Source organism: Nocardia jinanensis (assembly GCF_014645735.1).
Lineage (GTDB): Bacteria > Actinomycetota > Actinomycetes > Mycobacteriales > Mycobacteriaceae > Nocardia > Nocardia jinanensis.
The window spans coordinates 113,809-337,565 of sequence record NZ_BMMH01000003.1 but is presented as its reverse complement, the minus strand read 5'-3'; the positions used below and the strand labels follow the sequence as shown (position 1 = coordinate 337,565).

At 67.5% G+C, this 223,757-nt stretch carries 233 protein-coding genes, 1 tRNA gene, 1 other RNA gene and 2 pseudogenes (2 of these 237 only partly in view); 104 read left to right on the top strand and 133 right to left on the bottom strand.

Annotated features, from left to right (window positions below):
• Positions 1–330 carry the beginning of an NAD-dependent epimerase/dehydratase family protein gene (locus tag IEY68_RS10415; RefSeq protein ID WP_058855246.1) on the bottom strand. The gene continues 690 nt to the left of window position 1, outside the view, so the window shows 330 of its 1,020 coding nt (coding positions 1–330); the start codon lies at positions 328–330; its stop codon lies off the left edge, out of view.
• A gap of 379 nt (positions 331–709) precedes the next feature.
• On the opposite strand from IEY68_RS10415, the gene IEY68_RS10410 reads away from it, so the two are divergent.
• Positions 710–2,392: a BCCT family transporter gene (locus IEY68_RS10410; RefSeq protein WP_229718723.1), complete on the top strand. Its 1,683-nt coding sequence runs from the start codon at positions 710–712 to the stop codon at positions 2,390–2,392.
• A gap of 43 nt (positions 2,393–2,435) precedes the next feature.
• Here IEY68_RS10410 and IEY68_RS10405 read toward each other — a convergent pair whose 3' ends face one another.
• Both IEY68_RS10405 and IEY68_RS10400 read right to left on the bottom strand, forming a co-directional pair.
• Positions 2,436–2,675 (bottom strand): DUF6374 family protein, encoded by a 240-nt coding sequence (locus IEY68_RS10405; RefSeq protein ID WP_058855243.1) that lies wholly within the window; start codon positions 2,673–2,675, stop codon positions 2,436–2,438.
• A 44-nt stretch (positions 2,676–2,719) separates the two neighbouring features.
• Positions 2,720–3,370 (bottom strand): TetR/AcrR family transcriptional regulator, encoded by a 651-nt coding sequence (locus IEY68_RS10400; protein ID WP_058855272.1) that lies wholly within the window; start codon positions 3,368–3,370, stop codon positions 2,720–2,722.
• Between the two features lie 154 nt (positions 3,371–3,524).
• On the opposite strand from IEY68_RS10400, the gene abc-f reads away from it, so the two are divergent.
• The 3 genes from abc-f to IEY68_RS10385 all read left to right on the top strand — a co-directional run bounded on the left by abc-f (position 3,525) and on the right by IEY68_RS10385 (position 6,932).
• Entirely contained in the window at positions 3,525–5,132 is a 1,608-nt protein-coding gene (gene abc-f, locus IEY68_RS10395; protein ID WP_063916313.1) for a ribosomal protection-like ABC-F family protein, read from the top strand.
• Positions 5,133–5,220: 88 nt separating this feature from the next.
• Positions 5,221–5,829: a CatB-related O-acetyltransferase gene (locus IEY68_RS10390; protein WP_058855271.1), complete on the top strand. Its 609-nt coding sequence runs from the start codon at positions 5,221–5,223 to the stop codon at positions 5,827–5,829.
• A gap of 293 nt (positions 5,830–6,122) precedes the next feature.
• On the top strand, positions 6,123–6,932 hold the full coding sequence (locus IEY68_RS10385; RefSeq protein WP_199804946.1) for a MerR family transcriptional regulator: 810 nt from the start codon (positions 6,123–6,125) through the stop codon (positions 6,930–6,932).
• 10 nt (positions 6,933–6,942) lie between these two features.
• On the opposite strand, the gene IEY68_RS10380 is transcribed toward IEY68_RS10385, so the two are convergent.
• On the bottom strand, positions 6,943–7,218 hold the full coding sequence (locus IEY68_RS10380) for a hypothetical protein (protein WP_030524066.1): 276 nt from the start codon (positions 7,216–7,218) through the stop codon (positions 6,943–6,945).
• Positions 7,219–7,438: 220 nt separating this feature from the next.
• Here IEY68_RS10380 and IEY68_RS10375 point away from each other — a divergent pair, with 220 nt between their 5' ends.
• Both IEY68_RS10375 and IEY68_RS10370 read left to right on the top strand, forming a co-directional pair.
• Positions 7,439–7,732, top strand: a complete 294-nt coding sequence (locus IEY68_RS10375; RefSeq protein ID WP_058855241.1) for a hypothetical protein — start codon at positions 7,439–7,441, stop codon at positions 7,730–7,732.
• Between the two features lie 93 nt (positions 7,733–7,825).
• Positions 7,826–9,274, top strand: coding sequence for a DUF1254 domain-containing protein (locus tag IEY68_RS10370; protein ID WP_229718698.1), 1,449 nt, complete (start codon positions 7,826–7,828; stop codon positions 9,272–9,274).
• A gap of 50 nt (positions 9,275–9,324) precedes the next feature.
• On the opposite strand, the gene IEY68_RS10365 is transcribed toward IEY68_RS10370, so the two are convergent.
• On the bottom strand, positions 9,325–11,340 hold the full coding sequence (locus IEY68_RS10365; protein ID WP_058855240.1) for a TerD family protein: 2,016 nt from the start codon (positions 11,338–11,340) through the stop codon (positions 9,325–9,327).
• Positions 11,341–11,700: 360 nt separating this feature from the next.
• Between IEY68_RS10365 and IEY68_RS10360 the strand changes: the two genes are divergently transcribed.
• Positions 11,701–12,186: a hypothetical protein gene (locus tag IEY68_RS10360; protein WP_062998592.1), complete on the top strand. Its 486-nt coding sequence runs from the start codon at positions 11,701–11,703 to the stop codon at positions 12,184–12,186.
• Between the two features lie 4 nt (positions 12,187–12,190).
• Here the strand turns inward: IEY68_RS10360 and IEY68_RS10355 are convergent, their stop codons facing one another.
• Together IEY68_RS10355 and pabB are read right to left on the bottom strand one after the other, a co-directional pair.
• Complete coding sequence (locus IEY68_RS10355; RefSeq protein WP_058852969.1) at positions 12,191–12,580, bottom strand: hypothetical protein; 390 nt, start codon at positions 12,578–12,580, stop codon at positions 12,191–12,193.
• A gap of 79 nt (positions 12,581–12,659) precedes the next feature.
• The gene (pabB, locus tag IEY68_RS10350) at positions 12,660–14,132 is read right to left on the bottom strand and encodes an aminodeoxychorismate synthase component I (RefSeq protein WP_229718697.1); all 1,473 of its coding nucleotides are present in this window, start codon (positions 14,130–14,132) and stop codon (positions 12,660–12,662) included.
• A gap of 88 nt (positions 14,133–14,220) precedes the next feature.
• Here pabB and IEY68_RS10345 point away from each other — a divergent pair, with 88 nt between their 5' ends.
• From IEY68_RS10345 to IEY68_RS10330, 4 genes are all read left to right on the top strand, one after another.
• On the top strand, positions 14,221–15,276 hold the full coding sequence (locus IEY68_RS10345; RefSeq protein ID WP_058852968.1) for a phosphotransferase family protein: 1,056 nt from the start codon (positions 14,221–14,223) through the stop codon (positions 15,274–15,276).
• 304 nt (positions 15,277–15,580) lie between these two features.
• Positions 15,581–16,711, top strand: a complete 1,131-nt coding sequence (locus IEY68_RS10340; protein ID WP_058852967.1) for an NDMA-dependent alcohol dehydrogenase — start codon at positions 15,581–15,583, stop codon at positions 16,709–16,711.
• A gap of 232 nt (positions 16,712–16,943) precedes the next feature.
• A complete protein-coding gene (locus tag IEY68_RS10335; protein ID WP_058852966.1) occupies positions 16,944–17,774 on the top strand; it encodes a serine hydrolase domain-containing protein in 831 nt (276 codons plus the stop codon).
• A gap of 95 nt (positions 17,775–17,869) precedes the next feature.
• Positions 17,870–18,403 carry a DUF3145 domain-containing protein gene (locus IEY68_RS10330; protein ID WP_058852971.1) on the top strand — a complete coding sequence of 178 codons (534 nt, stop codon included), beginning with the start codon at positions 17,870–17,872 and terminating at the stop codon, positions 18,401–18,403.
• Positions 18,404–18,418: 15 nt separating this feature from the next.
• Here IEY68_RS10330 and IEY68_RS10325 read toward each other — a convergent pair whose 3' ends face one another.
• Positions 18,419–18,886: an Rv1443c family protein gene (locus tag IEY68_RS10325; RefSeq protein ID WP_058852965.1), complete on the bottom strand. Its 468-nt coding sequence runs from the start codon at positions 18,884–18,886 to the stop codon at positions 18,419–18,421.
• Between the two features lie 103 nt (positions 18,887–18,989).
• On the opposite strand from IEY68_RS10325, the gene IEY68_RS10320 reads away from it, so the two are divergent.
• Positions 18,990–19,607: a TetR/AcrR family transcriptional regulator gene (locus IEY68_RS10320; protein ID WP_058852964.1), complete on the top strand. Its 618-nt coding sequence runs from the start codon at positions 18,990–18,992 to the stop codon at positions 19,605–19,607.
• A gap of 71 nt (positions 19,608–19,678) precedes the next feature.
• Positions 19,679–20,917 (top strand): MFS transporter, encoded by a 1,239-nt coding sequence (locus tag IEY68_RS10315; protein WP_199804851.1) that lies wholly within the window; start codon positions 19,679–19,681, stop codon positions 20,915–20,917.
• 131 nt (positions 20,918–21,048) lie between these two features.
• Here the strand turns inward: IEY68_RS10315 and IEY68_RS10310 are convergent, their stop codons facing one another.
• Positions 21,049–24,096 carry a hypothetical protein gene (locus IEY68_RS10310; protein ID WP_189094197.1) on the bottom strand — a complete coding sequence of 1,016 codons (3,048 nt, stop codon included), beginning with the start codon at positions 24,094–24,096 and terminating at the stop codon, positions 21,049–21,051.
• A 147-nt stretch (positions 24,097–24,243) separates the two neighbouring features.
• On the opposite strand from IEY68_RS10310, the gene IEY68_RS10305 reads away from it, so the two are divergent.
• Complete coding sequence (locus tag IEY68_RS10305) at positions 24,244–25,839, top strand: WXG100 family type VII secretion target (RefSeq protein WP_058854965.1); 1,596 nt, start codon at positions 24,244–24,246, stop codon at positions 25,837–25,839.
• Positions 25,840–26,071: 232 nt separating this feature from the next.
• Complete coding sequence (locus IEY68_RS10300) at positions 26,072–26,857, top strand: SDR family NAD(P)-dependent oxidoreductase (RefSeq protein ID WP_058854964.1); 786 nt, start codon at positions 26,072–26,074, stop codon at positions 26,855–26,857.
• 91 nt (positions 26,858–26,948) lie between these two features.
• Here the strand turns inward: IEY68_RS10300 and IEY68_RS10295 are convergent, their stop codons facing one another.
• The 6 genes from IEY68_RS10295 to IEY68_RS10270 form a co-directional block, all read right to left on the bottom strand.
• Positions 26,949–27,713 (bottom strand): DJ-1/PfpI family protein, encoded by a 765-nt coding sequence (locus IEY68_RS10295; RefSeq protein WP_058854963.1) that lies wholly within the window; start codon positions 27,711–27,713, stop codon positions 26,949–26,951.
• Positions 27,714–27,723: 10 nt separating this feature from the next.
• A complete protein-coding gene (locus IEY68_RS10290) occupies positions 27,724–28,719 on the bottom strand; it encodes a GlxA family transcriptional regulator (RefSeq protein ID WP_058854962.1) in 996 nt (331 codons plus the stop codon).
• Between the two features lie 43 nt (positions 28,720–28,762).
• Complete coding sequence (locus IEY68_RS10285) at positions 28,763–29,161, bottom strand: hypothetical protein (protein WP_199804937.1); 399 nt, start codon at positions 29,159–29,161, stop codon at positions 28,763–28,765.
• A complete protein-coding gene (locus tag IEY68_RS10280; RefSeq protein WP_058854961.1) occupies positions 29,142–29,717 on the bottom strand; it encodes an RNA polymerase sigma factor in 576 nt (191 codons plus the stop codon). The genes IEY68_RS10285 and IEY68_RS10280 overlap by 20 nt, the downstream gene beginning before the upstream one ends.
• A 224-nt stretch (positions 29,718–29,941) precedes the next feature.
• Positions 29,942–30,739 carry a MerR family transcriptional regulator gene (locus tag IEY68_RS10275; RefSeq protein WP_058854960.1) on the bottom strand — a complete coding sequence of 266 codons (798 nt, stop codon included), beginning with the start codon at positions 30,737–30,739 and terminating at the stop codon, positions 29,942–29,944.
• 28 nt (positions 30,740–30,767) lie between these two features.
• The gene (locus IEY68_RS10270) at positions 30,768–31,577 is read right to left on the bottom strand and encodes an alpha/beta fold hydrolase (RefSeq protein WP_058854971.1); all 810 of its coding nucleotides are present in this window, start codon (positions 31,575–31,577) and stop codon (positions 30,768–30,770) included.
• Between the two features lie 391 nt (positions 31,578–31,968).
• Between IEY68_RS10270 and IEY68_RS10265 the strand changes: the two genes are divergently transcribed.
• Positions 31,969–32,205, top strand: a complete 237-nt coding sequence (locus IEY68_RS10265; RefSeq protein ID WP_156426186.1) for a hypothetical protein — start codon at positions 31,969–31,971, stop codon at positions 32,203–32,205.
• Entirely contained in the window at positions 32,205–32,522 is a 318-nt protein-coding gene (locus IEY68_RS10260) for a hypothetical protein (protein WP_058854958.1), read from the top strand. Before IEY68_RS10265 ends, IEY68_RS10260 begins: the two co-directional genes overlap by 1 nt.
• Before the next feature lie 11 nt (positions 32,523–32,533).
• Here the strand turns inward: IEY68_RS10260 and IEY68_RS10255 are convergent, their stop codons facing one another.
• The 5 genes from IEY68_RS10255 to IEY68_RS10235 all read right to left on the bottom strand — a co-directional run bounded on the left by IEY68_RS10255 (position 32,534) and on the right by IEY68_RS10235 (position 34,710).
• On the bottom strand, positions 32,534–32,821 hold the full coding sequence (locus IEY68_RS10255; protein ID WP_058854957.1) for an FIG domain-containing protein: 288 nt from the start codon (positions 32,819–32,821) through the stop codon (positions 32,534–32,536).
• Between the two features lie 149 nt (positions 32,822–32,970).
• Positions 32,971–33,045: transfer RNA gene (locus IEY68_RS10250), tRNA-Val, on the bottom strand.
• Between the two features lie 31 nt (positions 33,046–33,076).
• The gene (locus IEY68_RS10245) at positions 33,077–33,541 is read right to left on the bottom strand and encodes a peroxiredoxin (RefSeq protein WP_058854956.1); all 465 of its coding nucleotides are present in this window, start codon (positions 33,539–33,541) and stop codon (positions 33,077–33,079) included.
• Between the two features lie 62 nt (positions 33,542–33,603).
• Positions 33,604–34,026 (bottom strand): DUF3052 domain-containing protein, encoded by a 423-nt coding sequence (locus IEY68_RS10240; RefSeq protein WP_058854955.1) that lies wholly within the window; start codon positions 34,024–34,026, stop codon positions 33,604–33,606.
• 129 nt (positions 34,027–34,155) lie between these two features.
• Positions 34,156–34,710 (bottom strand): Rv2240c family protein, encoded by a 555-nt coding sequence (locus IEY68_RS10235; RefSeq protein WP_058854954.1) that lies wholly within the window; start codon positions 34,708–34,710, stop codon positions 34,156–34,158.
• Positions 34,711–34,944: 234 nt separating this feature from the next.
• Between IEY68_RS10235 and aceE the strand changes: the two genes are divergently transcribed.
• The 6 genes from aceE to IEY68_RS10205 all read left to right on the top strand — a co-directional run bounded on the left by aceE (position 34,945) and on the right by IEY68_RS10205 (position 43,390).
• The gene (aceE, locus tag IEY68_RS10230; RefSeq protein ID WP_199804938.1) at positions 34,945–37,755 is read left to right on the top strand and encodes a pyruvate dehydrogenase (acetyl-transferring), homodimeric type; all 2,811 of its coding nucleotides are present in this window, start codon (positions 34,945–34,947) and stop codon (positions 37,753–37,755) included.
• Between the two features lie 10 nt (positions 37,756–37,765).
• Positions 37,766–39,100: a PucR family transcriptional regulator gene (locus IEY68_RS10225; RefSeq protein WP_058854970.1), complete on the top strand. Its 1,335-nt coding sequence runs from the start codon at positions 37,766–37,768 to the stop codon at positions 39,098–39,100.
• 128 nt (positions 39,101–39,228) lie between these two features.
• Positions 39,229–40,143: an ACP S-malonyltransferase gene (locus IEY68_RS10220; protein WP_058854952.1), complete on the top strand. Its 915-nt coding sequence runs from the start codon at positions 39,229–39,231 to the stop codon at positions 40,141–40,143.
• 127 nt (positions 40,144–40,270) lie between these two features.
• Positions 40,271–40,573: a meromycolate extension acyl carrier protein AcpM gene (acpM, locus tag IEY68_RS10215; protein ID WP_058854951.1), complete on the top strand. Its 303-nt coding sequence runs from the start codon at positions 40,271–40,273 to the stop codon at positions 40,571–40,573.
• A gap of 10 nt (positions 40,574–40,583) precedes the next feature.
• Positions 40,584–41,834: a KasA/KasB family beta-ketoacyl-ACP synthase gene (locus IEY68_RS10210; protein ID WP_058854950.1), complete on the top strand. Its 1,251-nt coding sequence runs from the start codon at positions 40,584–40,586 to the stop codon at positions 41,832–41,834.
• Positions 41,835–41,956: 122 nt separating this feature from the next.
• The gene (locus IEY68_RS10205) at positions 41,957–43,390 is read left to right on the top strand and encodes an acyl-CoA carboxylase subunit beta (RefSeq protein ID WP_058854949.1); all 1,434 of its coding nucleotides are present in this window, start codon (positions 41,957–41,959) and stop codon (positions 43,388–43,390) included.
• Between the two features lie 44 nt (positions 43,391–43,434).
• Here the strand turns inward: IEY68_RS10205 and cyaB are convergent, their stop codons facing one another.
• The 4 genes from cyaB to IEY68_RS10185 form a co-directional block, all read right to left on the bottom strand.
• On the bottom strand, positions 43,435–44,031 hold the full coding sequence (gene cyaB, locus IEY68_RS10200) for a class IV adenylate cyclase (RefSeq protein WP_058854948.1): 597 nt from the start codon (positions 44,029–44,031) through the stop codon (positions 43,435–43,437).
• A gap of 7 nt (positions 44,032–44,038) precedes the next feature.
• Entirely contained in the window at positions 44,039–45,418 is a 1,380-nt protein-coding gene (locus IEY68_RS10195; protein ID WP_058854969.1) for a hypothetical protein, read from the bottom strand.
• Between the two features lie 79 nt (positions 45,419–45,497).
• A complete protein-coding gene (locus tag IEY68_RS10190; protein ID WP_058854947.1) occupies positions 45,498–45,800 on the bottom strand; it encodes a hypothetical protein in 303 nt (100 codons plus the stop codon).
• The gene (locus IEY68_RS10185; protein WP_058854946.1) at positions 45,797–46,039 is read right to left on the bottom strand and encodes a hypothetical protein; all 243 of its coding nucleotides are present in this window, start codon (positions 46,037–46,039) and stop codon (positions 45,797–45,799) included. The genes IEY68_RS10190 and IEY68_RS10185 overlap by 4 nt, the downstream gene beginning before the upstream one ends.
• 153 nt (positions 46,040–46,192) lie before the next feature.
• Between IEY68_RS10185 and IEY68_RS36075 the strand changes: the two genes are divergently transcribed.
• The 3 genes from IEY68_RS36075 (at position 46,193) to IEY68_RS10170 (ending at position 50,041) form a co-directional block, all read left to right on the top strand.
• Positions 46,193–47,617, top strand: coding sequence for an NsdA family TPR-like regulatory protein (locus IEY68_RS36075; protein ID WP_229718696.1), 1,425 nt, complete (start codon positions 46,193–46,195; stop codon positions 47,615–47,617).
• 3 nt (positions 47,618–47,620) lie between these two features.
• Positions 47,621–48,091: a hypothetical protein gene (locus tag IEY68_RS10175; protein ID WP_058854945.1), complete on the top strand. Its 471-nt coding sequence runs from the start codon at positions 47,621–47,623 to the stop codon at positions 48,089–48,091.
• Positions 48,092–48,196: 105 nt separating this feature from the next.
• Positions 48,197–50,041, top strand: coding sequence for an Eco57I restriction-modification methylase domain-containing protein (locus IEY68_RS10170; protein ID WP_058854944.1), 1,845 nt, complete (start codon positions 48,197–48,199; stop codon positions 50,039–50,041).
• 421 nt (positions 50,042–50,462) lie between these two features.
• Here IEY68_RS10170 and IEY68_RS10165 read toward each other — a convergent pair whose 3' ends face one another.
• From IEY68_RS10165 to sigJ, 4 genes are all read right to left on the bottom strand, one after another.
• On the bottom strand, positions 50,463–51,065 hold the full coding sequence (locus tag IEY68_RS10165; RefSeq protein ID WP_058854943.1) for a TetR/AcrR family transcriptional regulator: 603 nt from the start codon (positions 51,063–51,065) through the stop codon (positions 50,463–50,465).
• Positions 51,066–51,130: 65 nt separating this feature from the next.
• The gene (locus IEY68_RS10160; protein WP_058854967.1) at positions 51,131–51,316 is read right to left on the bottom strand and encodes a hypothetical protein; all 186 of its coding nucleotides are present in this window, start codon (positions 51,314–51,316) and stop codon (positions 51,131–51,133) included.
• 180 nt (positions 51,317–51,496) lie between these two features.
• Positions 51,497–52,012, bottom strand: a complete 516-nt coding sequence (locus IEY68_RS10155) for a gamma carbonic anhydrase family protein (protein WP_058854942.1) — start codon at positions 52,010–52,012, stop codon at positions 51,497–51,499.
• Between the two features lie 70 nt (positions 52,013–52,082).
• Positions 52,083–53,015, bottom strand: a complete 933-nt coding sequence (gene sigJ, locus IEY68_RS10150; protein ID WP_058854966.1) for an RNA polymerase sigma factor SigJ — start codon at positions 53,013–53,015, stop codon at positions 52,083–52,085.
• A gap of 231 nt (positions 53,016–53,246) precedes the next feature.
• On the opposite strand from sigJ, the gene IEY68_RS10145 reads away from it, so the two are divergent.
• Entirely contained in the window at positions 53,247–54,203 is a 957-nt protein-coding gene (locus tag IEY68_RS10145; protein ID WP_058854941.1) for a cobalamin biosynthesis protein, read from the top strand.
• Positions 54,204–54,245: 42 nt separating this feature from the next.
• Here the strand turns inward: IEY68_RS10145 and IEY68_RS10140 are convergent, their stop codons facing one another.
• Positions 54,246–55,115: an SURF1 family cytochrome oxidase biogenesis protein gene (locus IEY68_RS10140; RefSeq protein WP_058854940.1), complete on the bottom strand. Its 870-nt coding sequence runs from the start codon at positions 55,113–55,115 to the stop codon at positions 54,246–54,248.
• A complete protein-coding gene (locus IEY68_RS10135) occupies positions 55,115–55,621 on the bottom strand; it encodes a low molecular weight protein-tyrosine-phosphatase (RefSeq protein ID WP_058854939.1) in 507 nt (168 codons plus the stop codon). The genes IEY68_RS10140 and IEY68_RS10135 overlap by 1 nt, the downstream gene beginning before the upstream one ends.
• 43 nt (positions 55,622–55,664) lie before the next feature.
• Between IEY68_RS10135 and cobC the strand changes: the two genes are divergently transcribed.
• The 4 genes from cobC (at position 55,665) to IEY68_RS10115 (ending at position 59,998) form a co-directional block, all read left to right on the top strand.
• Entirely contained in the window at positions 55,665–56,708 is a 1,044-nt protein-coding gene (cobC, locus tag IEY68_RS10130) for an Rv2231c family histidinol phosphate aminotransferase CobC (protein WP_058854938.1), read from the top strand.
• Positions 56,709–56,766: 58 nt separating this feature from the next.
• Complete coding sequence (locus IEY68_RS10125; protein ID WP_062998574.1) at positions 56,767–57,936, top strand: Nif3-like dinuclear metal center hexameric protein; 1,170 nt, start codon at positions 56,767–56,769, stop codon at positions 57,934–57,936.
• Positions 57,937–58,052: 116 nt separating this feature from the next.
• A complete protein-coding gene (locus IEY68_RS10120; protein ID WP_062998588.1) occupies positions 58,053–58,790 on the top strand; it encodes a zinc ribbon domain-containing protein in 738 nt (245 codons plus the stop codon).
• A gap of 47 nt (positions 58,791–58,837) precedes the next feature.
• Positions 58,838–59,998 carry a bifunctional RNase H/acid phosphatase gene (locus IEY68_RS10115; RefSeq protein WP_062998572.1) on the top strand — a complete coding sequence of 387 codons (1,161 nt, stop codon included), beginning with the start codon at positions 58,838–58,840 and terminating at the stop codon, positions 59,996–59,998.
• 16 nt (positions 59,999–60,014) lie between these two features.
• Here the strand turns inward: IEY68_RS10115 and IEY68_RS10110 are convergent, their stop codons facing one another.
• Positions 60,015–60,845, bottom strand: a complete 831-nt coding sequence (locus IEY68_RS10110; RefSeq protein ID WP_062998570.1) for a helix-turn-helix domain-containing protein — start codon at positions 60,843–60,845, stop codon at positions 60,015–60,017.
• Between the two features lie 122 nt (positions 60,846–60,967).
• On the opposite strand from IEY68_RS10110, the gene IEY68_RS10105 reads away from it, so the two are divergent.
• Positions 60,968–61,378: a hypothetical protein gene (locus tag IEY68_RS10105; protein ID WP_062998586.1), complete on the top strand. Its 411-nt coding sequence runs from the start codon at positions 60,968–60,970 to the stop codon at positions 61,376–61,378.
• A gap of 7 nt (positions 61,379–61,385) precedes the next feature.
• Here the strand turns inward: IEY68_RS10105 and IEY68_RS10100 are convergent, their stop codons facing one another.
• Genes IEY68_RS10100 through IEY68_RS10080 form a run of 5 tightly spaced genes read right to left on the bottom strand, consistent with a single transcriptional unit; the run spans position 61,386 to position 65,008 of the window.
• On the bottom strand, positions 61,386–62,435 hold the full coding sequence (locus IEY68_RS10100; RefSeq protein ID WP_062998568.1) for an ABC transporter ATP-binding protein: 1,050 nt from the start codon (positions 62,433–62,435) through the stop codon (positions 61,386–61,388).
• Entirely contained in the window at positions 62,432–63,235 is an 804-nt protein-coding gene (gene modB / locus IEY68_RS10095; protein ID WP_189094214.1) for a molybdate ABC transporter permease subunit, read from the bottom strand. Before modB ends, IEY68_RS10100 begins: the two co-directional genes overlap by 4 nt.
• Before the next feature lie 32 nt (positions 63,236–63,267).
• Positions 63,268–64,068 (bottom strand): molybdate ABC transporter substrate-binding protein, encoded by an 801-nt coding sequence (gene modA, locus IEY68_RS10090; protein WP_062998566.1) that lies wholly within the window; start codon positions 64,066–64,068, stop codon positions 63,268–63,270.
• 2 nt (positions 64,069–64,070) lie between these two features.
• Complete coding sequence (locus IEY68_RS10085; RefSeq protein WP_062998582.1) at positions 64,071–64,469, bottom strand: TOBE domain-containing protein; 399 nt, start codon at positions 64,467–64,469, stop codon at positions 64,071–64,073.
• Between the two features lie 56 nt (positions 64,470–64,525).
• The gene (locus IEY68_RS10080) at positions 64,526–65,008 is read right to left on the bottom strand and encodes a GNAT family N-acetyltransferase (RefSeq protein ID WP_062998564.1); all 483 of its coding nucleotides are present in this window, start codon (positions 65,006–65,008) and stop codon (positions 64,526–64,528) included.
• 335 nt (positions 65,009–65,343) lie between these two features.
• Here IEY68_RS10080 and IEY68_RS10075 point away from each other — a divergent pair, with 335 nt between their 5' ends.
• Positions 65,344–66,279, top strand: coding sequence for a hypothetical protein (locus tag IEY68_RS10075; protein WP_189094196.1), 936 nt, complete (start codon positions 65,344–65,346; stop codon positions 66,277–66,279).
• 132 nt (positions 66,280–66,411) lie between these two features.
• On the opposite strand, the gene fabG is transcribed toward IEY68_RS10075, so the two are convergent.
• Entirely contained in the window at positions 66,412–67,164 is a 753-nt protein-coding gene (gene fabG, locus IEY68_RS10070) for a 3-oxoacyl-ACP reductase FabG (protein ID WP_062998560.1), read from the bottom strand.
• Positions 67,165–67,425: 261 nt separating this feature from the next.
• On the opposite strand from fabG, the gene IEY68_RS10065 reads away from it, so the two are divergent.
• A complete protein-coding gene (locus IEY68_RS10065; protein ID WP_062998558.1) occupies positions 67,426–67,875 on the top strand; it encodes a DUF4870 domain-containing protein in 450 nt (149 codons plus the stop codon).
• 87 nt (positions 67,876–67,962) lie between these two features.
• On the opposite strand, the gene IEY68_RS10060 is transcribed toward IEY68_RS10065, so the two are convergent.
• A complete protein-coding gene (locus tag IEY68_RS10060; RefSeq protein WP_062998580.1) occupies positions 67,963–68,850 on the bottom strand; it encodes an alpha/beta hydrolase in 888 nt (295 codons plus the stop codon).
• 36 nt (positions 68,851–68,886) lie between these two features.
• Positions 68,887–69,600, bottom strand: a complete 714-nt coding sequence (locus tag IEY68_RS10055) for a DUF4386 family protein (RefSeq protein ID WP_062998556.1) — start codon at positions 69,598–69,600, stop codon at positions 68,887–68,889.
• Between the two features lie 37 nt (positions 69,601–69,637).
• On the opposite strand from IEY68_RS10055, the gene IEY68_RS10050 reads away from it, so the two are divergent.
• The 4 genes from IEY68_RS10050 (at position 69,638) to IEY68_RS10035 (ending at position 72,357) form a co-directional block, all read left to right on the top strand.
• Complete coding sequence (locus IEY68_RS10050) at positions 69,638–70,270, top strand: TetR/AcrR family transcriptional regulator (protein WP_062998554.1); 633 nt, start codon at positions 69,638–69,640, stop codon at positions 70,268–70,270.
• Positions 70,271–70,382: 112 nt separating this feature from the next.
• An RNA gene (gene rnpB, locus IEY68_RS10045) (RNase P RNA component class A) lies at positions 70,383–70,798 on the top strand.
• 184 nt (positions 70,799–70,982) lie between these two features.
• A complete protein-coding gene (locus IEY68_RS10040; RefSeq protein WP_062998552.1) occupies positions 70,983–71,516 on the top strand; it encodes a hypothetical protein in 534 nt (177 codons plus the stop codon).
• A 13-nt stretch (positions 71,517–71,529) separates the two neighbouring features.
• Positions 71,530–72,357 (top strand): NAD(P)H-binding protein, encoded by an 828-nt coding sequence (locus tag IEY68_RS10035; protein WP_062998551.1) that lies wholly within the window; start codon positions 71,530–71,532, stop codon positions 72,355–72,357.
• A gap of 114 nt (positions 72,358–72,471) precedes the next feature.
• Here IEY68_RS10035 and IEY68_RS10030 read toward each other — a convergent pair whose 3' ends face one another.
• A complete protein-coding gene (locus IEY68_RS10030; RefSeq protein ID WP_062998549.1) occupies positions 72,472–72,861 on the bottom strand; it encodes a hypothetical protein in 390 nt (129 codons plus the stop codon).
• Between the two features lie 420 nt (positions 72,862–73,281).
• Here IEY68_RS10030 and IEY68_RS10025 point away from each other — a divergent pair, with 420 nt between their 5' ends.
• A complete protein-coding gene (locus tag IEY68_RS10025) occupies positions 73,282–73,578 on the top strand; it encodes a hypothetical protein (protein WP_229718695.1) in 297 nt (98 codons plus the stop codon).
• A gap of 107 nt (positions 73,579–73,685) precedes the next feature.
• On the opposite strand, the gene IEY68_RS10020 is transcribed toward IEY68_RS10025, so the two are convergent.
• The 4 genes from IEY68_RS10020 to panB all read right to left on the bottom strand — a co-directional run bounded on the left by IEY68_RS10020 (position 73,686) and on the right by panB (position 76,949).
• Positions 73,686–74,567, bottom strand: a complete 882-nt coding sequence (locus tag IEY68_RS10020; protein ID WP_062998545.1) for a CHAD domain-containing protein — start codon at positions 74,565–74,567, stop codon at positions 73,686–73,688.
• On the bottom strand, positions 74,560–75,531 hold the full coding sequence (gene pip / locus IEY68_RS10015; RefSeq protein WP_062998543.1) for a prolyl aminopeptidase: 972 nt from the start codon (positions 75,529–75,531) through the stop codon (positions 74,560–74,562). Before pip ends, IEY68_RS10020 begins: the two co-directional genes overlap by 8 nt.
• Positions 75,531–75,947 carry a hypothetical protein gene (locus IEY68_RS10010; protein ID WP_229718694.1) on the bottom strand — a complete coding sequence of 139 codons (417 nt, stop codon included), beginning with the start codon at positions 75,945–75,947 and terminating at the stop codon, positions 75,531–75,533. The genes pip and IEY68_RS10010 overlap by 1 nt, the downstream gene beginning before the upstream one ends.
• Positions 75,948–76,070: 123 nt before the next feature.
• Positions 76,071–76,949: a 3-methyl-2-oxobutanoate hydroxymethyltransferase gene (gene panB / locus IEY68_RS10005; RefSeq protein WP_062998539.1), complete on the bottom strand. Its 879-nt coding sequence runs from the start codon at positions 76,947–76,949 to the stop codon at positions 76,071–76,073.
• A gap of 175 nt (positions 76,950–77,124) precedes the next feature.
• On the opposite strand from panB, the gene IEY68_RS10000 reads away from it, so the two are divergent.
• From IEY68_RS10000 to IEY68_RS09990, 3 genes are all read left to right on the top strand, one after another.
• Entirely contained in the window at positions 77,125–78,657 is a 1,533-nt protein-coding gene (locus tag IEY68_RS10000) for an alpha/beta hydrolase (protein WP_062998537.1), read from the top strand.
• 64 nt (positions 78,658–78,721) lie between these two features.
• The gene (gene glnA / locus IEY68_RS09995) at positions 78,722–80,059 is read left to right on the top strand and encodes a type I glutamate--ammonia ligase (RefSeq protein ID WP_062998535.1); all 1,338 of its coding nucleotides are present in this window, start codon (positions 78,722–78,724) and stop codon (positions 80,057–80,059) included.
• Positions 80,060–80,270: 211 nt separating this feature from the next.
• Positions 80,271–83,282 (top strand): bifunctional [glutamine synthetase] adenylyltransferase/[glutamine synthetase]-adenylyl-L-tyrosine phosphorylase, encoded by a 3,012-nt coding sequence (locus tag IEY68_RS09990; protein WP_062998533.1) that lies wholly within the window; start codon positions 80,271–80,273, stop codon positions 83,280–83,282.
• A gap of 75 nt (positions 83,283–83,357) precedes the next feature.
• Here IEY68_RS09990 and IEY68_RS09985 read toward each other — a convergent pair whose 3' ends face one another.
• A complete protein-coding gene (locus tag IEY68_RS09985; RefSeq protein WP_062998578.1) occupies positions 83,358–83,759 on the bottom strand; it encodes a RidA family protein in 402 nt (133 codons plus the stop codon).
• 128 nt (positions 83,760–83,887) lie between these two features.
• On the opposite strand from IEY68_RS09985, the gene IEY68_RS09980 reads away from it, so the two are divergent.
• Positions 83,888–84,862 carry a helix-turn-helix transcriptional regulator gene (locus IEY68_RS09980; RefSeq protein WP_062998531.1) on the top strand — a complete coding sequence of 325 codons (975 nt, stop codon included), beginning with the start codon at positions 83,888–83,890 and terminating at the stop codon, positions 84,860–84,862.
• 128 nt (positions 84,863–84,990) lie between these two features.
• Here the strand turns inward: IEY68_RS09980 and IEY68_RS09975 are convergent, their stop codons facing one another.
• A complete protein-coding gene (locus tag IEY68_RS09975) occupies positions 84,991–85,269 on the bottom strand; it encodes a hypothetical protein (protein ID WP_062998529.1) in 279 nt (92 codons plus the stop codon).
• A gap of 216 nt (positions 85,270–85,485) precedes the next feature.
• Between IEY68_RS09975 and IEY68_RS09970 the strand changes: the two genes are divergently transcribed.
• On the top strand, positions 85,486–86,931 hold the full coding sequence (locus IEY68_RS09970) for a neutral zinc metallopeptidase (RefSeq protein ID WP_062998527.1): 1,446 nt from the start codon (positions 85,486–85,488) through the stop codon (positions 86,929–86,931).
• A gap of 48 nt (positions 86,932–86,979) precedes the next feature.
• Here IEY68_RS09970 and IEY68_RS09965 read toward each other — a convergent pair whose 3' ends face one another.
• Positions 86,980–87,840, bottom strand: coding sequence for an alpha/beta hydrolase (locus tag IEY68_RS09965; protein WP_062998521.1), 861 nt, complete (start codon positions 87,838–87,840; stop codon positions 86,980–86,982).
• Positions 87,841–87,934: 94 nt separating this feature from the next.
• Complete coding sequence (locus IEY68_RS09960) at positions 87,935–89,335, bottom strand: M20 family peptidase (RefSeq protein WP_062998519.1); 1,401 nt, start codon at positions 89,333–89,335, stop codon at positions 87,935–87,937.
• 141 nt (positions 89,336–89,476) lie between these two features.
• Between IEY68_RS09960 and IEY68_RS09955 the strand changes: the two genes are divergently transcribed.
• The gene (locus IEY68_RS09955) at positions 89,477–90,211 is read left to right on the top strand and encodes a DUF4191 domain-containing protein (RefSeq protein WP_062998517.1); all 735 of its coding nucleotides are present in this window, start codon (positions 89,477–89,479) and stop codon (positions 90,209–90,211) included.
• An 18-nt stretch (positions 90,212–90,229) separates the two neighbouring features.
• Here the strand turns inward: IEY68_RS09955 and IEY68_RS09950 are convergent, their stop codons facing one another.
• Positions 90,230–90,598 carry a YrdB family protein gene (locus tag IEY68_RS09950; protein WP_062998515.1) on the bottom strand — a complete coding sequence of 123 codons (369 nt, stop codon included), beginning with the start codon at positions 90,596–90,598 and terminating at the stop codon, positions 90,230–90,232.
• A 36-nt stretch (positions 90,599–90,634) separates the two neighbouring features.
• Positions 90,635–91,090 (bottom strand): RDD family protein, encoded by a 456-nt coding sequence (locus IEY68_RS09945; protein ID WP_062998513.1) that lies wholly within the window; start codon positions 91,088–91,090, stop codon positions 90,635–90,637.
• Positions 91,091–91,406: 316 nt separating this feature from the next.
• Here IEY68_RS09945 and glnA (IEY68_RS09940) point away from each other — a divergent pair, with 316 nt between their 5' ends.
• From glnA (IEY68_RS09940) to IEY68_RS09930, 3 genes are all read left to right on the top strand, one after another.
• Positions 91,407–92,843 (top strand): type I glutamate--ammonia ligase, encoded by a 1,437-nt coding sequence (gene glnA / locus IEY68_RS09940; RefSeq protein WP_062998511.1) that lies wholly within the window; start codon positions 91,407–91,409, stop codon positions 92,841–92,843.
• A 337-nt stretch (positions 92,844–93,180) separates the two neighbouring features.
• Positions 93,181–93,597, top strand: coding sequence for a hypothetical protein (locus IEY68_RS09935; protein ID WP_062998509.1), 417 nt, complete (start codon positions 93,181–93,183; stop codon positions 93,595–93,597).
• A gap of 130 nt (positions 93,598–93,727) precedes the next feature.
• A complete protein-coding gene (locus IEY68_RS09930; protein WP_444543817.1) occupies positions 93,728–94,363 on the top strand; it encodes a recombinase family protein in 636 nt (211 codons plus the stop codon).
• Positions 94,364–94,437: 74 nt separating this feature from the next.
• Here the strand turns inward: IEY68_RS09930 and IEY68_RS09925 are convergent, their stop codons facing one another.
• The 3 genes from IEY68_RS09925 to IEY68_RS09915 all read right to left on the bottom strand — a co-directional run bounded on the left by IEY68_RS09925 (position 94,438) and on the right by IEY68_RS09915 (position 98,126).
• On the bottom strand, positions 94,438–94,950 hold the full coding sequence (locus tag IEY68_RS09925) for a hypothetical protein (protein WP_189094195.1): 513 nt from the start codon (positions 94,948–94,950) through the stop codon (positions 94,438–94,440).
• 228 nt (positions 94,951–95,178) lie between these two features.
• A complete protein-coding gene (locus IEY68_RS09920; RefSeq protein ID WP_062998503.1) occupies positions 95,179–97,545 on the bottom strand; it encodes an ATP-binding protein in 2,367 nt (788 codons plus the stop codon).
• 113 nt (positions 97,546–97,658) lie between these two features.
• Complete coding sequence (locus tag IEY68_RS09915) at positions 97,659–98,126, bottom strand: Het-E N-terminal domain-containing protein (RefSeq protein ID WP_058855833.1); 468 nt, start codon at positions 98,124–98,126, stop codon at positions 97,659–97,661.
• Positions 98,127–98,442: 316 nt separating this feature from the next.
• Between IEY68_RS09915 and IEY68_RS09910 the strand changes: the two genes are divergently transcribed.
• The 4 genes from IEY68_RS09910 (at position 98,443) to IEY68_RS09895 (ending at position 100,892) form a co-directional block, all read left to right on the top strand.
• The gene (locus IEY68_RS09910; RefSeq protein ID WP_156426279.1) at positions 98,443–98,781 is read left to right on the top strand and encodes a WXG100 family type VII secretion target; all 339 of its coding nucleotides are present in this window, start codon (positions 98,443–98,445) and stop codon (positions 98,779–98,781) included.
• A gap of 18 nt (positions 98,782–98,799) precedes the next feature.
• The gene (locus IEY68_RS09905) at positions 98,800–99,129 is read left to right on the top strand and encodes a WXG100 family type VII secretion target (RefSeq protein ID WP_058855835.1); all 330 of its coding nucleotides are present in this window, start codon (positions 98,800–98,802) and stop codon (positions 99,127–99,129) included.
• A 203-nt stretch (positions 99,130–99,332) separates the two neighbouring features.
• Positions 99,333–100,625 (top strand): ADP-ribosyltransferase, encoded by a 1,293-nt coding sequence (locus IEY68_RS09900; protein ID WP_156426280.1) that lies wholly within the window; start codon positions 99,333–99,335, stop codon positions 100,623–100,625.
• A gap of 12 nt (positions 100,626–100,637) precedes the next feature.
• Positions 100,638–100,892 carry a hypothetical protein gene (locus IEY68_RS09895; protein WP_058855837.1) on the top strand — a complete coding sequence of 85 codons (255 nt, stop codon included), beginning with the start codon at positions 100,638–100,640 and terminating at the stop codon, positions 100,890–100,892.
• Positions 100,893–101,301: 409 nt separating this feature from the next.
• Here the strand turns inward: IEY68_RS09895 and IEY68_RS09890 are convergent, their stop codons facing one another.
• From IEY68_RS09890 to IEY68_RS09875, 4 genes are all read right to left on the bottom strand, one after another.
• Positions 101,302–102,363, bottom strand: coding sequence for a hypothetical protein (locus IEY68_RS09890; RefSeq protein WP_062998501.1), 1,062 nt, complete (start codon positions 102,361–102,363; stop codon positions 101,302–101,304).
• Positions 102,363–102,530, bottom strand: coding sequence for a helix-turn-helix domain-containing protein (locus IEY68_RS37060; RefSeq protein WP_199804962.1), 168 nt, complete (start codon positions 102,528–102,530; stop codon positions 102,363–102,365). Before IEY68_RS37060 ends, IEY68_RS09890 begins: the two co-directional genes overlap by 1 nt.
• Positions 102,531–103,110: 580 nt before the next feature.
• Complete coding sequence (locus tag IEY68_RS09880; protein WP_058855840.1) at positions 103,111–104,307, bottom strand: XRE family transcriptional regulator; 1,197 nt, start codon at positions 104,305–104,307, stop codon at positions 103,111–103,113.
• Positions 104,300–105,115 (bottom strand): hypothetical protein, encoded by an 816-nt coding sequence (locus tag IEY68_RS09875; RefSeq protein WP_058855841.1) that lies wholly within the window; start codon positions 105,113–105,115, stop codon positions 104,300–104,302. The genes IEY68_RS09880 and IEY68_RS09875 overlap by 8 nt, the downstream gene beginning before the upstream one ends.
• Positions 105,116–105,345: 230 nt before the next feature.
• On the opposite strand from IEY68_RS09875, the gene IEY68_RS09870 reads away from it, so the two are divergent.
• Positions 105,346–105,549, top strand: coding sequence for a hypothetical protein (locus tag IEY68_RS09870; RefSeq protein WP_156426282.1), 204 nt, complete (start codon positions 105,346–105,348; stop codon positions 105,547–105,549).
• A gap of 148 nt (positions 105,550–105,697) precedes the next feature.
• On the opposite strand, the gene IEY68_RS09865 is transcribed toward IEY68_RS09870, so the two are convergent.
• From IEY68_RS09865 to IEY68_RS36730, 3 genes are all read right to left on the bottom strand, one after another.
• Positions 105,698–106,162, bottom strand: coding sequence for a hypothetical protein (locus IEY68_RS09865; protein WP_156426283.1), 465 nt, complete (start codon positions 106,160–106,162; stop codon positions 105,698–105,700).
• A gap of 131 nt (positions 106,163–106,293) precedes the next feature.
• Positions 106,294–107,601 carry a hypothetical protein gene (locus tag IEY68_RS09860; protein WP_058855843.1) on the bottom strand — a complete coding sequence of 436 codons (1,308 nt, stop codon included), beginning with the start codon at positions 107,599–107,601 and terminating at the stop codon, positions 106,294–106,296.
• Positions 107,602–107,629: 28 nt separating this feature from the next.
• Entirely contained in the window at positions 107,630–107,758 is a 129-nt protein-coding gene (locus IEY68_RS36730) for a hypothetical protein (protein ID WP_267886581.1), read from the bottom strand.
• Positions 107,759–108,029: 271 nt separating this feature from the next.
• On the opposite strand from IEY68_RS36730, the gene IEY68_RS09855 reads away from it, so the two are divergent.
• The gene (locus IEY68_RS09855) at positions 108,030–108,524 is read left to right on the top strand and encodes a type II toxin-antitoxin system Phd/YefM family antitoxin (RefSeq protein ID WP_058855844.1); all 495 of its coding nucleotides are present in this window, start codon (positions 108,030–108,032) and stop codon (positions 108,522–108,524) included.
• 28 nt (positions 108,525–108,552) lie between these two features.
• Positions 108,553–108,849, top strand: a complete 297-nt coding sequence (locus IEY68_RS09850) for an ASCH domain-containing protein (protein ID WP_156426284.1) — start codon at positions 108,553–108,555, stop codon at positions 108,847–108,849.
• Here IEY68_RS09850 and IEY68_RS37055 read toward each other — a convergent pair.
• Genes IEY68_RS37055 through IEY68_RS09835 form a run of 3 tightly spaced genes read right to left on the bottom strand, consistent with a single transcriptional unit; the run spans position 108,810 to position 109,655 of the window.
• The gene (locus IEY68_RS37055) at positions 108,810–109,037 is read right to left on the bottom strand and encodes an integrase core domain-containing protein (protein ID WP_189094194.1); all 228 of its coding nucleotides are present in this window, start codon (positions 109,035–109,037) and stop codon (positions 108,810–108,812) included. The genes IEY68_RS09850 and IEY68_RS37055 overlap by 40 nt on opposite strands.
• Complete coding sequence (locus IEY68_RS09840) at positions 108,934–109,335, bottom strand: IS3 family transposase (protein ID WP_058855846.1); 402 nt, start codon at positions 109,333–109,335, stop codon at positions 108,934–108,936. The genes IEY68_RS37055 and IEY68_RS09840 overlap by 104 nt, the downstream gene beginning before the upstream one ends.
• A complete protein-coding gene (locus IEY68_RS09835) occupies positions 109,335–109,655 on the bottom strand; it encodes a transposase (protein ID WP_058855847.1) in 321 nt (106 codons plus the stop codon). The genes IEY68_RS09840 and IEY68_RS09835 overlap by 1 nt, the downstream gene beginning before the upstream one ends.
• A 485-nt stretch (positions 109,656–110,140) precedes the next feature.
• Between IEY68_RS09835 and IEY68_RS09830 the strand changes: the two genes are divergently transcribed.
• Positions 110,141–110,359 carry a DUF4287 domain-containing protein gene (locus IEY68_RS09830; RefSeq protein ID WP_058855848.1) on the top strand — a complete coding sequence of 73 codons (219 nt, stop codon included), beginning with the start codon at positions 110,141–110,143 and terminating at the stop codon, positions 110,357–110,359.
• Between the two features lie 330 nt (positions 110,360–110,689).
• Here IEY68_RS09830 and IEY68_RS09825 read toward each other — a convergent pair whose 3' ends face one another.
• Positions 110,690–110,980: a hypothetical protein gene (locus tag IEY68_RS09825; RefSeq protein WP_058855849.1), complete on the bottom strand. Its 291-nt coding sequence runs from the start codon at positions 110,978–110,980 to the stop codon at positions 110,690–110,692.
• A gap of 125 nt (positions 110,981–111,105) precedes the next feature.
• Here IEY68_RS09825 and IEY68_RS09820 point away from each other — a divergent pair, with 125 nt between their 5' ends.
• Complete coding sequence (locus tag IEY68_RS09820) at positions 111,106–111,291, top strand: hypothetical protein (protein WP_058855850.1); 186 nt, start codon at positions 111,106–111,108, stop codon at positions 111,289–111,291.
• 18 nt (positions 111,292–111,309) lie between these two features.
• Here IEY68_RS09820 and IEY68_RS09815 read toward each other — a convergent pair whose 3' ends face one another.
• Positions 111,310–112,437 (bottom strand): CHAP domain-containing protein, encoded by a 1,128-nt coding sequence (locus IEY68_RS09815; RefSeq protein WP_189094193.1) that lies wholly within the window; start codon positions 112,435–112,437, stop codon positions 111,310–111,312.
• A 270-nt stretch (positions 112,438–112,707) separates the two neighbouring features.
• Between IEY68_RS09815 and IEY68_RS09810 the strand changes: the two genes are divergently transcribed.
• Positions 112,708–113,139 (top strand): VOC family protein, encoded by a 432-nt coding sequence (locus tag IEY68_RS09810; RefSeq protein WP_058855852.1) that lies wholly within the window; start codon positions 112,708–112,710, stop codon positions 113,137–113,139.
• A gap of 145 nt (positions 113,140–113,284) precedes the next feature.
• Complete coding sequence (locus IEY68_RS09805) at positions 113,285–113,593, top strand: hypothetical protein (protein ID WP_058855853.1); 309 nt, start codon at positions 113,285–113,287, stop codon at positions 113,591–113,593.
• Between the two features lie 92 nt (positions 113,594–113,685).
• Here IEY68_RS09805 and IEY68_RS09800 read toward each other — a convergent pair whose 3' ends face one another.
• Positions 113,686–113,877 carry a helix-hairpin-helix domain-containing protein gene (locus IEY68_RS09800; RefSeq protein WP_189094192.1) on the bottom strand — a complete coding sequence of 64 codons (192 nt, stop codon included), beginning with the start codon at positions 113,875–113,877 and terminating at the stop codon, positions 113,686–113,688.
• Between the two features lie 364 nt (positions 113,878–114,241).
• Between IEY68_RS09800 and IEY68_RS09795 the strand changes: the two genes are divergently transcribed.
• From IEY68_RS09795 to IEY68_RS09785, 3 genes are all read left to right on the top strand, one after another.
• Positions 114,242–114,562, top strand: a complete 321-nt coding sequence (locus tag IEY68_RS09795; RefSeq protein ID WP_373292966.1) for a GntR family transcriptional regulator — start codon at positions 114,242–114,244, stop codon at positions 114,560–114,562.
• A gap of 62 nt (positions 114,563–114,624) precedes the next feature.
• Complete coding sequence (locus IEY68_RS09790; protein ID WP_082681504.1) at positions 114,625–115,476, top strand: ABC transporter ATP-binding protein; 852 nt, start codon at positions 114,625–114,627, stop codon at positions 115,474–115,476.
• Positions 115,473–116,165, top strand: coding sequence for a hypothetical protein (locus IEY68_RS09785; RefSeq protein ID WP_058855857.1), 693 nt, complete (start codon positions 115,473–115,475; stop codon positions 116,163–116,165). The genes IEY68_RS09790 and IEY68_RS09785 overlap by 4 nt, the downstream gene beginning before the upstream one ends.
• 160 nt (positions 116,166–116,325) lie before the next feature.
• On the opposite strand, the gene IEY68_RS09780 is transcribed toward IEY68_RS09785, so the two are convergent.
• Positions 116,326–116,871, bottom strand: coding sequence for a TetR/AcrR family transcriptional regulator (locus IEY68_RS09780; RefSeq protein ID WP_058855858.1), 546 nt, complete (start codon positions 116,869–116,871; stop codon positions 116,326–116,328).
• Between the two features lie 116 nt (positions 116,872–116,987).
• On the opposite strand from IEY68_RS09780, the gene IEY68_RS09775 reads away from it, so the two are divergent.
• From IEY68_RS09775 to IEY68_RS09740, 8 genes are all read left to right on the top strand, one after another.
• Positions 116,988–117,653 carry a class I SAM-dependent methyltransferase gene (locus IEY68_RS09775; protein WP_058855859.1) on the top strand — a complete coding sequence of 222 codons (666 nt, stop codon included), beginning with the start codon at positions 116,988–116,990 and terminating at the stop codon, positions 117,651–117,653.
• 784 nt (positions 117,654–118,437) lie between these two features.
• A complete protein-coding gene (locus IEY68_RS09770) occupies positions 118,438–118,785 on the top strand; it encodes a hypothetical protein (RefSeq protein WP_058855861.1) in 348 nt (115 codons plus the stop codon).
• A 91-nt stretch (positions 118,786–118,876) separates the two neighbouring features.
• Positions 118,877–119,188, top strand: a complete 312-nt coding sequence (locus tag IEY68_RS09765) for a hypothetical protein (protein ID WP_058855862.1) — start codon at positions 118,877–118,879, stop codon at positions 119,186–119,188.
• 95 nt (positions 119,189–119,283) lie between these two features.
• The gene (locus IEY68_RS09760; RefSeq protein ID WP_058855863.1) at positions 119,284–121,629 is read left to right on the top strand and encodes a hypothetical protein; all 2,346 of its coding nucleotides are present in this window, start codon (positions 119,284–119,286) and stop codon (positions 121,627–121,629) included.
• Between the two features lie 113 nt (positions 121,630–121,742).
• The gene (locus tag IEY68_RS09755; protein WP_229718693.1) at positions 121,743–122,336 is read left to right on the top strand and encodes a DUF4178 domain-containing protein; all 594 of its coding nucleotides are present in this window, start codon (positions 121,743–121,745) and stop codon (positions 122,334–122,336) included.
• A gap of 53 nt (positions 122,337–122,389) precedes the next feature.
• A complete protein-coding gene (locus IEY68_RS09750) occupies positions 122,390–122,815 on the top strand; it encodes a DUF4247 domain-containing protein (protein ID WP_058855865.1) in 426 nt (141 codons plus the stop codon).
• A gap of 43 nt (positions 122,816–122,858) precedes the next feature.
• Positions 122,859–123,284: a DUF350 domain-containing protein gene (locus tag IEY68_RS09745; protein WP_058855866.1), complete on the top strand. Its 426-nt coding sequence runs from the start codon at positions 122,859–122,861 to the stop codon at positions 123,282–123,284.
• A 1-nt stretch (position 123,285) separates the two neighbouring features.
• Positions 123,286–124,914 (top strand): polyamine aminopropyltransferase, encoded by a 1,629-nt coding sequence (locus IEY68_RS09740; protein WP_082681499.1) that lies wholly within the window; start codon positions 123,286–123,288, stop codon positions 124,912–124,914.
• A 4-nt stretch (positions 124,915–124,918) separates the two neighbouring features.
• Here the strand turns inward: IEY68_RS09740 and IEY68_RS09735 are convergent, their stop codons facing one another.
• From IEY68_RS09735 to IEY68_RS09715, 5 genes are all read right to left on the bottom strand, one after another.
• Entirely contained in the window at positions 124,919–126,076 is a 1,158-nt protein-coding gene (locus IEY68_RS09735) for an FAD-dependent monooxygenase (protein WP_058855896.1), read from the bottom strand.
• Positions 126,077–126,264: 188 nt separating this feature from the next.
• On the bottom strand, positions 126,265–128,178 hold the full coding sequence (locus IEY68_RS36070; RefSeq protein ID WP_058855867.1) for a serine/threonine-protein kinase: 1,914 nt from the start codon (positions 128,176–128,178) through the stop codon (positions 126,265–126,267).
• A gap of 88 nt (positions 128,179–128,266) precedes the next feature.
• Entirely contained in the window at positions 128,267–128,524 is a 258-nt protein-coding gene (locus IEY68_RS09725; protein ID WP_058855868.1) for a hypothetical protein, read from the bottom strand.
• A gap of 9 nt (positions 128,525–128,533) precedes the next feature.
• Positions 128,534–129,850 carry a S8 family serine peptidase gene (locus IEY68_RS09720; RefSeq protein WP_058855869.1) on the bottom strand — a complete coding sequence of 439 codons (1,317 nt, stop codon included), beginning with the start codon at positions 129,848–129,850 and terminating at the stop codon, positions 128,534–128,536.
• Positions 129,851–129,957: 107 nt separating this feature from the next.
• The gene (locus IEY68_RS09715; protein WP_058855870.1) at positions 129,958–130,260 is read right to left on the bottom strand and encodes a hypothetical protein; all 303 of its coding nucleotides are present in this window, start codon (positions 130,258–130,260) and stop codon (positions 129,958–129,960) included.
• Between the two features lie 148 nt (positions 130,261–130,408).
• On the opposite strand from IEY68_RS09715, the gene IEY68_RS09710 reads away from it, so the two are divergent.
• The 3 genes from IEY68_RS09710 (at position 130,409) to IEY68_RS09700 (ending at position 131,639) form a co-directional block, all read left to right on the top strand.
• Positions 130,409–130,882 (top strand): WXG100 family type VII secretion target, encoded by a 474-nt coding sequence (locus IEY68_RS09710; RefSeq protein WP_058855871.1) that lies wholly within the window; start codon positions 130,409–130,411, stop codon positions 130,880–130,882.
• Complete coding sequence (locus IEY68_RS09705; RefSeq protein WP_058855872.1) at positions 130,831–131,316, top strand: DUF6973 domain-containing protein; 486 nt, start codon at positions 130,831–130,833, stop codon at positions 131,314–131,316. Before IEY68_RS09710 ends, IEY68_RS09705 begins: the two co-directional genes overlap by 52 nt.
• 158 nt (positions 131,317–131,474) lie before the next feature.
• A complete protein-coding gene (locus IEY68_RS09700; RefSeq protein ID WP_156426289.1) occupies positions 131,475–131,639 on the top strand; it encodes a hypothetical protein in 165 nt (54 codons plus the stop codon).
• Between the two features lie 83 nt (positions 131,640–131,722).
• Here the strand turns inward: IEY68_RS09700 and IEY68_RS09695 are convergent, their stop codons facing one another.
• The 4 genes from IEY68_RS09695 to IEY68_RS09680 are packed head-to-tail and all read right to left on the bottom strand — an operon-like array spanning position 131,723 to position 136,386.
• Positions 131,723–133,033 carry an AAA domain-containing protein gene (locus IEY68_RS09695; protein WP_058855897.1) on the bottom strand — a complete coding sequence of 437 codons (1,311 nt, stop codon included), beginning with the start codon at positions 133,031–133,033 and terminating at the stop codon, positions 131,723–131,725.
• Positions 133,030–134,508: a hypothetical protein gene (locus IEY68_RS09690; protein ID WP_058855874.1), complete on the bottom strand. Its 1,479-nt coding sequence runs from the start codon at positions 134,506–134,508 to the stop codon at positions 133,030–133,032. Before IEY68_RS09690 ends, IEY68_RS09695 begins: the two co-directional genes overlap by 4 nt.
• Positions 134,505–135,602, bottom strand: coding sequence for a hypothetical protein (locus tag IEY68_RS09685; RefSeq protein WP_058855875.1), 1,098 nt, complete (start codon positions 135,600–135,602; stop codon positions 134,505–134,507). The genes IEY68_RS09690 and IEY68_RS09685 overlap by 4 nt, the downstream gene beginning before the upstream one ends.
• A gap of 1 nt (position 135,603) precedes the next feature.
• Positions 135,604–136,386, bottom strand: a complete 783-nt coding sequence (locus IEY68_RS09680) for a hypothetical protein (RefSeq protein ID WP_058855876.1) — start codon at positions 136,384–136,386, stop codon at positions 135,604–135,606.
• A gap of 128 nt (positions 136,387–136,514) precedes the next feature.
• On the opposite strand from IEY68_RS09680, the gene IEY68_RS09675 reads away from it, so the two are divergent.
• Positions 136,515–137,684: an acyl-CoA dehydrogenase family protein gene (locus IEY68_RS09675; protein WP_058855898.1), complete on the top strand. Its 1,170-nt coding sequence runs from the start codon at positions 136,515–136,517 to the stop codon at positions 137,682–137,684.
• 130 nt (positions 137,685–137,814) lie between these two features.
• Here IEY68_RS09675 and IEY68_RS09670 read toward each other — a convergent pair whose 3' ends face one another.
• From IEY68_RS09670 to IEY68_RS09630, 9 genes are all read right to left on the bottom strand, one after another.
• Positions 137,815–139,056 (bottom strand): cation:proton antiporter, encoded by a 1,242-nt coding sequence (locus IEY68_RS09670; RefSeq protein ID WP_058855877.1) that lies wholly within the window; start codon positions 139,054–139,056, stop codon positions 137,815–137,817.
• Between the two features lie 26 nt (positions 139,057–139,082).
• The gene (locus IEY68_RS09665) at positions 139,083–140,333 is read right to left on the bottom strand and encodes a cytochrome P450 family protein (protein WP_058855878.1); all 1,251 of its coding nucleotides are present in this window, start codon (positions 140,331–140,333) and stop codon (positions 139,083–139,085) included.
• Positions 140,334–140,743: 410 nt separating this feature from the next.
• On the bottom strand, positions 140,744–141,337 hold the full coding sequence (locus tag IEY68_RS09660; protein ID WP_156426291.1) for a hypothetical protein: 594 nt from the start codon (positions 141,335–141,337) through the stop codon (positions 140,744–140,746).
• Between the two features lie 48 nt (positions 141,338–141,385).
• The gene (locus IEY68_RS09655) at positions 141,386–142,882 is read right to left on the bottom strand and encodes an NAD(P)/FAD-dependent oxidoreductase (protein ID WP_058855880.1); all 1,497 of its coding nucleotides are present in this window, start codon (positions 142,880–142,882) and stop codon (positions 141,386–141,388) included.
• Positions 142,883–143,124: 242 nt separating this feature from the next.
• Positions 143,125–144,216: a hypothetical protein gene (locus IEY68_RS09650; RefSeq protein WP_058855881.1), complete on the bottom strand. Its 1,092-nt coding sequence runs from the start codon at positions 144,214–144,216 to the stop codon at positions 143,125–143,127.
• 232 nt (positions 144,217–144,448) lie between these two features.
• The gene (locus tag IEY68_RS09645; RefSeq protein ID WP_199804963.1) at positions 144,449–144,832 is read right to left on the bottom strand and encodes a VOC family protein; all 384 of its coding nucleotides are present in this window, start codon (positions 144,830–144,832) and stop codon (positions 144,449–144,451) included.
• Between the two features lie 180 nt (positions 144,833–145,012).
• Positions 145,013–146,224, bottom strand: a complete 1,212-nt coding sequence (locus IEY68_RS09640) for a CaiB/BaiF CoA transferase family protein (RefSeq protein ID WP_058855882.1) — start codon at positions 146,222–146,224, stop codon at positions 145,013–145,015.
• A 96-nt stretch (positions 146,225–146,320) separates the two neighbouring features.
• Complete coding sequence (locus IEY68_RS09635) at positions 146,321–147,496, bottom strand: alpha/beta hydrolase (protein WP_058855883.1); 1,176 nt, start codon at positions 147,494–147,496, stop codon at positions 146,321–146,323.
• A 99-nt stretch (positions 147,497–147,595) separates the two neighbouring features.
• Complete coding sequence (locus IEY68_RS09630; RefSeq protein WP_058855884.1) at positions 147,596–148,687, bottom strand: homogentisate 1,2-dioxygenase; 1,092 nt, start codon at positions 148,685–148,687, stop codon at positions 147,596–147,598.
• A gap of 141 nt (positions 148,688–148,828) precedes the next feature.
• Between IEY68_RS09630 and IEY68_RS09625 the strand changes: the two genes are divergently transcribed.
• Positions 148,829–149,539 (top strand): TetR/AcrR family transcriptional regulator, encoded by a 711-nt coding sequence (locus IEY68_RS09625; RefSeq protein WP_058855885.1) that lies wholly within the window; start codon positions 148,829–148,831, stop codon positions 149,537–149,539.
• 72 nt (positions 149,540–149,611) lie between these two features.
• Positions 149,612–150,175, top strand: coding sequence for a TetR/AcrR family transcriptional regulator (locus IEY68_RS09620; RefSeq protein WP_058855886.1), 564 nt, complete (start codon positions 149,612–149,614; stop codon positions 150,173–150,175).
• A gap of 224 nt (positions 150,176–150,399) precedes the next feature.
• On the opposite strand, the gene IEY68_RS09615 is transcribed toward IEY68_RS09620, so the two are convergent.
• Together IEY68_RS09615 and IEY68_RS09610 are read right to left on the bottom strand one after the other, a co-directional pair.
• Positions 150,400–151,896, bottom strand: a complete 1,497-nt coding sequence (locus IEY68_RS09615; RefSeq protein ID WP_058855887.1) for a SulP family inorganic anion transporter — start codon at positions 151,894–151,896, stop codon at positions 150,400–150,402.
• Between the two features lie 370 nt (positions 151,897–152,266).
• Positions 152,267–153,115, bottom strand: coding sequence for an LLM class flavin-dependent oxidoreductase (locus tag IEY68_RS09610; protein ID WP_058855888.1), 849 nt, complete (start codon positions 153,113–153,115; stop codon positions 152,267–152,269).
• Positions 153,116–153,347: 232 nt separating this feature from the next.
• Between IEY68_RS09610 and IEY68_RS09605 the strand changes: the two genes are divergently transcribed.
• The 3 genes and pseudogenes from IEY68_RS09605 (at position 153,348) to IEY68_RS09595 (ending at position 155,575) form a co-directional block, all read left to right on the top strand.
• On the top strand, positions 153,348–153,656 hold the full coding sequence (locus IEY68_RS09605; protein WP_058855889.1) for a hypothetical protein: 309 nt from the start codon (positions 153,348–153,350) through the stop codon (positions 153,654–153,656).
• Positions 153,637–154,534, top strand: a pseudogene (locus tag IEY68_RS09600) (sigma factor-like helix-turn-helix DNA-binding protein). Before IEY68_RS09605 ends, IEY68_RS09600 begins: the two are co-directional and overlap by 20 nt.
• Positions 154,535–154,714: 180 nt before the next feature.
• On the top strand, positions 154,715–155,575 hold the full coding sequence (locus IEY68_RS09595; protein ID WP_229718692.1) for a methyltransferase domain-containing protein: 861 nt from the start codon (positions 154,715–154,717) through the stop codon (positions 155,573–155,575).
• A 29-nt stretch (positions 155,576–155,604) separates the two neighbouring features.
• On the opposite strand, the gene IEY68_RS09590 is transcribed toward IEY68_RS09595, so the two are convergent.
• Positions 155,605–156,144 carry a P-loop nucleotide/nucleoside kinase family protein gene (locus IEY68_RS09590; protein ID WP_058855890.1) on the bottom strand — a complete coding sequence of 180 codons (540 nt, stop codon included), beginning with the start codon at positions 156,142–156,144 and terminating at the stop codon, positions 155,605–155,607.
• Positions 156,145–156,842: 698 nt separating this feature from the next.
• Between IEY68_RS09590 and IEY68_RS09580 the strand changes: the two genes are divergently transcribed.
• Positions 156,843–156,980, top strand: coding sequence for a hypothetical protein (locus tag IEY68_RS09580; RefSeq protein ID WP_189094189.1), 138 nt, complete (start codon positions 156,843–156,845; stop codon positions 156,978–156,980).
• 398 nt (positions 156,981–157,378) lie between these two features.
• Here the strand turns inward: IEY68_RS09580 and IEY68_RS09575 are convergent, their stop codons facing one another.
• Positions 157,379–158,113 carry an NAD(P)H oxidoreductase gene (locus tag IEY68_RS09575; RefSeq protein WP_082681502.1) on the bottom strand — a complete coding sequence of 245 codons (735 nt, stop codon included), beginning with the start codon at positions 158,111–158,113 and terminating at the stop codon, positions 157,379–157,381.
• An 88-nt stretch (positions 158,114–158,201) separates the two neighbouring features.
• Between IEY68_RS09575 and IEY68_RS09570 the strand changes: the two genes are divergently transcribed.
• Positions 158,202–159,137: an AraC family transcriptional regulator gene (locus tag IEY68_RS09570; RefSeq protein WP_058855893.1), complete on the top strand. Its 936-nt coding sequence runs from the start codon at positions 158,202–158,204 to the stop codon at positions 159,135–159,137.
• A gap of 190 nt (positions 159,138–159,327) precedes the next feature.
• Here IEY68_RS09570 and IEY68_RS09565 read toward each other — a convergent pair whose 3' ends face one another.
• The 6 genes and pseudogenes from IEY68_RS09565 to IEY68_RS09545 all read right to left on the bottom strand — a co-directional run bounded on the left by IEY68_RS09565 (position 159,328) and on the right by IEY68_RS09545 (position 162,962).
• A complete protein-coding gene (locus IEY68_RS09565) occupies positions 159,328–160,353 on the bottom strand; it encodes an alpha/beta hydrolase (RefSeq protein ID WP_229718691.1) in 1,026 nt (341 codons plus the stop codon).
• A gap of 219 nt (positions 160,354–160,572) precedes the next feature.
• Positions 160,573–160,737 (bottom strand): hypothetical protein, encoded by a 165-nt coding sequence (locus tag IEY68_RS36920; protein WP_156426293.1) that lies wholly within the window; start codon positions 160,735–160,737, stop codon positions 160,573–160,575.
• Positions 160,724–161,215: a mannosyltransferase YkcB-related protein gene (locus IEY68_RS37325; protein WP_444543818.1), complete on the bottom strand. Its 492-nt coding sequence runs from the start codon at positions 161,213–161,215 to the stop codon at positions 160,724–160,726. Before IEY68_RS37325 ends, IEY68_RS36920 begins: the two co-directional genes overlap by 14 nt.
• Positions 161,213–161,622, bottom strand: a pseudogene (locus tag IEY68_RS36915) (glycosyltransferase family 39 protein); the annotation flags it as partial. The pseudogene IEY68_RS36915 and the gene IEY68_RS37325, both read right to left, overlap by 3 nt.
• Positions 161,623–161,820: 198 nt before the next feature.
• The gene (gene ahpD, locus IEY68_RS09550) at positions 161,821–162,360 is read right to left on the bottom strand and encodes an alkylhydroperoxidase, AhpD family (RefSeq protein ID WP_062998491.1); all 540 of its coding nucleotides are present in this window, start codon (positions 162,358–162,360) and stop codon (positions 161,821–161,823) included.
• A gap of 14 nt (positions 162,361–162,374) precedes the next feature.
• On the bottom strand, positions 162,375–162,962 hold the full coding sequence (locus IEY68_RS09545) for a peroxiredoxin (protein WP_062998489.1): 588 nt from the start codon (positions 162,960–162,962) through the stop codon (positions 162,375–162,377).
• Between the two features lie 131 nt (positions 162,963–163,093).
• Here IEY68_RS09545 and IEY68_RS09540 point away from each other — a divergent pair, with 131 nt between their 5' ends.
• Positions 163,094–164,002, top strand: coding sequence for a hydrogen peroxide-inducible genes activator (locus IEY68_RS09540; protein ID WP_062998487.1), 909 nt, complete (start codon positions 163,094–163,096; stop codon positions 164,000–164,002).
• On the opposite strand, the gene IEY68_RS09535 is transcribed toward IEY68_RS09540, so the two are convergent.
• Both IEY68_RS09535 and IEY68_RS09530 read right to left on the bottom strand, forming a co-directional pair.
• Positions 163,963–164,151: a CAP domain-containing protein gene (locus IEY68_RS09535; protein ID WP_062998485.1), complete on the bottom strand. Its 189-nt coding sequence runs from the start codon at positions 164,149–164,151 to the stop codon at positions 163,963–163,965. The genes IEY68_RS09540 and IEY68_RS09535 overlap by 40 nt on opposite strands.
• Before the next feature lie 175 nt (positions 164,152–164,326).
• Complete coding sequence (locus tag IEY68_RS09530) at positions 164,327–165,769, bottom strand: MFS transporter (protein WP_062998483.1); 1,443 nt, start codon at positions 165,767–165,769, stop codon at positions 164,327–164,329.
• A 100-nt stretch (positions 165,770–165,869) separates the two neighbouring features.
• Here IEY68_RS09530 and IEY68_RS09525 point away from each other — a divergent pair, with 100 nt between their 5' ends.
• Positions 165,870–166,259 carry a MarR family winged helix-turn-helix transcriptional regulator gene (locus IEY68_RS09525; protein ID WP_062998481.1) on the top strand — a complete coding sequence of 130 codons (390 nt, stop codon included), beginning with the start codon at positions 165,870–165,872 and terminating at the stop codon, positions 166,257–166,259.
• Between the two features lie 505 nt (positions 166,260–166,764).
• Positions 166,765–167,268, top strand: a complete 504-nt coding sequence (locus IEY68_RS09520) for a nitroreductase/quinone reductase family protein (RefSeq protein ID WP_062998479.1) — start codon at positions 166,765–166,767, stop codon at positions 167,266–167,268.
• Between the two features lie 231 nt (positions 167,269–167,499).
• Here IEY68_RS09520 and IEY68_RS09515 read toward each other — a convergent pair whose 3' ends face one another.
• A complete protein-coding gene (locus IEY68_RS09515; RefSeq protein ID WP_189094188.1) occupies positions 167,500–167,727 on the bottom strand; it encodes a hypothetical protein in 228 nt (75 codons plus the stop codon).
• 8 nt (positions 167,728–167,735) lie between these two features.
• Positions 167,736–167,978: a hypothetical protein gene (locus IEY68_RS09510; RefSeq protein WP_189094187.1), complete on the bottom strand. Its 243-nt coding sequence runs from the start codon at positions 167,976–167,978 to the stop codon at positions 167,736–167,738.
• Between the two features lie 128 nt (positions 167,979–168,106).
• On the opposite strand from IEY68_RS09510, the gene IEY68_RS09505 reads away from it, so the two are divergent.
• Positions 168,107–168,898, top strand: coding sequence for an ArsR/SmtB family transcription factor (locus IEY68_RS09505; RefSeq protein ID WP_062998477.1), 792 nt, complete (start codon positions 168,107–168,109; stop codon positions 168,896–168,898).
• Between the two features lie 47 nt (positions 168,899–168,945).
• Here the strand turns inward: IEY68_RS09505 and IEY68_RS09500 are convergent, their stop codons facing one another.
• Together IEY68_RS09500 and IEY68_RS09495 are read right to left on the bottom strand one after the other, a co-directional pair.
• Entirely contained in the window at positions 168,946–170,019 is a 1,074-nt protein-coding gene (locus IEY68_RS09500; RefSeq protein WP_062998475.1) for a dTDP-glucose 4,6-dehydratase, read from the bottom strand.
• A gap of 193 nt (positions 170,020–170,212) precedes the next feature.
• Positions 170,213–170,830, bottom strand: coding sequence for a TetR/AcrR family transcriptional regulator (locus IEY68_RS09495; protein ID WP_229718690.1), 618 nt, complete (start codon positions 170,828–170,830; stop codon positions 170,213–170,215).
• A 119-nt stretch (positions 170,831–170,949) separates the two neighbouring features.
• On the opposite strand from IEY68_RS09495, the gene IEY68_RS09490 reads away from it, so the two are divergent.
• Positions 170,950–171,678, top strand: coding sequence for a nuclear transport factor 2 family protein (locus IEY68_RS09490; protein ID WP_062998473.1), 729 nt, complete (start codon positions 170,950–170,952; stop codon positions 171,676–171,678).
• 8 nt (positions 171,679–171,686) lie between these two features.
• Here IEY68_RS09490 and IEY68_RS09485 read toward each other — a convergent pair whose 3' ends face one another.
• The 6 genes from IEY68_RS09485 to sucB form a co-directional block, all read right to left on the bottom strand.
• Entirely contained in the window at positions 171,687–171,974 is a 288-nt protein-coding gene (locus IEY68_RS09485) for a putative quinol monooxygenase (protein ID WP_062998471.1), read from the bottom strand.
• Between the two features lie 227 nt (positions 171,975–172,201).
• Positions 172,202–173,224, bottom strand: a complete 1,023-nt coding sequence (gene lipA / locus IEY68_RS09480; protein ID WP_062998469.1) for a lipoyl synthase — start codon at positions 173,222–173,224, stop codon at positions 172,202–172,204.
• On the bottom strand, positions 173,221–174,000 hold the full coding sequence (gene lipB / locus IEY68_RS09475; RefSeq protein ID WP_062998467.1) for a lipoyl(octanoyl) transferase LipB: 780 nt from the start codon (positions 173,998–174,000) through the stop codon (positions 173,221–173,223). The genes lipA and lipB overlap by 4 nt, the downstream gene beginning before the upstream one ends.
• Complete coding sequence (locus IEY68_RS09470; RefSeq protein WP_062998465.1) at positions 173,997–174,539, bottom strand: GNAT family N-acetyltransferase; 543 nt, start codon at positions 174,537–174,539, stop codon at positions 173,997–173,999. Before IEY68_RS09470 ends, lipB begins: the two co-directional genes overlap by 4 nt.
• Positions 174,536–175,426 carry a TIGR01777 family oxidoreductase gene (locus IEY68_RS09465; RefSeq protein ID WP_062998463.1) on the bottom strand — a complete coding sequence of 297 codons (891 nt, stop codon included), beginning with the start codon at positions 175,424–175,426 and terminating at the stop codon, positions 174,536–174,538. The genes IEY68_RS09470 and IEY68_RS09465 overlap by 4 nt, the downstream gene beginning before the upstream one ends.
• Positions 175,427–175,439: 13 nt before the next feature.
• A complete protein-coding gene (gene sucB / locus IEY68_RS09460) occupies positions 175,440–177,209 on the bottom strand; it encodes a 2-oxoglutarate dehydrogenase, E2 component, dihydrolipoamide succinyltransferase (RefSeq protein ID WP_062998461.1) in 1,770 nt (589 codons plus the stop codon).
• Positions 177,210–177,464: 255 nt separating this feature from the next.
• On the opposite strand from sucB, the gene IEY68_RS09455 reads away from it, so the two are divergent.
• The gene (locus IEY68_RS09455; RefSeq protein ID WP_062998459.1) at positions 177,465–177,818 is read left to right on the top strand and encodes a hypothetical protein; all 354 of its coding nucleotides are present in this window, start codon (positions 177,465–177,467) and stop codon (positions 177,816–177,818) included.
• Positions 177,819–178,039: 221 nt separating this feature from the next.
• Here the strand turns inward: IEY68_RS09455 and IEY68_RS09450 are convergent, their stop codons facing one another.
• Both IEY68_RS09450 and IEY68_RS09445 read right to left on the bottom strand, forming a co-directional pair.
• Entirely contained in the window at positions 178,040–179,551 is a 1,512-nt protein-coding gene (locus tag IEY68_RS09450; protein ID WP_062998457.1) for a leucyl aminopeptidase, read from the bottom strand.
• 9 nt (positions 179,552–179,560) lie between these two features.
• The gene (locus IEY68_RS09445) at positions 179,561–180,349 is read right to left on the bottom strand and encodes a TetR/AcrR family transcriptional regulator (RefSeq protein ID WP_062998455.1); all 789 of its coding nucleotides are present in this window, start codon (positions 180,347–180,349) and stop codon (positions 179,561–179,563) included.
• A 99-nt stretch (positions 180,350–180,448) separates the two neighbouring features.
• On the opposite strand from IEY68_RS09445, the gene IEY68_RS09440 reads away from it, so the two are divergent.
• The 3 genes from IEY68_RS09440 to IEY68_RS09430 all read left to right on the top strand — a co-directional run bounded on the left by IEY68_RS09440 (position 180,449) and on the right by IEY68_RS09430 (position 183,455).
• A complete protein-coding gene (locus IEY68_RS09440) occupies positions 180,449–181,060 on the top strand; it encodes a GNAT family N-acetyltransferase (protein ID WP_062998453.1) in 612 nt (203 codons plus the stop codon).
• An 85-nt stretch (positions 181,061–181,145) separates the two neighbouring features.
• Positions 181,146–182,240 carry a glycine cleavage system aminomethyltransferase GcvT gene (gcvT, locus tag IEY68_RS09435; protein WP_062998451.1) on the top strand — a complete coding sequence of 365 codons (1,095 nt, stop codon included), beginning with the start codon at positions 181,146–181,148 and terminating at the stop codon, positions 182,238–182,240.
• 114 nt (positions 182,241–182,354) lie between these two features.
• The gene (locus tag IEY68_RS09430; protein WP_062998449.1) at positions 182,355–183,455 is read left to right on the top strand and encodes a branched-chain amino acid aminotransferase; all 1,101 of its coding nucleotides are present in this window, start codon (positions 182,355–182,357) and stop codon (positions 183,453–183,455) included.
• Positions 183,456–183,619: 164 nt separating this feature from the next.
• Here the strand turns inward: IEY68_RS09430 and IEY68_RS09425 are convergent, their stop codons facing one another.
• The 6 genes from IEY68_RS09425 to IEY68_RS09400 all read right to left on the bottom strand — a co-directional run bounded on the left by IEY68_RS09425 (position 183,620) and on the right by IEY68_RS09400 (position 188,398).
• Positions 183,620–184,333, bottom strand: a complete 714-nt coding sequence (locus IEY68_RS09425; protein ID WP_062998441.1) for an MBL fold metallo-hydrolase — start codon at positions 184,331–184,333, stop codon at positions 183,620–183,622.
• 109 nt (positions 184,334–184,442) lie between these two features.
• A complete protein-coding gene (locus tag IEY68_RS09420; RefSeq protein ID WP_373292962.1) occupies positions 184,443–185,198 on the bottom strand; it encodes an adenosylcobinamide-GDP ribazoletransferase in 756 nt (251 codons plus the stop codon).
• Between the two features lie 22 nt (positions 185,199–185,220).
• Entirely contained in the window at positions 185,221–186,291 is a 1,071-nt protein-coding gene (cobT, locus tag IEY68_RS09415; RefSeq protein ID WP_062998439.1) for a nicotinate-nucleotide--dimethylbenzimidazole phosphoribosyltransferase, read from the bottom strand.
• Between the two features lie 151 nt (positions 186,292–186,442).
• On the bottom strand, positions 186,443–187,084 hold the full coding sequence (locus tag IEY68_RS09410; protein WP_062998445.1) for a maleylpyruvate isomerase family mycothiol-dependent enzyme: 642 nt from the start codon (positions 187,082–187,084) through the stop codon (positions 186,443–186,445).
• Between the two features lie 83 nt (positions 187,085–187,167).
• Positions 187,168–187,710: a bifunctional adenosylcobinamide kinase/adenosylcobinamide-phosphate guanylyltransferase gene (locus tag IEY68_RS09405; protein WP_062998437.1), complete on the bottom strand. Its 543-nt coding sequence runs from the start codon at positions 187,708–187,710 to the stop codon at positions 187,168–187,170.
• A gap of 7 nt (positions 187,711–187,717) precedes the next feature.
• A complete protein-coding gene (locus tag IEY68_RS09400; RefSeq protein ID WP_062998434.1) occupies positions 187,718–188,398 on the bottom strand; it encodes a DUF3043 domain-containing protein in 681 nt (226 codons plus the stop codon).
• 230 nt (positions 188,399–188,628) lie between these two features.
• On the opposite strand from IEY68_RS09400, the gene IEY68_RS09395 reads away from it, so the two are divergent.
• Both IEY68_RS09395 and IEY68_RS09390 read left to right on the top strand, forming a co-directional pair.
• Positions 188,629–188,985, top strand: coding sequence for a HesB/IscA family protein (locus IEY68_RS09395; RefSeq protein ID WP_062998432.1), 357 nt, complete (start codon positions 188,629–188,631; stop codon positions 188,983–188,985).
• Positions 188,986–189,167: 182 nt separating this feature from the next.
• Positions 189,168–190,139, top strand: a complete 972-nt coding sequence (locus tag IEY68_RS09390; RefSeq protein WP_062998430.1) for a carbohydrate kinase family protein — start codon at positions 189,168–189,170, stop codon at positions 190,137–190,139.
• A gap of 85 nt (positions 190,140–190,224) precedes the next feature.
• Here the strand turns inward: IEY68_RS09390 and asnB are convergent, their stop codons facing one another.
• Positions 190,225–192,168 (bottom strand): asparagine synthase (glutamine-hydrolyzing), encoded by a 1,944-nt coding sequence (gene asnB / locus IEY68_RS09385; RefSeq protein ID WP_062998428.1) that lies wholly within the window; start codon positions 192,166–192,168, stop codon positions 190,225–190,227.
• A 513-nt stretch (positions 192,169–192,681) separates the two neighbouring features.
• Between asnB and ctaC the strand changes: the two genes are divergently transcribed.
• Entirely contained in the window at positions 192,682–193,668 is a 987-nt protein-coding gene (gene ctaC / locus IEY68_RS09380; protein WP_229718720.1) for an aa3-type cytochrome oxidase subunit II, read from the top strand.
• Between the two features lie 12 nt (positions 193,669–193,680).
• Positions 193,681–194,097 carry a cytochrome c oxidase subunit 4 gene (locus IEY68_RS09375; protein WP_062998426.1) on the top strand — a complete coding sequence of 139 codons (417 nt, stop codon included), beginning with the start codon at positions 193,681–193,683 and terminating at the stop codon, positions 194,095–194,097.
• 922 nt (positions 194,098–195,019) lie between these two features.
• Here the strand turns inward: IEY68_RS09375 and IEY68_RS09370 are convergent.
• Together IEY68_RS09370 and IEY68_RS09365 are read right to left on the bottom strand one after the other, a co-directional pair.
• Entirely contained in the window at positions 195,020–196,297 is a 1,278-nt protein-coding gene (locus IEY68_RS09370) for an FAD-binding oxidoreductase (protein WP_062998416.1), read from the bottom strand.
• Positions 196,298–196,368: 71 nt separating this feature from the next.
• Entirely contained in the window at positions 196,369–197,130 is a 762-nt protein-coding gene (locus IEY68_RS09365) for a sporulation protein (RefSeq protein WP_062998414.1), read from the bottom strand.
• Between the two features lie 168 nt (positions 197,131–197,298).
• Here IEY68_RS09365 and IEY68_RS09360 point away from each other — a divergent pair, with 168 nt between their 5' ends.
• A complete protein-coding gene (locus IEY68_RS09360; RefSeq protein WP_062998412.1) occupies positions 197,299–198,612 on the top strand; it encodes a hypothetical protein in 1,314 nt (437 codons plus the stop codon).
• Positions 198,609–199,493, top strand: coding sequence for a DMT family transporter (locus IEY68_RS09355; RefSeq protein WP_062998410.1), 885 nt, complete (start codon positions 198,609–198,611; stop codon positions 199,491–199,493). The genes IEY68_RS09360 and IEY68_RS09355 overlap by 4 nt, the downstream gene beginning before the upstream one ends.
• On the opposite strand, the gene IEY68_RS09350 is transcribed toward IEY68_RS09355, so the two are convergent.
• From IEY68_RS09350 to IEY68_RS09305, 10 genes are all read right to left on the bottom strand, one after another.
• Entirely contained in the window at positions 199,402–200,127 is a 726-nt protein-coding gene (locus tag IEY68_RS09350) for a phosphoribosylanthranilate isomerase (protein WP_189094185.1), read from the bottom strand. The genes IEY68_RS09355 and IEY68_RS09350 overlap by 92 nt on opposite strands.
• A gap of 23 nt (positions 200,128–200,150) precedes the next feature.
• Entirely contained in the window at positions 200,151–200,876 is a 726-nt protein-coding gene (locus IEY68_RS09345) for a lysophospholipid acyltransferase family protein (RefSeq protein ID WP_062998408.1), read from the bottom strand.
• Between the two features lie 209 nt (positions 200,877–201,085).
• Positions 201,086–202,060 carry an ROK family protein gene (locus tag IEY68_RS09340; protein ID WP_062998406.1) on the bottom strand — a complete coding sequence of 325 codons (975 nt, stop codon included), beginning with the start codon at positions 202,058–202,060 and terminating at the stop codon, positions 201,086–201,088.
• Positions 202,057–202,563 carry a hypothetical protein gene (locus IEY68_RS09335; protein WP_189094184.1) on the bottom strand — a complete coding sequence of 169 codons (507 nt, stop codon included), beginning with the start codon at positions 202,561–202,563 and terminating at the stop codon, positions 202,057–202,059. Before IEY68_RS09335 ends, IEY68_RS09340 begins: the two co-directional genes overlap by 4 nt.
• The gene (locus IEY68_RS09330; RefSeq protein ID WP_189094183.1) at positions 202,560–203,858 is read right to left on the bottom strand and encodes an ArsA family ATPase; all 1,299 of its coding nucleotides are present in this window, start codon (positions 203,856–203,858) and stop codon (positions 202,560–202,562) included. The genes IEY68_RS09335 and IEY68_RS09330 overlap by 4 nt, the downstream gene beginning before the upstream one ends.
• Before the next feature lie 80 nt (positions 203,859–203,938).
• Positions 203,939–204,376 carry an SRPBCC family protein gene (locus tag IEY68_RS09325; protein ID WP_062998404.1) on the bottom strand — a complete coding sequence of 146 codons (438 nt, stop codon included), beginning with the start codon at positions 204,374–204,376 and terminating at the stop codon, positions 203,939–203,941.
• 42 nt (positions 204,377–204,418) lie between these two features.
• Entirely contained in the window at positions 204,419–204,799 is a 381-nt protein-coding gene (locus IEY68_RS09320) for a hypothetical protein (protein WP_062998402.1), read from the bottom strand.
• A 600-nt stretch (positions 204,800–205,399) separates the two neighbouring features.
• Positions 205,400–206,527, bottom strand: a complete 1,128-nt coding sequence (locus tag IEY68_RS09315) for a glycosyltransferase family 4 protein (protein WP_062998383.1) — start codon at positions 206,525–206,527, stop codon at positions 205,400–205,402.
• A gap of 45 nt (positions 206,528–206,572) precedes the next feature.
• Entirely contained in the window at positions 206,573–207,673 is a 1,101-nt protein-coding gene (locus IEY68_RS09310; protein WP_373292961.1) for an NlpC/P60 family protein, read from the bottom strand.
• 166 nt (positions 207,674–207,839) lie between these two features.
• Positions 207,840–208,415, bottom strand: coding sequence for a C40 family peptidase (locus IEY68_RS09305; protein WP_062998381.1), 576 nt, complete (start codon positions 208,413–208,415; stop codon positions 207,840–207,842).
• Between the two features lie 545 nt (positions 208,416–208,960).
• On the opposite strand from IEY68_RS09305, the gene IEY68_RS09300 reads away from it, so the two are divergent.
• Both IEY68_RS09300 and IEY68_RS09295 read left to right on the top strand, forming a co-directional pair.
• Positions 208,961–210,754, top strand: a complete 1,794-nt coding sequence (locus IEY68_RS09300) for a DEDD exonuclease domain-containing protein (protein WP_062998379.1) — start codon at positions 208,961–208,963, stop codon at positions 210,752–210,754.
• A 69-nt stretch (positions 210,755–210,823) separates the two neighbouring features.
• Positions 210,824–211,099 (top strand): Lrp/AsnC family transcriptional regulator, encoded by a 276-nt coding sequence (locus tag IEY68_RS09295; protein WP_062998377.1) that lies wholly within the window; start codon positions 210,824–210,826, stop codon positions 211,097–211,099.
• A 12-nt stretch (positions 211,100–211,111) separates the two neighbouring features.
• Here the strand turns inward: IEY68_RS09295 and trpD are convergent, their stop codons facing one another.
• The gene (gene trpD / locus IEY68_RS09290; protein WP_062998375.1) at positions 211,112–212,170 is read right to left on the bottom strand and encodes an anthranilate phosphoribosyltransferase; all 1,059 of its coding nucleotides are present in this window, start codon (positions 212,168–212,170) and stop codon (positions 211,112–211,114) included.
• A gap of 226 nt (positions 212,171–212,396) precedes the next feature.
• Here trpD and ctaE point away from each other — a divergent pair, with 226 nt between their 5' ends.
• From ctaE to qcrB, 4 genes are all read left to right on the top strand, one after another.
• Positions 212,397–213,005 carry an aa3-type cytochrome oxidase subunit III gene (gene ctaE, locus IEY68_RS09285; protein WP_189094182.1) on the top strand — a complete coding sequence of 203 codons (609 nt, stop codon included), beginning with the start codon at positions 212,397–212,399 and terminating at the stop codon, positions 213,003–213,005.
• A 118-nt stretch (positions 213,006–213,123) separates the two neighbouring features.
• On the top strand, positions 213,124–213,987 hold the full coding sequence (qcrC, locus tag IEY68_RS09280) for a cytochrome bc1 complex diheme cytochrome c subunit (protein WP_189094181.1): 864 nt from the start codon (positions 213,124–213,126) through the stop codon (positions 213,985–213,987).
• 2 nt (positions 213,988–213,989) lie between these two features.
• Positions 213,990–215,162, top strand: a complete 1,173-nt coding sequence (gene qcrA / locus IEY68_RS09275; protein ID WP_444543816.1) for a cytochrome bc1 complex Rieske iron-sulfur subunit — start codon at positions 213,990–213,992, stop codon at positions 215,160–215,162.
• Complete coding sequence (qcrB, locus tag IEY68_RS09270) at positions 215,159–216,808, top strand: cytochrome bc1 complex cytochrome b subunit (RefSeq protein ID WP_062998370.1); 1,650 nt, start codon at positions 215,159–215,161, stop codon at positions 216,806–216,808. Before qcrA ends, qcrB begins: the two co-directional genes overlap by 4 nt.
• 96 nt (positions 216,809–216,904) lie before the next feature.
• On the opposite strand, the gene IEY68_RS09265 is transcribed toward qcrB, so the two are convergent.
• A complete protein-coding gene (locus IEY68_RS09265; RefSeq protein WP_062998368.1) occupies positions 216,905–217,399 on the bottom strand; it encodes a polyadenylate-specific 3'-exoribonuclease AS in 495 nt (164 codons plus the stop codon).
• A gap of 158 nt (positions 217,400–217,557) precedes the next feature.
• On the opposite strand from IEY68_RS09265, the gene IEY68_RS09260 reads away from it, so the two are divergent.
• The gene (locus IEY68_RS09260; protein WP_062998366.1) at positions 217,558–218,943 is read left to right on the top strand and encodes a class II 3-deoxy-7-phosphoheptulonate synthase; all 1,386 of its coding nucleotides are present in this window, start codon (positions 217,558–217,560) and stop codon (positions 218,941–218,943) included.
• A 168-nt stretch (positions 218,944–219,111) separates the two neighbouring features.
• On the opposite strand, the gene pknB is transcribed toward IEY68_RS09260, so the two are convergent.
• A complete protein-coding gene (gene pknB / locus IEY68_RS09255) occupies positions 219,112–221,046 on the bottom strand; it encodes a Stk1 family PASTA domain-containing Ser/Thr kinase (RefSeq protein WP_062998364.1) in 1,935 nt (644 codons plus the stop codon).
• Positions 221,047–221,171: 125 nt separating this feature from the next.
• On the opposite strand from pknB, the gene IEY68_RS09250 reads away from it, so the two are divergent.
• Positions 221,172–221,540 carry an Rv2175c family DNA-binding protein gene (locus IEY68_RS09250; protein ID WP_062998362.1) on the top strand — a complete coding sequence of 123 codons (369 nt, stop codon included), beginning with the start codon at positions 221,172–221,174 and terminating at the stop codon, positions 221,538–221,540.
• Positions 221,541–221,550: 10 nt separating this feature from the next.
• Here the strand turns inward: IEY68_RS09250 and IEY68_RS09245 are convergent, their stop codons facing one another.
• On the bottom strand, positions 221,551–222,525 hold the full coding sequence (locus IEY68_RS09245; protein ID WP_062998396.1) for a phytoene/squalene synthase family protein: 975 nt from the start codon (positions 222,523–222,525) through the stop codon (positions 221,551–221,553).
• A gap of 14 nt (positions 222,526–222,539) precedes the next feature.
• Positions 222,540–223,757 carry the 3' portion of an alpha-(1->6)-mannopyranosyltransferase A gene (locus IEY68_RS09240; protein ID WP_189094208.1) on the bottom strand. 456 nt of this gene lie beyond the right edge of the window, so only the last 1,218 of its 1,674 coding nucleotides appear in the window; its start codon lies off the right edge, out of view — the gene reads right to left on this strand; it ends in the stop codon at positions 222,540–222,542.

Here is a 223,757-nt window from a genome sequence, read left to right as displayed (position 1 = left end):
CTTCGCCGGGCCGGCGGCGCAGGCCGCGTCGAGCACGTGACGAAGGCCCGCGATATTGGTCCGGAACAAGGGTTCGGGATCACGAAGCCACGCCCGGGTGTCCACGGCGCAGTGATAGATCACATCACAGTCGCGAACGGCTGCGCGCAGGGCATCGTCGTCGAACAGATCCCCGTAGCGGATTTCCACCGGCAGGTCGGCGATCGCGCGGATATCGCTGGTGTGGCGGACGAGAACGCGGACCGGTGAACCGGATGCGACCAGCCGGCGGGTCAGGTGCGAGCCGAGGAAGCCGGACGCTCCCACCACCAGTTTCGCCGGTTCCGCCATGCCGGGGCCCCTCCTGTCCGGGTTATCGGTTCGGCTACGAGTGTCGCAAGGCGGAGTGTCGTCTGTACAGGGAACCGGTCGATTGGCCGGACATGCTTATGGACAAATGTCCGCATACTCCGGTCCCGGCCGCTGTACACGACCACCGGGGGCGGCGCGCCACCGGACCGTTACATGTGCGGCGCAGCCGCCGAATGCGGGGCGAGTACGGTTTTTCCCGGTACATCCCGTTCGGCGACCCGGTCGCGGTGCGCGGCGCGGCCGAGTCCCGGCTGTTCCGCGCGGCGCGTGATATCCGGCGCCGGACGTAAGTGCGATCTGAAAGGACTCGTCCATGGCGATCGACACCGGCGGGAAATCCGCTACGCACAACAGCGGCATGCCGGGCTCGCGCAGACACAGACCGGTGGGGCGCGGCCTCGACTGGCTGGTCTTCGGAATCACCTCGATCGGATCGGTGGCCTTCGTACTGTGGGGGATCCTCGATCAGGACAGCCTGGCAACCTTCGCCTCGAGCGCCCAGTCCTGGGTCATCACCAATACGGGCTGGATGTTCGTCCTGGTCGCCACATCGTTCGTGGTCTATGTGATCTGGCTGGCGCTGAGCCGCTACGGCAAGATCCCGCTCGGCGCAGACGACGAACGACCGGAGTTCCGGACAGTTTCCTGGATCGCCATGATGTTCAGCGCCGGAATGGGGATCGGCCTCATGTTCTGGGGCGTCGCCGAGCCGCTGACCCATTTCACCTCCCCACCGCCGGGTACCGCCGAAGCCGGTAGCCCGCAGGCCGCCGAGGTCGCGATGGCCACCACGCTGTTCCACTGGACGCTGCATCCGTGGGCCATTTACGCCGTGGCCGGTCTCGCTATCGCCTACGGCACCTTCCGGCGCGGTCGTTCGCAGCTGTTCTCCTCGGTGTTCCGCCCGCTGCTCGGCCGGCACGCGGACGGCTGGGGCGGTAAGGCCATCGATATGATGGCGATCTTCGCGACCCTGTTCGGTTCGGCGGCCTCGCTCGGACTCGGGGCGTTGCAGATCGGCGCCGGACTAGAGTTCAACGGCTGGATAGATGCCGTGGGCAAACTCGGGCTGGTGGTGGTCATCGCCGTGCTCACCATCGCGTTCATCGTCTCGGCGGTATCAGGTGTCGCGCGCGGCATCCAGTGGCTGTCGAATATCAACATGGTGCTCGCGGTGATCTTGGCGGGTTTCGTCTTCCTCGCAGGACCCACCCTGTTCATGCTGAACTTCCTGCCCGCCGCGGTCGGTGACTACATCGCCGACCTGCCGACCATGGCTTCGCGCACCGGAATAGCCGGCGGCGAGGAGATGGAGACGTGGCTGTCGAGCTGGACGATCTTCTACTGGGCGTGGTGGATCTCGTGGACCCCCTTCGTCGGCATGTTCATCGCGCGGATCAGCCGGGGCCGCACCATCCGGCAATTCGTGGCCGGTGTTCTGCTGGTGCCCAGCCTGGTGAGCCTGGTGTGGTTCGTGATCTTCGGTGGTGCCGCCATCCGACAGCAGACCGATACCCACGACCTCACCGAGGCCGACGGCAGTGTGAACCCCGATTTCGCGCTGTTCCACCTGCTCGAGGAGTATCCGCTCACCGCGGTCACCACGGTGCTGGTGATGATCCTGGTAGGTATCTTCTTCGTCTCCGGCGCGGACGCGGCCTCGATCGTCATGGGCACCCTGTCGGAGCGGGGCAGTATCGAACCGTCCCGGCTCACCGTGATCTTCTGGGGTACGGCCACCGGCGCGGTCGCCGCGATCATGCTGGTGATCGCCGATTCCGATGATCTGAGCGGGGCGCTGACCGGTTTGCAGGCGCTGACCACGGTGGTGTCGCTGCCGTTCATGATCGTGATGGTGATGATGTGCGTCTCGCTCTACCGCGATGTGCGCAGCGATCCGATCATCGTGCGGGCGAACCTGGGCGTCGAACTGGTGGAGGGCGCGGTGCTACAGGGCGTGGCCAAGCACGAGGGCGAGTTCGAACTCGTTACCTCGCCCATCGAGATCGTGGACGGTGAGCCGGTCGACGGCGATCGCTGACGCGGTAGCGCCTGCGCTCAATCCGGCCCGAGCCGAGCCGGATTCAGCGCAGGCGGCCGCGATAATCCAGGCACGCCCGGCCGGGTACCGCCGGGTGCCGAGTACGAGGCGCGCTGTTCTGCGTGGCCTCGATGTAGATGCTCAGGCCGGTGCTGAGCTTGCCGGCCAGGACCTCGAGCTGATCGGGGGAGAGATCCTCGCCGAAGGCCGCCGCGGCGAGGAGTCGTTCCCGTACCTGTTCGAGATTGAGCCGGGCGAACGGGATGGGGGCGAGTTCGGGCATGCGGATAACCGTACCGGAATTCGAACATATTTTCGATAGATGTGTCACGGTGGGCCGGCGGGGAAGGTTTCCGGGCTCGGTCCGGTGAACGCGCCGGCCCGGGCGGCCATCGTGGCGGCCGCGGCCGCCCGCTCGGGCAGCAGGGGGTCCGGTGGGGTCCGCAGTAGCGCCAGCTGGTGGTAGACCGGCGCGGTGGCGGCGATCAGCACTGCCCGCGCGTCGACATCCGGTGTGAGTTCGCCACGGCGCACGGCTCGTTCGACGACGATCTCGGACTGGGCGTACCGGTTCTCCCATAATTGTCGCAGGGCCCGAGCGGCCTCGTCGGAGCGGAACGAGACCGCGATGAGCGCTGCCGCGATGGACGGCTCCTCGGTCAGCGAGTCCTGGATTTCCTGGTTGAGCGCCGCCAGGTCACCGTGCAGGCAGCCGGTGTCGCGGGGGTGCCAGTCGATATCGGCCGCCGCGGCGAAGATATCGGTGAGCAGGCCGCCGACATCGCGCCAGCGACGGTAGACCGTGGTGCGGTGCACCCCGGCGCGGGCGGCGACCGTGTCCACGGTGAGTGCGTCGTACCCGTGTTCGGTGAGTTCCGCGTGTACCGCTTCGAGTACCTGGGCGCGGATTCGCGCGGTCCGGCCACCCGGTCGTGGCGCCGGGGCGGCGATCTCGCTCGTGGGAGGTGAGGAAGTCATATCGGCGATCCGGTTGCTCGGTGGGACGGGCTGTGGCACCATGCTAATGCAACAGTAGTCGCACTAGTGAGGTAGCCGATGCTCATTCGAAGCGTTCACCCCTTCCTGCGGCCCCCCGGGGCCGCGTCGTACCCGAATGCTTCGGAGTGTGTCCATGCCAACTCAGCTCACCGCGCTCGCGGTCACCAAATCCTTTCTCGGCAGGTGTGTTCTCGATGAGGTGACCTGCTCGCTCGCCGCCGGTGAGCGCACCGGGATCATCGGCGAGAACGGATCGGGCAAATCCACCCTGCTGCGTCTGTTCGCCGGCCGGGAGCGGCCCGACCGCGGCGAGATCGTCGTCCACGCGGACGGCGGTATCGGGTACCTCGCCCAGGACGAACAGCTACCGGCCGATACCACCGTTCAGCAGGTCATCGACCGGGCCCTGCGCGAGCTGCGTGCGATCGAGAGCCGGATGCGCCGGCTCGAGGTCGGTATGGCGGCCGGCGACGAATCCGGGCTGGCCGAATACGGCGAGCTGACCACCGTTTTCGAATTACGCGGCGGCTACGATGCCGACGCCCGGGTCGAACGTGCGCTGCACGGACTGGGATTGGGCCTGGTCGCCCGCGACCGTACGGTCGGCGGGCTGTCCGGCGGAGAACAGGTCCGGCTGCGGCTCGCGGCGATACTGGCGGCCGGGTCCGAGGTACTGCTGCTGGACGAGCCCACCAATCACCTCGACGACGATGCCCTGACCTGGTTGGAAGACCATCTGCGCACCCGGCGCGGTACCACGGTGACGGTTTCCCACGACCGCGTGTTCCTCGAGCGGGTCGCGACCTCGCTGCTGGAGGTCGACGCGGACCGGCGCCGCGTCGTCCGGTACGGCAACGGCTACGCGGGGTTCCGTGCCGAGAAGGCCGCGGCGCGACAACGATGGGTACAGGCGCACGCGCAATGGCAGGCCGATACCGAACGGCTTCGCGAGACCGCCGCCACCACGGCCCGCCGGGTCGCTCCGGGCCGGGCGATGAAGGACAACAACAAGATGGCCTACGACCGGGCGGGCGGCCGGGTGCAGCAGTCGCTGGCCGGGCGCGTCCGCAATGCCGAGGAGCGGCTGCGCCGCCTGCTCGCCGATCCGGTGCCGCCACCACCGGAACCGCTGCGTTTCAGGCCGTCGCTGCGGGCCGGGCACGCGCACGGCACCGTGCTCGAGGCCACCGATATCGCGGTCGGTGGGCGGCTCGACCGGACGAGCGTCACTGTCGCCGTGGGAGACCGCCTACTGGTGACCGGACCGAACGGTGCCGGTAAGTCCACCCTGCTCCGGGTGCTGGCCGGTGCGCTCGCACCGGACGCCGGTACGGTCACCCACCGCGGCCGGGTCGGTTGTCTCGCGCAGGAACCGCCTCCGGCCCGGCCGGGGGAGACCCTGCTGGCCGCCTTCGCTCGCGGCCGAGCGGGGGAAAACGAACAGCACGCCGAACGATTGCTCGCCCTGGGCTTGTTCGACCGGTCCCGGCTCTCGACGCGTATCGAGAATCTGTCCACCGGACAGCGGCAGCGCCTGGTCCTGGCGCGGCTGGTAGTCGAACCCGTCGATGTGCTGCTGCTCGACGAGCCCACCAATCACCTCTCACCGGGCTTGGTCGAGGAGCTGGAAACCGCACTGGCCGACTATCCGGGCGCTGTCGTAATCGTCAGCCACGACCGCAGGCTGCGGGCGCGCTGGGACGGCGCCCACCTCGCCCTACGGACATCGGTAACCGTCTGACCGACCCCGATCGCCTACGCACCGAAGGAGTTCCGCTGTGCCCGAAGAACCCGGACCGCCGCCCACCGACCCGGCCGTGCTCCATCCGATGCCCGGGCAGCCGCGTGTGGTGCTGCTGAAACCGCTGCTCACCTCACCGCTGATCGAGGTAGGGGAGTTCTCCTATTACGACGACCCGGACGATCCCACCACGTTCGAAACCCGCAACGTGCTCTACCACTACGGCCCGGAGAAACTGATCATCGGGAAGTTCTGCGCGCTGGCTACCGGCGTGCGGTTCATCATGAACGGCGCCAACCATCGCCTGGACGGCCCCTCGACGTTCCCCTTCCCCACTATGGGCGGTGCATGGTCGCGGCATATCGACCTGCTCAGCGAGCTGCCGAACCGCGGCGACACCGTCGTCGGCAACGATGTCTGGTTCGGTAACGGCGCTACGGTCATGCCCGGAGTGCGGATCGGTAACGGCGCGATCATCGGCGCCGGCGCCGTAGTCACCCGCGATATCCCGGACTACGGGATCGTCGGCGGTAATCCGGCCCGCCTCATCCGGAACCGCTACGACGGATCCGAAATCGCCCGGCTGCTGGCCGTGGCCTGGTGGGACTGGCCTGTCGAGCACATCACCGAACATGTGCGCGTGATCATGTCGGGCAGTATCGCCGACCTCGAGGCCGCCGCCGCGACACTGAAATGAATGCAACCACCGTGCCTTCCCATCCCGCCCATATCGCGATGGTCGGTATCCCGACCCGGTCTGCCGATCGGGCTCTGGCCCTGATACCCCGGGCGCTGCCACCGCGTGCCGACCGGGTCGATACCGCAACAGTGACCTGTACGAGCCGTTGATCTGATCGAAGCCGTGCTGCGCTGATCTCCGCCCGGCCGCCGCGGCCCGCCGAGTCGCCGACCGGCTTCGCCGCTCACGTTCGCGCAGTGCCGGGGGTTCGGTCCCGGGCGAGTATCGGCGGGTACTGCCAGAATGGGGCCGTGTGCGGCGATATCCATTTCGGCTCCGAACCCGGGCGAACCGTGGGCGCGGTCGCCGAACTGCTGGGCCTCACGGTCCGCGCGCTGCACCACTGGGACGATATCGGGCTGGTCCGGCCGTCCGCGCGCTCCGCTGCCGGCTACCGCCTCTACACGGCGGCGGACCTGACCCGGCTCGAACGGGTTCTCGTGTACCGGAAGCTGGATCTACCGCTCGAGGAGATCGGGCGCCTCCTCGACACCCCCGCCACGGCCGCCGAATCGCTGCGGGAGCAACGGGAGCGCATCCGGGCCCGTACCGCCCGGCTGGAGCGGACAGCACAGTCGCTGGATCGGCTGCTCGAGGCCCGCGAGTCCGGGATCCTGCTGTCGGCCGAGCAGCAGATACGGCTGTTCGGGGAGCAGTGGCAGCCGTCCTGGGCCGGTGAGGCACGGGCGCGGTGGGGCGACACCGCGCAATGGGCGCAGTACGCCGAACGCGCCGCGAACCGCGACGCCGCGGACTGGCAGCGGATCGCCGAGGATGTCCGGGCGCTGGAGGTGGATCTCGCCGCGGCCCGTCGCGCAGGTGTACTCCCGGGGAGCGCCGCGGCCGACGCACTGGCCGAACGACACCGCGCGTCGATCGGTGTGTACTTCGACTGCACCGTCGAGATGCATGTCTGCCTCGGTCGCCGATACGTCGAGGACACACAGATGTGTGCCTACTACGACGGAATCGAGCCGGGTCTGGCCGGGTGGTTGCGCGCGGTCATCGAAGCGAACGCGCGTGCCCGAGGCGTCGATCCGGCGACGGCTACCTGGGAATGAGCCCGGTATGTCAGCCGATGACGGCGTTCATGATGGTGCCCGCGCTGGTCGCGATGACACCGCCGATCATGGCTCCGGCCACCATCTTCGGGGACTCCAGACCGCCACCGGACCATTTCTCCCAGGCGAACTTGCCGCCCGCGTAGATGATCGCGCAGATTCCGGCGAGCAACACGAACCAGGTGAGATACCTGACCAGTTGCAGGAATTTGTCCGAGATGGGGGGTGCTTCGGGGGTGGGATTACCGATTTGCGCAAGCGTATCGGTTACGGCGGCCAGTATCATCTCGCAGCTCACTCTTGTTTCGGGGTGGGCGGGAACGCTAACGCATCGTAACCGCTCGCCGGGTCGGGCGCAGTAATCCCAGGTCCGGGTAGGTGTTCGGGTCACCAGCGGTTATAGCGTGAAAGTCGCTGCGCGGCAAGAACTTGCGCTGTGCCGGTTCCGGTCTGGATGATGGAGGCGGGGCCGTGGGGCCCGGACAGCATCGGCGAGGGAGCAGACTGTGAGCAGCATCGCGGCGTCGGTTTTTGACGCAGTATCGGTATACGCACAGGTCAGTGACCCCACTCCGGAGCCGCCGCCCTTGGCGGACAAGATCGATCAGTTCCTCCGGTACGCTACCTGGCTGGCCATTCTGTCGGGCACGATCAGCATTATTGTCGCGGGTGCCAAATTCGCCTGGGAGAAGTGGTCGGGCGGCGGAATGGAGTCCCCGAAGATGGTGGCCGGAGCCATGATCGGCGGTGTCGTCGCGACCAGCGCGGGCACCATCATGAATACCGTCCTGTCCATCTGAGAGCGGCCGCGCCGCCCGCGTCCGCTATGATCCAGCTATCTCCGCGTATCCTGCTGGCAGTCCTTCCGACAGCGATGAGCAGGGAGAATGCCAATGCGCGAAGTGCCCGCCGTGGTGGGTTCGGACGCCGCGGGCCAACCGATGGCCGACCGGTCGCGGATAACCCGGCGTTCGCTGCTCGGCCTACTCGCGGTCACCGGCCTGACGGCTTGCGGGGGCGGCGAACCCGAGAGCCGGATCGAGCCGTCGGGCTCTCCCGCGTCGCGGCGCGAGGTGGCCACCGACGCGTATGTCTTCGGCTATCCGATGGTCCTCATCGATGCCATCCGCAATCGCGCCCTGGGCTCTGTTCCGGTCAACCGCTTCCAGCACAGCTCGGGAATACCCGACGCCGGTCAGCGCACCGTCGTCCGGGTCGACCTGGACAATCTGTACTCGGTGGCGTGGCTGGATCTGCGCAAGGAGCCGGTGCTCTTCGCGGTGCCCGAGATCCAGGACCGGCGCTGGGTGATGCAGGTGATCGACGCGTGGTCCAATACAGCGCATACGCCGCGTAACCGGCAGCCGCAGGTCCCGCCCGACGAGACACCGCCGTACACCTATGCGGTGACCGGTCCCGGATGGAGTGGCACACTGCCGCCCGGCGTGGTGGAACTACCGGTCACCACGTCCGACGCCTGGCTGTACGGACGGATCGAGGTGCGGGGATCGGCGGATGTGCCGGCGGTACGCGCAATCCAGGCTCAGCTGCGGCTCGCTCCGTTGAGCGCGTGGAACACGCGTGCGGCCACCGAATCCGGATCCATTCCGGATCCGGGGGACTGGTCGGAATCGGTGGGGCAGGGCCCGGTCGCGCAGATGTCGGCTCGCGCGTTCTTCGAGCGCCTGTGTGAGCTGATGGTGGACAACCCGCCCACCCCCGCGGACGAACCCGCCATGCGGCGGTTCGGCACGATCGGGATTCGCCCCGGAGGCTTGCCCGAGGGGGTGAGCACCGGTGAACTCGATGCGGGCGTCGATGCGGCGAAGAAGAAGATGGCCGCCTATGTCGACCCCGGCAGCGTCCGGCGCGACGGCTGGGTGCTGGATATGGGGGTCGGCCGGTACGGCACCAACTACTTGTTGCGCGCCTCGACTGCTGAACAGGGACTCGGAGCGAACCTGCCCGAGGCGGTGGTGTATCCGGCGCTGTTCGAGCAGGCCGACGATGACGGTGTGCCACTGGAGTTCACGCTGCGGTTCCCGCCGGGGCAAGCGCCGCCGGCCGAGACTTTCTGGTCGCTCACCGCTTACGGAGCCGAAGGCTATCTCGTGCAGAACCCAGCGGGTATCCAGACTGTGGGCCATACGGCGGCGCCGGAATTCGCGGCCGACGGAGCACTGGAGATCGCGGTCCAGGCCACGGATCCCGGTTCGCGGGTGCCGCGATCCAATTGGTTGCCCATCCCGGAACAGGGCCAATTCTCCCTGATTCTGCGAGTGTACGATCCGGAGCCGCGGGTGCTGGACGGCAGGTGGTTTCCACCACCGTTGGTGCCGTAGCCGGGTCGCCGGGTACACCGGCCGGACCGGGAGCGAGCTCGCGCCGGGGATCAGATATTGGCGCCCTTGGTGCGATTACAGCCCCGGCACAGGATCTGCAGGTTCGCCGCGCTGGTGGCGCCACCGCGGCTGAGCGGGATCACGTGATCGAACTCCAGATAGTGGCTGTCGCCGCATTCCACGCAGCGGCCACCGTCGCGCTGCCACACCTCCGCCTTCACTTCCTGGGAGATGCTGCGCGAATCACGCTGGCCCGGCGCCAGGACGAGACGTTTGGCGATGCGCAGCGCTCCCTCCAGCGCGGCCGCGAGGTATTGCGGATCGGCGACGGCGAAGATCGCGCCGCCGCGCGCCGAGGTGGCCGCGACCACCACGGCATCGTGTTCGGCGGCCACCGAGACGATCCGGGACCACGGCAACTCGACCCCGGCGCCCGCACCCACGAAACGCAACTTCTTGGTACTCACGATCAACCGGCCGTCGGTGTGTTTGGGTCCGCGGGCCAGTTCTCGGATATGGGTGGCGGCGATATCCAGGTAGACCAGTTCCTCGGCGTCCAGATGGAGATCCGGGGTGGCGATCGCGGGTAGATCGCCTTCCCGGAGGCGGGACAGCGCGCGACCCCGCCCCATCCGTGAGCGCAGCTCGTCGATCAGCGGACCGGACAGTCCGAGATCGGTGATCGCGTACTCCACATCGTCGTATTCCTCGGCCGAGATCTGCCCGTCGGCGAAGGCGAACGCCACTCGCCGTTCCACGTACTGCAGCGCCGCCGGTTCCAGTGCGGCACGGGCCGCGGCCGCGTCGATGCGCTGGTAGCGCAGGGAGGCCCACAATTCCTCCCATTCCGGGCCGCGCGGCCCGGCCGAAGTGAGCACCCGGGCGGCCCTGGTGTGCCAGTGGATCAGGAATTCCTCGGTCTCGACGGCACAGGACGAACACGGCTGATGCCCGCCGAAGACTCGGCGACGCCGCCGTGCGCCGCAGCGCTCGCACTCGTGGGCGTGCGGCCGGGTGACCGGCCGCCGGTCGGCGGTCCAGCGCTCGCCGTCCCACCAGCGCAACCGCACCGGATCCTCGGGGTCGCGATACCAGTCGGCGCGGGCGGGATCCGGGGGTGCGGGAAGTCGCACCTGTTCGGTGGGGGCGGACCGGTGCAGGCTCACTGTGCCGGCGAGCTGCCGGGTGGGCTGCGGATCGGTGAAGCGGTCCCAGGGCGCGGCGGGAGCCGCGGTGGTAGAGGTCTCGTCGAGCCGGTAGTGGGCGTTGCCGGGATGCGCTCCGGATGGGGTGCGGGTCGCGCCGTTCGGGAGTACCGCGGTCCGGTCCGGGGTGTCGCGGGAGACCGGGATCGGGTTCGCGGGACGGTGCGAATCTTCGGTCGCGTCGGGGCCGCCCCCGGCGCCGGCCGGCCGGTCGAGGACCGCGGTCCGCAGGTCCGCGATCCCGGCCGATGGCCGTCCAGGCCTGTCCGCAGGCTCCTCGGCCGGGGCTCGCGACGAACTCTTGTCGCGATCGGAGCCGCGGTGCGCCGGTGGGGCCACCGGCCGTCCCGCGGCCGGGCCCTCGTCGACCTGGATACCGAACTCGGTCACCAGACCGGCCATCCCGGAGGCCCAGCCCTGGCCGACGGCCCGGAACCGCCAGCCGCCGTCGCGGCGGTAGAACTCGCCGAACATCATGGCCGACACCGATTCCGCGTCGTCGAGGGCGAACACGGCGACCGGACCGTCGACCGCGAATACGGTGAGCGTGAGCCCGTGCAGGTCGGGGAAGGTCGCGTCCTCCAGCGAACCCGACACCACGATGCGGTCCACCTCGGCCTCGGTACGCGGTAGCGAAACGCTCAGCCGTGCCGTGCCCGGATCCGGGTCTTGATCGAGAGTGACGGCCTGGGAGATGTGGCGGGGTGCGTTGTAGAAGACCAGATCCCGATCGCCGCGCACCGACCCGTCGCTGCCCAGCAGCAGCGCGTGCGCGTCCACCATATGGTCCGACCGCCAGGAGATCACCACGGCCAGAAGGGATGTCGGTATCGGCGTATTGGCACCCTTGCTCAGTTCCATCGTCGTCGAACTATGCCATGTGGGGCCGACACGCCCGCAGGTGTGCAGGTCGCGCCGGTTTCCGGGAGGGATGCGGCAGAGTTGTGCCATGATGCGATACCTCCGCCTTCGCTGCGGCCTCCGCGGACCGCATGTACACGCCTCGAAGAAGGCGTCGTGATGGGATACCTCCGCCTTCGCTGCGGCCTCCGCGGATCGCATGCACACGCCTCGAAGAAGGCCTCGTGATGCGATACCTCCGCCTTCGCTGCGGCCTCCGCGGATCGCATGCACACGCCTCGAAGAAGGCCTCGTGATGCGATACCTCCGCCTTCGCTGCGGCCTCCGCGGACCGCATGTACACGCCTCGAAGAAGGCCTCGTGACCGATTCGGGGCAGTCGGGGGAGAAGAGGCCGGGAGCCCGGCGGGTGCCCACACCCGCCGATGTCCTCGCGGCCGCGCAGTCGGCGGTGGATGCCGCGCAGTCGGCGGCCGGTCAAGCCCTCGAAGCCGCCCACCTGACCGCCGGGCAGGCCTTCGACGCGGCGGTACGGCTGCCACCGGCCTCGGCGCAGCTCGCGGCGCAACTGCCCGATGTGCTGGACAACCTGTCCACCGCCGTCGACCGGCTCAACGCCACCATCGACCGGCTCGACCGCACCCTGGCCCTCGCCGACCCCGCGTTCGCCGCCTACGACCGGCTGCTGCCGCGGCTGGAGGCGTTGATCGCGCTGGGTGAGGATCTGTTCGGCGCGCTGTCGCGGTTGCCCGGTGTGGGCCGGCTCGGCCGGATGACCGGTCTCACCGCGCCCGAAGCCCCAAAACCGGAATCCGAACCGAAGAAGCGGCCCCGGCGGAGGTCCTGAGTCGTCAGGCCGTATCGAGCGCCCGGCCGTTGAAGGGGGCGTCGTGGTCGGTACGATCGTGCGCCGGCCGGACCCGGACCTCCTCGTCCTCGAAGGTTATCTGCGCGTTCTTGTTCGCGCTGAGCAGGATCAGCACCAGCTGATCGACGATCCGTTCGGCGGTCTCCCCGCTGGGATAGCGGCCCAGCACCCGGATACTGGGGCCGACGGTACCGCTGCCCCGGTCGTAGTCCCATTGCCCGCTGCCCGTCGCCACCGCCAGCCGGGCCACGACCTCGACGGCGCCCGCACCGTCGTGTGGACCGCGTTCCCGCACCGTTTCGGTGCCGATCTCGATGATCTGGTCGGCCCGAAGCCAGTCCCCACCATGTGTTTTCACCCAGAGCTGTGCCATCGCTCCATTGTCGCGCTGTTCGCGGGATCGGGTCGCTCGTTTCTCGTGGGCCGCAGTACTTCTCGCCCGGCTGCGGTTCTCACCCGGCTGCCGGGACCTCGAAGGCCGTCGCGGCGGCACCGGCCGGTTCCGTGGCCAGTGCCCGGTACACCGCGGCGGCCTTGAGCAGCATCTCCTCGTATTCGGCCTCGGCCACCGAATCCAGCACGATCGCACCGCCGGCGCCGATCTGCCAGGCCCCGCCATAGCGCACCGCGGTGCGGATGACGATATTGAGGTCGGCGGTGCCGCCGAGGCCGAGAAATCCGATCGTCCCCGAGTACACCCCGCGGGCCCGGGTCTCGAGCGCGTCGATGAGCTGCATGGTCCGGATCTTGGGCGCCCCCGTCATGGATCCCCCGGGGAAACAGGCGCGTAGGCAATCGACGACACCGATATCCGCGCGCAGCGTGCCACGTACGGTCGAGACCAGCTGGTGCAGGGTCGAATAGGTTTCGGTGGCCAGCAGTTCGCGCACCCGCACGCTGCCGATCTCGCAGACCCGGCCCAGATCGTTGCGCAGCAGATCCACGATCATCACGTTCTCGGCCCGCGTCTTCGGGTCCTCGGTGAGGGCGCGGCGCAGCCGGTCGTCCACGATCGGATCGGGATCGCGGCGGGCGGTGCCCTTGATCGGTTTGGTCTCGACGACGCGGTTCCGGTCGATCTTGAGGAAGCGTTCGGGCGAGGAGCAGGCGATCTCGAGATCATCGAACCGCAGGTAGGCCGAATAGGGGGCGGGATTGGCCCGGCGCAGTGTCCGGTACACGTCGAGTCCGCCCGTGACGGCGGGAAAGGTGAGCTGGTCGGTGAGGGTGATCTCGTAGGATTCGCCGGCCCGCAGCGCGCCGCGGCAGCCGGCGATATCGCGTAGATAGCGCGCCCGCCCGCGAACCAGGTGTTCCTCCAGGCCGGTGGTGTCCTGTGCGCCCGTGATCGAGAGTGGATTCGACCAGGTGGGCAACGTCTCCAGGATCGCCGCGGTGGTGCGCAGCCAGGCGCGGGCCGTGCCACCGCCGGATTCTCCGGCCAGCGCCAGCAGATGCGTGCGTCCGGCGAGATGGTCCACCACCACCATCCGGTCGGCGAAGACCCACTGCGCGTCGGGTGCCGGGGCCCGGTGCGCGGCGGACCCACCGCAATCGGCCTTCACCTCGTAACCCAGGTATCCGACGTAGCCGCCCGCGAAATCGAAGGGCAGGGCCTCCGGCAGCGCGACGTATCGCGTCCGCAGGGCTTCGGCCAGGTAGTCCAGGATCGTGCCCGGTTCCTCACGGACCCCTCCGTCGCGCGTGTGCACGCTGACCGCGCCGCTGCCGACCCGGTAGCGCACCACCTCGGCCAGCGGCCCGGAGGCGTCGCCGAGGAAGGAGAATCGGTCCAGCCCCGGTTCCACATGCTCGCTGTCGAGCCAGAAAGCGGTCGTCGAGGCACCGTACAGCCGCAGGAAAGCCGCTTCGGTGTCCACGGCCCGCTCGAGAACGTGGTGCTGGAGGGTCACGGAGGAAGACATCGTGGTCCGAACCCTACGCCGCGGCCGGGTATCGAACTGTTGTCGGTTGCCTGCAGTTCGTCCGGATTGGTGGGGCACAATATCGGGCATGTCTGTTGCGCAGCCGGTAGGCGTGGATCGTGAACACGTCGACTTCACCGTGGTCGGAAACTGGATGGACGAGCGGGGGCTCACCGGCGGTGAGTTCCAGGAGGTGAAGGCGCTCGGCGGCGGAACGCAGAACATCATGCTGCGTTTCACCCGGGGCGGGCGCGACTACGTGCTGCGCCGCGGCCCGGCGCATCTGCGGCCCAAGAGCAACGAGGTGATCCGCCGTGAGGCGCGGCTGCTGGGAGCGCTGGCCGATACCGACGTCCGCGCCCCGCGGGTGATCGCCGCCGAACCCGACGAGTCGGTATTGGGCGCGGTCTTCTACCTGATGGAGCCGATCGAGGGTTTCAACCCGCAGACCGAACTGCCCGCGCCCTTCGCCGAGGACGCGGCGGCGCGGCGGCAGATGGGACTGTCCGCGGTCGAGGCCATCGCGCGGCTCGGCGCGCTGGACTACCGGGCGCTGGGCCTGGACGACTACGGCAAGCCGGAGGGGTTCCTGGAACGCCAGGTCGGCCGCTGGATGCACGAACTCGAGTCGTATTCGGTGAACGAGGGATATCCCGGCCCGCAGATCCCCGGCCTGGAAGCGGTGGCGGATTGGCTGGAGCGGCACCGGCCGGCTGAATGGACCCCCGGCATCCTGCACGGTGACTGCCATCTCGCGAACATCATGTTCTCCTACGAGCGGCCCGAGGTCGCGGCCCTGGTCGACTGGGAGATGTCGACCATCGGCGATCCGCTGCTGGATCTGGGCTGGCAGATCGCGACCAGGCCGGAACCGGGTACCTCCGGTGCGGCACTGATCGGCAAACTCGGCGAGGCCGGATCGTTGCCGACGAGTGCGGAGATGATCGAGCACTACGGCAAGTTCTCCGACCGCGACCTGAGCGCGGTCACCTGGTACACCGTGCTGGCCTGTTTCAAGCTCGGCATCGTGCTGGAGGGCACCTACGCGCGGTCCTTCGCGGGTAAGGCGCCGAAGAAGGTCGGCGATTTCCTGCACGCGAACACGCTGGAACTGTTCGCGCAGGCGCGCGGACTCCTGGAGTGAGAACAGGTTTCATTATTTCGACCGGCTCCCGGCGGGTTCCGCGTCCACGGACGTGAGCCCGGGCCGCATCGGCCGGTAACCCGCCGTCGGACGGCCTTCGGGAGTATCGGCGGTGGAAGTGGACGATTCGGAAGCTCTCCGGGACCCGGCCGGTGGTGGTTTTCCACCGTCGGCCGCGCTGGAATGGTCGGTCGACCAGTTCTCGCGGGAAAATCTTCTCCGAACCACTAGAACGTGTTCCAGTTCGTATCGTACTGTGGAGGCTGTCACATGAAAGCCCGCGCATGCGAGAGGTCGGACACGAATGAAGACGAAGGGCGCGATCCTGTGGGGGATCGACGAACCGTGGTCGGTCGAGGAAATCGAACTCGGTGATCCCCGCGCCGGTGAGGTACAGATCCAGCTGGAAACCGCCGGGATGTGCCATTCGGACCACCACATGGTCACCGGCGCCACTCCGATGCCGTCGTTCCCGGCCATGGGCGGCCACGAGGGCGCGGGCGTCATCACCAAACTGGGCGCCAATACGCCGCCCGATCTCGCCGTCGGCGATCACGTGGTGCTGTCGTTCATCCCCGCCTGCGGCCGCTGTCCGGCCTGTGTGTCGGGGCATATGGCCCTGTGCGATCTCGGTATGGGCCTGCTGTCCGGGCAGTCCATCAGCGACGGCAGCTACCGCATCCAGGCCCGCGGCAAGGATGTCATCCCGATGTGCCTGCTCGGGACGTTCTCGCCGTATATGACGGTGCACCACAGTTCGGTGGTCAAGATCGACCCCGAGATCCCGTTCGAGGTCGCCTGCCTGGTCGGTTGCGGTGTGCCCACCGGTTTCGGCTCGTCCACCCATGTCGGCAATGTGGTGCCCGGGGATACGGCGGCGATCGTCGGAATCGGCGGCGTCGGGATGAGCGCCCTGCAGGGTGCGGTGCTCGCCGGTGCGCAGAAGGTCGTCGCGATCGACCCGAACCCGTGGAAGCTGGAGCAGGCCAAGAAGTTCGGCGCCACCCACACCTACAGCAGCATGGCCGAGGCCATCGTTCCGCTCATGGAGGCCACCGAGGGGCGGATGGCCGACAAGGTGATCCTCACCATGGGTGAGATGCAGGGTGAGTACATCGAAGAGGGACTGATCCTCACCGCGAAGGCCGGAACTCTGGTCGTCACCTCGATGGGCCGGATGGACTCCTTCGACGTGAAGTTGAACAGCTTCCTGCTTTCCATGTTGCAGAAGACGGTCAAGGGCTGCATCTTCGGCGGCGGCAACGCCCGCCAGGACATTCCGCGGCTGCTCTCGCTGTACAAGGCGGGCCAGCTGAACCTGGACGATATGGTCACCCGCAGCTATTCCCTGGAGGATGTGAACCAGGGCTACAAGGACATGCTCGACGGCAAGAACATCCGCGGCATCATCAAGTACACGGACGCGGATCGCTGATATCGCCCCGCCGGTCCGACCGGCGGACGCGCGGTGCGCCCCCGGTGGGCCGGACACCTCCCGGCCCACCGGCCCGCTCGGTGGTGCTCGATTTCCACCGAGCCGCTCATCTCCTCCGCCACAGCAGGATTCCGGCGAACGGCAGGCCGACCAGCAACTGTGCGGTGAATTCCTCTCCCGTATTCGCTCGGGTGGATTCCGTCCGCCCGGCGGCGTCTCGTAACCTCGGGGTGTGCGCGCACTCGAGCAGATCCAGCAATGGCCGGTCCGGCATGCGTCGGCGGGTGTGGTCACCCGGGACGGCCGGTGGTCGGCCGGTGATCCCGATCGGGTCTTCCGGCTCGCGTCGGTTACCAAACCCCTGGTCGCGTACGCGGTGCTGGTGGCCGTGGAAGAAGGGGCGATCGAACTCGATCAGCCTGCCGGGCCGCCCGGTTCGACCGTCCGGCACCTGCTCGCCCACACCTCCGGGGTGGCCTTCGACACCACCGATATCCTCGCCCGGCCCGGTGCCAAGCGGATCTATTCGAGCGCGGGATTCGAACTACTGGCCGATTCGGTCACCGAGCACACCGGTATCCCCTTTCCGGAGTACCTGCGTGAGGCCGTATTCGAACCACTGGGCATGTCCGGTTCCGAGTTGACGGGGTCGGCCGGGCACGGCGCGCAGTCCACCCTCGCCGACCTCTTGCGTTTCGCCGCCGAACTTCTCGAACCGCGGCTCGTCTCGGCGCAGACCCGCACCGAAGCCACTACCGTCCAGTTTCCGGGCAGCAATGGTGTGCTGCCCGGTTTCGGCTCACAGCGGCCCAACGATTGGGGCCTCGGTTTCGAGATCCGGGACGGTAAATCGCCGCACTGGACCGGCACCACCAACTCGCCCGCGACTTTCGGTCATTTCGGCCAGTCGGGGACGTTCCTGTGGGTGGACCCGCGATACGACGTGGCCTGTGTGGCCTTGAGCGACGAGAATTTCGGTGATTGGTCGCGCGAAGTATGGCCTCCGTTCAGCGATTCGGTTCTCGCGGAGACCACACTCGCCCGCAACACGGCACCGAAGTAACACGTGTAACTCCGGGCACTCGAGTACACTCGGGCAACGCCTTTTCGACGTACCCGTTGGGGAAGACGAGCATCGTCGAAACCGGAGGTGTAGAGGTGCGCGCATCGTCCCGATACGCGGAGGCCACGGCGGGTGTGGTGTACATCCACTCGTCGCCCACCGCGCTGTGCCCACATATCGAATGGGCACTCGCGGCCGCTCTCGGCGCCCCCTCCGGTCTGCGCTGGACCGCGCAACCCGCGGCCCCTGGGCAACTCCGGGCAACGACCGAATGGATGGGCCCGGTAGGTACCGCCTCCCGTATCGCGCAGTCCCTGCGTTCCTGGCCGGTCCTGCGGTTCGAGGTGACCGAAGATCCCAGTGAGGGCGTCGACGGCGAGCGCTACAGTTTCGTCCCCGCCTTGGGTCTGTGGCACGGCTCCACCAGTGCCAACGGAGATGTGATGGTCGGCGAGATGCGGCTACGGGTCCTGCTGCAGGCCGATCGTGAACTGGGCCGGCACTCGGGATTCGATCTGGCGGGCGAACTCGATCGGACCCTGGGTACGGCCTGGGACGAGGACCTCGAGGTCTACCGGACCGGCAATGCGGGCGCCGAGGTCACCTGGTTGCGCCGCGACGTCGGCTGAGTGCGGATCCTTCTGTCAGGTCCTGGTCGGTCCCGCCCATCCGGCGGCGGCCAGGACCCGGGTCAGCTCCCGCCAGCGACGTTGCCGATGGCGGAACATCAGCCGGACGAACAACCGGATGCCCGGTCCGCGCCAGCCGTTCTCGATCTCGACCTCGTCGGTGTAGCGGCAGCTGGTCTCGCCGACGGGGGTGAAGGTGAGGCGATGGTTCCAGACCCGCACCGGTCCGCCGCTCTCGTTCGTGTAGATCTCGGTGGCGCCCACATGCACCAGAGTGAGCCGATGGGTCCAGCTCGGTATCACGCCGAACCACCACAGCCGGGCCGCGCCCGACGCGCCCGGCACGATCTGATCGGGAAACAGCAGGCCGGGGACCCGGAGCAGGGGAGCGACAACGTATTCGAAAAGTTCCGGGCGCTGGGCCAGCAGGCAGGCGTCCCGGGCGGGGATCGGTAGTTCGGTCGACAGCGTGACCTTGCTCATCGACCCATGATGACGAACGGCGTCGCGGCGGGCAATGGACCGGTGAGCGGCGAGGTCCATCCAATTATGGACAGTTCGTTACATAATGGTTTATGGTGAGCGTATGGCCCGCCCCCGGAACTTCGATCAGGAACAGGTCGTCGACGCCGCGACGCTCCAGTTCCGGCGTGCCGGACTGCACGCGACCAGCGCCGAGGATCTCTGTCGCGCAACAGGTTTGGGGCGCAGTAGCCTCTACAACACCTTCGGCAGCAAAGATGAACTGTTCGCGCAGTGTCTCGAGGCATATCTGGGCCGGACGCTGGCGCGCACCGAGGAGATCATCGGCGATTCCGATCGCGGGGTGGTCGAACGTATCGAGGCGATGCTCCGGGCGGTCGCGGCCGAGGAGGCGGAACGGACTGCCACCGGAGCGCCGCGCGGATGTCTCGCGGTGAACACGGTGACCGAGCTGGCCGACGACCCCGAGCACCAGGGGAGTATCGAACGTATCGGCCGTGACACGGCCGCGCGCCTGGCGATGCTGGCGGCGGTGCTCCGGGTAGGGCAGGCGACAGGGGAGGTCACCACGAGTGTTTCCGCCGAAGGGCTCGCGGCCTTCGTGAATTCCGCGGTCGCGGGTCTGCGGGTGTCGTCGCAGGGCCGGGTCGCGGCCGGATGGTGCGACGAGATCATCGCAGCGGCATTGCGTGCGCTGCGGCCGGGGCGGCTGGACGACTGAAGCGGAACGGGCCCATCGGCCCGTTGCCGTGGGCGCATTTTGAACTATTCGTTACAAATCAGGAGATTCCTTTGATTCCGTCCTCGTCCGCCCGCACCACTGTGGTGCCGGCAGCGGTCTATGTACTCGCGGTAGGTATTTTCGCGATGGTCACCAGCGAATTCGCGGTCGCCGGTCTCATGCCGCAATTGGCCGAGAGCCTGCACACCGGAATCGCGCAGATCGGTTATCTCGTCACGGTCTTCGCCGCCGCGATGGCGCTCGGCGGTCCCGTTCTGATCCTGGCGCTGCTGCGGATACCGCCGAAGCCCGCGATCATGATCGTCTTCGCGATCTTCTTCGCCGGAAATCTACTGGCCGCGCTGGCTCCCTCCTACGCGGTAATGGTCGTCGCCCGCGTGGTGACCGGTATCGCCGCGCAGGCGTTCTTCGGCTTGGCCGTTTCGCTAGCCCTGCGGCTCGTCGACGAACAGATCCGTGGCCGGGCCGTATCCGTCGCGATGAGCGGGCTCATGCTGGGCACGCTGCTCGGTCTACCGCTGGCCACCTTCGTCGGCGGCCGGCTGGGGTGGCAGGCTGCGTTCTGGACGGTGGCCGTCCTGACAGCGCTGGCGGCGGCGCTCACGCTGGTCTTCGTACGGGAACCCGGCCGACCGGCCGAAACCGAAAACGACCCGGCTCCCTCGATGGCCACCGAACTGCGTGCGCTCCGTCGTCCCGAACTGCTCCTGGCGCTGCTCTCCAGCACCCTGATCATCGGCGCGACTTTCTCCGTATTCAGCTTCCTCACCCCGGTTCTCACTCGTCTCACCGGATTCGGGGAGGGCGCGGTTCCCCTGCTACTGCTCGCCTACGGTGCCGCGACGGTGGTGGGTAATGCGGTCGTGGGGCGTCTCGCGGATCGGCACACCGTCGGCACACTCCTGACCGGCACCTTGCTCAATATCGTGTTCCTCACCGGTTTCGCCGTCTGCACGGGTTCCCGGCCGCTGGCGGTGCTGTTCATGCTCGGCATCGGGTTGGTGGGCGTGACGATGAATCCGGCCATGGCGGTACGGGTCCAGCGCGCGGGCGGTACCGGGGTCGTGGTGAACACGGTCCACACCTCCTTCATCACGCTCGGGGTCATCGTCGGTTCGGCCATCGGTTCGAGCCTGGTGCCCACTTTCGGACTACGGGCACCGCTGGTACTGGGTGTCGCACTGGCGGTCCTGGCGATAGCCGCGATCGCCCCGGCGCTGCGGTCCCCCTACCTGCGGCACGAGGCGCAGCAGGGTGGAAAGGCCGAACTCCAGTACGCGGACGCGTAGCTGCCCGGATGCCTGCCGGCTCGGCCCGACCGCGCAGAGCGGTCGGGCCGAGCGGACGAGTCGGCGAAGGTCACCGGGTAGTCAGTGCATCGCCCTGTTCATGGTGTGGCCCGTCCGGCGCCTCAGGGCGCCTACGGGTTCTGCCCGCGCTGCTCGATCAGCCGATCGACGATCGTCGGGGTGGTGAGCCCTAGGTGGGGGTAGTCACGCGCGAGCAACGGGAGCAACAGCGAACCGACCTGCATCAACGTATTGGACCCGGAAACACTCCGATTCGGCGTGTCGTCGAGCACTTCTCGCACGGATTCCATCTGCCGGGTGGTGGCGGCCGCCTGGATGCCGCTGGTCTCCAGTGATTGGAAACCGGGGCAGAAACCGGGTCGGTTCTTCGCGCGAGCCTCCTTGGCCTCGCCCGCGACGGTGATCGAGGCGATGTGTGCGGTCTCCTCGTCGAATCTGATGTCGAACTGCGGTGGTCTGCGTGGTTCGGTGAACTCGCCGAGCGTGGTGAAGGTGACGCCGGCCATCACACTGAACTTCTGCGGGGACTGGATCACGGCATGCTGGATATCGGCCCACGGGGTGCCCGCGATCGTATCCGTATGGTTGCCGAGGCTGTCCACGAAACCTCGCATCACCTGCTGCACACTGGTCATATTGGTTGCCGCGCTCAGTACGGATCTATCCCCGGGGGCAATGGGCGGTACGTCATCGTCGACGAAGTGGGCGGGCAGATCCAAGTCGGCTCGCCGCTCCGGCGGGATGGCATCGAGGATGGGAGTGCGAGCGGCCGATCGTTCATCCTTGATGGCGGCGATATCGCGCCATACCGGATCGACCGCTTCCCAACCCGCGTCGAGAAACCCGACCGCGGCCTGTAGGAACGCGTGTTGACCGCCCGACCGCGGATAGCCGTCCTGAGCGTGCATGACATAGTGGTCGTCCAGCCAGCTGGCCGCATAGGCGGGTGGTTCGTTCTCATACGACGCCGTAAGCGCCGCCCGGACCTGCTCGGGATGACGCAGCATGAGATTCAATGCCGATTCGCCGATCTTGAACTGAACACATCCGGATGCGATCGAGCGTTCCATCGAATACCGCATATAGGCGATCTGATCGGGTGGAAACAGCTGGGACAGCGGCATCTCCACGCGGGCGCCCTTGATATTGAGCGCGACGTCCTCGGTGACGAATCGCCGTCCCAGTTCCGCGATCGCAGCCCGGCCCTGAGCCGGATCGGCGAGGACCGCCTGCATCCCTTCTTTCTGGAACGCGCGCACACGGGAGACGATCTCTCGCCGGATCTCGACCGATGGGCTCCACTCCGTCGGGCCACTGTGGTCGGGGCCGTCGGCCGTGGTGTCGGTGTCCTCCGCGGTGTCGTTGTCGTCCCCCTGCTTGTCGTCGGGGTGTGTGTCATCGGAACCGATGCGGTCGGCCCGATCACCGGAGGTTTCCGGGCCGGGGTCGGCGGCGGGAGCGGATTCGGGTGCGCCGGTCGCATCCATCGGATCGGCGGTGCGGCCGATCTCCTCATCGGCCCGCCGGGGCCCGAGATCCGGGGCCGTCGGCGGGGCGGTGTCCAGTGTCGCCGGATCGACCGACGCTCCTTCCGGCCGGTTCGCCATCCCGGACGCCGGATCGGCGGTCCGGTTCCACGGCGACGGAGGAGCGTCGGCCGCTCGGAGCCTCGCGGCGGCTGGACGGTCGGCGGTCCACGGTGAACGGTTCTGCGGCTTCTCGCCGTGCGAGGGCCGGAGGCCGGCGCCGTCGTCGTTCGCGGGCCGCGGTACGGCGGAGCCCGGTCGGGCGGGGGCGTCGGGATCGCGGATCGGTGGGGTATGGGCCGAGTCCGCGGTATCTGTGGCGGGTTTCGCGGGGGGATCGGTCCGGACGATGTCATCGGAACGCCCCTCCGGCGGCGTGGCATCGTCGGCACGGCGCAGCGAATCAGGTTCGGAGACACTCTGTTCGGGTAGGTGATCAGCCTCGGATGGAGTGTTCGACTCCTGGTCTGCCGATCTGTTCCGGATCTCGGCGTCGATATCGGCGGGCGGACCGTCCGGTTCTTTCAGTGGGCGGCCGGTGTTCTCGGGCGGCAGCACCCCGGATGGCCGCCGGGGGTCTTCCGGACCCCTGGGAGAGCCGCCCGAATCATCGAGTTTCGGGGGATCGGTATCGAGACTGCGTAGTGCGTCGGGGCCCGCGGTGTGTACCCGGATGCCGGCGCCGGCCGCCTCCACGAATCCGCCGGCGAATCCGGCAACGGCATTGTCGCGCACCACCGCGAACATCTCACCGAGGCTGTTGTACTGGTCACGATGGATGATCAACGACGGAATTGTGCTTGCCGCACCACCGGCCAGTCCACCGGCACTTCCGAGCAGCATCGTGCCGCCCAGATGCGCGGCGAAAAGGCGGAATTCACCGGCCCCGGCGGAGGGAGCCAGCCGCTTCAGCAACACGGGGGCCAGCCGGCGACCCACTTCCGCGCCGAACATACCGCCGAATGCAGCCGCGGCCGTGAGTTCCAGCAGTGATCCGGTATCGAATCGCCCACGCACCCCGCTCGCTATATCCCATAGCTGCGCGGGGACGCCGGTACCTGCACCGAACAGAGCACCGACTCCGGCAGCCTTGCCGGCATCGAGCGCCGCGGCCCGCAATCCGGCCCGTCGGGCTGCCGCCGCAGCACCCTGCTCGGCCGTGGTACGCACCAATTGCGCCACTGCCGTACGCATGGTCTGTTCGGCGGCGAGTCGATCCGACAGTGCCTTGACTCCGCCGCCCTGGAAGAACAGCAGCGCATCCCACATCAGCTGCATGCCCAGGGCGATGCCCGTGATGATGACCAGGTGGCGAGTCCGGGCGGCGGCATCGGCTGCCGCGTGGCACTGGTGCCCCAGGTCTTTCAGGACGGTGGCTTGCGCACGCGTGCATTCGACCTTGCCGCGGTGGCGTTCGGCGAGAGCTCTACCAGCGTCACCGTCGAGAGCGCCCACTGTTCGCAGCGCGGAGAGCTCGTATCGCGCGGCTAGTGCCTCGAGCTCGTTGCCCGCCAGGATCGCCGCGTCGCCACGAGCACGTGTCATCTCGTCGTCGAGCTCCGGTATTTCCCCGATCACCAGGTCGATCAGGGCGCCGGGTATCTCCGCCATCAATTCGGCTGTGTCTGCCACGGTGCTTCCCGTTCGTGTATTCCTGGGCGTTCGCGGTATCAGTAAACCGCCGCGTGCTCACGCTGATTCTCAGCGCTGAGAACTCCGTGGATCTGAATACTGTAGTGCGCGTGTGCATTACATACTTCGAGACGGCGGAGTGATGGTATGGCTGAAAAGTTCCGGGCCAAGCCGGACAGGCTGCACGCCGCCGCGCCGGAGTTCGACCGAATCGGCGCCGAGGCCGCGGATATTCTGCGGCGTCTCCGCGACGCGGTGGATCTGACGGGCCGGCCCTGGGGTGGTGACGACACCGGTCGAGCCTTCGCCGAGACCTACTGTCCGGACGAAGCGCAGGCCTTGGGGGATCTGGACGATCTGACCCGGGCGCTGCAACAGACGGGGGACGAGCTGCGGGCTGTGACAGGCGTATTCGAAAGCGTCGACCTGGTGTCGGCCCGCGCCGTCCTCCAACCAGATACCGCGCCGACGGAACTGGCTCCGCCGCAACAAGGTACACCGTTGCACGCTGTCGACCGCGCGCCCGATTCGGCCCGGCCGGTCACCGGCGCACCGGCAGCGAGCCGATCGGCGAATCCGGCCCGTACGCCGAATCTGCCCGGAGCGATACCCGAGCCGTCGAACCCGGTCGCGGACAACGCCACCGCGCCCACACCGTCCCCCGATCGACTACCGGGGGAGGCGATGCCCGCCCGGTCGACCACCGGCCCGATGGATACCAGGGCGGCCGACGCACCGAACACTGTCACGAGCCGGACCGGCGCCGCCCGGCCGACGCCGGCGGGCAGGCTGAATACGAGGCAGACCCCGGGCCCGTGGATCGAACGGTCGGCTGCCGCCCGCGATGATCGAACCACCGTTTCGCGCACCGGTGCCGACCAGGCCTCGGCAACTGCTACCACCAAGCCGGGAAAACCGTCACCGTGGTCCACCGCGACCGGCGGCCGCCCGCTGATCAGTACTCGGGCCACGTCGGACACCCCGCCGCGGTTGCCCGGCCCGATCGCGCCACGACAACCGGACCGGATCGTCCGGCCCTCCCGGCCGGACGACGCAGTGGCGGATGAATCGCTCGCGGCCCGCCTGGTCGGAGAACTCGCCGAGCGGTACGGGGTGCGAGGGTTCGGTTTCGATACACCGGGGATTCCCGACGAAGTGCTGATCGAAGTAGCCGCCGCGGTCGGCGATCTGCTGCCCAGATATCCGATGATCGGCTTATCCGCCATCGGTTTCGGTGAACTCCCGGACCTGGTCCACCACGACGGGTTTCCGCACTGTCCGCGAATCACTCTGTCCTACCGAGCCGCCACAGCTCCGGCTGATCTGCACCAGCTGATCACCGACGCCGAGCAGGCGGGACTCTTCGCCGCCGGATGCGCCGAGCGGCCGGTCTACTCCCTGGTCGTGCGGGAACTGGGTGCGCTGCTGGACTCCATCGGCGCGCACCGCGCCCGCACCGGCGCGCAACGTGCCCTGATCACCGCGTATCTGTCCCAGGCCGACCCCCACGAGAAGTACTCGTTGCGCCGAACCGTGACCGGATACCGACGCTGGCGCGCGCAGCTGCCGGGCCGGAGTTTTCATGGGCGGCAACTGGACCCGGGTCCGGCGCTATCCGAGGCTTTCACCGGCGTCGTTCTGGCCCCCGGCCGGGCCGCGCCGCCCGCGCATGTACTGTCCCACCTCCTGGTGGCCGGTGCCGAACAATCGGCCGACACCGGGCAGGGCATTCGACCGGTATGACGTTCGATCGTCACAGGCCGAAGGTGTGTACATGGTTCTGCGTCCTTGCCCTCCCCGTCGTAGCTCTGGTCCATGTGCGGAGTGCGCCTACGGGGTCGCAGGGCGGCCGAAGGCGGAAGCCTGTGCCCGATCGGACGCGGCAATGCTAACGTCGCGGAACGGAGTCGAATTCTTCTGTGTAAGAGTTCTGTTCTCTCGTGGCTCGAGTTGTCCGGCACGGAAGGAGTCCGGCATGACGCAACGGAATCGCCGACACGGCGCCGCGCCGGGACCGCGGGCCGGAACGACGGCGGTCGTCACCGGTGGCGCCCGCGGCTTCGGCAAAGCGTTCGGGACCGCCCTCGCCGGCGAAGGCGCCGCCGTCGTCCTCATCGATATCGATGCCGCGGCGGTCGAGCAAACGGCGACCGATATCCGGCACTCCGGAGGATCCGCGACCGGTTTCGCCGGCGACGTCACCGACGAGGCCGCCATGAACGCGATCATGGGCCGGGCCGCTGCCGTCCACGGCGGAATCGACATCCTCATCAACAACGCAGGTCTGCACAGCGACGAGTACAGCAAACCCATCCGGGAGATGGGTCCGGCGAAGACGCGCCGGCTCTTCGAGGTCAATGTCGTAGGCGTGATCGCCTGTACCCTCGCTGCCCAGCCGCATATGGTCCACCGGGCCGGAGCCAGCATCGTCAATATCGCCTCGGCGGCAGCGCATCTGGGCGGCACCGCCTACGGCACATCGAAACTCGCCGTTGCCGGACTGACCATCACGTTCGCCCGAGAACTCGGCGCCGACGGTATCCGGGTCAACGCGATCTCACCCGGCATGATCTTCACCGACACCATCCGCGCCGAATTGCCCGACGCGGTACAGCAACGCGTGAAGGCGATGCAGTTCATCGATACCGACGGTGCGGAAGCCGATGTGGTCGAGGCGATGCTGTACCTGACCTCGGATCGGGCCCGGTTCATCACCGGTGAAACACTGCGGGTGACCGGCGGTATGGCCTCCGGTACCTGATCGGCGCGAAGTGGAGGGCCGGTTGAGCCTCGACCGGATCCGCGCGCCCCGCCACCCATCAGCTACTTCGATACACGTCCTGATTCAGTGTTCATGCAGGTCGGCGAACGCGGCGCCGCGCGGAGCGGCGGGCCTTGTGTAGTGCGGTTCGCCACGCAAGTCCCGAGAGGGCAACGGATTCACGAACGAGCGCGCCCGGCTCGTTCGCCGCGAGCTTCGCGGCCTCCCGGCCGACGATCGCAGCGACGCCGCGTTTGGTGGCAGCATTCGCCTTGGCCCGGCTCCCGCTGTCGTAAGGAGGGCGCGGGTCGTACTCGATCACCAGCTGAGCGGCACGAGCCACATCGTCCCCGGCGACTTTGCCGACCAGCCACAGGGCCAGGTCGATGCCGGCCGAGACACCGGCACCGGTGACGATCTTGCCGGCGTGCACGATCCGTTCGTCGCGTACCGGCCGGGCGCCGAGTCCCTCGAGCACCGTCAGCTCCGCCCAGTGCGTGGTGGCGGGCTGACCGTCGAGCAGGCCGGCGCTGGCCAGTACGACCGAGCCGGTGCAGACCGACGCAGTCCACTGCGTGGTCTCGTGCACTCGCCGCAGCCATTCGAGCAACCGGCGATCCTTGGCGATCGTGGCGCTGGCGGTACCGGATCCGCCGATCAGGACGATATCGGGTGCCGGGGTTTCGTCGTACGAATGTGTCGCCGCCATCACGAAGATGCCGCTGTCGGCGATCACGGGACCGGGCTCGGCCGATACGAAGCGCAGCTCCGCTCCGGGGATGAACCGGAGCACTTCGTAGGGTCCGACGATGTCCAGCGCGGTCATGCCGGGGTAGACGACAATCGCGATCTGCATGATTACTCCTTCACGAGGCCTTCGGTGTGGTCTGGAAATGCTGGCGATATCGACCGGGTGTGGTCGCCGCGCGACGGGCGAATGCCCGGTACAGGGTCTCGGGCCGTCCGAACCCCACACGGGTCGCGATGGCAGGGACGAGCAGATCTGTCGTCTCGAGCAGAATCTTGGCTGCCTCCACGCGCAACGACTCGACGAGAACTGCCGGCGTGACGCCGACCTCCTTACGGAATACGCGCGCGAAATTGCGCGGGCTCATAGCCACCCGGGATGCGAGAGTGTCCACAGACAGGTCCTCGCCGAGATGCTCGGGCAGCCAGCGCTGCAGCTCGACGAGCGCGGGGGTGCGCGCCGAAGCGCTGCGCATATGCACGCTGAACTGCGATTGCCCACCGGGGCGGCGCAGAAAGACCACGAGCCAGCTCGCCGCGCGGTGTGCGGTCTCCGGACCGTAATCGGCCTCGACCAGCGCCAGCGCGAGGTCGATGCCGGCGGTGACGCCGGCGGAGGTCCACCGGTCGCGGTCGTGGACATAGATGGCGTCGTGCTCGACATCGATGAGCGGATAGTTGTCCCGCAGCGACTCACACGCCGCCCAATGCGTGGTCGCCCGATAACCGTCGAGCAGCCCGGCCCTGGCAAGGATTTCCGCGCCCGAGCACACCGACGTGGTGCGCCGCGCGGTAGCCGAGATACGCCGGAGATCTCCCAGCGCGGCCGGATGGTCGTCGGCGAAGCGATACACGCCCAGCCCCCCGGCGACGAGCAACGTATCGATTGCGGGCCGTCTTGTGGCCGCACGGATCGGGATATCCGCGCCGAGGGTGATGCCGCTCTCCGTGCGCACCGGCTTCCCGTCCGGCGACGCCAGCACGGCCCGGTAGCCCGGGCCTGTACCCAGCAGCGAGGCGGCCGAGAAGACATCGGTCGGACCGGCCACATCGAGCAGGGCGCAGCCGTCGAAGACGATGACTACGACCTCGCGGACCGCGGCTGCACTCTGCACACACAGATCGTCGCCGCAACGCCGAATGGCGGCAAGGACAAGTTCATGGCGATTTCAGCCAATTCCCCGCGCCGGCACAACCGGCTGTCGGCGCCCGAAGCGGCGCACTGTAGCCGAACGACTGTCCGTTGCCGAGCGACTGGGAAGCGACCGGCTCGCGGTGCTTGTCGTGACCGGCGACGGACAGCTTGCACCGGCCGTCATCGCAGGAGCGCTCCAGCCGGCCCCTCGAAAGGGTCTGCATCAGCCCGACAGCCCAGCACGTCGGGCAACCACGCAGCGCGATCAGAGCGACGGGCAGGAGCATCAGGCCGACCGGTCCGACGATCGGGATCAGCCCGACCGAGCCGATCAGCGCGCCGAAGCCCACCGCGCCGCGCACCAGGTGCTCGGGCAAGGACGCGCTCGCGAAATCGGGAGCGTCAAGGTTTTTTCCGGTCATCTTTTCCTCCGGGAGCCGGGTCGGATATGGCCTGTAGTGCTTGTCGGACCGCCGCGCGGGCCCGGTGCAGACGGGATTTCATCGCCGGCACGTTCAAGCCCAGCGCATCGGCGACCATCCGCCCGCTGTAGCCCTGGATATCGCGCATGATCAGCACGCGGCGTTGGTCCGGGGGCAGAGCGGCGACCGCCGCCGCCACCCTGCCCGCTTGCAGCCGTTGCAGCACCTCGTCCTCGGCCGAGGCGGCTACGGCGGTGTCCTGCCACGGTGTGTGGTCCGGCAGCCTGTTCCGCGCGCGTCGCAGGCATTCGTTGCGGACGATGCGGAACATCCATGCCGCCAGAGCGCCGGAGGCCCGCAGCATCCCGATCTTGCGATACAGGATGATCAGGGCCTCCTGCGCCGCGTCCTCGGCATCCTCCGGAGTGGCGCACAGGGAGCGGGCGAAGCGCTGAATATTCGGATGCGAGCCCGACACCAACGCGGCGAGCGCATCGACGTCACCACCCTGCGCGGCGACGATCAACTGTGCGGCGGGCCAGGTCGAATCAGCCACGCCCAGCTCGTTTGCGTCTCATGACGAACACGCACGTGCAGAGCAGCACCAGCCAGACGGCGATACCGATACCGATGATCACGACAACCTCCCTATCCGTCCCGACGTCTATCGGGACGAATATAAGAGGCTCGGACCGCGCCGAAGGATTCGCCGGCGCCCCGAAATCTCGGACTCCGCCCGCTTTTCAGTGGCCGGCCGTCGCACCACGATATGCCGGTCTATCAGCGCAAGTCCGTGTTTCGAACGCCCTGTGGCGGGTCTACTTGCTCGAGCTCGGTCCAGCCGCTCCAGCCCCGCTTCTTCAGTAATTCGGTCAATCGCCGGGCCGGTGGCCAGGTGTCGAATGCCAGCGTGTCCAGAAGTTCGACCAAGGGTGGCTCGATGTGGGGACTATTGAGATATTCCTCGCCCTGGTCGTCGGCTATCCGGGAGATGTAAGAGGCCATCTTGTCGGCCAACTCGGAAAGTCTTCGGTCATCGGGCTGATCCAGAGCCTGGCCCAGCGTTCGATAGAAGTCGATGAGTTGGGGGTCGGCGATCTGTTTCAGCTTGCGTGTGACCCACTCCGGGACCCGCTCCGGCGAACGCGCGACCAGCGGGATCCAACCGTCGCGTTCGACCTGGACGATCCGCTCGTCGACTCCGAGTGCCCGCAGCTGGTCGAGAAATTCGACCAACTGCGGAGGCAGCGCCAGATTGTCCCCGGCAGCGAGGCGGGCGATCCGATCGCGCAGCCGCTGTCGCTGCCGGATCTCGGCCCGCAACTGCTTGTCGATGTCTTCGACCGCTGCCGCGAACTCCGCTGCGTCGGCCTGCAGGAGCTCCCGTACGCGCGCCAACGGAACCCCGGCCTCGGCGAGCGTCCGGATCCTGATCAGCTCGACCACAGCAGCAGCGTCGTACCTTCGATAACCGGAGTGATCCCGCTCCGGCTCCGGCAGCAGTCCTTTGGCGTGATAGTGCCGCACCGCTCGTACTGTCACTCCGGCGTACGCGGCCACCTCGCCGATAGTAAGCATCGAACCAGTCTCCTCGACCTGAGCAGGGTTACGGAGTCGTCCGCCCGGACCTGCCCTGCGTGTCCCGGATGATCCGGGCGATTTCCCGGGAGCGGGTGACGACCAGTCCGTGACCGGCGTCGAGCCACGATGCCGAGATGTGCGGTTGGTCGCGGACCAGCCGCTCGATACCCTCCCGCCAGTTCTGATTACGCCACGGTGCACGCCCTTCACCGCTGTCGCCGGCCATCGAAGTCGACATGATCACGCTGATCGGACAGTCGATCTTCCGATATCGGCCGAGGATCGCAGACCGCACCACGTCCACCTCGAGATTCAGGTCGAGTATTTCCTGTGCGGTGAGCATCACCTGACGTGATGTGCCTTCCAGCCCCTTGGTCCATGCCGCGAGGCCGTCGAACATCGCACGGAACTCCGGCAGATCAGCCTCGGTGACGAATGGTTCGGGCACCGGGTTCGCCCCGTCGATGAGAACCATCTCGGCCACAGTGCCGGGATACTCGGAGACGTAGTGCACGACCAGGTCCGCACCCAGCGAGTGGCCCACGAGCACGGGATCCGGCAAGCCGAGGCGTCCCACCTCCGCCATAACGGCGCGGAAATCACCCAAGAACGCCGTGAAGGAATACCGGCCGGCGGCCGAGGAGAAGCCATGGCCCCTCAGGTCGAAGGTCACCACATCGTGATCGCGCCGCAGCAGATCGGTCAGCTCGCGTAGATCCGCCTGTGTTGTGAGGAGCCCGGGGCACAGAACCAGTGGTCGTCCCATACCGCCTCGGGACACCGCGATCGTGACGCCATCGTGGCGGACGGTGAAGTGATCGACTCTCGCAGTCATGCGGACCATGGTGCGAGGTTGACCCTGCGTCAAGGTCAACTGTCGAAGCGCAGAGGCCTCTCCGAGGTGTTATAGCCGCTGACGTTCACCGAAGCCGCCGGCCGGGCACGGCGCGCATAGCTCCGAGCGGGCCTTCGAAAGCCTGGATTTAGATCCGCATGGGTTCCTCGCCGGGGGACAACGGGGCTGTGTCCCGCGCTGCCCGTCTCAGTGCGGTGTAGGCGATCTCGCGGGCTTCGGCTGTGGCCCAGCGCGGCATGGTGGGCGCTATGTCCCAGCCGAGGAGCTGGTGCGCCGGCGAAGGCTGGCTGTGGTGGACCACCGTCGCGGCCTTTCTTGTCGAGGACGGACTCCGCGCTCCTATACCGTCAACGGCGGTATGATCGGGCGCATGGCTGGCCGCAAGACATCGGTATCGTTCGACGAGGAGACCCTGGAGATCCTCGCCCGCCGCGCAGCAGAAGCGGACCTGGACCGCTCCGCCTACCTCGCGCAGTTGGTCCACCGCGACGACCTGCGCCGCCGGATTGCCACTGACAGCGCCACCTTGAACGCCGCCGGATATACCCCTGATCGCGCGTCCGCGATGACCGCGAGCCTGATCATGCAGCGCCGGTCTGTCGGCTGATGGCTTCACCCAAGTTCGGCGAGGTGTGGAACGCCCCGTCCGGCTCGGTCCTGCCCGGCGGAATGCTGTGCCTCGTCGTCAGCTCTGACGACTACCACCGCATCCGACGTCAATACATCATCGTCGAGGTGGTCAGCGAACCATTAGCCGGCGACGCCATCCTTTGCGACCTTGGCCCCGTAGGCACCGCGCTTACCGGCGCCCCGTTTACCGTCGGGCCGAGTTGGTTCGCTGGTGCGGACGAACCGATCGCGGTCCTGGAAGAATCCACAGCCCGCCGCGCGGCCGACCAAATCCGTGCCATCCTCGGCCCCTGAGCCTGGCGCATTCATCTCTGACCGTGAATGTCCGTCTCACGGTCAGGATTGTGCGATGCTTTCTCGTTCAGTGTCGCGAGTACGGAGGGATCCGCAGAGGCTGACTCCTCGCCGACCACCGGAATGTCGAGAATCTCCCGTAATCCACGCGAGATCAGCCGCTCGGCCTCTCGATCTGCCACAGTGACCAGATCGCCTGGTTCCTTCTCTACGATCTGGTCGTTGATCAACCGGCGGAACCGTGGCCTTATCGCGATCTCCGCGGCATCGACCACAACTCGGGCCACCTCGTCGATCACGTCGTGAGACTAGCCGGGGTTCTCGGGGGTGGGGTGTTGCCGCAGGCGAAGGTCTACTTGCCGAGATGCTGCCTGCCCCACGTTTGCCCCACGAATCCGCCGTGAGGCAGATATTCCGGTGTTCATGTGGTCCTCTACCTGTGTCTTCTTGGTGGGCGCAGAGGGGTTCGAACCCCCGACCGCTGGTGTGTAAAACCAGAGCTCTACCGCTGAGCTATACGCCCGTATCCCCCGGAACGTGTCCGGGGGAACGGTCTATGAATCTAGCGCGGCGAGCGCTTTCTCCCAAGCCGCCTGGTCACGGGGCTCTCCGGGGCCGTTCATCTCCGCGAAACGGATGATTCCCTCCCGGTCCACGACGAAGGTGCCGCGGTTGGCGAAGCCCGTGGTGTCGTTGAAGACGCCGTACGCCTGGGCCACCGCGCCGTGCGGCCAGAAATCCGACAGGAGCGGGAACGTGTAGCCCTGTTCGGCCGCCCAGATCTTATGGGTGGGCGGGGGGCCGACCGAGATCGCGAGGATCTCGGTGTTGTCGTTCTGGAACCGCGGCAGTTCGTCGCGGACCTTGCACAGCTCGCCCTGGCAGATGCCGGTGAAGGCGAGTGGGTAGAACACGATCAGGATGTTCTTCTCACCGCGGTAGTTCGACAGCGAGACTTCCTGATTGTTCTGATCCTTGAGGGTGAACTCCGGCGCCGGGGCGCCGACCTCGAGGGGCATAAGATCCTCCGAATCTCGGGCCGCGCACCCCGCTGGGGGGTGCGCGGACAACTATGGGCGGCTCAGCGCTGCTTGGTGGGTGCCTTGGGCTGCACCAGACGGCTGGCGGACCATTCGCCGAGTTTGATGGCCGAGGTCTGGGTGAGACCGGCGGTGGGTGCGGCCTCGGCGATCTCACTGGGATCGACATGGCCGTCATTACCGGTTTTGGGGGTCAGCACCCAGATGAAACCCTCGTCGGCAAGTGGGCCGATGGCTTCCATCAGCTGGTCGACCAGGTCGCCGTCGCCGTCCCGCCACCACAGCAGTACGACATCGATGACCTCGTCGGAGCCCTCGTCCAGCAGTTCACTGCCGGAGGTCTCTTCGACGTCGGCCCGGAGGTCGTCGTTGGTGTCCTCGTCCCAGCCCAGCTCCTGAACGACCAAGCCGTGGGTGATGCCGAGCTTCTCTGCGTAATTCTGCGCGTCCGCCGCGGCGACCACGGTGGTGTCCTCCTCAACTCCCGACTACAGATACCTGCAAGCGAACATGGTTATCGGCCCTAACGCAAGCCGATCGGGTAGATCGAATTTCCGATGTCGCGAGAAAACCCTGGTGACGGGCGATCCGGGTCAGCTGGGGCAGGCATCGCGCACCGCGTTGCGCGCGTCGTTCACGCGCTTGCTCGCATCGTTGAGCGGACCCACCGGGGAGGTGTAGGTCATCTCCCGGGTGGCCTTGGAGAGGGCGCGGGCGGCGTCCACGTAGGCGACGAACTTCGTCTTCAACTCCTCGGGCAGCTGAGCGCCCGCGGTGTTCACTCCGCCCTCGACCTGATCGGCCGCGTCGTCGAGCGCGGTGACCGCGCCGTCGCGTTTGGCGTCGTAATCGGGCGCGTTGTTGTCGTGCGCGTCGACGAACTCGTTGTACTTGCTCACGCCGATGCCGGTGACGCCGGGGAATAGAGTGCAGTTGTCGGAGATGGCTTTGTCACGGGCGGCCGCGACCTGCGACGACGTCGCGGCGGCGGATGAGGATGACGCGTCTGCCCGGTAGGAGGTCGCCTCGGCCGCATTCGGCGTCGCGATACCTTCGACCTGCTGAGCGCAGCCGGCCACGGTGGCGCCGGCGACCAGTGCCGCCGCGGCGCAAACCAGTCCGAAACGGCGCGGGTCCAGCCCTTCCATCGTCCTCCCGACTCCTCGGTAACCGCTGCCTGTCGAACGGTACTGGATCGGCGACTGACATGATGATGTGGGACGTGCCACGCGAGGATGCGTGCGCGCCCGGAATAGTCGTCACGGGTGATCCGCACACCAGCGGGCCACTCGGGGTCACCGCAGCCATCAGCTCGACCACCCCCTGTACGAGGAGCAGTTTTGACCGATCTGATCCACTCTGGCGTCCCGGCGGAATCCGCTGTGCCGGGTTCCGCTCCCACCCCTCGCGCCGCCGACGGCGTACCGTCCGGTGGCCGAGTCCGCGTGATTCGTGAAGGAGTGGCGTCCTACCTACCGGATATAGATCCGGAGGAGACCAGCGAATGGCTCGAGTCCTTCGACGAGATGCTCGAGCGCGAGGGCCCCGGCCGGGCCCGTTACCTGATGCTCCGGATGCTCGAACGCGCCGGTGAGCGGCGGGTCTCCATTCCTGCGCTGACATCCACTGATTACGTCAACACGATTCCGACCGAGAACGAGCCCTGGTTCCCCGGTGACGAGGAGACCGAGCGGCGCTTCCGGGCCTGGATCCGCTGGAACGCGGCCATCATGGTGCACCGCGCGCAGCGCCCGGGGATCGGCGTCGGCGGCCATATCTCGACCTACGCGTCCTCGGCGGCGCTCTACGAGGTCGGCTTCAACCATTTCTTCCGCGGTAAGGACCATTCCGGCGGTGGCGATTCGATCTTCATCCAGGGTCACGCCTCGCCCGGTATCTACGCTCGCGCCTTCCTCGAGGGCCGGCTGAGCACCGATCAGCTCGACGGTTTCCGCCAGGAGTACAGCCACGGCGGCCTCGGCAAGGGTCTGCCGTCGTATCCGCATCCGCGGCTGCTGAGCGATTTCTGGGAATTCCCGACGGTGTCGATGGGCCTGGGCCCGATGAACGCCATCTACCAGGCGCGGTTCAACCACTACCTGCACGACCGCGGGATCAAGGACACCTCCGATCAGCACGTGTGGGCGTTCCTGGGCGACGGCGAGATGGACGAACCCGAATCGCGCGGTCTGGCCCAGGTCGCGGCCATGGAGGGTCTGGACAATCTGACCTTCGTGGTGAACTGCAACCTGCAGCGCCTCGACGGCCCGGTCCGCGGTAACGGCAAGATCATCCAGGAACTGGAGTCGTTCTTCCGCGGCGCCGGTTGGAATGTCATCAAGGTGATCTGGGGCCGCGAGTGGGACGCGCTGCTGGGCGCCGACCGCGACGGCGCGCTGGTGAACCTGATGAACACCACCCCCGACGGCGACTATCAGACCTACAAGGCCAACGACGGCGCCTATGTCCGTGACCACTTCTTCGGCCGCGACCCGCGGACCAAGGCGCTGGTGCAGGATCTGTCGGATCAGGAGATCTGGAACCTCAAGCGCGGCGGTCACGACTACCGCAAGGTGTACGCGGCCTACGCGGCGGCGCTGGCGCACAAGGGCCAGCCGACGGTGATCCTGGCCAAGACCATCAAGGGCTACACCCTCGGTAAGCATTTCGAGGGCCGTAACGCGACCCACCAGATGAAGAAGCTGACACTGCAGGACCTCAAGGACTTCCGCGATCTGCAGCGCATCCCGATCAGCGATGCCGAGCTGGAGAAGGATCCGTACCTGCCCCCGTACTACCACCCGGGCGCGGAGACCAAGGAGATCCAGTACATGCTGGATCGCCGCACGGCGCTGGGCGGGTTCCTGCCGGAGCGCCGGACCACCCCGAAGCCGCTGCAGCTGCCCGGCGACGAGGCGTACAAATCGGTGCGCAAGGGGTCGGGTAAGCAGAACGTGGCCACCACCATGGCACTGGTTCGGCTCATGAAGGAACTGCTGCGCGACCCCGAGATCGGCAAGCGGATCGTGCCGATCATTCCGGACGAGGCCCGTACCTTCGGTATGGACTCGTGGTTCCCGTCGCTGAAGATCTACAACCGCAACGGCCAGCTCTACACCTCGGTCGACGCGGAACTGATGCTCGCATATAAGGAGAGCGCGGTCGGGCAGATCCTGCACGAGGGCATCAACGAGGCCGGTTCCACCGCGTCGTTCACCGCGGTGGGCACCTCCTACGCCACGCACGGCGAGCCGATGATCCCGCTCTACATCTTCTATTCGATGTTCGGGTTCCAGCGCACCGGCGACGGCCTGTGGGCCGCGGCCGATCAGCTGGCCCGCGGTTTCGTCCTGGGCGCGACGGCCGGCCGGACCACCCTCACCGGTGAGGGTCTGCAGCACAACGACGGGCATTCGCTGCTGCTGGCGTCCACCAACCCGGCGGTGGTGTCCTACGATCCGGCCTTCTCGTTCGAGATCGCCCATATCGTGCGGGACGGTCTGCGTCGCATGTACGGCGGTACGCCGGGTGTCGACGGGTTCGGCGGGGAGAACATCTTCTACTACATCACCCTGTACAACGAGCCCTATCAGCAGCCCGCCGAGCCGGAAGGTCTCGACGTGGACGGTCTGCTCAAGGGCCTGTACCTGTACAAGAAGGGCGGTGCCGGAGATGTCCGGGCGCAGATCCTGGTCTCCGGTGTCACCGTGCCCGACGGGCTGCGGGCCCAGCAGTTGCTGGCCGATCACTGGGGTGTGGCCGCCGATGTCTGGTCGGTGACCTCCTGGGGGCAGCTGCGCCGGGAAGCTCTCGAACTCGAGATCGAGGCCTTGCACTACCCGGGCGAGGATGCGGGGCAGCCCTACGTGGCTCGGGCCCTGGCCGATGCGCAGGGGCCGTTCGTGGCCGCCACGGACTGGATGCGCGCGGTACCGGATCAGATCCGCAAATGGGTCCCGGGCGATTTCACCACGCTGGGCACGGACGGGTTCGGGTTCTCCGATACCCGGCCCGCCGCGCGCCGGGTGTTCAACGTCGACGCGGAGTCCATCGTGGTCGCCGCACTGGCGGGGCTGGGCCGGATCGGCAAGCTGGATCCGGCGAAGGCCGCCGAGGCCGCCGCGCGGTACCGGATCGACGATGTGGCGTCGGCTCCGGCGTTCACCGCGGGCGGGGCCGGAGACGCGGAGTGACGGCGGTTCGATGATCGAACGCAGACCACCGCGTCCGCGCCGGGTCACCGAGGGCTCCAACGAGCACGAGGTGTATCTGCCCACCGGCGCGCTGTCGCCGAACCGGCAGAACCGCGACCCCTTGCCGGACACACTGCTCAAGCGCGTCAAGCAGTTCTCCGGGCGGCTGTCCACCGAAGCCGTCGGGTCGATGCAGGACCGGTTGCCGTTCTTCGCCGATCTGGACGCCGCGCAACGCGCCGGTGTCCAGATGCTGGTGCAGACCGCGGTGGTCAACTTCCTGGAATGGCTCCAGGACCCGGACAGCGATATCCGGTTCAGCCTGGATGCCTTCCAGGTCATCCCGCAGGATCTGGCGCGGCGGCTGACGCTGCGCCAGACCGTGGACATGGTCCGGGTGGCCATGGAGTTCTTCGAACAGTGGCTGCCCGCGCTGGCGCGTAACGACCGGCAGCTGGTCGCGCTCACCGAGGCGGTGCTGCGATACGGGCGTGAGCTCGGTTTCGCGGCCGCCTCGGTGTACGCCAGCGCGGCCGAATCCCGGGGTGCCTGGGATACCCGGCTCGAGGCTCTGGTGGTGGACGCGGTGGTGCGCGGTGACACCGGCCCCGACATGCTCTCCCGGGCGGCGACGCTGAACTGGGACGCGACTACCCCCGCGACGGTGCTCGTGGGTACTCCGCCGCGCGACCAGGGTGTTTCGGTGGTCGGCGCGGTGCACACCATCGCGGCCCGGCACGGCCGGGCGGCGCTGGCGGTCGTCCAGGGGGCGCGCCTGGTGATGGTGGTGAGCGGCACACTGGGCGACGCGCTGCACAATTCGCCGTTCATGGCCGATCTGCTCACCGAGGCGTTCTCGGACGGCCCGGTGGTGATCGGACCGACCACGCGCACTCTGGGGGCCGCGCACAGCAGTGCCCTGGAGGCGCTCGCCGGGATGGAGGCCGTGATCGGCTGGCGAGAGGCGCCGCGCCCGGTACACGCCATGGAGCTACTACCCGAACGAGCTCTGCTCGGCGATCGAGCTGCGGTCGACGCTCTCGTCGAGTACCTTGTCCTTCCGTTGGCTTCTGCCGGTTCCGCCCTGGCGGACACCCTGGATGCCTACTTGGAGTGTGGCGGTGCCGTAGAGATGTGCGCGCGTCAACTGTACGTTCATCCAAATACGGTGCGGTATCGCCTGAAGCGGATCGGGGAAGTAACCGGTCGGGATCCGCTGAATCCGCGGGATGCGTATGTGTTACGAATCGCCGCCACAGTAGGTCGTTTGACACGAATTCGTAACGAACCGTCAACACCGGCATCAGACGACTCTTTTGTCCCAGTGGACAAAGACGGACTGTAACGCCGACCCCGATTCGGTCGATCCGGACACCCCACGCGGGCTTTTGTGGAGACCATACAAAAGCTGTCGGCAAGGTCTATTCACGTCGACATCTCGCGAATGCGGTCTCACAGTGTTTTCTTAGGTACGTGATCGCATTGTTCACCCCTGGACAGGGCTCTCAGACACCCGGCATGCTCGCGCCCTGGCTCGACCGGCCGGGCGCCCGTGACCGGCTCGCACTGTGGTCGAAGGAATCCGGCCTGGATCTGATCCGGCTCGGTACCGAAGCGACCGCCGAAGAGATCACCGATACCGCGGTGACCCAGCCTCTCGTGGTGGCCGCCGCGCTGCTCGCCTTCGCCGAGATCGGCGAGAAGCGGGTACCGGCCGACACCATCGTGGCGGGCCATTCGGTGGGCGAACTCGCCGCCGCGGCGGTCGCCGGCGTGATCTCTGCCGACCAAGCAGTTACGCTGGCAGCCATCCGCGGTGCCGAAATGGCGAAGGCGTGCGCGCTGGAGCCGACCGGTATGTCCGCGGTGCTCGGCGGCGACGAGGCCGCTGTGCTGGCACGGCTCGAAGAACTGGAACTGGTCCCGGCCAACCGCAACGCCACCGGACAGATCGTGGCGGCGGGCCGCCTGGACGCACTGGCCGAACTGGCCGCGAACCCGCCGGAGAAGGCCCGGGTACGGGCGCTTCCCGTAGCGGGCGCGTTCCACACCGAGTTCATGGCTCCTGCGCAGAAGGCGGTAGCGGCGGCGATCGCCGAGATCACCCCGCACGAGCCGGTCCGCCCGCTGCTGTCGAACTCCGACGGCAAGCCGGTCGAGTCCGGCGCGGACGCGGTGGCTAAGCTCGCCGCGCAGGTCACCCGGCCCGTCCGGTGGGACCTGTGCACCGAAACCGTCCGGCAGTCCGGCGTCTCGGCGGTGGCGGAGTTGCCACCGGCGGGAACCCTCGTCGGAATCGCCAAACGGGAGCTCAAAGGCACCCCGAACCTGGCGCTGAAGACCCCGGAAGACATCCCCGCGCTGGCCGAGCTCACGAGCTCCGGCTAGCTTGCCTACGGCCGTGTTTCCCACGAACCCTCGCGGGAGCACGGCACCGAGCGGCGTAACCGTACGTCGATTCGGCCCGAAGAAATATGTACAGCCCTACCCGAGAAAACTAGAAGGGAGCCACGAAGTGGCCGCTCTGACCCAGGAACAAATCGTCGAGGAACTCGGCAAGATCATCGAAGAGGTTACGGGTATCGAACCCTCCGAGGTGACTGTCGAGAAGTCCTTCGTCGATGACCTGGACATCGACTCGCTGTCCATGGTCGAGATCGCGGTTCAGACCGAGGACAAGTACGGGGTGAAGATCCCGGACGAGGATCTGGCCAGCCTGAAGACGGTCGGCGACGCCGTCAACTACATCCAGAAGCTCGAGGCGGAGAACGCTGACACCGCCGCTGAGCTCAAGGCCAAGTTCGACAGCGCCGAGTAGGGCCGACACCGTGACCACTCCTTCCACCTTGAACGGGAACTTCCCGAACGTCGTCGTCACGAGCCTGGCGGCGTCCACGTCGATCGCGGGTGACGTCGATGCGACGTGGAAGGGTCTCCTCAACGGCGAGAGCGGTATCGACGTTCTCGAGGATTCCTTCGTCGAGGAATACGATCTACCGGTCCGTATCGGCGGCCACCTGAAGGTTCGTCCCGATACGCTGCTGAGCCGGGTCGAGATCCGGCGGATGGCCTACGTCGAGCAGCTCGCCACCGTGCTCGGCCGCGAGGTCTGGCGCAACGCGGGCAGCCCAGAGGTCGATCCGGACCGGCTGGGTGTGGCCATCGGCACTGGACTAGGTGGCGGTGACGCGCTCATCGATTCGGTCGACAAGCTGAAGAACGGGGGCTATCGCAAGATCTCGCCGCTCGCTGTTCAGATGGTCATGCCGAACGGGCCGTCCGCCGTCGTCGGTCTCGAGCTGAAGGCCAGGGCAGGAGTGGTCACTCCGGTCTCGGCGTGCTCGTCGGGCTCCGAAGGTATCGCCAACGCATGGCGCATGATCGTCATGGGTGACGCCGATATGGTCGTCACCGGCGGTGTCGAGGGTTTCATCGACGCTGTGCCGATCGCCGCGTTCACCATGATGCGTGCGATGAGCACCCGTAACGACGATCCGAAGGGCGCCTCGCGTCCCTTCGACAAGGATCGTGACGGATTCGTCTTCGGCGAGGCCGGTGCGCTCATGGTCATCGAGACCGAGGAGCACGCCAAGGCCCGCGGTGCCACCATCCACGCTCGTCTGCTGGGCGCCGGTATCACCTCCGACGGCTTCCACCTGGTCGCACCCGACCCCGAGGGCACGGGCGCCGCCCGCGCCATGACCCGGGCCATGCAGACCGCGGGTCTGTCCAAGAAGGACATCACCCATATCAACGCACACGCCACCGCCACTCCGATCGGCGATACCGCCGAGGCGCGGGCGATCAACAAGGCCGTCGGCAACCACGCCTCGGTCTACGCGCCCAAATCGGCGCTCGGGCATTCGATCGGCGCTGTCGGTGCGCTGGAGTCCGTGCTCACCGTGATGGCCATCCGGGACGGTATCGTGCCGCCCACCCTGAACCTGGAGAACCAGGATCCCGAGATCGACCTCGATGTGGTCGCCGGCGAAGCGCGGCGCCAGGAGATCGAGTACGCGATCAACAATTCGTTCGGTTTCGGTGGGCACAATGTCGCGCTCGCCTTCGGTCGGGCCTGACGGTCCTTCCGAACAGTTCGACGACCCATGGACGGGGCCGCCGGGTTCATCCGGGCGGCCCCGTCCGGGCTTCGACAACAGTGGCCCGCGCTTCGGGCACACATCTTCGAGGAGACAACGCGATGACGATTATCGCTCCGGCCCGCCATCAGGAAACTGCGACCGATCCGCGTGATCCCCTCGGACGGCTACAACGCTTCTTCGACTCCGGGACCGTTCTGCCGCTGCACCCGCGCGACAAGTCGGGTGTGCTCGCGGCGGTCGGTGAGGTCGACGGTGTCCGAACCGTCGCCTACTGCTCCGATGCCACCGTGATGGGTGGCGCGATGGGCGTGGAGGGCTGCAAACATATCGTCGACGCGATCGACACCGCCATCGATTCCGGTGCGCCCGTGGTCGGTCTCTGGCATTCCGGTGGGGCGCGGCTGGCCGAGGGCGTGGAGGCCCTGCACGCGGTCGGCCAGGTCTTCGAAGCGATGGTCCGCGCCTCCGGCCAGGTTCCCCAGATCTCGGTGGTGCTCGGCTTCGCCGCGGGCGGCGCCGCCTACGGCCCCGCGCTCACCGATATCGTGATCATGGCCCCCGAAGGACGCGTTTTCGTGACCGGGCCCGATGTGGTGCGCAGTGTCACCGGCGAACAGGTGGATATGGCCACCCTCGGCGGCCCGGAAACCCACGGCAAGAAATCGGGTGTCACCCATATCGTCGCCGATGACGAGGCCGACGCGGTGCACCGCGCCCGCCGACTGGTGTCGATGTTCGCCGAACAGGGCGAATTCGACCTCCGCGCCGCCGAACACGGGGACGTCGATCTGCTGGCCCTGCTGCCTGCCTCGGCCAAACGCGCCTACGACGTCAAACCGCTGGTGCACGAACTGCTCGACAATGTCGACGGCGAATCCAGCTTCGAAGAACTGCAGGGCGGTTACGCCCGCTCCATGGTGACCGGCCTCGGCCGGCTGGCCGGCCGCACCGTCGGCGTCCTGGCCAACAACCCACTGCGGCTCGGCGGCTGCCTGGACTCCAAGAGCGCCGAGAAGGCGGCCCGGTTCGTCCGGCTCTGCGATGCCTTCGGTATCCCGCTGGTCGTGATCACCGACGTCCCCGGCTACCTGCCCGGCGTCGGCCAGGAATGGGACGGTGTGGTCCGGCGCGGCGCCAAACTGCTGCACGCGTTCGCCGAGGCGCGGGTCCCGCGGGTCACCCTGGTCACCCGCAAGATCTACGGCGGCGCCTACATCGCGATGAACGCCCGTTCGCTGGGTGCCACCGCGGTCTACGCCTGGCCGGGCTCGGAGGTCGCGGTGATGGGCGCGAAAGCCGCGGTCGGCATCTTGCACAAGAAGGCTCTCGCCGCCGCATCCGAGGAAGAGCGGGAGGCGCTGCACGAGCGGCTCACGGCCGAACACGAAGCCATCGCGGGCGGGGTGGACCGGGCGGTCGCGATCGGGGTCGTGGACGAGGTCATCGACCCGGCCCACACCCGCAGCAAGATCGCCGCGGCGCTGGCCGCGGCCCCTTCACGGCCGAGCCACCACAAGAACATCCCACTGTGATCTTGTGGGGGGACCGAGCGGGCCGTTGCTGAGCAACGAGGCCATCACGTAAGCGATCGTTTCCGCCGTTGGGTCGTTGTGCACGCCTGCATCACGAGATCTCGGTATGGCAGGCGCACTACCGGGTAGGTGGATACGCCGATCGCGTGTTCGATGTTCCCGAGGTGGGCGGCTGCGGCATTACTGTCGGTGGCGAGGACCTCGGTTTCGAGGAACGCGCCGGCACCGGTGACGATGTCGATGCTGACCAGCGTCTCGTCTTGGTCGGGGTGCCGGTAGATGGTGCGCGCCTTCTCGACCCGCACGAGTTCGACCATGCCGATCGCGGCGAGCAGGGCGTTCGCCGCGTCGGCTTGGCCGGTGTCGGCAAGGTGAACGTTGGTTTCCCGCTTCGCGATCACATCGCGATCGGAATGGGTTGCTGTGCTGGACGGTGGCTTGTAGGTGACCTCGGCGAAGCCGTCGCGCTGACGTACTCGCAGGCATTCGACGGTTTCCATGTAGTCGATATCAGGGCGGCTGTAGTAGGTGTCGACTTCGGTCAGCGAGCTGGTCTCGCGGTAGCCGAGTTCGGCGAGGCGGCAGCGCAGGGCTTCGCTGTCGGCGAGTTCGCGTTTGCGTTCGACCTCGATCAATTCCATGTGGGGATCATCCTCTCCAGTGAATAGCTGTGTGCAGTCGAGCCAGTGTCGGCTTCGAGCAGATTGTTTGCAGGGTGGCGAGACCGCGTTGCAGAGTGTTGGTGTCGCTGACCGGGATGTTTTGGAACAGCACCATTTGCTTCGCATCCGTGAGCGGGTTCGGTAGCCTGTGGGCGAGGAACCGGTTGTAGTACCGCCGGTCGCGGGTGAACACATCGTCGGCCGACACCGGCATCAAGACCGCGTCCTGGTCGGGATGGGCTTCGATCGAGTGCACCGCGAACGAGGACAGCAGCTCGTCGAGGGTGAGGTAGGCGTAGGTCTCGCCTCCCTCCCGGGTCAACCACGAATCCCATGTTCGAGCACAGTCGTCGTCGCCCTGTTCGGCCGCGGCCATGAACGCCATGAGGGCTACATCGCTGACAGCGTCGAAGATATCCCCGTCGATCACGTGATGATCGCCGAACGGCTCGCTCACAGCGAGCAGGTTCGCCCGCCGCATCGCCGGCATCCATTCCGATTCCGTCAGGGCGTAGTGCACTCGTTTGTGCCCGGCCCGGAAATCGATCCAGTCACCGGACAGCGGTCCGTCGAGAACGGGACGGAACCCGAGGACCCCGGAACGCCAGGCATGATCGCGACAGGTGATGTAGTGCCGTTGCACTTCACGGAACAGCCCGACCGGTGCCTCGATCACGGCGCACACCCGGCTGTCCAGCTCCGCGACCGGCACGATGCGTGAGTTCTGCCGGGCAACGACCTCGTCGTCGTGATGGTGGTACGGGTGTGTTCCCTCACGCAGGTAATGCGGGACGAACATGCGCCAGAACTGCAACCATGCTTGTGCGCTGTAGGACTGCACGACCCGCTCGTGCAGGCTCGGCGCATCGACTGCGTAGACGTCGCGGTAGACGAAATAGCCGTAGGGGTGGAGCACGGTCGGCAGCGTCCGCATCATCGTGTGCAGTCCCGAGTAGGCGCCACCGTAGGAGTAGACCTCGTGCATCAGCGCCGACGCGCTGATCACGTCGACCGGTTCCCGCACCAGCCGCCCGATGTCCTGAGCCCACCCGTGCACCAGCACACACGACCCGACCGCGTTGAACCGATCTATCGCGTCCGTGAGTGAGGTCGAGGTAACCCCGGGCGCCTCCAGCAAGGTGAGCTGTAGCGGCCGAGGTTCTTTTGCTGCCCGCGTCGCGAGGAATTCGACCGCGGCACCACCGCCCGGGCCGATCTCGACGAGATGGGGCTCGGCTGATTCGATGCGCTGCAGTGCGCGGTGTACGAGGAGCCCTTTCTCGTCGCCGTGGTCGTTCGCGGCGACATCGAGGTAAGTGGCAGCCGATTTATGCTCGTGCGCGAAGTGGTTCGGTGTGCCGATCATCAGGGCCACCAGATCGTCGCCGCGATCACCAACAGTGGAAGTCCGATGGCGAGTGCGAATCCGGCCACAACCGGGGCGCTCATGGTGCCACCTTCACGAATGTCCAGCGTGCGAAGCTGAGGCGCGGGACCACGGTTTCCACGTCGGCCACGTCCATCACTGCGTTGAGTTCGAGCGGGCTCAGGTGGTCGGGTGCGGGAAGAATCACCAAATCGGCAGCGGCGTTGCGCGCCTGATCGACCACTCGTAGCAGTGACCGCCCGTCGGGCCAGACGAGGTGGTATCCCAGGTGGCGGGCGAGGCGGCGTACCTGGGCCGAATCCCAGTCGAATGAGCCGCTGATGTCGTAGTCGATCCAGCCCAAGGCGGTCGAGTGGTTCATGGCGCCGCATGGTCGGGCCGCGCGGCGGTGTTGTCGTCGGGCGGATAGTTGCCTTTGCCGCCGAGAATGTTGCGGCAGTGGTCTGTTGGGCAGACGTCGGGTAATGCGTGGAGCCCGGCAGCGATCCGTTCCAGTAGCGCGTGGTTGTTGCGGTGGTTGGTGTGCCAGTACCGCAGCGTCGCAGCCATTGCGCGGTTCACGGGCTGGCGGACGGGGAGCGGCGGCAGATTCTCGCCCATGGGATCACCTCACGGGTTGCTGGGTTTGGATTCCGGAACCGCCGAGGCCCGGCGACAATTGTATGAGACGAGCTAAGGCGGCCCCCACACCATCGCCGCGCACCGTTATCTGTGTGAAGACGAACGCGGTATACCGCAGTCTCCCTTGGGATAATGTCCGCACAACCGGACTCCAGTTGGGGGCAGCATATGGGTATGCAGGTTATGTGGACCGGCGCAGAAGCAACCGAGCTCCGGCGCGCCCTCGGGGTGACGCAGCCGAAGTTTTCGACGATCACCGGAGTCGGCGTATCGACTATCAAGAAGTGGGCGCAGCGTGGCGTGTGGGTGACTCTTTCCGAGGACTTCGCCCGGATCATGGACACCACCCTTGCCCGCGCCACCGCTGAGCAGCAGGCGCGGTTTGCAGCGGCTATCGGTCTGGGTGGACGCGGCCCGGAACGCGGGACAGCGGCGACGGTTCGGCGCGCTCCCGACTCTGCGGACTGCGTCACCGCGACAGCGGAACTGACCCGCAAGGACCTGACGATGGACCGACGCCACGCCACACAGACACTTCTCGGAGTCACGATCGGTGCCGGCCTGCTCGAGACCTTGGAACGCTGGCTCTTCTTCGACGACGCTCCGCGCCCGGTGGACAAGCCGATGGGGCTAGGCATGCAAGAGGTTGAGCAGCTCGACAACGTAGCCCGTTCTTTCCGCGAGTGGGATGACCAGTTCGGGGGCGGACTGCGACGCAAGGCAGTCGTCGGTCAGCTGGCGGAAGTGAACGAAATGCTGCGGGAGCGGCAACCAGTGCGAGTGGAGAAACGACTGTGGGGTGTTCTGGCGCAGCTCGCCGAGACCGCGGCGACGATGAGCTGGGACTCCGGGCAGCAGGCCACAGCACAGCAGTACTACGCGCTCGCAGCCCGGGCCGCGAGCCACGCCGACGACCCTGCGTTCTGCGCATTCGCGCTGGCCGGTATGGCGCGGCAACTTCTCGGCCTCGATGGCGATGCCGGAGCGGCCGACGCCCTGGAGTTGGTGCGGATAGCCCGCGACCGTGGTGCTGGGACGCTCACACCGACGGTGGAGGCGATGCTGTACACGCGGGAGGCATGGGCGTTGAGCAAGCTCGAGCGCCCATCAGGGTTCCGGCGCGCCTGCGAGAAGGCAGAGGAGAAGTTCGCTGCCTCACAGCCCGCTACTGATCCGTTCTGGGTGCACTACTTCGATGCGGCGGAGCTGGCGGGGACGATCGGCGGTCGCTTGCTGGACATGTCGCGCCGAAGACCTGTGTTCGCAGGTGAGGCGGTCGACCATATCGAGCTGGCGGTGCAGTCGCGGCGAGGGGACCGGATCCGAAGCATCGCGCTGGATCGTCTCGGGTTAGCGGAGGCGCGCGTGATCCAGGGTGAGGTGGAGGAGGCGTGCCGGGTAGGTCATGATGCGCTGACCACCGTTGAACGGACCCGGTCGGACCGGGTGCGGGTCAAGGTCGGCAAGCTCTACAAACGAACAGAGCGGGTAAAGACTGGTGTCGCGGTCGCCGAGCTGCGCGACCGGATGCGCCCGCTGCTCAACGCACAGGAGTGAACTATGCGGGTCGCCGTGACCGGGCACATGAATATCACTGAGGAAACTGCGGTACTGGTGCGGGAGGAGATCACCCGGCGCCTCGCGGAGATTCCCGATCTGGTGGGCGTTAGCTGCATCGCGCGCGGAGCCGATTCGGTGTTCGCACAAGTGGTGCTAGAGGCTGGTGGTCGGCTCGAAGTGGTGCTGCCCTCCCGGAACTACCGCGAGGCCAAGGTGAAGCCCGACCACGCACCGGTGTTCGATGAGTTGGTGCAGTGTGCGTCTGACGTGCGCGTGATGGCGTTTGAGAAAGCGGGTCGGGAGGCATACGAGGCTGCGAACGAGGCGCTGCTCGGGTCGGCTGATCGTCTGGTCGCGGTGTGGGACGGGGAAGGTGGCGAAGCCGGCGGCACTGGGAGTGTAGTGAAGCTGGCGCGGGCGCGCGGAGTGGTTGTGGATGTGGTGTGGCCTGAAGGTTCGGTGCGAGGTTGATCGGAAGCCCGCACGACGCGTTGTGCGGGCTCCCGCCACGCCGGAGGCGACGTCGAAAAGCACGAAATCATCCGCCTACCGCACCCGGTCGACGACAATGCGCAGATGGGACGCGATGGAGCGGGGGCTCGCGAGCGTAAGCGTCACGGCCGGCACTACACACCCGCCACGCTTGCGGGTTTCCTGGCGGGGCGGGTCGCGGCGCGGATCGAGACGGCGGGGCCGGTGCGGGTGCTGGATCCGGCGTGTGGTTCCGGGGAGTTGTTGTTCGCGATCAAGGTCGCGCTGGCGGACCGGCTGCCGGGGGCCCCGGTCGAGCTGGTGGGTTACGACCTGGATCCGGCGGGGTTGGCGCTGGCTCGGCGGCGGGCCGCGGATTCGGGGGTGGGTGCCGAGTGGCGGCAGCGTGATTTCCTGGCCGACTGCGCGGGGCTACCCGCCGAATCGTTCGACGCGGTGATCGCGAATCCGCCGTATGTCCGGACCCAGCAGCTGGGTGGGGAGGCGGCGCAAGCACTGCGCGGGCAGTTCGGGTTGCGGGGCCGGATCGATCTCACCCATCCGTTCGTCGCGGCACTGCCGCGGCTGATGGCTCCGGGTGCGGTGCTGGGCCTGCTGTGCGCGAATCGTTTCCTCACCACGAAGGCCGGCGCGAATCTGCGGGGGCTGCTGCTGGCCGATCTGACGCCGGTGGAGCTGTACGACCTGGGGGATACCAAGTTGTTCGAGGCGGCGGTACTGCCGGCGGTAACGATCGCCGTGCGCGGCGCGACGCGGGGCAACTGCCGGTACGTGTCGGTCTACGAGGAGGAGGCCGGGGCCGCGTCGGATCCGGAAGTAGCGGGCGTGGCCGACTCGGTACCGGCCGCGGGATCGCGAGGCTCGGACCGGCCCGTCGAATGCGGTTCGGCCGGTCCGGCTCCGGAAGAGAGACCGGGAGCCGACCGCACCGATAACGGGCCGTGCCCAGAGGGCGGAATGCGCGCGACGGGCCCGGAGCCCGGGGCGGTGCCGGCAGATGGTGACCGGGAACTGTTCGCGGCGCTGGGTGGGGACGCCGATGTGACGGTGCGGCGGCAGGGCCGGAGATTCGCGGTGACGATGGGGGAGCTGGCGACCGAGCCCGGCCCGGCGGCGGCATCCGTGGGGTGGCGGATGTCGCGGGTGGGGCACGACGACTGGCTGCGCGGGGTGTCCGAGCGGATGTGGCGGACCTTCGGGGACCTGGGGCGTATCCGGGTGGGGATCAAGACCAATGCGGACAAGGTGTTCATCGCGGCGCACTGGGGTGACCCGGCGGCCGAACCGGAACTGCTGCGAGATCTCATCACCCATCACGATATGCGGCCGTGGCGGATCGATCGGGTACGTGCGACGCGGGTGCTCTACCCCTACGACCTCACCCGGACCCGCCGGGTGCCGGTGGACCTGGCCCGGTATCCGCGCGCCGCGGCCTATCTGGAGCAGCATCGGGAGGTCCTGACGGCCCGGGGCTACCTCACCGATGCGGGCCGGAAATGGTTCGAGCACTGGGTGCCGCAGCGACCGCATCTGTGGCGGATCCCGAAGGTGGTGTTCCCGGATATCAGTGAGCGGCCGCGGTTCGCGCTGGATCGTTCGGGGGCGGTGGTCAACGGTGACTGCTATTGGATTTCGCTGGCGGACCTGGGTGGGGATTCCGGTGCCGAGGATCTGGCCTGTTTGATGATGGGTATCGCGAACTCGTCGCTGGGGCTGCGCTATTACGACGCGGTCTGCGGTAACCGGCTCTACTCCGGCCGGCGGCGCTGGATCACCCAGTACGTATCCCGTTTGCCGCTTCCGGATCCGGGGACTCCCGCGGCGGCGTCGGTCGTGCGCCGGGTACGTGCGCTCGCAGAGGAACCGGAGAGCGGCCCGGGGGGACAGGAAGAACTGGACGAGCTGGTCCACCGGGCTTTCGCGCTATGAGACAGTCGGGCCCCGCCCCGGTTCTGGAGCGGTGTGCGGTGGGCCGTTCATGGATTGGTGATCGTTGAGTACTTGCGGTGTCGTGAGCCTGCCCAGGTGATCAATGCGCACCTTCGTTCACCTTCTGTCTGTTCCGGATGGTTTACCTCGGTGGGCGGGGCTCGCTTCGGCTGTGGAGCGGTGTGCGGTGGGCCGTTCATGGATTGGTGATCGTTGAGTACTTGCGGTGTCGTGAGCCTGCCCAGGTGATCAATGCGCACCTTCGTTCACCTTCTGCCTGTTCCGGATGGTCCACCTCAGCGGGCGGGGCCCGCCCCGGTTCTGGAGCGACGTAGCGAAGGAGCGCAGCGACTGAGCGAAGGAGTGAAGAACCGGGGTTGATAGGGCCCCGCCCCGCGGCGCCGCAGGCGCCGCCATCAACTCAGTGTCCGGAGACCATGGGTAGCAGGGTGCGGCGGGCGAATTCGCGGCCGGCGGCCTCGTCCTGAATGGGGATGAGACCGTCGGGGGTGAGCGCCAGCGATAGTGCCAGGCGGGCCATGATCTCGGCGACCAGATCGAAATCGATCTCGCTGTCGTTGAGTTCCCGCAGTTTCGCGGCCAGATAGGTGCGTCCGACGGCGAGGATGGGGCCGGCCTCGGTGGTGAGCCGGGGGAGAACGAGATCGGGCTCGGTACGCAACAGCCGGATCAGCAGCGGGTTGCCGGCGATGGCGGAGATGAAGGCGACGAAGATCTCCACGAGTTGATCCTCGGAGCCGGTCACGGTGCGCACCCGGTTGTCGATTTTGCTGACGAACCGCTGCGCTTCCCGGACGGTGACCGCTTCGACCAGGTCGTTCTTCGATTCGAAGCGGCGGTAGAGCGTCGCGGGGCTGATACCGGCGCGGCGGGCGATTTCGCCCATGCTGGTGCGCTTGATCCCGAAATCCAGGAACGCCGATAACGCGCTGTCGAGCACTTTCCCGCTGTCGGCGGGGGGCTGGGCAAGGATGCGTTGCAGAATCGGCGGTACGGGTGGCATGGTTCCCACACCTTATCCGACGTCCATTGCGCGGGGTGACCTGCGCGTTGGTTTCGTGCTGGGTATCACTCCCGCGGGAGATCCAGCTCGGCCATCTCGTGTTCGATGGCATTGGCCGCGAAATCGACTCCTCTGGAACGCAGTTCGTGGACTCTGCGCTGTAGCGCCTCGATACCTCCTGGTTGCGCGGCGATATCCGCCACGCTGACCCGTCCGGTCGACCGGCACGTTTCGTACTGCTCGAACGTCACCCGCCATACCTCCTGCCGGCACATCGCCGTGCCCACCTGAACGGGTCGCTCGAAACGCCGACGCCTTGCAGGACAGTGGGTTTCGAGTCCGCCCGTCTCCCCGGATACGTTGGCTCCATCCTATCAGTCACCTACTGGACGCTTGTCCAATGACGTGTCCGGGTCGACGGTGGTGGCGGCTCAGATCTCCTTCGCCGACTGGTGTTCGGACATATGGTGCAGATAGACCATGGCGTTGAGTTCCACGCCGCGCTGCTGCTCCGCGGTGAGCTCGCGGCGCACCTTGCCCGGGACGCCGGCGACCAGCGACCCCGGCGGGATCTGCGCGCCCTCGGGAATCAGCGCGTTGGCCGCGATCAGGCTGCCCCGGCCGATCACCGCGCCGTTGAGTACGGTCGCGCCCATCCCGATCAGGCAGTCGTCCTCGATCGTGCATCCGTGCAGGATCGCGTTGTGCCCGACCGACACCCCGGCGCCCACGGTGGTCGGGAAGCCCGGATCGGCGTGCAGTACACAGCCGTCCTGGATATTGCTGCGTTCCCCGACGGTGATCAGTTCGGTGTCACCGCGCAGGACCGCGTTGTACCAGATGCTGGCCTGAGCCCCGAGCTTCACCCGGCCGATCACGGTCGCATTGGGCGCGATCCAGGCGGTGACGTCGACCTCGGGTTGGTGTCCACTGACTTCGATCCTCATACACGCAACCTAACGCGCTCGTTCCGGTGCTCGCGGACGTGGTGGAGACAGCGCGATGCCGGGGCCGGCCTCAGCTCTCGCCGGACTCGCGCAGAACCCATTCCGCCCCGGCATCGGCCGGCAGATCACGCAGCTTGTCCGGATTGCGGACGACATGGATGGCGGTGATCCGGTCCGCGTCGACGGTGAAGGAGAACACCCCGTGGTGCTGACCGTCGAACACCAGCAGTCCCGCCATACCGTTGACCTCGATGGTCCGGCCCCAGCCGCCCTCGGCCGCGGGCAGGTGGTACCAGCCGAGCAGCATCTTGGCGATGACCTCGGCGCCCGCCACCGGTTTGCGGATGGCCGGCACCTTGCCGCCGCCGTCGGCGGTGAGGGTCACCCGATCGTCGAGCACGCCCAGCAGCGCGCTCATATCACCGGATCGCCAGGCCACCGAGAATGCCGAGACGACCTTCTCCTGTTCGTCCGGGGACGCCGGGAAACGCGGGGTACCGTCCTCGACCCGTTTGCGTGCGCGCGAGGCCAACTGCCGGACCGCGGCCGGGGTCCGGCCCACCACCTCGGCGACCTCCGGGCCCGACATTCCGAACACGTCCTGGAGGACGAACGCGGTGCGCTCGGCCGGTGACAGCGATTCCAGCACCACCAGCAGCGCCATGGTGACCCGTTCGTCCTGGGAGATCCGATCCGCGGGATCTTCCCAATCGGAGACCGCGGGTTCGGGCAGCCATTCGCCGACATACTGTTCGCGCCGCACCCGCGCCGAACCGAGCTGATCCAGGGCGAGTCGTCCGGTGACCGTGGTCAGCCAGGCCCGCAGATTATCGATGGGCACGCCGCCGGATTCCTGCTGCCGCTGCAACCGCAGCCACGCCTCCTGCACCACATCGTCGGCGTCGGCGAGACTACCCAGGGTGCTGTAGGCGAGGCGGCGCAGGTACGGGCGCAGGTCCTCGAAACGCCGGGCCAGATCGGTGGCTCCCTCTCGATCGGTCACTGCGGTTCCCCGTTCGGTCGTTGCCCACGGTCGGGCGTTGGTCTCGCGTGGTCGACGATGCTCGCATCCGATGTGTGACATCGGAGCGGGGTGGGTCGCCGACGGTGGTCCGGTCGCGGCGGTATCGGCCGTGCCGCGTCGATCCTGCCAGCACCGGTACCCGTCGCCCGAATTCCTCCGCCCGCTCGTCCCCTGCGCGGGCGGAACCTCGGCGCTGGATACGCTCACCCGGTGCACAGAGGCGTTTCGACCGCGGCGGGTCTGCTGATCGGCTTCGCCATCGATCGGGCGGCCGGCGATCCCCGGCGGGGGCATCCGGTGGCGGGGTTCGGGATGCTGGCCGCGTCGCTGGAATCGGTGACCTATGCCGATCACCGGCGGGCGGGGGTGGTTCACGAACTGGTGCTGGTGGGGTCGGTGATCGGCCTGGGTGCGGTGCTGCGTCGGGGTGGTGCGATACCTGTGGCCGCGGCGACCTGGACGGTCCTGGGCGGACGGAGCCTGGCGCGGACCGGTCGGATGATGGCCGATCGGCTGGAAGCCGGCGATCTGACCGCCGCCCGGGAACTGCTGCCTTCGCTCTGCGGGCGCGATCCGGAGGCGCTCGACACGGACGGGCTGGCCCGGGCCGCGCTGGAATCGATCGCCGAGAACACCTCCGATGCCGCGGTCGCGCCACTGCTGTGGGGTGCGGTGGCCGGTGTTCCCGGACTGCTGGGCTACCGGGCGGTCAACACCCTCGATGCCATGATCGGCTACCGCAACCAGCGGTATCGGCATTTCGGATGGGCGGCCGCCCGCGTCGACGATATGGCGAATCTGCTTCCGGCCCGGATGACCGGGCTGCTCACCGCCCTGGTGGCGCCGCTGGTCGGCGGCCGCCCCGGTACGGTGTTGCGGACCTGGCGCCGGGATGCGCACCGGCATCCGAGCCCGAACGCCGGAGTGGTGGAAGCCGCGGCGGCCGGGGCGCTCGGTGTCCGGCTCGGCGGACGTACCGAATATCGCCACGGGGTCGAACAGCGGCCGGAACTGGGCCGGGGGCCGGCGCCCGCGGTCGGTGATCTGCGCCGGGCCGTGCGGCTGTCGGAACTGGTGCAGTACGCGGCAGTGATCTCGGCCGCGGTGCTCGCGCCGCTGAGCGCGGTGCTGTGGGACCGCATGCGCGGCCGGTCCGCGCGTGGCTGAGGCCGGGTATCGGCCCCGCCGGGAGAAGCGGGGCGCCCGGTATCAGGGCCGGTCGCGGCCGTAACGGTCGGCCAGACGGGCTTCGGTGGTGACGGGTTCGGGTGCGGCGGTACCGAGCTCGGCGGCACCGGACCCGGTTTTCGGCACCGGGCGGCGCTGTTTGCGGCGTTCGCGGATCTCGGCCCAGGCGAAATACCCCAGCCCCAGCGGCGCCATGATGCCGAAGGCGAGCCATTGCAGCCCGTAGGAGAGATAGGGTCCGGCATCGAGCTGGGGCAGCGGAACCGGTGTGAACGCGCCCGGCTGGTCCTCCGACAGCTGCAGATAGGCGCCGCGGGCACCGACGGGGAGCGGGGTCAGCGGGAGTCCGAGGACCGTGGTCTCCTGCGGGACATCGATCGAATAGACGTGCGGGATACCCCCCTGGACCGCGGGCGTGCGCTGCGGATCGACGTTCTCCGAGACCCGGACCCGGCCCTCGACCCGCTGCACGCCGGTGGGCGGGGGGTCGATCGGCGGCGGCTGCGATCCGTCGACTGCCGCCACCAGGCCACGGTCCACGAGTAGGGTGCGTCCGTCGGTGAGGGCGAACGCGGACAACACTCCGAAGCCGGGCGCGCCGTCGAGATGACGCAGCCGGACCAGCACGGTCGAATCGGGTACGTAGCTGCCCTCGGCGTACACCTTCCGCCATTCCGTGGCCGCCCCCGTCGCGGCGCCGTCGAGAATATCGGTGACCGCCACCGGATCGGCGTGCACCGATTCGGCGATGAGTTCATTGCGTTCGGAGGTGGTCTCGTTCTTACCGAGCTGCCAGGGCGCGAGCACGGTGAAACACAGGTACGCGAAGGCCACGACCACCACGGCCAGGATCAACCAGCCGGGGCGCAGCAGAAAAGACAGGCGGCGCATCAGGCCGCACCATCGCTGACCGGTGCCCGGGCGGTGAGCGCGGCGCGAACCCAATCGAGCAGGCCCGGGACCGCGGCCTCGATCTGCTCGCGCACCAGCTCGAATTCCTCGGTCCCGCCGTAATACGGATCGGGTACCTCGGTCCCGTCGGCGCCCGGATCGAAACTGCGCAGCAACCGGCGGCGCTGGAAGGGGATACCGCGTACCGCGAGGTTGCGGTCGTGTTCGGTGGTCATCCCGACGATCAGGTCGGCGTCGGCGTGTTCGGTGCCGAACCCGGTGGCCCGGTGTCCGGTCGGATAGCCGTGGCGGCGCAGGGTGGCGGTGGTGCGCGGGTCGGCCGCGGACCCGGCGTGCCAGTCGTGGGTGCCCGCACTGCTCACCCGGACCCGGTCGTCCAGACCGGCCCGGGACAGATGCCCCAGCAGAATCTTCTCCGCCATCGGCGACCGGCAGATATTGCCGGTACAGACGAACGATATGTGCAGCTCACCCACGACAACCATTCTGGCGGGTCGGTCGCCCGGGGCGCCACGTAGGGTGCGTCTCATGCTCACCGATCATGTCGATTTCGCCGGGCTGCGTCATCACGGTGATGTGGAAGCCCAGCCGGGTCTGCTCGATTTCGCGGTGAATGTCCAGGGCGCCGCGCCACCACGCTGGCTGCGTGACCGGCTGGTCTCCGCCCTGGACTCACTAGGCCGGTACCCGGCCGCCGCGGACGAGCGGCACGCCCGGGAGACCGTGGCCGCCCGGCACGGGGTCGCGCCCGATCATGTCCTGACGCTGGCCGGTGGAGCGGAGGGCTTCGCTCTGCTCCCGCGGCTCGAGCCCCGGCTGGCGGCGGTGGTGCACCCGTCGTTCACCGAACCCGAGTTCGCGTTGCGCGAGGCCGGTATCCCAGTGCACCGGGTGCTGCTGGAACCGCCCTACGCCCTCGACCCGACTCTGGTCCCCGAAGAGGCCGACCTGGTGGTGATCGGCAACCCGACCAACCCGACCTCGGTACTGCATCCGGCCGAGGTCGTGCGCGCATTGCTGCGACCGGGGCGGATCGTGGTGGTGGACGAGGCCTTCATGGACGCGGTGCCCGGCGAGCCGGAGTCGCTGGCCGCCGAGGCAGGGGAGGGACTACTGGTGTTGCGCAGTCTCACCAAGACCTGGGCGCTGGCCGGGTTGCGCTGCGGTTATCTGCTCGGGGCGCCCGAGGTGCTGGGACGGTTGGTCCGGGGCCGGGCGCACTGGCCGGTGGGTACCCTCCAGCTCACCGCGATCGCGGCCACCGCCTCGCCGCGCGCTCTCGCGGAAACCGCGGCGCGGGCGGCGGAGATCGGCGAGCACCGGATGGCCATGGTCGCGCAACTGACCGGCGCCGGGGTCGCGGTGCGATCTCCGGCCGAGGCGCCGTTCCTGCTGCTGGAAGTGGAACGCGGCGAGATACTGCGTGAATATCTGCGCCGGCACGGGATCGCGGTACGGCGCGGCGATACGTTCCCGGGTCTGGGGCCGGGGCATATGCGGGTCGCGGTCCGGCCGCCCGCGGACGTCGACCGGCTGGTGGAGGCGTTCGGCAACGCCGGACGCCTGGTCTAGCGCCCCGGTACCACCGCGGCTGGGTGGACCGACCGCCCCGGAACGGAATACGCGCGACATGATTGTCGCCGACGAAGCCCTGAGAGCTCCGAGAGGAAGGTGCGCCGTGGCCACCCTTGCCGAACTCGTCGCGACGCTGGAGACGGCCTACCCGCCGCGGCTGGCCGAACCGTGGGATTCGGTGGGCCTGGTGTGCGGGGATCCGGCGGAGACCGTGCGGCGGGTGTTGTTCGCCGTCGATGTCACCGCGGGCGTGGTGGACGAGGCGGTGCGGTGGGGCGCCCAGGCCGTGGTGGCCCACCATCCTCTGCTGTTACGGGGCGTGGACAGCGTGTCGGCCGACCGCCCCAAGGGAGCCCTGATCCATCGGCTGATCCGCTCCGGCTGCGCACTGTTCACCGCGCATACGAACGCCGATTCCGCCGATCCCGGTGTCTCCGACGCCTTGGCCGAGGCGCTCGGATTGACCGTTACTGGCCCGCTGGACCCGAAATATGTTCCTGCCGTGGACAAATGGACGGTTCAGGTCCCGCCGGAACACGCCGCCGCGGTCTTGGCGGCGCTGTTCGCCGCGGGAGCGGGCGGCGCCGGGGACTATCGGGAAGCGGCGTGGCGGGTCACCGGCACCGGCCAGTTCCGGCCGCTGGACGGCGCGAACCCGGCGCTCGGGACGGTGGGCGAGCTGGCCCGGGTGGCGGAGGAGCGGCTCGAGGTGGTCGCCGCGCCGGGGTCGCGTGCGGCGGTGCTCGCGGCGCTGCGGACGGCGCATCCGTACGAGGAGCCCGCGTACCACGTGACCGAACGGGCCGCACTCACCGGAAACCAGGGCCTCGGCCGGATAGGCACACTGGCCGCACCGCTGACACTGCGCGAGTTCACCGCCCGCGCCGCCGCCGCCCTGCCGGAAACGGCCTGGGGCGTGCGCGCCGCGGGTGAGCCGGACCGGGTGCTGCGCACGGTGGCTGTCTGCGGTGGTGCGGGTGATTCCCTGCTCGACACTGCCGCCCGCCGCGGGGTCGACGCCTATCTCACCGCCGACCTGCGCCATCACCCGGCCGACGAGCATCTGCGCCGTTCGGGTCCCGCGTTGATCGACGCGGCCCACTGGGCGACGGAGTTCCCCTGGTGCGCCCAGGCGGCCGCCGTGGCCGCGGCCGGGCTCCCGGAACTGGAAACGCGGGTGTCCACTGTGCGCACCGACCCGTGGACGGTCGGCTGCGGCGGCTGATCCGTGACGCCGGTATCCGGGCCTGCGGGTTCGGACCGGTCGGCGACGCCGTCCCCACCGCGCGGAGTACGGTGGACTTCCTTATCCGTCCACAGTGCGCAGGGAGTTCGTTCGCGTTGAATGTCGAACCATCGATTCAGGCCAAACTGCTCCGTCTCGCCGAGGTCGACGCCGAGCTGACCCGGATCGCGCACCGGCGCAGCGTTCTCCCCGAACAGCAGGAGGTCGACCGGTTCGAGGCCGAACGCAACGCGCACAAGGACGCGGCCGTGGCCGTGGAGATCGTGCTCGACGATCTCGACCGCGATATGCGCAAACTCGAGGGGGAAATCGAGGCGGTCCGCAAACGTGAGGACCGTGACCGCGGTGTGCTGGAAGCGGGCTCGGTGGGTGCCAAACAACTGTCCGAACTACAGCACGAGCTGGGCAGCCTGGAACGCCGCCGCACGGTACTCGAGGACGACCTGCTCGAGGTGATGGAACGGCGTGAGGCCTCCGCCGCGGATCACGAGCACGCCGGTGCCCGCCTCGACCGCACCGAAACCGAACTCGCCACCGCGCGTGACCGCCGCGACGAGGCCCTCGCCGATCTCGCGGTGGCCCAGCAGCGCTGCGAAACCGACCGCGCGAACCTGGTCGGCGCGTTCCCGGAGGAACTGCTGAACATCTACGATCGGCAGCGCAGCAGCCACGGTATCGGCGCGGCACTGCTGCAGGCCCGGCGCTGCGGAGCCTGCCGGATCGAACTGGACCGCGGCGAGATCGCCCGTATCGCGAAAACCGCGCCCGAACAGGTGGTGCGGTGTTCGGAATGCGGTGCGGTGCTGGTGCGGACCAAAGAATCCGGGTTGTGAGCCCGGGCCGGACAGCGGGGTCCGAGTAGCGGGAGCGGGAGGCCGATATGAGCGTGCGCGAGGTCGTCGTCGAGGCGGACGGCGGATCCCGGGGTAACCCGGGACCGGCGGGTTACGGCGCGGTGGTATTCGACGCGGACCGGGTGGGAGTGCTCGCCGAGCGCCGGGAGGCGCTGGGTGTCGCCACCAATAATGTCGCGGAGTACCGCGGGCTGATCGCCGGGCTGGAGGCGGCCGCCGAACTCGGTGCGCGGGTCGTCACAGTGCGGATGGACTCCAAACTCGTGGTCGAGCAGATGTCGGGCCGGTGGAAGATCAAACACGCGGCCCTGATCCCGCTCGCCGATCGCGCGCGCCGGCTGGCCGCGGATTTCGAGCAGGTGACCTACCGCTGGATACCGCGTGCCGAGAACTCCCATGCCGACCGGCTGGCCAACGAGGCCATGGACGACGCCAAGCTGGTCGAGGAGGTGCGCGCGGCCGATCCGGCTCCGGCTCGACCGGCCCCCACCACCGAGGTCGCCGATACGGCGGCCGATTCGCGCAGCGCGTCGGCCCGGCTCTCCGGCCCCGGGCCGGGCTGGACCGGCGCGGCCGGCCGGCCCACTCGGCTGCTGCTGTTGCGGCACGGTCAGACCGAATTGTCGGTGCAGCGGCGCTATTCCGGTCGCGGTAACCCACCGCTGACGGTGGTGGGCCGGGAACAGGCGGACCGGGCGGCGAAGATGCTGGCCGCCAAGGGCGATATCTCCGCGATCGTGACCTCACCGCTGGGCCGGGCCCGGGAAACCGCCGAGGCGGCCGGTGCGGCACTCGGTATCGAGGTCCGGGTCGTCGAGGGTCTTACCGAGACCGATTTCGGCGAATGGGAGGGATTGACCTTCCGCGAGGCCGCCGACCGCGATCCGGATCTGCACGCCGAATGGCTGGGCGATCCGTCGCTGCGGGCCCCCGGTGGCGAGAGCTTCGACGAGGTGCGGGAACGGGTGGAAGCGGTGCGACGCGATCTGGTCGCGCGGTATCCGGGCGCGAATATCGTGGTGGTCAGCCATGTCACGCCGATCAAGACGCTGCTGCAACTGGCGTTGGGAGTCGGGCCGTCGCTGTTGTACCGCCTGCATCTGGACCTGGCATCGCTATCGCTCGCGGAGTTCTATCCCGACGGTGGGTCGTCGGTCCGGCTGGTCAACGATACGAGCTATCTCTGAGATCGGTGGCTGCCCGTCAGCCGGGTACAGCGGCCGAGAGCGCATCGGCCCGTCCCCGGAGGAACCGAGCCGTGAACTCGTCGAGTGGGTAGAACAGCTCGACTGCCAGTTCCGACAGTGTCACATCGGCCGGTGCGCCGAAGGTCGCCATGGTGCCGAACAACGAGAGTTCACCGTGGGGTGTACGTACCCGGATCGGCACCTGGAACGGACCCGGGTCGGTGGGTCCGGCCTCCTCGGCCCCCGTATCGACGGCCGGATATTCGCTGACCTCCTCGTGGAGTTCGCGCAATCGGGGGTCGCCGGTGGTGTCGGCCTGCCTCGCCAGCCGCTCCAGCAGTTGCTCGCGCACCTGGCGCGGGTTGGCGAGCCGGGCGGCGAGACCTTCTGGATGCAGGACCAGCCGATAGACATTGGGCCGGTCGGCCAGCAGCCGTGCGGGGACGCCGTCGGTGAGGACCGTGAGCGCTGTATTGGCGGTGACCACGTTCCACCAGCGGTCGACCGCGACCGCCGGATAGGGCTCATGGGCGGCGAGCATATGTTCCAGTGCCGCCCGCGCGGACGCCAGATGGTCGTCGTCGAGGCTGCTCTCCTGATATGCGGGCGCGTATCCGGCGGCGACGAGCAGTGTATTTCGTTCCCGCAGCGGCACATCCAAGGTGTGCGACAGACGCAGCACCATATCCCGGCTCGGCGCCGAACGCCCGGTCTCCACGTACGACAGATGCCGCGCGGAGGTGCCCGCGGCCAGTGCCAGGTCCAGCTGGCTCAACCGCCGCCGCTGCCGCCATTCCCGTAGCAGGGCACCGATCCGCGACAGGTTCCTGTCCGCACGCAGCTTCATGCCGTGAGCGTATCGGCGGTGGGTGCGCGGCGGCCATGACCTCCGAGGTCATTGAACCGCTGACCGGGCGACGGCACAGTCGGTGCCGGAACCACCATCGCCGATTCGAGAGGCAGCCGATCATGAGCACCGCCACCCTGTCCGCCCCTACGACTTCCGACGCCCTGCTGCGCCGCACGCTGCGGCTCGACGGCTGGGGCACCGGCGCTTTCGGCGTCCTGATGCTCGCCGGTGCCGTGCCGCTACGGGACCCGCTGGGGGTGCCGACCTCGTGGTCGGTTCCGTTCGGTGTCGCGATGCTCGGTGGTGCACTGGTGCTGCTGCTCATCGCCGGCTATCCGGTGATCTCGCCCCGGCACGCGGCGGGGGTCGTCGCGTTCAACTCGGTCTCCGCGCTGGGTCTGCTCGCGCTGCCGTTCATCGGTCTGCTCGATCTCACCGGCCCCGGAATCGTGTTCTTCCTCAGCGGTGCCCTCGTCGTCGCGGCGTTCGCGGCTCTGGAATACACCGGTCTGCGGCGGATCACCGGATGACCACGGGTCAGGCCGGATAGCAGTGGATCTCGGTGGCCTTCAGCGCGGCCCACAGCTCCGATCCCGGCCGGATCCGCAGATCCGCCACGGTGGCGGGGGTGATATCCGCCAGCGCCGGGACCGCGCCGTCGAGCCGGACCCGCACGGTGTGGGCATGCTGTTCGAGACCGGCCACGGTCACCGGCCAGATGTTGCGCGGACTGCCGGCGGGTCGCTCGGGGTGCAGGCCGACCGCCGACGGCGCGAAGGTGAGATGCACCGGTCCGGTGGCGGGTTCGGCGACGGTGAGTCGACCACCACGGTCGAGCCGGACCAGAGTGCCCGCGGCGGTGCCGCGGAACAGGTTGAGCCCTACGAGATCGGCGACATAGTCGGAGCGGGGCCGGCGCGCGACCTCGCCGGGCGGGCCCTGCTGGACCACCGTCCCGTCCTCCACGATGACGAGCCGGTCGGCGAGCACCATGGCGTCGAGCGGATCGTGGGTGACCAGCAGCGTATGCCCGGGATAGTCGCCGAGATGACGGGCGAGTTCGGACCGCACCCGGACCCGGGTCGCCGCGTCCAGCGCCGCGAGGGGTTCGTCCAGCAGCAGCAGTTCCGGTTCGACGGCCAGAGCCCGGGCCAGCGCGACCCGCTGGGCCTGTCCGCCGGACAGGGCCCGCGGCCGGGCACGCGTGTAGTCGGCCAGCCCCACTCGTTCCAGCCAGCGCGTGGCCCGCTCGCGCGCGGCGGCCCGGCGCAGCCCACGAGCGCGCAGCCCGAAGGCCACGTTCTCCAGTGCGTCGAGGTGGGCGAAGAGCAGATAGTCCTGGAAGACCACCCCGACCGAACGGTGTTCGGGTGGGACGAAATCTCGTGGCGGCGCATCCCACACCCGGTCGCCGAGTCGTATCGTCCCCGCCGTGAGCGGGGTGAGTCCGGCCAGCGCACGCAGGGCGGTGGTCTTCCCGGCGCCGTTGGGACCCAGCAGCGCGACAACTTCCCCGGGCGCGAGGTCGAGATCCAGGTCCAGGGAGAATTCACCGCGGGTCACCCGCAGATCCGCGATCAGCGTCACAGCAGCCCCCGCAGCCAGCGTTCGCGCAGTGCGGCCAGCACCACCACCGATACCAGCAGCAGAACCAGGCTCAGCACGATCGCCGCGGCCGGATCGGTTTCCAACGCCAGGTAGACCGCCAGCGGCATGGTGGTGGTCTTGCCCGGAAAGTTACCGGCGAAGGTGATGGTGGCACCGAATTCGCCGAGGGCCCGGGCCCAGCAGAGCACAGTCCCGGCCACCACGCCGGGCAGGATCGACGGCAGGGTGACGCGCCGGAACGTCAGCCAGCGGGAGGCGCCCAGCGTCGCCGCGGCTTCCTCGTAGCGCGGGTCGGCACCGCGTAACGCGCCCTCGACCGAGATCACCAGGAACGGCATCGCGACGAACGCCTCCGCCACCACCACGCCCGCCGTACTGAACGGCAGCGCGATACCGAACCAGTCGTACAGATAGCTCCCGACGAGGCCACGCCTGCCGAGCACCAGTAGCAACGCCACACCACCCACCACGGGCGGGAGCACCAGCGGCACGGTGACCAGCGCCCGTATCAGCCCGCGTCCCGGCAGATCGCCGCGAGCGAGCAGCCAGGCCAATGGGATGCCCAGCAGCAGGCACAGCACCGTGGCCAGGCTCGCACACACCAGCGAGAGCCGCAGCGCCTGCCCGACCTCGGCGCTGAGCAGCCGGTCCGGCAGCTCCCGCCAGGGTGCCCGGACCAACAGCCCGGTCAGCGGTATCAGCAGGAACAGCAGACCGAGGAGGGCAGGGACGACCAGGATGATCGGTCGCCGGCCGCGTACCGCCCGGCGCCGGCGCAGTGCCGTCGCCCGGCGCCGCACCGGGCCGGCGATCACGGCGTGTCGAAACCGGCCGTGGTGAAGACCGATCGAGCCTGCGGGGACAGCACGAAATCGACGAATGCCGCGGCCGCGGCCGGGTTGGGCGCCGCCGCCACCGGCGCGATCGGATAGTCGTTGACGGCCTTGCCCGATTCGGGGAACTCGATCCCGGTGACCTCGTCCTCCGCGGCCCGGATATCGGTCCGGTACACCAGAGCGGCATCGACCTCGCCGAGGGTGACCTTGGTCAGCACCGCTTTCACATCGGGCTCCCGGGTATCGGGTCGCGGTGTCACACCGGCCGCGGCGAAGACCTTGTCGGCCGCCGCGCCACACGGTACCTGTTCGGCGCACAGCGCGATCCGGGGCTCGGGACGGCCGAAATCGACCAGGCCGCTGATACTGCCCGGATTACCGGTGGGCACCGCGATCTCGAGACGGTTGCGCACGAAGGTGACCGGCCCGGCGGTGATATCGCCCGACTCGATCACCTGCTCCATATTGCGTGGTGCCGCCGAAGCGAACACATCGGCGGGTGCCCCCTGCCGGATCTGTTCGGCCAGTGCCGAACTGCCGCCGAAGCTGAACACCACATCGACCCCGGGATGGACCTGCTCGAACTGCTCGCCGAGCGTGGTGAAGGTCTCGGTCAGCGAGGCCGCGGCGAACACCGTGACCGTCCCGTTGATCCCGTCGGCCGGAGCGTTGCCGGAATTATCGCCGGAGTCCTCACCGGCGCAGCCCGCCAGCGCGGCGACCAGCACGGCCGCCGGGACCAGACCGCGCAGTACGCGCCCCACTGTTGTTGTCATCGTCAGCTCTCCGGAATCTCGACCACCACATGCGTCGACTTGACCGACGCGACCGTCACACTGCCCACTTCGATCCCGAGTTCGTCCACCGATTCCCGGCTCAGCAGGGAGACCAGCCGGAACGGACCGGCCTGCATCTCCACCTGCGCCATCACCGTATCGGTGACCACCCGCGTCACGATGCCGCGCATTCGATTGCGGGCCGATGCCGCCACGGTCACCCCGGGTTCGGGTGCCTCGGCGTTCTGTCGTGCGAATTCGGCCAGATCCCGGCCGCGCACACCTTTGCGCCCACTCTCCAGCTGGACCGACGGGAGCCGCCCCTGATCCATCCAGCGCCGCACGGTGTCATCGCTGACACCGAGTAGCCCGGCCGCTTCTTTGACCCGCAGATACGTCACATCGGGGAGTATATAGCCGGATATGCGGAACAAAAGCGCGAAAAGCGGCAAACCGTTCAACCCGCCGGTAGCGACAGGATCATCTCGTTCTCGGGGCGCGGATCGTCCGCAGCGCAGGGTTTGCTCGTTCCGGTGCGGGTGAAGCCGTTTCGGAGGTACAGCTGTTCGGCCGGCCGGTTCTCATCCAGAACCCACAACCGCAGCGTCCGATGACCGGCCCCGGTCGCCCAGTCGATCACGGCCCGGACCAGCCCGTCCGATACACCGGTGCGCCGCGCCCGGGGCGCGGTCCACATCGACACCAGTTCGGGCCCGTTCGGAACGACGATCATCCCCGCCGAACCCAACGGTCCCGAATCGGAGTGGGCCACGAAGAACGGACACCGCCGTGCGGTCCACTCCCGCCACCGCTGTTCGTCCCATTCGAGTGCTTCGGCAGGGGTGGTGGAAAAGGTCCCGGGCGGTGATCCGGTCAGTGCGTCCAGGCGGACCGTACGGGCGATCGTCCAGTCGTCGGGGGTGATCTGTCGTATCAGCATCTGTCGATGGTGCGAGGGATATCCAGGTGCGGCAATGTATTACCGAGGATTCCGGTTCGCCCGGGCTGCACCGCCGGGTCGCGGCGGCGGCTTCGGTAACTCGGCGTGGCCCCACTGCGGGCCGTTCGGTCCAGAAGCGCTCGGACGGCGACCCGTCAGCCGCGATCGGTGGGGCTACGCCTGACGGGCTCGGCGCAGTCGGCGGTCGCCCGTACGCCCGCAACGAACATCTCGCCCATGTCACTATCGTTCACCGATCGTGGGAAGTGACGCGTTCACCGGTCGTGTCAAAATCCTGAAAACTGTTGTGCAGAGGTCATTCCCACCGCTGCCCGGTGAATCGCGACAAGAATTGGGACGGTATGCCCAAGGGCGGTGACAACGGTGCTCGTCAAGCCGCGGAAGAAGCGGCCGAACGTGTCGTCAATGCCCTCGGGCACTGGTCGAGGTCCACACGGGAGGGGCTTTCCACTGGTATCGCCGACCGGACACGCCGAGGCGGGAGCGCAATATCGGCTGCCGAGGGGGACGCCGCGCGGCAGATATCCGGCTCTGACCCGGGAGCATCCCTTGGGTCGGCCGGACCCGGCGCGGTTTCCCCCGCTACCGCGAGGGCACGCGGTAGGGATCTGATCGACGAAGTCGATTACGTCTCGCTCTGGGCCAAGAGAAACGACAGCGGTCCGGGCGATCGGGCGCTTGCCGAGATCTATCGAATGCAGGGTTTCGACGGCCTGCCGACCGTGACCGGCCCCGCTGAAGTGGACAAGATTGTCAAGGCGGGTAGCTGGGAGCTCTTCCGCGGCGTCGCCGCTCGGCACGGCGTGTCCGCACGGGAATATGCCGAGCAGTTCAGGTCCGGGCCCTATCTTCCGGGCAGGACCCTCGGCTATGTCGGGGTCGGGAACGGAACTTGGGTCACGCCGCTGAAATCAGAGGCTGTCCGCTACGCCGCCGGCGATGCCGAGGGGGTGGTCCGAATGGCGTTACCTCGAAGAGGCGTGCGGATCGGAGCCTACGGAGACTTGGCCGCAGAACAGAGCCGGGTGCTGGCCCCTATCGAACAGGAGATCCGTCAATTCAAGGACGCGGGGGCACGAGTGGAAACCAGCGATCGACTATGGGCGCTGGAAGATAAGCGGGCGGTTCTGGACGACGCGGGAAGGTTCGCGGCCCTCCGCGGATACGACGCGTACACCACTCCTTGGAGAAACGCGGCCGGGGAGTACTGGATCGTCCTGAACCGGACTGCCCTGGTTGTGGAGCGGTGATCCGCGGCCGACTACCTGCCCCTGGGAGCAACGGTTCAAAGTGTGGGTGGTCACGGTCGGCTTCCCCCGTCGAGTGATGCCGGCCGGAGTGGGATGGCCCGCTGCACGGTGGCCATCCCACCTCCGCGGCGTTCAGTCTTTCGGCCCGCCCGCGACATAGACGACCTGCCCCGATACGAAGCCCGCGCCCTCGCTGACCAGGAAGGACGCGGTATGCGCGATATCTTCCGGGTAGCCGACCCGGTTCACCGGGATTTGCGCGGCGGCGCCCTTCTGGAAGTCCTCGAAGTCCACCCCGACCCGGGCGGCGGTGGCCGCGGTCATATCGGTGACGATGAACCCGGGGGCGATCGCGTTGGCGGTGACCCCGTATTTGCCGAGTTCGAATGCGAGGGTTTTGGTGAAGCCCTGCATACCGGCCTTCGCGGCGGAGTAGTTCACCTGGCCGCGGTTGCCCAGCGCCGAAGTGCTGGACATATTGACGATACGACCCCACTTCTGTTCGACCATGTACTTCTGGGCGGCCCGGGTCAGCAGGAAGGCGCCGCGCAGATGGACGCTCAGGACGGTGTCCCAGTCGTCGACGCTCATCTTGAACAGCAGGTTGTCGCGCAGCACCCCGGCGTTGTTGACCACGACGGTGGGCGCGCCGAGCTCTCCGGCCAGCCGCTCCACCGCGGCGTTCACCGAGTCCTCCTTGCTGACATCCGCGCCGAGCGCGATCGCCTTCCCGCCGGCGCTCTCTATCGCCGAGACGGTCTCGGCGCATGCGGCTTCGTCGAGATCGAGGACCCCGACCTGCAACCCGTCGGAGGCCAGCCGTTTGGCGATAGCCGCCCCGATTCCACGGGCGGCGCCGGATACTACTGCGATCCTCTCGGCCATCAGTTCGAAGTCCTCTCGTGTAGGCGATAGTTCTTACGCCATCTAACAACGTGGCGGTCCGCGGATCGAGGGGGTGGCCGGACAAGATCTGCGCGTCGGTGCTGTGCGTACCGGACAGTGCAGGTCGGCGCGGTGCAACGGTCGGTGGTGCGCCGGAGCCTGTCCGATAATTCACCTAGGTGTGGGTTTTCTGCACTCCCCAAATGGGTATACGGCCATCTATTCTCGAATCACCCTACTCACCAGGCAGTTTGGAACGAGATGACCACTCCGCAGTCCCCGTACGATCCGACGACGGGTAAACCCTATCCCTCGGAGCCCGCCGCCGGTGCGCAACCGGCCTACGGCCCCGGCCCGCAGCCCTACGGCGCGCCGAATCAGGCGCCGGTCTCACCCTCTGATGCCAAGACCTGGGCCATGCTGGCCCATTTCGGCGGTATCGTGCTCGGTTTCGTCGCACCGCTCATCGTCTGGGTGATGTACAAGGACCGCGACGAGTTCGTGCGCCGGCATGCGGTGGACGCGTTGAATTTCCAGATCGTGCTCGCGATCGCCTACGTGGTGTCCGCGGCGCTGATGATCGTGCTGATCGGGTTGCTGCTCTTCCCGATCGTCTGGATCGCGGGCATCGTGTTCTCGGTGCTCGCCGGTATCGCGGCCAACAACGGCCGCGAGTACAAGTACCCGTTCAATCTCTCGCTCGTGAAGTAGAAGGTGTGCCCGGACCGGCCGTCGTTGCGCCGGCCCGGGCACATTCGTGCGGTACCGGATGGGCGCAGTTGTATCCGGTACCCACGGTCAGGGACGCAGCACCGAGGTCAGGAACTCGGTCTGGTCGTAGACGGTCTGCTCGAACAGCTCGTCGAAGTACAGATCGAAATGTCCTGCCGGATAACGTTTCACCACCGCGTGCTTGGTCTTCCCGGCGGCCCGCAGCGCCGGTTTCACCGGGGTGATCGAATCGTTGTCGCACAGCACGTACAGCACCGGCATCTTCAATTCCTTCACATGCCGGGCGGGGCGGTCGAACAGGATCGACAGGGCGGCCCGGGCCGCGATCTTCGGCCGGTAGCTCGGGCTCTCTTCGGCCAGCCGCCCGAATCCGCCCGGTACATCGGAGCCGGTCATCATCGCGGTGGCGCGTTTACGCCCGGCCAGCCGGATCTGGACCGGTTTGCGCAGGATCGTGCCGAACACCAGGTCGGAAGCCGCCAGGAAGCCGACCTTCACGAAACTCAGCAGCCCCTTCGCCAGCGCGGAGGAGAATCCGCTGACGAACGGCACCTGTGCCACCACCGCCGCGATATAGGCATCGTCCGGGGCCACCGTCAGGGCGTGCCCGCCGCCCAGCGAGGTGCCCCACAGCGCGATGCGGGTGGCATCGAAACCGCGCAGCGTGCGGGCATAGGCCACGGCGGCGGTCCAATCCTCGCGCTGCCGGGCGATATTGACCACCTGCCGGGGGTCGCCGTCGCTGCCCCCGAAATGCCGATAGTCGAAGACCAGCACCCCGATTCCCGCCGCGGCGAACCGCCGCGCGAACCGATCCAATCCCATTTCCCTGTTGGCCCCCAACCCGTGCCCCATCACCACGATGGGACGAGGCTTGGGTGGACCGGCCGGTAGATACAGCCAGCCGGCACATTTCTGGCTTCCCGACGGGAAGCCGACCTCGACACGCTCCATGAACATTGACCGTACCGAGTTGTCACCAGCGGTGGATTATCCGGCCGGGTGGACACGGGGTGCGGTGCCGGTGGATTCGTCAGGTGCCCGGCGGATCAGGGCATAGCCGTAGGCGAGCAGCCAGGCGACCCACAGCAGCCAGCCCGTCGATCCGATCGGTCCGAGTGCCGCGCCTCCGTCGATGATCAGCGGTGTCAGCGAGTCCGAGGTGAACTGCAGCGCCGCCGCGACCAGGCCGAGCGGGAACTGCCACCGGGGGAGCAGGCCCGCCCGGAACCCGGCCGTTCCGAGGCCGAGCATCGCGAGTGCGAGGAAGGTGCCGTTCAGGCCGAACAGCGCCTCGTGCAATGCCCAGAGTGTGGTGATGCCTTCCGGGTCGGTCGTCGTGGACATGGCCAGCCGCAACGCGACCACCCCGGTGAAGGTCAGGTTCTGTAGGAGTACACCGGCGAATCCGCTGTATGCCCACCCCGCGGTCTCCGGCCGGGCCGAGCGCAGGACCGTGGCGAGAGCGCCGCCGGCGAACAGTGTCGCCAGTATCCAGGCGGCCGGGAGGAAGATCGTGACCTGCCCCGTGAGGTCGGTGGCACTCGTGAAGAATTCGACGGCCCGGTCCGGTGGTGAGCCGGGGGCGGGCATACCCGCCGGCACGAGGATCAGGTTGGCGATGACTATGAGGAGGGCGAATCCGATCGCCGCCGCGCCGGCGTACCGGGTGAACGATCGGTCGCCGCGAGATTGCACAGACATATATTGAATATAAGTCGCGTAAATCGAAAGGGGAACCATGGACGAAGAACCGGCCCGGCGCCGTTACGAGTCATTGCACAGAACCGCTCAGGCGCAACAGACCGGCGCGCAGATCGCGCAGGCCGCCCGGGAACTCTTCGTCGCCCGGGGCTGGGCGGCCACGACGGTGCGTGAGGTCGCGCGAGCGGCCGGGGTATCGACACCGACCGTGTACGCGGTGTACGGCAACAAGTCCGGTCTCACCCGGGCGCTCGCCGATTCGGCGGATCTGTCCGGAGATCTGCCGCGCATGATCGACGAGTTGGAGACCGCCGCGGGACCGGCCGGGCAACTCGCGGCGATGGCGGCCTACGACCGGCGGCTGTTCGAACGGGCCGGAGATGTCATCACCCTGCTCCGCGAAGCGGGTCGCTCCGAACCCGCACTGGCGCAGCTGTACAGCGAAGGCCGCCGCCGTGCCGACGAGGTCCGCGGCGAGGTGTTCGGCGGATGGCCCATCGGGACGCTCCGTATCGGCGTCGGTTCGGCCGAGGCGGTCGATATCTATGGGGCACTCTGCAATATCGATGTGTTCACGGAATTGACCGCGCAGCGCGGGTGGACGCCGGACCGGGTGCAACAGTGGTGGAGCGGGGTCTTGGTACGCGACCTGCTCGCGGCGGGTAGCTGACCGGCCGGCCCGGGGCGGGGTGGCGGCATCGCGGTCGCGTCCGTTCGTGGACCCGGTGTCCGACGTGCGGCGGACGGCCACCGAACTGTAGCGAGTATCCTTTTGCCGCGGATGAGTCGGCCGGGCGGTCGCGGCGCCGGGAACGGACACCGAAGTGGTGTCGCGCTCGGTGCCGAGGAAAGTCCGGACTCCACAGAGCAGGGCGGTTGCTAACGGCAACCCGGGGCGACCCGCGGGACAGTGCCACAGAAAACAGACCGCCCACGGCCCGTGAGGGCCGTGCGGTAAGGGTGAAACGGTGCGGTAAGAGCGCACCAGCGCCCCGGGTGACCGGGGCGGCTCGGTAAACCCCGCCCGGAGCAAGGTCGAAGATCGCACCTCGCGGTGCGGTTGCGCAGGTGTTCGAGGGCTGCTCGCCCGAGCCTGCGGGTGGACCGCTCGAGGTACCCGGCGACGGTGTACCCAGATGGATGGCCGCCCCCCGGTGCGAACCGGGGACAGGATCCGGCTTAGAGGCCGGCTCATCCCGCACCCGTTCCTGACTTGCCCACGGCAGGGTCGCTGGGCATACGATGTCGTGTGCCGGGAGGCCCGGAGCCATACCCCGAAGTTGTCGGCGCGAAGGCCGCAATACCGGGGCGGAACCGGGCCCACCATCCCGATGCACAGCCGGGGGACAACCGGATGCGCCTGTCGCTACCAGGGAAACACGATGAGAGCCAGACAATTCGCCGCCGCCGTAGCCGTCGTATCCGCGGCATTGCTCACGGGGTGCGGAACCGACGAGGAACCACCCGTGCAGACCACGGTCCTCCAGCCCGCCAGCACCGGAGCCGCATCCGAAACCGTGCCTCCCGCGACGAAAACGCGGGGACTGCACGAACCCACCGAAACCGCCAGGGGCCAATCCGGTTTGGAAGCGTCGATTCTGTCGGTGGAGGATGTGAATTCACAGTTCGGCCCGGTCACCGTCGTGACGATCCAGATCGTGAACGTCACGGAGGAGGTGTGGGCCGGCTCCAACTGGACTATCCCGACTCTGGTCTACGGGGACGAAGGGACGCCGGCCAAGCATGTGGTGTCGCCGACCGAAGGGTTCGGGGACGGGGTGGTCGGTGCCATCCCGCCCGGGGCGCGGCAGACGGTCAAGCATGCGTACAAGGTGGCGAAATCCGAGCTGAATCCGGCTGTGGTTACTGCCGGGTCGGTGCTGTGGGAGGGCGATTTCTCGACGTTCAAGCGATGACAGAAGGGGAGATATGACGACTCTCGTCACCGGCGCCACCGGCAATATCGGCCGCAAGGTCGTCGATCAGCTGCTCGCCCGGGGTGCGACCGATATCCGCGCGCTCACCGTCGATCCGGTGAAGGCTGCGCTGCCGGCCGGGGTCGAGGCGGTCCGCGGGTATCTGCGCAGGCCCGAGACACTGCCCGCCGCGTTCGCGGGGGTGGATCGGATGTATCTGGCGTCGGTGGACGGCGGGGTGGCCGAGGTGGTCGATATGGCCGGCGCCGCCGGGGTGCGCCATATCGTCGACCTGTCCGGTGAGCCGGACAGCTGGTGGGGCGAGATCGCGGCGGCGGTCGAAGCGAGCGGTATCGCCTGGACTCACCTGTGGCCGGGGGATTTCATGGAGAACACGGGGATGTGGGCGCAGCAGATCCGGGAGACCGGTGCGGTACGCGAACCCGATCCCGATGCCGGCAGCACGCCGATCGCGATGGACGATATCGCCGCGGTGGCGGCGGTGGCCCTGACCGAGGAAGGTCATCTGGGCCGCGCGTACGCGCTGACGGGCCCGGAGAAACTGAGCCGGGTCGAATTGGTCCGCGAAATCGCCGGGGCGCTGGGCCGGGAGATCGGATTCGTACGCGCCACCCGCGCGGAGACCGTGCGAGCGCTCAGCACGCCGATGGGCGATACCGCGCAATGGTATGTCGACAATGTCCTCATCGGGCTGGACGAGCACACCCTGCCGCCCAACCAGGTGGCCGAAGAAATTCTGGGTCGTCCGGCAACGACCTTCGGGCAATGGGCTGCGCGGTATGCCGCCCAGTTATTCGGTGTGGTCCGTCAGGAAGACTGATCGGAAAATCCACAGTTTCGCCTGGCCCGGGATTCGTGCCGATGATCTTTTACCGGTGAATTCCACGGCGGTTGCCGAGCCGCGGAATTCACCGGACCACGGATTACCGCGCGACTACTGGTTGCGGCACATGACGGCGATCATCTGGTAGACCGCCTGCGTCTCCGGCCCGGTCGGTTCGGTATCGCCGACCGCGAGCCGATCGGTCAACTCGGTGACCACCTCGTCCTCCGGGTCGCCGGCCCGGATATCGGCACACGTCTCGGTGAAGATCGCGGTGATCGCGGCATCGTCACGCCCTACGGCCAGGCCGGGGAACGCCCCGCGAAACCCGATCACGAAGGAACCGGCCTTCACCTGGTCCATCTGCGCGGTATCGGGGCTCGTCGCGGCCGTCGTCGCGGGAGCGGAACTCCCCGGTTCGGTGGTATCGCTCTGGCAGGCGGCCACGCCCGGTAGGACCGCCACGAAGACGGCGCTGAGTAAGGCCAGGGGTCTGTTCACGGCCGGATGGTAACTCCGCGAGATGGACACCGCCCCCCGCTGGGCGGGGGACGACGTTCATCCAGCGGCTACTCAGGCCGAGGGACCGATCACGAGCATCTGCGCAAATGCCGCGGCCTGCTGCGGGCCGATGAGGGGAAGCAGATAGTCATAGATGAGAGTGGACATACGTGATGAAACTCCAGCTCGGATGTAGTCGGACGCTTACGGTTCGCCACAGTATCAGTTGCCCCGTGGCCGCGATCTTTTCCGGCGGGATTCGTGTAGAACTGGCATAAATGGTGATCGCCGTCATAAAGTATGCGGGGTCGGCAGGCTCGTTCGGTGCTCTGGAGTTCACGAACGAGCCGATTCATACCTATCGGAAGACAGGTCACAACACATATGCGGGTAGCACGTACCTTGGCAACCGGAGCTTTGATGGCCGGGGCCGCATCTGTTCTCGCTACCGTGGGTGCCGGCTCGGCCGGTGCCGTCGCGGTGACACCGCTGCCCGGTGGAGTGCGGGTGGACCTCAGCCCGGCGGATACCCGCTGGGTGGATCAGAACAATATCGGGCAGGCGGTCGCGGGTATTCCGCATCCGTCGGCTCCGTCGTTCGGTCAGGCGCTGGACGCGGCCGCGGCCGTATCTTCGACCTACCCGAACGGCCGGGTGGTTTTCACGGTCTTCGGCCCGCTGCACGAACTGAGCGGCTCGATGCTGGCATTGCAGTAGTCCGCACGGAATTTTCGTCCTGTCGGGCCGGGACCGGGGCAACCCGGTCCCGGCCTGTCTTCCCTGGATCGGAAAACGTTGTGCCGCTGGTGTTGCGGAGTGTCGATTCAGGCCGTGTCGATGGCGGCCGCGGCCGCGGGGTACAGCGCCAGGCAGCGACCGGCCGCGGTGTCCTCGGCATCGGCGAGCGTTTCGAACAGCGTGGTGTCCTCGCCCGCGGTATGCGCTTCGGCGGCCCGGGCACGCAGGGCGTCGTACGATTCGACCGCGTCGCGGTGATCGCCGAGCACGGTCTGTAGCTGTTTGGCGCGTTTACCCAGATCCGCGGCATTGTCGCCGAGGACCGCGGTGGCGGCCTCGCAGGAATACCGTAAACGCTTGGCGCTCTTGCGGATATCGTGCAGCAGTTCGACGCGCTCGGCGGGCGCCACGGTCGGTTCGGACCGCACGAGCCGCCGTACCCGCTTGCGGTCCTTGCGCAGTACCGTCTCGAATACCTCATCCGCGGGTGTCCCGGTTACCGAATCCCGCAGTGGCGGGGCCTTGCGCCATTTCTTCAACTCCCGCCGCATCGCGCGGTAGCGGTCGCTGTCCAATGCGGTGAGTATCTCGCTGTGCGCGGCGGCGTACCGGTCGCGTTCGGCGCGGACCAGGCGGTCGCGGGTGGATGCCAGGGCGGTGGATTCGGGGTCGGCGTAGCGGTCGAGCAGCGCGGCGAAACGCATCGCGCGGACCTCCGCGTCGCGCGCCACACCCAGTATCCCGGCCAGCCAGGCGAGTTCGGTGCGGATCCGGTTGTCCGCGTCCGGGTCGACCAGGGCTCGGTAGGAGCGCAGCACACTGCGCAACCGCCGGGTCGCCACCCGCATCTGGTGTACCGAATCGTCGGCGTCGGCCCGCACGTCCGGTTCGGCGGTGAGCAGGCGTTCGATATCGGCCCGGAGAGCTTCGGTGAGTGCGGCGCCCGCCTCGATCGGCTTGTCACCCATGGTGTTCCACCGCCGCGAACGTATCGGTCGCCTCGACCAGGCGATGGATGATCCCCGGTTCGGTCGCGGAATGCGCGGCGTCGTCGACGATGTGCAGCCGCGACCCCGGCCAGGCGCGATGCAGATCCCACGCACTGACCGCGGGGCAGACGATATCGTGACGGCCCTGCACGATGACGGCGGGAATATGGGTGATCACGCCGATATCGCGCAGCAACTGGGCTTCGTCCAGGAAACCGCCGTGCCGGAAATAGTGGTTCTCGATCTTGGCGAAAGCGAGCGCGAAACGGGTATCGGAGGTTTGGGCCACCCGCGCCGGGTCGGGACGCAGTGAACTGGTCGTGGTCTCCCAGGTGGTCCAAGCGAGCGCGGCCGCGCCGACGATTTCCGGGTCCGCGGAACTCAGCAACCGGTGATAGGCCGCCACCAGATCCCCGTCGCGTTCGGCTTCCGGGATCGGCGCCAGGAATTTCTCCCACTCGTCCGGGTAGACACAGCCTGCGCTGCCGTTGTAGTACCAGTCGATTTCTTTGCGGCGCAGCAGGAAAATACCCCGCAGCACCAATTCGGTGACCCGCTCCGGATACCGCTGCGCGTAGGCCAGCGACAGTGTCGAACCCCAGGAGCCGCCGAAGACCAGCCACTGATCGATCCCGAGTTTCTCGCGCAGCGCTTCGATATCGGCGATCAGATGCGCGGTGGTGTTGACCGACAGATCGGCGCCGTCGGCGATATGCGGGGTCGAGCGGCCGCAGCCGCGCTGATCCAGTAGCACGATCCGGTAGCGGCCGGGGTCGAAGAACCGGCGGTTGAGCGGCATGGTCCCGCCGCCCGGGCCGCCGTGCAGGAACACCGCGGGTTTTCCGTTCGGGTTACCGCTGGTCTCCCAGTACACCGCCTGGCCGTCGCCGGCCTCGAGCATGCCGTGATCGTAGGGTTCGATCGGCGGGTACAGCCGGCGCATCAGAACGCGAGGCCGGAGGCCAGGTCGGGAAGTTCCAGCGCTCGGATGGCCTCGCTGTGCACATCGGAGCAGGTCTCGGTGGTCACCCGGTCCACCACAGCCTTGTCGGCCAGGACCTGGGCGTTGATACCGCCGTTGGTGAGCGCCCATTCGTGGACCATGGCGTTGAGGCCGATCCGCCCCAGCGTCGGGCCCTGGACCCGCCAGTTCGACAGCTCCGGCCGCATCATGTCGCACAGGTTCTGGGCGGCCTTGTCCGGAACCTCGAGCGGGGTGGGGGGCGCGGCGCTGCTCTCGGTCGTCGAGGTCGCGGACGTGGTGGAGGTGGCGGAAGCGGCCGGGGAGGTGTCCGGCGAACCGATCTGCACACCGCCGCAGCCGGTGAGCAGTACCGCCCCGCACACTCCCGCCACCATGAGGGCACCCCGTGTTGTCCAAGCGCGTCGCCGCATCAGTACCTCTGACCTCGAGTCGAAACCGTCGACACCGAGTTTGCCATCCCGCGCCGGGGTGGGGGCTGCTCCGAGTTCCGGGACGGGTCAGAAACTGTGTTCCGGACCCGGGAACGTCCCGCTGCGTACCTCGTCGGCGTAGGCGGCGGCCGCCGTGCGCAGCTCGTCACCGATCGCCGCGAAACGTTTCACGAACTTGGCGGTCTTCCCACTGGTGAACCCGGCCATGTCCTGCCAGACGAGCACCTGGGCGTCGCAGTCCGCGCCGGCGCCGATGCCCACGGTGGGAATGCCGAGTTTGCTGGTGACCTGCGCCGCGACCTCGGCCGGGACCATCTCCATCACTACCGAGAACGCGCCCGCGGCCTGCACCGCGATCGCGTCGGCGAGCAGCCCCTCCGCGCCCGCGCCGCGACCCTGGACACGGTAGCCACCCAGGGTGTTGACGCTCTGCGGGGTGAAGCCGATATGGGCCATCACGGGGATACCGGCGGCCGTGAGCAGCCTGATCTGGTCGGCTACCCGTTCACCGCCTTCGAGTTTCACCGCGTGCGCGCCGCCCTCCTTCATGAATCGGGTCGCCGTGGCGAGAGCCTGTTCGGGGGAGCCCTCGTAGCTGCCGAACGGCAGATCCGCCACCACCAGCGCGTGCGGGGCGCCGCGCACCACGCCGCGGACCAGCGGGATCAGCTCGTCGGTGGTGATGGGCACGGTGGTCTCGTACCCGTACACCACGTTGGCGGCGGAATCGCCGATCAGCAGTACCGGAATACCGGCCTCGTCGAAGAGGCGGGCACTGGAGTAGTCGTAGGCGGTGAGCATGGCCCAGCGTTCGCCCGTCGCCTTCATCTGCTGTAGATGCTGGACGCGGGTGGGGCGCCGGGCCGGTTTCGCCGCAGCGGCCGAGCCGCTCGCTGGTACAGCGGTGGCGCCGTAGGCGGGTGTCTCCGATGTGGAATCGGGCATGCCGGATGATTTGGACATCATCGTCCCTTTCGTCTCCTCGAGGCCCTTGCCGGGTCCCCGGGTTCGGTTGACGCCTACCAGTGTGCACCCGCGCCCGAGCCCGAATTAAGCCCGCGACCAGGTGCGATTCGTCACATCCCCGGGACCGGGGTCCGGTCCCGCTAGCATTGCGCCGGTGCGGAGCGGGTGTGGAGTGCTGGCGGGTGTGCTGGCGGCGGCGACGGTGCTCGCCGCAGGGTGTGCCGACGAGGCCCGGGAGCAACAGGCACCGCCCGCACCTGTCCCCGCCGAGCTGAGTCGTTTCTATACCCAGATCCCGGCCTGGGAGCCCTGCGCCGACTTCACCGATCCCGGCGAAACCCTGCCGCCGGCCGCGCAGTGCGCCCGGATCGAGGTGCCGATCGACTACGCCGACCCGGACGGCCCGACCGCGCAACTCGCGGTGTCCAGGATGCGTGCCACCGGTGCGAAGATCGGATCGCTGCTGATCAACCCCGGCGGTCCGGGTATATCCGGGCTGTCCACCGTCACGCTCGGCGGTGGGACCGAGCTGGCCGACCGGTTCGACCGGGTGGGCTTCGATCCGCGCGGGGTCGGTGCTTCCACTCCCGCGGTCGACTGCCTGACCCCGCAGGAAGCCGATGCCGAACGAGCCGAACTCCCGGTGCCCAACACCGCGGCGGGCATCAGCGAGGCGGAAACCGAGAACCGTGAGTTCGCCGACCGCTGCGTGGCCCGCACCGGTACGGACTTCCTCGCCCATATCGGCACCCGCGAGGTGATCCAGGATATGGACATCATCCGTGCGGTCCTGGGTGATCGGAAACTGAACTACCTCGGTTACTCCTACGGCACCCGGCTCGGTTCGGCGTACGCGGAGAAGTATCCGGGCAATATCCGCGCCATGGTGCTGGACGGTGCGATCGATCCCTCGCAGGACCCGGTCGCCGAATCCCTGCGCCAGGCAGCGGGGTTCCAGAAGGCCTTCGACGCCTATGCGGCCGATTGTGTACAAGCTCCGGAGTGTCCGCTGGGCACCGACCCGGCGCAGGCGGTGGCGCGGTTCCGTGCCCTGGTGAACCCGCTGTGGGACGCGCCCGCCGCCACCACCGACCCTCGCGGGCTCAGCTATGACGATGCGATCACCGGTGTGCAGCAGACCTTGTACGGCACCGATTTCTGGCCGGTACTCACTGTCGGTCTCACCGAGCTTGCCCAGGGCCGCGGGGATACGCTGCTGCAATTCGCCGATATGTACAACGGCCGCCGCGACGACGGCACCTACAACAACGTCACCGACGCGTTCGAAGCGATCCGCTGTGTGGACGATCCCCCGATCGACGATCGCGCGGTCGTCGGCCGGCAGGACACCGAATACCGCCGCGCCGCCCCGTTCCTGGACGACGGCCGCGGTACCGGGGCGGCGCCGCTGGAACTGTGCGCGAACTGGCCGGTGCCCAACACCGGCCGACCGCACGATATCTCCGTGCCGGGGTTGCCCGAGCTCGTGGTGGTGTCCACCACCGGTGACCCGGCCACCCCGTATCAGGCGGGCGTCGACCTCGCCGACCAGCTCGGTGCGGCGCTCGTCACCCATGAGGGCGATAGCCATACGGTGGTCTTCACCGGGGGCGCGACCTGCGTCGACGACGCGGTCGTGAGCTACCTCGTGGACTTGTCGACCCCGGCCGAGGGGCTGCGCTGTTGACCCGACACACAGCGCAGCGCGTCATGTAACACGGATTTAACGCCAGGTGCCTACTCTCGCGGACATGGATCGCCAGAAGGAATTCGTGCTGCGGACGCTCGAAGAGCGGGATATCCGCTTCGTACGTCTCTGGTTCACCGACGTACTGGGCTATCTGAAGTCCGTCGCCATCGCGCCCGCCGAACTCGAGGGGGCATTCGAAGAGGGCATCGGTTTCGACGGATCCGCCATCGAAGGGTTCGCCCGGATCTCCGAGGCCGATATGGTAGCCCGGCCCGATCCGTCGACCTTCCAGGTGCTGCCCTGGGCCTCCAGCAAGGGCCACCAGCATTCCGCCCGGATGTTCTGCGATATCACCATGCCCGACGGTTCACCGTCGTGGGCCGACCCGCGCCATGTGCTGCGGCGTCAGCTCAACAAGGCCGGGGATGTCGGCTTCAGCTGCTACGTGCATCCGGAGATCGAATTCTTCCTGCTGAAGAACCAGCCCGACGGCGTCGACCCGGTCCCCGCCGATACCGGTGGGTTCTTCGACCAGGCGGTTCACGATTCCGCGCCGAACTTCCGCCGCCACGCCATCGACTCCCTCGAATCCATGGGTATCTCGGTGGAGTTCAGTCACCACGAGGGCGCGCCCGGCCAGCAGGAGATCGACCTGCGTTACGCCGACGCGCTGTCGATGGCCGATAACGTGATGACCTTCCGGTACCTGATCAAGGAAGTCGCGATCGACGAGGGCGTGCGCGCCACGTTCATGCCCAAACCGTTCGCCCAGTACCCGGGCTCGGCCATGCATACGCATATGAGCCTGTTCGAGGGCGAGGCGAACGCGTTCTCCGATCCCGACGATCCGGACAACCTCTCCACGACGGCCCGGGCCTTCATCGCCGGGATCCTCGAACACGCCCACGAGATCAGTGCCATCACCAACCAGTGGGTGAACTCCTACAAGCGGCTCATCCACGGCGGCGAGGCGCCGACCGCGGCGTCGTGGGGCCGGTCCAACCGGTCGGCGCTGGTCCGGGTGCCCATGTACACCCCGAACAAATCGTCGTCGCGGCGCGTCGAGATCCGCAGCCCCGATTCCGCCTGCAACCCCTACCTGACCTTCGCGGTGCTGCTGGCCGCCGGTCTGCGTGGTGTCGAGAAGGGCTACACGCTGCCGGCCGAGGCGGAGGACGACGTCTGGTCGCTCACCGCCGCGGAACGGCGCGCCATGGGCTTCAAGGAGCTGCCCGGCACCCTGGACGAGGCATTGCACGCCATGGAGCGGTCCGAACTGGTCGCCGAAACGCTCGGTGAGCACGTGTTCGACTTCTTCCTGCGCAACAAGCGCCGGGAGTGGGCGGATTACCGGGCCCAGGTGACCCCGTTCGAGCTGCGCGAATACCTGGGGCTCTGAACTCCTCCGCTCCCAGCAGCGGCAGCCGCGCCGTCTCGGATCACCTACGGTCCGTGGCGCGCGCGGCCGCCGGGCCGGCACCCACGTCGTCCATGGGGCTGTGACACGAACCCTCGAAGCGCTGTGACACGTCCGGCGCTGATGGTGTCCGCGACGTCGCGCGGGCCGAGGTCCGGCACACTCACAGCCGTGTTGTGGGTACCTTGAGCTCATGGTCCGCCCACCGTCCGCCCGGTCCGCCGTCCCCGGCGTAGGCCGCCTCGGATTGCTCGAACCGACGGCCGCCGCATCGCTGAAAATCCTCGGCTGGGACAACGTCGAGAGCATTCCGGTCCTGTGGTCGCTGTCGAGGTCGCCGGATGCCGACCTCGCACTGAACACTCTGATCAGATTATCCGAGGCACTCGGAAACGACTGGGCCGAGCTGGATTCGGCGATCCGCACCGAACGGATGCTGCGCGGCCGGCTGTTCGCGCTGCTCGGTGCCTCGACCGCGCTCGGCGATCATCTGGTGGCCGATCCCGCCTCATGGACATTGCTGCGTCGTGACGAGTTGCCCGGTCACGACGAGTTGATCGCGGATCTGCTCGCGGTGGTGGGCGCCGAACCGGAGTCCGGGCCGAATGCCGCGGCGATGCTGTACCGGGCCACCGAATCCGGTCCGGAAGTGGTCGGGCTGCTGCGCAAACGGTACCGCGATCAGCTCATGCTGCTGGCCGCCGTGGACCTCGCCGCGACCGTCGAGGACGAGCCGGTGATCCCCTACGAGCAGATCGGCCGCCAGCTCACCGCGCTCGCCGATGCCGCGCTCACCTCCGCACTCGCGGTGGCGGTGGCGCGGGTGTGCCGGGACGAGCCGTGCCCGGTGCGGCTGGCGGTGATCGCCATGGGCAAGAGCGGGGCGCGCGAACTCAACTACGTCAGCGATGTCGATATCGTGTTCGTCGCCGAACCCGCCGACTCCGTCGCCACCCGTCTGGCCGCCGAACTGATGACAGTGGGCTCCTCGGCGTTCTTCGATGTGGACGCCGCGCTGCGGCCGGAGGGCAAGGCCGGCGCGCTGGTACGCACGCTCGAATCCCATCTGGCCTACTACCAGCGCTGGGCACGGACCTGGGAGTTCCAGGCCCTGCTCAAGGCCCGGCCGATGACCGGTGATCTGGAACTGGGCGAGCAGTACCGGTCGGCCACCGACGCGCTGGTGTGGACCGCCTCCGAACGACCGGATTTCGTGCCCGATGTGCAGGCGATGCGCCGCCGGGTGGAGGATCTGGTGCCCGCCGAACTACGCGACCGCGAGCTCAAACTCGGCAGCGGCAGTCTGCGTGATGTGGAGTTCGCGGTCCAGCTGCTGCAACTCGTCCACGGCCGGGTCGACCCGAAGCTGCACGTCCAGGGCACGGTGGAAGCGCTCGCGGCGCTCGCCGCCGGAGGTTATGTGGGCCGCGAGGATGCCGCCAATCTCACGGCCTCCTACGAATTCCTGCGCCTGCTCGAGCACCGGCTGCAGTTGCAGCGGCTCAAACGCACCCATACGCTCCCCGCCGCCGACGACGAGGAGGGTATGCGCTGGCTGGCCCGGGCCGCGCATATCCGACCGGACGGTAAACGTGACGCCGCGGGCGTACTACAGGTCGAACTGCGCCGGCAGACCGGCCGGATCCGCCGGTTGCACACCAAACTCTTCTACCGGCCGCTGCTGGAATCGGTGGCCCGGCTGGACTCGGACGCGCTCCGGCTGAGTCCGGACGCCGCCGTCCGCCAGCTCGCAGCTCTCGGTTACGCCTCGCCCGAACACGCGCTGGGACATCTGCGCGCGCTCACCAGCGGTGTCTCGCGCAAGGGCCGTATCCAGGCGCTGCTGTTGCCGACCCTGCTGGAATGGCTCGGCGAGACCCCCGATCCCGACGCCGGTCTGCTCGCCTACCGGCGGGTTTCGGAAGGGCTGGTGGACCAGGACTGGTATCTGCGGGTGCTGCGCGACGAAGGCGCGGTGGGGCAGCGGCTGATGATGGTGCTGGGTTCCTCGGCGTATCTGCCGGACCTGCTGATCAACGCTCCCGAGACCATCCGCATGTACGCCGACGGACCGCACGGGCCGCTGCTGCTGCGCACCCAGCCGGTCGAGGTGGCAGGCGGAATCCTCACCGCCGCCGACCGGTACACCGATCCCAGGCGCGCGGTGGCGACCGCCCGGTCGCTGCGCCGGCACGAACTCGCCCGCGTGGCGTCGGCGGATCTGCTGGGTCTGCTCGAGGTACCGCAGGTCTGCGCGGCCCTGTCCGCGGTGTGGGTGGCGGTACTCGAGGCCTCGCTACGCGCGGTGATCCGGGCCAGTGTCGCCGAACGGGGCGCACCCGCGCCCGCCGATTTCGCGGTGATCGGAATGGGCCGGCTGGGCGGTATGGAACTCGGATACGGATCCGACGCCGATGTGCTGTTCGTCTGCGATCCGCGGCCCGGCGAAGAAGAGCATGTGGCCGTGAAATGGGCCAACGGTATCGCCGAACAGGTACAGAAACTGCTCGGCGCGCCCAGTACCGACCCGCCACTGCAAGTGGACGCGGGCCTGCGCCCGGAGGGACGCAGCGGTCCGCTCGTCCGCACCCTGACCGCCTACGACGCCTACTACCGCCACTGGGCACAGCCGTGGGAGGTACAGGCGCTGCTGCGCGCCCATCAGGTCGCCGGCGACCAGCAGCTGGGCCTGCGTTTCCTGCACACGATCGACGGAGTGCGCTACCCGGCCGGCGGCGTTTCCGCCGATGCGGTCCGCGAGATCCGCCGGATCAAGGCCCGCGTCGATTCCGAACGCCTGCCCCGGGGCGCCGACCCGGCCACCCACACCAAACTCGGCCGCGGCGGCCTGGCGGATATCGAATGGACCGTGCAGCTGCTGCAGTTGCGGCACGCGCACGAGATCCCGGCCCTGCACAACACCTCGACGCTGGAATCGCTCGACGTCATCGAACAGTCGGAGCTGCTGGACCCGGTGGACACCGACCTGCTGCGCCGGTCCTGGATGACCGCGACCGCGGCCCGTAACGCGCTGGTACTGGTCCGTGGTAAACCCTCCGATCAGCTACCCGGTCCGGGAACGACGCTATCGGCGGTGGCCCGGGTGGCCGGCTGGCCGAACGACGACGGTGGCGAGTTCCTCGACAACTATCTGCGGATCACCCGGCGGGCCAGGGCAGTGGTGGAGCGCGTCTTCGGCGTCTGACAGGTGCGGTCGAAATACTCGACTTCCTCGCCGTTCGCCGCCTCCGGCAGCCTTGCCGGAGGCGGCGAGGTCGTATCACCCGACGGCGGTTCCCTCGAGTTCGACCATCTGGCCGGGGATCGCCAGCCGCGTCACCCCGAGCATCGTGGTGGCCGGTGCCACCCCGGCGGCGCCCAACCGGGAGGCCAGCACGCTGTAGTGCTGGAAGAGTAGATCGACGTCGGTGGTGTAGACGTTGAGCCGGACGAGATTCGTGAGCGACATCGCGGCCTCTCCGAGAACGGCCGCCAAGTTGTCGAGGCTCAGCGCCAACTGCGCCGCCATATCGCCGGCATGCCGCGGCTTGCCGTCGGCGCTCATCGCGGTCTGCCCGGAGCAGTACAGGGTCCGGGCCTGCCCGGCGACGAGCTCACCCTGGTTGAATCCCAGCTCCACCGACCAGGTCACCGGGTTGACTGCCGTTCGTTGCGCTACCACATCAGCTCCATTCGATTCGTCGAAGTACGTACGCCCATCGGCCCGGTAGCCGTTGTGTGTGACGCCGTGGTGGAGAGCCTCCCAGCGAATCACGACATCCTGTGTCGTGTATTCGGTAGAGTTTTCGGATGCGCGCCGACCGATTGGTGTCGCTGGTGTTGTTGCTGCGCCAGCGCGGCCGGCTCACCGCGGCCGAGCTGGCCGCCGCGCTGGAGGTCTCCACCCGCACCGTGTTGCGCGATATCGAGGCGCTGTCCGCGGCCGGCGTCCCGGTTTTCGCCGAACGCGGCCGGCACGGTGGTTTCGCGCTGTTGGCCGGGTTCCGGACCGAGCTCACCGGGCTGAACCACGAGGAGGCGCTCGCCTTGTTGGTCGCCGGATCGCGGCGCGGGGCGCAGGCATTCGGTCTCGGCTCCGCGCTTGCTTCGGCGATGCTCAAGGTGGTCGACGCGTTACCCGAAAGCTATCGGGACACCGCTGCCGACGTCGCGCAGCGATTGCTCATCGACCCGGAGACCGATCTGCTGGCGCGCCGGCTGGTCGCCGAGGAAGTGCCCGGCACTATATCGGCCGAGATCCGGCGCGCGGTACTGGCCGGAAACAAGCTGCGTATCCACTACGCGGCTGTCGATCAGACCCCGAAGTGGCGCACAGTGGACCCGATCGGCCTGGTCATCGTCGGAGACCGGGGCTACCTGCTGGCCACGAGATCCGGTGTGGATCGCACCTACCGGCTGTCGCGGGTGCTGGCCGCGGCGGAACTCCCCGAACCGGCACAGCGACCGGACCAGGTCGATCTGGACCGGGCCTGGCAGAAACGCAGCACACAGTTCCGGACCGGCGGCGACCGAATCGACGTGCTGGCTCGGGTGAACCCGGCGCGGCGGGAGGAACTGGTGAGCACCGCACTGGCCGTCGGCACGGAGGAGTCCGACGAAAGCGGCTGGCTGCGGCTGGAAGTGACCTTCCAAGATTCACGACACGCCGAATGGGCGTTGTGGCAGCTCGCCACGGACGCGGAAGCCCTGGCCCCGCGGTCGTTGCGCACCTCCCTGCGCGACCGTGCCGCCGCGATCGCCACCCGCTACGGAGAGCCATCCTGAGAGGGTCCGCCGCTCGGCACAGTTCGCATCACTCCGAAACCGCCGGACGCCTGCGCACCGAACGACGGTTGACCGACGAGCAGCACTGCCCGGTGCCGCGGAGCACGCATATCGCGCCCGGCCGACATCTACCGGGCGGTCAGGGCCCGGAACCGGGTGACCAGCTCCTCGAGCGCTCGCCGATCCTCCAGATCGGCCGGACGGTAGCCGTTCTTCGCGGTGACCGTCACCCGGGTGCCCTGTTCGATTCCGAGTTCGGTCCAGCACCAGGGAAGTACCGGCAAGTTCACCGCGCGGTCGTTGGCGGCGACGGTGATCCGGGAGGTGCAACCGGGTAGACAGGTCGCCAGTTCCTCGGCGGCCTCGGCGGTCAACATACCGGGTGAGCGGAATTCCTCGACGTACACCAGGCCTCCTCGGGAAGTGCCGAGTTCAGTGTAAGACCGGACCCGGTGCTAACGGCCGCGCCGCCGATCTCTATACCGCAGAATGGACGGATCGCCCGTATTTCTTCGCTGTACGCCGTTGCCTGCCTTGTGATTCGATGTCCTCGGTCCGACGCGGCGGTATCGCGATCCGGGCGGTGCCGGGCCACAGGCCCGGTTCGGAACGGGGAGGCGGAAATGGCCAGGATTCGATGGTCACGGCTGGTCGTCGCGGCCGCCGCGGCGCTATTGACGGTATCGGCGCTGTCGGCGTGCTCGGAAGCGAATTCGACACAGCGGGCAACAGGCTCGGAGAACCCGTGGGAGATCACGGGAGCCACGACCAGTACCGGGCCCAGTGGTCCTCGGGCGGGAGTGCCCGACAGCGCCCGGCAGGCCGAGAACAGCGACGGCGGCGAGATGGACCGGCTCGCGCTCAACGCGGTCGCCGATATCGAGGAGTTCTGGACGGAGAACTATTCGGCGACCTTCCCCGGGAAGTTCCGGCCGGTCTCCGAACTCGTGTCCTGGGACGGGAACGCCGCCGAACGCGATTCGATCGAGTTCTGCGGAATGAGCACGCACGAACTGGTGAACGCCGCCTACTGCGGCGCCGACGAGACCATCGGCTGGGATCGCGGGGTGCTGCTGCCGGCACTGGTGGAGCAGTTCGGTGAGATGGCCGTGGTGATGGTGCTCGCCCACGAATACGGGCACGCGCTGCAGATACCGGCCGGAATAGCGACCGAGGAGTCGCCGGGGCTGGTCACCGAACAGCAGGCCGACTGCCTGGCCGGTGTGTTCCTCCGGCATGTGGCCGAAGGCGATTCCCCGCATTTCACGCTCAACACCACCGAAGGTCTCAACGGCGTGCTGGGCGCCACGGTCGCGGTGCGCGACCGTGATCCCGACGATCCGGAGAACGTGCACGGAAGTGCCTTCGAGCGGGTCACCGCGGTACAGATGGGGTACACGAGCGGCGCCGACGCCTGCGCCGGCATAGACGAGCAGGAGATCGAGGAGCGCCGAGCCGGTCTCCCGGTGACCTTCGAGGAACCCGGCGAGGAGTACCTGCAGCTGGAGATCACCGAGGATTCGCTACGGGATATGGCCGCCGCGCTGGCCGATATCCTGCCGGTCGCCGGTTCGCCCGACTACGACTACGACGGCGTGCCCGCCCGCTGCTCGGACGCCGCCTCCACCGCACCCGTCGCCTACTGCCCGGTCACCGACGTGATCGGCACCGATGTGGACGCCCTGGCCGAGCGGGCGGGGGAGACCGGCTCCGCGGACGAACCCCTGTCGGCGATCGTGGCCGGGGACTACAACGCGTTCGTGGTGTTCGTATCCCGCTACACGCTGGCGTACCAGAACGGCAAGCAGCTTTCCCTGACCGGGGCCGACAGTGCCGGGCTGCGTACCGCCTGCCTCTCGGGTGTGGTGACCACCGCGCTGAGCCGGGAGAACAGCGATCCGCGATTGTCGGCGGGTGATCTGGACGAGGCGGTGTCGGGTCTGCTGGCAGACGGCCTGGCGGCCAGTGATGTCAACGGCGACGTTGTCCCCGAGGGCTATCTGCGGTTGGACGCGTTCCGCCTCGGTGTGCTCGAAGGAGAGGGCGCCTGCCTCGCCGAGTACACGTGAGGCCGGCCCGCGGACCCGGTATCGGGCGCCGGGTCCGGGCCGTCGCGGTCAGATCGCGGCGACCCGCGCGTCCAGCCACTCGACCACGTCGGCGAGTACCTGGTCGCGCTCGGGTTCGTTGAAGATCTCGTGGTACAGCCCGTCATAACGGCGGACCGTGAGATCGGTGGTACCCGCGTGCTGTTCGATCCGGTCCGTACTCGCCGGCGCGGCGATGGCGTCGCCGGTCCCGTGCAGCGCCAGCGTCGGAACATGTAACCGCGGCAGCCGGTCGAGTACGGTTCCGGCGGCCGTGAGGATCTCGGTCGCGGTGCGGGCGGGCAGCTTCCCCCGGAACACCAGGGGGTCGTTGTCGTAGGCGGTGACCACCTCCGGGTCCCGGCTGATCTGCGACGAATCGAGTTTCAGCACACCCAGATTCGGTGCCAGCCGGGTGAGCACCGGCGCCAGCAGTCGCTGGGCCGGGTTACCCGCGTCGATGATCAGTGGTGGCGCCGAGACCACCACCCCGGCCACGTCCAGCGGCGCCCGGGTGGCCAGGTGCAGGGTGATCAGCGCACCCATCGAATGCCCGATCACGAACGCGGGCACTCCGGGATGCTCCGCGCGGGCCAGGGCGAGTAGGGCCGCCACATTATCGGCGGCATTGTCGATCGACCCGATATTGGCACGGGCCCCTGTGTCGGCGGATCCCCCGTGCCCCACATGGTCGAACGCGTACACCGCGAAACCGGCCGCGGCCAGGGTCCGCGCGACGTATCCGTAGCGCCCCGAATGCTCGGCCACCCCGTGGACGAGAACGACGAGCCCGCGCGCCGGCGTCGCGGGGACCCAGGAACGCCGGCTCAGCCGGTTCCCGGCGTGCTCGAATTCCCCGCGCTCCACTCGTATGTCCTGGTCGCTGGTCACTAGGTCCTCCTCGAAGCCGGTACATGTGGTCCGCGGCGGCCGCAGCGAAGGCGGAGGTATCGCATCGCCGCGGTTCCTGGGCTGCTCGGTGCGTTCAAAGGGCCCGTTCCGGCTCGGCGAGCGCGGTGACCAGGCGCCGGTTGAAGTCGATCAGTCGAGCGTAGTTCACCCGGGACAAGCGCTCGTCGTTTCCGTGTATCCGTTCCAGATCCGCCGCTGTGAGCCGGATAGGGGCGAAATTGCAGCGGGTCCCGGCCAGATCGTCGTAGTGGCGGGAGTCGGTGGCGCCCGGGACGAGACCGGTGGTCACCGCTGCTCCGGGCACCACCTGCCGGGTGAGTCGCGCGATCAGATCGAACTGTGGCCCGGGACCGGTCACCGGTGAGGGTTCCGACGACATTCCCACCAGCTCGATCTCGACTCGTTCGTCACGCACCGTCCGGCGGCAGTGGGCCAGGACCGAATCGACCGTATCGCCGGGCAGGATCCGGAAGTTGATCAGCGCCTCGGCCTGCTGCGGCAACACGTTCGCCTTCACCCCGCCGCGAATCACCGTCGGTGCCGTGGTGGTGCGCACCATCGCCTCGGTCTGCGGTGTCCCGGCCATTATCCGGATGATCACCGGGCCGGCCAGACGGGCGAACCCGAGCAGCCGGCGTTTGGTCGCGGGCAGATGCGGACGGAGGCGGGCGAGCATATCGGTGACCACCGGGGTCACCCGCAACGGCAGCGGATGATCCTGGATCCGCCCCACGGCGCGGGCGAGCCGCCCGACCGCGGTCTGCCGTCCCGGCATCGACGAATGCCCGCCGGTCTCCGAGACCGACAGCCGGACCGTCGCGTATCCCTTCTCGCCGAGCATGATCGTGGCCACCGGAACCGGCACATCGTCCACGATGCCCTCGGTGACGACCCCACCCTCGTCCAGCAGCAGGTCGGCGCGCACGCCCAGTTCCCGTAAATGGGCAGCCATCCGGACGGCGCCGTCGTTCCCGAACACCTCTTCGTCATGGCCGAACGCCAGATGGACGGTATGCCGCGGGCGGAGGCCCTCCACCAACGCGGACTCGACGGCTTCCAGGATGGCCAGCACTCGGCTCTTGTCGTCGATCGCGCCCCGACCCCAGATGAACTCCTCGTCCACGACACCCGCGAACGGGGGATGGGTCCACGGGGCCGGATCGTCGGCCGGCACCACATCCTGATGTGCGAGCAGAATCGCGGCCGTTCGCGACGGATCCGTACCCCGCCAGGTGTAGAGCCGGCTGTGCCCGAACCGTTCGAGTTCCAGTTCGGCGTGTACCCGGGGGAACGAGCGTTCGAGGTGCGCGGCGAGCCGCTCGAATTCGGCGTCGGCTGCGCCGCGGGCAGCGAGGCCCGCCGCGGGGTCCTCCCGGGACACGGTCACGCAGCGCAGGGCCGCGGCCAAGCGTTCCGCTGTGGCGTCGTCGACCGGGCCGCCGGCCGTCGGGTGGGCCTCGAGGTGGGTGGACATCCCTGCATTCTCCTCGTTCGCACAACCCCGGTCCCGCACCGTGGCCGCGAGGTCCGTATATCGGGACTCGGCAGCCCTGAGCCGGGGGTGGAGTCCGTCCCGTGGCCGGACCGCCGTGGGCCGGGCATTATTCTGGGAGTCATGGCAGCAGGCAAGCCCGACAAAGAGGCCAAGGCCGCGGCGAAAGCGGCGCGCAAAGCACAGTCGAAGGAGCGTCGTCAGCAGATCTGGCAGGCGTTCCAGATGCAGCGCAAAGAGGACAAACTGCTGCTGCCGCTGATGATCGGCGCGGTGGTCGTCACCACACTGCTGCTGTTCGGGATCGGTTTCATCTTCGGGGTGCAGTGGTTCCTGCTGCCCCTGGGCCTGCTGCTCGGTCTGCTGTTCGCCTTCATCATCTTCGGCCGCCGGGTGCAGAAGTCCGTCTACGGCAAAGCCGAAGGTCAGGCGGGTGCGGCCGCCTGGGTGCTGGACAACCTGCAGGGCAAATGGCGGGTCAGCAACGGGATCGCCGCCACCACCCAGCTCGACGCGGTGCACCGCGTCATCGGGCTGCCCGGGGTGATCTTCGTGGCCGAGGGGTCCCCGCAACGGTTGCGTTCGCTGCTGGCCCAGGAGAAGAAGCGCACCGCCCGTATCGTCGGCGACACCCCGATCTACGACGTGGTGATCGGCAACGAGGAGGGTCAGGTCCCGCTGAAGGAACTCCAGCGTTACCTCACCAAACTCCCGCGCAATATCGACACCAAGCGGATGGATCTGATCGAAGGTCGGCTCAGTGCGCTGAGTTCGCGCGGTGGCCCGGCCATGCCCAAGGGTCCGATGCCGGGCAATGCCAAGATGCGGGGTATGCAGCGCACCATCCGCCGCCGCTGACCCGCGGGATCGGGTCGCTCAGTGCCGTAGCAGCCAGAGCACCCGGTCATAGGCGAGTACGTGGTAGACCAGCAGAACCGCCGCGGACAGCAGTGCGAGGCGCGGTAGTCCGGCGAACCACAGTGCGGCCGCACCCCCGAACAGCACGGCGAACTCGATCAGTAGTCGTATCGCCCCGGGTACCGCCACCGGAGCTTCTCCCGACCGGCTCGGATCGTCCGGTACCGCGAAAACGCCCCACAGGGTCGCCGCGATCACCGGGAGCAGCACCACCAGCAGCCACCGTCCCGGACCGTCGGTCATCCGCGAGCCCAGCACCCCCGCCGAAGCGAACGCGACGAGTTCGAGCAGGAAGCGGAAGCCGAGCAGTACCGGATTCAGTGACACCGCGCGAGCGTAACGGGCCGCCTCGCGCGCCGGGGGTCAGCGAGACCGTGCCACCGCGGTCCCGGTGGCACGGTCGTGCATCCCGCGCCCGTCCCCGTCGGTGAACAGCGCGGGGATCACGAACACCAGCAGCACTTGGCGCCCGAGTGCCCGCAGGAATCCGACCGGCGCCTCGGCGTCCACCCGGATCACCCGGATACGCAGGAAATACTGCCCGGGGGTGAATCCGAACAGTGTCACCGCCACCACACCGATCACGAACCAGAGGAGCAGGTTCACCGACGACGACGGGATGCCCTGGGCGATCAGCGCCGAGATCCCGACCGCGATGAGCCAGTCGACCAGCATCGCGACCACGCGGCGGAACATCCCCGGCAGCGATCCGGCGCCCTCCCGCGGCAGCCCCAGCCCGGCTCCGGCGTAATCGTCGGCGGCACCCGAAACGGGGGCGACAGGAGGACCGGAGAGCCAAGAGCCGGTGATACGTGCCATGCCCCCAGGATAGGCGTAACCTCCGCGTCCGCTCCGGCCATGCGCGTTTTGCGTAACCTCCGCGTCCGCTCCGGCCGTGCGCGTTTTGCGTAACCTCCGCGTCCGCTCCGGCCGTGCGCGGTTTTGGGTAATCTCGTCGTTCGCGAGCCGCGAGAGGAACCCGCTGTTCGTGGCGTGGCCCATGACACCCCGCCGACACGACGTGTAACACTGGCGAAACACACTCTTGACTGGCGGGAAACACCCTGTCCATAGCGTCGGGTCGCGACACCCTGCACTCGATACTGGCTGGGAATCTATCCGTAAGGAGAACTAAGTGACGTTCAGCACGGCCGACGAGGTCATCAAGTACATCGCGGATCAGGAAGTCGAATACGTCGACATCCGATTCAGCGATCTGCCCGGTGTGCAGCAGCACTTCTCCATCCCGGCGAAGGCCTTCACCGCCGACCTCGCCGAGGAGGGCCTCGCCTTCGACGGTTCCTCGGTGCGGGGTTTCCAGTCCATCGACGAGTCCGACATGCTGCTGCTGCCCGATTACAGCACCGCGCAGCTGGACCCGTTCCGTGCGGCGAAGACGCTCAATATGAACTTCTTCGTGCACGACCCGTTCACCCGTGAGTCCTACTCCCGCGACCCGCGCAATATCGCCCGTAAGGCCGAGGAGTACCTGCGGTCCACCGGTATCGCCGATACCGCGTTCTTCGGTGCCGAGGCCGAGTTCTACATCTTCGACTCGGTCCGCTACGACTCCGGCATGAACGGTGCCTTCTACGAGGTCGAGTCCATCTCCGGTTCCTGGAACACCGGCGCGAAGACCAACCCCGACGGCAGTCCGAACCGCGGCTACAAGGTCCGTAACAAGGGCGGGTACTTCCCGGTCGCCCCCTACGACCACTACGTCGACCTGCGCGACAAGATCTCGACCAACCTGCAGAACGCCGGGTTCGAACTCGAGCGCGGCCACCACGAGGTCGGCACCGCCGGTCAGGCCGAGATCAACTACAAGTTCAACACCCTGCTGGGCGCGGCCGACGATCTGCAGCTGTTCAAGTACATCGTCAAGAACACCGCGTGGGCCGAGGGCAAGACCGTCACCTTCATGCCGAAGCCGCTCTTCGGCGACAACGGCTCGGGTATGCACGCCCACCAGTCGCTGTGGAAGGACGGCAAGCCGCTGTTCCACGACGAGGCCGGCTACGGCGGCCTGTCGGATCTGGCCCGGCACTACATCGGCGGCATCCTGCACCACGCCCCCTCGCTGCTGGCGTTCACCAACCCGACCGTGAACTCCTACCACCGCCTGGTCCCGGGCTTCGAGGCCCCGATCAACCTGGTGTACTCGCAGCGCAACCGCTCCGCCGCGGTCCGCATCCCGGTCACCGGCAACAACCCGAAGGCCAAGCGCATCGAGTTCCGCGCACCGGACTCCTCGGGCAACCCGTACCTGGCCTTCGCCGCCATGCTGATGGCCGGCCTGGACGGCATCAAGAAGAAGATCGAGCCGCTGGCCCCGGTCGACAAGGACCTCTACGAGCTCCCGCCGGAGGAGGCCAAGAACATCCCGCAGGCCCCCACCAGCCTGTCCTCGGTCATCGACAGGCTCGAGGCCGATCACGAGTACCTCACCGAAGGCAATGTCTTCACCGAGGACCTGATCGACACCTGGATCAGCATCAAGCGCGAGCAGGAGATCGCCCCGGTCAACCTGCGGCCGCACCCGTACGAGTTCGAGCTCTACTTCGACGTGTAAGCCGCTATAGCGGCCTGACCTGCGGAGGAGCATTCACGAACCGTCTTCGTCCGCAGTAGCGTCCGAGGAGTCCATCCGTTCCGCAATTACTTCACCGATTGCGGTCCGGGTGGACTCGTCCGCGTTCAGCCCACGTCCTATGACGACGCTTGACGCCATCGGAGCCCTCGGGGATGGCGTTGCAGCACAGCAAATCCGGGAAGCTCAACCTGTTGCATTGCCGTTCTGAGGTCCCATATGCTTCCGATCCGCTGCCATTGCGCCCCCGCACGCGACACGTGACGCGCGGGACGACCCGCCCTGGCGCCGCGACGAACGCATCGATTCCGACGAGCTCGTGAAGCACTACCGCTCCGGATGGGGTGTGGTCATCGACGCCGACGCGCTCACCGTGGAACTCGACCCCGATTTCGACCCGGAACCGGTACAGCGGTTCGACGAGGCCGCCGCACTGTGGAGCCGCGAGGCCGCCGCGCTCGACATCGTGTCCGCCGCCCCGCTGACCGGCGGCGCCAAGGACGCGGCGATCGACGCGCTCACCGAATGGACCGCCAGTTGGAACACCGAGGGTGGCTCCCACACCTACGTCGAAACCCGCGACCAGCGCCGCGAACAGCTGCACCGGTCCCTGAACACTCTGCTGTCGGACTCCGATCGGGCACGAGTCGAATTCACCGTCGACTACCTCGCCGGTGATGTGGGCGGGACCGACCTGCTCGATAGCTTGACTGTCCATAAAATGATCGTTTCTTGAACACTTCGATCGAAACGGGTCCCGGCGGACGAAAGGCCAGGTCGACCGAGAACGGTGAATGTTCAAAAAACGTGTCGTAAAGTCCAGATGTTCAACAACATCGGATCACCCTTTTATGTACAATTCGGGGGTGACGGATACCGATGCGCTCGAACCGCTTTCCCTCGACGGCGATGCCCTGGACCCGATCGGCGGGGGAGAAGCATTGATCGGGTACGCCCGCGTCTCGACCCGCGACCAGAACCTGGATCGGCAGACCCGCGCGCTGAAGGTGGCCGGCTGCAAGAAGACCTTCGCCGACAAGAAGTCCGGCAAGGACGCCGAACGCGAACAGCTGTCCGCGTGCCTGGACTACATGCGCGCCGGCGACACCCTTGTGGTCGCCTCCCTCGATCGTCTCGGCCGGTCCCTGCAGGACCTGATTTCGATCGTGGCCGATCTGCGCCGCCGCGGGATCGGGTTCCGGTCGCTACACGAAGCCCTCGACACCACCACACCAGGTGGGCGGCTCGTGTTCCATGTGTTCGCCGCGCTGGCCGAGTTCATCCGGGAGCTGATCGTCGACGGCACGCACGAAGGACTGGCCGCGGCCCGAGCCCGTGGGCAACGCCTCGGCAGGCCACCGGCTATGAGTGAGGAGCAGGTCCGGCAGGCCCGTGCGCTGTTGACCCGGCCGGATGAGTCGGTGTCCTCGATCGCGCGGCTGCTGGGGGTATCGCGGACCACGCTGTACAAATACGTTCCGGAGCTAACTGTGAAGAGCTGACCGACTCGATCTGTACGGGCCTATCGGACGGTGCTGGGGTAGTGGGCGGAGCCAGCCGGTCGTGGCATCGGCTGTCATTGCACAGGAATGCTCGACTCCGGAGTTTGGGCCGCCAGGTCAGGGAAGTAGTTTGCCCGAACTGGCTTGAGGTCAAGCTCGTCCCGGACGGCGCGAATGAAGCACTCAAACGCTTCGCGGGTTGGAATCCGCATCCGGTACCAGTCCTCAATCTGTGCATGACGGTCCTGGGCGTCATAGAAGAGTTCGGTTTGCGCGCGGTCCAGGGCGACTGCAGCTGCTACGACGGTCGGCGAACCATGGAGCCAGACCGCAGTGTAGGCGTTGTCCCATCTGTCGTAACCGGCACGGAAGTCGCGAATCATGTCCGCGAAGCCGGGATCGTCAGGGCTTGCCAATGCGATCGTCCTCATAGCCTCGCAAGTCGTCCGGAACTCCTCCGCAAACCGCTGATAGCTGGCCGCCTGCTGGTCTCGTCGCCACCGAGCCGCCTCAGTCCGGTTGTCCCAAAACCTGCCCACGACAACGCCGAGAAGTGCGGCTGCAGCTGCAATCAGCGCCGTAGTCACATCGCCCCCTACAAATCACCGCATGTACGCCGCGGTGATATCAGTCTATCGGGCAGCCATGCTCAGATCGGGAATGTCGCCCTGACCGGAGCCTGCCAGCAGCTCTACAAGGTGCGGGTGAGCTCCGCCGTACCAGAAGCTCGTGACCAACTGATCTTCCATACGCCCGGCACCACCCGACCACAGAGAGCCCTGCTGTCCATTTGGGGTCTACCCTAGATAGACAGCTCAATTGATTGGTGTGGTTGATTCCACTGTTGCGAGGTATGCCTCAGCAGTTTCAGCTTCCGGCGCTGTGAGGTGGCGATAGATTCGGATGGCTTCTTTTAGTTCGGTGACTGCTGATGTTGTGTCTCCGAACTCTATCCGGCTTCGGGCTGTTCCGTCCAAGGCGCGAGCTTGCTCGGGGTAGCTCTTGATTGCGCGCGCTAGGTCGAGCGCCTCGGTGAAGATGTCCAGCGCGTTCTGGACATGACCGGTCTTCAGGGAAAGCATGCCAACTCGATTGAGGACCTCGGCTTCGCCCAGCCGGTTTCCGATGTCGCGGAACAGGGCCAGTGCCTGTTGGTGGAGGTCGGCGGCTTCGGCGTGACGGCCTGTCCACGCATGGACTTCAGCGAGGTTGGTCAGTGTGCGGGCTTCACCGAGCCGATTGTCGAGGTCTCGGAAGTAGTCCAGCGCTTGCTGATGCAGCGTGGTGGCGGCCTCGTAGTCTTGCGTCGCGCCGCGTACGAGGCCGAGGTTGGTGAGTGTGGTTGCCTCGCCGAGCCGGTTTCCGATGTCGCGGTAGAGAGTCAGTGCCTGTTGGTGGAGGTCGGCGGCTTCGGCGTGACGGCCTGTTCTCATTCGGACGTAGGCGAGGTTGGTCAGGGCGCGGGCTTCACCGAGTCGGTTCCCGATCGCATGGTTGCACGTTATGGACTGCTGGTGGAGGTCGGCGGCTTGGGCATAGTCACCGGTCCACATGTGGATGAGGCCGATGTTTGTCAGGGTGCCGGCTTCGCCTAGAGCGTCCCCGAGTTCGCGGTAGACGGCCAGCGCGGGCCGATAGAGTTCGAGCGCCTCGGCGTAGCGCTCGGTCCTCTCACAGACAATGCCGCGGTTGGTCAGGGTGTTGGCCTCGCCGAGCCGATTTCCGATCTGACGGTACAGGGCCTGTGCTTGGAGTTGCAGTTCGGTGGCTTGCCCGTAGTTGCCGGTCAGCTCGGATATTCTGCCGCAGTTGGCGAGCGCGTTCGCCTCACCGAGCCGATCGCCCAGGTCCCGAGCTGCAGCCATGGCACCTTGGTGACGCAGAATTGCGTGTGGCCAAGGCCCGTCGCGTTCCAGCAGTCCGGCCAGACTTTCTGTCAGGTCGGCCACGCGTTGCCGCTGACCACTGGTGGTTACATGGTCGAGACAGGCGAACAGGTTCGCACGTTCGGTGCGCATCCATGCCAGTGCCTGCACCTCGTTGCTGAATTCTCGGCTCGTTCTGAGGGGAGATGTAGTGCTGCTGTGACCTTGGGTAGGTCGGGTGCGGCGGGTGATCAACCGAGCCGCTGCCGCGGCGGTGCCCTGATAGTGATCCAGCAGCCGGTCCAGTGCCCGTGCGTTGGCCTCGGGCGGGTCATTGTTCACTTCTGCTTGAGCGAATGAACGGACCAGGTCGTGCAGGCGATACCGGCCTGGTCGGGTTTCCTCGATCAGGTGATCGGTGTAGAAAGCCTCCAGTTGCCGCCGGGCCACCCGGGCAGAGACATTTGCTAGGGCTGCGACGGCGTCGGCCTCGATCTCGGAGCCTGGATGCAAGCCGAGGCAGCGAAACATGCGCTGCTGTTCTATCGGTAGATCTTGTAGCGACATTTCGAAGGCGACCCGGACTGCGCGTGGGCCGGCTTCGAGTTCGTCGAGGCGGTCTTGTGCTGCGGCGAAGTCTTCGGCCAAGTCGACGATTCTCCAGGCAGGGTGGTGAGCGAGCCGCCCGGCCAGCAGCACGATAGCCAGTGGCAGATACCCGCACAACCGTACGATTTCGGCCACCGCGGCCTGCTCGGCATCGTTGGAGGCGGCGCGACGGGAAAGGGCGACGAACAACTCGGTGGCGGGGTCGGCGGTGAGCACATCCAGGGCCAGTCCGACCGCGCCGTCGAGAGCGGTCAGACGGCGGCGGCTGGTAATCAGGGTCAAGCAGTCACCCGTGCCCGGAAGTAACGGCTCAACCTGCGTGTGGTCGCGAGCATCGTCAAGCACCAACAGCACCTGCTTACCCGCCACCCGGTCACGCCAAAGATCGCGGCGTCCCTCCAGCGTGGGCGGCAGTGAGCTTGGATCGAGTCCGAGATCGGTCAGTAGCCTGGCCAAGACCTCACTGGGCTCGGCCGGGTTTCGGCCTGGCGTATGGCCGTGCAGCTCGACAAAGTACTGCCCATCCGGAAACCGGGCTGCCAGCTGATGCGCGGCGCGCGTCACCAAGGCGGTCTTACCGATGCCCGCCATTCCGTCGATGGTGTGAATGGAGACCACACCTCCAGGAAGCGCCGAGGACGCGATGAGGGCGAACTCCTGCTCACGTCCGGTCAGCGTGCCGACGTCTCGCGGCAAACTTCCGGACACAGCCGGCCGATTCGGCGGTTGTACCGCGTAATGGATCGAGAGGTCTCGACCGACCTCTACCCCAGCCAGCTCAACCGCGGGCCGAAGGGGCTGCGCAGCAGTATTCGGGGTGTCTACTGCTGCGCCCGCGGAGGGTGAAGCGGCTGTTCACTTCCTGCCCGAATCCCGCTGATCGTGAACGAGCCATCGACCGACATTCCCTCGGCGACGACTCCGGAACCCGTTGAGGTGATGTCGGTGATCGTCAGCTCGCCGGCGCGCACCTCCTGCAACCGCACGCCCACCACTGCGGCGGCTTGCGGCGCGTGCCGATGTACCGCTACGAGCACCCGCCGCGCGGCCACCAAGAGCTCCTCGTCATCCCCCGCACCGGCCTGCTCGAGTTCCTCGGCGAGCACAGCCCGGCGGTTGTTCGACTCGGGTTGCCGCTCCACTATTTCTACGTCCACTGACTGATACCGGCCACCGATCAGCCGCTTCACCGCCTGGTAGGCATCGGTGACAGCCTGCTCGGCTGCACCGGTCAGTCCTGCTGCTGCGCCAGCGGCCACTGCAGCCACCGCCATCGTCACCGGCTCCATCCCCACCGTCCTCCCGCACTCGGAGCCTCCCAACCTTGACAGATTCACCCACGACCAGGAGGTCAGCCATTGCGGCAGGGAGCAGACCTTCTGCGACGCAGCATATCCCGGCCTCATACGACCATGGGCCTGTTCGCCTTCGCCATCCACAGAAGCCCTGCCGTCTATCTGGGGTGTACTCCAAGTGGACACACCGGCTTTGGGAAGAGTCATAGGGGAGCGACACTAGGCATCGTGGAACCAGCGGCTCGCCCGATGCGTCAAGATCTTCGAGGGTCGGGTACGAGTGGTCGGGAGCGTTATCGAGAGGATTGGGATGACCGAGGGGCAGCAGCCTATCACTGTGGACCCGGCCGCAATGGCCGATGCCGCGACGTTTTTCGGGTCGATGGCGACGACGTTGATCAATGCGGTCAAGGACGTGGACTCCAACATGGAGTATCTGCAGGGTACCTGGCAGTCCGCGGCGGCGACCGCGTATGCCGGCGGTTGGGAAGAGGCGCGCACCGGCGCATTGGAGGTGCTGGAATCGCTGGGGGATATGGCTGAGTTGATGGGGGTGCAGGGGATGGACTTCCAGGGCACCGATTCGGATCTGTCCGGCGATCTGGCCGATAATGCGGCTGCGGCCGCGTCGAGTTCGCTGCGGCTCTAGACGGCGAGGGGCGACACGATGGGTGATCCGGCCAACGGGGGATATCGGGTGGATCTGACGGAGTTGGAAGCGGCGGGGGATCGGCTGGGTAATCTCATCGGGTTCTTGGAGGACTCGCTCGATCAGATCGAGCAACGGGTGGGTGTGCTGCGGCAAAGATGGTCCGGTGAGGCCGCGACCGCCTACGACGACGCGCACGCCGAGTGGCTCGACGGTGTGGGGGACATGAAAGACGGGTTGTTGCGGATGCGTGAGGCTGCCCGCACCGCGCACACCAACTACACCAACGCCGTGACCACGAACGTGGCGATGCTGGGCCGGGGCGCTGCGCCGGAAAGCGGGCAGTGAGCCCGACTACTGTCGACGTCGATCCCCAGGTCTACTACGACGCCGCTACTGCGCTGGGTGCCGCAGCACTGGGGTTCGGTCGCGCTGTCGATAACCGGTGGTCGGCGCTGGCCGATTGCGAGGAGATGGCCGGCTCCTACGACGACGCGAAGGCGTGGGCCACCGACTACGACGCGCGTTGCAACGAAGCCGTCGATACCGCGATGCTGCTGGCCGAGGCCGCCCGCGGCTACGCCATCCTGCTCGGCGAGATGGGCTACAACCATGCGATGGCCGACTGGGCCAGCGTGATCGGCAACACCGCCCCGGAACCGGCCCGGATTCCGGATCCCGACTGGATCTCGATGGTCAACCGGCCGGATCTGCCGTCGGCCGGCGGGCCGGGCAACGGCCTGGTGGCCGAAGGTCTGTCCGGGGCGGTCGATTTGCTCGACGAGATTGGGGTCGTCATCCCCGACGGCAACACCGGCAAGCTCGGTGACGCGCAGCGGTTGTGGGCGGAGATCGCCGTCGACCAAGCGGTCGCGGGCTTCGCCGCCGAGCTGAGCCGTATCGCCGACCTGTTCGCTTCCGTGACCACCAGCGAAGCGGTGTTCGTGGACGAGGACCTGCGCGCGATGGCGGCCGCGGCCACCGACGTGGCCGGCATGGTCGGCGAGATCGCCACCGCGGTCGGCGATCACCTCACCGGGCTGCAAGACCTGCGTAACAAGCTGAAAGACCAGCTCGTCGAGCTCGGTAAGGAGATCGCCACAGAAGTCCTGATCGGTATCGGCCTGTCGGTGGTCACCGCTGGGTTCGGCGCCGCGCTGGCGACCGCTCGCGGCGCGGCCGCGGTCAAGAAGTTCGCCGGTCCGATCCGCGCCCTGGTGGTCACGTTCAAATCGCTCAAGATCGGCAAAGGGGTGAAGACCACCCACAACGCCGCCAGTCACACCCCGACACTGAAGCAGCTGGCTTCCCTCAAACCGAAGAAGGCCGGAACCGAGAAGCCAGCCGGGAAACCATCGACCACACCAGGCCGGCCGAGCCTTTCCCCCGACGATGAGATGGCAATCAACGCGTATACAGGGCAGGACTACCAGTGGATCAACGAGGCGCTGCGCAACCCGCTCGCCGACCCCGACACCTACGCCCAAGCCCGTATCGACGCGCTCAACCAGGCTCTGAGCAAGCTGCCGAACTACGAGGGGCAGGTAGTCCGCCACACCTATCTTCCCGAAGATGTACTGGCCCGGTATCGGGTAGGTGAAGAGATCACCGAAACCGCGTTCACCTCGACATCTCAGAACCCGGCCGGCGCCAGCGAGCTGTTCAAGGGCGTGAGCAACGTCGAGATGCAGATCATTTCCAAAACAGGCAAGGACGTCTCCGGCTTGTCCAAGAGCCCGGAGGAACTGGAAGTGCTGTTCCAGTCCGGCACCCCGTTCGAGGTGGTGCAGCGCTTCACCGATCCAGTGACCGGACGGACCGTGATCCGTATGGTCGAGCAATAGGAGGTATCGCAAATGGCCGAACGCATCGCCGGAAAGATATTCCGGAGCAGGGAAGAAGTGATCGCCTCCGGCGGGAAACCGCTGACCGAGGAGGAACGAGACGCCGCCATAGCTCAGTTCGAAGACTGGGACAAGAACGTTCGCTCCAAAGCCGGCCCCGGCCCCGCCGCGGTCGGGGGGAGGTTTTCCGATGACCTCGCCGGAACCGAGTACGACCCCGATACCCCCGGCATTCCCGACCACATGCGCAAGGACCCCGGCTGGTAAGGACCGCCTCCGGTATACCTCGCTCGAGCGCTCCAGGCCGAAGAAGCAGCCGGGAGCGCTGTCTACCCAGGATGGGTCCCGGTAGTAATCGCGCGAAAAACAACAAAGTCGGCTGGACCAGCAGCGATGGTGCCTCGTTGATGCTCCGGGCACAGTCCGAGGGGTCGCGAGAAGCTCGCATCCGATGAGGGTCCGCAACAGGTGGTGTCCGCAGACCTTCGTTCGCGATACACCGGCCACTGACCAGGCCCAACGCCCATATCCGTTGTTTTTCGGCGAGTTCTACCGGAACCCCGTGCTACCGGGACCCTTGAAGAAAGGGAAGTCCTGCTCTCGTGCTGGTCTGACGATCACCTGAGCAGTCTCACAGGGGGCGATCGGCCCCGAGGCAACTCGCCCTCCCGCAAGCTCAGAGCGGCAGGCTTGCTCCTACGTACTCACGAATCAAAGGCATGAGCGTGGGTTGCAGTGCGTCTCCGATCTCGGTGGGATTTCCGAGTATGCCTTCGACCACGCATCGGGCGGCCGATGCGGCCAGGTCCGCGAGCTGGATGGATGGATGTTCGCGTGAATCCCCCGTCCAGAACTCCGCCACGCGGGTACGTGGGACGTGGCCTGCGAAGTCCGAGTGGACGTGCCACATCAGGGGAAATGACTCTTGGACAAACTCGGGGGTGAAGAGCTTCTGCTCGTCGTGCAGGAACCGCACGGGGCCGTGATCGGCGTACGCGTGGTGCATCGTCATCGGCAGCATGGTGACGAGCGGATCCAGGCCAGGGAACAGTGGAGAATGGCGCTGCGCGGTGGAAAGCACGAGCGCTTCGGCGTGAGCGTGGGTTCGCAACAGGATGTCGAGCAGTGGTTCGACAGACCGCCGATGACAGCGCCACCGTGCTTGATTGAGCCGGGCGAAGAACAAATCGACGGTTTCCTTCTCGCCTCCGCCCCGTTGGGTAGCCCTTGCCAGGCTGACGAAGGCCGCCATCAAGGGCTCCCACAGGTCCCCGAGTCCTCGAGGACCGTCGAGGAAGAAAGTTACAGCCAACTGCCGTGCGGACCCATCGGCATAGAGGTCGATTCCTTGCTCATGAGTCAGTTCCTCGACAAGCAAGTCGATCATCTTGGAGACGATCAAAAAGCGTTTATCGGCAACGGTGATGACGACACGGTCCTCCAGAGCACCGCCGGGCGCCAACGCGCTGACCAGGACTTCCCTGCCGCGTCTGGTTTTGAACTGTGCGAACTTCGCTTCGGGAGATTGGGTGGCTCCTGCCTGCTGCCGTAGGTCGGCGAGAAGAGGACCGGCGGTTACGTCGTCGATGCGCACCGAGGCGTGCGCGAACACACCCTGCGGGTCGGACAGGTTTTCGCCCGAGGCGCCGGACTCGTCTGCTGCCACCCAGACGGGACCTGTGTTGTCGAAGGTCGGGGTGTCTGCCCACAGCGGCCAGGCGGGGTCTACAACCTTCATTAGCCGGGGGTGGATTCGAGGGACTGGACGCGCTTGAGGTAGCGGTGCAGCGAGGTCTTGGGGATCCCCGTCTTAGTTGCGATCTGGCCGAGGCTCTTGCCCTGCTCGTGCAGAAGTCGGGCGTACTCCAGATGGCCGCGGCTGGCCACTCGTGTGCGGCAGGTCATTCCGTGAGGTTACGGCCAGGGTCGCCGGGTGGCAGGTTGTGCGCTTTGTAGTTCGGCGTTGATCTGCTGGGCTTCGGCGAGCACCGACCCCGGACAAACCCGCTGCCGCCCAGGCTCGGCCACCTCGCGTAACGCGGCGCGGGCCATGGCGAGCTGGGGCCACGCCGAGTTTGCGGGGTTCCGGTAGAACTCGCCGAAAAACAACGGATATGGGCGTTGGGCCTGGTCAGTGGCCGGTGTATCGCTAACCCCCGAGGAGTTGGCGTTGCCGCGTACACGGCACGCGTTACAGGTTCGACCTGCGGAAATACATTGCTGCTGAGGGTGTATCGCGAACGAAGGTCTGCGGACACCACCTGTTGCGGACCCTCATCGGATGCGAGCTTCTCGCGACCCCTCGGACTGTGCCCGGAGCATCAACGAGGCACCATCGCTGCTGGTCCAGCCGACTTTGTTGTTTTCGCGCGATTACTACCGGGACCCCTTTTCGCCAGTGCGTCACCCGGTACTCGACATCGGCGACGACGCGAACCGGATCCACGTGGTCTCACACCGGACCGGCACGGCTCTTCGATTCTGGTCAGGCGGGGTCAGGCGGGGTTTCGGCGTTGGTGATCAGACGGAGGACGGGGCGCTTGTCGGGCTGGCCGAGGAGTTCACGGAGGCGTTTGGGGCGCCAGTGAAGTTCTCGGGCGAGGCTGGCGAGAGTGAGAGTGCCGTGCGTTTCGGCGAGTTCGAACGCTTTGGACAGCAGGGTGGGGACCTCACCGGGATGGTGGGTGACGGGGTCGTCGCCGAGCATGCCGATCTCGTAGAGGTGGTGCAGGCGCTGGTAGGCGCGACGGGCCACGGCATCGGAGATGGCACCGGTCTCTCGGGAGCGGTAGACCAGCGATTTGATCGACACACCCCACTCGTGACTGAGCTGTCCGAGGGCTTTGACATCGAAGCGGCGCGGGAGCAGGCCGGTGATCTGGTCGGCGGGGGTGAGGAATTCGGCGGCGAAGGCGTCGGCTTCGCGTTCCTGATCGAGGTCGCCGGGGGCCGCGTCGCGGTGCAGGACGAGGTGGCCGAGTTCGTGAGCGGCGGTGAACCGGTGCCAGCACACGTCGTCGCCGCGGTCGGGTGTCAGCACGATCGTGGGGCGCGGCATGCGGGAGGTGGAGAAGGCGTTGACGGTGGGGGTGTCCTCACCGGCGAAACGCACCATGGTGGTGACGATCCCGCGCATCTCCAAGGTGCGCACCAGGTGCGGGATCGGCCCGCGTCCCAGTGCCCAGTGGGCCCGCAACGCGCGGGCGGCCTCGGCCGGAGTATCGCCGAGATGGGTCGGGTCATCGGGCAGGAACCCGGGCAGGTCGATCGCGGGGAACTGGACGTGTTTCTCCAGCGCATAGGCCAGCTCCCACACCTGCTGGGCGAAAGCGACGGCCTTGGCCCGCTGTGCTGCTTTGGTCGAGCGCAGACTGCGGAAATGCGCGCCTGCGCCGTCGAGTTGGGCCAGGGGCCGGCCCGCGGCGAAGAACTCGACGGGGACATCGAGGACCTCGGCCGCCCGGCTCAGGTGGTCCGGGCGCGGCGGGGAAGTACGTGACTCCCACTGGCTCACCGCCGCACCCGAAATCCCGATCTGCGCGGCCAGAGCCGCCTTCGTCAGCCCGGCGAGCTGACGGGCCTGGGTCAAGCGAGCCGGGTCGAACGCCACCGCGATATCGGAAGCCGAAATCGCGGTGGCGGTGTCACTGGAGAACAGATCCAGGGGTGGGCGTTCAGTCATCGCTTCCGGTCTCGGGTTGTGGTGTCGGCGGATGCCCGCCATCGGGTGAGGTCAGTGGCGTACGCGGTGCCAGGTCGAACTCGCCCAACGGGGCCTGATCCCAGCGAGGACCCGTGCCGGTCTTCGGACCTGGAACAGGCGCGGGCCCGGCGGGGCGCACGAATCCCTCACCGGTGTCCGTGTCGGCGACCGGGGGGATCTGCTCGAGGTGTTTCCAGTTCAACCGGCCTTGGTCATCGGCTTGAGAGGCCTCGCCCCAGTAGACGCGCAGCACACCGGAGAGCGGATTGCTGGCGTAGGCGATGAGGACCAGCCGACCCGCCTCCACCGCGTCGGCGAGGAAGGTATCCACATCCTCGAAGGCGGCGTCGAGTTCTTCCTGAGTGAGGTGGGCCTGCTCGATGCTGAGCTGGTCCTCCGGCTCCTGAGTGAGCGCCAGCAGGTTCTCCCGCAGCTTCGACATCGTCATCTTCGCTACTTCCACCGGCGTGTGCGCGTCGTCGGCGAACTTCCACGGATACAAGATGACGTTGGTATCGCCGACCACGACCAGCTCGTAGCGGGCGCGCGCCGGCTTGATCCGCCGTGCATCCGACACCACTTCCTCGACCGCGATACCCAACTCGTCGTGCTGCACCAGCCAGATCAGGCCGTAGCCGTCATTGCTGTTCAGCCCCAACCCCTCGTAAGCAGCCAGGGCGCGCTGATGAGCCGCCTGCAATCCGCGCCAGATCGCGCGGCGCAACGGTAGAGCGTGCACACCGAAACGATCGGTCTCCCACTCGGTGGGTGCCGCCTGCTCGCTCATGAATACCTCCCCTAACACCGCCCGCTCACTTACGAATCAAAATTCGCACGCAGCGTAGCACTTAAGATTTGCGCATCATCTGCGCAACGCCGACAGGGCGCCATCTTCCATATTCAGGCTTCACACGACCGGCAGGGTCCGAATGGCCTCACCTGCAACGGGTTCCGTGTTTCACGACGGCCTAAACCGGATGAGGCTGTACCGCAGAGAAACGGCACCGGAGAGACGAGGTGCCTGGTCAGCGAGCCGGGCACGCTGCTTCCGGGTCGTGGCCGGACAGGATCAACGACCCGAACGAGGTGTTCACCGATCCAGCCCGGCGCTCGTCGTGCGGGCCCGGCGCCACGTTCCTGCTGCTGGCGGAACTGCTGCTGGAGCTACCAGGCCCGCTGGGCCAGGTGAACGAAGACGCGCCCTGGTTGGGGTTCCGGTAGTAATCGCCGAAAAAACAACGGATATGCCCGTTCTACCTGGTCGGTGCAGCCACAAAGAAGAGGTTGAACGGGTCGGAGTGGGCTCCCGGCAGTGGTCTCATCAGTAGATACGGCATATCCGCCCGATTTTCGGCGGATGCTCGCATCGTCAGCGGCACCGCACCACGCACGTAAACCCACTGGAACCGAAATACTCCGCCATCACCGCTGGCCCAGCCATATGTGTTGTTTTTCGCGCGATTACTACCTGGACCCCGACGTGGTCGATATCGACATCGGCGGAGTCGGTAACGGTCTGCTCGTCATAGGGCGAATACCACTCACCGGCGGTGGGCCGGCACTGCTCGTCGACACTTACCCCGGATCCGTCGCGCTGCAGCACCGTCTCGCGGGCGGTGCATCCGTCGGAGACAGTGCTCCAGTGCGGGAACTGCTCGCGCGAGTATCCGGCCATCGACGATTTCGCGGCGATGGTGAGGCCGTCCAGCATCGCGCGGGCAGCCGCGGGATCCGGAATCCCCGGAGGCTCGGCATGCGCGGTGGTCGGCTGCACCACCACGGTGAGTGCACCGGCGCACACCAGCACCCGCGCCGCGTTCCGCATTCTCGACATCCCGGGCCTCCTACCTCGACGGGAAAGGTTCGGCCGCAGCACCATATCCGTCCACGGCAACACCTCGGTGCACCCGAACCGACGCGGCGGTGTCGCGCCGACACCGAAACAGTCACCACCATTCGGCTCACTTATCGGCGGCCTACCCGGAGGAACCTGCGCGCCAGTAGAACGGCGAACACCAGGACGGACAGGGTCCCGGTGAAGGACTCGATCACGAGTAGGAGTTGCGCGGCTCCGGAGAAGTCGCCGGTGTCTCCGATTCCGAGGGGGGTGAAATAGTTGATGAAAGCCGCCTGGACTGTCGTCGACACGGAGACCGCCCCGGTAAGGAACACGAGCAGGGCGGCGAACACGATGATCTGGATGACCATCCAGCTCAGCATCCGGGCTGGCAGGTAGCCGTATCCGCAGAGTATGTCGACGGTGGACATGGCGAGCTTCTGAAATCCTGGCGGTAGTGCGTTGCATTGGGAGCGGGCGGACAGGAGTTCGCATCGTTCCTGTTGGCCGGCTTCTTCGTTCTGGTAGTGCACGATCGCTGCCCGCCGATAGGCGAAGGCGGCGTGGGTGAACAGGCCGTATTTCAGCATCCATTCTCCAGCCCGCTCGTAGAACTCGGCGAGCAGGCTCTTTTCGGTGTAGTTGAGGCGCACGGGCCCGTGGAACTCGACTTCGGCGGCCAGCAGAGCGGCGAAATATTCAGCAGGGATGCCCGGGCGCGGTTCAGTCGCGCCGGGTTGTGGGGACACCGAAGCGACATCTCGCACGGAGTCGGCTTCGAAGTAGATATCGGCCAGTACGAGGTTGTTGCGGATCCGGCGAGTGCTGGGCGGGTCGTAGACCTCGAGAACCAGGCTCACCAGGTCGTGAAGTTTTTCCAGACTGCCCTCTTCCAGATATCGCCGGTGGGTTCGTGGTTCGGCGTAGAAACCGTCGACGTCCTGCGCGTAGGACTGCGCGTACTCGGTGATCAGAGCCCGCACATCCGCGCCGGCCGTGGCCGTTCGGCGTGGTTCCTCGTCGTCTGTCGGATCGGAGGCCAGCCCACTGTCATCGGTGCCCGCAGTGTCGGTTGTGGGGGCCTCGGTGTCGGCGTCGCGTATATCGCGCGCCGCGCGCCACCGCTGTTGCCACATCGCCAGATCGAAGCGCGGCGCGTCGACGACCATGCCGTCTTCGACTGCGGCTCTGCGGCAGGCGTCGACGAACGCCAGTACGGTCGCGATCGAGGGCAGCCGTTTGCCCCGGATCGCGTCCGAGGCGGTCGTACTCGGCAGCGATATCGCTCGACCTGCCGAGGAGTCGGTGTCCCGCAACTTCGACAGGTTCTGGATCCGGGCGAAGCTGGGTTTCCCCGCGTGGTTGCGCAGGTCGGCCAGCGCCGCCGCGAAGTCCTCGATCGCGCGTTGTGCGCCCCCGGCCATCACAGCGCACATTCTGCCAAGCCTCCACTGCGGCAGACGCTCACGATGCCAGCCCCCACATGACCGTGGCCGCGGCGAGAGCCAGGGCCACCACCAAGACACACAGTCGCATCGTGGTGCCCCAGTCCCTCATCGCCGCCCGCACCGTCGTGCCGATCTCTTTCCACATATCGCCTCCTCGGGGTGTTATGGATCCCATTCCAGAGCCGAACGCCGACGCAGTCACCCTCCTCGGCCGGACTCGGCCGCCCCTCGGCCGGACTCGGACGAAACCGGCGAATCTCGGACGAAACCGGCCGAGGTCCAGCGAAAGACGCCGAACCGAGACCGGATACGGTCGCACGCACCGCCGCAGCTGAAACACAACCGAGCCATTCTATGTACAGAAATACGTCCATCAACTTGTACATATTTCTGTACATAACGGATAGTGTGGGGATATGACCTTCCCGAACGTGTTGCCCGTGAGTGAATTCCGCGCAGCGGTGACCAAACTGATCAAAGACGTGGCCGCCAATCCCGGGCGCCGCGTGTATGTGGGCCAGCACCGCAAACCGGAAGCGGTGCTGATGGGGGTATCGGCGGAGATGCCGCCACGGGTCCGCCAGGGCCTGCTCGACACGTACTTCACCTGGCTGGTCGAGAGCGAACCCAAGAGCTGGGATGCCGAGGGGAAAATGCTGCACATCGGCGACGCCTTCGGCCATGTGTTCGCGTATCTGTGGCGCGGTGACCAGGACGAAGCCATGGAATACCTGGAGCAGTACATCCAGGGGATACGCCGCCGCGAGGACGCCCCCACGGTGCACAGCCTCGAAGACGTACTCGGCGCAATGCAGTTCGCCATCGACCTGACCGACGAGGAGTACGGCGCGATCTGCACCCGAGCCCGCGCCGACCTGGCCGGCCGCTACCCCGACCCCACCGCCGGGTAGTGGGTGCGTCATGGCCAGACTGATGTCGGTGTCCCTGACCGAACCGCAGGTCAGGGCCCGCAGCAAAACCGTCACCCGCCGAATGGGCTGGCACGTACTCGAGCCCGGCGACCGGCTGACCCTGTGCCGCAAGGTGATGGGCCGACGCCGCGGCGAACCGTTGGTACGGATCGTGGACGTGCGGGTGCTCGCGGTCCGCCGGGAACGCCTCGACGAGATCACTCCCGATGAGGTCCGGGCCGAAGGCTTCCCGGAGATGACTCCGGCCGAATGGTGGACAGGGGATCAAGCAGCTGTAGCTGCCGCGGAGAGTGAATGTTCGTAAGCGATCGGGCTGATCATCCCGATCGCGGAGTGACGGCGCCGAGTGTTGTACCAGTGCATCCATTTGTCAACCGCGGCAACGAGTTCAGCCTTCGTGGCGTAGACGTGCCGGTAGTAGTGTTCGTATTTGAACGTCGACCACAGCGATTCCGCGCCGGCGTTGTCCCAGCAGATCCCGGTAGCGCCCATCGACCGGTGAAGGCCATGGCGATGACAGGCCGCTGCCATGGCCGACCTTCTCACCGGCCTCGCGCAGATCAGCGGTGATCCGCGGGGCACCGTAGGTGCCGTCGGATTCCCGGTGATGGGCCATGATCTTGACTGCCAGATCCGCGCGTCGCTGCACCGCGGGTGTCAACATCCTCGACCGGCAGCGTTTCCGGTACTCGTAGTATCCGGACCTGGACACATTCAACAGTCGCGCCATCCGCGCGACGTCCTCACCAGCAGCGCCGGTGAACGCATCGGGGGCGGCGTACTCTGTCATCAGCTCGAACCGGGCCGGTTCTGCTGCATCGCGGCAAAGTACGCCGAAGCTTTTTTCAGGAACGCGATGTCTTTGTCCTGCTCGGCGACTTGCTTGCGTAACCGCAGCAACTCCGCCCGCTCGGCACCGGACAACGGCTGTTCACGATGCATCGCGGCCGCTTCGATGCGACGGCGTTCATCGGCGACCCAGCGGCCCAGCAGGCTCTCGTGCACACCGAGTTCTCGCGAGACTTCGGCGACCGTGCGACCGGAATTGATCACCCGATGAGCAGCCTCGACCTTGTACTCGGTCGTGAACGACCGACGCTTGCGAGACACAGCAGACATCCTTCCGCAGGATCAACGATCCTGCTAACTCGGTGTCCACTACCCGGGGTGAGCCTCACTCTTCGAGGTTCAGCGCCGAGAGGGGTGTGGACGATCTCCGTAGTTGCCGCCGGCATCGGCGGGCATGGGTCCGTTGCCCCGGAACAAGTGTCGTCCGCCCAGGTCGGAGCTAGGATCTTCACGCATTGATTGTTCACTCGAGATCGGCGTTTCGCGCCGGAATCCATACTCCGGGTGCACCGTCGCCGACGGGTGACAATCGGACCAGGGCCACTTCGCCGCGGGTCGTCGCGGCGCGTGCTCGGCGACCGCACCAGGACTCTCCTTCGATGCGAACGTGAGAATGACCCCCGGGCACAGCAATCGGCGAGTAACGCTTCGCAAGTGACGTGCGACACATAATCGGCGCGGGCGATGAGATCTCGGCATGCCACCCGTCTGACCCACGGAGTTCGAAACGAGCGAGGAGATCGAAAATGGCGACCACCCCGAAGGGCCCCGCGTCCTACTTCCCGTCCATCGAGGCCAAGTACGGGCGGAGTATCGAGGAGTGGAAAGCCGTCCTGCGTGATGCCGGCTCGTCGGCGCACAAAGAACTCGTCGAATTGCTGAAGTCCGAACACGGTTTCGGGCACGGACATGCCAACGCACTCGTCCAACACCACCTCCACCCCGAGAAGTGGGCGGCCGCCTGATCCGGCTCCCGCGGGAGTGGTGACGCATACGAGGGGTGCTGCGGGCTGTCCCGCATCGTTGTCGGATGCTCCCGCGGGGACCGGACCGGGTAGCGCTGTGCTTCGTGACGGACGTGTCACCGGCTGGGCTGTCTCCGTGTGTACAGATCAGCCGAGCCGGAATCCGGCTGCCTCGGTGGCGATCATGGTCGTCGCGGTGATCTCCGGCGTAACGACCTCTTTCCGCTGCCCAGGCGCGGAAATCGGCGACCCGATCGAAAACCGCCGACGCGACTGCGGCCCGAGCGGTCGACGATCGATCTGCGGTTCGCGGCTACCGTCGGATTGCGCTCACGCCTCCGGCGGGAGTATCGGTGGTGAGAAGACCTCCTCCAGCGGGATGGGGCCGGTGTAGCGGCGGCAGTTGCAGCCGACCCATTCGCGCAGGCCGTGCATACCTCTACGGGAGAGCTCGGCGTGGCATTTGCCGGTCTCACGGTCGTGTAGCGCCAGGTCGTGGCCGCAGCCGCAGCGGGCGGTGAGTTTCGCCCCCGACCCGGCTCGCCGCCTCGGCCCGAATCGGCCGCCTACCCAGCCGATTGCGATAAGGCCGGCGCCGACCGCGAGGCTCAGTGGATCCATTGAAGAAGTATACGTATACGCATAGATCGCGATAGTCGGAAACGAGATCGTGCGTCTTCACCACTGAATACTCGGTACACACCTGGACGGAGGCGGCCTACCGGCTCCTGGATATCGAGCGCGGGGTGCCCGAGGTCTTCGACTCGACCTACGATGTGCGCGTTGCCGGCCGCGACCAGCCGCTTGCGCGACAGCGAGGTGGTGGACATTCCGGGCCCGGCGTTCCTGCGCGACTACTCCTGCGCAAACTGGAGTCAACCGAAATCGGTGAACTGCTGGAAGAAATCGGTCTCGTCGCGAAGAAACGCTGAGGCGCTCTTCGGTTGCCGCTACACCCGCACGTCATCGGACGCGGTGGGCGGTGGCTTGATGACACCGACTATATCGCCGGAGTTGATCCCGTACTTCAGGCGTTGCACCCGATCGCTGGAATTGCCTTCGATGGTGTGGATCGTCCCACCGTTGACGGATTCCACGATTCCGATGTGGTCGGGAGTGCCGTCGCCTTCCCAGTCGAACACGATCAGATCGCCTGCCTGGGCCTGTGCGGTGCTGGGTCTCTGCAAGCCCATGGCGCCGGCGTCGTTCCAGACAGAGGGTACGTAGTCGTAGTCGGTCCAGCTGACGTCGTAACCTGCTTCCTTCCATACCCAGCTGGTGAACGCCGCGCACCAGGCACTGTTGTTGTTGTAGGGCTTGTTGCCGAACGCCGCATCGGTTTCCCTGGTCCCGACTTCTCCGTTGGCCACGGCGAGAGCCTTGCCGATCGGATCGTCCGGATCGGTCACCCGGTAGCTGGCATTGCTGACCGAGGGCGGCCGGTAGGCGTTGCCCGCCGAGGGGACGGCGCCGGAGGAAAGGCCGTTGGTGCGGTATTGGTGTGGGACGTTCGGCAGCGATCCATCGATCTCGCGAGCCTGGTGGTCGATATCGTTCGCTGCGGTCTCGACCTCCCAGTGGACCTTGTTGGCGGACTCCAGGAGTGCCTGCAGCAGATCGACCTCCGCGGCAGGGGTCAGATGCCAGGCGCCGTCCGGGGTTTGGAACTTGCTGTGTTCCTTCCCGAGTGTTCTCCGCAACTCGTCGGCGATTTCCACGATGTTCTTGTACGTCGTGTTCGAGGTAGTCAACGCGTTGAGCTTGGAGCTGTCGATGTTCTTGTTCTTCTGGTCGAGATCCGCCGTCAGGGCATTCACGTCCTGCTGTTTGCTGTTGTACTTCTCGACCATGACGGACTCGTCTTCCGGCTGCTCCAAGTCCTCCTCGCCGGGCAGCCCTTTATTGTCGAGCCACTCGTTGAAATCCGGTGCGCTCCCCGGGTCGCCTGAAGCCAGCAGCAATATCGACCGGTTGATGTGCTCCTCGACGGCGTCGATGATGGCGTTCAGACCCCCGCTGGCACCAGAGGGGTGGGGCAGGGGATCGATCTCGAGCTTTTCGGCTGTGGTCGGACTCATCGGATGCTTCTCTCTGCGCCGGCCGTACAGCCACGACAACGGATACCGGATGTCGCCGGCTCCAAGCATCCTTTCCGCCTCGGAGCCGAACCATACTGCGTTATAGCACGATTTACGGACATTCCCGGCACCGAGAATTACGGGCGCCCGCCCATCCGGTGGCTGTGCCCCGCTCGGATTCGAACGGCCGACGGCGCATCCCGTCGGTGGGTGATCCGGGTCCCCACCCGGCACGCGGCTTAGTATCGGGCACCCGACGCAGGAGGTTCCGTGAAACAGCAGGCGCACTTCTTGACGATCGCGACGGCCGACCTCGACGCGGCCCGCCGGTTCTACGTCGACGCACTCGGCTGGAAGCCGCTGCTCGATGTCCCGGACGAGATCATCTTCTTCCAGATCGCCCCCGGCCTGGTGCTGGGGTTCTTCCACGCGGACAAGTTCAACGCCGATATCTCCGACGGTTCCGATCGCGCTCCGGTATCGGGTCTGACCCTCTCGCACAATGTCGGAAGTCGTGACGAAGTGCGCATTACGGTCGACGCCATGGCCGGCGCGGGCGGCACCATGCTCAAACAGCCCACGGAAAGCGAATTCGGCGGGGTGTTCAACGGTCACGTCGCCGACCCCAACGGCGTCGTCTGGGAAATCGCGTACAACCCCGCGTGGCGGATCGACCCGGACGGTTCTGTCGTATTGAGTTGACACCCGACAGGGCCGGAACACGCTGTCGCCGTGCGGCGACCCGGAATGCGGACCGACTCCGGCGCCGGGTCGCCGCACCGTAGTCTTCCGGATACCGCGGCACCGGGCACGGTGCACACCGGAACGAGGAATCGGAGTTGGACACATGGTGATTCGGGAACGGCTGGGTCCGGCCGCGGTCGATACCACGCCCGTATACGGGGAGCCGTTCGAGACGGCGGACGGCGCTATTGTCATCACTGTCTCGCGCCGCGGCAGCTTTCCCGGTTCGGCGGTGCGACCCGCGGGAATCTTCGTGGTTCGCGACAGTGCCGCCACCTGGGTTCCGGCGGTGGACGTCAACCGGATAGCGCAGCTGGGCGAATGGATCGGGTTGCTCGCCGCCGTGATCGCCGCGCTCGCAGTGCTGCGGCGCCCGCCGTGGCCGGACCTCTCCTATCGGCGCGGCTGCTGAACCGGCACGGCGGACCGATCCCGCCGTCGGAGCTTCGGCCGGTTGCCGCGATCGGATCGGCTACACCGGGCCGGATTCCCGATCGCGCGAGATCATCGCCCGGCCCGGCGCGCCTGGGCCAGTAGCTCGATCGCCCGCGGTCCGAACCCGTGCAGTGGTAACAACTCCTCGAGTCGTTCGGGCAGATCGGCGATCGTCCGGTACCCGGCGTCGATCAGCGCTCCGGTCGCCGGTCTGCCGATCCTCACCCCGTCGAAGACAGGTCCACGATCCTCGGTGCTCACGCCGCGAATCTACCCGGCCCCGAGAGAGGGGCAGCCGAATCGACGCGCGGAGACAGGTTCTTCGTCGTGACGGTGCGCGGCTGGGTCTCGATACGCGTCGCCGACGAGAACCTGTGGGCACGGCGGGATATCCGACGGACCGCCTGGTCACCGTCGCGCCGTCGGAAGCTTCCGGTGTGGATCCCACCTCGCGTATCCCGGCGCCGGGTCGCGCGCGTCGTGAGGAGGCACAGTGCTTACTTCGTCTTGCGCGCGGTATGCCATAGGCTCTATGGTTCATTACATGAGTAGTGAACCACTCAACGAGGGAAGGTGAGGACCCGTGCTCGCGGACGGTAAACCGCTCTTCCTGCAGATCGCGGAGATGGTCGAGAACTCGATCGTCGACGGATCACTGCCCGAAGAGGCGCAGGCGCCGTCGTCGAACGAGCTCGCGGCCTTCCATCGGATCAACCCGGCGACAGCGGCCAAAGGCCTGAACCAGCTGGTGTCGGACGGGATTCTGTACAAGAAACGAGGGATCGGCATGTTCGTCACCGCCGGTGCGCGCGGTGCGCTGCGGCTGCGGCGCACAGAGCGATTCGCTCAGCAGTACATCGACCCGCTCATCGCCGAAGCCGACAAACTCGGTATGGGCATCGACGAACTCAAGACACTGCTCGACCAACGGGAGGGGACCCGGTGAACACGACCTTCATCGACCCGGCACTCGATAAGGCGGTACTCGCCCGCGCCCGCGGGGTGACCATGCGGTTCGGTTCGGTCACCGCGCTCGACGATATGACCTTCGATCTGCGCGAGAACACCATCTACGGCCTGCTCGGCCGCAACGGTGCCGGGAAGACCACGCTCATGCAGGTACTCACCGGGCAGATGTTCCAGACGTCGGGGGAGGTCCGGATCAACGGCGAGGTCCCGCACGAGAACGCCGAGGTGTTGCGCTCGGTGTCGTTCATCAAGGAAAGCCAGGCGTATCCGGCCGATTACAAGGTCGAGCATGTGCTGCGCGCCGCCCGGTACCTGCTGCCGAACTGGGACGAGGACTTCGCCCGCGAACTGGTGCGCGATTTCGATCTGCCCACCGACCGCAAGGTGAAAAAGCTCTCCCGCGGTATGACCTCCGCGCTCGGCGTGATCGTCGGCCTCGCATCCCGCGCCCCGCTGACCTTCTTCGACGAACCGTACCTCGGCCTGGACGCCGTGGCCCGCCGGCTCTTCTACGACCGGCTGCTCGCCGACTACACCGAGCATCCGCGCACCGTGGTGCTGTCCACCCATCTGATCGACGAGGTGGCCGATCTGCTCGAACACGTGTTGCTGATCGACCGCGGCCGGCTCGTCGCCGACGCCTCCGCCGACGAATTGCGCGACTCCGCCGTCACGGTTTCCGGACCGACCTTCGATATCGACCGTTTCCTCGCGGGCCGGCCGGAACTCCGCCGCGAATCGCTGGGCACGCAGAGCCGGGTGCTGCTGCGAACCACCGACAACGCCACGGACACCCGGCACGCGAAAACTCTGGGGCTGCTGGTGGAACCGGTCTCGTTGCAGCAATTCATTGTCGAAACCACACCCCTGCACGGCAAGGAAAACTCATGATCGCCCGCGCTCTCGACGTGTCCCGGATCCACACGGTGGCGTGGCCACTGCTGATCGCCTGGCCGCTGGCGATCCTCTTCGCTGCCTTCGCGATCCCGTGGGTGATCTTCGCCCTCATCGACGCCACCGATGCGAACACGACCGGCAGTATCTACTCGATCCTCGGTGTGACCATGGCCTTCTACATGGGCGCGATGACGCAGACCTTCCCCTTCGCTCTCGGCCTCGGCGTCACCCGCCGCGACTTCTTCACCGCCACCGTCCTGGTCGGTGCCGGGCAGGTGGCCGGCATTTCACTGCTGCTGTGGGTCCTGGCCGTTATCGAGGACCACACCGACGGGTGGGGTGTGCGGATGGAGATGTTCGGCCTCCCGGCCGATTTCACCGACAGCCGGCTGACCCAGCTGGCCACCTATGCGGCGTTTCTGGGGCTGGTCGCCTGTGTGAGCCTGTTCCTCGGCGCGGTCTATCAACGCTGGCGTGTGACCGGCCTCTACACGGCGGGTGCGGTGTTCCTGCTCGTCGGCGGCCTCGCCGCCATCGTGGTGTCCTGGCAGCGCTGGTGGCCCGAGGTGGGTTCCTGGTTCGCCGATACACCCCGGGCGGTGCCGATGGTGGTGCTACCGACCGTGCTCGCGCTGGCCTCGCTGATCGGTGCCTGGCTCACCATTCGTCGCGCGACGGCCTGACCACGGCTGCGCGAGGGCGGGTCGGCCCGGGATCGCGAAGGCGGTGTATCGGGCAACCGGAAGGGTCTCGACCGCCGCCGCGGCCGGGGCCCGCATCTGCGCCTTACCGGTCGGCTCCGGCGCCGCAATGTGTTCTACCCGTTTCCCTCTCCACCCTGTTTCACGAATGTGAGCCCGGCGGCTTCCGGTTCAGGTAGTGCGATTCGAGATGTCGCCAGGCTGCGTCGGGCGCGACGGGAGCCGAAGGGTCGGTGACCGCGGTGAGCAGTCCGACCAGGGCCCACGACAGGGTCGTCACGGTGAGGTCGTCGATCTCCGGACCGGGCCGCTCGGCGAAATGTTCGCGCAGAATCACAGCGACACTGTGCCGATAGCCGCGCAGAGCGGTGATGGACGCCTTCGGGCCGATAAGGGGCTGGTACACCTGCGGGTATCCGGCGGCGAGCGCCAGCATCACTCGGACCGGCGCCCACTGCCCCCGATCGGGGGAACGGGCGATCTCCGCACGGAGATGCTCGGCGCAGCTCACCACCAGCAGATCGTCCTTGTCGCGGTAGTGGGCATAGAAGGTGGACCGGCCGACATCGGCCCGCGCGATCACATCGCTGACGGTGATGCGCTCGTAGGCCCGCTCCATCATCAGTTCGATAAGGCTCCGGTGCAGCGCGTTCCGGGTGCGGCGGACCCGGCGGTCCGGTTCGTCCACAGCCTCTCCTCTCTGTCCGGGGACGGCTGAACAGTTTCCGCGGATCTGTACGGAAACGGACGGAACAGCTGGTACTGATCCTGGCCGTCGCGGGGTCGACCGCCGACGATCGAACCATGACATCTTCTACTTCAACGGCCCGCACACCCATGTTCGTCGATGATCCGGGTACTGGACTGGTCATCGCGGGTATGCGCCGCTACAACCTGTTCACCACAGTGTGGTTCCTCGGTCGGCATCGGCGACTGCTCGCCGAACTGGTCCGGACGAGTGGTGCGAGCCCAGGAGACGATGCTGTCGATATCGGTTGCGGTCCGGGCAAACTGGCCCGTGCCCTGGGACGGCGCGTAGGAGCGCGGGGTAGCGTGGCCGGTATCGACCCGTCTGCCGCGGCCGTGGCATACAACCGGCGTCGCGACGACCGCCCGAATCATCGCTATATCCAGGCCCCGGCGCAAGCCCTGCCCCTTGCCGACGCCTCCGTCGACCTGGTGATGTGTACCTTCGTCATGCACCATATTCCCGAGGGACACCGTGAAGCGGCGATATCCGAGATGTGGCGAGTCCTGCGGCCAGGAGGCCGGCTCCTGCTGGCCGATACCCACCCGACCCGATGGGTGCGATTCTTGTTCGGCCGATCCGCGCCTCGGCCCGGCGACTCCTTCGACGCTATCGACATCCGCCGCTACACACCGTCGTTGCATTCGGTCGGCTTCACTGACGTCGACTATGCCGTCGGCAGGCATAGGACCGGTATTATGACTGCGTTCAAACGGAATTAGCGGCAGCTGCCTCGCCCGTGTCTCCGGTGAAATCGATCGGTCGGGGCGGCAGGGGACATCTGATGCCGTGCTCAGTCGGCCGGTCGCTGCGCGTTAGCCCGGAGGCTCCCGGTTCTGCATCGTCCCCGGTTCCCGCGACCGGTTCGGTCGATCGCAGGTGGGCGCTGCGTAAGGTACCGATCCGAGGCTGTTCCCGTCATTGTCGGCGGCTTCCGATGTCGGCGCCGAGGTGTGGAGGTCCGAATCGGGCAGCGGCCCTACAGCCCTAGCCATCTTCCCCCCTTTGGGAAGTTTTCGTATGGTGGTTTGGTTAGCCTTTCTCAGGAGGAGGTTTTTCATGGTGAGGGGTTTGGGCAGCGTTGGTCACGCCGGTGATCCCCGGCCGGACTGCCGGGGGAGCGTATGACCGATCGGCATCCGGTGACTGTTTTCGTCTTGGAGCAGAGTCGCGCGTTGATACGAGCGGCAGACGAGATGCTCGATCGGGTTGATCGGATCCGGGCGCGACTCCCTTCTCCGAGTGGCCGAGTGATTCCGGAGGTCGACGGCCTCGGCCGACTCACCGATATGTATATCGCGCCGGGAACGATAGCGACTTCCCCGAGTGCTCGCGACTTGGCGGACGACATCATGGCCGCGATTCGGGATAGCACAGCAGATGCTGCCAAGCAGCACAGTGCAGTGCTTCAGAGTACGACCTGGCCGGACATACCGGACATGCCCGAAGTTCGGCGGCGGCGTCTGTAGTGGCGTCACGTTGTGATTCGTGGTCAGGGGATCGCAGATGACAGAGGTGAATGCCCCGGGTGAGACCGAAGCGCAGAGGCCGCCGGGGCGGGGTTCGCGCGTCTTCGAGGTGTTCAATCCGGAGTATTCGGTCGGGGTCGCCTGTGCGCTCTCCGGTGAGATCGTCGGTATCCATCTGGGCGCGGAAGTCTGGGAGAACGACGACGCTTGGCTGGCCGCCGAGATTCTGCGTGTCGCTCGCTTGGCTCATATGAAGTCCCAGGTCGGCAGACGGGCGTCGCTACTGGAGCGTGGGGCACTGCCCCATGTCGCGGATGCGCGCGGTCTGCCCACCGAGTCGGATTACCGCCTTCGGGAAAAGCTCGAGTTCGGAGACGGACACTGAAGCCGGTGAGCCGCCAACCGTACTGGTCCCCAACTTTGGGGATAGGTGAGAATGGAACCGATAAGTCGGAGCGAGAGGGAGCTTTCGGGCTATGGGGACCATCTTCAGTCAGGACCCGGACGATCTCCGGGGGCGAGGGGACAAGCATGTCCCCGTGGCCGATGCGTACCGTGCCGGAGCCAGGGATGATCCTGAATGGGAGGGCGGCTTCCTGGAACGGGCCGGATACGGCGCCTCTGCGCTTCTGGACAAGAACAAGGCGAAGGCTCAGTCCAGGATCCAGTTGATGAACGGATACGCGGATACGCACCAGGGTGCCCGCAACGTCTCGCATTCGGGCGCCACGACGTTCGAAGGCTCCGATACCGATGGTGCCGGTGGGGTAAGGGGTTCGGACGCCTGATCTTTCTACGTCGATCAGTGACCGGATGACGAAGCGAGTCGGACGTGTGTACCGGATTGTCGAGCCTGGAGTCGGTGCAATGAGGAGCTCATTCGATGAGTGAACTGTCCCAGGACGAACTGGACGAGAATCCCGGAATCGTCGGTATGGACGATGAATTCAGGGAAGGTGATTGGCTCTACTCGAAGAACGGCCAGTACCGGACGGGAATCAAGGACGGTCAGGTCGTCGTCCAGCATGTCGAATCCGAAAACATCGTCAGCACAATCGATGCCGGTGACGAGAAAGTCACCAGGATCAGGCTCGAGGACGACGGTCTCGAGCTCTGGAATGACGAACGCGAGATCTGGGTTGCTCGGCCGGGGGTCGGCCATGAGGGGTCCGACGGTGAGGGTAACGGCGAAAAGGGTGACGACGCCGACGATCATCCGGGGTACGGCGATGCCAATCCGCAGAATCTCGTATTGACGAATGACGGCCAGCTGATGGTCGTCTCCGACGATATGGAAGATTGGGACGGAAACTACAATCAGGGAAATACCAGTGTTATCTGGTATCCCGATACGTTGAATGACGTCCGGCTCAGAACAGTATTCGGCGCAGGTTATAAACCGAAGAGTGCGGATGAAATCACCAGCAATAGCAACTACGCTGATTTCAAGCTGGAGATACAGAAACCGAAGGGGCATTCCGAGCCGCTCGGCCTGTTCATAGATGCGTCCAACAGGGCGCTCAAGGGCCTGATGCTGTGCATCGGCACCGGCGACGTAGAAATGCCTGATTTTCTCATTTCGCCGGATGGTGAAGATGCCAATAATAAAGACGACTTTCTCAACCAAGGGTTCGTGGACCGGCTTTCCGAAGCGGCTGAGAATGCAACTGGGGAAGCCTCGTATGGGGAAAATGACCTGATCTCCCAGTTGGGTCTCAGGTTGGAGAGTTTGAAAAAACTCGATACCGATTTCGAAAGTCATGTTCTCGATATCGATTTCCATAACAGTGCCAAATATCGCGAGATGTATCAGATCGTACTCGATGTGAATTCCGATATTGCTGAAGAGACGATCGGTCACGAATTCGAGCCGTCGCTCGGTCGGGAGTACGAAGTCGCGGCTACGGATGAACATCCAGAATATGCGATAGGTATACAGAAACTCTCCGAAGAAGCTCCTATGTACGACATCATCAAAAATGGGGTAGATAATGTCGAAGAAAAGGTCGTCGAATATGTGAAGTGGGCCGAGGACAAGGCAGAGGAAGACGACGAGTACAAGCAACTGCTCGAAAAGCACAACCCCGGATGGGCAGATGGAACGCCACGTGAAGGCAATCCACCGGCGAATCCGCCCGCTAATCCACCGGCGAATCCGCCCGCTAACCCACCGGCGAATCCGCCCGCTAACCCACCGGCGAATCCGCCCGCCAACCCACCGCCGGTGAATCCGCCGGTGAACCCCCCGGTCAATCCGCCCGTCAATCCGCCGGCGAACACCCCGGCGAACACCGATGATGCGCTGAAGGATCTGAACGACCAGTACGACCAGATTCTGGGTGATTCGACCGAGAATCCCACGGATGATTCCGATACCACGGGTACCGGCGAGGAGCAGCCGACGGACGGCGTGACCGGGGAAACTGTCGCCGGCGGCCAGAATACCGGTGGTGCCCAGGTCCAGCCGGCTGTCCAGCCCGCGGCGAGCAGCAGTCCGGATATGAGCGGGCTCATGATGGCGAGCATGATTCCGCAGATGCTCGGCGGTATGAACAAGGACGGCAAAGACGGTAAGGACAAGGACGACAAGGACGACAAGGACAAGGACGATCCCCGGGACAGGGGTCGCGAGGCTCCCGGCCCCGCTCAGCCTTCGCCGGGTGTTGTTCCCGGAGCGACCGATCAGGGCCCTGGGGCGCAGCCGGCCGTTACCGCCCCCACCGATACCGGTGCTCCGCCGGTCGTGACCACTCCGGGCGCGATGGTCGACTACAAGTTGCCCGACGGTAAGACGACGATCCAGGTGCCGCAGGCGGTATCCGACGCGCTGACACGGCAGCAGGGGAATCCGGCCCTCAACGCGTTCACCGCTTATGAGGGCACGCAGGCCTCGCAGAATATGGGCGGCGAATGGTCGATCGTCGAGGATCCCTCGCAGTTGCGCACGGGTGACGTGGTCAGGTGGGAGAACCACAGTGCGGTGGTCATCAACAATGGGACCGGACCCCAGTACTGGGAGAACGGTCGCTTGATCCCGCTGGATCTGAACAATCTCGACCACGCGCAGTTCGGTAAGTTCACCCAGTTCCTGCACCCCACCGGTCTCGATGCCGGCAACGCGGTGCAGAGCACGCCGGCGCCGACGGAGATGCCGGAACCGAAGATCACCCAGTCGACACCGCCGCAGCCGCCCTCGGTGGAGGCCCCGAAGGAGCCCCAGTCGACATGACAGAGGTCGGTGGCCGGGCGCTCGGTCGTGCGTGCCCGGCCGACCTGTCCGCTCCGGTGGCGGGTGTTACTCTCCGCTGAGATCGTCAGAGGGAGGCCGTCATCACCACGCTGTTGCTCGTACTGCTCATCGTCGTGCTCGTCGTGGCGGGTATCGCGCTGTTCCTGCTGGTCCGGAAGCGGGGTGACGCGTCCGCCCCGGCGGGGCCCGTCGACCCGTTCGCCGACAAGGATTCCGATGCGCTGCGCGGTGATCCGCGGGCGCTGAAAGCGGGGGATATCGTCGATATCTTCGGCGAGACCTACACAGTCCGTGGTTCGCTGCGCCTGAAAGAAGGCGGCTACCAGTGGAGCGAACATCTGCTGGATACGGCCAAGGGCACCCGCAAATGGCTTTCGGTGGAGGAGGACCCGGATCTCGAGCTGGTGCTCTGGACCGAGACGCCCGGAGTGCCGGCGGCGGGCGGGGACGCGATCGAGTACGACGGGAAGACCTTCCAGCTCGACGAATCGGGCCGCGCCCAGTACGTGAGCGAGGCGACCACCGGCCTCACCCCCTCCGGCACCGTGGCCTATCACGATTACACAGCCGCCGACGACACCAGGCTGTCGTTCGAGGATTTCGGCGAATCGGGCAAAAAGGAAGCCGCGATCGGGCAGGTGCTGTACCGGAGTGCGATTATGATCTACCCGCAGTCGTCGAACTGAGCGATGGCTGCGGCACCGGAGGGACTGTGCGCCGGACGGGGGAAGGGTTTTTCGTGAGTCGTAAGTCCTGGGTGGTCGCTGCGGTCTGCCTGATTCTCACTGTGGTGCTGTCCGGATGCGGATCCGATGATGACGACGACGCCGGTGTCCGGTCGTATATCGGGTCGCACTACACGCGCGCCACGAAACTCGACGAAGCGAACAATGGGATCGCGTACACGTCGAACAAATCACCCACCGCCACCGCCGACGAGATCACCAAGGGCGTGCGGCAGCTGGACCGGCGCACCGCCGGCGCCACCACCTACCTGCAGTACCGGGACGACATCATCGCGATATCCCCGAACGGGACCGGCGCCAGGATCCTGCTGGACGATTACCGGAACGGGCACCGGCGCCATCACAGCGCGGTGAGCGCCTTCGGCTGGCCCAGCGATAACAGCAGTTTCCGCGGCGGCGGTTCCGGCGAGGGAAAGTAGCTGCCGGAGTACGCGTCCGGATCCACTCCTACAGGAGGAAACAATGCTCGAAGACCTGCCCGCGAACGCCGGCGCCGCGGCGGCCTATTCCGGCCTCGGGTTCGTCCTGATGGTGCTGGGGTTCGTCCTCGTGGATGTGCTCACGCCCGGCAATCTGCGTCATCAGATCTGGGTGGAGCGCAACCGTAATGCCGCGCTGCTGGTGTCGGCGAACATGCTGGGTGTGGGGATCATCGTCGCCACCGCCATCTGGACTTCCGACGGCGCGATCGGGCAGGCACTGGTGACCAGCGCGGTGTACGGGATCATCGGCCTGATCGCGATGGCGCTGGCTTTCCTGTTGCTCGAGTTCGCTACTCCCGGGGAGTTCCGGGGCGTGGTCAACGAGCACGAGCTGCATCCGGGTGTGTGGGTGAGCGCGGCGGTGCATATCGCGGTCGCGGCCGTGGTCGCTTCGGCGCTCACCTGAGTTGGCGCCGAACGAATCCTCGACGGAGACCGTCGTCTCCGCACCGTCCGGCGGCGGGCCCGCCGGGCTCGAGCCGGCCGAAACGAAGACCGCGGCGGCTCCGGTCCCCGGCCGTTTCGCTCGGTTGGCGCTGCTCACCACGGTTTTCGTCTGCGCTGCCTGCGGGCTGGTGTACGAACTGTCGCTGGTGACGCTGGGCAGCTATCTGATCGGCGATACCGCTACCCAGGCATCGATCACGCTGAGTGTGATGGTCTGCGCGATGGGTGTCGGTGCCCTGGCCGCGAAACCGCTGCGGCATCTGGCTTCGGCCGCTTTCGTCGCTGTCGAGCTGGCGCTGGCGCTGGTGGGCGGTCTTTCGGTGCTCGGTCTGTATGCCGCCTACGCCTGGCTCGATCTGTACACGGCGGCACTGGTGGCGGCGTCCTGCGTGATCGGCGCTCTGGTCGGCGCCGAGATCCCGCTGCTGATGGAGATGTTGCAGCGGATCCGGAAACAGGAGGCCGGTAGCGCCGTCGCCGATCTGTTCGCCGCCGACTATGTGGGCGCGCTCCTCGGCGGCTTGGCGTTCCCGTTCCTGCTGCTGCCGGTGTTCGGTCAGATCCGCGGCAGCCTCATCGTCGGTGTGGTGAACGCGGTGGCGGGGCTGGTACTGGTGCTCGTCTGGTTCCGTGCCGACCTGTCACATCTGGTGAAAGTGCTCTTCGGAGCACTGACGTTGCTGGTGGCGGCGGTGCTGGTCGGGAGCTACGTCTACGCTGACCGGTTCGAGGCCACCGCCCAGCAGGCGCTCTTCGCGTATCCGATCGTCTGGCAGCGGCAGACCGAATACCAGAAGATCGTGCTCACCGAATCGGTATCACCGTTCGGAACTCGCGACACCCGGCTCTTCCTCAACGGTGACCTGCAGTTCTCGTCGGTGGACGAGTATCGGTACCACGAGGCGATGGTGCATCCGACGCTCGCCGGCCCGCGTCGCGATGTGCTGGTGATCGGTGGGGGTGACGGACTCGCGCTGCGGGAGATCCTGGAGTATCCCGATGTGGGGTCGGTGACGCTGGTCGAACTGGACCCGGCCGTGACCGAGCTGGCCCGCACCGATCCGCGGCTCACCGAACTCAACCGGAACTCCTTCGCCGATCCGCGGGTGCGCGTGGTCACCGCCGACGCGTTCTCCTGGCTGCGGACCGCCGACGCCGGCTACGACGCGGTGATCGTCGATCTGCCCGACCCGGACCAGACCTCCATCGCCAAGCTGTATTCCACCGAGTTCTACGCGATGACGGCCCGGGTGCTGGCACCCGGCGGCACCATGGTGGTGCAGGCGGGTTCGCCGTTCTTCGCCCCACATTCGTACTGGTGTATCGCGGCGACGGTCCGCACGTCGGGTTTGAGCATCCTCCCGTACCACGTGGATGTACCGAGTTTCGGCGACTGGGGTTTCATCCAGGCCACCCGGGACCCCGATCCGCGACTCGCGCTGGATCCGCCCACCCCGCTGCGCTCGATCGACGAACAGAGTCTGCCGGCGGCGACCGTATTCGCCCCGGATCGCCGGGACACCGGTGAACAACCCTCGACACTCATGCATCCGACGATCCTCGATCTCGCCCGCAAGGAGTGGGTGTAGCGGATCAGGCGGGTGGTTCCCAGGACAGCACCGGCCCGAGCGCGCGCAGGGCGGCGGAGTCGGGGGTCAGCCGCAGCACGGCGTTCCGTACGGGCGTCGCCGCGGGAAGGGCCAGCTGCAATGCGGTACCCATTCGGCGGGACAGTCGTGCCAGCGGTCGTACCCGGGCCCGGCGGACCCGGTCGTATTCGGCCAGGGCGGTGGGGATATCCGGTATCCGGTCGAGCAGGGCCGCCAGGGTGACGGCATCCTCTACCGCCAGATTCGCGCCCTGGCCGAGATTCGGGGTCATGGCATGCGCCGCGTCGCCCAGCAGCACGGCACGTTCCCGGATATAGGTCCGCAGCGGCGGCAGTTCGTAGATATCGTGCCGCAGTATCGCTTCCGGATCGGCCGCGTCCAGCAGCGCCGGAATCGGATCGTGCCAGCTGCCGAACCGGCGCCGGACCTCCCCGAGTTCATCACCCGGGGAATGCTGACCGGCAGGGAGATTCGCGGTGGCGAACAGGTAAACCCGGCCGTCGCGCAGCGGTGCGATACCGACCCGCTGCCCGCGGCCGAGGGTCTCGCCACCGGAATCCACCGGCCCGGCCGGAACGACGATCGTCCGCCACGCGGTGTAGCCGGCATAGATCGGAGGTCGGGCTCGCGGCCACAGAGCGGTGCGGATCGTGCTGTTGATCCCGTCGGCGCCGAGCACCAGGTCGGCCTCGGTGGTACCGGCACTGTGCCGGACCCGGACGCCGTGCGCGGTGAACTCCACCGCGTCGACCGGGCAGCCGAAGCGCGGAACGGTTCCGAGCGCGTCGTGCAGGATCTCCGACAGCCGGGTTCGGTGGATCACCACCAGATCGCCGTAGCGGTCACGGAGTTCGGCGATATCGGTGCGCGACAGCCAGCGCCCGGCGGTATCCCGCATCCCGCCTTCGGTTGCCGCGAGCGACTGTTCCCGGACCTCGGCGCCGACGCCGATCACATCGAGACCACGCAAACCGTTGGGCCACAGGCTCAGCCCCGACCCAGCCGCTTCCACCGCGGCGGCCCTTTCCAGCACCTCGACCTGCCAGCCGCGCTGCCGCAGCGCTATGGCGGCCGTGAGTCCCGCGATTCCGGCACCCACGACCACCGCGCGGCGGTCCGCGCCGTTCGGGTTCGCGATCATCACCACCTCCGGTATCGAGCCTCGCTGCCCGGCACGATTATCGCCGCCCGCGTCTGTGGTCCGTACGGCGGCTGCCGGGCGATCCGTTCCGCCGACACGGTGAAGCGGCGGAGCGGATCGCGACCGCGCTGTTGCCGTCTGCTCGCGCGGGCGTCGGCCGGTTTTGTGCGGCGCTGTGGCGAATTGGATCAGCGGCCGATGCCGGCCGGGCCGGAGGTGGGCGCCGCCGCGGACGGTGTGGAGGCGGGGGGAGAAGCCGGTACCGAGGAAGCGGTCGGCGCGTGGGCGGGAGCCGGTACCGAGGAGGAGGTCGGCTTGTGGGTGGGCGCCGTGGCGGAGGTGGAGACCGGACCGGCGGGCGAACCCGGTGCGGAGGAGGCTATCGGGTCCGAGGAGGGGATATGCGCCGAGGGCGTGGCGATGGCACCGCCCTGGCCGTCGGCCTTCTCGGTGGTCGCGCTGCCCGCGACGGAACCGGTCTGCTCGCCGGTCCCGGTGGTTTCCGGCGGGGTCGTCGTGGCGGTGCCGCCGGACGGGGTGGTGGACGGCGTGGTGGTCCCGGGATCGGTGGTCGTGGTGGGAGTGGTTTCGGTGGTGGTCGGGGTGGTGGTGGAGGTCGACGGGGCGGCGACGCTGGTGGTCGGCAAGGGCAGTTCGGGTGCGGGCCGGGGCTGATCCACCGGATCGCCCGCGGGTGGGGTGGGTACGTTCTCCGCGACCGCGCTCCCCGGTACTGCCGGGGGCGCCGACGGAACCGCCGGAGCCGGATGGGTGACCGACGGCGCGTGCTGCTCCTCGGGGAGTCGCGGTCCGGGAGCAGGTGAGGTATCCGCCGCCGGTGCGCCCGGCGCCACCGTGACCGATACCGCCGGTGGTGCTGTGGTTTCCGGTGCGTCGGTGACCACGGCCCCCTCCCGGGTCAGAGCCAGTGCCGAGACACTCACCACGGCGATCAGCAGTGCGGCCACCGCGGCCGCGGTCCTTTTACCACGGAGAACAGGCGGTGTCGCGGGCACGGTGACGGCGGGCGGGATGAGCGGTCGCGGGGTGTCGCCGGATGGGGTGCCTGTCGGAGGGGTGAGAGCCAGGGGGCGGTCGTCGGGTGGAGTGTCTGTTCGTGGGGTGACTGCTGCCGGGGTGGCGGTCGCTGGGGTGACTGCCGCTGGGGTGGCGGTCGCTGGAGTGACGGTGGCCGCCGGGGGAACTGCCGTCGGGGTGTCGGTTGCGGGGCCCACAGCCGCGCGGATGGCAGTGTCTGGAGGGGTGGCGGCCGCGGGGGCGGCGGCCGGCAGTAACGCCTGCTTCGCGGCGGCCGCGAGTTCCCCCGCGGACCTGTAGCGTTCGTCCGGGTCCTTCGCCATCCCCTGAGCGATCACCGCGTCGAAAGCGGGCGGGACACCGGCGGCCGAGGGCAGCGGCGGCCGGTCGGTCAGGTGTGCCGCGATCTGCCGTTCCACGCTGTCGCCGCGGTACGGTTTCGTGCCGGCCAGACATTCGTAGAGTACGCAGGCCAGGGAGTACACATCCGACCGCGCGTCGATTTGGTCCAGGGTGAGCCGTTCCGGCGCCATATAGGCCAGCGTGCCGATCATCGTGCCCGCGCGGGTGAGTGTGGTGTCCTGGCCGCTACGGGCGATCCCGAAATCGATCAGGTAGGCGAAACCGTCCGGGGTGACCAGGATGTTCGAGGGTTTGACATCCCGGTGCACCACCCCGCTGGTGTGCGCGGCGTCGAGGGCCGCGGCGATCTGGGTGATCACGGCGACGGCTTCGGCGGTGTCGAGCGGGCCCTGGTCCGCGAGCAGGGTCGCCAGGTTGGGGGCCTCCACCAGACGCATTTCCAGGAACAGTCGGCCGTCGATCTCGCCGAAATCGTGGATCGGCACGATATGCGGCTCGTGCAGCCGGGCCACCAGCTGGGCTTCCCGCTGGAATCGCCGGCGATAGGTTTTGTCCTGCGCGAATTCCTTCGACAGCACTTTCACCGCCACCATGCGCTCGGTACCGGTGTCGTAGGCGCGGTGTACTTCCCCCATCGCGCCCGCCCCCAGTGGATCGAGCAGTCGGTAACGACCGAACTCTGTACCTTCCACACCTTCCACGAGCTACGGATACCACATCCTGTGCCCGATCACAGCACCCCATAACCACGGATGAGGGTGGAATCACCCAGGGAGGAGGGGTTTTCGGTCAGCGGCCGGATTCGTCGCGCCCCATGGATTCGGGGCCCAGTGGCCGGACGGGTGGGTCCGCGAACACCGTGGCCGCGGTATCGGTGGCCAGCCGGGCGGCCGCGCCCGCCGCCACCCGGAGTGCGAACCGGCCGGTGTCGGGGTCGAGGGCGACCAGGCCGTAGTCGCCGTCGACCTCGGCCTCGGTCAGACCCAGCTCCCGCAGTGCGTCGGCCAGCACCGATCCCGGGCGAAGTGTGACGGTCAGCAGTGGCATTTCCCCAGGTTACGCCCGCGCCGCGACCTTCCGCAGCTCCGCGAGCAGGGCCCGGGGCTCGGCGATGCCGTACCCGTAGTCGTAGTCGAACCCGGTGCCGGCCCGGTCGGCCGCGGTGCTGCGCAGCAGTTCCCGCAGTCGGGCCGGCGGTACCTCGGTCGCGGACCACCGGGTCCGGAAGGCCGCGACCACCCCGGCGAGGACGGGGCAGGCGGTCGAGGTGCCGGTATCGGGAACCCCGGCGCCGAAGGCCGTGGACCCCAGGAAATGGGAGTACGAGCAGAGATCGGGCTTCTGATCGGAGAGCCGGCCGGGACCTTGCGACGAGTATCCGATCCGTTGCCTGCCGGTGTCGACGCCGCCGACCGACAGGACGGCCGGATGCGAATTGGCGCCGGTGATCGGACGATCGGGATATGTGCAGCGTCCGTCGGGGCAGTCGCGACCGCAGTTTCCGGCGGCGAACAGGATATCGGCGCCCGCCGCGTCGAGGGAGGCGACGATGATATTGAACGGGTGATCCGGGTTGTCGGAGTAGTTGCCCGGGTCGCCGACCGGGAAATCCCACTGCGGGGCGAACGAGCCCCAGCTGTTGCTGATCACCAGGGAGCGCCGGTCCTCCGGTTGTGCGGTGAGCACGGTGCGCAGGTGGGCGAACGCGGCCAGGGCGTCGGAGAGCAGGCCGTCCATCCGGCTCCCACCGGACCGGGTGCTCTGTAGCAGCGGTATGTCGAGGAAAGTGGCCCGTGGTGCCGCGATGAGCGCGTCGAAGGCGCACATGGTGCCGTGGTCGACCGGGAACTCGCCTGCCTTGCCGGTGACTCCCGCGGGATTCCAGCTCCGCGATGCGTCGATGGCGATCGTGGCACCGCTGACCCGCTGCACCGCCGCCGCATTGATCCCGGTGTCCAGGACCGCCACGGCCACCCCCTCGCCGGTGAGCCCGGCAGCGGTGAGTTCGTCGCGGCCCAGCAGACCGGCGATCTCCTTCCAGGTGCCGACCGGCCCGGTGTCACCGCAGGTGAGCACCGGTTCGATCACCGGGTCCGCGAAGATGCCGACGACCCCCGGGGTGCCCGCCACCGCGGCACGCGCCGCCGGATCACCGTCGGGGATCTCGCCGCGCACCAGATGCGAGCCGTTGTCTCCACGCGATGTATCGGCCACCTCCGGAACACCTGATGGGATAGCCACCGGTGCGTAGCCGGGGTCGACACTGAAACCGGGAACCTCGCCGGTGATGGCGCTCGCGGAGATACCGGCCACGGAATCGGCTGCGGCGGAGATCAGTTCGGGGGACGGGCGGAGCTCGATCACGACTCGCATCCGGCAATACTGCCCCCGCGATCGATCGACGGCAAACCATCGCGCCCGCGGGTGCCGGGCAGGACGCAGGTGCGGCGAGCGGCGGGACCACTGCGCGCACCCGGTTGTCAGGTGCGGAAGAACCCCTGATTTCGGCGCTGGTTCAGTTCGATCAGTTCTTCCTCGGACAGTGCGTCGTCCGGATCGACGTAACGCGCCGGGCCGGGGGTCACGGGGGGTGGTGCCGGACGGGGCTTTTCGACGGCGTCGCCGCAGGATTCGGCCACCGCGGTGATACGGGGGTCCCCGATGAGCGTGTCCGGATGTACGCGCACATTGTCGCGTGCCTGCTCGAGCGCCTCACGGGCGAGCTGTGTGATGAGTTCGCCGAGCGCTTCGCCGTAAGGGGTGACGGAGGGATCGATCCGCACGGATTCGAGTCCGGGCCCGTGCCGCCACCCGCGGTGCCGGCAGCAGGGTCCAGGAGATCAGCGATGGGGCCAGGGCCGATATCACGGCGTTCCTCCAGACCGAGGGACAGAACACCGCGCATATCGCCGGCGCCGCCGAGCCGCCGCGATGAGTTCGGTCCCGCCTGCCAAAACGCAGATCAGGCAGTGGGATACCGCTTCGCTGGGCCAACAGGGCCAGGAATGGACGCGGGCCGCGCACACCACGCTCACCGAGCACGGCGCGGTATCACAGCAACTCGCGGATTCGCCGGGATTCTGGCGCGGAGACGCCGCCGACGCCATGCGGGTGAAGGGCGAGGAGACCAGAACGTCACTGTCCTCCGTGGTGACCGCGCTGGAACAGGCGGGCACGATCGTCACCCAGGCCGGGCCGTCACTGCTGGCGGCCAAGACCACCGCGGTGAACGCGATCGCCACCGCCGAACAGGAACAGTTCGTGGTCGGGGAGCAGGGCGATGTCGGTTACACCAAGGAATTGCCGGCGTGGGTGCAGGCCGAGCTCGGGACCATGAGCTGGCCGAGGCCGCGATGCTGGACGACCTCAGCATCGGGGACAAGATCCGGTTCTACCGGATCATGACCGAGGCGGAGGACATCGCGCTCGGGGTCTACGAGGGCGATACGGAACAGGACGATCACACCGACGCGTTCCGGCACGCCTACTGGAACGCGTTGCTGACCCAGGAGTTCGGTGCGGACTGGCCGACAGAGTACGGGTCCAAGCATGAAGGCCGGCCCGATAACGCGGCGGTCCGTGAGGCAATGGATCTGCACAACAACGAGATCGGCCGCACCATCGCGTTGCAGAATCCCGATGCCGACCCCGAGGAACTTCAGCAGCTGGTGAAAGACGCTGTGGCGCGCGGCGATACCGTGGTCATCGACCAAGGCCACGAGCTGAGCTTCTCCGACGACGTAAAGGTCGGCGACACAGTGGATTCGGATGTATTCAACGAGAACCCGAGATTCCTTCCGGGGTCGCCGTTGCCCGATGACAAGCCATCACCGAAATGAGAATTCCAGCGGAGGGCCTGGTGGAAGTGATTGCGTCGCGTGGGCGAGGGCCGCGGGCATTCGTGGCCGTCGGAGTATCGGCATTGATTCTGGCGGGTGGCACCGGGTGTGGCACGGTGTTCGGCGACTCCGTTCAGGTCGTGCGGGATGATGCCGCGGTGGACAGCGCGTTTCAACGCGTGGTGGATTCCGAGCAGCCGGCGAGCCGCGATCACTACGCGACACCGGATTCGATGGCCACACCGGTTCGGCGAGAGCGAGGGAACCCGACCGGGCCGGGGACCGAGGTCTACTGGGGGCTGGATATCGACGAAGCCGGCTGACACCGGGCGGCGAGCTGTGGTCCGGCACGTATCGCCGCCCGGCGAGGTCTCCGGGTGGCTGCTCCGGTGACCCGCCCGCCGGTTCAGCGGGCGCGGACCGGCGCGTTGACGCGGTGTTCGGCCAGCCTGCCCAGGACCGCCTGGTTGGCTTCCCAGCCGTCCGGGAATTTGACCGGAACCCCGAGGTAGACCGGTTCGGCCGAGGGATGAGCGTCGAGGAGTTCGCCGATTCCGGCGCGGCCCACGACGATACAGGCGTGCCGGTGCCGGGACGCCAGCACGCACAATCGCCCGGCCTCGAGGTGGAACGCGCCCGCGTCGCGCCGCCCGGACAGCGGGTGCAGGATGACGGTGACATCGTATTCGCGGCCCTGGAGCCGGTTGGCGGTATCGACGGTGACGGCCTGCGCGACCGTTCCCGCCAGTGCGTCGCGAACGGCCTGGGCCTGGTCGCGATGTGCGGTGCCGACCGCGATACGGGTGGCGTCGACTGCACGGGTGCCGTGTTCGGAATGCGCGACGCCGCCACGTTCCAGCAGCCGGCAGGCGAGGTCGGCGATGGCGGCGACCGCCTCCCCGTCGGTGCGCAGCGTATGGCGGGCGGGTAGTTCGTAGTACGCCCAGCCGTGCGTGGCGGCTTCGTCGAGTACATCGTCCACCGGACCTCGGATACCACGTGTGGTGAACTCGAGCCGGCGCTGCTCGGGGCGGGTACCGGCGTCGAAGGGCGCGAACGGGTAGAAGGCGGAGGAGACCACCGAGGCCGCCGACGGTGGCAGCCGCCACGACACCGGCAGGGTGTGCACCGGGATACCGGCATTGTGATTGAGCATCACCGCCACCGCGCTCATGGTCGGATTCCACGACAGGCCGGCCCAGCGGTCACCGTCGACGGTGGCGAACGGGTCCAGCTGGCCGGGGTCGCCCACGAAGAGGCCGCGTTCGAAACGGTTCGCGATGCGCAGCAACATATCCGAGCGCATCTGATAGGCCTCGTCGACGATCGCGTAGGACCAGCGGCCCTCATCGAGGGTCGCCCATTTCGCGGCCGTGCCGATCACGATCGCGCATTTCTCCAGATCGGCGGGGCGGTTGGCGACCTCGACGTTGTCGCGATCGATCCGGGCGCTGCGGCGGTAGTCGCCGGCGGAGAGCCGGCCGATCAGCAGGCCGGGGTCGGCGGTGGCCAGCCGATCGATGAGGTCGTCGACCTGTTCGTTGGTCTGCGCGACGATCATCCGCTGTTCGTCGTCGGCGGCGGCGAGGCGGCGGGCGGCGCGCACCACCAGGGTGGATTTACCGGCACCGGGTGGTGAATCCACTACCAGGGCACGGTGGGCGGTGTTGTCGAGGTCGGCGAGGATCCGGCCGACCACCTCGTCCGCGGTGTTCACGACCATTCCTCCGTGAGTTCGGATGTGGGTTCGGGAGGGGGACCGCCGTGGGTCCACGGGGTCTCTTCGCGGGGCGGGAGTTTGGCGGGCGGACCACCGAAACCGCCGGGGGAGAAGCGGGCGAAGCCGATCGCGTCACCTTCTTCGGGCACACTGCCCACGGCGGGGTTCTTGCCCTGCCCCATACCGCTGATGAGTTCCAGCTGGATCACATCAGCGTCCACCGCGACGACCTCGGCCTTCTGTGCGGGCCGATCGATCCGGATCAGGGTCTCGCCGATCCGGGCCCGGAACGGGTCGGCGGTGTGCACCCAGAGATACGGCCGCGGGACCTCGCGCGATTTCGGCTTCGCCCGGCGCTCCGGCTCGCACGCGCTGATCGTTCCCTGGAACGCTTCACCGACGAGCCGGTATTCGATCAGCACTCGGGGGTCGTCGAAGGCGCGCTGCGCCTGGAAGGTGTCCAGGGCCTGTTCCTGTTTCAGCAGCCGGCGGGTCGCCGAAACGGCCGAATCGCGCCGGGCCTGCGGATATCCCTCCGGGATATCGGCCGCGAACCAGGAGAACGCGCCCCGGTCCTCGGTCCACCGTTTCTCCACGCTCGCGCCTTCGGGCAGGCCGCGCAGCAGCTCCACGGCCCGCCACATCAATTGCCAGGTCGGTTCCAGCTGTCCGCGCAACGCCTGTTCGAGTCGTTCGGCCGCGATGACCTTCGCCCATTCGTGCTCGGCGCTGTCGTATGCGGCGATCAGGGGTGCCAGTTCTTCATTGTCGAAACCGGGATCGGTGGCCGGTCCCGCGGGCGGGTACGCCAGCGGGTCCTCGGCGAGGGCGGCGGCCTCCGGGCCTGTCATCCCGGCGGGGGGATCTATCCAGCCGAGCAGGGCGGCCAGGTTGCCGTCCTCGAGCGCGGACTGCCCCGACGCCCAATGCGTGGTGAGCATCGAGGTCATCGCCAGGCAGACGTTCGATCCCGGGAAGTCGGATCGATCGCCGAACCAGGTGAGCCAGCGACCCAGCAGCGGAAGTGTTTCCGGGACCGCGTTCTCGCCCTCGGTGCGATGGAATCGCACCGAACGGCCCAGCAGCCGCAGGAATTCGGCTCCACCGGGATTGGGAACGAGCAACTGCGGTGCGTCCAGGTAGCGCAGATAGGCCTCACCGGTCGATTTCACCGTCAGTTCCTCGGCGTTCTCACAGAACGACGAGATATAGGGAAGCACCCGGTCGGCGAGATGTTCGATGAACCGCAGCCGCAGTACCCGGTCGCGTGGTTGCGCCACGATCAGCACCGTCGCGTCGTGCGGCGCCGATCCGAGGGCGACGGCGAGCGGCGCCGCCGCCTCACCGGCCAACCGGAGCGGCACGAGTACCAGGGGGCGTTCGGCGAGGTGGTAGTGCCGCCGGTCGGCGATGGGTTCGGCGCGGCCGGTGCGGGCCGCGGTCACTTTCGCCAGCGCGCTGAGCACGCTCATCGGGCGACCTCCAGGCGCAGTGCCCGTGCCCGGCGCAGCATCTCCGCGATATCGGCGTGTTCGGGTCCGGGATCGAGCGTCCCCTCGGCCAGGGCCAGCACCGTATCGAGGTTGTCGATACCGCCGAGATCGTCGCATACCCCGCGGCCGAGCGTGTCGACCGAGCCCTGGGTCCGGGCCTCGGACCGGCAGGCGAAGGCCAGTTCGCAGCTGGACATGCATTCCGGCGCGTACCGCGACGGGATCGCCGCGACGGTATCCGCCAGCCCCTCGCCCGGTGTGAACGAGGCGTCCGGTGGGACGAGGTCGAGCAGCGTGTCGATCGAGGTGAGCCGGGACAGCTGGCGTCCGATCACCGCGAGTTGTTTGCGCAGATCCACCAGGGCCGCGGTCGGCCGGTTGGTGAAATCCTTGGCGCACACCAGGATCGAATTGTGCGCGACCAGCTCCGGTGACTGTCCGAGCTCGCGCAGTAGTTCCCGCATGGCCAGGACGTATACCGCCGATTGCCGGGCCGCCGAAGCCACCTGCGCGGGATCGGCCTGCCCGTCGACGACGGCGAACGATTTGATCTCCACCACGTGAAAGAGGCCGCCGATCTGCAGGGCCACCACATCGGGCTCCAGATAGGCGGTGGCCCCGGCGATCTCGAGCCGCAACATGGGGTGATCGAACAAGGTCCCCTGGCCGGAGGTCAGTGCCTGTCCCAGTAGCTGTTTGGTGCGCTGGTAGCGCACGGAATTGCTCGCGTTGTCGCCGACGGTCTCCAGATCGTGGTAGCCGACCTCCGGGATGGTCAGCCCCAGCTCTTCGCGCAGCAGCCGTAGCAGTTCGGCGCATCCGTGCGCCTTCACCATGGCCTCGAAGGTATTACCGCGGGTGATCGCGAACGGCGACTGACCGAATTTGGCCGGGAAGCCCAGTTCCCGGGCGATCACGGTCTTGTCCACCGCCGCGGCGTCCAGCAGCGCTCGGCGCGCACAGCCCGGGTTGGCGGTGAGCGCGGCGATGGTCCGGGCGTTGTGCCGGGTGGCGGGGGCGTCGCCGCGCAGGTCGTCGAGTCGGGTGGTCAGGGTTTTCTCGGCAAGCGTCATCTCAGGCCTCGTTCCGTCGCCGGTCGGCAACCGCGAGCCGAACGCCGAACAATTGCGCCGCGGGATCCGCCAGTTGCCGCACCGCCCGCTCCGCTGCGTCGGCCCGCTGCTGTGTGTCGTCTTCTCTGTGCACGTCCAGTTCGCGTTCCGCGGCCGCCAGCACGACATCCGGGTCGATGGTCTTCCCGTCCGTCGCCCCGGGGATGGACACCGCCAGCTGCCACAGCACACGTTGTCTCGCCGAGGTGCATCCGTGGTCGGTCATATGCCGGGCCAACCGGATCGCCCCGGTGAGCAGGTCCACCCGCGGACTCAACGGCCCGACCATACGCCGCGCCGGCGACCAAGTGCTCACCGCCAGCAGCCCGCGTGCCGGGGCCAGCAGATCGGTGGTCATGGCGGCGCAGACGTAGTACGGGCGGGCGTAGGGCGCGGCCCGGAAGGAACGCTCCTCGTCGCGGCGCAGACTGGTGAGCCTGGCCGCGACGAGTTCCCCCGAGAAGAACGCGTCGTGTACCGCGAGTACGAGCTTCGGGGCGGCGGGTACGGAGAGCAGTGTGAGCGCGCGGTGCACGTGCTCACGGACCGGTACCGCCGCCGCGGACTGCCGGGCCGGGGCCGGTTGCTGTGGAGCTCCGAGGACCGCGGCGTCCCATTCCGTTTCGGCGGCGCGTAGTTCGGCGCGCAGCCGGCGGGCGGCGGTCCGGTCTCCGGATCCGGCGGCACGGCGCACCTGCGCGCGCAATTCGGCTATGCGCTGTTCCAGCGCCTCCGCGGTGGGCATGGAGGTGAATGTAAATGGCAATTCCAGGGAAGTCCAGTGAATGCCAGTATTTGCCGGTATATATCGGCTCTGGAGCGGGTTTCCCGATCGCTCTGCGCCATACTTTTGGGTATGTTAGCGTGACGAATATGTCTGCGGCGGGGTCGAATTGCGCGTTGGGTATAGATCAGAACTTTGTCGACGCACTGGCCGCACGGGCGCGTGCGGCCGAAGAATTGCGCAGGTTGCCCGACGAGACGATCTCCGAGGTGATCGCCTCGGGATTCCTCGAAGCGCTGGTACCGAAACGGTTCGGCGGACAGGAGGAGAAGTTCCCCGCCGTACTCGACCCGATCCGCCGGATGGCGCACGGATGTGTCTCCAGCGCGTGGACATTGGGCTTCTACGCCCTGCACAACTGGTTGCTCGCGCTGTTTCCCGAACCCGCGCAGGTCGAAGGATACGGTCGCGGACCCTTCCTGTGCCCGGCGCCGCTGGCGCCGACCGGCCGGGGCATCCCGGTCGACGGCGGGGTGCTGCTCTCGGGCCGGTGGTCGTGGGCGACCGGTGTGATGAACGGCAACTGGATCATGGTGGGCGCCCTGTGCGGACCCACCGATGACCTCTACCTGGCACTCGCGCTGCTCCCGGCCGACGGGGTCGTGATCGAGGACGTTTGGCACACCGAGGGAATGCGTGCCACCGGGTCCAACGATGTGGTGATCGAGAATCTGCTGGTCCCCGAACACCGGCTGGTGCGGGTGCTCGATATCTACAGCGGGAACACCCCCGGCGCCCGGTTGCACGACTCCACCACCTACCGGTGGCCGCTGGTGCCGGCGCTGTCGCTGGCGGCGTCCATGCCGGCCCTCGGCGCCGCCGAACGGGCCACCGAGATATTCGCCGAACGGCTCGAGGGTCGCATCCTCTACGAGGGCGGCACCCGCCAGCGGGACAAACCCATGGCCCAGGCGCATCTCGGGCAGGCACGGGTCCGGTTGCGCGCGTCGCACGGTCTGCTCGCCGATACGGTGGCCGAGATCGAGGCACTGCTCGACGCCGGGACGCCGGTGCCGGTACCGGTCCGGGCCGAGGCCCGGCTGGCCGCCGCGCATATCGTGCGGGAGTCCCGGACGGTCATCGCCGACCTCCTGCACGCCTCCGGTGCGAGTGTGCACTTCAGCGACCATCCGATGCAGCGGCTGAAACGTGATGTCGACGTATTGAGCGGGCATGTGGTCTTCGACTACGACACCGCCCGCGAACTCGCCGGGGCCACCGCGATCGGGCTGAAGGTTCCACGCGCCGCCATGCTCTGACCGGCCCGCCGCGACCGGCCGGCGGAAGCGGGCCGCACCCGTTGGTTCCGAGCGGAGCCGGGCGCGGGTATCAGCGCAGCCGCCTGCCCGGCTGCCGGTAGCAGACCAGCGGACCGGCCCACGCGGATTCTCAGGTCGGTGCCGCGGGAGTTGTCCGGCCTTCGCTCGGTGGCGTTCCGGGGCGCTCTCGGCCGAGCTCCGGCGGTGGCGGCCGCCGCACGCCGAACACGGTCAGCAACGGCCCCGTCATCGCCGTGGTGACGAGGGCCATCAGTACCAGGACGGAATACAGCTGGGTGTCGATGACGCCCAGCGTCAATCCGATATTGAGGATGACGAGTTCGGTCAGGCCGCGCGTGTTCATCAGTGCCGCCAGCGCACCCGCGGTGCGGCGGTCCAGACGGCACAGCCGGGCGGCGATATACGTTCCGCCCATCTTGCCCGTGATGGCGGCGGTCACGATCACCACGGCCTCGACGACCGCGGCCCGGTCCAGGCCGCTCAGATCGACGCGCAGCCCCGCGACCACGAAGAATGCCGGGAGGAACAGGCTGCTCACCAGCTGGGCGCCCGGTTCGGCCCGGGGACGTTGCGAGCGGGGGAAGATCACACCGAAGAGGAAGGCACCGAAGATCAGGTGCAGCCCCATCCATTCGGTGACGGCGGCGGTGGCCATGGCCCCGCAGACCCCGACCAGGACTGTCGCCGTCTCACCGCGTTCGGCGGTGACAGCGCGCGCCAGGACCGGGCGCACCACCCACCACAGCACGGCCACCAGCGGAACGATCAGCAGCAGCCGCCAGTGATCGTCGAACTCCGGCCGGGCGGATGCGAAGACCAGGGCCAGCGCGCACCACGCGAAGATATCCACCACCGCGGCGCCGGCCAGGCCGAGCTGGCCGAGACGCGTGGTGAACAAACCGCGGTCCTGCAGTATCCGCGCCAGTACAGGGAAGGCGGTGACCGCCAGCGCGCACCCGAGGAAGAGGGGGAACGCGAGCTGGTTGCCGTCGTGGTGGCGAGCGAGCGGCCCGAGCGCGATGGCACACCCGAGTACGAACGGCGTGGCGAACGCCGCGACAGCGATCGCCAGGATCGACCGGCCGTTACCGGCCAGCCGATCGCGGTCGATCTCCAGCCCGGCCAGGAACATGAAGATCACGACGCCGATATCGGCCAGCGCGGTCAGCTGCGGCTTCACCTCCACCGGGAAGATCGCCGCCGACAATCCGGCGCCGAGAACGGTCGGCCCGGCCAGGATGCCGGCCGCGATCTCGCCGATGACGGCGGGCTGACCGAGCCGTCGGGCCAACCCGCCGAGCAGGCGCGCGGCCACGATGATGAGAACGAGATCGAGCAGCAGGAAGATCATGTGGTGGCTCGGGATTCCTGGCAGGGCTACATCACGGGTAGCGGGGGAGCGGGTTCGAAGACGACGGGCAACCCCGCCAGTGCCCGGTGGAACGGGCCCGGCCGCCATAGCAGTTCCTGCCGAGTGTCCGGGCGGAGATCCGGGATGGCGTTGAGCACGACATCGATCGCGCTGCGGACGGCGGTGCGGGCCAGCGATTGCGCCGGGCAGGCGTGTGGCCCGACACTCCAGGCCAGATGGGAGCGGTTGCCGACGAAACTGCCGCCGGGGGTGCTGTGGTCGCTGCGGATCTCGGGGTCGTTGTTGCAGGCGGAAAGGCTGATGACCACCGGCTGGTGGGCGGGCAGCCAGGTATCGGCGACCGGTATGGGCTGGCGCGGGTAGGTCGTGCAGAAGTTGGCCATCGGCGGGTCGTTGAAGAGGACATTGTCGATGGCGTCGTCGGTCGACAGATTTCCCCCGAAGGTGTCCCCGGGCCCGTACTGCGGCTCGGTGATCATCAGCAACAGCGCGTTGGTGATGAGGTTGCGCTGAGCCTCGAAACCGGCCCCGTAGAAGCTCATCAGCTGTGCGAAGACCTCGACGTCGTCGAGCTCGGTGGTGTGTTCGGCGAGCCGCGATGTGGCATCGTTGCCCGGCCGATCGCGCTTGAGCTGGATCAGTTCCATCAGCGCGGATTTGAGCATCCCCATGCCCTCCTCGGCCCGCACCGTGTCGAATCGCGCGGCCATACCCGCCGCGATCCGCCTGCCGATATCGTCGGGGCAGCCGCAGATGTGGTTGATGATCTCCAGTGCGAGCGGGAAGGCGTACTGACTCATCAGATCGGCGGTGCCGTTCTCACAGAAGTCGTTGATCAACGGCGTGGCGATACGCTCGACCGTATACGGCAACGCGTTGAGGTCCACGCCGTCGATACTGTCGGCGGATGCCTGACGATAGCGGGTGTGGACGTCACCGACGTTGTAGCGGGCGGCCGGGAACCATTTCATCATCGGCAGCACCGGAGAATCCTGCGGCACGGTTTCCTGCCAGTACCGGGGGTCGGCCGGGAAATGGTCGGGGTCGTTGAGGATACGCACGGCGATCTTGTGGCTGATCACCAGCGTGGCCGGCACTCCGGGCGCCAGATCCACCGGAACCAACGGCCCGAACTGGTCCCGCATCTCGCTGTACGCACGATGGGGGTCCGTGGCGAACTCCTGCGTGTACATCGGGTACCGCGGGATCGTGGGTTCGGCGACCGGTCCGGGAGTTGCGGGGTAGGTCCCCGTCATCATCGACGACTGTGACAGGGGCATACGGCGTGGTGTGGACAAGGATATGACTCCAGCTACGAGACTCGAACGGGATGGGATTCGGCGCGGACTCGTCGTGCGGACTCGTGCGCCCTGGCTGTTCCCCCATGAATTTCACTGACTACAGCACGGGCAAACGCGTCCCACGGCCACGGCATTTTTCGGTGAGGTCGAGTCGTTCGCCATCCCGTTCATGCACCGGTCGATCGGCGGGCGGGTATCGCTGTTCGGGGCAATTCGGCATCGGTCGCGACCGTCGTATCCGGCCCGATCCATGGAATTGTCACAGCGACAGCCTGTTTCATGCGTGCCTCTCGTCAGTCGGTGCAGAACTATAGTCCGCGCAGGCGATATCGCAATCGCTGGGTGGATGCTGGGCGCGGGCCGGATCACTGCGCGCCGGGGTGCACCGAATCGGGCTCGTCGTTCCAGTCCAGGTCTTCGGCGAGGTGGGAGCCATGTTCGGGGGACACGATCGAGGGGTTGAACGTTTCGCGGATATAGCACAGCGGCTGATCGAGGTGCAGGACGTACGCCCGCGCCGCGCACGGGCGCCCATCCGGCCACCGCGCCAGGCCGACCCGCAGGATCCGGCGCCGCTGCGCGACTCCCCGCGACATCAGGCTGCGCCCGATCGGCGTGCTGGAATCGTCCACCCCGTAGACCTCCGCACGCCCACTCGCGGCGACGACATAGTTGATCGAGACCGTCAGCTTTCCGTGCACCAGTCGGGATCTGCGGACGAGAACCCGATCGTGCGCCGACACGGAGAGCGCGTCCACCACCGTGCTCGGCAGCTCGGTGGCGTTCATAGCGTGCTGGTACCCGACCCGGACGCTGAGGTCGGCGTCGACGATCGCTTCCAGCGCGGGAGTGGTGTAGCCGTCGTTGACGAGCAGCATCCGGGTCAGTGGATCCCGGAATCCCGGGCCACCGGGCGGAAAGGCGCCCGGTGGCCCGGGGAGCAGAGGCGCAGCGGTCACTGCTGCCCCTGTCCGTGGTTATTCATGAGATCTGTTCCGAACTCTCGATCAGTCCACCGACTCCTCAGCGGTGAGGGGTGGCCGGACCGGTCGGGTGACGGCGTCCTTCTCGTCGTCGCTGCGGGCACCGGTGGTGAGACCGAGTATCGGTGCGGTGGTGATACGGATATCGCCCATCGTGGTGTCCGCGCCGAGCGGATCGCGCCAGATGTTCCAGACCGGGGACATATCGAGATGGCCCATGTATTTGATATTCGCGCCCTCGGCGTAGTCCTCGTCGCGGAAGCCCTCGGCTTCCCCGACGATGGTGCTGGTCGCCGTCCGTGTCTGGGTGCCGGAGGTCTCCTCCACGTCGGTCAGGCCGGCCATGATCCGGGTGAAGGATTGTTCGTTGCTGTCACCGTCGTGTTCCTCGGTGAGAGTGCTTGCGTGCGCGAAGTACTCGTTGGACCCGATGTAGTCCTTGTACATACGGGAGACCAGGGTCAGGAACCGCTCGTAGGCCCGCCGATAGGTGTATTCGTGGAATGCCAGGGCATCGGCCTCGCTCATCTCGCCACGCAGGTAGGTCGCGATGGAAGCGGCCGCGGTCAGCCCGCCGTAGGTGGCCAGGTGCACACCCGTGGACAGCAGCGGATCGAGGAACAGCGCGGAATCGCCGACCAACGCGTAACCGGGACCCCAGAGCCGATCCGAGACATAGGAGTAGTCCTGCTCGGCGCGCACCTCGGCGATCCGCTCCGCGCCGTCGACCAATTTCTGCATCGCCGGTGTGTCGCGGATTATGGCGTGGTAGTACGCCTCCCGGGAACCGTATTCGCGGACCCGTTCGGCGGCGATCTTGGTGGAGATCACGTAGCCGACGCTGTGTTTTCCGCTCGCGAGCGGAATATTCCAGAACCAGCCGCCCTCCGGGGTGGATACGACGTTGATCGCGCCTTCCGGACTGTCCGGGTGCAGCCGGGCGCCCGTCCAGTACGACCAGATCCCGATATTGCGGAACCCGTTGTGTACCCGGCGCATCTTGAAGTGTTTGGCCAGCAGCCCCGCGCGGCCCGAGGCGTCGACCAGGAAGTCGAACGCGGTGGTCCGGAGCGTGTCTTCGCCGGCGAGTACCCATTCGACCGCGGTGGGGCGTTCGTCGTCGTCGAAGACGACACGCTTCACGGTGGCGCCCTCGACCACCTCGGCGCCCTGGTCGGCGGCGTTGCGGAGCAGGATCTCGTCGAATTCGGCGCGGTCGACCTGCCACGACCAGGCCTCGGCATCCACCAGTGCCGCCCAGTTCAGTAGCCAGGTGTCGTCCTGCCACTGGAAGTAGCCGCCTCGTTTCACCTGGAACCCGTGCGCCGCCACCTTGTCGTAGGCGCCGGACAGGCGAAGTGTCGACAGTACCGAGGCCAGTAGCGACTCTCCGATGTGGTAGCGGGGGAACGTATCCCGCTCCAGGAGAGTTACCCGGATACCTGCCCGGGCAAGCAGTGCTGCTGTGGTCGACCCGGCCGGGCCTCCGCCGATGATCAGAACATGCGGATTGTGCGCCATAGCTGACTCCTGGATCAATCGAACGGACCATGAGGTCCGCCACCGGCGGCCGGACCGACCGGGTCCATGGCCCGGAATCGCGATGCCGCAAGTGGTTTCGAACAGAGTGGCGCCTAGAAGAGTGTATCAGTGCACGCACAATTGTGCGTGCATCTGCATGACGTACTGTATGAACAATTAAGAGCGCCAACGATCCTGGGCCCGCTACAGGATCGTTGGCCGCGTGGAGTTCCCCCGGCGGATCAGCCTCGGCTGCCCTCCGGTGCCCGGACGAGCGACGCGATGGTCGCGGCGCCCTGTTCGGCCTCTTCGGCCTTGTTGCGGCCGAAGCCGCACGCGGCGGCCACCCCGTAGGCGGTGTTATCGCGGGCCTGCTCGAAAAGGGACAGCGCCTGCGCGCTCCGGTCGGGGTCGTCGGTGGAGACCACACCCGCGATCACTCGCCATTCGGGCCCGAGTCCGCGCAGCGGCGCGTAGAACTCGGGGTCGACCGGCGCGGGATGGGCGCCGTACGCGCATGGGATGTGCACCCGGGGGACGGGTACTCCGCGCGCTACGAGACGACGGCCGGTACGGTTCAGCAGGGCGACAGCGGGTGCCAGGTTCCGCGGGCTGAGCAGGCTCTCGTGCTGATAATCGCCGTAACACAGGTGCACGATGGTCTCGGTCTCGATGCCGTGCTCGCGATCGACATCGCGCACCTTCTCCAGGAATCCGGCGAGTTGTCCCGCGACCACCGGCGCCAGCGCCCACAGCGCCCCCAGCTGCTGGGCCTTGACCATGCTCAGCAGCGAGATCGGGGTTTCCACCTGCCAGACGATCAGATCGCCGTGCCGGCGGCGTACCTCGCGCATCTCCTGCAGGACGGCCTCGGTGAACACCGGCAGCTGCCGCAGCGCGGTGAGTGCCAGATTCGACCGCCGCAGCGCCAGTCCCATCGGCAGGCCGCTTGCCACCGCGCCACCGGCGTGGACGAACATGGCTAGATCCAGTGGATGGGGCTGGCTGAGCTGGAGCTTGGTTCCGGCCAGTTCGGGCCGGTCGCGAAGGAACGACTCGAAGGCCGTCACCGCCTCGCCGATCCGCTCGACCCGGTTCATCGAGACATCTCCCGGTTCGAGAGCGCGACCGGACCGGACGCCGTAGGTGGGGAAATCGGAGTATCCGTCGAACCCTCCCGGGCGCAACACCTCCAGGGCGTCGGTGCGGTTTCCGAGGTCCTGGAGGTAGGCCAGGATCCAGTCCGGATCCAGATCGCAGGGGATCGCGGTGACCGGACGGCCGTCGGTATGCGCCGCGAACCAGTCCAGGACGCCACGATCACCTCCTGTCATCAGTTCACGGGGGAGGCTACCTACAAAATGCGCGTACCTGGTCATGCGTCACTCTTCTGTCGCCCGGCTGGAAAACGACCGGCTCGGCGCCGATCGCCCGAGGCGCCGACACGCATCCGGCCGATCGTCGCGGACGAGATTGTGCCGCATGGTGTCTCACGCCACTATCCGATAATAGCCGCTACACATCGTCGAGCGGGCCGCTCCAGTGGGACCGGAACGGCGGATCGCCCTACCGGCCGGGCGGGTGCGCCGGGGTGCGCTGATCCTGGAGCGCGGCTTCCGAGCGGCGCATCACCTCGGTGTCCAGTTCCTGGATCTGGATCGTGACACCGTCGGGGTCGGTCGATCGCAGGCTGCGCCCGAAGTCCTCCTCCACCAATTCCGGGGTGTATCCGGCGGCGCGGAGGCGGGCGGCGACCGTTTCCAGCGATTCGTCGGTGGCGAAACCCAGTTCCACCGTTCCCGGCGGCCGGCCCTTCGATACCGCGGCGTCGTGGATGCCCACCGCGCCCGCGTCGGCGTTCAGTTGCGACCAGACCGACAGGCCGTTGTCCTCACCGGGGTGCAATCCGAGACCGGCGTAGAACCGGCCGGGACGCCTCGATATCGGCAACGTATCGGATGGGTAGTGCGGTCAGCACGAATCCTCCTGAGCAGGGCGGGCGGCCACGGCCGCCCGGGCAACGGGTTTACCGTTCCGATCGTGTACCGAGCTGCGCCGATCAGCGCCGAGAACCACTGGTATGGACGGATTCCGGCACCGCGGCGGCCCGCCGTGCCGGAATCCGACCCCCTAGACGATCCCCTGCGACCGCAGCGCCGCCACCTCGGCCGCGGATTTCCCGAGGAGGCCGGAGTACACCTCGTCATTGTGCTGACCCGGCCGCGCCGACCCGGCATTGCGGATGGTTCCCGGGGTCGCCGACAGAACGGGCACGACTCCCGGGCCTTTCACATTCCGCTCGATGCGCTCGTCGTAGTGGTCGGCGATCATGCCGCGCGCGGTCAGTTGCGGGTCGGTGATCACCTCGGCGACGGTGTTGATGGGCCCGCTGATCACTCCGGCTTCGCCGAGCATCGCGATGATCTTCCCGGGCTCTCGCCGTGCCGCCCATTCGCCGATGATCGCATCGAGTTCGTCCTGGTTGCGGCCGCGTGCGGTGTGGTCCGCGAACCTTTCGTCGGTAGCCAGTTCCGGTCGGTCCATCGCCGCGCAGAGCCGGCGGAACACCGTGTCCTGGTTGGCCGCGATCACTACCCAGCTCCCGTCGGCGGTGCGGTAGATATTGGACGGCGCGATACCCTCCAGCCGGGTACCCGACGGGCCGCGGACCACACCGCCGATGTCGTAGTCGGGGATGGTGGACTCCTGTACCGCGAGACAGGCCTCGGTGAGCGCGGCGTCGACGATCTGCCCCTCCCCGGTGACGGTGCGCCGGTACAGCGCCGCCAGCGCTCCCTGAGCGGCGAACATCCCGGCCAGACTGTCACCGAGGGAAAGCGCGAGCCGCGGCGGCGGGCCGCCGGGGAAACCGTTCATATGGCGCAGGCCGCTGGCCGCTTCGGCGACCGAGGCGTATCCGGCCTTGCGTGCTTCCGGGCCGGTCTGCCCGTACCCGGACACCCGGACCAGGATGATGCCCCTATTGCGCACCCGCAGTATGTCGTAACCCAGACCCCACCGTTCCAGCGTGCCGGGCCGCAGGTTCTCCACGATGATGTCGGACTTCGCGGCGAGTTCCAGGAACAGATCCCGGCCCGCGTCCTCGCGCAGATTCAGCGTGACCGCTTTCTTGTTGCGCGCGTGCACGGTCCAGAAGAAATGGTGTCCGTCCAGTTCGGCCTGACCCCAGGTGCGCAGCGGGTCCGGAGCGTCCGGGGGTTCGAGTTTGATCACCTCGGCGCCCATATCCCCCAGTAGGCGGCCGGCGAAGGGGCCGGAGATCAGCGTACCGATCTCGAGTACCCGGATACCGTCGAGAGCACCGGTTGTCGCGGAGTCCATCGCGGCATTATCTCCGGTGGCCGCGGGGACGGGACCGAGGGGTGGTGCGGGAGGTCCGCGCGCTGCGCTCCCGCCGGGCCGGGGGCGGCGACGGGGTCACGCGGCGGGGCCCAGGTCGCGGGCGTGCAGCCAGCCGTCGACGAGCGCGATCGCCTTCGCCAGCGGCTCCCGCTGGTCGGGGCCCAGGTAGTAGTGGTTGGCGCCCGGGATTTCGTGCAGTTCCTTGTCCGCGCAGCCCAGGGCGTCGTGGATACGGTATGCGTGCGAGGGCGTGCACACATTGTCGGCGGCGTTGTAGAGGACCAGGGTGGGAACCGCGATATCCGGACCGCAGGCCACTGCGTCGCCGCGGGCGTCGTCGATACTCCACTGCGACAGCCAGCTGCGCAGGGTGGTGAACCGGGCCAGACCGAACGCACCCGTGTTCACCTCCTGCGGTTCACCCAGATAGGACTCACCGGGTTCGCGGTCGTTGGGGTCGAGCGCGGGATCGAGCACGGTGGGATCGGCCATGGTGCCGTGCACGACGAAACAGAACTCGTCCTGCGGCCGGTCGGAAGCCTGGATCGTCGCGAGTTTCTCTTTGACCCACGCGGTGATCCGCCGGTTCCGGTCGTGCTGTGCCTGCCGGTACCGGGTCACGAACTCGGCGGTGTAGGGCGGTTGGTCGGGGTTGTCCGGGTGGTAGAGGTCCAGCTCCGGATCGCGGCGTGTCGGATCGGTCTCGTCGAGGATCGACGGATCCAGGCATTCGGTGAGGGTGTGGTGGCGGCTGATATGGGCGGCCATGAGCAGGATGCCGTCGGCCGGGACCAGATCGAGTTCGGTGAGATCGGGTCCGTCGCCGGACGGGCTGGATGTCACGGTCGGATGCTGCGCCTGCTGCTGGTAGTACACCGACAGCGAGCCGCCCCCGCTCCACCCGGCCAGTACGACCTTGTCGTAGCCGAGCCGTTTCTTGGCATCGCGGACGCATTCGCCGAGGTCCTGCACCACTTTTTCCATGAGCAGGGCCGCGTCTGCGCCGCGGTAGCGGCTGTTGCAGACGATGATGTGGTGCCCGGCCCGGGCGAGGGCGGTGACGATCGGCAGGTAGGTGCCGCTGGATACGGGATGCATGAGGACCAGGACCGTGTTCGACGGCACGTCGGTCGGTTTCACCAGGATCGAGTCGAGCGTGATCACTTCGGTGAGTCCGCCGTAGGCGTCCCGGGTGCCGGAGGTGTTCGCGTATGCGATCACATACGGGACGCGTTCGACATGGTGCGACATCGTGTTGCCTGCCTTCGTCTTTCGGTGCTTCGAGCGACCCCGGCCGATCCCGGGCCGAGTGCGTAGCGGCGTCCGGGATCGCGGGCGCGCGGCGGATCCTCAGTGCGCGCCGAGATTGGCGGCCATGACCTCGGGGGAGGGCGTGAGCCGGCGCCGGGTGTCGACCGCGATGGTGGTCCACCCGATACGAGTGATCTCCTCGCGTTTGCGGCGGGCGCGTTCGCGCATCTTCTCCGGCGCGCCGTGGTGGACACCCTGCGGCGCGTGCGAGATCAGTCCCGGTGGCATCGGCACGCCGTACATGTCACCGCCGTGGAAGAACGCGATCTCGTCGTAGTCCGCGTTGCGGTGATACCACGGGATCGTTTCGGTACCCGGCGCCGATTCGGCCCGCTTCGGCAGGAAATTCATCACATATACCCCGGTGGCCTGCATGAACAGGTGCACGGTGGCCGGGAGATGGACGGTATCGCAGAGAACTACGTTGTAGTCGGCGATATTGAAGGTGAACGGGAAGTTGTCGCCCTGCCAGCCCACCACATCCAGTGGATGGTGCTGGTAGAACAGTGAAGTCGGGCCGCCCTCGTGTACCAGCCGCACCTCGTACTCGTCGCGGCCGTCGTCGTCCATGGCCTGCGGTTCGGGAACGACGATCCGGCTGGGATCGAACGGGAAGTGCCGGCCCAGCGGACCCGCCGGTGGTACGCGGAACTCCTCGGTCGCCTCGATCATCAGCCAGGTCGATTCGCTGTCGGGGACTTGGCGGAAAGTACACGCCTTCGGGATGTATACCCAATCGCCCTCGCGGTAGCGCAACGGTCCGAACTCGGTCTCCAGCAGGCCGGTTCCCTTGTGCACGAACGAGAGCAGATCGCCGTCGACATAACGCGCGAAGAAGGGCATCTCCTGCGCCCGCCGGCTCAGCAGGATCTGGCAGTCGGCATTGGAGAACAGCAGCAGCGGCGACCCGGCGGGATCGGTGGAATCGGTGGGCTCGAGCGCGTCGGCCAGGATATCGATCGGGGCCAGCGGGCCCTGTGCGCGATAACCCATCGGCTCGTTGCGCCGGTACAGCTGGGCGGTGCGCCCGGTGAATCCGCCGCGACCCAGTTCGTCGTCCTTGAGGCCGTCGAGATCGGCGTGCAATCGGGCGGGAGTGATGCCTTTCCGCAGGTGCACAAAGGATTCCATAGCAGTATCCCGTCCTCGTCGGGCGCGCGGCGGCCAGGGCCGGCGACCGGGGCCGCCCCTCCGCGATCCGCCACACCGCGCAGCTTTGTGATCGGTGTCACCCTTGCAGAGAAATTGATAGCTGTCAATATAATCCAGTTCATGGACGTAGAGGTCGCATCGGAACCACGGGGGCCGCGTAAGGGCCGGGGCCGGCCGCCCGCCGGTGATTCACCGGCCTCCGCGGACGAGATCCTGACCGCCGCGCTGCGGGTTTTCGCGCGCGACGGTTTCGCCGGCACCTCGGTGGCCGCGATCAACCGGGAACTCGGGGTGAGCCACAACCTGATTCATCAGCGGTTCGGCACCAAAGAAGCGCTGTGGTACGCGGTGGTGGACTGGATCTTCGCCAACGCCGTCACACTGCTGAAGATCCGGCCCGAACGCGACGACATGGCGCCACTTGAGGAATTCCGGACGGGAATCATCCGCTTCCTGGAACTCCAGGCCGAATACCCCGATGTGGTGCGGTTGATCAGCATGGAGTCGGCCATCGAGGGCCCCCGCCTGACCTACCTGTACGACCGGCACATCGAACCGATGCTGGTACTGCTCGCCGAACCGCTGAAACCACTCGTCCAGCAGAAGATCCTGAACCGCAACGATCTGCGCACCCTGCATTTCCTCATCGCCCACGGTGCCACCGCCCCCTTCGCGTTGCTGCCGCTGGCGACCCGCATGGCCCCGGCGGACCCCCGGTCCGAGCGGGCGGTGCGGCGGCACGCGCGCCTGGTCGCCGACACCATCGTCGCCGGGATCGAGGCCCGGGCGGCCCGGATCCCCGGCGCGGACGAGATCTACGGTGGCAGATGATTCCGGCAGTTCCGGCAGCGCGTGGGACGGCTCGGTGCCCGATGCTCCGGTATCCCGCGTTAAGCTGACGCGATGGCGCGGGCGCGCGGTGCCGTTCAGCTGACGGTCGATGACTGGTTGCAGGCCGGGTACACCGTTCTGGCCGAAGAGGGCTTCCGGGCGCTCAAACTGGACGAGGTCTGCCGTCGGCTCGGGGTGACCAAAGGTAGCTTCTACCACCACTTTCCGGATATCTCCGCGTTCAAGACCGCGCTCGTGACCTCCTGGGGCGGCTGGCGTGACCAGGAACATCGGCAGCTGGACGCGCTGGCCGGCGAACCGCCGCGGGCCCGGCTGATCGCGATGATGGCACTGCTCACGGGGCCCCGGCACTGGACACTGGAACGCGCCATGCGGGAATGGGCGCGTTCGGATCCACGCGCGGCGGCGAGTGTGCGTGCGTCCGATCGGCAGGCACGCCGCACGGTCCGGCAGGCCTTCCTGGACCACGGCTGCGACGCCGATACCGCGGCCCGGCGCGCGGAATGGATGTTCGCCATGGGTATCGGCGCACTGCACCTGTCGAATTCGCCGCGTAGCGGGCGAGCTGCGGTCACCGAGCGGGCGGCTCTGGTCGATTTCCTGCTGCGTCCTTGACCGCATTTCCGGTCGACCACCAGCGGGCCGGATAGTCCGCCCGCCCGATCGCGTCGACTTCCTGGGGTGGCGTCCGCGTCCGGAATCGGGTGCACCGGGTCGATTCCGGCGTAGCGGTACACCGCGAAACCGGTCCGTCGGTCAGGGACCGGGATGCAGTACGCGATCGGACGGGCCGCGGAACTGCGCGGGTATCTCGGCCTGGTGCCAGTGCGGATAGATTCTCAGTGCCCACCGGTCAGATGGCCCGACAACCGTTGGTGCCGTGCGACGGAGGCGGGATTCAAGCCGAGGATCTCCACTCGTTTGCCCTGGGCGGCGTATTTGGTGGTGATGGCGTCGAGCGCGGCCACCGTGGAGGCGTCCCAGATATGCGTTTCGGACATATCGAGCACGATATTGGGCGGGTCACCGCTGTAGTCGAATCGGTGGACGAGATCGTTGCTGGAGGCGAAGAACAATTCGCCGCGCACCTTGTACACGCGGGTGGCATCGTCGGGATCGGCGGGTACAACCTCGGTGAAATGCGCGACCCGGTGGGCGAAGGCGACCATCGCGGTGATCACACCGGTGACCACGCCGTAGGCCAGGTTGTGGGTGACGACGGTGACGCCGACTGTCAGCAGCATCACCGTGGTCTCGGCGATCGGCATCCGCCGCAGCGTCGCGGGGGCCAGCGAATGCCAGTCCATCGCGGTGATCGACACCATGATCATCACCGCCACCAGGGCCGCCATCGGAATCCGCGCGACCAGCCCACCCAGCCCGACCACCAGGATCAGCAGGAAGACGCCGGCCAGGAAGGTGGAGATACGGGTACGGGCACCGGAGACCTTGACGTTCATCACGGTCTGGCCGATCACCGCGCAGCCGCCGAGACCGCCGAAGAATCCCGTGACGATATTGGCGACGCCCTGACCCCAGCTCTCGCGTGTCTTGTTCGACGGGGTGTCGGTGATGTCGTCGACGAGCGTGGCCGTCATCAGCGATTCCAGCAGACCGACGACCGCCATCGCGAAGGAATAGGGGGCGATGATCCGCAGTGTCTCGATGTTCAGCGGCACCTGGGGGAGCAACGGGACCGGCAGTGCGGACGGCAGGTCGCCGGCACCGCCGACATCGGGTACGTGCAGTCCGAATGTCACCGTGACGGCGGTGAGCGCGATAACCGCCACCAGCGGCGCGGGCACGGCAGTGGTGATTCTGGGCAATAGCGCGATAATCGCCATCCCGGCCCCGACCAGCGGATACACCAGCCACGGCACGCCGATCAGCTGGGGGAGCTGGGCGAGGAAGACCAGCGTCGCCAGCGAATTGACCACACCGACCATCACACTGCGCGGGATGAACCGCATCAGCTTCGCGACCCCCGCCACGCTCAGGGCGATCTGCAGGACTCCGGCCAGGATCACCGTGGCGAGCAGATAATCCAGCCCGTGTTCGCGGACGACCGGCGCGACCACGAACGCGACCGCGCCGGTCGCCGCGGAGATCATGGCGCGGCGCCCGCCGGTGAACGCGATCGTGATCGCCATGGTGAACGACGCGAACAATCCGACCCGCGGGTCCACGCCCGCGATAACGGAGAAGGCGATCGCCTCCGGGATCAGCGCCAGCGCTACGACCAGCCCGGCGAGTACCTCGGTGCGCAGTAGTTTCGGGCTGCGCAGCGCCGCCGTCACCGATCCTGCGGGGTGGTCGGTGCGAACTGCCGTCGGCACGGTGGCGTTCTCCGTTCACTGAGTACGCGACCGCGGCCGCGCGGCGCCGGCTGTGTCGCGGCGTGGGATATCGAAGGAAGCCGAGTGGGCGGGGCGGAGTCGGGCGGGAACGAGGCCCGGAACGGCCGTGCCGCCGGACATCTGTGGTCGGCGAGCACTCGGCGGGCCAACTCTACCTTCCGGTAAGGGGAGGGTTGCGCGCCCGGGGTCGTCGGGCGCGCAAGCCCGGCGGTAGGCCTGAGATCACCGGCGCCCGCCGCCGGCCGAGCCCGGCCGGGATGGCGGAAGCCGTGCGACCCGAGCCGCGATCGGGCAGCATCCTGGGGAGCTCCCGAAAAGGATGCCGGCGCCGATCGCGCCGGGGCCCCGATCAGCCGATCAGATCCGCGAGGCGATCGACCTGCCCGGGATCGGTGCCATAGCAGTACAGCATCACTTCGTCGGCCCCGAGGTCGGCGAACTGTCGTATCGCGGCACGGATCTCCGCCGGTGTCGTGCGCATCCCCGAGACCGTGTTCTCGGCCCAGCCGGTGAACTCGTAGTAGGCGCCGATGGCCGCCCGTGCCTCGTCGGCGACGGCCTGCGGTCCGATCGCGATATTCACCTGGGCGACGATCCGGGGTTCGCCCGCCCGCCCGTGTTCGCGCCAGGACCGGCGGACCGAATCGAACAGACCCTCGCACCAGTGTGCCGGTGCCGCGGACAGGAACCCGTCACCCCAGCGGGCGATACGTTCCAGTGCGACGGGCTTGAAACCACCGAAGAGAATCGGCGGACCACCGTGGCGGACCGGTGCGGGCCCGATCGGCCCGCAGCCGGCGCCGAACGGCTCACCGGACCACAGGTCACGCAACCGCGCGAGTTGTTCGTCCATCCGGCGGCCGCGGGTGTGCAGGTCGACACCCGCCGCCAGATGATCGTCGGCGCGGCCGCCGACGCCGAGTCCGAGTACCAGCCGGCCTCCGGACATACGGTCCAGCGTCGCTACCTGTTTGGCCAGCAGCGCGGTATCGCGCAATGGGGAGAGCAGTACCTCGGTCTGTACTCTCACCCGGCTGGTGGCGCTGGCGATCATCGACAGCGCCACCAGCGGTTCGGGATTGTCGTAGACGAGGCGATCGAGCAGGCCGAGTGTCGAGAAAGGTCCCGTATCGGCACGGCGTGCCCATTCGAGCAGGGCGACGGGGTCGGCGATCGGTAATCCGAGTCCGATATGCATAAAATTCCTCCAGGAAAATGGGTGGGCAAAAAACGCCGCCCACTCCATCGCCCGGCTTGTTCGGGCGCGGGCTCCCACTCTGCGGCTGTACTTCCGGGGAGCTCCGATCGGATCACGGTGACTATAGGCCGGGAAATCGGCGGCACACAAGCGGCGGCCACACACGAGTTGCGGACGACCCCTTTCGTTCTCGGCGCTCGGTCGCTCAGGGCGGACAAGGCGATCGGGCGCGGTGGCCTCAGCTCAGTTCGATTTCGGTACCGCCCTTCCCGCCGACCTCCGGCCCCGCCTGGCGCTCGATATCGCGGTGGCGGCGTTCCATCGCGCGCTGGACTCGTGGAGTGCCGATCCCGGCGAATTCGATATCGATACGCTCGCGGACCGTATCCACGCCGCCTTCGCCGCCGTACCCGAAGCGCTCACGCTGACCCCGGCGCGCCGAGCTACCGCTCGAGCCGGGCCGCGACTGCCGCGACGACGGATGAATCGGTGCGCGCGGACCATGGTGTTCATCGCCGGAGATGGGAAGAGCGGCGCCTGAATTCCGTTCTCGACCAGACGCACACCCGACCAGGGAGTCGCGCGGTCGCCCCGGCGCTGCGCGAGAACCCGGCTGTCACCCCGGCGCCAGTAGCTCCGGACAGGAGACCTGGCTGCAATGGATGGGGGTCGACTTCGGCGCAGTGCGGAATCCACGGGCCTTCCTGGTTCGGATCGCCGGTCGCCAGGCGATCGGGCGGCTGCGCGCTCGACCGCCGCAAGGAGTCCTATATCGGACCCTGGCTACCCGAGCCGCTGCTCACCGCGCCCGATGTGGCCGAGGACGTCGAGCTGGCAGAACACGTCTCGATGGCCATGCTGCTGGTCCTGGAGACCCTCATACCGACCGAACGGGCCGTATTCGTGCTGCGCGAGGTGTTCGATCTGGACTACGACGAGATCGCCGGTGCCGTGGCGAAGACTTCGGCCGCGGTACGCCAGATCGCGCACCGCGCGCGGGCACACGTCGCCGCGCGCCGACCATGCGGCGCCGTTTCCGCAACCGAGACCCGGGTGGCGCTCACGGCGTTTCAGCGCGCGGTGGAAACCGGCGATCTGCAAGACCTGCTCGACCTGCTCGCCCCCGATGTGGTCTTCCTGGGTGACGGCGGCGGAGTCGAACAGGCGCTGCTGCGGCCGGTTGTGGGCGCCGACCGGGTGGCTCGCCTGCTGGCCGGCGGGTCGAACTGGATGGGCGGCGAGGCGGCGGCCGAGCCGGTGCAGCTCAACGGCCACCCGGCCCTGGTCGTCCGGCTCGACGGCGAGATCGACGCCGTGGTGGCGATGCGGGTCGACGACGGCCTGGTCACCGGCCTCTACTTCGTGCGCAACCCGGAAAAGCGCTCCCGTGTCGAACGGGAAACCACCGTGAGTCGCTGATTCCGGAACTCGGTGACGACAGGCAATACGGTCGGCACCGCCATCTCGAATGGTCACGTACCGGCGAAGGGACGCCCGTTCGACGCGGGGCCACCGGCAAGTGGTGAAAAACCAGGACCCGGAAAGGAGCGGCCTTCGGGTCCGGCGGTAACGGAGCGTCCCCGGCTACCGTCGGAACCCATGCCGAGCGAACACGAGGAGCCTGCCCGGACGCCGTCGTTCCACCTGGACGCCATCGCGGCCGAGCGCGCCGCGGCCGCGACGTCCGGTGCCGACCCGATGGCCGTCCTCATCGCCGCGCTCGATCTGCAGGCCGCGTTACCCGGGATTCGGCGTATACGGCGCTGGGCGCACGAAGCGCTGGCCGTCGATTCGGGGGAGTGGGCCCTCGATATCGGTTCGGGTACCGGTTCGGAGGTGCTGGAGTTCGCGCGCCGGGTCGGGCCCGCTGGGGAGGCCGTCGGAATCGAGCCGAACCCCGCGATGCTCGCGGTGGCACGCGAGCGGGCCACCGCGGCGGGGGCGCGGTGCCGTTTCGTCGAGGCCGACGCCTACCGGCTGCCGTTCGACGACGATTCCTTCGACGCGGTCCGCTGTGAACGCGTCTACCAGCACCTGGACGACCCGTCCGCAGCGACCGCGGAAATCGCCCGGGTCCTGCGACCGGATGGCCGGGTGGTGCTGGTCGACAGCGACTGGCAGACCGCCATCCTGCACCCCGGCGATACCGAGGTCGTCGCCCGGATGACCACCGCGATGCTCGCGGCCACCCCCAACGCCAGGTCGGGCCGCGCATTGCGCGGCCTGCTCGTCGCGGCCGGTTTCGAGATCGACGATATGGGCTCGGAGGCGGTGATCTTCGACCCGGCCACCGCGCGCCCGATGTTCGACGAGGTGGGCGGGAGCGCGGTGGCCAGGGCAGTGATCACCGAACAAGAACGTGACGAACTGGTCGCCGCGATCGAAGCGGGTATCGAGGCCGGCGACTATCACCTGTCGGTGACCATGTTCGCGGTACTCGGCCGGCTTCCGTCCCGGTAGTCACGTTCCCGGCCGCAGCCACACAGGGCTCATGCCCGGGAGACCTGCTCCGCCGCCGTCCGCCCGATCCAGACCGCCAGCTCCGCGTGGTCGACCGGTCGCGTGGTGTCGACCGTGAGGACGGGCCCGAGCCCCAGCGGTGCCGCCCGCGCCGCCCACGTATCCCAATCCTCGGCCAGGCGCCGCTCGTCCTGGTACAGCGCGGCCCGCCGCCGCCCCGCGTATCGAGCTCGCGCCACCTCGGCGGGCACGTCGCACCAGATTTCGACGAACCGGCCGGGTGCGACCTTCTCGACCCCGGCCCGCGCGAACCGGAGATCGCGGGGCCGGAACCACCAGGAGTCCACGACTACATCCCGCGGTACGGTGCGGGCCAGGGCCCAGACGGTATCCATCGCGATCCCGCCGAGCTCGCGCACTGTATCGATCTCGGTGACGCAGCCAGCGAGCGCCTCCTTGACGGCGTCCTTCGAGATGAACTCCGCCCGTAACGTCCGGGCCAGTGCTACGCCGAGCGTCGATTTGCCGGAGCCCGGCAACCCGTTCACCAGCACCAGGAGTTTGTCCACCGGTCCATCGTCGCGGAAGCCCGCCGGATGCGGGATGCGGGATGCGGGATGCGTCGAGCACCGCCCGCCAGGCTGCTTCCCAGGGGAACAGATACAGGTAGTTATCGCCTTCTCCGGGCTCGTGCTGCTTGTGCACTTCGTCGCCGGCCAGCACAGTCACCCCCCCAACCGGAGAGTTTCCGCATAGCCTCCCGACGGCCGGAAAGCTCATGTGCGCCCGGTTGGAGAACGGCACCGCCACCACCGGCGATCCTTTGCCCACGGCCTCGACCAGCAGCCCGAGCGGTAGCGTATCCGAGATTCTCGCAGCCCATTTCGCCATAGAGTTACAGGTGAGGGGCGTGGCGATCATGGCGTCGGCGGGTGGCAGGACGTCGGGTGTCCCGGGCTTCTTGTAGTGGCTGCGTACCGGGTGCCCGGTCCGGTCCTCCAGCATGTCGATATCGATGAGGCCCGGCCGTCCGGCGAGGCGACCATGCGGACATCCCAACCGTCGGCCCGCGCCAGGTCGACGAGCCGGGGACAATGGCGTACAGGACCGGTTCTCCCCGCTCGTTCACGGCTCCCGTGATGTCAGTTCGAGACCGGGTGAGCCCGCTGACTTCTGTAGGTCCGGTCGCCGGTGGCAAGGCGGATCTCGGATGCGTCAGTACTGTGTGCTCTGTCGATCCAAGAAATATCGAAAGGGCGAGTTGACAATGAATTCGGGTTCCGCAGCAGCGTTGGAAGGTATTCGCCAGGGCTACCTCAATGGTGATCCTGTCGCCACCGCCCTCTTCATTCCCTTGTTCTTCATCGCCGGTGCCTTCGCGCTTCTGCAGGGCCAGCCGTTCTGAGCGCACTACATCAGCGGTAGCCGAGAAAACCGTAAGTGAGCAGCAGGGACCGTGTCTCGCGCGATAAGGCGTGGGATACGGTTCGCCGCTGTTTCTGCTGCGTTGGCGTGATCCCGCGTGTGGCCGGCCCGGCGGGCTCGTAGAAGACAATCTCCCAGTCGGTAACCTGCGTCCCTGCACATACTCCCTCCATGAGCATGGAGCAGATCACACCGAAACTGATCGTCGAGGGAACTGATCCCGGCGGCGCGGAGGTGAGCCTGTTCGTACCTGCCCGCCCGGGCCGAGTGGCCACCCACCGGCGAGGCCGCCCGGAAGTTGATCCGGGCGTTCCTCGACCGGCGGCGCGCACAGCCATAGTCCCGCGAATTCCAGCCCTCTAGCGTGGCGGCAGCCGGTCAGGCCGGGACTCGTTCGGCGGCGAGGAAATCGTCGACGAAGCCCAGCGCGCGATCTTCCAGGCCTGCGTAATGGGCTTCGCGGACGGCGCCGGTGAGGGCGTCGTCGAGCAGGAGATTGCCCGCGGCGTCCAGGCGCTGCCGTTTCTCCTCCGCCCCGGGCAGCAGCCCCACCGACGACTGCGTGAAGCCGCAGTAGTATGCGATACCGTCGTTGAGTTGGGTGCTCAGCGCCTCCTGCATGAGGTCGACGACCGCATCGTCGTCCGCCGCGCCCGCCAGACCCAGCCACAGCATCCGCTTACCCGCGAGCCGGGGTTTGCTTCGGCCGTAGGCGAAGCCGTAATTCCACACCCGATCGATCCAGCCCTTCAGAATCGCCGGGACCTGCATCCAGTACACCGGGAACACCGCGACGATCACGTCGGCGGCCAGGATGCGCCGCATATGGTCCTCGACCTCGGGGGAGTAGGTCTTGTCGCGGTTGCCCCACTGCGGCAGGTCGGCGGCGATCATCCGGGGGTCGAAGTTCTCGGCGTGCAGATCGAGCAGGTCGATCCGATAGCCGGCCGCGGTCAGCCGGCGGGTGGCCAGCTCGGCGATATGGGCGGTCAGTGAATCGCGGCGCGGGTGGGCGACGACGACAAGGGCGGTGCGGGTGGTCGTGGCCTCGTCGGTCGGGGTATGCGACACGGGATCCTCCATCTCGATCCGGTTCTCCGGATATTGGGTCATGCGGTCTGATCTCATTTCACCCGCCAGCTGATGGACGATCTATGGGTAAAGATCTACATTTGATAGGAGTTCGTCTACCCTCGATGGGGTGGACCCTTTGAGCGCACTGCTGGGCGGTATCCGTGCGGAGGGAGCCGTGCTGACCAACGCGGTGCTGGAAGCGCCGTGGAGTATCCGGTTCGCCGACCGCGCGCCGCTCACCATGATCACCGTGCTGCGCGGCGGGGGAACGCTGCTGCTACCCGGTGGCGTCGAGCGCCGGATCACTGCCGGAGACACCGCGATCGTGCGTGGTCCGGAACCGTTCCGCCTCGCCGACCACGCGGATACGGTCGGTATTCCCCACGAAGAGTACGAGGTCGCTTGTTTCGCGCCGGACGTGAAATGCGATGCCGCGCTGGACGATGGCCGCTGGGGTACCGATCAGGCCGGTGAGACGGCGCTGATCGTCGGCGCCTACCGGACATCGGGCCGGCGGCACGAACGCCTGCTGCGCGCGATACCACCTGTTCTGGTGGTATCGGATGACGTGGAGGTGTGCGCCTGGATGGAATCGGTGGCCGTGGACGCGGCCCGGCGGCCCGCGGGAGCGCAGGCTTTGATGGACCGGCTGCTCGACTGGGGTCTGGTGTGCACGCTGCGCGATTGGTTCGACGGGCAGGACGCCGCGGCGCCGGGCTGGTATCGGGGACCGGCCGATCCGGTGGTCGGGCCGGCGTTGGAGGCGATGCACGGACAACCCGCCGCAGGATGGACGGTCGCTTCGCTGGCTTCCGCCGCGGGTGTGTCCCGGGCCCTGTTCGCGAGGCGTTTCACCGAGGTGATGGGGCAGTCGCCGCTGGCCTATCTCACCGAATGCCGGATGGACGACGCGACGGAACTACTGGCCGACCGCAGTCTCACTGTGGCGCAGGTGGCGAAGGCCGTGGGCTATGCCGACGCGTTCGGTTTCAGTGCGGCGTTCAAACGGCACCGAGGTATCCGTCCGAGCGACTTTCGCGCCGCCGCCTATATCGGAGCATGAGCTGAACCGGAGATCGCACCGGATCCGGCGGCCGCGGTGGTCGGGTAGTACCTCTCCGGTGGCGATCTTCGCAGGTGCTCGATCCCGTTTCGCGGAGTTGCGGAGGAGTCGCCGTCGGAATCGAACCGTGGTATCGGCCGGTAGTAGGCGATGGGCGCGCCGTGGTGGCGCCCATCGCCGGGTCGCGGATCTAGCGGGTGCCGATCGATTGAGCGAGGAACGGCCAGGAGGTGCGCAGGTCGTCTTCCCAGTAACCCCAGGAATGCGTCCCGACGGGCCGATCGTCCAGTGTCACCGGGATGTTCAGCTCGCGCAGCCGGCTTGCCAGGTTCACCGTGCAGTATCGGATGGCCGCCTCGATCGGCCCGCCGAAGGCGAGCTGCACCGGGAGCGGAATCCGTCCCTCCTGTATTCGGCGATCGAGCGGAGTGTCGTGCGGGGCCGCCGGAATACCGCTGCCCGTGCTGAGATAGACCTCGGTGCCGCGCAACCGGTCCGCGTTGACCAGCGGATCGTTGGCACGCCACAGCGGTCCGTTCTGCGGGCCCCACATGTTCTCGACGCTCTGCCCGCCGCCCCACAGTTCCACGGTGAGGCGAACGAATTCGTGCCCGACCGGGTCGGAGGTCTGGGCGCAGCCGCTGTAGGAGGCCACGCTCTTCCAGTAGCCGGGTTTGGCGATCGCGAGGTTGAGGACCGAGGTGCCACTCATCGACACACCCGCGCGCGCCCGGTTGCCGTCGGAACCGAGGAATTTCTCGATCACGGGCGGTAGTTCGTCGTTGAGGAAGGTCTGCCACTTGTTGCGTCCGAGGACGGCGTCGTCACGGATCCAGTCCGTGTAGTAGGAATTGCTGCCGCCGTAGGGGGTTACGACGTTGACATCCTTGCCGCGCAGGAAATCGAAGGCATCGGTCTGCACATCCCATCCACTCTCGTTCGGGCCGCCGCCCGAACCGTTGAGCAGATATAGCGTGGGCCGCGGCTTCGAGCTGTCCGCGGCGCGGACGACCTGGATCGGGATCGGCCTGTTCATCGCGGGGGAGAAGACCGTCACGGTTTGCTGCCGGTCGTTCACGTTCTCCGTGGAGACGACATGCGCCGCTTCCGGCGCCGCGGCGGCGGGGCTCGCTGGGCCCGCCAGTCCGGCCGCGGCCAGTACGCCCGCGAGCCCCCAGCGCAATGCGCTCGTACGTGTCCATCGCCGTGTAGTCACAGTGGCGAACCCTCTCGTGTCCTCGTCGTGGCCGAGGCCGCGCGACCTCGGAACCTGGAACGGCATCGGAGGGGTTCGCGTGGGTCCCGCCTCCGGTTTGGTCGGCTGCCGGACTTTTCCGGGAATGTGCGCGATCACATCGAGGAAGACTGGAGGCCGGGCACGTATCGCGGTCGGTGCGGGGCGGTTGCCGGGCTGCTCGGCAACGGCCCCCCGGCGCTACTTCGGAGTGGTGAGGTCGTAGAGGGTGATTCCGTTGATATCGAGGGAGGTGAAAGTCTCCGTCACCCAGGCGGTGATCTTCGTGTCTTCGTTGTCCTCGGAGGATCCTGGTCTACGGCCGAAGCCTCCCGCGAGGAAGTAGTGGATTTCACCGTCGGCCACACCGCTGGAACCGCTCGAGTGTCGGCGACGGGTCGCCGCCGGCGAATCCACCGATCGCCATGATCTGCCCCTCGCCGGCCAACTGGTAGGTCCCCTGCTGCATCGACCCCACGGTCACCGCGGTCCAGGTGTAGTGGTCGGCGTCACGGTCGAGCAGTGCGGTCACCGTGGGGTCGGCGGCCGCCAGGGGGCCGCCGGGTGGTCCGCCCGCGCGGCCGTCCGGTCTGCCGTGGCCCGAGCCCGGCCCACCGGAGGAACCGGGCCCACCAGGTTTACCCGGCCCAGCGGTACCGCCCGGAGGCCCGGGCATCGCGCGTTCGATCTGCGGGCCCGCGAGTGGTGTCGAGCCTATGCGAGGTGCGAACGGTCTCCACCGTGTATGCCACCGGTCCGGCCAGTCCGGCGACGAGGAGCGCCGGCAGCGCGACCACCGCCGGTCGGCGGCGGGATCCGGCCGACAGCGCGGCCGCCGCGCCAGCCAGCGCCAGCGACCGTCGCCGAGTGCCCGGCTCATCGCCCAGACCGCGGCCAGCATCAGGAACACCAGTAGCGCCTCGGGATTGTTGAAGCGGAACATCAGTGCCGCCACCGGTGTCAGGGCCAGCAGCAGACCCGCCAGCAGTCCCGCCGCGGGACCGAAATGCCGCCGTACCGTGGCCCACAGCAGCGCGACCGAAGCGACCCCAGCAGAACTTGCGGTAGCAGCATGCTCCAGCTGTTCATCCCGAAGATCCGGACCGACAGTTCCATCGGCCACAGCGACGCCGGTGTCTTGTCCACGGTGATGGCGTTCGCCGCGTCGAGTGAACCGAAGAAGAACGCCTTCCACGACGTCGAACCGGCCTCGATCGCGGCGGCGTAGAACGTGTTGCCCCAGTCGTTCGCCCATCAGGGCGTCCAGTGCGGCCGCTCGGACGATTCGCCGACAGGCGAGCGCACCGAATGATCCGGCGGGGCTCGTCGAGTTCTCCGGTGTCCGGCGGGCGAATCGGAGCAGAGACGGCAGCGGGGCGGTGAGGAGAGAACCCCTCACCGCCCCGGTATCGCGTCGTGCGTTCCGCTCGAGCGGAACGCGCCGGTGGATCAGACCGAAGCGGTCGCCAGTGCCTCGGTCGACTGCACGGCCTGACCGACCCCGGCCACGATCGCCGCGGCGCGCAGGGCCTCGAAGATCACCTCGCGCGAGACGCCCGCTTCACGCAGCGCGTGCTCGTGCGCTTCCAGGCAGTGCTGGCAGCCGTTGATCGAGGACACCGCGAAGGACCAGAGTTCGAAATCGGCCTTGTCCACGCCCGGGTTCCCGATGATCTGCATCCGCAGACCGGCCCGCAGATCGTCGTACTTCCCGTCCAGGAACGCCTTGCCCCGGTAGAACACATTGTTCATACCCATGATCGAGGCGGCGCCCAGTGCGGCGTCATAGGCCTCGGCGGACAGGGTGTCGGCGGCTTCCGCCGCGATCTCGCGCAGCGTCGACGTGGACTTGGTGGCGGCGGCAGCGGCCAGCAGCGTGCCCCACAACTGCTGTTCGTTCAGCACGGTGGTCCGGCTGATCGAGGACAGGTTGAGTTTCAGATCCTTGGCGTACTCGGGTAGCGCGGCCTTCAGATTATCGATGCTCACGGGTACCTCCGATCTCAGACGCTCGCCGCGAGCAGTTCGCCGGCGTCGATGGTCGGGTCGCCCTTCTTCCAGTTGCAGGCGCACAGCTCGTCGGACTGCAGGGCGTCGAGCACCCGCAGCACCTCGTCGACATTGCGGCCCACCGAACCCGCGGTGAGCGAGACGAACTGGATCTCGTTGTTCGGGTCGACGATGAAGGTCGCGCGGTCGGCGACACCGTCGGCGTTCAGCACGCCGGTGGCGGCGGCCAGTTCACGCTTCAGGTCCGACAGAATCGGGAAGGGCAGGGTCTTGAGATCCTCGTGCTGGGCCCGCCACTGGAAGTGCACGAACTCGTTGTCCACCGACGCGCCGAGTACCTGGGCGTCACGGTCGGCGAATTCCTCGTTCAGCTTGCCGAACGCGGCGATCTCGGTCGGGCATACGAAGGTGAAATCCTTCGGCCAGAAGAACACGATCCGCCACTTGCCCGCGTAGTCGGCGCTGGTGATCCGGGTGAAATAGTCGTCCGGCTGCTGAGCGTCGACCTTGGACAAGTCACCGCCGATCACCGCGGTGAGGTCGTAGGCGGGGAACTGGTCGCCGATGGTCAGCAGGGGCATGCCCGAATCTCCTTCTCGTAACTGTGGTGCCGGCGTGGTCGATTTCCAGCCGGTGAGGCGAAAGCTCGTAAGTAATCTTGCCGAACGACCGGCAAAAGGCAAAAGTGATGAGTCGCACTAGACTGATAGGTGTGTCCGATCAGTCTTATCAGCCCACCCTGTCACAGCTGCGTGCGTTCGTGGCGGTCGCGGAATACCGGCACTTCGGCACGGCCGCCGCGCGGCTCGAGGTGAGCCAGCCCACGTTGTCGCAGGCACTGGCCTCACTGGAGAACGGACTCGGGTTGCAGCTCATCGAACGCAGCACGCGACGCGTTCTGGTCACCGCGGCCGGTGCGCGGCTGCTCCCCGCCGCCACCGCCACCCTCGAAGCCGCGGACCGGTTCCTGTCCGCGGCCACCGGCGACATACTCACCGGAGTACTCCGCATCGGTATCATCCCGACCGCTGCTCCCTATCTCCTCCCGTCGCTGTTGCCCACACTGCGGCGCAAACTCCCCGCGCTGGCCCCGCAGGTGATCGAGGACAAAACCGCCCGCCTGCTCGACGAGCTGCGCGCCGGAGTGCTCGACGTCGCGGTCCTCGCCCTACCCACCGAAACCTCCGGTCTGGTCGAGATACCGCTGTACACGGAAGAATTCGTTCTGGTGGTGCCCGCCGGTCACGAGCTGGCCGGGCGCACCGATATCGAACCCACGATCCTGGGCGCGCTGCCGATGCTGCTGCTCGACGAAGGCCACTGTCTCCGTGACCAGACTCTCGAGCTGTGCCGATCCGCGGACGTCCATCAGAACGCGGCCGGTGATACCCGCGCGGCATCGCTGCCGACAGTGGTGCAGTGTGTAGCGGGTGGACTCGGTGTCACGCTGATCCCGGAGATGGCGGTCGCGACCGAAACCGGTCGCCGCACCCTCGATACGGCACGCTTCACCACCCCGGCACCCGGCCGCACCCTGGGGCTGGTGTTCCGGGCATCCAGCGGCCGCGCCGACGACTACGCCTACCTGGCCGAGATCATCCGCACCCAGCGCCCGTTCTGACCGGCCGCGTTCGAGGAACGGACGGGTCGCCGGGCCGGGCAATCGGCCATCGCGACACCGACCTTCGTGGTCGCCTTCCACACCACCTGGGTTATATGACCGGTCGTGGTGGAGAACACCGGGTCGGCGTAGTCGTACTGATTTCTCATCGAACTCCCACCCGGTAGCGGCCGGCGATCTCCCGGTGACGCCCGACCGTACGGCCTCACCGGCTCGACAAGCCGGATGATCGCCCGTCGTAGGGTGGCCGATCGATCGACGTCCCCCAGCACTGAGAACGGGGCCGCCGGTCCGGCGACCCCGTCCTCCCGCTCCGCCGACCCGCTACGCGAGTTCGGCGACAGGCTGCTTGCGCGCCAGCAGTGCAGAAGCCGACGCCACCAGACCGATCACCGCGACGGCGGTGACCAGGTAGAGCGCCGGCCGGTAACCGTCGATACCGTCGGTAGCGGCACCGCTGATCAGGCCCGTCGCGATGGCGAGCACCACCGCGCCACCGATCTGGAACGAGGTCTGCACCAGGCCGGAGGCCAGGCCCTGCTCGTGATCGGCGATACCTTCGGTGGCCTGCGACATGACGGCCGCGAAGCCCAGGGCGAAGCCGAGACCGAGGAGCAGGAACGCGGGCAGGTAGTCGACAGCGTAGGCGGGGTCAGGGCTACCGCCGCGGGTGAGGAACCAGGCGTAGCCGGCGACGAAGGAGGTGAGTGCGGCGACGATCATCGGGGCGGTGCCGAACCGGTCGATGAGGTTCCCGGCCATCGGGGAGAGGACGGCGACGATGATGCCGGCCGGGGCCATGGCGAGCGCCATCTGCAGCGGCTCCCAGTGCAGGGTGTTCTGCAGGTACAGCGACACAATGGTCTGGAAGCTGAGGTAGGAGCCGAAGATGGCCAGCGCCGCGAGGTTGGCCCGCACGATGGACTTCACCTTGAAGATGCTCAGGCGCACCAGCGGATGGCTCACCCGCTTCTCGGTGACGAAGAACGCGCTGAGCAGTCCGACCGCCAGGATCGTGGTGGCGACGACGGTGGCCGTGAATCCGGTCTCCGGGGCCGTGACGATCGTGTAGACCGCCGCGAGCATTCCTCCGGTGAGCAGGGCCGCTCCGGCGAAATCGATTCGGCCTTCTTCTTTTTCGATGTTGCGCGGTACCACGATGTAGGCCGCGATCAGCACCGCGGCGACGACGACTACCGGCATGTAGAAGGTGAGCCGCCAGTCGATGCCGGTGAGCAGGCCGGAGACGATCAGGCCGGAGGCATATCCGGTGGCGCCGAAGATCGTGAAGATCGACAGAGCCCGGTTGCGGTCGGGACCTTCCTTGAAGGTCGTGGTGATGATCGAGAGGGCGGCCGGTGCGGTGAAGGCCGCGGCCACACCCTTGACGATCCGGGTGGCGATCAGTAGCCAGCCCTCGTCGACGAGTCCGCCGACGAGCGAGGCGATACCGAAGACCACCAGGGCGGTCAGAAAGACCTGGCGACGGCCGAGTAGATCTGCGGCTCGTCCGCCGAGGAGGAGCAGGCCACCGTAGCCGAGGATGTAGCCGTTGACGATCCACTGCAGGGCCGAGGTGTCGAGGCCGAGGTCGTGGCCGATGGACGGGAGCGCCACACCGACCATGGAGACGTCGAGCGCGTCGAGGAACATCGCCAATCCGGCGACGAACAGGATCGCCCACAGCTTGGGTCCCCAACGGCCGACGGCCGGTGCGGCAGGCGTTGCGGCGGCGAGGTTCTGTGGGGTGGTTGCGGTGAGGGTCACTCGAGAGAACTTAGATGCACGAGCATTGGATGTCAACGCATGTAATACTGTGTCATGTAATGCATGGGCATAAAATGACTTGACATGATAATCTCGGGCCATGTACCACGACTCCGACAACGATGTCTGCGCGAAGTGGTCCGAAACGTTGCGTCGCTACCACGTCACGTCCTGTGATCTGGAGAACGCGCTGCAGGCGCAGCACGAACTCGGGCTCAGCGAGTTCGAACTGCTGCAGGTCCTCGGCGGGCGCTGCGGTGCGGAGCAGGCGGAGAAGGTCAAGATGAAGGATATCGAGGCCGAGATGTATCTGAGCCAGAGCGCGCTCTCGCGCACGGTGACCCGGCTGGAGAAGGCCGGGCTGGTCGAACGCGCAGCGTGCGATTTCGATCGTCGCGCCAACTTCCTGGCTCTGACCGCCGAGGGTCGCGCACGGCTGGAGGATGCGCGCCCGACCCATCTGGAAGTGCTGCGCAAGCACCTGGTGTAGGACGGATCGCCGCGGCATCGGCGGGCTCGAGTGGACCGGCCCTGGCAAGTTGGAGACGGGCAGACGGTGAACCGGAAATCGGGGGATATGGATCAGCGGACCGTAAACGCGCGTCCCGGGTTGCGGGTTGTCCGTCGACCGATGCTGAGCAGAGAGGGTCGGACGGCGGTGTGTTCATAACCATCACGCTGTACGTGTTCACTTCCGCTGGATCGGTCTGGATTCCGGCAGACGCTGGGTTGCGCTCGGTACCGGTGTCAGGGGATATCCAGAATGGTGAGGAAGGCCGCGGCCGCCGGGGTGTGAGTCGTGTGGCTCCAGACGAGGTATTCGATCCGGGCCGGTGCGTCGGAGATTTCGACCGTCACCACTCCGGTGAGCTGTGGGACGTACGCTGCCGCGCAGCGCGCCTACATCCAAACACCACATGCCTTCGGTGCCACCGAAATTCACTCGGATGCAGATTAGGCCGGTAACTGTCCTATATCCTCAGCACACTCGAATCATGAGCGGAACCGAATCGACTCTGGATCAGACCGACATCACCGACTACAACGATCCGAACGCGCCGTGGAACCAGGCGTGGGACCAGGAAGGCGGCATTGCCGACTGGAACGATGATGTGATCAAGGAGTTCCGGGAGAACTCGGGCAAGGTGGGCGGCGCTTACGCGGGCGGGGACCTCATCCTGCTCACCACCACCGGAGCCAAGAGCGGCAAGCGACACACGACTCCCCTGGGACCCCTGTACCGGGACGACACCATGTACGTGAGTTCGTTCATCGAGGACAGGTACCCGGCCTGGTGGTACAACATCAAGGCGAATCCGCAGGTCACCATCGAGCTCCGGGACAAGACCTACCAGGCGACCGGCAAGGTGCTCGAAGGCGCGGACTACGACGAGTTCGCGGCCTGGGTGCTGGCCGACAACCCGCTGCTGGCGGATTACCAGTCCAAGGTAGACCGGCCGATTCCGCTGGTCGTGTTATCCCTCGACGGCGAGGGCTGAGCGGTCCCAGGAACCTCCGGCGGCGGTGCGGCGAATGATGCGCACTGGGCTGCGCAGCAGAACCAGGGTGCCGCCGGAGGTTGCACTGGGTAGAGCGGCCCGCGAGCCTTGCATTTCGTGTACAAGCAAAGGTCTGCCCCGCCGTAAAGGCGAGGCAGACTGCTGTCGGCATCTCGGTAGCGGCAAGCAGGTCGATGTCCTTGCTGTAGCGCGCGTCGGGCAGCCGCACCATCATGCCGACACCACCTTTTTGTTGACCGGCATTCCCGCCTGCTCGATGAGCGCGTCGAGGAATGCCTCCCCGTCCAGCGCCCGATACCCGTAGTCGAAGGCATAAGGCGTAAGAACCGCAGCCATATCGTCGGTAGTGGTCGGACTGCGGGTGAGGGCGTCACGAACGACCGAGGCGAGATGACCGGAGCCCAGGGACGCCGCAGCAAGGTCGCGGATGGTGCGCACCGGGGTGGTTACCGGCAGTTCGTCGACGATTGCCAGTCCTCGCGGGAGAGAGAACCCCGGTGAATCGTGACATCGGGCAGAGACAGCCGGATCCGCCGGGTAGCGGTCAGCTCTACGACGTCGGCATCCAGATCACCCAGCTCGTGCAGCGACGCCGCCGTGCGATGGGACACCACCCCAGTGGGCATTTCCTGCTGCAGACGCTGCCACGCCACCGTGGCCGGGTCGACCGCGAACCAAGCGACCCGCATCTCCAGCTGCTCGTCGTAGGGGACGCGTTCTCCCTCGCTGCTCGTCGGCGGATATCGCCCGGCTCTTGACAGGAAACCATCAGGTTGCCTATTTTCAAAAGGGCAACCATACGGTTGCGGGAGGTGATATGGACGAGGTGTTCAAGGCGCTGGCCGACCCCAGCCGCCGACAGCTACTGGACCGGCTCCACGCTCGCAACGGGCAGAGCCTGGGCGAACTCGGCGACGGACTGGGGATGAGCCGCCAGGCTGTGACCAAACATCTGGTGGTGCTGGCCGAGGCGAACCTCGTGACCGCCGTGCGGGACGGCCGACGGCGGCTGCACTATCTGAATCCCGTACCCATCAACGAGATCGCGCAGCGGTGGATCGGCAAATACGACCGGGATCGGCTCACCGCCCTCGCGGACCTGAAACGAACACTGGAGGAACCTGTGAGCGCACCGGAATTCGTCTATGTCACCTACATTCGGACCACCGACCGGAAACTGTGGCAGGCCCTGACCGACCCCGCCTTCACCGAGCGCTACTGGGGCGCCGCATTCGAATCCGACTGGCGGCCGGGATCGCCGATGGTATGGCATCAGCAGGGCTGGTCGAGCAGCGATCCGGAGCAGGTGGTGCTGGAGGCCGAGCCGTACACCAGGCTCTCCTACACCTGGCACACCTTCGACCCGGCGTTCGCCGAGGCGTTCGGAATGGACTCCGGCGAGGTCGCGGCATGGGGGCAGGAGACCCGATCGAAGGTCACCTTCGAACTCGAACCACAGGGCGAGGTGGTGAAACTGACCGTCGTGCACGATGGTTTCGAGCCGGGTAGTGCGGTGCTCGAGGGGATCAGCACGGGTTGGCCCAATATCATCGCGAGCCTCAAGACCCTGCTCGAAACCGGGGACACCCTGCCCCAGCCGGTCGGTTGATCAATGGGGACTGTCGCGTAGCTGCTCGGCGCCCCGCGGCGGGTGGCTCATCGACCCGGGCTCACGGCCGACGGGCCGACCCTGCTCCAGTCGAACCCGAGCTCACCTCTGACCGAGATGATCTGCTGCCACCAGCAGGGGTTCTCGACGTACCAGGCGACCGTGGCGGCGATGCCCTCCACGAAGTCGCGGAGGGGCCGCCACCCCAGTTCGGATTCGATTTTGCTCGGCTCGATCAGATACCGGCGGTCGTGGTTCGGGCGGTCCGGGATGTGCTCGATCCATTCGGCGGGATCACGGTCCAGCGCCGCGCAGATGTATCGCGCGATCTCCAGATTGGTCATCTCGCACCGTGCCGAGATATCGAAGATCGGCAGAAGGCCCGGATCGGTTCCCGCCGCGGCCGGAATCGGATCGAGCTCCGCGTGCAGAACCCGGTGCACGGCGTCGCAGTGATCGGCCACGTGCAGCCAATCCCGGGACTGCGCCCCGTCCCCGTATACGGGGACCTTCCGGCCGCGCAGCAGATTCGTGACGGCCAGCGGTATCAGCTTCTCGGGCATCTGATAGGGCCCGTAGTTGTTGGCGCAGTGGGTCATCCGGATGTCGAGATCGGGGTAGGTCGCCATATAGGCGCGAACCATCTGATCCCCGGCTGCCTTGGCCGCGCTGTAGGGAGTCTTCGCGTTCAACGGGCTGCGTTCGGTGAAATACGGCCGATCGTCGGCGAGTTCGCCGTAGACCTCGATGGTCGAGACATGCAGATGCGACCGCACCGAGAACAGCCTGCTGCATTCCGCCATCACCTGCGCGCCCAGCGCATTGCTGCGCATGAACGCGCTCGGGTCCAGAATCGCGCGATCGTTGTGCGATTCGGCGGCGAAGTTCACCACATGATCGGGTCGGTGGCGTCGGTAGATCGCCGCCATCGCGTCCTGATCGGCGATATCGGCGTTCTCGAACACCAGAAGGTCGGATACCGACGCCAGATTGGCGATATTCCCGGCGAACCCGAGATAGTCGACGGCCACGACTCGGGCATCGGGTTCGGATGCCAGCAAGTGGTGCACGTAGTTCGCCCCGATGAATCCCGCGGCACCGGTGACGAGGTAGACAGCCATGGGGTCAGATCCTAGAGGGCGGGGCGGGGTCGGCCGGGCCGTCCGCGGCTCCTTCCCGCCGGGTCGATCCGATCGGAGAGCGGCCGGTACAGCGCCGACCGTGCCTGCGCCGATATCTTCGCGCGGCGCAGGCGGCTCGGTCGCGTCTGCGCTTGTCGAACGATGCGGATTCGGCGGATAGCCCCGACAGCGCTCAGGCGCGGGTCTGCGCCAGTGCCAGCACGATGGTGGTAGCGGTCTCGACCAGGTGGTCTCGCGGTACCGGGAGACGTCCGTCGATCCAGTCGACGTAGAGGGCGACGAGAGCGCCGCCCAGTGCGGTGCCGACGATCGCGAATGTCTCCTCGCTGTCGGGTATCAGCGCACCGGCCTCCGCGCCCAGCGCCGGCACCACGGTACGGAGGAAGGCGGGGAGTCGGTCGGCACTGTGCGCGCGCAGGGCGTCGTCGGTGAGGGGTGCGCGGAGCAGGACCCGGGCTCGGCGCGGGTCCTGCTCGAAGTAGGTGGCGCAGATCCGCAGTGCCGAACGGACGATGGAGTGCAGATCGCCATCCGGGTCGATCGTGCTCAACCGGGTGCGGAGTTCGGCTTCCAGACGGTCGTAGACAGCGACGACCAGTTCCCGGCGGTCCGCGAAACTCTCGTAGAAATAGCGGGGGCTCAGCTTGGCCAGCCGGGTCACCGCCCGCATCGTGACCGCGGTGGACCCGCCGGTGCCGAGCAGCTCGAAACCCACGTCCACGAGTTGTTCGCGACGTTCGGCGGATCTGGCGTCCAGCGTCTGTCCGCGCCACAGCTTGGGTGCGTTCACCGATTCATCCTCGCACCGGTCTCCGGAATTCATTGACATCATCTGATTCAACATGAATCATACGATTCACGTTGTTGCTCGACCGCGGCCCGGGCCGCGCTCGTCGGAAGGCCCGTACCGTGTTCAGTGACGAACAGTTCCAGCAAGCCCTGCGCCGTCCTCGCCTCGCGCGCCCGGCCCCCGAATTCCTCGACGCGAATCGCGCGGTGCCCATCCGGGTGATTCCGGAACCGGAACTACAGGCCACCACCGAGGAGTGGTTCGTCGATTTCGAGCGGAAACTGGAGTACTACGGCCAACTCGGCCCAGACCTGTCCTGGCTCATGGAGTGGGCGAAGAAGTACTGGTGGAGCTTCCTGGTCCGGGATATGAGCCTCAACCACGAGCTGTACGCACCGGACGTCCGCTACACCGATGTCACCACCTTCGGCCGCACCATCGTCGGGATCGACGAATTCGTGAAATACAACTTCGCCTTCTTCGACGCCATCCCGGACTGGCGCTACGACCCACTGCCCGGTCAGGTGTATCTGGACGTCACCCCGGAGGGGCGGGTGCGGGTGGTCATCCGCTACATCGGCAGTGGTCACTGGGACGGACCCCTGCGGCTGTACCCCTACGACAGCAGCGCCCCGGTGCTCTACGGCAATGGTCGGTTCATCCAGTGTCCCGCCGTCGACCGCTATCACTTCGATGCCGATGGGCTGATGGAGGAGGGTGAAACCCTCTACGACGCCTTCGACGTCACCCAGCGTGGCGGGATCCTGCCGCGGGACGACAGCTGGCAGTTCAAGGCGCTCATGTCGGCCTCCAAGATCCCGGCGCTGTTGCAGCGGTTCAAGCTCTAGCCGGGCGATCAGGTCAGCGAACGGATTTCGGCGATCTCGTATTCGGCCACCGACGCGCCGCGGATCTCCACATTCTGCTCGGCACCGGTGCCCGCGCCGCGGAACGCCTCGACCGATTCCCGGTCGGCCCAGCGCTCGAAGATATTGATGCGCGCGGGATCGGTGAGATCGGCACTCAACGAGAAATCCAGGCAGCCGGGTGCTGAGCGGGCCTGATCGACCACCCCGAGGCATCCGGCGAGGTAGGCGGCGCGGGCCGGCGGATCGACGATGAGATGTCCGGCGACGATCAGCATGATGGGTCTCCCTCGGTTTCCGGTGGTGTTACCCACTGGGACCCGTCGGCACCGCCGGAATCATCGCTGAATCGCTGCCCATTACGCGGTCGGAGTGATCCACAGGGCGCTGATGGGCGAGCGGGACAGCTTTCGCCGAACCTGAGTCGCCGTTCGCCGCAGTACGCGCCGAAGCAGATCGACGCCCGGGGGTCCAGCCTGGTTTCCCCGGCGACGTAGCTGATCGATCAGGCCCGGGACCCGAACCGTTCCAGGACGGCACTGGCCTCCTGGGTGGCGGTGCCCTCGGCGGCGAGATGCGCCATGGCCTCCGGGATGGGGCGGCCGTGGTGCGTCATGGCCTGGGCGTAGAGCCGACCGGCACGGTACGAGGAACGAACCAGTGGGCCCGCCATCACCCCGGCGAAACCGATCTCCTCGGCGACCTTCGAATGCTCCACGAACTCTTCGGGTTTCACCCAGCGGTCCACCGGATGGTGGCGCGGCGAGGGACGCAGGTACTGGGTGATGGTGAGGATATCGCAGCCTGCCTCGTGCAGGTCACGCATGGCCTGGGTGACCTCCTCGGGGGTTTCGCCCATACCGAGGATCAGATTGGATTTGGTGACCAGGCCGTCGGCGCGGGCCGCGGTGAGCACCGCGAGGGAGCGTTCGTAGCGGAAGGCGGGGCGGATCCGCTTGAACACCCGGGGCACGGTTTCCAGATTGTGGGCCAGTACCTCGGGGCGGGAGGAGAAGACCTCGGCGAGCTGATCCGGTTTCGCGTTGAAATCGGGGATGAGCAGTTCGACACCGGTGGCCGGATTGAGTTTCTTGATGGCGCGCACGGTTTCGGCGTAGAGCCAGGCGCCGCCGTCCTCCAGATCGTCGCGGGCGACCCCGGTGATGGTGGAGTAGCGCAGGCCCATGGCCTGGACGCTCTCGGCGACCCGGCGCGGTTCGTCCCGGTCCAGCGGGTCGGGCTTACCGGTGTCGATCTGGCAGAAATCGCAGCGCCGGGTGCACTGTTCGCCGCCGATGAGGAAGGTGGCCTCGCGGTCCTCCCAGCATTCGAAGATATTGGGGCAGCCCGCTTCCTCGCAGACCGTGTGCAGACCCTCGCGCTTCACCAGACCCTTGAGTTCGGTGTACTCCGGGCCCATGGTGGCGCGGGTCTTGATCCAGCCGGGTTTGCGTTCGATCGGGGTCTCGGCGTTGCGGGCCTCGATCCGCAGCAGTTTGCGGCCGGCGGGGGCTTGGGCGGAGGTCATGCGGTGGCACCTTTCGGGTCGCGTGCCGCGGTGGCGGCGGCGGGGTCCGCGTCGGCCGGGGTGGCGGCCCGCGGAATATCGTGCTCGGTGACCGGGATCTCGCCGCTCAGCGCAGCCGGAACGGATTCGGCGATACGCGGCGCGACCTCGGCGACGGTGACCTCGCGGCCGAGCTCCTGGCTCAGGCTGGTCGAACCGACATCGCGGATACCGCAGGCGACGATGGCGCCGAACGCGCCGAGGTCGGGATTGCAGTTCAACGAGATGCCGTGCAGGGTGACCCCGCGCTGCACCCGGATCCCGATCGAGGCGATCTTGCGTTCCGGCAGCAGACCGGCCGCGGGCAGCCAGACCCCGGATCGTCCCGGGACCCGCCCGCATTCGACACCCAGATCGGTGACCGTCCGGATCAGTGCCTGTTCGAGGCGCCGGACGTAGTCGACCACGTCGAGGGGTTCGGCGAGCCGGATGATGGGGTAGCCGACCAGCTGACCCGGGCCGTGCCAGGTGAGCTTGCCGCCCCGGTCCACATCGATCACCGGGCTGCCGTCGGTCGGCCGGTCGGCCTCTTCGGTGCGGCGCCCGGCGGTGTAGACGGAGGGGTGTTCCAGGAGCAGCAGGGTGTCGGCGCCTGCGCCGTCGGCGCGGAGGGCGGCGATCTCACGTTGCAGATCCCACGCCTGCTGGTAGTCGATGAGACCCAGTTCTCGCACGTCGACGGGGGTGCTGTCGTAGCGAGCCGACCGGGTTGCGGTGCGGGTGTTGTTCACATTCATGACGTTACGCTCATCTCCACAGTGAGCTGCATCTCCACAGTGCGCTGCATCAGTGTCAGATCCATCCAGCGGCCGAACTTGCGGCCCACTTCCGGCAGTACGCCCACCGTGCGGAAACCGAATCGTTCGTGCAGGGCGATCGAACCGGTGTTGCTCGATTCGACGGCCGCGACCATGGCGTGGATATCACCGGCTCGCTCGGCGCGGGCGATCAGCTCGGCCAGCAGGGTCGCGCCGATACCGCGCCGCTGGAATCGGTCGGCGATATAGACCGAGTTCTCCACGGTGTGGCGATAACCGGATTTGGGTCGCCACGGCCCGTAACTGGCGTATCCGGCGAGTTCCCCGCCCATTTCGGCGACCACTACGGGGCGGCCGTGCTCGGTGCGGTTGCGGAACCAGGCGATGCGCTCGTCGAGTGCCACGGGTTCGTCGTCCCAGATGGCGGTGGTCTCGGCGATGGCGAGGTTGTGGATCTCCAGAATCGCGGGCAGATCGCCGGTCCGCGCGTCCCGGACCACAGGAGTGAATTCGGTCATCGGCCCACTGCGGCGGACAGTGCCGCGCCGACGGTGGCGTGGCGGAATTCGTACCCGGTCTCCTCGAGTACCCGGGGCAGGGCGCGGGGGCTGTGCAGGATGGCTTCGTCGGCGAACTCGCCGATCACCAGGCGCAGACCGATACCCGGGACGAACAGCGGCGTCGGCCGGTGCAGAGCCTTCCCGAGCGCGCGGGTGAAGGCCGCGTTGGTGACGGGGGCGGGGCCCACCGCGTTGAGCGGACCGCGTACCGAGTCGTGGGTGAGCGCGTGCCGGATGGCGCCGACCTCGTCGTCCAGCGAGATCCACGGCTGATACTGGCGGCCGCTACCCAGCCGGCCGCCGAGACCCAGCAGGAACAGGGTCTTCAGTTGCGGCAGCATGCCCCCGGACGCGGTGAGCACCACGGCGCTGCGCAGCAGCACTGTGCGGGTCCCGGCCTCGGTGGCGGCGTGGGTCGCGGCCTCCCAGTCGTGGCACAGCGTGGGCAGGAAACCGGTGCCCACCGGACCGCTCTCGTCGACAGCGCGATCGCCGGTGTCACCGTAGTAGTGGACCCCGCTGGCGTTCACCAGGGTCGGTACTCCGGCCCTGGCCACCGCCGTCGCGAGGACATCGGTGGGCGTGATCCGGCTGTCCCGGAGCAACTGTTTGTATGCGCCGGTCCAGCGTTTGTCCCCGATACCGGCCCCGCACAGATTCACCACCGCGTCGACCCCGTCGAAGATCCGGGGGTCGAGCTCGGCGTGCGCGGGATCCCAGCGACGCTCGTCGGGTGCGGCGGCCGGCCGCCGGACCAGCCGGATCACCTGCTCCCCGTCGCGGCGCAACGCCGCGACGAGCGCGGTTCCGATCAGTCCGGAAGAACCGGCCACCACAACCGACATCGTTCGTCGCCCCTTACAGGCCGAGATCGGCCTCGAAAGCCGCCTCTTCCAGGCGGTGCCGGATGGTCGTGAGGAACCGTCCGGCGTCCGCTCCGTCGATGAGGCGGTGATCGTAGGTGAGTGGCAGGTAGCACATCGAGCGGACGCCGATGAACTCGCTGCCGGACTCGTCGGTGACCACGGTCGGGCGCTTCACGATGGCACCCGTGCCCAGCATGCCCGCCTGCGGCGGAACCAGGATCGGGGTGTCGAACAGGGCGCCCTGGCTACCGATATTGGTGATGGTGAAGGTGCCACCGGCCAGTTCGTCCGGTTTCAGGCCGCCGGTGCGGGCCCGGTTCGCGATATCGGCGATGGCGCGGGCCAGACCGGCCAGCGACAGATCGCTGGCGTTGTGGATGACCGGGGAGAGCAGACCCTGCTCGGTATCCACCGCGATACCCAGATGCACCGACGCGTGGTAGGTGATCTCCTTGCTGTTCGCGTCGTAGCTGGCGTTGACGTTCGGGTGTACCCCGAGCGCCTCCACCACGGCCTTGGCGAAGAACGGCAGGAAGGTGAGGTTCACGCCCTCGCGTTTGGTGAAATCTGCCTTGGCCTTCTTGCGCAGCGCGGCGATCTTGGTGACATCGGCCTCGTGCACCTGGGTGAGCTGCGCGGTGGTCTGCAGCGATTCCAGGGTCTTGGTCGCGGTGATCTGCCGGATCCGGTTGGCCTTCTGCGTGGTGCCACGCAGCGCTGCCAGCGCGGGGCTGGCGGCAGCGGCGGCCCTGGCGGGCGCCGCGGCGGCGGGAGCGGCGGCCGTCGGTGCCGCGGCTGCCGGAGCCTGCTCGGCCTCGGCGGCGGCGAGCACGTCCTGCTTGCGGATCCGGCCACCGACACCCGAACCGGTGACCGAGTTCAGGTCGACACCGTGCTCCTCGGCCAGTTTGCGGACCAGCGGGGTGACGTACGGGGTCGCGCCGTTGGCGGAAGCGGACTGCGCGGGAGTCTGGGCGGTAGGGGCCGGTGCCGGAGCGGCCGCGGCAGGAGCCGACGCGGGCTGGGGAGCCGGTGCGGGCTGGGGGACCGGTGCGGGCTGGGGAGCCGGTGCGGGCTGCGGAGCCGGTGCCGGAGCAGGGGCAGGCTCGGGGGCCGGGGCAGGAGCCGGTGCGGGGGTCGAACCACTCGCGGGAGTGCCGGAGCCGATGACCCCGAGCTGACCGCCGACCTCGACCACATCGTCTTCGCCGGCGGTGATCTCCAGGAGGGTGCCCGCGACGGGGGACGGGATCTCGGTGTCGACCTTGTCGGTGGAGACCTCGAGCAGCGGCTCGTCGACCGCGACCTCGTCACCGATCGCCTTGAGCCACCGGGTCACGGTGCCCTCGGTAACCGATTCGCCGAGTTCCGGCATCTTCACGGAAGTACCGGAGGCCGCGGAGTCGGCGGCGGGGGCCTGGGCGGGCGCCGGAGCCGGAGCGGCTTCCTGCGCGGGCTCGGCGGCCGCGGGGGCGGGCTCGGCGGCGGCCGGTTCGGGAGCCGGGGCGGGCGCGGGGGCCTCGCCGGCGTCACCGATGACACCCAGTTCGCCACCTACCTCGACGATGTCGTCTTCCTTGGCGACGATCTTCGTCAACACACCCGCCGCGGGGGACGGGATCTCGGTGTCGACCTTGTCGGTGGAGACCTCGAGCAGCGGCTCGTCGACCTCGACCGTGTCTCCTTCCTGCTTCAGCCACCGTGTCACCGTTCCCTCGGTGACGCTCTCACCAAGAGCGGGCATCTGGACGGAGAAGGCCATGTCCGTTGACTCCTCTAACTGCTCGACGGGTCTACAACAGTTCGTTCCGGTGGATCCTGCCGCGGGTCGCGGCGGTATTCCAGCCGGCGTTCATTCTGCGCGGCGCCGGAGATCCGTGTGGTTGTTGTTCCGTCCACCATCCTTGCATTCGCCGCGCGCCGCGTTTACCGGAGGGCATCCAATTTTGGTAGCTGGCACCATGGAATCACCGCCGAATGTGGCGGGATTCGAGTGGCGAACAGGAGGTCGGCGGCAATGGGTTTGCTGGACCGTATCCGTCGTGCCGGGTCCGGGCGCAGGGGCGTTTCCGGCGGTCAGGGCGCAGAAGCCCGCTACCTGCGGGAGTGGGTGCGCACACATACGGGGGTGGAGGGTTTCGTCGAGCCCAAAACTACTGTGACCGATGTCACGGTGGTGTTGGTTGCCGCGGATGGTGAATGGACCCGGCGGATCGTGGGTGAACGCGGCGCCCGCCGCCTCGCCCGGGACCTGAGGATTCCGGTGTACGACGTCGACCGGACCGGATATCCGCAGCGTATGCGCGATTACGATGCGCGCCGGCGGATCGAGCGCAAACGCGCCGCCGCGCGCGAGCTCGACGAGCAGTGAGGACACACCGCCGACGACCGTGCGGGCGCTTCGCCGAACCCGGTCGCTGATCGTCGGTGCGGGGCCGGCGTGGGGGAAGGTGGTTGCCCGGCCCGGACCGCCCCGGGCCCGGGGCCGTACGAGGGGTCGCGCCGCCACGCTCGGGTGACCGCGCGACCCTCGGCTGCTCGTCGTATTTGCTGTGCGTCCGGAAGGCCGCCCGGCAAACCACATACGGGGCGCTATTCGGCGGCGATATCCTCCAGCACGGCGATGAGGGTGCGGACCGGAACTCCGGTGCCGCCCTTGCCGATGTAGCCGAACGGTCCGCTCGTGTTGTAGGCGGGACCCGCGATATCGATATGAGCCCATTCGACACCGGCCGGGACGAACTCCTTCAGATAGGTGCCGGCCAGCAGCATGCCGCCCCATCGGTGCGCGGAGGCATTGACCATATCGGCGACCTTGGAGTCCAGATCGGCGCGCAGTTCCTTGGGCAGCGGCATCGGCCAGCCGTTTTCGCCGACCTCCCGGGAGATCCGGGCGACCCGGTCGCGGAACTCGTCGGTGCCCATCACACCCGGGGTGCGGGTCCCCAGCGCCACTATCTGGGCGCCGGTGAGAGTGGCGACGTCGATCAGGTAGCTCGGGTCGTCCTCGCCGGCGCGGACCATGGCGTCGGCCAGGATGAGCCGGCCCTCGGCATCGGTATTGGTGACCTCGATGGTGGTGCCGCCGTACTGGGTGAGCACATCGCCCGGCCGCTGTGCGGTACTCGACGGCATGTTCTCCGCCATCGGCACGGTCGCGATCACGGTGACCGGCAGGCTCAGCCGGGCGGCGAGCAGGGTGGTCGCCACGACCGCGGCGGCACCTGCCATATCCGAGGTCATGTTCTCCATGTTCGCGGCCGGCTTGATGGAGATACCGCCGGTGTCGAAGGTGATGCCTTTACCGACCAGCGCGACCTTCTTGTCACCGCCCCGGTAGGTGAGCCGGACCAGGCGCGGCGGGCGCGAGGACCCCTTGCCGACCCCCAGCACGCCGCCGAAGCCGCCCGCTTCCAAAGCTTTCTCGTCGAGGACCTCGACCTCGAGGCCGGCGCCCTCGGCCAGCAGCGCGGTCCGGCGCGCGAATTCCGCAGGGTACAGGTGGCTCGGTGGGGTGTTCACGAAATCGCGGGCGGTGGCCACGGCCTCGGCGGTGAGCTGGGCGCGCAGCAGCGCGTCGCCGCCGAAATCCGGTTCCGGGACGAGTAGTTCGACCCGGGCCAGCGGTGCGGCCTCCGGCTTCGGCGCGGATTTCGTGGAGCGGAAAGCAGTGAACGAGTACGCGCCGAGGTAGAAACCCTCCACCGCGGCACCGATGTCCAGACCGGACAGGGTGGTGACCGCACGCGCGACCCCGGTCAGGGCACGCGCGGCCACGCCGGCACTGCGGCGGATCTGCTCGGCATCGATATCCGGGGCGCTGCCGAGCCCGACGGCCAGCACGCTCGCGGCGTTGTCCAGGCCGGTGGGGGCGGGAATCCGGACGAGCTGTTCGGCCTTGCCGGTCGCACCGACGGCCGTCAACTGGTCGAGCAGCCGGGTGCGCAAGTCGGTGTCGAGCACATCGCCGAAGAGGTCCCCGGGTACGAGGACGGGACCGTCATCGGTGGTGGCCAGGCCGATGACGAGGACATCGGTGCCGGGTTCGATGGTCTGAGTACGTGCCAATTCCGGTCCGAGCGGACGATCTGCGACTGCGGTCATGGTCCCAGGCTATTCGGTGGACCCCGCATGCCGTACCGCGACGCCTTCGAGCAGCATGTCCACCGCATCGGTGAGCAGTCGGTCGAAATCGAGGTCGAGTCTCGGGCCCGTCGGCCCGAATGCCTTGTCCAGGGCCGGGCGTGCGGCGACGAGTGCCGCCAGTTCGGTCGGCGCCGCCGATTCCGGACCGCCGATCCGGTCGGAACGTTCGGCGGTCCACACCAGGGCGAGTCCCTGCACGAGTGCGGAGTAACTCAGGTACGCCGAGATCAGCTGTGTTCTGGACAGGTCCAGTTCGTCGAGCGCGCTCAGCGTTCGGTCCAGGGTGTCGAACAGGGCGGGACCCAGCGGTGGGCGCAACCGTGCCAGCACCGTGAGGATCCACGGATGGCGCCGGTAGATCTGCCATTCCTGCTGCGCCTCGTATCTGATGCGGGCCCGCCAGCCGACCAGATCCGGCGGCGGGGGCGGTGTTTCGGCGAGTACGAGATCGGTCATCGCGACGAGTAGCTGTTCCCGATCGTCGAAGTACCGGTACAGCGCGGCGGTGGCCACGCCCAGTTCGCCGGCGAGACGGCGCATGGTGAGGCCCTCGGTGCCCGCGCGGTCGGCCAGTGCCACCGCCGCGCTGGTGATCGCGAGCGCGGACAACCGGTGCGGCCGGGGCCGCGGCGTGGCGGCCGGTGTCCGGCGCCGGGCCCGATAGGCGCGGGCCTGGCAGGAGCGCGAACAGTACCGCCGCCGCCTGCCCCGGTCGGGTTGCCGGAGAACTCCACCGCAGATCGCACACGCTGTCACCGCGTAATTCCATCACACGAAATACCGTGACGAAATAGTGGTTTTCCGCTGATGAGCCACATAGATTCGCTGGTAGGAACACCATTCACAGGAGGCGGTATGGGTACGGAATTGACCGTGCGGCGGGCTGGGGCGAGTGACCTCGAACCGCTGACGAAGGCCTTCCGGAAGGCGACGCCGGACGAGGCGGTCACCGAGTGGATACTGCGCGATTACCCCATGGATCAGTTCCTCGACGAATGGGCTCCGCAGATCATCGACAAGGCTCTGCGCGAGGACGAGATCTGGGTGGCCGGCGGTGACGGTGAGATCTGGGCGATATCGATCTGGCAGAACCTCACCTCGGCCGAGCGCCTGCTCGCCGATGCCGCCACCGCCCGCGGGCACGCGGATCGGGCGCCCGAGCTGCGTCCCCTGCAGCGCTCCGCCTACGTGTTCGAACTACTGGCCCGCGAACATCCGCGCAGGTTTCCGCACAGCTATCTGGAACTGATCACCACCGTGCCCGAATATCGGGGCCGGGGTGCGGGCGCGGCCATCCTCACCGAGCGGACCCGGCGGTTCAGTGCCGCGGGGATCCCGGCGTATCTGGAGGCGAGTACCGAACGTTCGTCGCGGCTCTACACACGGCAGGGGTTCGTACGTACGGGCGAGACCCACACACTGCCGGAGGACGGCCCGACGCTGATCCCCATGTGGTTCGAGGCCTGACGACCCCACCGGCCCGGTGCCGTCGGTGGCCGGGCCCGGCGCGGTGGGGAACCGATCCCCGCGAGCGCCGGGATAAGCTCGCCGGGTGAACGACGCCGAGCTGCAACAGGGCCCTGTCCACGGAGTACACGTCGAACTCGGAGCGAAATTCGCGCCGTTCGGCGGCTGGGAGATGCCGGTCTCGTACGCGGGGACGGTCGCCGAGCACACCGCGGTACGGGAATCGGTGGGACTGTTCGACGTCAGTCATCTGGGTAAGGCGACCGTGCGCGGTGCGGGCGCGGCCGATTTCGTGAACTCCGCGCTGACCAACGATCTGGGACGGATCGGGCCCGGCCGCGCGCAGTACACCCTGTGCTGCACCGCCGACGGCGGCGTGGTCGACGACCTCATCGCTTACTTCGTGCGCGACGACGAGATCTTCCTGGTGCCGAATGCCGCCAATACCGCCGAAGTGGTGCGGAAACTGGCCGCGGCCGCGCCGCCGGCGATCACGGTCACCGGGGAACACCGCGATTACGGCGTCTTCGCCGTGCAGGGCCCACGGTCGGCCGAGGTCCTCACGGCACTCGGGCTGCCGGTCGACCTGTCCTACATGGCGTTCGCGGACTCCGAATGGTCGGGACAGCCGGTGCGGGTGTGCCGGACCGGTTACACCGGTGAACACGGCTTCGAGCTGCTCCCGCGATGGGACGGCGCCGAGGCCCTGTTCCGGGCGTTGGTGGACCAGGTGCGGGCCGCCGCTGGTGCGGTCGCCGGGCTCGGCGCCCGCGACACCCTGCGCACCGAGATGGGTTATCCGCTGCACGGACACGAACTGTCCGCGGAGATCACGCCGGTGCAGGCTCGCGCCTCGTGGGCGGTGGGCTGGGCCAAATCGGATTTCTGGGGCAAGGCCGCGCTCGAAGGCGAACGGGCTGCCGGTCCGCGCCGGACCCTGCTCGGCCTGGAGGCGCTCGACCGCGGGATCCCGCGGGAGAACCAGGACGTACTCGTCGACGGCGAGAAGGTCGGTGTGACCACCTCCGGTACTTTCTCGCCGACCCGGCAGATCGGGATCGCGCTGGCGCTGCTGGATCCGGCGGTGAAGGCCGGCACCGAGGTGTCGGTGAACGTGCGCGGCCGGTCGTTGCGCTGCACGGTGGTCCGTCCCCCGTTCGTCGAGGCACGAACCAGCTGAGACGGTGGACGCGGTCCACCGTGACCGGCCCCGGTGCGGCCGACGAGGGCCGGGCGGGCGTGCGGAACGGACCACTCCGGATTCGGCGCGGGCCCAGGACATAGACTGCTGGTCATGACCGCTGCTGCACAGTTCGCCCGTATCCCTCATCCTGCGCCCACCCCGGCGCAGCGGGTACAGGAGATTCTGTCGGCGCCCGGTTTCGGCCGCTATTTCACCGACCATATGGTCACCATCGATTACACCGAGGCCGACGGCTGGACCAACGCGGTCGTGGAACCCTATGGTGCGCTGACCCTGGATCCGGCCACCATGGTGTTCCACTACGGCCAGGCCATTTTCGAAGGACTCAAGGCGTACCGCCAGCCGGACGGGCAGGTCGCCTGTTTCCGGATCGACGCGAACGCGGCCCGGTTCCGCCGGTCGGCGCGCCGGATGGCGATGGCCGAACTCCCCGAGGAACTGTTCATCGAATCGGTGCGTCAGCTGCTGGAGGTCGATTCGGACTGGGTTCCCGCGGCCGGTGGTGAGGAGTCGCTGTATCTGCGGCCGTTCATGTTCGCCACCGAATCGGGACTGGGCGTCAAACCCGCCTCCGCTTACAAATACCTGCTGCTGGGTTCCCCGGCCGGGGCCTACTTCCCGCGCGGGGTGAAACCGGTGCGGGTGTGGCTGTCGACCGAGTACGTGCGGGCGGCGCCCGGCGGCACCGGCGAGGCCAAAGTGGCCGGTAACTACGCGGCCTCGCTGCTGGCCCAGGCCGAGGCCACCGCCAAGGGCTGCGATCAGGTGGTGTGGCTGGATGCCGTCGAACGCCGCTACGTCGAGGAAATGGGCACCAACAACCTGTTCTTCGTCTACGGGTCGGGGTCGGATGCCCGGCTGGTGACCCCGGCGCTGTCCGGGTCGCTGCTCCCGGGGATCACCCGGGATTCGCTGCTGACCCTGGCCGCGGACTCCGGCTATCCGGTGACCGAGCGCAAGATCTCCGTCGAGGAGTGGCGGGCGGGCGCGGAATCCGGTGAGATCACCGAGGTTTTCGCCTGCGGTACCGCGGCGGTGATCACCCCGGTCGGCTCGGTGTTCGGGCCCGACGGGGAATTCTCCATCGGTGGTGGAGAACCCGGCGAGGTGACCATGGCGCTGCGTGACACGCTCACCGGTATCCAGCGGGGCACCTTCGCCGATGTGCACCAGTGGATGCGGGTGCTCTGACTGTGTTTATCGGCCCCGCCTTCGGCGGGGCGGGTCGGGGCCCTATTAACCCCGGTTCTTCACTCCGGCGCTCAGTCGCTGCGCTCCTTCGCTCTGTCGCTCCAGAACCGGGGCGGGCCCCGACCGCGGATCGCCTTCTCCGGTTGGCCATCGGCAGGCGCAGATCAGCCCGGCATGAGGGCGTGCCATTCGCCGAGCGACTGTGGGCGCAGCACGTAGTTGTGGTCGCGGATCGAGTCCAGCGCGGCGTGCGGGTCCTGGGAGTACCAGTGCCCGGGGTAGACCTCGGGGTTGATCGGCATATCCGCCAGGTAGCGCAGGCTGCGGAACATGGTGTCGGAGTCGCCGCCCGGGAAATCGGTGCGCCCGCAGCCGTCGATGAACAGCGTGTCACCGGCGATGAGTTTGTCGTCGACCAGGAAGCACTGGCTACCGGGAGTGTGGCCCGGGGTGTGCAGGAATTCGATATCGAACGCGCCTACGCTCAGTGTGTCGCCGTGCCCGTGGCCGGTGAGTTCGCTCGGGGCGATGCCGGTGACATCGGCCACCCAGGTCTTCTCCTGGTCGTTCACATGCACAGGGACGGTGGTCTGCTCGAGCAACTCCCGGACCCCGCGCAGGGTGAAACCCATCATGGTGCCGCCGATATGGTCCGGATGATGGTGAGTGACCAGTACCCCGGACAGTTTCAGTCCGTCGTTCTCGGCGATATCGGCCAGATCGCCGGCCACGTAGGCCGGATCGACGACGACGCATTCACCGGTGTCCCGGTCACCGACCAGATAGGCAAAATTGCGCATCTGCGTGGCAATCGGATCTCCCACGGCGAAATCCCGGCCGGCCAGGAGTTGACGGAAATAGAGGCGCTCGGCTGACATACCTCCACCTTATGGGGAGTACCGGATCGGTGAGACGCTGCGTTCGCAATATTGAGCCGGGTGACATCAGACGGGCCGGGTTTTGTGGCCCAGACAGAGGTTTTCCGACTCAGACGGAGCCGGCGGCGACCGCGAATCCCAGCGCGGCCGACGCGGTGGTGAGTTCCACTGCCGCGCCGAGCAGGTCGCCGGAGAGCCCGCCGATCCGGCGGACGCCGTGGTCGACCAGGCGCACGGCGGCGGCGATCGCCACCAGCGCGACCAGCGGTCCGGCCCACGGAAGTTCCGGTATCGCGAAAACCGCTATCACCAAGGCCGCCGCCATCCAGCCGAATACGGCGGGCCGGGATTGGGTTCCGGCGACCATCGAACCGAACCAGGTGTCCGGCGCGGGTTCGATTCCGCGGCGGCAGGCCACGACCACCGCGACCCGCCCGAGCCCCACCGCTGTGACGACCGCCGCCCAGTGCCCGGTGGCCGCCAGCGTGGTGAACGCGCCGGCCTGGACCCCGGCGGCCAGGACGATCGCGGCCACTCCGAACGGCCCCGCACCACCGCTTTTCATGACCTCGCGAGCACGTTCGGGCGACCCGTATACTCCGAGCCCGTCGAATGTGTCGGCCAGGCCGTCCAGATGCATACCCCGGGTCAGCAGTGCCAGTACTGCGACCGCGACGAACCCGGCGGCGATACCCGCGGGGTGCAGTACCCAGAGCGCCGCCGCCGCGACGAGACCGAGCGCGGCTCCGGCGAGCGGGGCCAGTGCGATGGCTCTTCCGGCCGCGCGGCGGTCCACCTCGCTCGGGCCGCGGACCGGCAGTACCGTGAGCCAGGAGAAGGTGATACGAAGGGGCGCCGGCATCATCGCTCGCGTCTCATCGCGCCGGTCACTTCTGGAGGTCGACAGCGGCGACTTCGCCGGCCGTGCTGACGCCGGCGTCGGCGAAGGTCGCCATCTCCGCGAGAACGGCGACGGCGGCGCGCAGTACGGGCAGCGCGGTGAGCGCGCCGGACCCCTCGCCGAGCCGCATATCCAGTTCGAGTACCGGGGTGAGCTTCAGCTTGGTCAGGGCTTCGGCGTGCGCGGGCTCGGTGGAGCGGTGCGCGGCCACCCACCAGTTCGCCGCTCCCGCCGCCAGATCCTCGGCGACCAGTGCGGCGGCCGTGACGATCAACCCGTCGAGCAGCACCGGCGTCCGCCGGGCCGCCGCCCGGGCCAGGAATCCGGTCATCGCGGCGATATCGGCGCCGCCGGCGACGCGCAACAGTTCGACACCGTCACGGGCGACAGGGCGGGCCCGCCACATGGCGTCCCGGACGGCGGCGACCTTGCGCATCCAGCCGTGATCATCGACGCCGGTCCCGCGGCCGACCGCCCGAACCGGCTCGATACCGGCGAGAGTGGCGATGACGGCGGTGGCGGGTGTGGTGTTACCGATTCCCATATCCCCGGCCACCAGCAGGTCGGCGCCGCTGTCGATCTCCTCATCGGCGATCGCCGCACCCGCGGCGAGCGCGGCGGCGACCTCGTCGGCCGTGAGCGCGTCCTCGCGGTCGATCGCGCCACTGGACCGGCGCACCTTATGGGTGCTCACCGCCGGATCGGTATCGGCGTCCACCGCGATATCCACCACCCGGACGGTGGCACCGGCGATCCCGGCCAATGCGTTCACCGCGGCCCCGCCCGCCCGGAAATTGGCGACCATCTGCGCGGTGACCTCGCTGGGAAAGGCCGATACACCGTGCCGGGCCACCCCGTGGTCACCGGCGAACACCACCACCCGCGCCTGTTCGAACTGTTTCGGCGGGCATACGCCCTGACAGGCGGCTACCCAGTTGCCCAGGTCCTCCAGCCGTCCCAGCGAACCCGGCGGTTTGGTCAGCGACGCCTGCCGCTGCTCGGCCGCCGCACGGGCTTCGGCATCCGGCGGGGCAACGGGTGCGAATCCGTCTGTCACTGTTCGAGCCTTCCGATCGGGTGCTGTCGCGGCGGGTAGACCGTCCCGGGATTTCTCCGATCGGCCGGTATTCCACCCTTCCGGACAATATTGCCCGCTGCGCGGTGTCCGTCGTGAGGCACCCGGTCGAGCATCGTCGGCGGCCGCTCCATCAGGCACCCGTTCGATCGCGCAGTATCGCCACACCCGGGCCGGTGAGTTCGGCACAGTAGCGGGAACGACCGGCCATCGCCATGACCAGCGCGAGAGTGGTGCCGTGTACCGAGGGTCCGGAGCCGGTGTCGAACGGGCCGTCGGTGGCCCGCAGGCGCAGGCCTTCGGTGGCGGTACGACCGGCGACCGTGAAATCTCGAGCGGCGAAGAAGCGGGCGACCTCGGTCGCCGAGGTGAGGGCGGGGGCGCCGGTCAGCCCGAGCGGTTCGCGGATATCGGTACCGTGCACCACGACCTCACCGAGCCATGCCGGAGTGTGCCCGGACGGCGCGGTGGTGCGCGGGACAGCGGCGCGGAACCGCGCGAGTGTCTCGGCCGGGTCGGCACCCCGATACTCCTGCATGCGCCGCTGATTGTGCAGGTCGGCATCGAAGCGCGCGCCGAGCATGCTGCGGATCCAGCGCAGCCGCCCGATACTCGCCGCCGCGGTGAGATGGGCGAGGACCTCCTCCACCGACCACCGTCCGCACAACGACGGAGCGGCCCACTGCTGCGGGGTCAGGGTGGCGAGTTCGTCGGCCAGTGCGGCCCGTTCCCGATGAATCGACGCCCAGACGTCGGCGCGCGGCATGGTCTGCATCGCTCGATCCAAGCACCGGGCCCCGACATCGGTGGGAAGCGATGCATCGCGGGAGTGCGCGTCCGGTTCGAACCGGCCCACGCTCACTTCAGGCGCATCGGTAGACCGGCCACCACGAGAAAGGCTTCGTCGCAGATCTGGGCCAGCCGCTGATTGAGAGTGCCGATCTCGTCGCGGAACAGGCGGCCGGACCGGGTTGCCGGGATAACCCCCAGGCCCACCTCCGGGGTGACGATGACCAGCCGGTCCCGGTATCCGGCGACGGCGTCGGCGAGAGAGTCGGTATCCGGAGTGATGGTGCCGCGCGGGGCTTCCCAGGCGGCGCGGGCATCCAGCCGGGCTGTCAGCCAGGTGCCGATATCGTCGACCAGCGTGGCGCCGGGATGACCGGTGCGTAGTTCGGCCGCGGGGTCGGCGGCGTCGACCACGACCCAGTCCGCGGGACGGCGGGCCCGGTGCGCGGCGATCCGCGCGGCGAAATCGGAGTCCGCGGGATCGGGGATCGCGGTGGCCAGATAGCGGACCGCGCCACCGGCGACGAGGGATTCGGCGAACGCGGATTTACCCGAACGCGCACCCCCGAGTACGAGGGTGCGTTGTCCAGGGGGCGAGACGGGCGTGGACACCCGTGGATCAGATCGCGTCGCCGGGGGCTACCCGCGGCTTCGGGGCGCGCATCTTGCGCATCTGCGAAGCGCGAACGAACGAGTACCAGCCGAGCCGGAACCCGGTATCGGTGGATTTCGGGAAACGTTCCCGGACCCGGCGGTTGACGATCCGGCCGAGCAGAAAACCCTCGGCGATCATGAAGACCATCATGACCAGCATGGCCAGCGTGATGATCGATTGCCAGGCCGGAGCCGCGAACATGGACAGGATCAGCAGCAGCGCCATCGGCATGAACAGCCCGACCAGATTGCGGCGGCCGTCGACGATATCGCGGACGAACGCCCGTACCGGGCCCTGGTCGCGGGGCAGCAGGTACTTGTCCTCGCCCGCCAGCATCCGGGCGCGACGGTCCTGAGCGGCAGCGCGGCGTTCGGCGGAGGCGACTTTGCGGTCCGCCTTGGAACCGCGGGTCTCCTTACGGCGAGCGCGCGCTTCCTTCGAGGTCATGGGGGGTGGGGCCACCGGGCCGCGGCGCCTGCCCTCGGCATCGCGCCGACTCGGAGTGGGCCGGCCCTTGCCCGCCGTGGGCGCGGCCTTGGCCGCGGTCACCTCGGCCTCGGTAGCGCTCGCGGTGGCGGTCGCGGCCCGCGAACCGTCAGCGGGCGCGTCGGTACCGCTGGGCTCACCGCGTCGGAACAACTTCACGGTAACCAGGCTAATCGGTCAGCCGATCGGGCGGTGACCGGGGCGGTAGCCGGGGTGTGGCCGATCACCCGCCGGGCCGGTCGTGGCTCGGGCCCCCGGACTGTGGCACGGTAGAGTGGCCGCGGGTCCCGGAGATGGCAAGATGGGGAATAGCAGCCCGTCCGAGGGTGTTGGATAACCCGGAACCGTGCGCTGTTCGCGGACCGACCACGCTGTCCATAGGAGAGTTCATGAGTGTGCAGAACGACACCGCCACCACCACCCACGGTGTGCAGCTGACCGATGCTGCCGCGGGTAAGGCCAAGGCGCTGCTCGATCAGGAGGGCCGGGACGACCTCGCGCTGCGGATCGCGGTGCAGCCGGGTGGCTGCGCGGGTCTGCGCTACCAGCTCTTTTTCGATGATCGCACCCTCGATGGCGATCTGATCGCGGAATTCGGCGGCGTCAAACTGGCCGTCGACCGGATGAGCGCGCCGTACGTACAGGGCGCCGCGATCGATTTCGTCGACACGATCGAGAAGCAGGGCTTCACCATCGACAATCCGAATGCCACCGGCTCCTGCGCCTGCGGCGACTCGTTCAACTGAATGTTTCCGGGCCGGTGACAGCGCCGGCCCGGCATTTCCGATACACCCGGGTTACGTGACCATTACTTGTCACTGGGCCGGTTACGACACGTAGTCGTAGCCCCGGCGAATTGATACGGTGAACCGGGGGCAAAGCCCCGTTCACTTTCTTGTTCGCGCTGATTCCGAAGGGGCCCACTTACGTGTCCATAGCTGTATCCGCGTCCATCGCGACCGACCATCTCATGCGTTTCTCCGGCCGTTTCGCCGATGTACTGCTGCCCGATCAGCTCGAGCATGTCTCGCTGAGTTTCCTCGTCGACGACCTGGTGATCCGCCGCGGCGGGGTCGCCGGAAATATCGCCTATGCCATGGGCCTTCTCAAAAAGTCACCACTGCTGATCGGCGCGGTGGGCCGCGATTTCGACGAGTACCGGCAGTGGCTGGAATCGCACGGCGTGGACTGCTCGGTGGTCCGGGTGTCCGAAACCGCGCATACGGCGCGTTTCGTCTGCACCACCGACGAGGATATGGCGCAGATCGCCTCGTTCTACCCCGGAGCGATGAGCGAGGCGGGCGATATCTCGCTCACCGCCTTGGCCGAGGAGCGGAAGCTCGATCTGGTGCTGGTCGGCGCGAACGATCCCGAGGCCATGTTGCGGCATACCGCGGAATGCCGTGAACTGGGCGTTCCATTCGCCGCCGATCCGTCCCAGCAGCTGGCGCGGCTGGACGGGGATCAGGCCGTGCAGCTGATCGAGGGCAGCACCTACCTGTTCACCAACGAGTACGAATGGGGCCTGCTCAAGCAGAAGACAGGCCTCACCGAGGACGAGATCGCCGCCCGGGTGGGGGTGCGGGTGACCACCCTCGGTAAGGACGGCGTCCTGGTGGTCGATGCCGACGGGAGCGAGGTGCGGGTCGATGCGGTGCCGGAGAACGCCAAGGTGGACCCGACCGGGGTCGGCGACGCGTTCCGGGCCGGATTCCTCACCGCGCACACCGCGGGCCTGAGCATCGAACGCGCGGCCCAGCTGGGTTCGCTGGTCGCGGTGCTCGTCCTGGAGACGGTGGGCACCCAGGAATGGACCCTGGACCCGGATGCCTCGCTCAAGCGGCTCGGTGAGGCCTACGGCGCCGAGGCAGCGGCGGAGATCGAACCGCTGCTGCGCTGAGCGCAGACGTTGCCGATCCACCGGTGATCGACGAACGGGGCCCCGCTCACGTTGGTGAGCGGGGCCCCGGCGTCTTCCGCGGCGGCTAGACCTGCACCGGATAGGTGGGTTCGGAGATCTCCGGTTTGATGCGGTCCTCCACGAAGATCCCGTGCCAGATCATGAACACCAGCAGTGTCCACAGGCGCCGGCTGTGATCGGAATCCCCGGCCCGGTGCGCGTCGAGCATGGCGGCGACAGCGGCCTTGTCCAGCAGGTGATCGGTCTGCGATTCGGCGATCTGCTGCCGGGCCCAGTCGTAGAGTTCGGTGCCGCGCAGCCAGTGCCGCAGCGGTACCGGGAAGCCGAGTTTGGCGCGATGCAGCACATGTCCGGGCACGATGCCCTCGAGCGCCTGCCGCAGCGCGTACTTGGTGGTCTGCTTGGTGATCTTCTGTTCCAGCGGTACCTGCTCGGCCACCCGGAAGACCTCGGAGTCCAGGAACGGGACCCGCAGTTCCAGCGAGTTCGCCATCGTCATCTTGTCGGCCTTGACCAGGATATCGCCGCGCAACCAGGTGAACAGGTCCAGATGCTGCATGCGCGCGACCGGATCCCAGCCGGCCGACCGGTCGTAGATCGATGCCGTGACGTCCTGATGGGTCCACTCCGGGCGGAACTCCCGCAGCACCGACCGCAACTGCGCATCGCTGAAGCTGCGGGCATTCCCGTAGTACCGCTGCTCCAGGGGGAGTGAACCGCGGTGCAGCAGGCTCTTGCCGCGGGTCCCGTCCGGGATCAGATCGGAGACCTTGCCGGCCAGCCGGCGCACCCCACGGGGCAGCTTGTCGAACGGTGCGAGCGACAACGGCTCGCGGTAGATGGTGTAACCGCCGAACAATTCGTCGGCGCCCTCGCCGGAGAGTACGACCTTGACGTGCTTACGGGCCTCTTTCGCGACGAAGTACAGCGGCACCAACGCCGGATCGGCCACCGGGTCGTCGAGATACCAGACGATCTCCGGGATGGCGGCGGCGAACTCGGCAGGGGAGACGACCTTGACGATATGCCGGGCCCCGATCGCGGCCGCGCTCTCCGCGGCCACGTCCACCTCGGAATAGCCCTCGCGCTCGAATCCGGTGGTGAAGGTGATCAGCTTCGGGTTGTGCCGCATGGCCAGCGCCGCGATGGCGGTGGAGTCGATACCGCCGGACAGGAACGAGCCGACGGTGACATCGGCACGCATATGTTTGGCGACCGAATCCTCGAGCGCCGCGGCGATCTCCCGGTAGCGGGCCTGTTCGGTTCCGGCGGCGAACGGCCGCACCCCGAATCCGGGCACGAAGTAGCGGCTGACCTCCGGCGCCGCCCCGGGGCGGACCACCGCGTAGCTGCCCGATTCCAGCCGGCGAATACCGGTGTGCAGGGTCTCCGGCTCCGGGACGTACTGGAGCACCGTGTAATGCTCCAGGGCCCGGTGGTCGAGGGATTCGTCGAGACCCAGATCGGGCAGCAGTTCCAGCAGGCTCTTCTTCTCGCTGCCGAACGCCGTACCGCCCGGGCCGGTGGCCAGGAACAGCGGTTTGATACCGAAGGAGTCGCGGGCGAGGAACAGCTCCCGGGTGTGGGTGTCCCAGATCGCGAACGCGAACATACCGCGCAACCGGCGAACGGCCTCGGGGCCCCAGTAGTGGAACGCCGCGACGATGGCCTCGCCGTCGCCCTCGGTCGCGAACATGGGTTCGTCGCCGAACTCGGCCGCGTGCTCGCGGGCCAGCTCCTCGCGCAGTTCGAGGTAGTTGTAGATCTCGCCGTTGAAGGTCAGGGCGTAACGCTGCCGATCATCGGCCGGGCCCCAGCGCAGCGGCTGGTGCGAATGCTCGATATCGATGATCGAGAGCCGGTTGAAGCCGAAGATCAACTGGTCGTCGTGCCAGGTGCCGCGCTCGTCCGGGCCGCGGTGCCGCACACAGTGCAGGGCCTCGTACACCCGCTCCACCGTTTCCGGTGCAGCCGTATCGGACGTCAGAAATCCGAGCAGTCCACACACTGCGGCACTAACCTCGTTTCCACTGGTCGGGGAACCGCGCCGGGGGAGCCGGTACGGCGGGTGAAATCTAGTGTCCGAGTATGCCGCACGTTCGGATTCCCCGTGCGATACACCTCCACTAGGCCCGTCCGCCACCGTACGGAGTGTCGAAGCCGACCCGACGGCGTACTGGGCGCGTGTTTGGTCTACGCTGCGTAGTACTCGGACTCTTCCGGGTGGTGACGCGTGGTGCGCGGAGCCGCCAGGGGAGGTCGGAGGAGCTATTTGTCCGTACCCCCGGTGGCGGGTCCGCCGGGGTGTGCGATGTCGGAATGTGTGGCGACCAGGAAGGCGTTGAGCGTGGCGCACAAGGCGAGCGACGAGATCGGGGCACGGCCTGCCCGGCGGCGGGGTCGTGTCCTGCGGCGGGCCGGACTGGCGGTATTGCGTACCTCCGCATCCGCTCCGGCTGTGCGCGGTCCGGGTCGTGCCCTGCGGAGGGGCGGACTGGTCGTATCGCTGGCGATCACCACCATGCTCGTCTCCGGCTGCTCGATCGACAATGTGTGGTTGCGGTTCGGCTGGCCCTCGGGTGTCACCCCGCAGGCGCACCGGATGCGGGAACTGTGGACCTGGTCGGTGGTCGCCGCCCTCATCATGGGTGTGCTGGTCTGGGGCCTGACCTTCTGGACCGTGATCTTCCATCGCAAGAAGAAGAATTCGCCGGAGTTCCCCCGGCAGACCGGCTACAACGTGCCGCTCGAACTGACCTACACCGCGATCCCGTTCGTCATCATCGCGGTGCTGTTCTACTTCACCGTGGTCGTGCAGAACTACGTGCACGAGAAGGTCGACAATCCGGATGTGGTCGTCGACGTGACCGCGTTCCAGTGGAACTGGAAGTTCGGCTACCGCGATGTCGACCTGAAGAACGGGTTCACCTACAACGGTGTCGACACCGTCCGTGAGGACGCCAACCAGCAGCAGTTGCAGGAGTACGCCGACCGCACCAACGAAGAGGGCCACCCGCAGCCGGGTCCGGTGCACGGCCGCCCGGAGAACGACATCCTCTCGTTCCTGCACTACAACAAGATCGAGACGATCGGCAGCAGCACCGAGGTCCCCGTACTCGTGCTCCCGACCGGCAAAGTGATCGAGTTCCAGCTCGCCGCCGCGGACGTCATCCACGCGTTCTGGGTTCCGGAGTTCCTGTTCAAGCGGGACGTGATGCCGAACCCGAAGGAGAACAACTCCGACAACGTCTTCCAGATCAGTGAGATCGAGCGGGAAGGCGCCTTCGTGGGTCGCTGCGCGGAAATGTGCGGCACATTCCACTCGATGATGAACTTCGAGGTCCGGGCGGTTTCGCCGGACAAATTCCAGCGCTACATCCAGGCGCGTGAATCGGGTATGACCAATGCCGCCGCCCTCGAGTCCATCGGCGAATCGCCGGTGGCCACCTCGACCCAGCCGTTCAACACCGATCGCACGGTCAAGACCGACACCACCGAAAGCAAGTGAGGACTGACTGAGATGAGGATCGAAGCGCGGCTGTTCGAGCTGCTCACGGTGTTCTTCGTTCTCGTGGGCGTCATCTACGGCTTCTTCACCGCCCAATCGCGGACCGGTATCGAATGGGCCGGCACCACGGCGATCGTCCTGACCGCCGGCCTGTCACTGATCATCGGCACCTACTTCCGCTTCGTCGCCCGCCGGCTCGACCTGCGGCCCGAGGACTACGAGGACGCCGAGATCGTCGACGGCGCCGGTGATCTGGGCTTCTTCTCGCCCGGTAGCTTCTGGCCCATCCTGCTGGCCGGCGCCGCCTCGGTGACTGCCCTGGGCTTCGCCTTCTTCGAGCCGTGGCTGCTCGGACTCGGCGTGATCCTGATTTTGACCGCGGCCGGTGGCCTGGTCTTCGAGTACTACCTGGGCCCCGAGAAGCACTGAGCTGATGGCGGCGCCTCCGGCGCCGCGAGTCGGGGCCCTATTAACCCCGGTTCTTCACTCCGCCGCTCAGTCGCTGCGCTCCTTCGCTCTGTCGCTCCAGAACCGGGGCGGGCCCCGACTGCGGATGTCGACCATCCGGAGTGGGGCCAGGGTGTGTACGGCCTGTTTTCCTGGGCACGGCTCTGTCGGTGCTCGATGGTCGCTTTACTCGTGGACGGTCGGATGTGTGCTTCAGAACCGGGGTGGGACTCGACCACGGATGCCGGTCATTCGGAGTAGACAGAAGGTGTCTGCGGACGGGCGCGTAGTCGGCGTAAGTTCGCAGAATCTCGAGATCGGTAAGCCTGGGAACAAGAACGAAACCCCGCTGTCCCTTCGGGCAGCGGGGTTTCGTATATCCGTGGGACAACATCCGCACTCCCATGGCTGGTTCCCGTCCCGTGGCCGAACCCACTCCCGGTTCTGAAGCGCATGCGTCCAGCCGCCCCTAGAAGGGCGACTATCGAGCACTTTCGGTAACGCGAGCCCGCCCGGACCGGTCGAGGTGCGCGTCCGCCTGGACCTGTCGCCATCCGGAGAAGCGGGGCCCGCCCCGATTCCGGACCGACGGAGTACAGCCACCGAGCGCGGTGCAGCCGACCATCCAGAGACCAGAGACCAGAGACCAGAGACCAGAGACCAGAGACCAGAGACCAGAGACCAGAGACCAGAGACCATCGAGCACTTACCGTGCCGTTCTACCCAGGAAGGACGAGGCGCACCTCCGCACACCTTCCGTCCACTCCGGATGGTCAGCATTCGTGGGCGGGGCCCGCCCCGGTTCTGGAGCGACAGAGCGAAGGAGCGCAGCGACTGAGCGAAGGAGTGAAGAACCGGGGTTAATAGGGCCCCGCCCCGCCCCGCCGAAGGCGGGGCAGACAACTCAGTCGATGGATTCGTAGCGCATGCTGTTCTCCGAGCGGCAGATCTCCTCGATACCGGTGACGATATCGCGCAACTGTTCCGACGGCAGGGCATGCGGGCGGAGCCGGCAGGTGAAGGTGATCAGGCCGTGGTCGGTGGCAGGCAGGTTGCCGGCGGCGGATTCGGCGCGCAGATGCGCCGAGCGCACCCCGTAGGTCATGGCGGAGATGACGGTGAAGCAGCCGGTGCGTTCCCGGTGCCCGTTGAACAGATCGTGTAGCCGGTAGAACACCGAGGTGTAGTTGGACAGCGGTGCGAAGATCCCCACCCGGTAGGCGGGACCGCGTTCCGAGGAACTGATCACCGTATCGGCGAGATATTCGGCATCGCGCAGCGTCAGCACCTTCGGCGTGAACATCACGGCGCCCGCGGCGGCGTTACGGACCGGCATACCGGCCTTCCCGGGCGTGGCCGAGGCGATGGCGCCCAGAGACCTACGGGCCCGGCTGCCGACCTCGCGGCGGGCTCGCAACGATCGGGTGGGGGCGGTGGGGTAGAGACTGGACCACTGCCCGAAACGCACAGTGCCCAGCTGGACCTGACCCGCGCCCACCGGCCGGGACACCTTGAGCGGGGCGGTATCGATCCAGCGGCCCACCTGCAGTACGGCGTCACGCGGGCGGGTGACTTCGGTGTAGGCGTAGTCGACGAAACTGTCGAAATCGAGAAAGCGACGTGAGTCGGTGGACAGCCAGGTGTTGTCCTTGTCGACCTGCACGGTGTCGAGGGTGAGCGCGGTGATGATTCCCGCCCGCCCACCGGCACCGAGGATGCGATGGAACCGCTCGGTGTGGTGGGTGCGCCCGCAGGTACCGATCCGGCCGTCGGGATCGACGTACTCCAGATCCACGATCTGATCGATGAACAGCCCGTGCCGGTGTGAGGCGGTACTCACACCACCGACCGAGGCGAAACCGCCCGCGGTGATATCCCGGTGGTCCCCGACCACGGGTAGGCCCAGGCCGTGCGCGGCCAGCCGCCGATCGATATCGGACAGGCGCGCGCCTGCCTGTACCCGGACCGTCCGGCGGCCCAGGTTCAGATCGACGATCGAGTTCATCCGGCGCAGCGAGACCACGGTCTGCTGATCCGGCAAGGTGAGACCGTCGGTGGCGGGATCGCCCCCGTGAACGGTGAGCGGCCTGGAACGGTCCCGGGAATTCCGCACGGTGCGAACGACATCCGCGGTGTCGCGAGGCAGGTACTCGGCGGGCAAGACAATGTGCGGCGTGCTCATGGCACGAAAGCTAACCACAGCCCGGCGACCCTGGCGAGACTGGGTTTTTCACATGCCGGGATGCGGCGGACTCAGGACATCGAATGAAGGCGTTCACCGATCACCGCGACCCAGTCCACCTGCTCGAAAGTGGCGAAATCGACCCGGATCGCGTCCATCACATCGCGGCCGGGCGCGAACAGCAGGGCGCGCTTATCTACCTCGATCACTACGTACATGCCGTGCGGATCGGCCAGGAAGGTCACCTCGAGCTGATTCAGCGTCGGAAAGCGCGGGGACGGCCCGAACTCGATCTCTTGGAAGAACGGCAGAGAATGCGGGATCCGGTCCACCCGGCCCACCTCCACATCGGCGTGCCGTAACTCGAATCCCCAGGTCTCCACCGCCGCCAGCAGGACATGCTGCGGCGGTAGCGCACCGACGCCGATGGGATCGGTATCGGTGGCGTCGAATCCACCGTCCACGTCCACCCGGGTACGCACGGCGACGGCCGTCCCGTGCAGGTGCCGTCCGTTGTAGAAGGTGATCGGGGTCTCCCAGGGGGTCACGAGTTCGAACTGCCCTTCCAGCGGATAACCGGGCAGCAGTTCGAACGGGCCGAAGACCGGTTGGCGGGCGAACGCCATATCCACCAGGCTCTCGCCGTCGTCGTGCTCGCGTTCGGCCCGGGTGATCAACTCCGCCGCCACGCCCTTCACCCGGACCGGGCGGTCGTGACAGCGCATCCGGATGATCCCGCGCACCGGTTGCCCGGGCTGCGCCCCGGGCGTGAACAATTCGGTCTCCACCTCGGCGGTATGCGCACCCAGTGCGCCCAGCAATGTCTTGAACATCCGATTTTCTCCCTCCGGCCCCGCCGGCGCGTTCTCCCGCCGCACCGGGGTTCACCGGATCAACAGCGTAGACGTAAACGCCCTACCGCGCCGTGTCCGCCCGGTAGGGTGGTCGAAGTCCTTGAGCGCCTGTGGAATACGGGTTCCGGGGATGGGAGGGAGGTCGGTGTGTCCAATATCGATCAACGGATCGGGTGGGCGGTGGATTGGTTGCACCGCAGCCAACTCGGTGATCGTCACGGCGGAGCCGGTTGGGGATGGGTCTCCGATGTTCCGCCGAATCCCCAGAACACCGCCGAGGCCGTGGTCGCGCTCACCGCCGCCGGCCGCCCGGTTCCCCGGGCCGATGAGGTGCGGGCGCTGGTCCGGCGCGATGTCGTGGACACCGAGAGCGGGGCATGGGAGTTCCGGTCACCGATCGATCTTTCCTGGCGATTGCGGGCGCTGAGCTGTCTGGACGTCGAGCCCACCGACCCCGCGGTGATGGGTTGCCTGCGCGAGTTGCACGCCAAACGAGACCCGGAGACCCGTGGCTGGCGGCTCTCGGGTCCAGTGGGCCCGGTATCGCTGACTGCCACGACGGCCGCGCTGCACGCGCTGGCGGACCTGGCCGCCGCCGACGAAGTAGCCGCCCGGGCACTGCTGCACGGCACCTCGCTCGTGGTTTCACTGCTACTGGACGACGATCCGCGGATCCAGCCGATGTACGCCTGCGCGCATGCCGCGCTGCTGCTGTCCCGGCCGGAAGTCGCCGTGGTGGGCGGAAAACGGGTCGATCGGGTCCGGGCCACTACCGTGGAACGGATGCTGGACGGCCTGCGGCGGGGCGAGGCACGTGTGGAGGAGGAGCCGTTCCGGCGCGGCGCGATGGCCGATACGTGGCGGCATCTGAGCCTGCATCTCGCGGTCTGCGCGGTGGTCACCGCCGACGAGCGCACGGTATTCGATCCCGGAGTGCGGCACGGTCTGGTCGAACTGCTGGAACTGCAGGAGACGCAGGAGCTGTCGGCAGCGCGCGGCGGGTTCCGTACCTCCACCGAAGGTTTTGTGACCTCCTACGCGACGGTGCAGGGACTCGAAGCCATGACCGCGGTGCGCCGAATGGTGAACGAACGGGTCAATCCCGCCACCGTTTTCGACATGATCTGCCGGGAGCAGGGCGTCCATCCCAGGGACGCGCAGAAGGTGGTCGGTTATCAAGGGACCGTCGTGCTGATGAACAGCCACGCGGGCGCGATGAGTCTCGCCGCCGCGCTACCCGCGGGGCTCACCATCGCGCTACTGGCCGTGCTGTTCGCCGACGACCTCGGTGTCGTGATCAGCCGGTCACTGGTCGTATGGGGCACGTTCTTCGTGGCTCTGGGCACCTACACCGGGATCGCGACGCGGTTGCCTTCGGTCCCCAAGGCCCGGACCGCGGCGGCGGTGTTCGCGGCGTTCACCGCGGTCATCCTGCCTGTCGTGACCTTCTTGCTGTCGTGAAGGGCACCGGCCGCGGTCTGGCGCTGCTGATCCTGGCGACCAGCCTGTGGGGAGCTTCCAGCGCGGGCATCGCCGGAGTCGGCGCCCGGGGCTTCGCCGCCGCGCCGGTCGCCGCCGGTGGCGCGGTGGCGTTACTGGCGTTCGCGGTAGTGCGCGGGACCGACCCGTGGCGGGACTTCCGGCGCTCGCCCGGGCTGTTCCTGCGGCTCGGTGTCCTCGAGGTGCTGAATCTGGTGTGCTATGTCGCCGCGCTGCACATCGGGCCGCTACCGGTGGTGGTGGCCCTGCATCTCACCGCGCCGGTGCTGATGATCATCACCCAGATCGTCCGGGGCCGGCGCGCGGTCACTGTCGCTGTTACAGCGGAACTGATGGCAGTCGGGGTGGCGATCTGGCTGGTGGCCGCGCATCAGCCCGCCGATACCGCACTCGGGCCGGCTCTGGCCGGCTGCGCGCTCGCCGTCGCCAGCGCCGCCTGTGTGGCCGGATTGATCACTCTGGTGGTGCGTGAATCGGCGGGTCGTCCCAGCGGCTCCGCGGCCGGATTGCAGTTGCTCACGGCATCAGTGCTGGGCGCCCCGCTGCTCGGTTTCGCGCTGCTCACCGGAGCCGGGCCGAGCACCGGGCAGACAGCTGCCCTCGTGGCGATCGGGGCGCTGCTGCTGGGCCCGGGATTCGCCTGCTACTGGCTGGCGCTACGTGACCTCGACGAGGTGCTCGCGGGACTGGTAGGCCTCAACGAGGCGGTGGTGGCCACGGTGACCGGGGCGATGGTCGTCGGATCCGATATCACCGCCGCGACCCTGCTCGCTGGAGCTCTGGTACTCGGCGCGGTGGGACTGGAACTGGGCGGCCCCGATCGCTTTCGTGCGCCGTCTTGACGAACGCCTGGCACGCCGTGAAATCTTTATCGCCGGTTTCGGTTTCGACCCCGCTGTTCACATCCACCCCGAACGGATGGACGGCGTCGATCGCGTGCTCCACATTGTCGGCGGTCAATCCGCCGGCCAGGATCACCGGCCGCCCGATCCGGGCGAGCTCGTGCACGATACGGGCGCTGACCGACCAGTCGTGGGTACGGCCGGTACCGCCCAGCCGGTCGGTGGTACGGGAATCGAGCAATACCGCGTCACAGTCCGCCGCGATCTCTCGGGCGCGGGCCAGCGCGTCGGCTCCGGTCACGTGGACCGCGCGCACGATCGTGCGGCCGTGCGCCGCGCTGTGAACGGTCCGCAGCGTCGCGCGGTCGACCAGGCCGTGGACCTGGATGGTGTCGACACCGACCCGGGCGGCCAGGTCGAGGATGGCGCCGGCCTCTTCGAGATGGGTCACCAGCACCCTGTTCACGAACGACGGAGTGGCCGCGGACAATTCCGCGGCCGACTCGGGCGTCAATACGTCTTCGCTGTAATGGGTTGTCCCGCAGATGAATCCGACGGCGTCCGCACCGGCGGTCACCACCGTCTCCAGGTCCGAACGGGACCGGATACCGCAGATCTTGGCGCGAACCGTCATTCTGACCATGGTACGCGTCCGGCTCAGCTCGCGGCGGACTCCGGAATGCGTGGCAGATGGGAGGAGGGACCGGTGGGGACGTCCTTCTTCAGGCTGGCGGCGTAGACATCGACGTACTCCTGACCCGACATCCGCATCAGCTCGTACATGACCTCGTCGGTGACTGCGCGCTCGACGAAACGGTTACCGCCCATTCCCTCGTAGCGGGAGAAATCGATCGGCTTCCCGAACTTCACCGTGACCTTGCGCCGCCGCCACTGGAACGGTCCGGGCGGGCTCACCTCGTCGGTGCCGATCACCGCGACCGGGATCACCGGAACCCCGGTTTCCAGCGCCAGCCGGGCCATCCCCGTCTTGCCCTTGTACAGCCGGCCGTCGGGGGAGCGGGTGCCCTCCGGGTAGAGGCCCACCAGACGGCCCTCGTCCAGCAGTTTGCCCGCCGCGATGAGCGCGTCCTCGGCCGCGTCGGCGCCGCTGCGGTCGATCGGGTACTGACCCGAGGCACTGAAGAAGAACTTCTGGAACCGCCCCTTGAGGCCCGGGGTGTTGAAGTACTCGGCCTTCGCCAGATAGTTGATCCGGCGCGGACTCGACAGCGGTGCGAAAAGCCAGTCCGCGAACGAGAGGTGGTTCCCCGCCATGATGGCCGGACCATCGGCCGGAATGTTTTCCGCTCCCTCCACCTCGGGCCGGTTGTACAGGTGGATGAACGGACCCAGCAGCACAAACTTAAGCAGCCAGTAGAACATGACGTCCTTACTCCGGGAACCGGGATGGAATTCGGGGAATGCCTCTGCCAGCCGACTCTACCGCCGGTCACAGATCACATCCAAGCCCCGCGAATAATCTCACTCACACCATCGACCCGGCACTTCACCAGTGCATTTCGGTGACGTGAACGTGACGCGACGGATTTCCGGGCAGTTCGGATGACCCGCACCGGTGTCCGGGCGCCTGGTCAATGCCCGGCGATGAGCGCCGAGCGGGCGAGTTCGGCGGCGCCGATCATCCCCGCTGCCTCGCCGAGCTGGGTGGTCCGGATACGTGCCAGCGGGCGGTGCCCGTGCCCGGTGACCGCTGCCGCGTATTCCTCGCGGGCTTCGTCGAGGAACAGCGGCGCCGAACTGCTCACGCCGCCGGCGATGACCACCAGGTCGGGGTCGAAGATATCGCCGACGAAGGCCAGCCCCAGGCCCAGCCAGCGCGCGAAATCGGCCATGACGCGGGCGGCGAGCGGGTCGTCGTCGTGGGCGGCGTCGGCGACCCGGCGCCCGGTGAGCGCGCCCGGGTCGGCGACGATCTCGCGGGCCAGCGGCGAGGTCGCTGATTCGGTGGCCAGCAGTTCGATCGCGGTCTCGGCCAGGGCCGTCCCGCTGCAGTAGCGCTCCCAACAGCCTCTTTTCCCGCAGCCGCAGTCGCGCCCCTGCGGGACCACCTGTAGATGCCCGAGTTCGGGGGCGATCCCGTGGGTGCCCCGGTACAGCTCACCGTCGAGCAGCAGGGCGGCGCCGATCCCGGTACCGATCGCGATCAGCACCACATTGTGGCCCCCGGCGGCGGCGCCGAACCGGTACTCGGCCCACATCGCGGCATTGGCATCGTGTTCGAGCAGAACCGGTAGTCCGAGGCGTTCGCTGAGGCGTTTCGCGACGGGCGCGTCACGCCAGGGTAGGTGCGGGGCGAACCGCACGGTGGTGCGGTCCCGGGAGATGAAACCGGCGGCGGCCAGCCCGACAGCGTCGAGCGTATGCCGGTCGGCGAGTTCACGGACCGCGCGGTCGAGCGCGGACTCCAGTGCCACCGCCGAATGCGGTGTCGGGTACTGGACCGTATCGAGGACCTCGCCGGTGCCGTCGACCACCGAGGCTCGAATATTGGTGCCCCCGATGTCGATACCGACGGTCAACGGGGTCCCGGCGCCGGGGGTGGTCATTGTTTGATGTTCACAGGTATGCCGACATAGCGGGATCGGCTGGTCGGCGCGCCCCGTTCACCGGGAGAATTCCCGCCGGCACCGGTCTCCGCGGCATCCGTTGCGTCACTGCCGGAGTCGCCGAGCCGGACGGAGTCGTCCGGGTCCTCGTCGCCACCGGTGGTGTCCGGGCGGGGATGTCCGGGCGCGGTGCCGGTTTCCGGGCTGTGCCGGTGTGCGACGACCGGTTCCACCGGGGCACCGGCCAGGGCCTCGCGCAGTACGGTGACGATCGCGGTACCGTGCGCAGCCACGGTGGCCAGCACCTCGTGGTGCTCACCGCGGACCAGCGCGGCCGCCGCGCACAGCGGGCACCAGGTGCAGTTGTTCCACTCCGGCTGCCCGTCCGCCGCGGCATCGCGCAGCACCGGCTCGACACGTTCCAGGACGGCCTCGGCGAGCAATCGCAGTTCGTCGGCGAATTCGGCGACGCCCTCGGGCTGGCGGTAACGGGTTCCGGTCACTTCGGCCACTCCTGCGGGTCGGGGCGGAAACGGATCACGAGATATCCGTCGTCCAGCTCGGCGGTGCTGACGGTGCAGCGGCGTAGGACGGGCGCCAGGCGCAGCCGGCGGCGGATACCGTCCGCTCCCACGATCAAATCGTCCTCCACTCGTCCCAGGCGTAGCGTCGCCGGATCGGCGACCGGCAGATGGATACGCATCGCGTACACCGACTGCAGCCCCACGCCCGATTCCAACCGCACCGCGGGCGCGACGGTCGCGGTATCGGTGCCTGCTCCCGGGATCGGGGCCGAATCCGGATCGTCGCGCACGGCGCCGCCGGTGTCGAGCCGAACGGCGTCGTATCCGCTCCCGAATTCGGCGCTGTGCTCCGCGACGACGCACGACAGTGCGGCCAGCGGGCCGATACCCACCGGTTCGGCACCGGTATGTCCCGCGACGAGTACCGGGATCTCCGGCATGGATCGCCGCAGTCCGGCGATAACGTCCTGCTGTTCGGCGCAGCGGTTCAGATACCAGCGCACCGCCGGATGCTGCGGTTCCGGACCCGGCGGCGGCATCGGCGCCAGCACCTTGTTCACCACCACCGCGTCCAGCCGCAACCCGAGCAGCGCCGTCGCCGAACGCACGCGGGCGGATTCGGCCACGGCGACCCGTTCGGCCAGGGTGATGAGCCGGGCACCGGTGCGGTCGCGGTCGGCGAGCAGATCCCGGACCTCGGTCACCGCGGTGACGATCCGCTGCACGGTCGCCGCCAGGACAGCCCGGCGGATATCGGTGCCGATCGAGCTCATCATCCGCTGATGCGGCGGCCAGATCCGGTCCAGATATCCGAGCACTGTCTCCGGCATGGTGACGATGCGCAGCATATCCGCGGTCGGTGGGCAGTCCAGGACGATCGCGTCCCATTCGTCATCGGCCGCGTACTGGGCGATCTCGACCAGCATGAGCAGCTCCTGAACTCCCGGCAGGCCGGTGAGTTCGGCCGGGTCGAGGGCCCCCAGATCGACACCGTGCTCATGTCCCGGATCACTGCGCAGCAGTTCGGTGAGCGTGCCGAAACGGTCCTCGAGCAGCGCCAGCGAATCGAGCTCGATCACCTCGAGACCGGGGACGATCCGGGTGATCCCGGGGACGGTGCCCACGTCGTGCGTGAACCGGAAACCCAGCGCGTCGCCCAGCGAATGCGCCTGATCCAGCGACGCCACCAGAATCCGCTGACCCTCCCGCGCGCAACTCATGGCCCGCGCGCACGCCAGCGTCGTCTTCCCGACACCGCCCTTGCCGACGAACAATTCGACCCGCGTGCGCGAGCGGGCGCCGCGGGCGGGCCTGCTACCGCCGCGGGTATCGTCGCCGGAGCGCTGCGGCCCGGTCAGCCTTCGACCCGTTTCTTCAGTTCCTTGAGCGCGGTATCGGTGATCACCTTCTCCGCCTTGCGTTTGAACATCCCGATCATCGGAATCGTCAGGTCCACGGTCAGTTCGTAACGCACCTCGGTGCCGCCGCCGGGCTGTTCGACGAGTTCGTAACGACCCTCCTGGGCCTTCTGCAGTTCACCGCTCTCGAGGGTCCAGCTCACGGCCATATCGTCGGGCTGCCATGTGTAGGACAGCACGTAGGTGTCCTTGACGACGCCCGCGTCCAGCACGAACCGCGCGGTCCGGGCCCGGCCGTCGGGGCCGGTCTCGAGCACCTCCACCGATTTGGCCGCCGATACCCATTCCGGGTAGGACGCCAGATCGGCGATAACGGACATCACCTGCCGCGCGGGTGCCGCGATGACGATCGATCTCTGGGTCCGGTCGGCCATAGGGTCTCTGGGGTTCCTTTCGGCAGTGCGGTACGAAATCCGTCAATTGTCGTGTGGCGCGACTCCGGCCGGCCGGTCGTCCTCGAGCCGGTCCTTGATCTCGAACGACATCACCTTGCCCGCCACCCGGCGGGCCCGGTTCGCGGTGGCCAGCTTGCGCGGCGGCAGCGGCTGCGGCGGCTCGGCGTGCAGGAAGTAGTGCAGGATCACACCGTCCAGCGATGGTTCCAGCCACACCTCCATGGTGCCGGTCAACGCCCCCGACACCGACCAGCGAATTCCCTTGTCGCCGCGATCTTCCCGGACATCCAGTTCGAGATCGGGCCACCAGCGCCGCCAGTGCGCCGGGCCGTCCAGCGCAGCCGCGACCGCGGCGCCGGAAGCGGCGAGGAAGGTTTGGTCCGCGATCTGGATACTGCTCACCCGGGTGAGCGTAGTAGATAGCAGTGGCGTTATCCGTCGCCGCCTGCTGTGTTATCTGCGCCGCCTGCGGCGTCGCTGGGGTCGAGGCCCCTCAGTCTCGCCGTTCAGGCCTCGAGACTCGCGCCTTCGGCGCATGCGCTTTCGAGGCCTCAACGGCGAGACGGTCTCAACCCCTTTCAGGTGTCTCGTAAAACTCGACGCAGGTGGGTTGCGCCGGCATTCGACATCTGGGTCGGGCTGTGACCTGTATGCGATTCAGATCGGCTGCGAACCCAGTGTCAGTCCCGAATGGTCCACCTCATTGGCGGGGCCCGCCCTGGTTCTGGAGCGACGTAGCGAAGGAGCGCAGCGATTGAGTGCGTGCGGTCCGCCGTCCATAGATCGGCGACCGTATGGGCACCTGCTGAGTCGTCGGCCTGCCCAGGCGATCGAGGCGCACTTCCGCTCACCACCTTCCGTCTACTCCGGATGGTCCACCTCACTGGCGGGGCCCGCCCCGGTTCTGGAGCGACAGAGCGAAGGAGCGCAGCGACTGAGCGGCGGAGTGAAGAACCGGGGTTAATAGGGCCCCGCCCCGCGACGCCGAAGGCGGCGCCAAAATTACAGCAACAGCTGCCGGAGCCGGGCTCCCAGGGTGTCCCAGCGCCATTGCCGTTCCACGAAGGCCCGTCCCGCCGCGCCCATTTCGGTGGCCGCGTCGCGGTCGGCGAGGATATCGGCGATCGCGTCGGCGACGTGGTCGGCGCGGCGGCCGTCCACCACTCGCCCGGTTTTCCCGTCCAGCACCGTTTCCGGGGCACCGCCGGAGGTTCCGGCGACCACCGGGACGCCCGACGCGGAGGCCTCCAGATAGACGATGCCGAGGCCTTCCACGTCGAGGCCGGCGCCGCGGGTGCGGGCGGGCATGGCGAACACATCGGCGAGGGTGTGGTGGGCGGCGAGTTCGGCCGCGGGCACCCGGCCGGTGAACACCACATCGTCGGCGAGGCCGAGTGCGTCGGCGAAACCGCGCAGGCGGTCTTCGTAGGGGCCGCTGCCGGCGATCACGAGGACGGCGCCGGGGATCCGTTCCTTGATCCGGTGCATGGCGATCAGGAGTACATCCTGTCCTTTGCGGGGGACCAGACGCGACAGGCAGAGCACAGTGGGGCGGTCGCCGAGCCCATAGCGTTTCCGCAGTTCGGCGCGGGCGGCCGGGTCCGGGCGGAAGGTTTCGGTGTCCACGCCGGGCGGCAGGTATTCGAGGGCGGCGTCGGGGCCGAACGCGGCGGCGAACCGGCGGCGCGTGTATTTGCTGACGTAGGTGACCACGTCGGTGTTGTTCCCGATGACCCGCAGCGCCTGCCGCGCGCCCGGCAGCATCGACCAGCCGACCTCGTGGCCGTGGGTGCTGGCCAGGATGCGGTGGGCGCCGGCGCGCCGTAGCGGCGCCGACAGCAGGGCCAGCGGTGCGGCCGCCCCGAACCAGACCGATTCGCACTCCTCGGCGCGTAGCACTTTCCGGGCGCGCCGCAGGACCGCGGGTGTGGGCAGCATCAGCGTGGTGGGGTGGCGGACCACCTGGAAGGGTTGTTTCGCGTCGAATCGAGTATGGCTGTCTCCCCGCCACCGGGGTGCGTAGACGACCAGATCGTCCGGGGGCAGCTGTCCGGCCAGCGCCTGCAGATACGACTGGATACCTCCCGGCCGCGGCGGGAAATCATTGGTAACCAGCAGAGTTCGAGCCATACGATCCACAGTATTGGCGTGCGGTCGGCTGTGTCGCTCCGGGTGTCAGTAGCGCCGGGCGGAGTGATAGGGCGTGGAATCCATGGGTGCGACGGCTACCGGAACCCCGAAGGTCGACGCGTGCAGCATGAGGCCGTTGCCGGCGTAGATACCGACGTGGGAGATGTCGTCGTAGAAGAAAACGACATCGCCGGGTACCAGTTCGTCGCGGCCGACTGGAGTGCCGTAGGCGGCCTGAGCGGAGCTGGTGCGCGGCACTTCCTGGCCGACCTGCGCGAATGCCCATTGCACCAGGCCGGAGCAGTCGAACTGGTCGGGTCCGGTGGCGCCCCAGACGTACGGATCGCCGACACGGGTGAGTCCGGCGGCCAGGGCGCTGGTACCGCTGCCCGGTACCAGATCCCGTAGCAGGCTGTCGCGGTCGAATCCGGGTGGGAAGGGAGAACCGGCCAGCGCGGTCCGGTCGGCGGTCGACAGGGAGCCCCAGATCTCGATGACATGGGCCACGGCGTTCTGTAGATCGGTCTGTTTGCGCTGCACATCGCCGCGGACGGTGTTCGCCTGGTCGGTGGCGGCCCGGGCGGTGTCGGCGGCGGCCCGGGCGGCCGACTGCGCGGCGGTCGCCGCGTCGGTGGCTCGTTTGTACTGTTTCAGCTGGTCGGAGGTTTGGGTGGCGACCACGTCCAGGGTCGACATCTGGTCCAGCAGTTGCTGCGGGGAATCACTGACCAGGACCGAGAACAGCCGGTTGGTGCGGGCGCCCTGATAGGCCGCGATAGCGGTGCGGTCGATCATCGGCCGGTAGCGGGCGACCTCGTCACGGGCGGCGTCGACGGCGGCGCCGGCCGCGGCGACCTTGGCGTCGGCATCACGCTGGACGGCCAGTTTCGCGTCGAGATCGGCCTGGGTGGTGAGTGCCTGCTGATTGAGCTGTTCGGCCTGCCGGGACAGGTCGATCATCTGCTGGACCGCCTCGCCCGCGGAGGTCGGTGCGGGAGCGGGGTCGGCGCCTGCCGGACCGCCGCCGTAGAGGGCTGCCGCGAGGAGGCCGACCGCCAGAGCCGTGCGAGCGGTGTGCAGATCCTGCCTGTGGCCGGGCCCGCGCCGATCTTTCCGACGCCGATGCCGCCGTTGATGTGCTGCCACAGCCTGCCGTGCCCCGCTCTCATATGACGCTCTGTGCGATACGTCCCGTAAAGATCTCGATTAGATTACGGAATCGGCCCGCGGGGTGTCCAGCACGACACGAAACGGTCACGCCCACCGGCGATTCCGTGCCGAGCGGTCGTACCGGGCGCCCCGCGGAGAGCGGTCAGTAGCGTCGAGCGCCGGCGAACGGCATGGAGGAGATGGGCGCGACAGCCACCGGTGAGCCGGCGGTCGAGGCGTGCACGACATTGCCGTCGCCCGCGTACAGGCCGGAATGCCCGCCGCCGTAGAACGACACCACATCGCCGGGCTGCAGGTCGCCGATCGCGATGGGTGCGCCCGAGGCGAGCTGCGCATCGCTGGTGCGCGGTAGTTCGCGCCCGGCCTGTCTATAGGACCACTGCACCAGACCGGAGCAGTCGAAGGAGTTCGGGCCGGCCGCGCCGTAGACGTACGGGGCGCCGACCTTCGAGAGCGCGGCATCGAGCGCCAGATCGCCGACGGTCTTGACGGGGGTGACGAACGGCGGCGCCGCGGGGGAGCTGGGCGCCTGGATGCCGGGGATGCCCGCCGGGATCGGGATCTCGTTGGGTACCTCGATCGTGCCGATGCCGTCGATGGTGACCGGCTGGGCCTCGGCCGGGGCGGCGGTGAGCAGGATTGCGCCCAGGGTGGCAGCGCCGACTGCTCCGGTGACGGCTGCGCGCCGTGCCTGTCGCTTGACGGTGTTGAACGCCATGATGCGGTCCTTCCGATCTCCCCGCCCGATCGCACCGCCGATGGCACGCCGAACTCCGCGAGGTCTCGAAAAGATTACGAACAGATCACGGGTGTTTGTAAAGCCCCAGGCTCTGATAAACGTGCGTCCCACAGCTTTCGCCTGGCAAATTGTGCGAGGGATATCACAGGCCGGAGCTGGATTGCGCCGAGGTTACGTACGGATGAGACAGGGATTCGCGGGAGTATCGATCCGTGCTCGCCCCGAGTGCGGATTCAACGATTTTCCGCAGTTCGAGCGGGCGAATGTCGCCTCATGGGCGCTGGCTCAGCTGGGACGTCTCTGTGGGTTTGCCCCGGCGGGTCGATCGCGTTTTGAGTCGGCCGACCATTTCGTGCGGAATATGGCAATTGAATAGCTAATGGACATTGAGTGTGAACTGGGGCACATTTCGGTAGTGAGGGGTGCGCGGATGGGGAATACGGACGGATTCGGCACTCGAACCAAGATCACGGACAACGGTCCGGTATCGGGAATCTGTCGGACCCGCCCACTACTCTGCCGCCGTGCCCGAACCCGTTCCGTTGCCCGCTCGGCAACTGGCGTTCGACCAACTCGACACTCCGCTCTACGACACGACCTTCGTGGTCGTAGATCTGGAGACCACCGGTACCAGTCCGGCGGAGGACGCGATCACCGAAATCGGCGCGGTGAAGGTGCGCGGTGGTGAAGTACTCGGCGAATTCGCGACGCTCGTCGACCCGGGCCGGTCCATTCCGCCTGCGGTCGTGCAGATCACCGGTATCACCACCGCGATGGTGCGGGCGGCACCGACCATCGAGGCCGTGCTGCCCGGATTCCTGGAGTTCGCCGCCGGTGCGGTGCTGGTCGCGCACAACGCCCGATTCGATATCGGATTCCTGAAAGCCGCCGCGGTGCGCTGCGATACACCGTGGCCGCGCGCCCAGGTGGTGTGTACGGTGCGGCTCGCGCGGCGGGTGCTCGGCCGGGACGAAGCGCCGTCGGTCCGGCTCGGGGTGCTGGCCCAATTGCTCGGCGCGAACACCACCCCCACCCATCGCGCTCTCGACGACGCCCGCGCCACCGTGGATGTGCTGCACGCGCTGATCGGCCGGGTGGGAAACCAGGGGGTACACAGCCTCACCGAACTGATCGACTATCTGCCCGAGGTCACCACCGGACAGCGGGCCAAGCGTGCGCTGGCCGTCGATCTGCCCGCCGCGCCCGGTGTCTATCTCTTCCGCGGACCGTCGGACGAAGTCCTCTATATAGGGACGGCGGTGAACCTGCGCCGCCGCGTTCGCAGCTACTTCACCGGATCGGAGACCCGGGGACGCATCCGGGAAATGGTAAGCCTCGCCACCCGGGTCGACCATGTGGTGTGCGCGCACGGGCTCGAGGCGGGTGTCCGGGAGCTGCGGCTGCTGACCGCACACGCCCCGCCCTACAACCGGCGGTCCAAATTCCCGAAGCGGGCCTGGTGGATCGCGCTCACCGCCGAAGCCTTCCCGAGGCTGACCCTCGTCCGTGAGCCCGGCGGCCCGGCCGTGGGGCCGTTCCACTCCCGGGCCGCGGCCGCCGATATCGCCGCCACCCTGGCCGAGTACTGCGGACTGCGTACCTGCACCACCCGGCTGTCCGGGAACGCCCTGCACTCCTGCCCGCCGGAAGCCGTCGGTGGTTGCCGGGCCGCTACCGATACCCCGCTGGGGCCGGCCGCCTACGCGGCCGCCCCGGCGGCCGCACGCGCCCTGTTCGCCGGCACCGACGACACCGCGCTCCGCGCGCTACTGGCCAGGATCGAGCACTACGCGGCCGGTGAACAGTACGAATCCGCGGCGCGTTTACGCGACCGGGCCGCCGCCGTTATCCGCGCGCTGCGCCGCACCCAGCGGCTGGCCGCCGTCGCCCGCCCGGCCGAACTGATCACCGCGCACCCCGACGGCGCCGGCGGCTGGGAATTCGCCGTGATCCGCTACGGCCGGCTCGCCGGGGCGGGTACCGCCGGACGCGGGGTCGCGCCCATGCCGGTGGTCGAGCGGATCGTCGCCGCCGCGCAGACCGTGCGGCCCACCGGGCCCGAGGCGGGTACGCCGACCGGTGAATTGTTTCCGGCCGGAGCGGATCCTCGGTTACCGCCGCTACTCGGCGCCTCCCCGGACGAGGTCGCGGTGATCGCCCGCTGGCTCGAACGTCCCGGGGTGCGGATCGTGCGCACCACCGACGGCTACGCCGAACCCGCGCGCGGCGCGGGTCGCTGGATCGGCTGGGCCGAGGCGGCCGATTCCGCCGCGGGGGCGGCCCGCGCCGCCGAGTCCTACGACGAACAGCGCGGCTGAACAGCCGGCCGCCCGGCCGGACCGCGTGGGCCCACGATGCCGCGGCGCGCGGATGCCTAGGCTGTCACCATGATTACCGCCATCGTTCTGATCCAGGCCGACAACGGGCGCATTCCGGAGACCGCGCAGGCGGTGGCCGATACCGAGGGCGTCACCGAGGTGTATTCGTGCGCCGGGGACGTCGACCTGATCGCGCTGGTGCGCGTCCGTGATCACGCGGAGGTCGCCGAGGTCGTCACGGCGCGGATCGACAAGGTCGCGGGTGTGCAGCGCACAGTCACGCATATCGCGTTCAAATCGTATTCCAGTGCCGACGTCGAGGCCGGGTTCTCGATCGGCGAGTGAACCCGGGCCGGGTCAGTCGTCGCCGAGCGTCCGGGTGAGCGCGGCCCAGCGGTCCAGCAGGGCGGCGGCGGCACCGCTGTCGACGGCCGCGGCCGCACGTTCGATCCCGGCCACCAGATGATCGTCCAGCTCGGCCGTGCCGTCCGCGCCGCGGGACAGGTCGTAGGCGGTGATGGCGGCGGCGGAGTTCACCAGCACGGCGTCGCGCACCGCCCCGGGGTTACCCGCGAAGACGTCCCGGGCCACCTGAGCGTTCACCCGGGCGTCGCCACCGCGCAGCTCGTCCAGGTCCACCCGGGGGATGCCGAGCCGGGCCGGGTCGATCACCGCTTCGCGGATCACGCCGTCGGCCACCACATAGACATCGGTGACATCGGAGGTGGTGATCTCGTCCAGTCCGTCGCGACCGCGCACCACCAGTGCTCCGGCACCCCGATCGGCGAACACCCCGGCGATGGTTTCCAGCAGATCCTCGAACGCGCACCCCACCAGCCCCGCGCGGGGCTGGGCGGGGTTGGTGAGCGGACCCAGTACGTTGAAAACCGTCGGGATCCCGATCTCCTTACGGGCCGGCCCCGCGAAACGCAGACCGGAATGGAACAGCGAGGCGAAACAGAACCCGATGCCCACCTCACGCACGCAGCGCGCGACGGACTCGGGTCCGAGGGCGAGTTTCACACCCAGCGCCTCGAGTACGTCCGCACCACCGCTCTTGGAGGAAGCGGCCCGGTTACCGTGCTTGACGACCGGCACCCCGGCGGCCGCGACCACGATCGAGGACATGGTGGAAATGTTCACCGATCCCGACCGGTCGCCGCCGGTACCGACGATATCCACCGCGTCGCCGTCGATCTTCACCAGCCGCGCGTGCCCGAGCATGCCGCGGGCCATACCCGCCAGCTCGGTCGGAGTAGGGCCCTTGATCTTCATCGCGACCCCGAACGCGGCGATCTGCGCCGAGGTGGAGTTGTCGGTGAAGATCTCGTCGATCACCCAGGTCGTATCGTCCGCGGTGAGGTCCTGTCCGTCGGCGAGCGCCCCGAGCACCAAGGGCCAGCTGCGCACGCTCATCTCAATCTCCTCGTCGCACCGAAATCTGTGACCGAACGGTTGTACACACCCTAAACCGCATGCTGCCCCGTGCACCGCACCACGTCATCCGCGCTGTTCGCGGGGAAGGCCCGCCCGACACGCCGGACTGCTGCGAGAGACTTACGGAGCCGGTCGATCACGACACGGGTGATCAAGTTGGGAACCCGACTTCGACTGTCGTACTACGAAGAGTCATACTTACCCCGTGACGACCGCAGTAGGTACCTCAGGATCGGCCATAACCCAGCGTGTGCACTCGCTGAACCGGCCCAACATGGTCAGCGTCGGTACCATCATCTGGCTGTCCAGCGAGCTGATGTTCTTCGCCGGCCTCTTCGCGATGTACTTCGTCGCGCGAAGTCAGGCGCCCGAGTGGCCGATGCCGCCGACCGAGTTGAACATGACGCTGGCCATCCCGGTCACCGCTGTGCTGATCGCCTCGTCGTTCACCTGCCAGATGGGTGTGTTCGCGGCCGAACGCGGTGACGTGTTCGGGCTGCGCCGCTGGTACGTCGTCACCTTCCTCATGGGCGCGTTCTTCGTGTGCGGGCAGGCCTACGAGTACTACCACCTGGTGGCGGAGGGGACCTCGATCTCCGGCAGCTCCTACGGGTCGGTGTTCTACATCACCACCGGGTTCCACGGTCTGCACGTCATCGGCGGTCTGATCGCCTTCCTGTTCCTGCTCGCGCGGACCGCGATGAGCAAGTTCACGCCCGCCCAGGCGACCGCCGCGATCGTCGTCTCCTACTACTGGCACTTCGTCGACATCGTGTGGGTCGGGCTCTTCGCCACGATCTACTTCGTCCGGTGACGCCGGTCGGCGCCCGAGCGTCAGCGCCGGAGGAGGTAGCGCGGCGTGACCACGCAGGCGTAGCGCGGGCGCACAAGTCAACAGCCCACCAGGTTCCGTCTACTCCAAAGGGACACAGATGAGTTCATCGCCCCCGACAGCGCCAGCGCCCGCCAGCGGTGGGCACGGCGAGGCCAGCAAGAAGCGCAGGCAGCGTCGCGTCCGCCGACGGATAGCGGGCGGCCTCGCGCTCATGGTGGGTCTCGTCGGAGCCGGTTTCCTCGCCTCGGCGCTCACTCCCGAGCCCCAGGTCGCCACGGCGAACGAGGACTCGGTGGCGCTGATCCGCGAGGGTCAGCAGCTCTACGAGACCTCCTGCGTCACCTGTCACGGCGCGAACCTGCAGGGTGTCACCGACCGTGGTCCGAGCCTGATCGGCGTCGGTGAGGCGGCCGTGTACTTCCAGGTGTCCACCGGGCGTATGCCGATGACCCGTAACGAAGCGCAGGCCGAGCGCAAACCCGTGAAATTCGACGCGCACCAGACCGACGCCCTCGGCGCTTATGTCGCCGCCAACGGTGGTGGCCCGACGGTGCCGCGGGACGCGAACGGCGAGATCGCGCAGGAATCGCTGCGTGGCGCCGATATCGGCCGTGGCAGTGAGCTGTTCCGCATGAACTGCGCGTCCTGCCACAACTTCACCGGTCGCGGCGGCGCGTTGTCCTCGGGCAAATTCGCCCCGCCGTTGGAGCCGGCCTCCGAGGCGCAGATCTGGACCGCCATGGTCACCGGCCCCCAGAACATGCCGAAATTCTCCGACCGGCAGCTCTCGGCGGAGGAGAAGCGCGACATCATCGCCTACGTCAAGGACTCGGCCGAGGCGAAACCGCCGGGCGGCTGGGGTCTGGGCGGTTTCGGTCCCGCGACCGAAGGTCTCGCCATATGGACGATCGGCATCGTGGCCGTGGTGGGTGCGGCGATCTGGATCGGTTCGAGGACCTAGTCATGAGCGAACAGGAGCAAAACGAGATGGGTGGCCTGGACAAGGATTCCGCGGCCGTGACCCCGGCTGAACCGACCGAGGCCGAACTGGACGCGATGTCGCGGGAAGAGCTGGTCGCGCTCGGTACCGCCCGCGACGGTGTGGAAGTGGTCTACCGGCGGGAACGCTGGCCGGTGCCGGGCACCCGGGCGGAGAAACGCGCGGAACGACAGGTCGCGCTGTGGTTCGCGATCTCCGGGCTGGCCGCGGCCGCCCTGGTGGGTGTGTTTCTGTTCTGGCCCTGGGAGTACAAGGGCGCGGCCGACGACGGCCACGGCCTGTACTCGCTCACCACCCCGCTCTACGGTCTGACCTTCGGTATCTCGATCCTGGCCATCGGTATCGCCGTGGTGCTGATCCGCAAGAAGTTCATTCCGGCGGAACTGTCGGTCCAGGACCGGCACGACGGAAAATCCAGCGAGGTCGACCGGCGGACGCTGGTGGCCGAACTGGGTGACGCCCTGGATACCTCCACCCTGGGCCGCCGCAAGCTCATCACCCGCACCGCGGGCGCGGGCGTCGGTGTCCTCGGTATCGGCGCACTGCTGGTGTTCGTGGGCGGCATGGTGAAGAACCCGTGGGCGCAGCGCGAGAAGTCGCCGCTGTGGGTATCGGGCTGGACCCCGGACTACCCGGGCGAAACCATCTACATCCGTCGCGATACCGGCCGTCCACAGGACATCGTCCTGGTCCGCCCCGAGGACCTCGACGCCGGCGCCATGGAGACCGTCTTCCCCTGGAAGGAATCCTGGCGCGGGGACGAGCACGCGACCTTGCAGTCGCTGCGTGGTATCCGCAACGCTGTCATGTTGATCCGTCTGCGGACCGAGGACGCGAAGAACGCGATCAAACGTAAGGGTCAGGAGAGCTTCAACTTCGGCGACTACTTCGCCTACTCGAAGATCTGCACCCACCTCGGTTGCCCGACCTCGCTGTTCGAACAGCAGACCAACCGCATCCTGTGCCCCTGCCATCAGTCGCAGTTCTCCGCGACCGAATGGGGCAAGCCGATCTTCGGTCCTGCTGCCCGAGCGCTGCCGCAGTTGCCGATCACCGTAAACTCAGAGGGGTACCTGGTCGCCAACGGTGACTTCATCGAACCCCTCGGCCCGGCCTTCTGGGAGCGTCGATCATGAGTGCAGGAGAGGCTGTAGGCCGCAAACTTGCGGCACAAGCCAACGAAGTGGACGAGCGGTATCGCGCCGCCGCCTTCATGAAACGATCGATCAACAAGGTGTTCCCCACCCATTGGTCGTTCCTGTTGGGTGAGATCGCGCTGTACGCGTTCATCATCCTGCTGCTGTCGGGTGTGTACCTGACGCTGTACTTCGACCCGTCGATGGCGCACGTCACCTACGACGGCGCCTACCAGCCGCTGCGCGGTGTGGGTATGTCGCGGGCCTACGAGACCGCCCTGAACATCTCCTTCGAGGTGCGCGGCGGTCTGTTCGTCCGGCAGGTGCACCACTGGGCGGCGCTGCTGTTCGCGGCGTCGATCATCATCCACCTGTTCCGCATCTTCTTCACCGGCGCGTTCCGCAAGCCGCGTGAGGCGAACTGGGTGATCGGCTCGCTGCTGCTGATCCTGGCCATGTTCGAGGGCTTCTTCGGGTACTCGCTGCCCGACGACCTGCTCTCCGGCACCGGTCTGCGGGCCGCGTTCGGTGGTATCACCATGGGCATCCCGGTGATCGGCACCTGGATGCACTGGCTGATGTTCGGCGGTGATTTCCCCGGCGAGATCATCATCCCGCGTCTCTACATCGCGCATGTGCTGCTGTTCCCGGGCATCATGCTGGCGCTCATCGCGGCGCACGTGGCCATCGTCTGGTATCAGAAGCACACCCAATTCCCCGGTCCGGGCCGCTCCGAGAACAATGTGGTCGGTTCGCGGATCGTTCCGGTGTTCGCCGCCGATCAGGGCGCGTTCTTCGCGTTCACGCTCGGCTTCGTGGCGATCATGGGCGGCGTGCTCCAGATCAACCCGATCTGGAACCTGGGCCCGTACAACCCGTCGCAGGTGTCGGCGGGCTCCCAGCCCGACTTCTACATGATGTGGACCGACGGTCTGGCGCGTCTGATGCCGCCGTGGGAGCTGTACCTGGGCCGCTACACCGTGCCCGCGGTGGTCTGGGTCGCGCTGATCATGGGCCTGGTCTTCATGGTGCTGATCGCCTACCCGTGGATCGAGAAGAGACTCACCGGCGATACGGCGCGGCACAACCTGCTGCAGCGTCCGCGTGACGTCCCGGTGCGTACCGCGATCGGTGCGATGGCCATCGCCTTCTATGTGGTCCTCACGCTGTCCTGCGTCAACGACATCCTGGCGCTCAAGTTCGACATCTCGCTGAACGCGACCACCTGGATCGGCCGTATCGGCCTGCTCGTCGCACCACCGCTGGCGTACTTCCTCGCCTACCGGTTCTGCATCGGCCTGCAGCGCAGCGACCGCGCGGTACTCGAGCACGGTATCGAGACCGGTGTGATCAAGCGTCTGCCGCACGGCGAATATATCGAGGTACATCAGCCGCTGGGACCGGTGGACAGCCACGGTCATCCGATCCCGCTGGAGTACCAGGGCGCGGTGGTGCCCAAGAAGATGAACCAGCTGGGTTCGGCGGGGCAGCCGGGCACCGGCAGCTTCCTGCGCGCCGATCCGCGCGCGGAGAGCGAACAGCATTTCGCGGCCGAACTGGAAGAGGAACACCGGCAGCTGGCCGTACTCAAGCGAGTACAGGACGAGGCCGGTTCCAACGGACAGAACGGGCACGGCGGGCACTGACCCGTCCCGCCCGAACAACAGGCCCCCTGGTCCTCGGACCAGGGGGCCTGTTCGTTCACCGGTGCGGGTCCCCGCGTCGCGGCGACACCGGATCGTTCAGTTCGCGCGCCGCCTTGCCGCTTCGATAGCCTCGAACTTGGCGAGATTGTGCCGCGCATCGGCCAGCGCATCGTGCGCGTCGCGCGGCGGGGGCGGCAGATCCGGCCGACCGTGCGCCTCCCAATGCTGCCGCAGTTCGTTGGTGTATCGGGGCAGGGCCGGCGGCAGATCCACCATCGAACCCCACAACTGGCACAGCACCACATGGTCATAGGCGCTGACCCACGCCCACAGCTCCGGTTGCACAGTGGGCCGGGGGACCAGGAATCGATACAGATCGTTCCGGATCTGTTCCCTGGTCCGCCACAGCGGAGAACTCTGCGGGGGCAGCTTCGGCAAGACGTTCTTGCACACCCAAGGCCCCGCGCGGCCCGCGTCGAACTCCGTGGACACGGCGTAGAACTCACGCCCGTCCTCGCAGACGACGCCCATCGACACCAGGTCGATCACACGGCCGTCCTCGATGAACTCCGCATCGTAGAAATATCTCAAAAGGTGGGTCCCCTCGGCGGCGAACAGAACGCGCTGAGTTTATTGGCGCCGCCTTCGGCGCCGCAGGGTCGGGGTTGTGTTCATCGGCCCCGCCCCCGGCGCGCCCCACCCGCGGCGCCGAGGGCGGGGCCGTGAACACAGCAACGTAGGCTGGAGGGGTGAACTGGACCGTCGACGTTCCCATCGACCGTTTGCCCGAGCTTCCGCCGTTGCCCAATGACCTGCGGAAACGGCTCGACGACGCGTTGTCGCGCCCGGCGCTGCAGCAGCCGTCGTGGGACCCCGAGCAGGCGGCGAACATGCGCACGGTGCTGGAGAGCGTGCCACCGATCTGTGTACCCGCGGAGGTCGACGAACTGCGGGAGCGGCTCGCCGAGGTGGCGCGCGGTGAGGCGTTCCTCATGCAGGGCGGTGATTGCGCGGAGACATTCTCCGACAACACCGAACCGCATATTCGCGGCAATATTCGCACCCTGTTGCAGATGGCGGTGGTGCTCACCTACGGTGCGAGCCTGCCGGTGGTCAAGGTCGCGCGGATCGCGGGCCAGTACGCGAAACCCCGTTCCTCCGATACCGACGCCCTCGGTTTGAAATCCTACCGGGGCGATATGATCAATTCCCTGGTCGCCGACGCCTCTGTTCGTGAGCACGACCCCTCCCGCCTGGTCCGCGCCTATGCGAACGCCAGTGCCGCGATGAACCTGGTCCGGGCTATGACCAACGCCGGCATGGCCGATCTGCACAAAGTGCACGACTGGAACCGGGACTTCGTATCGCAGTCTCCGGCCGGTGCGCGCTACGAGGCCCTCGCCGGGGAGATCGACCGGGGTCTGCGTTTCATGAACGCCTGCCGGGTCGTGGATCCCAGCCTGCAATCGGCCCGGATCTACGCCTCCCATGAAGCGCTGGTCCTGGACTACGAGCGTGCCATGCTGCGGCTCGCGCACAACTCGGCCGGTGACCCCGTCCTCTACGACCTGTCCGCGCACTTCCTGTGGATCGGGGAGCGCACGCGTCAGCTGGACGGCGCGCATATCGCTTTCGCCGAACTGCTCGCCAACCCGATCGGCCTCAAGATCGGGCCCACCACCACCCCCGAGCAGGCGGTGGAGTACGTGGAACGGCTCGATCCGAACAACGAACCCGGCCGGCTGACCGTGGTTTCCCGGATGGGTAATACCAAGGTCCGTGAGATCCTCCCGGCGATCGTGCAGAAGGTTCAGTCCACCGGGCATCAGGTCATCTGGCAGTGCGACCCGATGCACGGCAACACCCACGAATCCTCGACCGGTTTCAAGACGCGGCATTTCGACCGCATCGTCGACGAGGTGCAGGGCTTCTTCGAGGTCCACCACGCACTCGGTACCCATCCGGGCGGTCTGCATATCGAACTCACCGGTGAGGATGTCACGGAATGTCTGGGCGGGGCCCAGGACATCTCCGACCTCGACCTGTCCGGCCGGTACGAAACGGCCTGCGATCCGCGACTGAACACCCAGCAGTCGCTGGAGCTGTCGTTCCTGGTCGCGGAGATGCTGCGGTAGGGCTGTGTTTTCGGCGCCGCCCGCGGCGTCGCGGGGGTCGAGGCCCTGAGTCTCGCCGTTCAGCCGTCGAGACTCGCGCCGGCATCTCCGCTTTCTCCGACCGGTCCCGCCGAATCCACCCGGTTCTCCACCCGGCCGTCGGCGGGACGTCTATCCGAAGGTGAACTGTCAGGGGAAAGCCACGATGGTGACCGTTGCTCCCGGCTCGACGTTGGCGTTCGCCGGAGGATTCTGGGAGACCACCGCCGAGGAGTCCAAGGGCGCCAGCTGCCGGACCTGGACCGTCAGGCCCAGCGATTCCAGGGTCCGGCGGGCTTCGGATACCTTTTTGCCCATCACCGAAGGCATGGTGACCGCTTCGCAGACCAGTAGGGTCACCGAGGATCCGGCGTCGACCGTGGTGCCTACGGTGGGATCGCTGCCGACCACACGACCCACTTCGACGAGTTTGTCGTAGACGGGGCGTTCGCCGCCGACCGTGAGTCCGAGATCGGTGAGTTTCTGCCGTGCCTGTTCGGGTGTCGCGGCACGCAGATCCGGCAGTTGGACCGGTTTGGATCCGTTGCTCTTCCAGATCTGCACATGAGCCCCTGCGGGCAGGACGGTGCCGGGGCCGGGATCGATACGGGCCAGGGTTCCTTCGGGGACGGTGCTGGCGACTTCGCCACCGTCCACCGGTTGCAGGCCCTGGTCGCGGATCAATTGCTGGACGTCGTCCCAGGTGTCACCGAGGGAGACGGCGGGCACTCGGGGCTTCCCGCTGGAGACCAGGACATCGATGGTGGATCCCTTGGCCTCGCGGGCGCCCGGGCCCGGATCGGTGCCCACCACGCCGCCGACGGGGACGGTATCGGAGGCCTTGTCCCGGGTGCCGGTATCGAATCCGGCCTCCTGGAGCTCGGCGGTGGCGTTCTCCAGCGTCATACCGGCGACCGAGGGGACCGTGGCGTAGCGGCCCGTGCCGAGCCACCAGCCGCCGATTCCGACGAGCAGTGTCAGCACCACCACCACGGCGGCCCAGATCATGCCGTTGCGCCGGTGGTTGGCCCGGGACTCCTGATAGGCGCTGTACTGGGTGGGTTGCTGCGGTGGGATGTAGGTGGGGGGTGGCGGCTCGTTCCGGGGCCGGGCCGTGGTCACCATTCGCGTGGCGTGCGGACCGGCGCCGGCGGCGGCGGGCTCGGGGGCCGGCAGGGTGACCGGATGGTGGGCACTGGTGTGTTCGGCCGAATCCCGGGGTGCGGGCACTCGGTAGGCGGGTAGATCCAGGCGCGCGGCGATGGCGCGTAGTTCGGCGACCATTTCGCCGGCGTCGGCGAACCGGTGCCCGGGCTCCCGGGCGGTCGCGCGGGCGACCAGCCGATCGAATTCGGGCGGGACCCCGGCGATGAACTCGCTGGGGCTCGGAACGTCGTTCTCCACCCGCTGGTAGGCCACCGACAGCGAGTTGTCGCCGGTGAACGGCACGCGGCCGGTGAGCAGCTCGAAGATCAGGATCCCGAACGCGTACACATCGCTGCGGGCGTCGGCGCTACCGGAGGTCACCTGTTCCGGCGAGAGATAGGCCGCGGTGCCCAGAATGACGCTGGCCGAGGTGGTGTTGGCCGCCGCCACCGCGCGCACCAGTCCGAAATCGGCGATCTTGACGTCACCGGAATCGGAGATGAGCACGTTCTCGGGTTTTACATCGCGGTGTACCAGCCCCGCGGCGTGCGCGACGCCGATCGCGGCCAGTACCGGCTCGGCCACCGCGCGCACCGCGTGCGGCGGCATCGGGCCGCGCTCGCGCAGCAGTTCACGCAGCGTGCCGCCCTGGACCAGCTCCATGACGAGGAACGGGTACTCACCGTCCATACCCTGGTCGTAGACCTCGACCAGGGAGGGGTGTTTGAGTCCGGCGACCGCGCGGGCCTCGAATTCGAAGCGGCTCAGGAACTGGGGGTCACCGGCGAACTTGGGATCCATCACTTTGATGGCGACCTGACGACCCAGGCGGGTGTCCACGCCGCGGAACACCATCGACATCCCACCGCGGGCGATCGGCGCGTCGATCCGGTATCGCCGGTCGAGTACGGCGTCGATCAATTCTGTTCCGGCTGTCACGAACCTCTCCACTTTCCTACCGTGTCCACACGGTGGCCGCCCACGCGGCTGTTGTCGATGTTATCGGCCGGGCTGCCACGGGTGTCTCACGGCGGGGAGGCGGGCAGCGTCTACGGTTGTCTTCCGTGAGTGCCTTTCCCTGCAGTACCGATGTCCTGCCCGCCTCGGTACCCCTGCTCGCGCTGCCCGAAGTCGCGAAACAACTGGGCATCGTGGTGACCCGGGTGCATCAGATGCTGCGTGACAACCAGTTGCTGGCCGTCCGGCGCGACGGTGTGGCCGGGGTCCCGGAGATCTTCTTCGACGATACGGGCGCAGTGCTGAGATGGCTGCCCGGGCTGATCACGGTGATGCGTGACGCGAAGTACACCGACGAGGAGATCCTGGAATGGATCTTCACCGACGACGAGACGCTGCCGGGTAAGCCGGTCGAAGCGTTGCACGGGCCGCTGGCCCGTGAGGTGCTGCGCCGCGCCGCCGCCGACCCGTTCTGAACAGTCCATCTCAGGTCCCCAGTGCCGCGCTCACGGCGAGCCGCAGCCGCCTGCGCTGCGGTACCACGGCGCGCTGCGCGAATACGGCGTAGCCACTGTCCTCTATGCGGTCGAGGATGGCCGCGTAGAGGGTCGCGGCCGTGCGGATGGCGGGGCGCACCCGAGGGCTCAGCAGGTCGATACCGGGCCGCGCGCCCCGGTACAAGTCGCGGTTGACCGCGATCAGATGTGCCAGTGCCCGGCGCAGGCGCCGATCGGTACGTCCGGTGCGCCGGCAATCGGCCAGCAGTGCTTCGTCCACCCCGAATGCGGCGAGGTCGGCGGTCGGGAGATAGATCCGGTCGCGGTCGAGGTCCTCGCCGATATCGCGCAGGAAATTGGTGAGCTGGAAGGCGTTGCCGAGCGCGGCCGCGGCGGGTTCGGCTTCGGCCACCGGGCAGACGGTGCCCAGTACGGGTAGTAGTTGCAGACCGATGGCCGCGGCCGACCCGCGCATGTACTCGTGCAGCGCCGCCATCGTCGGGTAACGGTTGCGGAACAGGGGCGACTCCGGGATGTCCATGCGCATGGAATCCAGGAAGGTCCAGAAGTGGCGCGGCTCGATCGCGAATCGGGTGACGGTATCGGTGAGTGGCGATACGACCCGGTCGAACTCCGGTGGGAGCGCCGCGTGGGGGCTCGGTGCTCGCCGCGCGGACACGGGCCGCACCCAGGCGGCGCGGAGGTGGTGCTCGACGGCGTCCAGCGCGGTGACGGCCTCGTGTGGATCATCGCCGGGGCCCCGCGGGTCGTCGACGATATCGTCCACCGTCCGCGCGAAGGCGTACAGCGCGTGTACCGCGGGGCGGCGGTCCGCGGACAGCAGCCGGGTCGCCAGATAGTACGTACGACCGTGCGACGCGGCGATGTGACGGCAGTACCGGTAGGCATCCGGTAGCGCCGCACGACCCCGCGGATCGGTCGGCGGTGGTACGCCGAACCGCATACCGTGTGGGTCGTTCACAGACCGCTGGTGACCACGGGTGCGGAGACCGCGTGTGGGGCGCGGGGGGTGCCACGCAGTCGTAGCGGGTCGATATTGCGCAGCGAGAGCGCGGCTACCACGGAGGCGAAGGTCGCGGCCGCGACATGCCAGAAGTTGTACAGTCCGATCGACCCGTCGGGCTGGAAGACCAGCATCAGCCAGGTGCAGATCCCGACCAGGGTCATGAGCGTGGTGGTCGACAGTGCGAAGCCCGCGGCCAGGGCCAGCGGCCACGAGTAGTACCAGGGCAGCGCGGCCGGTGACAGGATCACGATGGCGACGAAAGCGATCAGGATGCCCAGGACCGCGTCGCGTTCGGTGAGTTTGAACCGCCACCACGTCCACACCAGCAACACCAGCAGGGCCAGCATGCACAGTATGCGGGTCACTTCGAGGGCGGAATCCAGTCCGAACGGGGTGATCCAGGTGACGACGTGCGCCATGACGGTGGGCAGCGACAACCAGTTGATGATCTTGCGTGACCCCGACAGCGCGGTGAGCCAGCCGATTCCGACACCGGCGATCGCCGAGGCCGCCACGAAAACCGCGGCGAATACCGCGAGACCGAGGCCCGCGATCTTGGCGAACATCTTCCAGTGGTGGGCCAGGAACTCCCGGCTGGTGGTGGCCAGGGCGGCGCGCTGGCCGTCTTCGGCGCGGCGGTCGCGTTCGTGCAGCATCCAGATCCACACCAGGAACGGCAGCGCGACGCCGGCGGTCGCCTTGATCGCGACCCCGATCGCCACCACCACGATCCCTGCCACGTGATGGCGTTCCAGGACCAGTGCGATTCCGGCGCACATCAGGCCGACCATCAGCATCTCGTTGTGCACGCCACCGATCAGGTGGATCAGCACCAGCGGGTTGAGCACCGCCAGCCACAGGGCGACGGCCGGCCTGCCGCCGAGATGTTTGGTCAGGTACGGCACCGCCCACATCATGAGCACCAGGCCGGGCAGCATCACGAAACGCAGCGCGATCGTGCCGCCGACCACGCTGTCCCCGGTCACCGCGGTGATCGCGCGACCCAGCAACAGGAACACCGGACCGTAGGGCGCGGTGGTGGTGGTCCAGACGGTGCTCACGTTGTCGAGGAGGATCCCGGGATTGGCGACCGGGCCCACCTGATACGGGTCGAAACCGTCGCGCAGCAGCGCGCCCTGGGCGAGATAGGAATAGGCGTCGCGGCTGAA

Bases quoted from the DNA above. Each gene is read 5' to 3' on its own strand.
- IEY68_RS10410 (WP_229718723.1), top strand. From the start codon at position 710: ATGCCGGGCTCGCGCAGACACAGACCGGTGGGGCGCGGCCTCGACTGG.
- IEY68_RS10405 (WP_058855243.1), bottom strand. From the start codon at position 2,675: ATGCCCGAACTCGCCCCCATCCCGTTCGCCCGGCTCAATCTCGAACAG.
- IEY68_RS10400 (WP_058855272.1), bottom strand. From the start codon at position 3,370: ATGACTTCCTCACCTCCCACGAGCGAGATCGCCGCCCCGGCGCCACGA.
- abc-f (WP_063916313.1), top strand. From the start codon at position 3,525: ATGCCAACTCAGCTCACCGCGCTCGCGGTCACCAAATCCTTTCTCGGC.
- IEY68_RS10390 (WP_058855271.1), top strand. From the start codon at position 5,221: ATGCCCGGGCAGCCGCGTGTGGTGCTGCTGAAACCGCTGCTCACCTCA.
- IEY68_RS10380 (WP_030524066.1), bottom strand. From the start codon at position 7,218: ATGATACTGGCCGCCGTAACCGATACGCTTGCGCAAATCGGTAATCCC.
- IEY68_RS10370 (WP_229718698.1), top strand. From the start codon at position 7,826: ATGCGCGAAGTGCCCGCCGTGGTGGGTTCGGACGCCGCGGGCCAACCG.
- IEY68_RS10365 (WP_058855240.1), bottom strand. From the start codon at position 11,340: ATGGAACTGAGCAAGGGTGCCAATACGCCGATACCGACATCCCTTCTG.
- IEY68_RS10355 (WP_058852969.1), bottom strand. From the start codon at position 12,580: ATGGCACAGCTCTGGGTGAAAACACATGGTGGGGACTGGCTTCGGGCC.
- pabB (WP_229718697.1), bottom strand. From the start codon at position 14,132: ATGTCTTCCTCCGTGACCCTCCAGCACCACGTTCTCGAGCGGGCCGTG.
- IEY68_RS10345 (WP_058852968.1), top strand. From the start codon at position 14,221: ATGTCTGTTGCGCAGCCGGTAGGCGTGGATCGTGAACACGTCGACTTC.
- IEY68_RS10340 (WP_058852967.1), top strand. From the start codon at position 15,581: ATGAAGACGAAGGGCGCGATCCTGTGGGGGATCGACGAACCGTGGTCG.
- IEY68_RS10325 (WP_058852965.1), bottom strand. From the start codon at position 18,886: ATGAGCAAGGTCACGCTGTCGACCGAACTACCGATCCCCGCCCGGGAC.
- IEY68_RS10320 (WP_058852964.1), top strand. From the start codon at position 18,990: ATGGCCCGCCCCCGGAACTTCGATCAGGAACAGGTCGTCGACGCCGCG.
- IEY68_RS10305 (WP_058854965.1), top strand. From the start codon at position 24,244: ATGGCTGAAAAGTTCCGGGCCAAGCCGGACAGGCTGCACGCCGCCGCG.
- IEY68_RS10300 (WP_058854964.1), top strand. From the start codon at position 26,072: ATGACGCAACGGAATCGCCGACACGGCGCCGCGCCGGGACCGCGGGCC.
- IEY68_RS10295 (WP_058854963.1), bottom strand. From the start codon at position 27,713: ATGCAGATCGCGATTGTCGTCTACCCCGGCATGACCGCGCTGGACATC.
- IEY68_RS10285 (WP_199804937.1), bottom strand. From the start codon at position 29,161: ATGACCGGAAAAAACCTTGACGCTCCCGATTTCGCGAGCGCGTCCTTG.
- IEY68_RS10275 (WP_058854960.1), bottom strand. From the start codon at position 30,739: ATGCTTACTATCGGCGAGGTGGCCGCGTACGCCGGAGTGACAGTACGA.
- IEY68_RS10270 (WP_058854971.1), bottom strand. From the start codon at position 31,577: ATGACTGCGAGAGTCGATCACTTCACCGTCCGCCACGATGGCGTCACG.
- IEY68_RS10265 (WP_156426186.1), top strand. From the start codon at position 31,969: ATGGCTGGCCGCAAGACATCGGTATCGTTCGACGAGGAGACCCTGGAG.
- IEY68_RS10260 (WP_058854958.1), top strand. From the start codon at position 32,205: ATGGCTTCACCCAAGTTCGGCGAGGTGTGGAACGCCCCGTCCGGCTCG.
- IEY68_RS10245 (WP_058854956.1), bottom strand. From the start codon at position 33,541: ATGCCCCTCGAGGTCGGCGCCCCGGCGCCGGAGTTCACCCTCAAGGAT.
- IEY68_RS10235 (WP_058854954.1), bottom strand. From the start codon at position 34,710: ATGGAAGGGCTGGACCCGCGCCGTTTCGGACTGGTTTGCGCCGCGGCG.
- IEY68_RS10225 (WP_058854970.1), top strand. From the start codon at position 37,766: ATGATCGAACGCAGACCACCGCGTCCGCGCCGGGTCACCGAGGGCTCC.
- IEY68_RS10205 (WP_058854949.1), top strand. From the start codon at position 41,957: ATGACGATTATCGCTCCGGCCCGCCATCAGGAAACTGCGACCGATCCG.
- cyaB (WP_058854948.1), bottom strand. From the start codon at position 44,031: ATGGAATTGATCGAGGTCGAACGCAAACGCGAACTCGCCGACAGCGAA.
- IEY68_RS10195 (WP_058854969.1), bottom strand. From the start codon at position 45,418: ATGATCGGCACACCGAACCACTTCGCGCACGAGCATAAATCGGCTGCC.
- IEY68_RS10190 (WP_058854947.1), bottom strand. From the start codon at position 45,800: ATGAACCACTCGACCGCCTTGGGCTGGATCGACTACGACATCAGCGGC.
- IEY68_RS10185 (WP_058854946.1), bottom strand. From the start codon at position 46,039: ATGGGCGAGAATCTGCCGCCGCTCCCCGTCCGCCAGCCCGTGAACCGC.
- IEY68_RS36075 (WP_229718696.1), top strand. From the start codon at position 46,193: ATGTCCGCACAACCGGACTCCAGTTGGGGGCAGCATATGGGTATGCAG.
- IEY68_RS10175 (WP_058854945.1), top strand. From the start codon at position 47,621: ATGCGGGTCGCCGTGACCGGGCACATGAATATCACTGAGGAAACTGCG.
- IEY68_RS10170 (WP_058854944.1), top strand. From the start codon at position 48,197: ATGGGACGCGATGGAGCGGGGGCTCGCGAGCGTAAGCGTCACGGCCGG.
- IEY68_RS10165 (WP_058854943.1), bottom strand. From the start codon at position 51,065: ATGCCACCCGTACCGCCGATTCTGCAACGCATCCTTGCCCAGCCCCCC.
- IEY68_RS10155 (WP_058854942.1), bottom strand. From the start codon at position 52,012: ATGAGGATCGAAGTCAGTGGACACCAACCCGAGGTCGACGTCACCGCC.
- IEY68_RS10140 (WP_058854940.1), bottom strand. From the start codon at position 55,115: ATGCGCCGCCTGTCTTTTCTGCTGCGCCCCGGCTGGTTGATCCTGGCC.
- IEY68_RS10135 (WP_058854939.1), bottom strand. From the start codon at position 55,621: ATGGTTGTCGTGGGTGAGCTGCACATATCGTTCGTCTGTACCGGCAAT.
- cobC (WP_058854938.1), top strand. From the start codon at position 55,665: ATGCTCACCGATCATGTCGATTTCGCCGGGCTGCGTCATCACGGTGAT.
- IEY68_RS10125 (WP_062998574.1), top strand. From the start codon at position 56,767: ATGATTGTCGCCGACGAAGCCCTGAGAGCTCCGAGAGGAAGGTGCGCC.
- IEY68_RS10115 (WP_062998572.1), top strand. From the start codon at position 58,838: ATGAGCGTGCGCGAGGTCGTCGTCGAGGCGGACGGCGGATCCCGGGGT.
- IEY68_RS10110 (WP_062998570.1), bottom strand. From the start codon at position 60,845: ATGAAGCTGCGTGCGGACAGGAACCTGTCGCGGATCGGTGCCCTGCTA.
- IEY68_RS10105 (WP_062998586.1), top strand. From the start codon at position 60,968: ATGAGCACCGCCACCCTGTCCGCCCCTACGACTTCCGACGCCCTGCTG.
- modA (WP_062998566.1), bottom strand. From the start codon at position 64,068: ATGACAACAACAGTGGGGCGCGTACTGCGCGGTCTGGTCCCGGCGGCC.
- IEY68_RS10080 (WP_062998564.1), bottom strand. From the start codon at position 65,008: ATGCTGATACGACAGATCACCCCCGACGACTGGACGATCGCCCGTACG.
- fabG (WP_062998560.1), bottom strand. From the start codon at position 67,164: ATGGCCGAGAGGATCGCAGTAGTATCCGGCGCCGCCCGTGGAATCGGG.
- IEY68_RS10065 (WP_062998558.1), top strand. From the start codon at position 67,426: ATGACCACTCCGCAGTCCCCGTACGATCCGACGACGGGTAAACCCTAT.
- IEY68_RS10060 (WP_062998580.1), bottom strand. From the start codon at position 68,850: ATGGAGCGTGTCGAGGTCGGCTTCCCGTCGGGAAGCCAGAAATGTGCC.
- IEY68_RS10055 (WP_062998556.1), bottom strand. From the start codon at position 69,600: ATGTCTGTGCAATCTCGCGGCGACCGATCGTTCACCCGGTACGCCGGC.
- IEY68_RS10050 (WP_062998554.1), top strand. From the start codon at position 69,638: ATGGACGAAGAACCGGCCCGGCGCCGTTACGAGTCATTGCACAGAACC.
- IEY68_RS10040 (WP_062998552.1), top strand. From the start codon at position 70,983: ATGAGAGCCAGACAATTCGCCGCCGCCGTAGCCGTCGTATCCGCGGCA.
- IEY68_RS10035 (WP_062998551.1), top strand. From the start codon at position 71,530: ATGACGACTCTCGTCACCGGCGCCACCGGCAATATCGGCCGCAAGGTC.
- IEY68_RS10025 (WP_229718695.1), top strand. From the start codon at position 73,282: ATGGCCGGGGCCGCATCTGTTCTCGCTACCGTGGGTGCCGGCTCGGCC.
- IEY68_RS10020 (WP_062998545.1), bottom strand. From the start codon at position 74,567: ATGGGTGACAAGCCGATCGAGGCGGGCGCCGCACTCACCGAAGCTCTC.
- pip (WP_062998543.1), bottom strand. From the start codon at position 75,531: ATGCGCCGGCTGTACCCGCCGATCGAACCCTACGATCACGGCATGCTC.
- IEY68_RS10010 (WP_229718694.1), bottom strand. From the start codon at position 75,947: ATGGTGGCGGGAGTGTGCGGGGCGGTACTGCTCACCGGCTGCGGCGGT.
- panB (WP_062998539.1), bottom strand. From the start codon at position 76,949: ATGCCCGATTCCACATCGGAGACACCCGCCTACGGCGCCACCGCTGTA.
- glnA (WP_062998535.1), top strand. From the start codon at position 78,722: ATGGATCGCCAGAAGGAATTCGTGCTGCGGACGCTCGAAGAGCGGGAT.
- IEY68_RS09990 (WP_062998533.1), top strand. From the start codon at position 80,271: ATGGTCCGCCCACCGTCCGCCCGGTCCGCCGTCCCCGGCGTAGGCCGC.
- IEY68_RS09980 (WP_062998531.1), top strand. From the start codon at position 83,888: ATGCGCGCCGACCGATTGGTGTCGCTGGTGTTGTTGCTGCGCCAGCGC.
- IEY68_RS09970 (WP_062998527.1), top strand. From the start codon at position 85,486: ATGGCCAGGATTCGATGGTCACGGCTGGTCGTCGCGGCCGCCGCGGCG.
- IEY68_RS09960 (WP_062998519.1), bottom strand. From the start codon at position 89,335: ATGTCCACCCACCTCGAGGCCCACCCGACGGCCGGCGGCCCGGTCGAC.
- IEY68_RS09955 (WP_062998517.1), top strand. From the start codon at position 89,477: ATGGCAGCAGGCAAGCCCGACAAAGAGGCCAAGGCCGCGGCGAAAGCG.
- IEY68_RS09945 (WP_062998513.1), bottom strand. From the start codon at position 91,090: ATGGCACGTATCACCGGCTCTTGGCTCTCCGGTCCTCCTGTCGCCCCC.
- IEY68_RS09915 (WP_058855833.1), bottom strand. From the start codon at position 98,126: ATGGAGCCGGTGACGATGGCGGTGGCTGCAGTGGCCGCTGGCGCAGCA.
- IEY68_RS09910 (WP_156426279.1), top strand. From the start codon at position 98,443: ATGACCGAGGGGCAGCAGCCTATCACTGTGGACCCGGCCGCAATGGCC.
- IEY68_RS09905 (WP_058855835.1), top strand. From the start codon at position 98,800: ATGGGTGATCCGGCCAACGGGGGATATCGGGTGGATCTGACGGAGTTG.
- IEY68_RS09900 (WP_156426280.1), top strand. From the start codon at position 99,333: ATGCTGCTGGCCGAGGCCGCCCGCGGCTACGCCATCCTGCTCGGCGAG.
- IEY68_RS09895 (WP_058855837.1), top strand. From the start codon at position 100,638: ATGGCCGAACGCATCGCCGGAAAGATATTCCGGAGCAGGGAAGAAGTG.
- IEY68_RS09890 (WP_062998501.1), bottom strand. From the start codon at position 102,363: ATGAAGGTTGTAGACCCCGCCTGGCCGCTGTGGGCAGACACCCCGACC.
- IEY68_RS37060 (WP_199804962.1), bottom strand. From the start codon at position 102,530: ATGACCTGCCGCACACGAGTGGCCAGCCGCGGCCATCTGGAGTACGCC.
- IEY68_RS09880 (WP_058855840.1), bottom strand. From the start codon at position 104,307: ATGACTGAACGCCCACCCCTGGATCTGTTCTCCAGTGACACCGCCACC.
- IEY68_RS09875 (WP_058855841.1), bottom strand. From the start codon at position 105,115: ATGAGCGAGCAGGCGGCACCCACCGAGTGGGAGACCGATCGTTTCGGT.
- IEY68_RS09865 (WP_156426283.1), bottom strand. From the start codon at position 106,162: ATGTCGAGAATGCGGAACGCGGCGCGGGTGCTGGTGTGCGCCGGTGCA.
- IEY68_RS09860 (WP_058855843.1), bottom strand. From the start codon at position 107,601: ATGTGCGCTGTGATGGCCGGGGGCGCACAACGCGCGATCGAGGACTTC.
- IEY68_RS36730 (WP_267886581.1), bottom strand. From the start codon at position 107,758: ATGTGGAAAGAGATCGGCACGACGGTGCGGGCGGCGATGAGGGACTGG.
- IEY68_RS09855 (WP_058855844.1), top strand. From the start codon at position 108,030: ATGACCTTCCCGAACGTGTTGCCCGTGAGTGAATTCCGCGCAGCGGTG.
- IEY68_RS37055 (WP_189094194.1), bottom strand. From the start codon at position 109,037: ATGGGCGCTACCGGGATCTGCTGGGACAACGCCGGCGCGGAATCGCTG.
- IEY68_RS09840 (WP_058855846.1), bottom strand. From the start codon at position 109,335: ATGACAGAGTACGCCGCCCCCGATGCGTTCACCGGCGCTGCTGGTGAG.
- IEY68_RS09830 (WP_058855848.1), top strand. From the start codon at position 110,141: ATGGCGACCACCCCGAAGGGCCCCGCGTCCTACTTCCCGTCCATCGAG.
- IEY68_RS09825 (WP_058855849.1), bottom strand. From the start codon at position 110,980: ATGGATCCACTGAGCCTCGCGGTCGGCGCCGGCCTTATCGCAATCGGC.
- IEY68_RS09815 (WP_189094193.1), bottom strand. From the start codon at position 112,437: ATGAGTCCGACCACAGCCGAAAAGCTCGAGATCGATCCCCTGCCCCAC.
- IEY68_RS09805 (WP_058855853.1), top strand. From the start codon at position 113,285: ATGGTGATTCGGGAACGGCTGGGTCCGGCCGCGGTCGATACCACGCCC.
- IEY68_RS09795 (WP_373292966.1), top strand. From the start codon at position 114,242: ATGGTCGAGAACTCGATCGTCGACGGATCACTGCCCGAAGAGGCGCAG.
- IEY68_RS09790 (WP_082681504.1), top strand. From the start codon at position 114,625: ATGCGGTTCGGTTCGGTCACCGCGCTCGACGATATGACCTTCGATCTG.
- IEY68_RS09785 (WP_058855857.1), top strand. From the start codon at position 115,473: ATGATCGCCCGCGCTCTCGACGTGTCCCGGATCCACACGGTGGCGTGG.
- IEY68_RS09775 (WP_058855859.1), top strand. From the start codon at position 116,988: ATGACATCTTCTACTTCAACGGCCCGCACACCCATGTTCGTCGATGAT.
- IEY68_RS09770 (WP_058855861.1), top strand. From the start codon at position 118,438: ATGACAGAGGTGAATGCCCCGGGTGAGACCGAAGCGCAGAGGCCGCCG.
- IEY68_RS09765 (WP_058855862.1), top strand. From the start codon at position 118,877: ATGGGGACCATCTTCAGTCAGGACCCGGACGATCTCCGGGGGCGAGGG.
- IEY68_RS09760 (WP_058855863.1), top strand. From the start codon at position 119,284: ATGAGTGAACTGTCCCAGGACGAACTGGACGAGAATCCCGGAATCGTC.
- IEY68_RS09745 (WP_058855866.1), top strand. From the start codon at position 122,859: ATGCTCGAAGACCTGCCCGCGAACGCCGGCGCCGCGGCGGCCTATTCC.
- IEY68_RS09735 (WP_058855896.1), bottom strand. From the start codon at position 126,076: ATGATCGCGAACCCGAACGGCGCGGACCGCCGCGCGGTGGTCGTGGGT.
- IEY68_RS09725 (WP_058855868.1), bottom strand. From the start codon at position 128,524: ATGCCACTGCTGACCGTCACACTTCGCCCGGGATCGGTGCTGGCCGAC.
- IEY68_RS09720 (WP_058855869.1), bottom strand. From the start codon at position 129,850: ATGCGAGTCGTGATCGAGCTCCGCCCGTCCCCCGAACTGATCTCCGCC.
- IEY68_RS09710 (WP_058855871.1), top strand. From the start codon at position 130,409: ATGAGTTCGGTCCCGCCTGCCAAAACGCAGATCAGGCAGTGGGATACC.
- IEY68_RS09705 (WP_058855872.1), top strand. From the start codon at position 130,831: ATGCTGGACGACCTCAGCATCGGGGACAAGATCCGGTTCTACCGGATC.
- IEY68_RS09690 (WP_058855874.1), bottom strand. From the start codon at position 134,508: ATGAGCGTGCTCAGCGCGCTGGCGAAAGTGACCGCGGCCCGCACCGGC.
- IEY68_RS09685 (WP_058855875.1), bottom strand. From the start codon at position 135,602: ATGACGCTTGCCGAGAAAACCCTGACCACCCGACTCGACGACCTGCGC.
- IEY68_RS09680 (WP_058855876.1), bottom strand. From the start codon at position 136,386: ATGCCCACCGCGGAGGCGCTGGAACAGCGCATAGCCGAATTGCGCGCG.
- IEY68_RS09675 (WP_058855898.1), top strand. From the start codon at position 136,515: ATGTCTGCGGCGGGGTCGAATTGCGCGTTGGGTATAGATCAGAACTTT.
- IEY68_RS09670 (WP_058855877.1), bottom strand. From the start codon at position 139,056: ATGATCTTCCTGCTGCTCGATCTCGTTCTCATCATCGTGGCCGCGCGC.
- IEY68_RS09665 (WP_058855878.1), bottom strand. From the start codon at position 140,333: ATGACGGGGACCTACCCCGCAACTCCCGGACCGGTCGCCGAACCCACG.
- IEY68_RS09655 (WP_058855880.1), bottom strand. From the start codon at position 142,882: ATGGCGCACAATCCGCATGTTCTGATCATCGGCGGAGGCCCGGCCGGG.
- IEY68_RS09650 (WP_058855881.1), bottom strand. From the start codon at position 144,216: ATGACAGGAGGTGATCGTGGCGTCCTGGACTGGTTCGCGGCGCATACC.
- IEY68_RS09640 (WP_058855882.1), bottom strand. From the start codon at position 146,224: ATGGACTCCGCGACAACCGGTGCTCTCGACGGTATCCGGGTACTCGAG.
- IEY68_RS09635 (WP_058855883.1), bottom strand. From the start codon at position 147,496: ATGTCGCACCATGTCGAACGCGTCCCGTATGTGATCGCATACGCGAAC.
- IEY68_RS09630 (WP_058855884.1), bottom strand. From the start codon at position 148,687: ATGGAATCCTTTGTGCACCTGCGGAAAGGCATCACTCCCGCCCGATTG.
- IEY68_RS09625 (WP_058855885.1), top strand. From the start codon at position 148,829: ATGGACGTAGAGGTCGCATCGGAACCACGGGGGCCGCGTAAGGGCCGG.
- IEY68_RS09620 (WP_058855886.1), top strand. From the start codon at position 149,612: ATGGCGCGGGCGCGCGGTGCCGTTCAGCTGACGGTCGATGACTGGTTG.
- IEY68_RS09610 (WP_058855888.1), bottom strand. From the start codon at position 153,115: ATGCATATCGGACTCGGATTACCGATCGCCGACCCCGTCGCCCTGCTC.
- IEY68_RS09595 (WP_229718692.1), top strand. From the start codon at position 154,715: ATGCCGAGCGAACACGAGGAGCCTGCCCGGACGCCGTCGTTCCACCTG.
- IEY68_RS09580 (WP_189094189.1), top strand. From the start codon at position 156,843: ATGAATTCGGGTTCCGCAGCAGCGTTGGAAGGTATTCGCCAGGGCTAC.
- IEY68_RS09575 (WP_082681502.1), bottom strand. From the start codon at position 158,113: ATGACCCAATATCCGGAGAACCGGATCGAGATGGAGGATCCCGTGTCG.
- IEY68_RS09545 (WP_062998489.1), bottom strand. From the start codon at position 162,962: ATGCCCCTGCTGACCATCGGCGACCAGTTCCCCGCCTACGACCTCACC.
- IEY68_RS09535 (WP_062998485.1), bottom strand. From the start codon at position 164,151: ATGAGAAATCAGTACGACTACGCCGACCCGGTGTTCTCCACCACGACC.
- IEY68_RS09525 (WP_062998481.1), top strand. From the start codon at position 165,870: ATGTACCACGACTCCGACAACGATGTCTGCGCGAAGTGGTCCGAAACG.
- IEY68_RS09520 (WP_062998479.1), top strand. From the start codon at position 166,765: ATGAGCGGAACCGAATCGACTCTGGATCAGACCGACATCACCGACTAC.
- IEY68_RS09510 (WP_189094187.1), bottom strand. From the start codon at position 167,978: ATGCGGGTCGCTTGGTTCGCGGTCGACCCGGCCACGGTGGCGTGGCAG.
- IEY68_RS09505 (WP_062998477.1), top strand. From the start codon at position 168,107: ATGGACGAGGTGTTCAAGGCGCTGGCCGACCCCAGCCGCCGACAGCTA.
- IEY68_RS09500 (WP_062998475.1), bottom strand. From the start codon at position 170,019: ATGGCTGTCTACCTCGTCACCGGTGCCGCGGGATTCATCGGGGCGAAC.
- IEY68_RS09485 (WP_062998471.1), bottom strand. From the start codon at position 171,974: ATGCTGATCGTCGCCGGACATCTCATCGTCGATCCGCCGGCCCGCGCC.
- lipA (WP_062998469.1), bottom strand. From the start codon at position 173,224: ATGACCTCCGCCCAAGCCCCCGCCGGCCGCAAACTGCTGCGGATCGAG.
- lipB (WP_062998467.1), bottom strand. From the start codon at position 174,000: ATGAATGTGAACAACACCCGCACCGCAACCCGGTCGGCTCGCTACGAC.
- IEY68_RS09470 (WP_062998465.1), bottom strand. From the start codon at position 174,539: ATGACCGAATTCACTCCTGTGGTCCGGGACGCGCGGACCGGCGATCTG.
- IEY68_RS09465 (WP_062998463.1), bottom strand. From the start codon at position 175,426: ATGTCGGTTGTGGTGGCCGGTTCTTCCGGACTGATCGGAACCGCGCTC.
- sucB (WP_062998461.1), bottom strand. From the start codon at position 177,209: ATGGCCTTCTCCGTCCAGATGCCCGCTCTTGGTGAGAGCGTCACCGAG.
- IEY68_RS09455 (WP_062998459.1), top strand. From the start codon at position 177,465: ATGGGTTTGCTGGACCGTATCCGTCGTGCCGGGTCCGGGCGCAGGGGC.
- IEY68_RS09450 (WP_062998457.1), bottom strand. From the start codon at position 179,551: ATGACCGCAGTCGCAGATCGTCCGCTCGGACCGGAATTGGCACGTACT.
- IEY68_RS09440 (WP_062998453.1), top strand. From the start codon at position 180,449: ATGGGTACGGAATTGACCGTGCGGCGGGCTGGGGCGAGTGACCTCGAA.
- IEY68_RS09430 (WP_062998449.1), top strand. From the start codon at position 182,355: ATGACCGCTGCTGCACAGTTCGCCCGTATCCCTCATCCTGCGCCCACC.
- IEY68_RS09425 (WP_062998441.1), bottom strand. From the start codon at position 184,333: ATGTCAGCCGAGCGCCTCTATTTCCGTCAACTCCTGGCCGGCCGGGAT.
- IEY68_RS09420 (WP_373292962.1), bottom strand. From the start codon at position 185,198: ATGATGCCGGCGCCCCTTCGTATCACCTTCTCCTGGCTCACGGTACTG.
- IEY68_RS09410 (WP_062998445.1), bottom strand. From the start codon at position 187,084: ATGCAGACCATGCCGCGCGCCGACGTCTGGGCGTCGATTCATCGGGAA.
- IEY68_RS09395 (WP_062998432.1), top strand. From the start codon at position 188,629: ATGAGTGTGCAGAACGACACCGCCACCACCACCCACGGTGTGCAGCTG.
- ctaC (WP_229718720.1), top strand. From the start codon at position 192,682: ATGCTCGTCTCCGGCTGCTCGATCGACAATGTGTGGTTGCGGTTCGGC.
- IEY68_RS09375 (WP_062998426.1), top strand. From the start codon at position 193,681: ATGAGGATCGAAGCGCGGCTGTTCGAGCTGCTCACGGTGTTCTTCGTT.
- IEY68_RS09370 (WP_062998416.1), bottom strand. From the start codon at position 196,297: ATGAGCACGCCGCACATTGTCTTGCCCGCCGAGTACCTGCCTCGCGAC.
- IEY68_RS09365 (WP_062998414.1), bottom strand. From the start codon at position 197,130: ATGTTCAAGACATTGCTGGGCGCACTGGGTGCGCATACCGCCGAGGTG.
- IEY68_RS09350 (WP_189094185.1), bottom strand. From the start codon at position 200,127: ATGACGGTTCGCGCCAAGATCTGCGGTATCCGGTCCCGTTCGGACCTG.
- IEY68_RS09345 (WP_062998408.1), bottom strand. From the start codon at position 200,876: ATGTTCTACTGGCTGCTTAAGTTTGTGCTGCTGGGTCCGTTCATCCAC.
- IEY68_RS09340 (WP_062998406.1), bottom strand. From the start codon at position 202,060: ATGACCACCCCCGGCGCCGGGACCCCGTTGACCGTCGGTATCGACATC.
- IEY68_RS09325 (WP_062998404.1), bottom strand. From the start codon at position 204,376: ATGGCCGACCGGACCCAGAGATCGATCGTCATCGCGGCACCCGCGCGG.
- IEY68_RS09315 (WP_062998383.1), bottom strand. From the start codon at position 206,527: ATGGCTCGAACTCTGCTGGTTACCAATGATTTCCCGCCGCGGCCGGGA.
- IEY68_RS09305 (WP_062998381.1), bottom strand. From the start codon at position 208,415: ATGGCGTTCAACACCGTCAAGCGACAGGCACGGCGCGCAGCCGTCACC.
- IEY68_RS09295 (WP_062998377.1), top strand. From the start codon at position 210,824: ATGATTACCGCCATCGTTCTGATCCAGGCCGACAACGGGCGCATTCCG.
- trpD (WP_062998375.1), bottom strand. From the start codon at position 212,170: ATGAGCGTGCGCAGCTGGCCCTTGGTGCTCGGGGCGCTCGCCGACGGA.
- qcrC (WP_189094181.1), top strand. From the start codon at position 213,124: ATGAGTTCATCGCCCCCGACAGCGCCAGCGCCCGCCAGCGGTGGGCAC.
- qcrA (WP_444543816.1), top strand. From the start codon at position 213,990: ATGAGCGAACAGGAGCAAAACGAGATGGGTGGCCTGGACAAGGATTCC.
- qcrB (WP_062998370.1), top strand. From the start codon at position 215,159: ATGAGTGCAGGAGAGGCTGTAGGCCGCAAACTTGCGGCACAAGCCAAC.
- IEY68_RS09245 (WP_062998396.1), bottom strand. From the start codon at position 222,525: ATGCGGTTCGGCGTACCACCGCCGACCGATCCGCGGGGTCGTGCGGCG.